Annotated in this window: 182 protein-coding genes, 1 tRNA gene and 15 pseudogenes; 80 read left to right on the top strand and 118 right to left on the bottom strand. The window is 70.5% G+C overall.

What is annotated here, in order from left to right:
- Positions 1-628: 628 nt before the first annotated feature.
- Genes NLX86_RS17400 through NLX86_RS17390 form a run of 3 tightly spaced genes read left to right on the top strand, consistent with a single transcriptional unit; the run spans position 629 to position 5,329 of the window.
- Positions 629-2,065, top strand: coding sequence for a hypothetical protein (locus tag NLX86_RS17400; RefSeq protein WP_254372621.1), 1,437 nt, complete (start codon positions 629-631; stop codon positions 2,063-2,065).
- Positions 2,062-4,965 carry a DEAD/DEAH box helicase gene (locus NLX86_RS17395; protein ID WP_254372620.1) on the top strand — a complete coding sequence of 968 codons (2,904 nt, stop codon included), beginning with the start codon at positions 2,062-2,064 and terminating at the stop codon, positions 4,963-4,965. The genes NLX86_RS17400 and NLX86_RS17395 overlap by 4 nt, the downstream gene beginning before the upstream one ends.
- 34 nt (positions 4,966-4,999) lie before the next feature.
- Positions 5,000-5,329, top strand: a complete 330-nt coding sequence (locus NLX86_RS17390; protein ID WP_254372619.1) for a hypothetical protein — start codon at positions 5,000-5,002, stop codon at positions 5,327-5,329.
- Positions 5,330-5,398: 69 nt separating this feature from the next.
- Here NLX86_RS17390 and NLX86_RS17385 read toward each other — a convergent pair whose 3' ends face one another.
- Positions 5,399-6,526, bottom strand: a complete 1,128-nt coding sequence (locus NLX86_RS17385) for a helix-turn-helix domain-containing protein (protein WP_254372618.1) — start codon at positions 6,524-6,526, stop codon at positions 5,399-5,401.
- Here NLX86_RS17385 and NLX86_RS17380 point away from each other — a divergent pair.
- From NLX86_RS17380 to NLX86_RS17365, 4 genes are all read left to right on the top strand, one after another.
- Positions 6,461-6,943 carry a recombinase family protein gene (locus NLX86_RS17380; protein WP_254372617.1) on the top strand — a complete coding sequence of 161 codons (483 nt, stop codon included), beginning with the start codon at positions 6,461-6,463 and terminating at the stop codon, positions 6,941-6,943. The two genes, NLX86_RS17385 and NLX86_RS17380, sit on opposite strands and share 66 nt — an antisense overlap.
- A gap of 72 nt (positions 6,944-7,015) precedes the next feature.
- Positions 7,016-7,600: a TetR/AcrR family transcriptional regulator gene (locus tag NLX86_RS17375; RefSeq protein WP_254372616.1), complete on the top strand. Its 585-nt coding sequence runs from the start codon at positions 7,016-7,018 to the stop codon at positions 7,598-7,600.
- A gap of 78 nt (positions 7,601-7,678) precedes the next feature.
- On the top strand, positions 7,679-9,025 hold the full coding sequence (locus NLX86_RS17370) for an MFS transporter (protein WP_254372615.1): 1,347 nt from the start codon (positions 7,679-7,681) through the stop codon (positions 9,023-9,025).
- Positions 9,026-9,050: 25 nt separating this feature from the next.
- Positions 9,051-9,809, top strand: a complete 759-nt coding sequence (locus NLX86_RS17365; RefSeq protein ID WP_254372614.1) for an SDR family NAD(P)-dependent oxidoreductase — start codon at positions 9,051-9,053, stop codon at positions 9,807-9,809.
- Between the two features lie 438 nt (positions 9,810-10,247).
- Here NLX86_RS17365 and NLX86_RS17360 read toward each other — a convergent pair whose 3' ends face one another.
- The 6 genes and pseudogenes from NLX86_RS17360 to NLX86_RS17335 all read right to left on the bottom strand — a co-directional run.
- Entirely contained in the window at positions 10,248-13,433 is a 3,186-nt protein-coding gene (locus NLX86_RS17360; protein ID WP_254372613.1) for a Tn3 family transposase, read from the bottom strand.
- A gap of 84 nt (positions 13,434-13,517) precedes the next feature.
- Positions 13,518-13,964: a DUF6262 family protein gene (locus NLX86_RS17355; protein WP_254372612.1), complete on the bottom strand. Its 447-nt coding sequence runs from the start codon at positions 13,962-13,964 to the stop codon at positions 13,518-13,520.
- On the bottom strand, positions 13,954-15,051 hold the full coding sequence (locus NLX86_RS17350; RefSeq protein ID WP_254372611.1) for a site-specific integrase: 1,098 nt from the start codon (positions 15,049-15,051) through the stop codon (positions 13,954-13,956). The genes NLX86_RS17355 and NLX86_RS17350 overlap by 11 nt, the downstream gene beginning before the upstream one ends.
- A 29-nt stretch (positions 15,052-15,080) precedes the next feature.
- The gene (gene istB / locus NLX86_RS17345; RefSeq protein ID WP_254372610.1) at positions 15,081-15,851 is read right to left on the bottom strand and encodes an IS21-like element helper ATPase IstB; all 771 of its coding nucleotides are present in this window, start codon (positions 15,849-15,851) and stop codon (positions 15,081-15,083) included.
- Positions 15,848-17,263 carry an IS21 family transposase gene (gene istA / locus NLX86_RS17340; RefSeq protein WP_254372609.1) on the bottom strand — a complete coding sequence of 472 codons (1,416 nt, stop codon included), beginning with the start codon at positions 17,261-17,263 and terminating at the stop codon, positions 15,848-15,850. The genes istB and istA overlap by 4 nt, the downstream gene beginning before the upstream one ends.
- Before the next feature lie 227 nt (positions 17,264-17,490).
- Positions 17,491-18,380: pseudogene (locus NLX86_RS17335) on the bottom strand (IS630 family transposase); the annotation flags it as partial.
- A 586-nt stretch (positions 18,381-18,966) separates the two neighbouring features.
- On the opposite strand from NLX86_RS17335, the gene NLX86_RS17330 reads away from it, so the two are divergent.
- Positions 18,967-19,707 (top strand): serine hydrolase, encoded by a 741-nt coding sequence (locus NLX86_RS17330; RefSeq protein ID WP_254372608.1) that lies wholly within the window; start codon positions 18,967-18,969, stop codon positions 19,705-19,707.
- A gap of 367 nt (positions 19,708-20,074) precedes the next feature.
- Here the strand turns inward: NLX86_RS17330 and NLX86_RS17325 are convergent, their stop codons facing one another.
- Positions 20,075-20,293, bottom strand: a complete 219-nt coding sequence (locus NLX86_RS17325; protein WP_254372607.1) for a hypothetical protein — start codon at positions 20,291-20,293, stop codon at positions 20,075-20,077.
- An 887-nt stretch (positions 20,294-21,180) separates the two neighbouring features.
- Here NLX86_RS17325 and NLX86_RS17320 point away from each other — a divergent pair.
- Positions 21,181-21,756: a GNAT family N-acetyltransferase gene (locus tag NLX86_RS17320; RefSeq protein WP_254372606.1), complete on the top strand. Its 576-nt coding sequence runs from the start codon at positions 21,181-21,183 to the stop codon at positions 21,754-21,756.
- 87 nt (positions 21,757-21,843) lie between these two features.
- Here the strand turns inward: NLX86_RS17320 and NLX86_RS17315 are convergent.
- Positions 21,844-22,041 (bottom strand): annotated as a pseudogene (locus tag NLX86_RS17315) (ATP-binding protein); the annotation flags it as partial.
- Positions 22,042-22,785: 744 nt separating this feature from the next.
- Positions 22,786-23,175 (bottom strand): SHOCT domain-containing protein, encoded by a 390-nt coding sequence (locus tag NLX86_RS17305; RefSeq protein ID WP_254372605.1) that lies wholly within the window; start codon positions 23,173-23,175, stop codon positions 22,786-22,788.
- Positions 23,176-23,334: 159 nt separating this feature from the next.
- Here NLX86_RS17305 and NLX86_RS17300 point away from each other — a divergent pair.
- Positions 23,335-23,543, top strand: a pseudogene (locus NLX86_RS17300) (alkyl/aryl-sulfatase); the annotation flags it as partial.
- Between the two features lie 412 nt (positions 23,544-23,955).
- Positions 23,956-24,342 (top strand): hypothetical protein, encoded by a 387-nt coding sequence (locus NLX86_RS17295; protein WP_254372604.1) that lies wholly within the window; start codon positions 23,956-23,958, stop codon positions 24,340-24,342.
- On the opposite strand, the gene hypE is transcribed toward NLX86_RS17295, so the two are convergent.
- The 20 genes from hypE to NLX86_RS17200 all read right to left on the bottom strand — a co-directional run bounded on the left by hypE (position 24,339) and on the right by NLX86_RS17200 (position 46,119).
- Positions 24,339-25,430, bottom strand: coding sequence for a hydrogenase expression/formation protein HypE (hypE, locus tag NLX86_RS17290; protein WP_302061424.1), 1,092 nt, complete (start codon positions 25,428-25,430; stop codon positions 24,339-24,341). The two genes, NLX86_RS17295 and hypE, sit on opposite strands and share 4 nt — an antisense overlap.
- Positions 25,423-26,547: a hydrogenase formation protein HypD gene (gene hypD, locus NLX86_RS17285; protein WP_254372603.1), complete on the bottom strand. Its 1,125-nt coding sequence runs from the start codon at positions 26,545-26,547 to the stop codon at positions 25,423-25,425. The genes hypE and hypD overlap by 8 nt, the downstream gene beginning before the upstream one ends.
- The gene (locus NLX86_RS17280; protein ID WP_254372602.1) at positions 26,544-26,864 is read right to left on the bottom strand and encodes a HypC/HybG/HupF family hydrogenase formation chaperone; all 321 of its coding nucleotides are present in this window, start codon (positions 26,862-26,864) and stop codon (positions 26,544-26,546) included. The genes hypD and NLX86_RS17280 overlap by 4 nt, the downstream gene beginning before the upstream one ends.
- A 56-nt stretch (positions 26,865-26,920) precedes the next feature.
- Positions 26,921-29,326, bottom strand: coding sequence for a carbamoyltransferase HypF (gene hypF, locus NLX86_RS17275; protein WP_254372601.1), 2,406 nt, complete (start codon positions 29,324-29,326; stop codon positions 26,921-26,923).
- Positions 29,323-30,087 (bottom strand): hydrogenase nickel incorporation protein HypB, encoded by a 765-nt coding sequence (gene hypB / locus NLX86_RS17270; RefSeq protein WP_254372600.1) that lies wholly within the window; start codon positions 30,085-30,087, stop codon positions 29,323-29,325. Before hypB ends, hypF begins: the two co-directional genes overlap by 4 nt.
- Before the next feature lie 16 nt (positions 30,088-30,103).
- Positions 30,104-30,487 (bottom strand): hydrogenase maturation nickel metallochaperone HypA, encoded by a 384-nt coding sequence (locus tag NLX86_RS17265; RefSeq protein ID WP_254372599.1) that lies wholly within the window; start codon positions 30,485-30,487, stop codon positions 30,104-30,106.
- Between the two features lie 135 nt (positions 30,488-30,622).
- The gene (locus NLX86_RS35075) at positions 30,623-30,730 is read right to left on the bottom strand and encodes a hypothetical protein (protein ID WP_374213900.1); all 108 of its coding nucleotides are present in this window, start codon (positions 30,728-30,730) and stop codon (positions 30,623-30,625) included.
- Between the two features lie 11 nt (positions 30,731-30,741).
- Positions 30,742-31,290, bottom strand: a complete 549-nt coding sequence (locus tag NLX86_RS17260; protein ID WP_254372598.1) for a hydrogenase maturation protease — start codon at positions 31,288-31,290, stop codon at positions 30,742-30,744.
- The gene (locus tag NLX86_RS17255; RefSeq protein WP_254372597.1) at positions 31,287-32,729 is read right to left on the bottom strand and encodes a hypothetical protein; all 1,443 of its coding nucleotides are present in this window, start codon (positions 32,727-32,729) and stop codon (positions 31,287-31,289) included. Before NLX86_RS17255 ends, NLX86_RS17260 begins: the two co-directional genes overlap by 4 nt.
- Positions 32,726-33,430, bottom strand: a complete 705-nt coding sequence (locus NLX86_RS17250; RefSeq protein ID WP_254372596.1) for a DUF6084 family protein — start codon at positions 33,428-33,430, stop codon at positions 32,726-32,728. The genes NLX86_RS17255 and NLX86_RS17250 overlap by 4 nt, the downstream gene beginning before the upstream one ends.
- Positions 33,427-34,080 (bottom strand): DUF5947 family protein, encoded by a 654-nt coding sequence (locus NLX86_RS17245; RefSeq protein ID WP_254372629.1) that lies wholly within the window; start codon positions 34,078-34,080, stop codon positions 33,427-33,429. Before NLX86_RS17245 ends, NLX86_RS17250 begins: the two co-directional genes overlap by 4 nt.
- Before the next feature lie 11 nt (positions 34,081-34,091).
- Positions 34,092-34,685, bottom strand: a complete 594-nt coding sequence (locus NLX86_RS17240; RefSeq protein WP_254372595.1) for a NifU family protein — start codon at positions 34,683-34,685, stop codon at positions 34,092-34,094.
- Entirely contained in the window at positions 34,682-36,466 is a 1,785-nt protein-coding gene (locus tag NLX86_RS17235; protein ID WP_254372594.1) for a nickel-dependent hydrogenase large subunit, read from the bottom strand. Before NLX86_RS17235 ends, NLX86_RS17240 begins: the two co-directional genes overlap by 4 nt.
- An 85-nt stretch (positions 36,467-36,551) precedes the next feature.
- The gene (locus NLX86_RS17230; protein ID WP_254372593.1) at positions 36,552-37,631 is read right to left on the bottom strand and encodes a hydrogenase expression protein HypE; all 1,080 of its coding nucleotides are present in this window, start codon (positions 37,629-37,631) and stop codon (positions 36,552-36,554) included.
- Between the two features lie 50 nt (positions 37,632-37,681).
- Positions 37,682-39,475, bottom strand: a complete 1,794-nt coding sequence (locus tag NLX86_RS17225; RefSeq protein ID WP_254372592.1) for a hydrogenase maturation protein — start codon at positions 39,473-39,475, stop codon at positions 37,682-37,684.
- 141 nt (positions 39,476-39,616) lie between these two features.
- On the bottom strand, positions 39,617-41,710 hold the full coding sequence (locus NLX86_RS17220; protein ID WP_254372591.1) for a SpoIIE family protein phosphatase: 2,094 nt from the start codon (positions 41,708-41,710) through the stop codon (positions 39,617-39,619).
- 95 nt (positions 41,711-41,805) lie between these two features.
- On the bottom strand, positions 41,806-42,606 hold the full coding sequence (locus tag NLX86_RS17215) for a class I SAM-dependent methyltransferase (RefSeq protein WP_254372590.1): 801 nt from the start codon (positions 42,604-42,606) through the stop codon (positions 41,806-41,808).
- A gap of 83 nt (positions 42,607-42,689) precedes the next feature.
- A complete protein-coding gene (locus tag NLX86_RS17210; RefSeq protein ID WP_254372589.1) occupies positions 42,690-45,137 on the bottom strand; it encodes a SpoIIE family protein phosphatase in 2,448 nt (815 codons plus the stop codon).
- A 2-nt stretch (positions 45,138-45,139) separates the two neighbouring features.
- Positions 45,140-45,427, bottom strand: coding sequence for a SpoIIE family protein phosphatase (locus NLX86_RS17205; RefSeq protein ID WP_254372588.1), 288 nt, complete (start codon positions 45,425-45,427; stop codon positions 45,140-45,142).
- The gene (locus tag NLX86_RS17200) at positions 45,379-46,119 is read right to left on the bottom strand and encodes a PAS domain-containing protein (RefSeq protein WP_254372587.1); all 741 of its coding nucleotides are present in this window, start codon (positions 46,117-46,119) and stop codon (positions 45,379-45,381) included. The genes NLX86_RS17205 and NLX86_RS17200 overlap by 49 nt, the downstream gene beginning before the upstream one ends.
- A gap of 152 nt (positions 46,120-46,271) precedes the next feature.
- Between NLX86_RS17200 and NLX86_RS17195 the strand changes: the two genes are divergently transcribed.
- On the top strand, positions 46,272-47,099 hold the full coding sequence (locus NLX86_RS17195; RefSeq protein ID WP_254372586.1) for an aminoglycoside N(3)-acetyltransferase: 828 nt from the start codon (positions 46,272-46,274) through the stop codon (positions 47,097-47,099).
- A gap of 85 nt (positions 47,100-47,184) precedes the next feature.
- Entirely contained in the window at positions 47,185-47,463 is a 279-nt protein-coding gene (locus NLX86_RS17190; RefSeq protein ID WP_254372585.1) for a hypothetical protein, read from the top strand.
- A gap of 36 nt (positions 47,464-47,499) precedes the next feature.
- On the opposite strand, the gene NLX86_RS17185 is transcribed toward NLX86_RS17190, so the two are convergent.
- A complete protein-coding gene (locus NLX86_RS17185; protein ID WP_254372584.1) occupies positions 47,500-47,886 on the bottom strand; it encodes a VOC family protein in 387 nt (128 codons plus the stop codon).
- Positions 47,887-47,988: 102 nt separating this feature from the next.
- On the opposite strand from NLX86_RS17185, the gene NLX86_RS17180 reads away from it, so the two are divergent.
- From NLX86_RS17180 to NLX86_RS17165, 4 genes are all read left to right on the top strand, one after another.
- Positions 47,989-48,486 (top strand): Lrp/AsnC family transcriptional regulator, encoded by a 498-nt coding sequence (locus NLX86_RS17180; RefSeq protein ID WP_254372583.1) that lies wholly within the window; start codon positions 47,989-47,991, stop codon positions 48,484-48,486.
- Between the two features lie 141 nt (positions 48,487-48,627).
- Positions 48,628-49,440, top strand: a complete 813-nt coding sequence (gene ddaH / locus NLX86_RS17175; RefSeq protein WP_254372582.1) for a dimethylargininase — start codon at positions 48,628-48,630, stop codon at positions 49,438-49,440.
- Positions 49,437-50,663, top strand: coding sequence for an ornithine--oxo-acid transaminase (gene rocD / locus NLX86_RS17170; RefSeq protein WP_254372581.1), 1,227 nt, complete (start codon positions 49,437-49,439; stop codon positions 50,661-50,663). Before ddaH ends, rocD begins: the two co-directional genes overlap by 4 nt.
- A gap of 292 nt (positions 50,664-50,955) precedes the next feature.
- Entirely contained in the window at positions 50,956-51,210 is a 255-nt protein-coding gene (locus NLX86_RS17165; protein WP_254372580.1) for a hypothetical protein, read from the top strand.
- Between the two features lie 107 nt (positions 51,211-51,317).
- Here the strand turns inward: NLX86_RS17165 and NLX86_RS17160 are convergent, their stop codons facing one another.
- From NLX86_RS17160 to NLX86_RS17150, 3 genes are all read right to left on the bottom strand, one after another.
- Positions 51,318-51,506, bottom strand: a complete 189-nt coding sequence (locus NLX86_RS17160) for a hypothetical protein (RefSeq protein WP_254372579.1) — start codon at positions 51,504-51,506, stop codon at positions 51,318-51,320.
- Positions 51,507-51,732: 226 nt separating this feature from the next.
- The gene (locus tag NLX86_RS17155) at positions 51,733-53,331 is read right to left on the bottom strand and encodes a glycerol-3-phosphate dehydrogenase/oxidase (protein WP_254372578.1); all 1,599 of its coding nucleotides are present in this window, start codon (positions 53,329-53,331) and stop codon (positions 51,733-51,735) included.
- Entirely contained in the window at positions 53,328-53,927 is a 600-nt protein-coding gene (locus NLX86_RS17150) for a TetR/AcrR family transcriptional regulator (protein WP_254372577.1), read from the bottom strand. The genes NLX86_RS17155 and NLX86_RS17150 overlap by 4 nt, the downstream gene beginning before the upstream one ends.
- Positions 53,928-53,997: 70 nt before the next feature.
- On the opposite strand from NLX86_RS17150, the gene NLX86_RS17145 reads away from it, so the two are divergent.
- Both NLX86_RS17145 and NLX86_RS17140 read left to right on the top strand, forming a co-directional pair.
- Positions 53,998-55,599, top strand: coding sequence for an FAD-binding oxidoreductase (locus tag NLX86_RS17145; RefSeq protein ID WP_254372576.1), 1,602 nt, complete (start codon positions 53,998-54,000; stop codon positions 55,597-55,599).
- Between the two features lie 34 nt (positions 55,600-55,633).
- A complete protein-coding gene (locus NLX86_RS17140; RefSeq protein WP_254372575.1) occupies positions 55,634-56,515 on the top strand; it encodes a YegS/Rv2252/BmrU family lipid kinase in 882 nt (293 codons plus the stop codon).
- Between the two features lie 60 nt (positions 56,516-56,575).
- Here NLX86_RS17140 and NLX86_RS17135 read toward each other — a convergent pair whose 3' ends face one another.
- Positions 56,576-57,802 (bottom strand): saccharopine dehydrogenase family protein, encoded by a 1,227-nt coding sequence (locus NLX86_RS17135; RefSeq protein WP_254372574.1) that lies wholly within the window; start codon positions 57,800-57,802, stop codon positions 56,576-56,578.
- 168 nt (positions 57,803-57,970) lie between these two features.
- On the opposite strand from NLX86_RS17135, the gene NLX86_RS17130 reads away from it, so the two are divergent.
- Complete coding sequence (locus NLX86_RS17130; RefSeq protein ID WP_254372573.1) at positions 57,971-58,708, top strand: TetR/AcrR family transcriptional regulator; 738 nt, start codon at positions 57,971-57,973, stop codon at positions 58,706-58,708.
- Positions 58,709-58,746: 38 nt separating this feature from the next.
- Here the strand turns inward: NLX86_RS17130 and NLX86_RS17125 are convergent.
- The 3 genes from NLX86_RS17125 to NLX86_RS17110 all read right to left on the bottom strand — a co-directional run bounded on the left by NLX86_RS17125 (position 58,747) and on the right by NLX86_RS17110 (position 60,555).
- Positions 58,747-58,819, bottom strand: a tRNA-Trp gene (locus NLX86_RS17125).
- Positions 58,820-59,800: 981 nt separating this feature from the next.
- Positions 59,801-60,247 carry an SRPBCC domain-containing protein gene (locus NLX86_RS17115; protein WP_254372572.1) on the bottom strand — a complete coding sequence of 149 codons (447 nt, stop codon included), beginning with the start codon at positions 60,245-60,247 and terminating at the stop codon, positions 59,801-59,803.
- Positions 60,244-60,555, bottom strand: coding sequence for a helix-turn-helix transcriptional regulator (locus NLX86_RS17110; protein WP_254372571.1), 312 nt, complete (start codon positions 60,553-60,555; stop codon positions 60,244-60,246). Before NLX86_RS17110 ends, NLX86_RS17115 begins: the two co-directional genes overlap by 4 nt.
- A gap of 112 nt (positions 60,556-60,667) precedes the next feature.
- On the opposite strand from NLX86_RS17110, the gene NLX86_RS17105 reads away from it, so the two are divergent.
- Entirely contained in the window at positions 60,668-61,090 is a 423-nt protein-coding gene (locus NLX86_RS17105) for an SRPBCC domain-containing protein (RefSeq protein ID WP_254372570.1), read from the top strand.
- Positions 61,091-61,131: 41 nt separating this feature from the next.
- Complete coding sequence (locus NLX86_RS17100) at positions 61,132-61,410, top strand: GlsB/YeaQ/YmgE family stress response membrane protein (RefSeq protein ID WP_254372569.1); 279 nt, start codon at positions 61,132-61,134, stop codon at positions 61,408-61,410.
- Positions 61,411-61,499: 89 nt separating this feature from the next.
- Here NLX86_RS17100 and NLX86_RS34445 read toward each other — a convergent pair.
- Positions 61,500-61,783, bottom strand: a pseudogene (locus NLX86_RS34445) (DapH/DapD/GlmU-related protein); the annotation flags it as partial.
- 161 nt (positions 61,784-61,944) lie between these two features.
- Here NLX86_RS34445 and NLX86_RS17090 point away from each other — a divergent pair.
- From NLX86_RS17090 to NLX86_RS17080, 3 genes and pseudogenes are all read left to right on the top strand, one after another.
- Entirely contained in the window at positions 61,945-62,403 is a 459-nt protein-coding gene (locus NLX86_RS17090) for a CBS domain-containing protein (protein WP_254372568.1), read from the top strand.
- Entirely contained in the window at positions 62,400-63,698 is a 1,299-nt protein-coding gene (locus NLX86_RS17085) for an ArsB/NhaD family transporter (protein WP_254372567.1), read from the top strand. The genes NLX86_RS17090 and NLX86_RS17085 overlap by 4 nt, the downstream gene beginning before the upstream one ends.
- Before the next feature lie 111 nt (positions 63,699-63,809).
- A pseudogene (locus tag NLX86_RS17080) lies at positions 63,810-65,405 on the top strand (transglycosylase domain-containing protein); the annotation flags it as partial.
- A gap of 261 nt (positions 65,406-65,666) precedes the next feature.
- Here NLX86_RS17080 and sigJ read toward each other — a convergent pair.
- Together sigJ and NLX86_RS17070 are read right to left on the bottom strand one after the other, a co-directional pair.
- The gene (gene sigJ, locus NLX86_RS17075) at positions 65,667-66,545 is read right to left on the bottom strand and encodes an RNA polymerase sigma factor SigJ (RefSeq protein WP_254372566.1); all 879 of its coding nucleotides are present in this window, start codon (positions 66,543-66,545) and stop codon (positions 65,667-65,669) included.
- Between the two features lie 129 nt (positions 66,546-66,674).
- Positions 66,675-67,130, bottom strand: coding sequence for a carboxymuconolactone decarboxylase family protein (locus tag NLX86_RS17070; RefSeq protein ID WP_254372565.1), 456 nt, complete (start codon positions 67,128-67,130; stop codon positions 66,675-66,677).
- Positions 67,131-67,388: 258 nt separating this feature from the next.
- Between NLX86_RS17070 and NLX86_RS17065 the strand changes: the two genes are divergently transcribed.
- Complete coding sequence (locus NLX86_RS17065; RefSeq protein ID WP_374213902.1) at positions 67,389-67,655, top strand: transglycosylase family protein; 267 nt, start codon at positions 67,389-67,391, stop codon at positions 67,653-67,655.
- A gap of 19 nt (positions 67,656-67,674) precedes the next feature.
- Here NLX86_RS17065 and NLX86_RS17060 read toward each other — a convergent pair whose 3' ends face one another.
- The 4 genes from NLX86_RS17060 to NLX86_RS17045 form a co-directional block, all read right to left on the bottom strand.
- A complete protein-coding gene (locus tag NLX86_RS17060) occupies positions 67,675-68,205 on the bottom strand; it encodes a hypothetical protein (protein WP_254372564.1) in 531 nt (176 codons plus the stop codon).
- A 218-nt stretch (positions 68,206-68,423) separates the two neighbouring features.
- Positions 68,424-68,987: a hemerythrin domain-containing protein gene (locus NLX86_RS17055; RefSeq protein WP_254372563.1), complete on the bottom strand. Its 564-nt coding sequence runs from the start codon at positions 68,985-68,987 to the stop codon at positions 68,424-68,426.
- A gap of 632 nt (positions 68,988-69,619) precedes the next feature.
- Positions 69,620-70,318 carry an alpha/beta hydrolase gene (locus tag NLX86_RS17050; protein WP_254372562.1) on the bottom strand — a complete coding sequence of 233 codons (699 nt, stop codon included), beginning with the start codon at positions 70,316-70,318 and terminating at the stop codon, positions 69,620-69,622.
- A gap of 39 nt (positions 70,319-70,357) precedes the next feature.
- Positions 70,358-71,803: a glycosyl hydrolase family 28-related protein gene (locus NLX86_RS17045; RefSeq protein WP_254372561.1), complete on the bottom strand. Its 1,446-nt coding sequence runs from the start codon at positions 71,801-71,803 to the stop codon at positions 70,358-70,360.
- A 24-nt stretch (positions 71,804-71,827) separates the two neighbouring features.
- Here NLX86_RS17045 and NLX86_RS17040 point away from each other — a divergent pair, with 24 nt between their 5' ends.
- Positions 71,828-72,550, top strand: coding sequence for a CDP-alcohol phosphatidyltransferase family protein (locus NLX86_RS17040; RefSeq protein WP_374213899.1), 723 nt, complete (start codon positions 71,828-71,830; stop codon positions 72,548-72,550).
- A 21-nt stretch (positions 72,551-72,571) separates the two neighbouring features.
- Here NLX86_RS17040 and NLX86_RS17035 read toward each other — a convergent pair.
- The 15 genes and pseudogenes from NLX86_RS17035 to NLX86_RS16965 all read right to left on the bottom strand — a co-directional run.
- A pseudogene (locus NLX86_RS17035) lies at positions 72,572-72,994 on the bottom strand (adenylyltransferase/cytidyltransferase family protein); the annotation flags it as partial.
- Entirely contained in the window at positions 72,991-74,535 is a 1,545-nt protein-coding gene (locus tag NLX86_RS17030; protein WP_254372560.1) for a fibronectin type III domain-containing protein, read from the bottom strand. The gene NLX86_RS17030 and the pseudogene NLX86_RS17035, both read right to left, overlap by 4 nt.
- Before the next feature lie 48 nt (positions 74,536-74,583).
- Complete coding sequence (locus NLX86_RS17025) at positions 74,584-76,170, bottom strand: oligosaccharide flippase family protein (protein ID WP_254372559.1); 1,587 nt, start codon at positions 76,168-76,170, stop codon at positions 74,584-74,586.
- Positions 76,167-77,828, bottom strand: coding sequence for a hypothetical protein (locus NLX86_RS17020; protein WP_254372558.1), 1,662 nt, complete (start codon positions 77,826-77,828; stop codon positions 76,167-76,169). Before NLX86_RS17020 ends, NLX86_RS17025 begins: the two co-directional genes overlap by 4 nt.
- Positions 77,825-79,288, bottom strand: coding sequence for a hypothetical protein (locus tag NLX86_RS17015; RefSeq protein ID WP_254372557.1), 1,464 nt, complete (start codon positions 79,286-79,288; stop codon positions 77,825-77,827). Before NLX86_RS17015 ends, NLX86_RS17020 begins: the two co-directional genes overlap by 4 nt.
- Positions 79,289-79,464: 176 nt before the next feature.
- A complete protein-coding gene (locus tag NLX86_RS17010; RefSeq protein WP_254372556.1) occupies positions 79,465-80,487 on the bottom strand; it encodes an NAD(P)-dependent oxidoreductase in 1,023 nt (340 codons plus the stop codon).
- Complete coding sequence (locus NLX86_RS17005) at positions 80,484-81,602, bottom strand: glycosyltransferase (protein ID WP_254372555.1); 1,119 nt, start codon at positions 81,600-81,602, stop codon at positions 80,484-80,486. The genes NLX86_RS17010 and NLX86_RS17005 overlap by 4 nt, the downstream gene beginning before the upstream one ends.
- Positions 81,599-82,117 (bottom strand): putative colanic acid biosynthesis acetyltransferase, encoded by a 519-nt coding sequence (locus NLX86_RS17000; RefSeq protein WP_254372554.1) that lies wholly within the window; start codon positions 82,115-82,117, stop codon positions 81,599-81,601. The genes NLX86_RS17005 and NLX86_RS17000 overlap by 4 nt, the downstream gene beginning before the upstream one ends.
- Positions 82,118-82,237: 120 nt before the next feature.
- Positions 82,238-83,713 carry a sugar transferase gene (locus NLX86_RS16995; protein ID WP_374213898.1) on the bottom strand — a complete coding sequence of 492 codons (1,476 nt, stop codon included), beginning with the start codon at positions 83,711-83,713 and terminating at the stop codon, positions 82,238-82,240.
- Between the two features lie 115 nt (positions 83,714-83,828).
- Positions 83,829-84,620, bottom strand: a complete 792-nt coding sequence (locus tag NLX86_RS16990) for a rhamnogalacturonan acetylesterase (protein ID WP_254372552.1) — start codon at positions 84,618-84,620, stop codon at positions 83,829-83,831.
- 108 nt (positions 84,621-84,728) lie between these two features.
- Positions 84,729-85,220 carry a S26 family signal peptidase gene (locus NLX86_RS16985; protein WP_254372551.1) on the bottom strand — a complete coding sequence of 164 codons (492 nt, stop codon included), beginning with the start codon at positions 85,218-85,220 and terminating at the stop codon, positions 84,729-84,731.
- Positions 85,220-87,097 (bottom strand): ABC transporter ATP-binding protein, encoded by a 1,878-nt coding sequence (locus NLX86_RS16980; RefSeq protein ID WP_254372550.1) that lies wholly within the window; start codon positions 87,095-87,097, stop codon positions 85,220-85,222. Before NLX86_RS16980 ends, NLX86_RS16985 begins: the two co-directional genes overlap by 1 nt.
- Complete coding sequence (locus NLX86_RS16975) at positions 87,094-87,669, bottom strand: hypothetical protein (protein ID WP_254372549.1); 576 nt, start codon at positions 87,667-87,669, stop codon at positions 87,094-87,096. Before NLX86_RS16975 ends, NLX86_RS16980 begins: the two co-directional genes overlap by 4 nt.
- Before the next feature lie 21 nt (positions 87,670-87,690).
- Entirely contained in the window at positions 87,691-88,230 is a 540-nt protein-coding gene (locus tag NLX86_RS16970) for a MauE/DoxX family redox-associated membrane protein (protein WP_254372548.1), read from the bottom strand.
- A 96-nt stretch (positions 88,231-88,326) separates the two neighbouring features.
- A complete protein-coding gene (locus tag NLX86_RS16965; protein ID WP_254372547.1) occupies positions 88,327-88,518 on the bottom strand; it encodes a hypothetical protein in 192 nt (63 codons plus the stop codon).
- 327 nt (positions 88,519-88,845) lie between these two features.
- Between NLX86_RS16965 and NLX86_RS16960 the strand changes: the two genes are divergently transcribed.
- Positions 88,846-89,790, top strand: a complete 945-nt coding sequence (locus NLX86_RS16960; protein WP_254372546.1) for an RICIN domain-containing protein — start codon at positions 88,846-88,848, stop codon at positions 89,788-89,790.
- Here NLX86_RS16960 and NLX86_RS16955 read toward each other — a convergent pair whose 3' ends face one another.
- Positions 89,791-89,949 carry a hypothetical protein gene (locus tag NLX86_RS16955; protein ID WP_254372545.1) on the bottom strand — a complete coding sequence of 53 codons (159 nt, stop codon included), beginning with the start codon at positions 89,947-89,949 and terminating at the stop codon, positions 89,791-89,793. It lies immediately after the preceding gene.
- 189 nt (positions 89,950-90,138) lie between these two features.
- The gene (locus tag NLX86_RS16950) at positions 90,139-90,618 is read right to left on the bottom strand and encodes a maleylpyruvate isomerase N-terminal domain-containing protein (RefSeq protein ID WP_374213901.1); all 480 of its coding nucleotides are present in this window, start codon (positions 90,616-90,618) and stop codon (positions 90,139-90,141) included.
- On the opposite strand from NLX86_RS16950, the pseudogene NLX86_RS35070 reads away from it, so the two are divergent.
- The 3 genes and pseudogenes from NLX86_RS35070 to NLX86_RS16940 form a co-directional block, all read left to right on the top strand.
- Positions 90,572-90,898: pseudogene (locus NLX86_RS35070) on the top strand (MFS transporter); the annotation flags it as partial. The gene NLX86_RS16950 and the pseudogene NLX86_RS35070 sit on opposite strands and share 47 nt — an antisense overlap.
- A gap of 70 nt (positions 90,899-90,968) precedes the next feature.
- On the top strand, positions 90,969-91,439 hold the full coding sequence (locus NLX86_RS16945; RefSeq protein ID WP_254372543.1) for an MFS transporter: 471 nt from the start codon (positions 90,969-90,971) through the stop codon (positions 91,437-91,439).
- A 139-nt stretch (positions 91,440-91,578) separates the two neighbouring features.
- Complete coding sequence (locus NLX86_RS16940; RefSeq protein WP_254372542.1) at positions 91,579-91,980, top strand: hypothetical protein; 402 nt, start codon at positions 91,579-91,581, stop codon at positions 91,978-91,980.
- Positions 91,981-92,082: 102 nt separating this feature from the next.
- On the opposite strand, the gene NLX86_RS16935 is transcribed toward NLX86_RS16940, so the two are convergent.
- Both NLX86_RS16935 and NLX86_RS16930 read right to left on the bottom strand, forming a co-directional pair.
- Positions 92,083-92,733, bottom strand: a complete 651-nt coding sequence (locus NLX86_RS16935) for a fasciclin domain-containing protein (RefSeq protein WP_254372541.1) — start codon at positions 92,731-92,733, stop codon at positions 92,083-92,085.
- Between the two features lie 61 nt (positions 92,734-92,794).
- Positions 92,795-94,381, bottom strand: coding sequence for a molybdopterin-dependent oxidoreductase (locus NLX86_RS16930; RefSeq protein WP_254372540.1), 1,587 nt, complete (start codon positions 94,379-94,381; stop codon positions 92,795-92,797).
- 235 nt (positions 94,382-94,616) lie between these two features.
- On the opposite strand from NLX86_RS16930, the gene sigK reads away from it, so the two are divergent.
- From sigK to NLX86_RS16915, 3 genes are all read left to right on the top strand, one after another.
- Complete coding sequence (gene sigK, locus NLX86_RS16925; RefSeq protein ID WP_254372625.1) at positions 94,617-95,141, top strand: ECF RNA polymerase sigma factor SigK; 525 nt, start codon at positions 94,617-94,619, stop codon at positions 95,139-95,141.
- Positions 95,138-95,878: an anti-sigma factor domain-containing protein gene (locus NLX86_RS16920; protein WP_254372539.1), complete on the top strand. Its 741-nt coding sequence runs from the start codon at positions 95,138-95,140 to the stop codon at positions 95,876-95,878. The genes sigK and NLX86_RS16920 overlap by 4 nt, the downstream gene beginning before the upstream one ends.
- A gap of 164 nt (positions 95,879-96,042) precedes the next feature.
- Positions 96,043-96,234 carry a DUF6381 family protein gene (locus NLX86_RS16915; protein ID WP_254372538.1) on the top strand — a complete coding sequence of 64 codons (192 nt, stop codon included), beginning with the start codon at positions 96,043-96,045 and terminating at the stop codon, positions 96,232-96,234.
- Positions 96,235-96,360: 126 nt separating this feature from the next.
- On the opposite strand, the gene NLX86_RS16910 is transcribed toward NLX86_RS16915, so the two are convergent.
- The 3 genes from NLX86_RS16910 to NLX86_RS16900 form a co-directional block, all read right to left on the bottom strand.
- On the bottom strand, positions 96,361-96,624 hold the full coding sequence (locus NLX86_RS16910) for a hypothetical protein (RefSeq protein WP_254372632.1): 264 nt from the start codon (positions 96,622-96,624) through the stop codon (positions 96,361-96,363).
- Between the two features lie 35 nt (positions 96,625-96,659).
- Complete coding sequence (locus NLX86_RS16905) at positions 96,660-97,124, bottom strand: SRPBCC family protein (protein ID WP_254372537.1); 465 nt, start codon at positions 97,122-97,124, stop codon at positions 96,660-96,662.
- Positions 97,125-97,367: 243 nt separating this feature from the next.
- Positions 97,368-98,465 carry a sugar ABC transporter substrate-binding protein gene (locus tag NLX86_RS16900; RefSeq protein ID WP_254372536.1) on the bottom strand — a complete coding sequence of 366 codons (1,098 nt, stop codon included), beginning with the start codon at positions 98,463-98,465 and terminating at the stop codon, positions 97,368-97,370.
- A 219-nt stretch (positions 98,466-98,684) separates the two neighbouring features.
- Here NLX86_RS16900 and NLX86_RS16895 point away from each other — a divergent pair, with 219 nt between their 5' ends.
- Both NLX86_RS16895 and NLX86_RS16890 read left to right on the top strand, forming a co-directional pair.
- Positions 98,685-99,578, top strand: a complete 894-nt coding sequence (locus NLX86_RS16895; RefSeq protein ID WP_254372535.1) for an arginase family protein — start codon at positions 98,685-98,687, stop codon at positions 99,576-99,578.
- Between the two features lie 24 nt (positions 99,579-99,602).
- Positions 99,603-99,845, top strand: a complete 243-nt coding sequence (locus NLX86_RS16890) for a DUF6213 family protein (protein ID WP_302061422.1) — start codon at positions 99,603-99,605, stop codon at positions 99,843-99,845.
- A 50-nt stretch (positions 99,846-99,895) separates the two neighbouring features.
- Here NLX86_RS16890 and NLX86_RS16885 read toward each other — a convergent pair whose 3' ends face one another.
- The 4 genes from NLX86_RS16885 to NLX86_RS16870 form a co-directional block, all read right to left on the bottom strand.
- Complete coding sequence (locus tag NLX86_RS16885; RefSeq protein ID WP_254372533.1) at positions 99,896-100,285, bottom strand: VOC family protein; 390 nt, start codon at positions 100,283-100,285, stop codon at positions 99,896-99,898.
- 121 nt (positions 100,286-100,406) lie between these two features.
- The gene (locus NLX86_RS16880) at positions 100,407-102,767 is read right to left on the bottom strand and encodes an FtsX-like permease family protein (protein WP_254372532.1); all 2,361 of its coding nucleotides are present in this window, start codon (positions 102,765-102,767) and stop codon (positions 100,407-100,409) included.
- Positions 102,768-102,769: 2 nt separating this feature from the next.
- A complete protein-coding gene (locus tag NLX86_RS16875; protein WP_254372531.1) occupies positions 102,770-103,561 on the bottom strand; it encodes an ABC transporter ATP-binding protein in 792 nt (263 codons plus the stop codon).
- A complete protein-coding gene (locus NLX86_RS16870) occupies positions 103,558-104,064 on the bottom strand; it encodes a PadR family transcriptional regulator (protein ID WP_254372530.1) in 507 nt (168 codons plus the stop codon). The genes NLX86_RS16875 and NLX86_RS16870 overlap by 4 nt, the downstream gene beginning before the upstream one ends.
- Positions 104,065-104,230: 166 nt before the next feature.
- Here NLX86_RS16870 and NLX86_RS16865 point away from each other — a divergent pair, with 166 nt between their 5' ends.
- From NLX86_RS16865 to NLX86_RS16845, 5 genes are all read left to right on the top strand, one after another.
- Positions 104,231-105,520 carry an ABC transporter substrate-binding protein gene (locus tag NLX86_RS16865; RefSeq protein WP_254372529.1) on the top strand — a complete coding sequence of 430 codons (1,290 nt, stop codon included), beginning with the start codon at positions 104,231-104,233 and terminating at the stop codon, positions 105,518-105,520.
- A 195-nt stretch (positions 105,521-105,715) separates the two neighbouring features.
- Positions 105,716-107,395: a glycoside hydrolase family 13 protein gene (locus NLX86_RS16860; RefSeq protein WP_254372528.1), complete on the top strand. Its 1,680-nt coding sequence runs from the start codon at positions 105,716-105,718 to the stop codon at positions 107,393-107,395.
- A 41-nt stretch (positions 107,396-107,436) separates the two neighbouring features.
- Positions 107,437-108,765 carry an ABC transporter substrate-binding protein gene (locus tag NLX86_RS16855; RefSeq protein WP_254372527.1) on the top strand — a complete coding sequence of 443 codons (1,329 nt, stop codon included), beginning with the start codon at positions 107,437-107,439 and terminating at the stop codon, positions 108,763-108,765.
- Between the two features lie 11 nt (positions 108,766-108,776).
- Complete coding sequence (locus tag NLX86_RS16850; protein ID WP_254372526.1) at positions 108,777-110,156, top strand: carbohydrate ABC transporter permease; 1,380 nt, start codon at positions 108,777-108,779, stop codon at positions 110,154-110,156.
- On the top strand, positions 110,153-111,022 hold the full coding sequence (locus NLX86_RS16845) for a carbohydrate ABC transporter permease (protein WP_254372525.1): 870 nt from the start codon (positions 110,153-110,155) through the stop codon (positions 111,020-111,022). The genes NLX86_RS16850 and NLX86_RS16845 overlap by 4 nt, the downstream gene beginning before the upstream one ends.
- Before the next feature lie 23 nt (positions 111,023-111,045).
- Here NLX86_RS16845 and NLX86_RS16840 read toward each other — a convergent pair whose 3' ends face one another.
- Complete coding sequence (locus tag NLX86_RS16840) at positions 111,046-112,326, bottom strand: PP2C family protein-serine/threonine phosphatase (protein WP_374213897.1); 1,281 nt, start codon at positions 112,324-112,326, stop codon at positions 111,046-111,048.
- Positions 112,327-112,398: 72 nt separating this feature from the next.
- Entirely contained in the window at positions 112,399-113,244 is an 846-nt protein-coding gene (locus NLX86_RS16835) for a pentapeptide repeat-containing protein (RefSeq protein WP_254372524.1), read from the bottom strand.
- A gap of 203 nt (positions 113,245-113,447) precedes the next feature.
- Here NLX86_RS16835 and tgmA point away from each other — a divergent pair, with 203 nt between their 5' ends.
- Positions 113,448-113,639 carry a putative ATP-grasp-modified RiPP gene (gene tgmA, locus NLX86_RS16830; RefSeq protein ID WP_254372523.1) on the top strand — a complete coding sequence of 64 codons (192 nt, stop codon included), beginning with the start codon at positions 113,448-113,450 and terminating at the stop codon, positions 113,637-113,639.
- 16 nt (positions 113,640-113,655) lie between these two features.
- Positions 113,656-114,585 carry an ATP-grasp ribosomal peptide maturase gene (gene tgmB, locus NLX86_RS16825; protein ID WP_254372522.1) on the top strand — a complete coding sequence of 310 codons (930 nt, stop codon included), beginning with the start codon at positions 113,656-113,658 and terminating at the stop codon, positions 114,583-114,585.
- Positions 114,586-114,604: 19 nt separating this feature from the next.
- On the opposite strand, the gene NLX86_RS16820 is transcribed toward tgmB, so the two are convergent.
- Both NLX86_RS16820 and NLX86_RS16815 read right to left on the bottom strand, forming a co-directional pair.
- Positions 114,605-114,967 carry a cupin domain-containing protein gene (locus NLX86_RS16820; RefSeq protein ID WP_254372521.1) on the bottom strand — a complete coding sequence of 121 codons (363 nt, stop codon included), beginning with the start codon at positions 114,965-114,967 and terminating at the stop codon, positions 114,605-114,607.
- Positions 114,968-115,066: 99 nt separating this feature from the next.
- Entirely contained in the window at positions 115,067-115,564 is a 498-nt protein-coding gene (locus tag NLX86_RS16815) for a MarR family winged helix-turn-helix transcriptional regulator (protein WP_254372520.1), read from the bottom strand.
- Between the two features lie 45 nt (positions 115,565-115,609).
- Here NLX86_RS16815 and NLX86_RS16810 point away from each other — a divergent pair, with 45 nt between their 5' ends.
- On the top strand, positions 115,610-116,032 hold the full coding sequence (locus NLX86_RS16810; RefSeq protein ID WP_254372519.1) for an NAD(P)-dependent oxidoreductase: 423 nt from the start codon (positions 115,610-115,612) through the stop codon (positions 116,030-116,032).
- Positions 116,033-117,080: 1,048 nt separating this feature from the next.
- Positions 117,081-117,734, top strand: coding sequence for a DUF4360 domain-containing protein (locus NLX86_RS16805; RefSeq protein WP_254372518.1), 654 nt, complete (start codon positions 117,081-117,083; stop codon positions 117,732-117,734).
- 46 nt (positions 117,735-117,780) lie between these two features.
- On the opposite strand, the gene NLX86_RS16800 is transcribed toward NLX86_RS16805, so the two are convergent.
- Positions 117,781-118,509 (bottom strand): class I SAM-dependent methyltransferase, encoded by a 729-nt coding sequence (locus NLX86_RS16800; protein ID WP_254372517.1) that lies wholly within the window; start codon positions 118,507-118,509, stop codon positions 117,781-117,783.
- Between the two features lie 139 nt (positions 118,510-118,648).
- On the opposite strand from NLX86_RS16800, the gene NLX86_RS16795 reads away from it, so the two are divergent.
- The gene (locus tag NLX86_RS16795) at positions 118,649-119,878 is read left to right on the top strand and encodes a phosphatidylserine/phosphatidylglycerophosphate/cardiolipin synthase family protein (protein ID WP_254372516.1); all 1,230 of its coding nucleotides are present in this window, start codon (positions 118,649-118,651) and stop codon (positions 119,876-119,878) included.
- A 24-nt stretch (positions 119,879-119,902) separates the two neighbouring features.
- On the opposite strand, the gene NLX86_RS16790 is transcribed toward NLX86_RS16795, so the two are convergent.
- Positions 119,903-120,493 carry a TetR/AcrR family transcriptional regulator gene (locus tag NLX86_RS16790; protein ID WP_254372515.1) on the bottom strand — a complete coding sequence of 197 codons (591 nt, stop codon included), beginning with the start codon at positions 120,491-120,493 and terminating at the stop codon, positions 119,903-119,905.
- Positions 120,494-120,686: 193 nt separating this feature from the next.
- On the opposite strand from NLX86_RS16790, the gene NLX86_RS16785 reads away from it, so the two are divergent.
- Positions 120,687-122,084, top strand: a complete 1,398-nt coding sequence (locus tag NLX86_RS16785) for an FAD-dependent oxidoreductase (protein ID WP_254372514.1) — start codon at positions 120,687-120,689, stop codon at positions 122,082-122,084.
- Positions 122,085-122,100: 16 nt separating this feature from the next.
- On the opposite strand, the pseudogene NLX86_RS16780 reads toward NLX86_RS16785, so the two are convergent.
- A pseudogene (locus NLX86_RS16780) lies at positions 122,101-122,400 on the bottom strand (tannase/feruloyl esterase family alpha/beta hydrolase); the annotation flags it as partial.
- A complete protein-coding gene (locus tag NLX86_RS35065) occupies positions 122,339-122,563 on the bottom strand; it encodes a sigma factor-like helix-turn-helix DNA-binding protein (RefSeq protein ID WP_374213896.1) in 225 nt (74 codons plus the stop codon). The gene NLX86_RS35065 and the pseudogene NLX86_RS16780, both read right to left, overlap by 62 nt.
- Before the next feature lie 168 nt (positions 122,564-122,731).
- Here NLX86_RS35065 and NLX86_RS16770 point away from each other — a divergent pair.
- Positions 122,732-122,869, top strand: a pseudogene (locus NLX86_RS16770) (peptidase); the annotation flags it as partial.
- Positions 122,870-122,890: 21 nt separating this feature from the next.
- Here the strand turns inward: NLX86_RS16770 and NLX86_RS16765 are convergent.
- Together NLX86_RS16765 and NLX86_RS16760 are read right to left on the bottom strand one after the other, a co-directional pair.
- On the bottom strand, positions 122,891-123,517 hold the full coding sequence (locus NLX86_RS16765; protein ID WP_254372513.1) for a transcriptional regulator: 627 nt from the start codon (positions 123,515-123,517) through the stop codon (positions 122,891-122,893).
- Positions 123,514-124,692, bottom strand: coding sequence for a pyridoxal-phosphate dependent enzyme (locus NLX86_RS16760; RefSeq protein WP_374213895.1), 1,179 nt, complete (start codon positions 124,690-124,692; stop codon positions 123,514-123,516). The genes NLX86_RS16765 and NLX86_RS16760 overlap by 4 nt, the downstream gene beginning before the upstream one ends.
- A gap of 94 nt (positions 124,693-124,786) precedes the next feature.
- Between NLX86_RS16760 and NLX86_RS16755 the strand changes: the two genes are divergently transcribed.
- From NLX86_RS16755 to NLX86_RS16740, 4 genes are all read left to right on the top strand, one after another.
- Positions 124,787-125,692: a LysR family transcriptional regulator gene (locus NLX86_RS16755; protein WP_254372511.1), complete on the top strand. Its 906-nt coding sequence runs from the start codon at positions 124,787-124,789 to the stop codon at positions 125,690-125,692.
- A gap of 105 nt (positions 125,693-125,797) precedes the next feature.
- Positions 125,798-126,361, top strand: coding sequence for a cysteine dioxygenase family protein (locus NLX86_RS16750; protein WP_254372510.1), 564 nt, complete (start codon positions 125,798-125,800; stop codon positions 126,359-126,361).
- The gene (locus tag NLX86_RS16745; RefSeq protein ID WP_254372509.1) at positions 126,361-127,410 is read left to right on the top strand and encodes a YeiH family protein; all 1,050 of its coding nucleotides are present in this window, start codon (positions 126,361-126,363) and stop codon (positions 127,408-127,410) included. Before NLX86_RS16750 ends, NLX86_RS16745 begins: the two co-directional genes overlap by 1 nt.
- 632 nt (positions 127,411-128,042) lie before the next feature.
- A complete protein-coding gene (locus NLX86_RS16740) occupies positions 128,043-128,933 on the top strand; it encodes a S1 family peptidase (protein ID WP_254372508.1) in 891 nt (296 codons plus the stop codon).
- A 73-nt stretch (positions 128,934-129,006) separates the two neighbouring features.
- Here NLX86_RS16740 and NLX86_RS16735 read toward each other — a convergent pair whose 3' ends face one another.
- From NLX86_RS16735 to NLX86_RS16715, 5 genes are all read right to left on the bottom strand, one after another.
- Complete coding sequence (locus NLX86_RS16735) at positions 129,007-129,252, bottom strand: DUF5133 domain-containing protein (protein WP_254372507.1); 246 nt, start codon at positions 129,250-129,252, stop codon at positions 129,007-129,009.
- 11 nt (positions 129,253-129,263) lie between these two features.
- A complete protein-coding gene (locus NLX86_RS16730; RefSeq protein ID WP_254372506.1) occupies positions 129,264-129,638 on the bottom strand; it encodes a YkvA family protein in 375 nt (124 codons plus the stop codon).
- Positions 129,639-129,761: 123 nt separating this feature from the next.
- Complete coding sequence (locus tag NLX86_RS16725) at positions 129,762-130,262, bottom strand: GNAT family N-acetyltransferase (protein WP_254372505.1); 501 nt, start codon at positions 130,260-130,262, stop codon at positions 129,762-129,764.
- 10 nt (positions 130,263-130,272) lie between these two features.
- Positions 130,273-131,079, bottom strand: coding sequence for a GNAT family N-acetyltransferase (locus NLX86_RS16720; protein WP_254372504.1), 807 nt, complete (start codon positions 131,077-131,079; stop codon positions 130,273-130,275).
- A 74-nt stretch (positions 131,080-131,153) separates the two neighbouring features.
- Positions 131,154-131,348, bottom strand: a complete 195-nt coding sequence (locus tag NLX86_RS16715) for a hypothetical protein (protein ID WP_254372503.1) — start codon at positions 131,346-131,348, stop codon at positions 131,154-131,156.
- Between the two features lie 176 nt (positions 131,349-131,524).
- On the opposite strand from NLX86_RS16715, the gene NLX86_RS16710 reads away from it, so the two are divergent.
- The 7 genes from NLX86_RS16710 to NLX86_RS16675 all read left to right on the top strand — a co-directional run bounded on the left by NLX86_RS16710 (position 131,525) and on the right by NLX86_RS16675 (position 138,911).
- A complete protein-coding gene (locus NLX86_RS16710) occupies positions 131,525-131,866 on the top strand; it encodes a hypothetical protein (RefSeq protein ID WP_254372502.1) in 342 nt (113 codons plus the stop codon).
- A gap of 379 nt (positions 131,867-132,245) precedes the next feature.
- Complete coding sequence (locus NLX86_RS16700; RefSeq protein WP_254372631.1) at positions 132,246-132,776, top strand: DUF6584 family protein; 531 nt, start codon at positions 132,246-132,248, stop codon at positions 132,774-132,776.
- A gap of 249 nt (positions 132,777-133,025) precedes the next feature.
- Positions 133,026-135,503, top strand: a complete 2,478-nt coding sequence (locus tag NLX86_RS16695; protein ID WP_254372501.1) for a SpoIIE family protein phosphatase — start codon at positions 133,026-133,028, stop codon at positions 135,501-135,503.
- A 315-nt stretch (positions 135,504-135,818) separates the two neighbouring features.
- A complete protein-coding gene (locus tag NLX86_RS16690) occupies positions 135,819-136,334 on the top strand; it encodes a helix-turn-helix domain-containing protein (protein WP_254372500.1) in 516 nt (171 codons plus the stop codon).
- A 182-nt stretch (positions 136,335-136,516) separates the two neighbouring features.
- Entirely contained in the window at positions 136,517-137,104 is a 588-nt protein-coding gene (locus tag NLX86_RS16685; protein WP_254372499.1) for a hypothetical protein, read from the top strand.
- An 8-nt stretch (positions 137,105-137,112) separates the two neighbouring features.
- Positions 137,113-138,297, top strand: a complete 1,185-nt coding sequence (locus NLX86_RS16680) for an MAB_1171c family putative transporter (protein WP_254372498.1) — start codon at positions 137,113-137,115, stop codon at positions 138,295-138,297.
- Entirely contained in the window at positions 138,294-138,911 is a 618-nt protein-coding gene (locus tag NLX86_RS16675; protein WP_254372497.1) for a phosphatase PAP2 family protein, read from the top strand. Before NLX86_RS16680 ends, NLX86_RS16675 begins: the two co-directional genes overlap by 4 nt.
- A 16-nt stretch (positions 138,912-138,927) precedes the next feature.
- On the opposite strand, the gene NLX86_RS16670 is transcribed toward NLX86_RS16675, so the two are convergent.
- Entirely contained in the window at positions 138,928-139,110 is a 183-nt protein-coding gene (locus NLX86_RS16670) for a hypothetical protein (protein WP_254372496.1), read from the bottom strand.
- A 92-nt stretch (positions 139,111-139,202) separates the two neighbouring features.
- Here NLX86_RS16670 and NLX86_RS16665 point away from each other — a divergent pair.
- The 4 genes and pseudogenes from NLX86_RS16665 to NLX86_RS16650 all read left to right on the top strand — a co-directional run bounded on the left by NLX86_RS16665 (position 139,203) and on the right by NLX86_RS16650 (position 146,563).
- Positions 139,203-141,893: pseudogene (locus tag NLX86_RS16665) on the top strand (SpoIIE family protein phosphatase).
- A 137-nt stretch (positions 141,894-142,030) separates the two neighbouring features.
- On the top strand, positions 142,031-143,629 hold the full coding sequence (locus NLX86_RS16660; protein ID WP_254372495.1) for a sigma-70 family RNA polymerase sigma factor: 1,599 nt from the start codon (positions 142,031-142,033) through the stop codon (positions 143,627-143,629).
- Between the two features lie 105 nt (positions 143,630-143,734).
- Positions 143,735-146,242 (top strand): SpoIIE family protein phosphatase, encoded by a 2,508-nt coding sequence (locus NLX86_RS16655; protein WP_374213894.1) that lies wholly within the window; start codon positions 143,735-143,737, stop codon positions 146,240-146,242.
- Positions 146,243-146,302: 60 nt separating this feature from the next.
- On the top strand, positions 146,303-146,563 hold the full coding sequence (locus NLX86_RS16650) for a DUF6296 family protein (RefSeq protein WP_254372493.1): 261 nt from the start codon (positions 146,303-146,305) through the stop codon (positions 146,561-146,563).
- 8 nt (positions 146,564-146,571) lie between these two features.
- On the opposite strand, the gene NLX86_RS16645 is transcribed toward NLX86_RS16650, so the two are convergent.
- A complete protein-coding gene (locus NLX86_RS16645) occupies positions 146,572-147,006 on the bottom strand; it encodes a hypothetical protein (RefSeq protein WP_254372492.1) in 435 nt (144 codons plus the stop codon).
- A 109-nt stretch (positions 147,007-147,115) separates the two neighbouring features.
- The gene (locus NLX86_RS16640; RefSeq protein ID WP_254372491.1) at positions 147,116-147,505 is read right to left on the bottom strand and encodes a DUF6463 family protein; all 390 of its coding nucleotides are present in this window, start codon (positions 147,503-147,505) and stop codon (positions 147,116-147,118) included.
- Positions 147,506-147,561: 56 nt separating this feature from the next.
- Here NLX86_RS16640 and NLX86_RS16635 point away from each other — a divergent pair, with 56 nt between their 5' ends.
- Positions 147,562-148,203: a TetR/AcrR family transcriptional regulator gene (locus tag NLX86_RS16635; RefSeq protein WP_254372490.1), complete on the top strand. Its 642-nt coding sequence runs from the start codon at positions 147,562-147,564 to the stop codon at positions 148,201-148,203.
- Between the two features lie 20 nt (positions 148,204-148,223).
- Positions 148,224-148,669 (top strand): annotated as a pseudogene (locus NLX86_RS16630) (SRPBCC family protein).
- A 3-nt stretch (positions 148,670-148,672) separates the two neighbouring features.
- Here NLX86_RS16630 and NLX86_RS16625 read toward each other — a convergent pair.
- A complete protein-coding gene (locus NLX86_RS16625; protein WP_254372489.1) occupies positions 148,673-149,371 on the bottom strand; it encodes a hypothetical protein in 699 nt (232 codons plus the stop codon).
- Between the two features lie 105 nt (positions 149,372-149,476).
- A complete protein-coding gene (locus tag NLX86_RS16620; protein ID WP_254372488.1) occupies positions 149,477-150,307 on the bottom strand; it encodes a hypothetical protein in 831 nt (276 codons plus the stop codon).
- A 367-nt stretch (positions 150,308-150,674) separates the two neighbouring features.
- Here NLX86_RS16620 and NLX86_RS16615 point away from each other — a divergent pair, with 367 nt between their 5' ends.
- Entirely contained in the window at positions 150,675-151,226 is a 552-nt protein-coding gene (locus NLX86_RS16615; protein ID WP_254372487.1) for a cytochrome P450, read from the top strand.
- On the opposite strand, the pseudogene NLX86_RS16610 reads toward NLX86_RS16615, so the two are convergent.
- The 4 genes and pseudogenes from NLX86_RS16610 to NLX86_RS16595 form a co-directional block, all read right to left on the bottom strand.
- A pseudogene (locus NLX86_RS16610) lies at positions 151,157-151,447 on the bottom strand (beta-1,3-glucanase family protein); the annotation flags it as partial. The gene NLX86_RS16615 and the pseudogene NLX86_RS16610 sit on opposite strands and share 70 nt — an antisense overlap.
- Positions 151,448-151,616: 169 nt before the next feature.
- On the bottom strand, positions 151,617-152,075 hold the full coding sequence (locus NLX86_RS16605; protein ID WP_254372486.1) for a (2Fe-2S)-binding protein: 459 nt from the start codon (positions 152,073-152,075) through the stop codon (positions 151,617-151,619).
- A 9-nt stretch (positions 152,076-152,084) separates the two neighbouring features.
- Complete coding sequence (locus tag NLX86_RS16600) at positions 152,085-154,292, bottom strand: xanthine dehydrogenase family protein molybdopterin-binding subunit (RefSeq protein ID WP_254372485.1); 2,208 nt, start codon at positions 154,290-154,292, stop codon at positions 152,085-152,087.
- Positions 154,293-154,362: 70 nt separating this feature from the next.
- Entirely contained in the window at positions 154,363-155,187 is an 825-nt protein-coding gene (locus NLX86_RS16595) for a metalloregulator ArsR/SmtB family transcription factor (protein ID WP_254372623.1), read from the bottom strand.
- A gap of 130 nt (positions 155,188-155,317) precedes the next feature.
- Between NLX86_RS16595 and NLX86_RS16590 the strand changes: the two genes are divergently transcribed.
- Complete coding sequence (locus tag NLX86_RS16590) at positions 155,318-155,569, top strand: SCO4226 family nickel-binding protein (protein WP_254372484.1); 252 nt, start codon at positions 155,318-155,320, stop codon at positions 155,567-155,569.
- A 51-nt stretch (positions 155,570-155,620) separates the two neighbouring features.
- Here NLX86_RS16590 and NLX86_RS16585 read toward each other — a convergent pair whose 3' ends face one another.
- The 4 genes from NLX86_RS16585 to NLX86_RS16570 all read right to left on the bottom strand — a co-directional run bounded on the left by NLX86_RS16585 (position 155,621) and on the right by NLX86_RS16570 (position 161,752).
- Positions 155,621-156,487, bottom strand: coding sequence for a DMT family transporter (locus NLX86_RS16585; protein ID WP_254372483.1), 867 nt, complete (start codon positions 156,485-156,487; stop codon positions 155,621-155,623).
- Positions 156,488-156,607: 120 nt separating this feature from the next.
- Complete coding sequence (gene meaB / locus NLX86_RS16580) at positions 156,608-157,597, bottom strand: methylmalonyl Co-A mutase-associated GTPase MeaB (RefSeq protein WP_254372482.1); 990 nt, start codon at positions 157,595-157,597, stop codon at positions 156,608-156,610.
- Between the two features lie 4 nt (positions 157,598-157,601).
- Positions 157,602-159,836 carry a methylmalonyl-CoA mutase gene (gene scpA / locus NLX86_RS16575; RefSeq protein ID WP_254372481.1) on the bottom strand — a complete coding sequence of 745 codons (2,235 nt, stop codon included), beginning with the start codon at positions 159,834-159,836 and terminating at the stop codon, positions 157,602-157,604.
- Complete coding sequence (locus NLX86_RS16570; protein ID WP_254372480.1) at positions 159,836-161,752, bottom strand: methylmalonyl-CoA mutase family protein; 1,917 nt, start codon at positions 161,750-161,752, stop codon at positions 159,836-159,838. The genes scpA and NLX86_RS16570 overlap by 1 nt, the downstream gene beginning before the upstream one ends.
- Before the next feature lie 236 nt (positions 161,753-161,988).
- On the opposite strand from NLX86_RS16570, the pseudogene NLX86_RS16565 reads away from it, so the two are divergent.
- Both NLX86_RS16565 and NLX86_RS16560 read left to right on the top strand, forming a co-directional pair.
- A pseudogene (locus NLX86_RS16565) lies at positions 161,989-162,321 on the top strand (SAM-dependent methyltransferase); the annotation flags it as partial.
- A gap of 198 nt (positions 162,322-162,519) precedes the next feature.
- Positions 162,520-163,962 carry a PP2C family protein-serine/threonine phosphatase gene (locus NLX86_RS16560; protein WP_254372479.1) on the top strand — a complete coding sequence of 481 codons (1,443 nt, stop codon included), beginning with the start codon at positions 162,520-162,522 and terminating at the stop codon, positions 163,960-163,962.
- A gap of 39 nt (positions 163,963-164,001) precedes the next feature.
- Here the strand turns inward: NLX86_RS16560 and NLX86_RS16555 are convergent, their stop codons facing one another.
- Positions 164,002-165,495 carry a hypothetical protein gene (locus NLX86_RS16555; protein WP_254372478.1) on the bottom strand — a complete coding sequence of 498 codons (1,494 nt, stop codon included), beginning with the start codon at positions 165,493-165,495 and terminating at the stop codon, positions 164,002-164,004.
- 233 nt (positions 165,496-165,728) lie between these two features.
- On the opposite strand from NLX86_RS16555, the gene NLX86_RS16550 reads away from it, so the two are divergent.
- The gene (locus NLX86_RS16550) at positions 165,729-166,877 is read left to right on the top strand and encodes an aminoglycoside phosphotransferase family protein (RefSeq protein WP_254372477.1); all 1,149 of its coding nucleotides are present in this window, start codon (positions 165,729-165,731) and stop codon (positions 166,875-166,877) included.
- Positions 166,878-167,093: 216 nt separating this feature from the next.
- Positions 167,094-167,527 (top strand): annotated as a pseudogene (locus tag NLX86_RS35060) (FAD-dependent oxidoreductase); the annotation flags it as partial.
- A 105-nt stretch (positions 167,528-167,632) separates the two neighbouring features.
- Here the strand turns inward: NLX86_RS35060 and NLX86_RS16540 are convergent.
- Together NLX86_RS16540 and NLX86_RS16535 are read right to left on the bottom strand one after the other, a co-directional pair.
- Positions 167,633-168,133, bottom strand: coding sequence for a hypothetical protein (locus tag NLX86_RS16540; RefSeq protein WP_254372476.1), 501 nt, complete (start codon positions 168,131-168,133; stop codon positions 167,633-167,635).
- 65 nt (positions 168,134-168,198) lie between these two features.
- Positions 168,199-168,600: an ACT domain-containing protein gene (locus NLX86_RS16535; protein ID WP_254372475.1), complete on the bottom strand. Its 402-nt coding sequence runs from the start codon at positions 168,598-168,600 to the stop codon at positions 168,199-168,201.
- Between the two features lie 60 nt (positions 168,601-168,660).
- Here NLX86_RS16535 and NLX86_RS16530 point away from each other — a divergent pair, with 60 nt between their 5' ends.
- Entirely contained in the window at positions 168,661-169,035 is a 375-nt protein-coding gene (locus NLX86_RS16530; RefSeq protein WP_254372474.1) for a PadR family transcriptional regulator, read from the top strand.
- Positions 169,032-169,622: a hypothetical protein gene (locus NLX86_RS16525; RefSeq protein ID WP_254372473.1), complete on the top strand. Its 591-nt coding sequence runs from the start codon at positions 169,032-169,034 to the stop codon at positions 169,620-169,622. Before NLX86_RS16530 ends, NLX86_RS16525 begins: the two co-directional genes overlap by 4 nt.
- Here NLX86_RS16525 and NLX86_RS16520 read toward each other — a convergent pair.
- The 5 genes from NLX86_RS16520 to NLX86_RS16500 form a co-directional block, all read right to left on the bottom strand.
- A complete protein-coding gene (locus NLX86_RS16520) occupies positions 169,615-169,842 on the bottom strand; it encodes a DUF397 domain-containing protein (protein ID WP_302061426.1) in 228 nt (75 codons plus the stop codon). The two genes, NLX86_RS16525 and NLX86_RS16520, sit on opposite strands and share 8 nt — an antisense overlap.
- A 119-nt stretch (positions 169,843-169,961) precedes the next feature.
- The gene (locus NLX86_RS16515; RefSeq protein WP_254372471.1) at positions 169,962-171,128 is read right to left on the bottom strand and encodes a thiolase domain-containing protein; all 1,167 of its coding nucleotides are present in this window, start codon (positions 171,126-171,128) and stop codon (positions 169,962-169,964) included.
- A complete protein-coding gene (locus NLX86_RS16510) occupies positions 171,125-172,180 on the bottom strand; it encodes a thiolase domain-containing protein (protein WP_254372470.1) in 1,056 nt (351 codons plus the stop codon). Before NLX86_RS16510 ends, NLX86_RS16515 begins: the two co-directional genes overlap by 4 nt.
- Positions 172,180-173,139, bottom strand: a complete 960-nt coding sequence (locus NLX86_RS16505; RefSeq protein ID WP_254372469.1) for a Zn-ribbon domain-containing OB-fold protein — start codon at positions 173,137-173,139, stop codon at positions 172,180-172,182. The genes NLX86_RS16510 and NLX86_RS16505 overlap by 1 nt, the downstream gene beginning before the upstream one ends.
- 255 nt (positions 173,140-173,394) lie before the next feature.
- Positions 173,395-174,195, bottom strand: a complete 801-nt coding sequence (locus NLX86_RS16500) for a crotonase/enoyl-CoA hydratase family protein (RefSeq protein ID WP_254372468.1) — start codon at positions 174,193-174,195, stop codon at positions 173,395-173,397.
- 167 nt (positions 174,196-174,362) lie between these two features.
- Here NLX86_RS16500 and NLX86_RS16495 point away from each other — a divergent pair, with 167 nt between their 5' ends.
- The 3 genes from NLX86_RS16495 to NLX86_RS16485 all read left to right on the top strand — a co-directional run bounded on the left by NLX86_RS16495 (position 174,363) and on the right by NLX86_RS16485 (position 178,287).
- The gene (locus NLX86_RS16495; RefSeq protein ID WP_254372622.1) at positions 174,363-175,991 is read left to right on the top strand and encodes an acyl-CoA synthetase; all 1,629 of its coding nucleotides are present in this window, start codon (positions 174,363-174,365) and stop codon (positions 175,989-175,991) included.
- Between the two features lie 122 nt (positions 175,992-176,113).
- Positions 176,114-177,175 carry a nitrous oxide reductase family maturation protein NosD gene (locus NLX86_RS16490; protein ID WP_254372467.1) on the top strand — a complete coding sequence of 354 codons (1,062 nt, stop codon included), beginning with the start codon at positions 176,114-176,116 and terminating at the stop codon, positions 177,173-177,175.
- Positions 177,176-177,210: 35 nt separating this feature from the next.
- On the top strand, positions 177,211-178,287 hold the full coding sequence (locus tag NLX86_RS16485; RefSeq protein ID WP_254372466.1) for a methyltransferase: 1,077 nt from the start codon (positions 177,211-177,213) through the stop codon (positions 178,285-178,287).
- 58 nt (positions 178,288-178,345) lie between these two features.
- Here NLX86_RS16485 and NLX86_RS16480 read toward each other — a convergent pair whose 3' ends face one another.
- From NLX86_RS16480 to NLX86_RS16450, 7 genes are all read right to left on the bottom strand, one after another.
- Positions 178,346-178,678: a TcmI family type II polyketide cyclase gene (locus tag NLX86_RS16480; protein WP_254372465.1), complete on the bottom strand. Its 333-nt coding sequence runs from the start codon at positions 178,676-178,678 to the stop codon at positions 178,346-178,348.
- 66 nt (positions 178,679-178,744) lie between these two features.
- Positions 178,745-179,227, bottom strand: a complete 483-nt coding sequence (locus NLX86_RS16475; RefSeq protein ID WP_254372464.1) for an SRPBCC family protein — start codon at positions 179,225-179,227, stop codon at positions 178,745-178,747.
- Position 179,228: 1 nt separating this feature from the next.
- Positions 179,229-179,486, bottom strand: coding sequence for an acyl carrier protein (locus NLX86_RS16470; RefSeq protein WP_254372463.1), 258 nt, complete (start codon positions 179,484-179,486; stop codon positions 179,229-179,231).
- Positions 179,487-179,502: 16 nt separating this feature from the next.
- Entirely contained in the window at positions 179,503-180,753 is a 1,251-nt protein-coding gene (locus tag NLX86_RS16465) for a beta-ketoacyl synthase N-terminal-like domain-containing protein (protein WP_254372462.1), read from the bottom strand.
- Positions 180,750-182,018, bottom strand: a complete 1,269-nt coding sequence (locus tag NLX86_RS16460) for a beta-ketoacyl-[acyl-carrier-protein] synthase family protein (RefSeq protein ID WP_254372461.1) — start codon at positions 182,016-182,018, stop codon at positions 180,750-180,752. Before NLX86_RS16460 ends, NLX86_RS16465 begins: the two co-directional genes overlap by 4 nt.
- Positions 182,015-182,449: a cupin domain-containing protein gene (locus tag NLX86_RS16455; protein ID WP_254372460.1), complete on the bottom strand. Its 435-nt coding sequence runs from the start codon at positions 182,447-182,449 to the stop codon at positions 182,015-182,017. The genes NLX86_RS16460 and NLX86_RS16455 overlap by 4 nt, the downstream gene beginning before the upstream one ends.
- Positions 182,450-182,516: 67 nt before the next feature.
- Entirely contained in the window at positions 182,517-183,635 is a 1,119-nt protein-coding gene (locus NLX86_RS16450; RefSeq protein WP_254372459.1) for a SchA/CurD-like domain-containing protein, read from the bottom strand.
- Between the two features lie 192 nt (positions 183,636-183,827).
- On the opposite strand from NLX86_RS16450, the gene NLX86_RS16445 reads away from it, so the two are divergent.
- Entirely contained in the window at positions 183,828-185,492 is a 1,665-nt protein-coding gene (locus tag NLX86_RS16445; RefSeq protein WP_254372458.1) for an FAD-dependent monooxygenase, read from the top strand.
- Between the two features lie 28 nt (positions 185,493-185,520).
- Here the strand turns inward: NLX86_RS16445 and NLX86_RS35055 are convergent, their stop codons facing one another.
- Positions 185,521-185,634 (bottom strand): alpha/beta fold hydrolase, encoded by a 114-nt coding sequence (locus NLX86_RS35055; protein WP_374213893.1) that lies wholly within the window; start codon positions 185,632-185,634, stop codon positions 185,521-185,523.
- A gap of 172 nt (positions 185,635-185,806) precedes the next feature.
- Between NLX86_RS35055 and paaK the strand changes: the two genes are divergently transcribed.
- Entirely contained in the window at positions 185,807-187,096 is a 1,290-nt protein-coding gene (gene paaK / locus NLX86_RS16440; protein ID WP_254372457.1) for a phenylacetate--CoA ligase PaaK, read from the top strand.
- Here paaK and NLX86_RS16435 read toward each other — a convergent pair.
- Complete coding sequence (locus NLX86_RS16435) at positions 187,065-188,579, bottom strand: fatty acyl-CoA synthetase (protein WP_254372456.1); 1,515 nt, start codon at positions 188,577-188,579, stop codon at positions 187,065-187,067. The genes paaK and NLX86_RS16435 overlap by 32 nt on opposite strands.
- Between NLX86_RS16435 and NLX86_RS16430 the strand changes: the two genes are divergently transcribed.
- The gene (locus NLX86_RS16430) at positions 188,578-189,318 is read left to right on the top strand and encodes an XRE family transcriptional regulator (protein WP_374213892.1); all 741 of its coding nucleotides are present in this window, start codon (positions 188,578-188,580) and stop codon (positions 189,316-189,318) included. The genes NLX86_RS16435 and NLX86_RS16430 overlap by 2 nt on opposite strands.
- A 69-nt stretch (positions 189,319-189,387) precedes the next feature.
- Here the strand turns inward: NLX86_RS16430 and NLX86_RS16425 are convergent, their stop codons facing one another.
- Both NLX86_RS16425 and NLX86_RS16420 read right to left on the bottom strand, forming a co-directional pair.
- Complete coding sequence (locus NLX86_RS16425; protein ID WP_254372455.1) at positions 189,388-190,497, bottom strand: recombinase family protein; 1,110 nt, start codon at positions 190,495-190,497, stop codon at positions 189,388-189,390.
- A 3-nt stretch (positions 190,498-190,500) separates the two neighbouring features.
- Positions 190,501-190,947, bottom strand: coding sequence for a recombinase family protein (locus NLX86_RS16420; protein WP_254372454.1), 447 nt, complete (start codon positions 190,945-190,947; stop codon positions 190,501-190,503).
- Between the two features lie 31 nt (positions 190,948-190,978).
- On the opposite strand from NLX86_RS16420, the pseudogene NLX86_RS16415 reads away from it, so the two are divergent.
- A pseudogene (locus NLX86_RS16415) lies at positions 190,979-191,674 on the top strand (penicillin acylase family protein); the annotation flags it as partial.

Below are 191,674 nucleotides of genomic sequence, written 5' to 3'. Positions count from 1 at the left end.
CCCCGCGCAGCGGGTACCACATCGCTGCGCGATGTGCAGAGAGACGGTTCGCTGCGCTCACCGTGCCCGTGCGGAGCACGGGTCAACTCCCTCCGCTGCGCTCCAGGAGTTGAGGGGGGGCAGCGCGCCCGGCGGGCCGCGCGGTGCGCGGCCGGGCGGCTGACGGGGTGTCGGGGTGTCGGGTGCGGCTAGTGTGGCCTCCTGAACGGGAGTTGGGGAGCGCTGGGCGTTCCCGGGCGGGTCCGCTGCGCTTCCCCGCCTGACGGTCCTTCCGGCTGCGCCTCCAGAACCGTTGGGGCCCGCTGGCGCGGGCCGGGCTGGCTACGAGGGATGGGGGGCTCGTTCGTGTTGGGTTCTAGTGTAGCGCGTGCATCAGGTTGATACAGCATGTACCGTTGGCGGAAACACGGGAAACCCCCCAACCATCCAGGCGGGGCCCTGTGTTTGAGCGAGGGTCAGTTTCCTTTCCTGAAAGGCAGAATGACGAGTGGATCTCTTCCCTATCTGGAAGCGTTACGTGCGCGCTGTGGAACAGGAATTCGTGCGTGCAGGTTTCCCGGAGGCTTCGTATTCGGTGACCCGGGATGACGAGCACCGCGGGTCCTGCGTTGCCGCATGGAGCTGGGGCGTGGGCGCGCCGCTCGTGAACGCGCATGAGTGGCCCTCGGGGCTCACCCTGACGTGGTCCTCGCTGACCGGACGCTGGACGTACAGCGTGCTGGATGAGCACGGGCTGGAGAACACCCTGGCTCTGCCCGTTCCGGCCCTGGCCGCACCTTCCGCTGTCAGCGCGGTGCTGCCTGCACTGATGGACGGCAGGCACGGGCAGCTCCCCGCTTCCCAGGAGCGGTGGGAGCACGCGGGGCTGCTGGAGTCGTGGGCCGAGTCGGCGGCTCTGTACGGCGATGACAGGTACGACGCTGCCTACCAGGCGGCGGAAGAGGAGGCGGAGAGCTTCCTGCGGTGGCAGGAGCAGCTGGACGGCGAGGGGGCCGTGGCAACGGAGCCGGGCGATGGGGAGCCTGCTGGGCTGACCCGGTACCGAATCGTGGCGCAGCGGACCGATGATGCGCACCCGGGGGCGGCCAAGCTGACGAACTTCACCTACGCGCGGTCGGTGGAGGAGGCTGTGGCGACGGTGCGCCGGGCGAACGAGCAGCCGGGCGGTCTGTACGGGGACCGGGGTCTGTACCGGGTGGTGGAGGTGACGGAGGAGGCGCCGGCCAGCGAGGCACGGCAGCAGGAGGACGCCCGCCGGCGGTTCGTCACCACGGTCATGAATTCCGCGCACGCCGAGATCCGCCGTGAGGCCACCGGCGTGCCCCACTCGGAGATGTACGGGGTCCTGTGCGACTTCTTCACCCGCGCCATCGTCTTCCCCGGCCAGTTCGGCTTCCCGTTCGGCACCGCCGACGGTGACGACCAGCTGCACACCAGCGACCCCTCCCGCGCGCTGTCCCGCCTGCTCCTGGACCACCTCACGCATCACGGCCTGGACCTGGTGGAAGCCCCCACCCCGGCCTACGACCGGGCCGCCCTGCCTGACGAGCGCCTGGGCTTCGGCCAGTCCGTTGAGGACTACACCGCCGACGCCTGGCTCGCCGAGGGCCAGCGCCTTGCGGCCCGTGACGAGGACGAGGGAAGCGAAGCGCCGACGGAGCTTGTCGAGCGGGTCCTGGCCGTGTGCGAGCAGTACTACGCGGCCGTGACCGGCACCAGCTCGTCGCAGTGGGACAAGGAGCTCTCCCGGGAGTTGGTGGGGGTTGCGCTGCGGACGGTGCGCCGGGCGGAGCGAGAGGAGTACCCGCAGGTGCTGGAGGAGTACCTGCGGGAGAACCGGGCGCGGCTGGAGCGGCTGTGGCGCCGCTGCGGGCCCGACGGCCTCTACCCGCGCGGTGTCTATCAACTGGTGGAGCTGCCCGAGTCCTTCGTGCTGTGCGAGCGGATCGACAACGCCCCGTCTTGGCTCGCAGGGGTCTGGGAGGAAGAAGGCCAGGAGGAGACCCCGCTGGAACGCCTCCAGAAGGCATGGCTCTACGACACGGGAGAAGAGGACGGGCGATGAGCAGGATTCCGCTCAAGAAACATCAGGTCGACCAGAAGTCGAGTTTCCGTAAGTGGGTGGGATTTCCTGCAAGGTCATCTGTGCCCGCTCAGGAGCTCCGGGGCACGATTGTGTCCGCGACCGGGTCCGGTAAGACGATCATGGCTGCCGCGAGCGCGCTGGAGTGCTTCCCCGAAGGCCGGATCCTCGTCACGGTCCCGACCCTGGACCTGCTCGTGCAGACCGCCCAGGCGTGGCGCCTGGTGGGCCACCGGGCCCCTATGGTCGCGGTGTGCTCGCTGGACAACGACCCGGTACTCAACGAGCTGGGGGTGCGCACCACCACCAACCCGATCCAGCTCGCCCTGTGGGCCGGGCACGGACCGGTCGTCGTGTTCGCCACGTACGCCTCCCTGGTGGACCGCGAGGACATCGATGCACCGATGGGCCAGCGCAAGGTTCGCGGGCCGCTGGAGACCGCTCTGGCGGGCGGAGAGCGCCTGTACGGACAGCAGATGGACGGCTTCGACGTCGCGATCGTGGACGAAGCTCACGGAACCGCAGGTGATCTGGGGCGGCCGTGGGCGGCGATCCACGACAACGCCCGCATCCCGGCCGACTTCCGGCTCTACCTGACCGCGACCCCGCGCATCCTGGCCTCGCCCCGGCCGCAGAAGGGCGCGGACGGCCAGGAGTTGGAGATCGCCAGCATGGCCAATGACCCGGACGGGACGTACGGCGAGTGGCTGGCCGAACTCGGGCTCTCGGAGGCGATCGAGCGCGAGATCCTCGCCGGGTTCGAGATCGACGTGCTGGAGATCCGCGACCCCTCGCCCGTCCTCGGTCTGTCGGAGGAGGCGCTGCGGGGCCGGCGCCTCGCTCTCCTGCACACCGCGCTCCTGGAGCACGCGGCGAGGTGGAACCTGCGCACCGTCATGACCTTCCACCAGAAGGTCGAGGAGGCCGCCGCGTTCGCGGAGAAGCTGCCGCAGACGGCGGCGGAGCTGTACGTCACCGAGGCGTCCGAGGAGGCCCTGGCGACGGCAGACCGGCTGCCGAAGTCGTCGATCGACGCGGAGCTGTACGAGCTGGAGGCCGGCCGCCACGTCCCGCCGGACCGGGTGTGGTCGGCCTGGCTGTGCGGCGACCACCTCGTGTCCGAGCGGCGGGAGGTACTGCGGCAGTTCGCCAACGGGATCGACGCGAACAACCGGCGGGTGCACCGCGCCTTCCTGGCGAGCGTCCGCGTGCTCGGGGAGGGCGTGGACATCACCGGCGAGCGCGGGGTGGAGGCGATCTGCTTCGCCGACACCCGCGGCTCGCAGGTGGAGATCGTGCAGAACATCGGCCGGGCGCTGCGGCTGAACCGAGACGGCAGCACCAAGGTGGCCAGGATCATCGTGCCGGTCTTCCTGGAGCCGGGCGAGGACCCGACCGACATGGTCGCCAGCGCGAGCTTCAAGCCGCTCGTGGCCGTACTCCAGGGCCTGCGCAGTCACGATGAGCGCCTGGTCGAGCAGCTCGCCTCCCGCGCCCTCTCGCGGGGCAAGCACGAGCGCAAGGTGCACGTGAAGCGCGATGAGGACGGCCGGATCGTCGGGGCCGGCGGCGAGGGCGACGGCGAGGACCAGGAGCAGGACGGCACCGACGGCGCTGCCGAGTCAGCGCTGCTGCACTTTTCCAGCCCGAGGGACGCGGCGACGATCGCGGCGTTCCTGCGTACCCGGGTCTACCGGCCGGAGTCGCTGGTGTGGCTGGAGGGCTACCAGGCCCTGCTGCGCTGGCGGGCCGAGAACGAGATCACCGGCCTGTACGCCGTCCCGTACGACGTGGAGACCGAGGTCGGCGTGACGAAGGATTTCCCGCTCGGCAGGTGGGTGCACCAGCAGAGGAAGGCACTGCGGGCCGGGGAACTGGAGGAGCGGCGCAAGACCCTGCTGGACGCGCCGGAGGCCGGGATGGTGTGGGAGCCGGGCGAGGAAGCGTGGGAGAACAAACTCGCCGCGCTGCGGTCGTACCGGCGCGCCACCGGGCACCTCGCGCCCCGGCAGGACGCGGTATGGGGCGAGGGCGAGGCGATGGTGCCGGTCGGGCAGCATCTGGCGAACCTGCGGCGCAAGGGCGGCCTCGGGAAGGACACCGAGCGGGTCGTGGAACGCGCGAAGCAGCTGGCCGCGGTCGACCCGGACTGGAACTGCCCGTGGCCGCTGGACTGGCAGCGGCACTACAAGGTGCTCGCCGACCTCGTCGACGCCGACGGCATCCTCCCGGCCATCGAGGCCGGGGTGCTGTTCGAGGGTGACGACCTGGGCAAGTGGCTGGAGCGGCAGAAGCAGCCGGGCACCTGGGCGCAGCTGTCCACCGAGCAGCAGGAGCGACTGTCCAGGCTGGGCGTGCAGCCGGTTGAGGCGCCGTCTGCCGTCCCGGCAGCCAAGGGCGCGAAGGGCCCGAGCAAGGCGCAGCAGGCGTTCCAGCGGGGCGTGCAGGCCCTCGCGCAGTGGGTGGAGCGGGAAGGCGCGGGCCGGCCGGTGCCCCGCAGCCACAGCGAGGAGATCACGGCCGACGGCGAGCCGGAGCCCGTGCTCGTGAAGCTGGGCGTGTGGGTCTCCAACACCAAATCCAGGCGCGACAAGCTCACCCAGGAGCAGCTTGCCGCACTCGCGGAGCTGGGCGTTGCTTGGGCGGGCGCGGTGCTGGCGCCCAAGCCGTCCGACGGCCCGGCCCCGGAGGACGACGGCCTCATCCAGCCCGCCCCGCCGGACGCTCAGGTGCAGGAACACCACCAGGACGACACCACGGCCCCGCACACCCCCGGCAAGGACGAGGACACATCGTCAACAGCTCACCGACACGCCCCCGCGCTGGAAGGGCACCTGGCCCATCCGCTTCCCCTCCCCCAGCAGACCAGCCCTGTCCGATGAAGAGCGCAAGGCCCAAATCGCGCGCATCGCGCGGGTGAAGCGCGTCAGCGAGCTGGTGGGCAACCACACCAAGGACGAACTGCTGACCATGGCCTACGAGGGCGGCCTTGCGCGCGAGAACTTCCCCGAGAAGTGGCGCAAGGACAAGATCGCGGACGCCATCGTGGACATCGAACTCCGGGCTGCCGCCCAGCCCGCCCCGGCCCGGCCAGCCGCAGACCCCGCGCAGCCCGTTCCGGCGAAGCGCCTGCCGCAGCGGGACCACCATGACGAGTGCGACAAGATGCTGTACGAGGGCGGCACCTGCACCTGCGACCTCATCGAGCAGTACGGGCCGCCCTCCGAACGGGAGGACTCCTACTGAGACGGCCTCGCCCCGCCGGACCCCGGGCCTTTCGAGGCCCGGGGTCTCGTGCTGTCGGTCGGCAGGTGACTACCGCAGTGAATGCCGGAAGCCCTTGAGCCGGTCGATCAGAATCTCCCCTTCGGAGGTCAGAACGTCAGGCTGGTGCGCTCCCATGCCGGCCAGCAGGTCGGAGACGAGGGCGCAGGCCACGACGACGGCCTCTCGCTTGTCGGTGACAATGGCGGCGAGGTCGCCGGTGGTGTGCGCAGGAGTTGCCGGGAGCGGCATCGCGGGACCGTGCTGGAAGGCGTGCTCCGACACGATCAGGTGCACGGGCTCCTCACTGCCGTCGAAGCGGTGGAGTGCGGCGGACAGCATCAGGTCGCCGGCCGATCCGGTCTCCGCCGCCCAAGCTGCGGCAGCCTGCACCAGCGCCACGAGGTCGAGTTCGAGTCCGCACTGGTACAGCCGCTTGGGGCCGTCGGAGTCGAACTGGTCGCTCTGGAGATTGATGGACAGTGCGGCGTAGAAGCTGCCGTCCTGGTGGAGTCGGCCGGTCGGTTCGCCCTCGAAGCGGACCTGGCGGCGGGCGACCAGCACGGGGCGGGCCGGCTGCACGTTGGTGGTCACTCCCTCGCCGGCGAGCTTGACGAGGCGGTCGAACGCCGCGTTCCGATCCACCTGCGTGGTCAGGGAGTAGGTGCCGCGGACGGCCGGAACTGCGGCCAGGCTGACCCAGCCCGGGAAGTAGGTCACCTCGGGACTGCCGCCGTGCGCCGTGCTGGTCAGGTAGCCCGACAGGTAGCCGAAGCCCGCGTCGGCGACCTGGTGCAGGCGGCCGACGTCAACGGAGGCGGCCTGGAAGCGGGCACGGTAGCGCTGGGCGATCTCGGATTCGGCGAGGGTGCGGGTCGTGGTGCCGTGCCGGACGTGGACGCGGAAGTCGCAGTCGTTGCCCGGAGCCGCGACCGCGTGCGGGGCCTGGGTGCTCGGGAGCACGGTGAGCAACCAGTAGATCTTGCCCTCGTGGACAGCGGACTTCACCGGTCGTACGCCCACGTTGGGAACGACCGGCTGGATCCAGTTCGCGAGCACCGAGCGGATCCACTCCTCACCGCGGCCCGGGACCGGCTCGAAGGGGTCCAGGGCGTGTGCGTGGTCCTGAAGGCCGTCGTCGACGCCGATGACGGCCATGCCGCCGGCGGTGTCGGCCATGGCGGACACGTCCTTGGCGCCGGCGACACTCTCGTCGTCCCGAAACTGGACCGGCTCGCCCGCTCGGTGCCCGACGCCCGCGACATCGGCGACTCCCTCACCGCGCGCGGCGTCAAACTGTCGCTCGGCGGCACGCTCTACGACCCGGCCGACCCGATGGGCAAGCTGTTCTTCAACATCCTGGCCACCTTCGCCGAGTTCGAGGTGGACCTGCTGCGAATGCGGACACGCGAAGGCATGGCCGTCGCCCGCTCCAAAGGCAAGCTGAAGGGCAAGCAGCCCAAGCTGACCCCCCGCCAGCAGGCCCATCTCATTAAGGAACACCGCAGCGGCGAGCACACCATCGCCGATCTCGCCGAACTCTTCTCCGTCTCCCGGGCGACGGTGTACCGGGTCCTGGAGCGCGGGGGAAGTTAGGAGCCCTCACGAACCTGGCCGCAGCGCCCAGTTATTTGACCGAACGTTCTAGATACGTCTATGGTCTTCGACGTGGCCAGGACCAAGGAATTCGATCCGGACGCCGCGCTGCAGTCGGCCCTTGAGCTGTTCTGGCGGCGCGGCTACGAAGCGACGTCAGTGACGGACCTCGTCGAGCACCTCGGCATCGCCCGCGCCAGCATCTACGCGACCTTCGGTAGCAAGAATGAGCTGTACCTGAAGGCCATGGACCGGTACGCCGAGATGCGCGACCCGCTTCTCCTGGCCGAGCTGTCCCAGCCGGGCCCCGCGCTGCCTGTGGTGCGGGCGGTGGTGCGCCGCTTCGCTGCGGAAGCCGCCTCCCCGGAAGGGCGGCTGAACGGCTGCTTCGTCACCAATACCGCGGCCGAGCTGGCCCCACACGACCCTGCGGCGGCCCGCCGGGTCGAGATCAGCTGGGAGCGCGTCGAGACCCCACTGCACTCCGCGCTCGTACGGGCCCAGGCCCAGGGCGAGCTTCCCGAGGACCGCGATCCGCGCGCGCTGGCCCGGATGCTGCTCGTCCTGCTGCAGGGCGTACGGATCGTCGGCAAGGTGTCGAACGATCCCGCCCGGGTGCGGGACGCGGCCGAGCAGGCGCTGGCCCTGCTGGACTGAATCACACTCACCGGAGCCACCGGGCCCCCTTCCGCGCGCCCGAATAATGAACCGATCGGTCAAATATCAGGGGGAGACATGACCGCCACAGGCGCCGCCCGCGTCGCCACCATGCGGCACCGATGCGCCTTCGTCCTCCTCGGCAGCGTCCAGACCACGCTGATCTTCACGCTCGCCGCGATCACCGTACCGCTGCCCCGCATCGGGCGCGAATTCGACCTGGAGCGCGCCGACTTGATCCTGCTTAGCGCCGCCTACGGACTGACCTTCGCCGGGCTGGTGCTCTTCGGCGGACGCCTCGCCGACCGCTACGGCGGGCGGCGCGCCCTCACCGCGGGCCTTGTCCTCTTCGCCGCCGCCTCGGCTGCCGCCCCGCTCGCCCCCGGCATCGGGGCACTGCTCGCGGCGCGCTTCGCACAGGGCGCGGGCGCGGCCCTCGTCGCGCCAGCCGCCATGGCCGTGCTGCGCGCCGTCTTCCCCTCCCCACCCGCGTACGGCAGGGCGATGGCCACCTGGGGCGGGCTCTCGGTACTCGGTGCGACTGCGGGCAATCTGCTCTCCGGCGTCATCTCAGTCCTGCTTTCCTGGCGTTGGACCTTCGCCGTACCACTCGTGGTGGCGATCGCAGCCCTCGCCCTCACGCCCCGGCTGCTGCCGGACACCGCACCAAACCGGGGCAGGACTCTCGACCTGCCAGGTGCTCTGCTCGCCACCGTCGGGATCACCCTCGCCAGTTACGGGCTCGTCGTCACCGACGCCCGACCCTGGTCATCGGTCGGCGTGCTCGTGCCGCTGCTCGGCGGGACCGCGCTGCTGGCCGCGTTCTGGTACGCCGAGCGCCGGGCCCGCGACCCGCTGCTGCCACCCCGCTTCCTGCTTGACCGGCGACGGGCCCTCGCCCTCACGGCCATCGCATTGAGTGCCTGCGGGACCGCGATGACCTTCGTGGTTCTCTCACTCCACCTCCAGCAGGCGCGCGACTGGTCACAGTTGCAGACCTCGGCCGCCTTTGTGCCGTTCGCCGTCGCGCTGATCGCCTCGGGCCGGGCGGCAGGACCGCTCATCGGCCGGTACGGGGCCGGAGCCGTCACGGCCGCCGGGCTGGGCACGGGTGCGGCCGGGCTCGCCCTCCTCGCGTTCACCGGGCTCGATGCGCACACCTGGTACGCGTATGGACTGCTGCCGGGCCTTGTGCTGCTGCCGGCCGGCACCGCGGCCTCCTTCGCCGGAGCCGCCGTGCTCGCCACGGAAGGTGTACCGCAGCAGGAGACCGGGCTCGCGGGCGGCGTGCTGAACACCGCGATGGAATTCGGCCCGACCGTCCTCTTCGCCGTCCTGCTCACGCTCGGCAGCGACGCCTCGTCCCTGGCCGCGACGGGGGCCGCCCTCGCCGTCGTGGCCCTCCTGAACCACCGCACCCAGTAATCCATCACTCAAGGGAGTCACCGAAATGAACCGCTTCACCGGCAAGACCGTCCTCGTCACCGGCGCAGGCTCCGGCCTTGGCCGCGCAATCGCGCTCGCCTTCGCCGCCGAGGGCGCATCCGTGGTCGCCGCGGGACGCACCGCGGCCTCCCTGGCCGAGACGGTCGGCCTCATCGAGGCGGCCGGCGGCACGGCCGCCGCTGTGACCGGCGATGTCACTGACTCCAGCCAGCTCCAGAACCTCGTACGCGAGAGCGTCACCCGCTTCGGCGGACTGGACATCGCGGTCAACAACGCCGGGATACTCCGCGGCACCGTACCCGTCGGCGAGGTGAGCGAGGAGGACTGGGACGCGGTGCTGCGAACCAATGTCACCGGCGTCTGGCTGGCCATGAAGCACGAGATCGCGCACATGAAGGAGAACGGCGGCGGCGTCATCGTCAATATCTCCTCCAACCTGGGCGCACACCTGCGGATCCCGAACGCCGCCGCGTACATCACCTCGAAGGCAGCGGTCTCCGCGCTGACCCGCGCCGCCGCTCTCGACCACATCCACCAGGGCATCCGCATCAACGCCGTCAGCCCGGGCGCCTCCGCCGCTCCCATGTCGCTGCGGCCCGGCGAGACCGAGGCCGACCGTGCCGAGCGGGTAAAGACGGAGAACCCGCTCGGCCGGGTCGCGGAGGCCGAAGAAGTGGCGGCCGCGGTGCTCTACCTCGCTTCGCCTGCGGCCGGCGCGGTGGTCGGCACCGACCTGGTCGTCGACAGTGGATCCTCGGCCTGACGGGCACGCCACCGGCGAGCACACCATCGCCCACCTTGCCGAGACCTTCTCTGTCAGCGGGCCACGGTGTACCGGGTCCTGGAGCGCGCTGCGGGATCAGGGCGAACGCGCCGATGGCCACCAGCTTCGGGGTGTCGTTCAGCCCTCGCGCCGCCCCACCGCCCCGGCCGAGACCTAGTGCGCGCCTGTCAGCAGCCAAGCACTCGCACGCGGCGCGGGCCCTCCTGCGTACAGGCTCTCCGCCGCCGGTACCTCCAGGACCGTACGGGCGGGAAACCCAGTGGAGGCGAGTGGGTATTCCGTCCGTCCCGGAAGGAGCCAGGCGCAACCCGCGGAGGCCGCGCTCGGAGACACCCTCACCGGTCGCGGGAGTGGTCGCGGCAGGGGTTTTCCTGCTGGTCGGATGGACCTGCCGGTGTACCCAAGGCCGATCGCCCGCTATTCCCCCGGGCATGATGCAGGACGGGACGCAATGACGGCGACCCAGCTGACCCTGGCCGTCGCGGGTGCGATGCTGGCCGGCGCTGTGGCCGGGGGCATCGGGGTGTCCCGCTCGCTCGGCGAGGGCGTGCTCGACCTCAACCACGCCGACGGCCTGCGGGCCAGCGCCACCACCTCGGTGCTCGTTGGCGCCGCTGTACGGCGAGGGCCGTCGGGGCAGCCCAGAATCAGGCCGCCCCCGTCCTGCATCAGCTCTGGGCCGGGGCTGCCTCGCCTTGCGGACTGCGCGGTCCGGGCACCGTGGCCGCTGTGGCGGCGAGGTCCAGGTCGAGGCGGCTGGTCATATCCAGTTCGAATCTTCCATACGGATTTACATGGATCCAAAACAGCGGGGACAGTGCCCGCCGGTCCGCTTCCCTTGCTGGCCCACGTCGGATCCGCCAGAACCCGCTGTACCAGCATGGTGTTCACATGCACGAGACTGCTCTGCAAAAGGTGCAGGGCGAGCATCGAGACCTCTTGGCTCTCCTTGTCCGCCCCGGTCAGGTCACCGTCCTTGCCGTAGAACAGATCCTGGTTCGCCGAGTTCCAGTTCTCCACCACCTGCAGGCCCTCGCCGATCTCCTTGCGCATGTCCTCATCCGCGAGGTAGTCGCAGATGAACGCCGTACGCACCACGCGCCCCAGCTCCTCGATCGCCAGATAGGTCGGGTGCTTCGGGCCGCCCTTGGTGAAACGCCGCAGCACCTGCTCGGCCTCCGCGGTGCCCAGCCTGAGCGCGGTCGTGTACTTCACGATCTGGTCGTACTGCTGGGCGATCAGGTCCCAGTCGATCGTCCTGGTCGACAGCACCGGGGCCAGGCGGGGCCAGTTCTTGTCCTCGCCCGCGGCCGGCCGGTACAACCGGGCCCGCCCGATGTTCTTGAGCCTGGGCATCAGCTTGAAGTCCAGCATGTGCGCGAAGGCGAACCCGACGATGGACGCGCCGTGGGTATCGGTGTACTGGCGGTCGACCTCCATGTCGGTGCAGTGCCGCAGCACGCCCTCGATCATCGCGGCGACCTCGGAGGCCGAACAGGACTTCAGCTGGCTGTAAACGCACACCGATTTTCGTTCTACGTGCCAATAGATCATGACTCCGGGGCCCCGGTAGCGTTGGTGCCACTCCGTCATGAAGTTCGAGGACCAGGCGCCGAACTTGCGGCTGTCGGAGGCGCAGGCGGTCCCGGTGCCCCACCACATCTCGTCGCGGACCGCAAAGGTGGCGTTGACCAGCTTGACCAGCGCGGCGCGCAGGTTGGCCCGGATCACGAACAGGTGCCGCACCCGGCGCAGGGTCGCCTCGCTCTCGCCGTGCTTGCCGGTCACCGCGACGCGCTTGATGCCCATGTTGGTGCCCAGTCCGAAAAGGACCAAAAGCAGCCGTCGCCGCAGCACGTCCCGGGACAGCATCTCGCGGGTGGCCACCGTGGTGAACTCGGCGGTGAAGTCGGTGTCGAACTCGGCGTACTTCAAGATGTCCAGCAGGTCGATGGTTCCCCAGCGCCGTTCGATCTCAGCCTTGATCGCCGCCAGGTTCTCCGGCTCCTCCTGCTTGGGCCGCGGCGAGACCTTGATCCACCCCTCGCCGTTCCTCTTCACGATCGCCAACCCGCCGGTGGTGTCCTCCGCCAGGGCCTTCTCGAACCGGTACAGGGCCTCGCGGTGCTTCTTCTGCAGGGCGGCGATGAACTTCGCCGGGTCCTGGGGCTTTTGGATCGCGTCGTAGTGCACGTCCCGGTTGTCCTCGAAGTCCTGCGGCAGGTCGTCCTCCGGGTTGCGCCACCGGTTCGCGCCCACGACCCATATCTCCCGGCGCCGCAACGCCTCCCGCAGGCTGACCAGCACGCACAGCTCGTACGGGATGCGCTCGACGCAGCCCTTGTCGTCCACCACCGCAGCCCGCCACTGATCGGGCACCACACCCTCCAGCGGCACGGTCTCAGCCGGGTCGAAGAACGCACCCTCCTTGAGCGGTTGCTCCAGGTAGCGCTGAAGCAGGTCGATGGCGTCCATCACCGGCCGGTACGCGGTGTTGTTGCATTTGAGCTCCAGCGCGTTCAACAAGGGCGAGAGCATCCGCCGCCAGTGCGCCGAGTACGCGGAGCGTAGTACGGTCCGCACCCTCGCCTTGTAGCGAGCCTCGTTCGCGGCGGCCTCTGCGGCGAGGGCCTTGAGCGTCTTCTCTCCACCGACCACCGGGTAGATCACGCTGCGGACCGTGCCCGAGGGCTGGGACAAGGACGCCTCGGCGACCCGCAGCATCATCGCCTCCTTGCCCCGTACCTTCTTCAGCTCGTTCGTGAGCTCCTTGTCGACCTTCTTCTCCGCCCTGGTGTTGATCTTCAGCACCAGCTGGATGAAAAGCTCCACCAGCGAGTCGGTGATCTCCGTGTGCCGCACGTGGCACAGCGCGGCCAACAAGGTCAGGCGCGGCGCCGGCTTCATCCGCTCCAGGTTCGCCGGGTACTCCTTCGAGGCCCGCGCCCGCCAGGCGTCCACCTGCTTCTCCGACACGTCCGCGAACAAGTCCGCGGGCAACTCCAGCCTCCGCACCCGCTGGAGCTTGTCCACCTCCGCGAACAGGCTCTCCAGCCCCGGCGCCCCCGGGTCCGCCTTCAGCTCGCTGAAAAACGACCGCCCGCCACCCGCAGTCGCCTGATCCCCGGCCTGAGCTTCGCCGCCCTCCCCCTGGTCACTGCCCGCGACCAAGTCCTCCAGCCGCGAACGCGTCGCGTGAGAGAGCCGGTCCACGGTCCGGCGGCAGAACCGCGCATCGAAATCCCTGAGCGCCTTGCCCACCAGGCGCCGGACCTTGGCCGGAGCCGGCGGCTCTACGAGGTCGTTGCGACACCGGGCCACCACCGCCTCCGCCAGCCGGTCGCGGGACATCTCCACCCCGCACAGCTCCGCAGTCAGCCACCCGGGCAGCCGCTCCTGATCCTCCTCCGTACCCGCCCGGAAGCCGAAGGCCGTGCGGATCTCCTTGCGGTGACGCTTGATCCGGTCGCCCTGCCAGTCGTACGCCGCCCATTCCTGCTCCGGCACCTTCACCTGCTGGGCCACGTAGGACACCGCGTCGGCCGGAACCTCCTTGGCGGACTCCGGGAACCGGGCCTCCACCTCGAAGAACTTCAGCAGCATCGCAAAGCTTATCTTCAGTGGCCGTTCCCAATAGGTCTTTGACCTGGGCTGATGTGTGGTGGCCGGTGTCGACGACGGGCTGCGTCAGCAGGGGCCGATGGTCCTCGTGAACCGGCGTCCCGCGCCGCCCGGTTCATCCGTAGAGGTGACAGCGGCAGCCCGCTGCCGGCCGAGTGCGCGGGCGAGCTGGTCCCTGAGCTCCCGCACTTCTGCTTCCAGCTCGCGGTTGCGGGCCGTGGCGGCCTCCAGCCGTCTGATCAGGGACGCGTCGGATGCCCGCTGCTGGTCGGGGATCCGGGCTGCCGCCGACGCGGGTGGGTGGCGTTCGCGCAGGCGGCTGATCTCGGCCTTTAGGTCGGTCTGGGTGTAGAGCCAGGATCGTGAGACGCCGGCCTCGTGGGCGACGGCGTCGAAGGTGACGGGCTGTCCGGCCTCGTCCAGGCGCCGCAGGGCGGCGATCGCGCGGTCCCTGGTAGCCGCGGCCCGGCGGTGGGCCGCGGCGATGATGTGCGGGGAGTTGTCAGCCCGCATCGGCGGCCTCCTGAGGTCCGTCGGAGTCGGCTTCGAGTTCGCCGATCATCCGGTCAAGGTTGGCCTTGACCTGCTCGTTCATCTCGGTGACCCGCTGGTGACCGCAGCCCTTGGCGTTGTCGATGAGCGTCAGCGTCCGGCCCCGCTGGGCCTTGAGCTCTGGCAGGAACTCCGGGCCGGTCAGGAAGACCGGGCAGGTCAAGCACGCGTTGGCATGCGGGCAGGTCTTTTGGACGGGCAGCCCGCAGTAGCCGTTGGGGAGGGTCTGGGTGGCAAGGCCGTTTCGGGTCTTGGCCCACTCGGCCTGGGCCAGCGGCCCTCCGGGATCGAGGGCGACCCGCTCGCCCCGGATGTTGACCTTGGTGGCGGCCTCCCAGCGTCGCCGGACGGTCTGGTCGGTGATCCGCGCGTAGTGGGCCGTCATCTGGTGAGAGTCGTGGTCGAGAAGGACGCGGACGACTTCCTGCGGAACGTCACGGTTGATCAGCCGGGTCGCAAAGGTGTGCCGCCACTGGTGCGGGGTCAGGTGGACGGGCAAGCCGTTCTCGTCCCGGACGTCGCACTCGGCGAGCCAGCGTTTGAGCATCTGCCGGTAGGTGTCCGGGGAGAAGTGGTGCCGTCCGCTGGCGTTGCCCTTCAGCCGCGGGAAGAGGTGCGGGTTGCCGTCCGGCCAGCGCTCCAGGACGCGCTGCTGTTGGGACCGGATCTCGGCCTCGGTCTCCTCGTCGATGGGGACGGCGGCCTCCCGGCTCATCTTGTTGTTGAAGTAGCGCAGGTAGGGGGCGCGTTGGCCGTCGTGGAGCAGGCAGTCGAAGCGGATGGTGCAGGCGTCGGAGACCCGCAGGCCGCAGCGGACGAGGACGAGGGTGATCAGCCGGGCGGCGGGGTCGGTCCACCGGTCGAGGTTCGCCGGCTGCTCGACCTGGGTCATGACGTGCTCGGCGAGGTGGCGGGCGAGGCGGGAGCGGCGCCGAGGGCAGTCGCCGGTGAAGAACGCGGCGCTGGTCGGCAGGGTGGCGTCCCAGCCGTGCTGGCGAATGCCTTGGAAGAACAGGTGCAGGCTGTCGGCGTACGGATCGAAGTGCATAGCCGCGTACGTTTGAACGTGCAGAGGTGTCAGGCGACTTGGGTCTCTCGCTCGATGGCCTTGAGGCGGTTCTTGAGTCGATAGCTGGGGCCGTTGATGGCGACGACTTCGCAGTGGTGCAGGAGGCGGTCGAGGATCGCGGTGGCGAGGACTTCGTCGCCGAAGACCTGGCCCCACTCGCTGAAGGCCTTGTTCGAGGTCAGGATGATGGAGCCCTTTACGTAGCGCTTGGAGATGACCTGGAACACCAGGTTCGCTTCGGCGCGTTCGAGGGGCTGGTAGCCGACTTCGTCGACCACGAGGACGCTCGGCCGTAGATAGGTGCCGAGCTTGCTGGTCAGGCGCCCGGCGGCCTCGGCGGCTTTGAGGTTGCGGACCATGTCGTCGAGGCTGGTGAAGTAGATCGAGTAGCCGGCCCGGCAGGCCGCGACCGCCAGCGCGATGGCGATGTGAGTCTTGCCAACCCCGGGCGGTCCGAGCAGGGCGGCGTTCGCCCTGGCCTCGACGAAGGACAGGGTGGCGAGGTCTTTGACCTTGCGCGGGTCCAGGTCGGGCTGGAAGGAGAAGTCGTACTCATCGAGTGTCTTGTGGTGCGGCAGGCGCGAGAGTCGCAGGCCCTGGCGGAAGCGGCGGTCGTCACGGACGGCGAGTTCCTCGGACAGCACCAGGTCGAGGAAGTCGAGATAGCCCAGTTTCGCCTCGTCGGCCCGCCGGGTGTACTCGTTGATGGTTTCCGCCAGGTGGGGCAGGCCGAGCTTGCCGGCCGTGGTGCGGATGCGGGTGCTGACCAGCTCGCTCAAGACAATTCCTTCGTGCTCGGGTGGGTCGTGAAGGGGCGGGTGCCGGTCAGTTCGTCATAGACCGACAGCGGTCGGCGGCCGACCTCAATGCGGGTGGCGGCGGCCCGGTTCAGCAGGGCCGTGAGCGGGCCGGCCTCCTCGCCGCGGGGCTGCGGGAGGGGCCGGACCGGGACGTCGCCGGTGGTGGTCCGGCGTCCCTGGCCGGTGGGCAGGCCGTCCCAGTGCTGTTCCTCGACGACCCGGACACCGCGGCCGACCGCCCGCGGGTGCATGGCCAGCAGCGTCTCGCCATGGGAGTCGGGGACGGTGGCGTGCAGTATGACCTGCGACTTCGTGGCCCGGATCTCCACCAGCTGGCGGGGCCTGACCCGGCGGGCCGGCACTGAGTAGAGGTTGCCGCCAAAGGCGACCAGACAGTCCTTGCCGACCGGCCGCAGATGACGCTCGGCCACCAGATAAGGGGTGGGCGGCAGCGGCTTGAGAGCCACGTGGTCCCGGGCGCCACGATGCCCGATGACCTCGCGGTGCGTCTTGTGGATCTGAGCCCGCCGCTGCGGCACCCAGGCCATGAAGGCGGCGTCCATCTCCTCGACGGAGGAGAAGGCCCGCCCGGACAGGACGTGGTCACGGACGATCAGGACCTGGCGCTCGACGCGGCCCTTGCCCTGCGGGCGGTAGGCGGCCAGCACATCGATGTCGAAGTCGTAGTGGCCGGCGAAGCCGACCGCCTCCGGATGCAGCGGAACCGCCTCGCCAGGAGCGACATGGCGGCGGACAACGGTCTTGGTGCGGTCGTAGACGATCGTCATCGGCACCCCGCCGAAGTGGGCAAACGCCCGGCGGTGGCAGTCGAAGAACGTCTGCAGGTCCAGACTGGTGGTGAAACAGCAGAACGGATCACGGGAGTACGACAGCACCATGTGGAACGAGTAGACCTTCGCAATACCCAGGTGGGCGAGGACCTTGCCTTCATCACCCCAGTCCACCTGAGCCTGGGCGCCCGGGATCACCTCGAACCGGCGGTGCATCCCCGCCAGCTCCCTCGGCGTGATGCCCAGTTCCTCCGCGATTCTCGGGCGGGCCTCTTGGACGTAGAGCTTGACCCGCTGATAGTTCCCGGTGAACCCGTACTCCTTGGCCAACCGCTCATGGATCACCGCGGCCTTCATCAGGACCTCGGCCCGCAGCATCGCATCGATCAGCGGAGCGACCTCGTCGACCACCCGCTTGCGCAGCTGACCATTCGCCATCCGGCGCGGCGGCGCGGACGACCCGTCAGCAGACAGGTACTTGCTGACCGTCCGCCAGTTCAGCCCGGTCTCCTTGGCGACCTCCGACAGACTCATCGCCCCGGACTCCACCAGACCGCGGAAGCGCCGCAGTTCCAGCCAGCGCTGCGGATCCAAGACCATGACCCAACCCCCCTTCTCTGCAACCTTGGACAACAGGCAGCAGCGTGCCGGGGACCGGTACTCACCACATCAAGAACTCTGCACGTTCATCCGTACGCGGCTATGCACGTTCACGTGTACGCCGACACGCTGAGGCGGGAACGAGCCCTGCGCACTGGCTCGGGTCCTACACCTTCGACATCGTCGAACCTCCTTGGTGAATCCCACTCTTCTCAAGCGACCTCGTGTCGCACGACCTGATTGATCCACGACGAGTACGTCGGCGTGAAGTGCAGCTCGAAGCGGGGATGGGCGAGCAGCCACTTGTGCACCACGGGTGCCTTGTGCGCGGAGAGGTTGTCACAGATCACGTGGACCGCCAGGCCGGGCTCGGTCTGGCGGTCGATCTCGTCGAGGAAGTCGCGGAAGTCGACCGCCCGGTGCTGGGCGGATAACTTGCCGATCACTTTGCCGGTCGCGGTGTTCAGCGCGGCGAACAGGTCCACGGTGCCGTGCCGGACGTAGTCGAAGCTGCGCCGCTCGGGCACTCCGGGCACCATCGGCAGCACCGGGGCGGTCCGGCTCAGGGCCTGGATCTGCGGCTTCTCGTCCACCGCAAACACCACGGCGTTCGCCGGCGGAGCCAGATACAAGCCGACCACGTCCCGGATCTTCTCGATCAGCAGTGGGTCCGGGGAGATCTTGAAGGTCTCGGTCCGCCATGGCTCGAGACCGAAGGCACGCCAGATCCGCAGCACACTCGTGGGCGAGATCCCGACCTTCTTGGACAGCTCTCGCTTCGACCAGTGCGTGGCGCCCTGCGGTGTCTCCTCCAGGGTGCGCACCACCACCTCCTCCACCTGGGCATCGGTGATGGTGCGGGGCACCCCGGGCCGGGGCTCGTCGCTCAGTCCGTTCAGCCGGTCACGCAGGAATCTCGTGCGCCACCGGCCACTGTCTTCCGGTCGGTCTCCAGCCGCGCCGCAACTGCGGTGTTGCTCCCGCCTGCCGCACATGCCAGGACGATCCGGGCTCGCTTCGCCAAGCCCTGCGCGCTCGCGCGCCGCTTGGCCCAGTTCTGCAACGTCAGCCGCTCGGTCTCGTTTAACACCAGCGGCTCCAGCCTGCTATCGCCCATGCTCCCCAGCACACCGCGCAGCGACCAGCCCCGTCAGGGAAAGCCCAAGATCTGAAACAGAACACGACTCACGAGGCGAGCCGAGACCTCAAGACCGGGACACTAGCGGCGGGGGGACAGGCGCAGAGTGGCCGGGAGAGCGGGGCCTTCGTGTCGTCCCGAGGGTCATCAGTTCCTGTGCGCGGTGAGCGCGTTGCGCCTTTGGCGGGAGATCGCGCCGGGATGCGGCGCGCCTCCCGCCGGAAAAGACTATGACCATACTGTCCGTTTTGGTTGCTGCCCACTTGTGCGAGGGAGGTTCTGGATGGATCCGATTGGTGCTGCCCGTTCGCCCCAGGGGATGGGGCAGGAGGCTGTCTCGGGCAGACACGACGAGGCCTGCTTGAGTCGGGGGCGGATGCAATGGGCGCTGGCATGCTCAGCTGCGGGCATGCTGCTCACGGGCTGCTTCGCTGTCGGTCAGCACAGCGGAATCGGTGACCGGGGTGGACGCCCGCCGGCGCAGGACCAGGCGCCGGCGCCGTCGGGGAACAGGCAGCCGGCCAAAGCGCCGCCGGGCAGCCCCAGCACGGGGGCGCCGGCCCCGATGGATGTGAACAGTGTGCTCGCCCGTTCCCTCGAACCGATCCGCACGCGGAGCGGCACGCGGGTGTCGGTCGCTGTTCTGGAGCCCAGGAACGGTCGGCGGGCAGTGTACGGCTCCCATGTGCACGTCACCGCGAGCCTGGTGAAGGTGGATATTCTGGCGGCCCTGCTGCTGCATGCCCAGCGCGAGAGACGGGCGCTCACCCGGTGGGAGGCATCGACCGCCGCTTCGATGATCCAGAGCAGCGACAACGCCTCCGCCAGTGTCCTGTGGCGGCGCATCGGCGGCGGCCGAGGACTCACGGACGCCAACAGAGCCCTGGGGTTGACCTCCACCCAAGCGGGGCCCGGCCCCAACTGGGGCCTCACCCGGACCACCGCGGCAGACCAGCTGGCCCTGCTGTCCGCCGTGTTCGAGGACCATTCACCGCTGAATGGAGCCTCACGCGACCTGATCCAAAGCCTCATGGGCCAGATCGACGCCGAGCAGAACTGGGGGGTGTCCGCGGCAGGCAGCCGTTGGCAACTCAAAAACGGCTGGCTGCAGCGCCCCCACTCTCAACGCTGGGCGATCAACAGCATGGGGCGGGTCAAAGCGCACGGGAGTACGTTCTACCTCGTGATCCTCTCTCATGGCAGCCGGAGTATGTCCCACGGCATCTCCGCCGTGGAGCAGGCGGCGCAGTCGGCCGTGCATGCCCTTTGCAGCACTCCCCCTCCTGTGTCCCCAATCATCCGCTGACCCCTGCGCCACCGGACCAAAGTCGCATCTCCTGTTGCGGAGAAGGAGGGCCCAGCAGGCGGGCTCCAGCGGTCGTGGGCTGGTGGCGCAGCGCGCGGTCGCGCTGGAGGTGCTGGTCGAGCGGCGCGGGAAGCTGCTCGGCGATCCGCTGCAGGTCACTGTCGACGGCATGGTGGTGAGGGGACCTGGAAGAACCTCCAGCGGTATCGAGCGGCATGTCGAATCAAAGGGATACGGCAGGCCATCGTCCGGCGTTTGGCGGGGACGAATGCGACCGGTCGTGAACGGCCGGAGGGCTCGGGCGCCTGCTTCAGCCGAGTGATCAGCCGGTCCACGAGCTGCCAGGCGGCAAGTGAGGGCACGTCGTTCAGGCCGAATCCGGCTCGTCCTCGTAGGTGGGGACTTGCCCCTCCCTGCCGGGCGGCTCCTCGGACCTGGCGCCGCTCGCGGCCTGGTCAGCGGGCTTCCGGTCCCGCTCCCGGGCCTGCCGCTTCTCTTCCTCCAACCGCTTGCGGACCTCTTCCGGCTTGTCTCCGAGCTGGTTCACCACCGTCGCACTCGTCGACATGGCCTGGTCTCGCGCCAAGGGTCACACAGCTCCACCACGGCCGCACGCCGAAACAGCCGAACGGGCGCGGGAACCCCGGCCACCCTTTCGAATAATCTGTGATTCCTCCCCCTCGCGAACCAGAGCGCGGCCCGTCCGGCCACACCGGTCCGGCTGACTCCCCCGCGGACCATGGTGTGTTTGCCGACCACGTCGCGTTGCACGGTGTAGCCGCGCACAACGCGATCACGATCTCCAGGCCGTGTCGGCCCGCCCGGCCAGGGCCGGCCGCCCGCGCCACCGGTAGCGTCGCAACGCTGTCCCACACACAGCTCTCCACCGCCGGTTCTCGAGCGTGGCGTCGACCAGACACGGTCCCGGCGCATGCTTCGCCGCGTTGGTCACGAGCTCGCTGACCGCCAGCTTCACCACCTCGACCGCCGCCTCGTGCGCCGGCAATCATGGCCGGATCGCCGTCGAAGACCGCACTGGCATACCAACTCACCGAACACCCGCTCGGCACCGCTGTGCGCCAAAGGCATGTACCGGATCCCCGTTCGGTTGATCAGTCGCAGACCGATCCGTGGTGGGCAAGGGCGGCAAGCCGGCCATCACAACGCTTTACTCCGGCGGCCAGCTCCGGGCCTCGTACGGTCGGCAGGGCTCAGGCGTGCTCGGGTCTCCGTTCAGCCTGGGCGGCCTCCTCCTCGGGCCTGCGTTCCAGGTGACGGAAGAGGTGTCACTGTACGAGTTCATCTGCAGAGCGAAGTACAGGGTCGAGGGCTCTGTCGCTGATCACGTGACGGGTCGCGTCCCGCCGCGTGGTGCAGGCCGTGAGGATCTACGTCGGGTCTGGCATTGGAGGAGCACCGCACGGCTCGATAAACCGATCGACACCCTGATCTTGATCGCGTCAGCTGGGCGGCATGCCCGAACTGCGTACCGACCGTCTCCTGCTCCGCCGGTGGCGGGACTCCGACCTCGAGCCGTGGGCGGCGATGAACGCCGATCCCGAAGTCCGAGAACACCTCGGAGGGCTGCTGACGCGGGAGCAAAGCGATGCCGCGGTGGCATTCATGCAGGCCGAGTTCGACAACCGAGGTTTTGGGTGGTGGGCGCTGGAAGCACGGGAGACCGGTGAGTTCATCGGCCGCGTCGGCTTGGACGAGGTGGACGAGGACATGCCGTTCGCGGGGGTGGATATCGGGTGGCGGTTGATGCGTTCTGCGTGGGGGCACGGTTACGCCACCGAGGCCGCCCTGGCCTGCCTGGCCTTCGGCTTCGAGGCCCTCGGGCTGCCAGAGGTCGTTGCATCGACGACCGTCAACAACGTTCGTTCCCAGGCAGTGATGCGCAGGATCGGCATGACCCGAGACGCGGCCGACGACTTCGAGGATCCGAGCGTGCCCGAAGGGCCGCTTCGCCAGTGTGTGCTGTACCGCACCCCCGCAGAGATGCTCACGGCCTACACCACCAAGCGGGACGCCATCGCCCCTTCGTGAAGACGGCCAGCGGAGAGGGCCGCCCGGAAGGGCGGCACTTCGGGAAGACGTGAGGGTTGGTCGGGTGGCGGCGGTGGCCATGTCGTGCAGTGCGGTGATGTGGTTCTTGAGGCGGTAGCTGTTGCCGTTGATCGGGACGATGTGGCAGTGGTGCAGGAGCCGGTCGAGGATGGCGCCGGCCAGGACGTCGTCGCCGAAGAACTGGCCCCATTCGGTGAAGGTCTTGTTCGAGGTCAGGATGATCGAGCCCTTCTCGTAGCGCTTCGAGACGAGTTGGAAGACGAGGCCCGGAGGGCCTGGAGCGTCCGCGATCGACTACCTGCAGCAGGCAGCCGCGTCCGGTTATCCGGCCAAGACGTTCGCCGCGGCATGCGGGGAGCGGGTCGGCGGCCTGCTGGTGCACGTCGGCACGATCGAAGGAGCGCGGGACATGGATGTGCTGCGGGCGCTGCTGAGGGTCGACAAGCCCTCAACGATGCGTTGTTGGACTGGGCCTACTGGCCGGTCGAGGCGACCAGCGGGCAGATCCTGTATCGACGCCGCCGTCAACGACTACCTCCTGCGTGGCAAGGCACATCGAGACGGTAAACGCTGCGGCCAATGACGCCAACTCCTGCTCTTGGGCCGCGCCGGGGAGGTGCCCCGTGCGCCGGCCCGGGCTGCGCGCCACCCGATGCGCTCCCGGTGTCCCCGTATGCGCCGATATGCAGGGTGACTGAAGCGGTGTGTGCGCTCACCGCCGTCGTACTGGCCGTGGTGGGGTGCACCAGCCGAACGGCCGCGCCTTAAGTCGGCGCCGTCTTCGAAGTGGAGCGACTGCCGCTGCCGGGGCACAAGCCGTCCCGCGGGAAACAAGACTTCTGCTCGACGTCGCCGACGCCGACAGTCGCGGCGTGATTGCCCGTCGGATCACCTGGCTGAGCGACGAAGCGGCGAACCGCTTTCCGCTGCTGCAGCCGGAGCCACCCCGGCAACTGCCGTGACATCGGCGCTTCCTGGCCGCGCAGAAAAGGCTGCCGGGGAGGGGCGTCAGGCCAGCAGCTTCGCCTTGGCCTGCTGGAACTCCTCCTCGGTGATGACTCCCTTGCCCTTCAGGTCGGCGAGCTTGGCCAGCTCGTCCGCTCCCCCCGTCTCGCCGCCGGCGGCCGCCTTGCGTACGTAGTTCCGGAAGGCCTTCTCGTGCTCCTTGGCCCGCGCCAGATCACGTTTGCCCATGTCGCCGCCGTGCACGATCACGTACACGAGCACGCCGAGGAACGGAAGGATGATCAGCACGATCAGCCACAGAGCCTTGAGCCAGCCACTCATCTTGTCGTTCCGGAAGATGTCTCCCACGATCTTGAACAGCAGGAACAGCCACATCACCCACAGGAAGAACCAGAGCATCGTCCAGAATGTGTTGAGTAGTGGGTAGTCCATCGTCCCGCTCCTGTCACTCACGCCGCACCGCTGGCCCCGCATCACCAGACGCCAGCCACCCTGCAAGCCGGCACGCCGTACAAAACTATGAATAACAACATCAGCTGGATATTTCAGTTCGAGTGGGATGGCGGGTGCTGCGGTTCCAAAGCGCCCGTCATCGGCAGCGGCTGGGCAACACGGGACGTCGCTGACGCCGACCGCGGACGCGTGGTCTGGGACAGCGACGGAAGCCGAGCCTGCGGCGCCGGAGCAGGCCGGCCTCGCGCCAGGGCCTGTGCGAGGTCACGGAAGGTATCTACCAGGTCCGTGGCTTCTGCCCGTCCAGCGTGACCCTGGTCGAGGGCGATACAGGGGTCGTCGTCATTTACGCTGATCCCTCCGGCCGTGGCCATCACCGCCACCGGCCCTCCTGGACGTCGAGTGGGCCGTCCGGCTGGGCGAGCGCCAGACGCTCGATCGTCGCAGCACGCGAGCCAGGACAGCCGCACCGAGACGGCGCCGATCTTGTGCGCGGCCACGTGGAGGCCGGCCGGCGGCTCACCGTCGGCCATCCAGAGCACCACCCGTCCGCGGTAGTCATCGGGGCCCTGGCCGCCGGCAGCCCGGCGCTGCGGACAGCGGCGAGTTCTCGCCCGGCCGTCCGAACCGATGACGCCGACCTCGCCCCGCGGCCCATTGCTGTCGATATGCCCGTTCTCCTGCCAAGTGGGAAGATCGAGTACACGACTGGGTGCGTATGGCGTGCGCCCTCATAGACGTGGACAGGCAGGTCGGCTCATGCCCAAGAAATCGAAGCCATCCGAGCCCTCGCACGGCGAGGGCCCCAGCCGTCACCAGGGGACCGAGCAGCACGGCTGGGCACCCGATGTCGACGAAACCCGCCGGCAGGACAACCCGAGCGCCCGTCGCTCCTTCCACCCCGATGAGCATGCCCCCGGCAGGAGCAGCGGGAGGAAGGTGTCCAAGGAGGAGAGCAAGTCCGTCCCCGGTGACACGGTCGAGAGCGACAGCCGGCGCGGTGAGGAGTACGGGGACAAGGACGAGAAGGGGATGCGCGACACCGGGCGCAAGGGCCGCTCGCAGCGTCCCAGTGGTACGAAGGACGCCTCCGCGTTCAGCGGGGTGGACCCCCAGGAGCCGCCCTCCGAGCGCCGGCCGGGTTAGCAGATCCGCGGCAGCTGTTCCCCGATCGGCAGGTCGACCACTCGTGTGCCGCCGAGTCCGGTGCGGGCCACCACCATGCCGGGGTGCGCTTCCACGGCCTCGCCGATCACCCGGGAGCCCGCGCCCCGAGGGTGGGCGCGCATCGCGTCCAGGACCGCTTCGGCGTGCTCACGCGGGACAAACGCGACCAGCTTGCCCTCGTTGGCGACGTACATGGGGTCCAGGCCCAGGATGGCGCAGGCATTGGCCACGGGCGGCGGGACCGGGACGCTGCGCTCCTGGATGACGACCCCGGTGCCCGAGGCCGCCGCGATCTCGTTGAGGGCGGCTGCCAGGCCCCCACGGGTGGGATCGCGCAGCACGTGCAGGTCCGGGGTCACGGCGAGCATGGCGTCCACAAGGCCGCCGAGCGCCGCGCAGTCGCTCTCGATCTCCACGCCGAATTCCAGGCCCTCGCGGACGCTCATGATCGCGACGCCGTGCACGCCGATGGCACCGCTGACGATCACGACATCGCCGGGGACGACGCGCTGCGGGCGCAGATCGACACCCGCGGGGATCAGGCCGATCCCCGCGGTGTTGATGAAGATCCCGTCTCCGTGGCCGGCTTCGACCACCTTGGTGTCGCCCGTCGCGACTTCGACCCCTGCGGAGCGCGCGGCCGAACCGAGTGCCTCGGCCACGCGTGCGACGACCGAAATCTCGACGCCTTCCTCCAGGATGAATCCGCAGGAGAGGTAGGCGGCTCGGGCGCCACTCATCGCGAGGTCGTTGACGGTGCCGTTGACTGCGAGGTCGCCGATGCTGCCGCCGGGGAAGAACAGCGGCCGCACCACGAAGGAGTCGGTGGAGAAGGCCAGCCGGACCCCGCCCAGGGAGAGTGCCGCCGAATCGCCCAGCTGAGCGAGGACCTCTCCGCCGAAGGCGGGCGCGAAGACGTGCTGGACCAGCTCGGCGGACAGTGCGCCGCCGCCGCCGTGGCCCATCACCACCCGGCGCTGGTCACGTAGGGGCGCCGGGCATGTCCACGCCGTGAGGTCCGGCCGCCGCCGCGTGTCCGACTGCGGCGCTTCAGTGGTCTCAGACAACGGGGCTCGCCTCCAAAGATGCGGTCGTGATGTCCAGCCGCCGGTAGAGGTAGTAGGCGGCGCAGGCGCCCTCGCTGGAGACCATGGTGGCGCCGAGAGGGGTGCGGGGTGTGCAGAGCGTGCCGAACGCCTCACACTCGTGAGGCTTCAGCAGGCCTTGAAGGACCTCGCCGCTGCGGCACTCGGCCGGCTCCCGGGTCTGGATGCCCGTAACCGAGAACCGGTACTCGGCGTCGTAGTCGCGGTACCGGGAGGACAGCCGCCAGCCGCTGTCGGGGATCACACCGATGCCGCGCCAGGCGCGGTCGGTGACCTCGAAGACATCCGCAAGCATGGCCCGGGCGGCCGCGTTTCCTTCGGGGCGGACGGCGCGCGGATAGGCGTTGTCGACGGTGTGCTCACCACGTTCCAGCTGCAGGACTGTCCGGCGTACGCCCTCGAGGATGTCCAGGGGCTCGAATCCGGTCACGACGATCGGGACGCGGAACCGCTCGGCCAGTTCCGGGTACTCCCCGGTGCCCATCACGCTGCACACATGCCCGGCTGCGAGGAAGGCCTGCACCCGGCAGCTCGGCGACTGCATGATCGCCTCGATCGCCGGTGGCACCCGCACATGGGAGACCAGCAGGCTGAAGTTCGGGATGCCGAGCTTGCGGGCCTGATACACCGTCATCGCGTTGGGGGGCGCGGTCGTCTCGAATCCGATGCCGAAGAACACCACCTCGCGGTCCGGGTTCTGCTGAGCGATCCTCAGGGCGTCGAGCGGCGAGTAGACGACCCGTACATCGCCCCCTTCGCTGCGGACCTGAAACAGGTCGCGGCCGGTGCCCGGTACGCGGAGCATGTCGCCGAAGGAGCAGAAGATCACCTCTGGCCGGGAGGCGATCTCCAGCGCCTTGTCGATGACTTCCAGCGGGGTGACACACACCGGACAGCCCGGCCCGTGGATCAGTTCCACCTGGTCCGGGAGGAGCTGGTCGATGCCGTGCCGGATGATGGTGTGCGTCTGTCCCCCGCAGACCTCCATGAGCGCCCACGGTCGGGTCACGGTGGAGTGGATGTCGTCGAGCAGGCGACGCGCCAGGGCCGGGTCCTGGAACTCGTCGATGTACTTCACTTCTGTGCCTCCTGGGGTGCATCGCTGCCGGCGGGCGTCGGAAAGCCGCCGGCTTCCGCCGCCAGTGCCCAGGGGTCGCCGAACTCCTCCTGGAGCGTCCCGAGCGTGGCGAACAGCTCGAGTGTCTGCTTGGCCGACTCCTCGTCCAGGCGCTGCAGGGCGAACCCGACGTGGACGATGGCGTATTCGCCGACCTGGAGGTCGGGCAGGTACTCCAGGCATACCTCCTTGACGACGCCGCCGAAATCGACCGTCGCCATACGGGTGCCGTCTCGTTCCTCGATGTCCAGCACTCTGCCGGGTACCGCCAGGCACATGGGCTTCTCCTCGCTGTGGGTGATGATTCGTTGCCCGGGCCTTGCCGGGCGCGTCGTCAGTCGGTGGCTGTACGCCGGGCCGGGGTGCGCGCTGCCACCACCAGCTGGCCGAGCGCCAGTCCCCCGTCGTTGGGCGGGACCTGGTGGTGGCGCAGGACGGTGAAGCCGCCCTCGCGCAGTGCCCCGGCGCAAGCCGAGGAGAGCAGGGCGTTGGCGAACACCCCGCCGGTCAGGGCGACGGTGTCCAGTCCGTGCAGCTCTCGCGCCATGACACAGGTCCGGTGTACGAGGCCGGTGACCGCCCGGTGGAAGCGCGCCGCGATACGGGCCGGCTCCGTACCCGCCCGCACGTCGGCCACGACTGCTGCCAGGACGGGTGCGGGGTCGGCCGTTGCCCCAACCCGGCCGTCAGGTGCGGCAGGCCGCACGGCGAATGCGTATCCGGTGCCGTCCTCGGCTGCCGCGGTCAGTGCGGCGGCCTCCAGTTCGATGGCGGCCTGGGCTTCGTATCCGGCCCGGTGGCAAACGCCCGCGAGAGAGGAGACGGCGTCGAAGAGCCGGCCCATGCTCGAGGTGGGCACGCAGTTCAGGTTTCGCTCCAACTGGCGTTTCAGCACGCGGCGTTCGTCGGGAGGGCAGGTGGCCACGCAGGGCAGGTCCGCCGACCAGGCGATGCCGGCCGCGCGCAGATGTGCGAGTGCCATGCGGTACGGCCGGTGCACCGTGGTGTCGCCGCCCGGCAGCGGTACATATGTGAGGTGGCCGAACCGGGTGAACCCGTCGTAGTCCGCCAGAAGGATCTCCCCGCCCCACACCGCCCCGTCGTCCCCGTAACCGGTGCCGTCGAATGCGACGCCGATCACCGGTCGACTGCCGTCCAGTCCGTGCTCGGCCATGGCCGCGGCGATGTGCGCATGATGATGCTGGACACGTACGACCGGCCGGCCGGCCGCGTGCCGATCGGCCCACTGTCCGGAGCGGTAGCCGGGATGCCGGTCGGCGGCCAGCAGCTCGGGCTGCACCCCGGTGACCGTCTCCAGCTGCCTTTCCGCGCGCTCGAACGCCTGCTGCGTGGCGAGGCCGTCCATGTCTCCGATGTGGGCGGACAGCCAGGCCCTGCGGTCTTCCGCGAGGCAGAACGCGTTCTTCAGGTCGCCCCCGACGGCGAGGGCCGCCCGTACCGGTACCGGCAGTGCAAGCGGCAGAGGGGCGTAGCCGCGAGCGCGGCGCACCGTGAGGAGCTCTCCGTCGCACACGCGCACCACCGAGTCGTCGCACGGCACGTGGATGCGGCGGTCGTGGGTGAGCCAGGCGTCTGCCAGGTGCGCCAACCGGTCCAGTGCCTCGGCGTCGTCGGTGACGATCGGCTCCCCCGCCACGTTCCCGCTGGTCATGACGAGCAGACGTGGCCCGTCGGCATCGCCGGGCAGGCCGAGCAGCAGGTGGTGCACAGGGGTGTACGGAAGCATCACGCCGAGGTCCGGACTCCCCGGGGCGACCGCCTCCGAGGGCCGAGGCGCCCCCGGCCGCGGCGGGACGCCGGTACGGCGGCGCAGCAGGACGATGGGCCGGATGCCGCCTGTGAGCAGGCCCTGCTCCTCGGGGCCTACCTGCACGAGGTGCTCGATGTCGGCAACGCTCCTGGCCATCACGGCGAACGGCTTGTCGCCCCGTGCCTTGCGGCGCCGCAGCAGCGCGACTGCCCGGGAGTTGGAGGCGTCGCAGGCGAGGTGGTAGCCGCCGAGACCCTTCAGGGCGAGGACCGCGCCACGGGACAGGAGCGCGCGGGCTTCGGCGACCGGGTCCGCTCCGGATACGGGTCGGGGCGGCAGGCCGGGGGCCGATTGCGCCACGAGCAGCCGCAGACGCGGGCCGCAGTCGGGGCAGGCCACCGGCTGCGCATGAAAGCGGCGGTCGGCCGGATCCGCGTACTCGCGGGCGCAGTTGGGGCACATCGGGAAACCGGCCATGGTCGTATGGGCCCGGTCGTACGGCAGGCCGGTAACGATGGTGAAGCGCGGGCCGCAGTGCGTGCAGGTGATGAAGGGGTGGCGGTGTCGCCGGTCGGCCGGATCGGCCAGTTCGGTGAGGCAGTCGGCGCAGGTGGCCATGTCCGGGGAGACCAGGGTGCGCGCGGGTCCGTCCGTCCGGGAGGCGACGATGGTGAATCCGGCGCCGCCCGTTGCGGGGACCTTCTGGTGGTCGACGGATTCCACCCGGGCGAGCGGTGGGGCCTCCGCGGAGATCCGGTCGCAGAACAGGGCTACGGCGGAGGGTGTTCCTTCGACCTCCGTGACGACTCCCTCTCCGGTGTTGGTCACATGTCCGGACAGGTCCAGTCCGGTGGCGAGGGTGTACAGGAACGGCCGGAACCCGACGCCCTGCACCACGCCCCGCACGGTGACCCGCCGGCGCTGCGCCGCCGCCTCGACGACGCCGGTCCCCGGCTGCGGACCGCTCACGAGGGGGATTGCGCCAGGGCGCCCGGGTCGGCGGTGTGGGTGTGCGTACCGTCGTCGTGTCGATGGACATGCTGCTGCCGGGCCATGACAGGTGCGTGGACGGCCGCGCCGTCCGCTGCCGCCAGCGCCCGGTCGAGCAGCGCTCCGGTCGCGTCGCCCAGACGCGCGGAGGTCAGGAGCACTTCCACCCCGGGGTTGACCTGTTCGACATGCGCGCGGAACGCCGCCTCGTCGAACTCGACGGCTTCCGCGATGTCGGTCTTGGTGACCACCACCAGGTGGGCCAGGCCGAAGGCTGTGGGGTACTTCAGTGGTTTGTCCTCCCCCTCCGTCACGGAGGCGAGCACGACTCTCAGGGACTCGCCGAGGTCGTAGGAGGCGGGACAGACGAGGTTGCCGACGTTTTCCACGAACAGCAGTCGGGTGCCTTCGGGCAGCCATCCGTCCAGGTGCCGGCTCAGCATCCCGGCCTCCAGGTGGCACAGTCCGTCGGTCAGCACCTGCTTGACCGGCACTCCGGAGCGGGCCAGGCGTACGGCGTCGTTCTCGGTGGCGAGGTCGGCGGTCAGAGCCGCCACGGGCACGGACCGCTCACGCGCGAGCAGCAGTTCGCGTTCCAGCAGGGCGGTCTTCCCGCTGCCGGGGCTGGAGAGCAGGTTGACGACCGTGGTGCCGCGGGCTGCGAGTTCGGCGCGCAGGGTGTGCGCGGTCGCGTCGTTCTTGGCGAGTACGGCCTGTTGCAGGTCGACCACACGGCACATGGTTCAGCGCTCCTCTTCAGATCGGTTCGCGGATGGCTTCGTGCGCCTGGCCGTCCTCCCAGTGCACGGCGGCGATCTGCAGTTCACGTCCCGAGAGCAGCTCGGCGGTCGCCTCGCCGCACACCGGGCAGCACAGTTGGGGTGGCATGCCGACCGCCCATTCGTCCGCGCACGGTGCGCAGCGGGCGCGGCCCTGAACGGATTCCGCGACGAGTTCGGCGCCTTCCAGAACGGTCCCGGCGCAGGCCAGTTCGAAGCAGAAGGAGAGAGCTTCGGGGACCACGCCGGCCAGTTCGCCGACCTGGAGCCGTACGGACTTCACCGCGGTGACGCCGCCGGCCTGCGCCGCCGCCTGTTCCACCTGGCCGACGACGGCCAGCGCGATGGACATCTCGTGCATCGGTCTCCGTCCCTCGGCCCGCTCGGCTCCATTAGAGGCGGGGGCTTGGGGGCGGGCGGACCGGCACGCCGACGCCGCACGGCCGCGTACGCCGTTCGGTGCAGCCTGGTGGTCCGCCGGGCCGGGCAGGTCGCGTCACATCTTGCGCAGGCGCAGGTAGCGCTTGATGTCAGGCAGGACCTGCTTGACGAGCGCGGCCAGGGCGGTGGCGGCGGCCGCGCCGCCGATGATGGTCTTCTTCATGCTCTTTCTCCTCACTTGGCGGCCTCGCCGGCCGCGGCCCGCGACGCGGGCGGTCCCTGTGCCTCGTCCCGCAGCAGGCCCGTGATCTGCCGTACGGCTTCCGGTACCGCGGCGGCCACCGGCGGACTGAGTCCGATGCCCTCCTCCACGCAGGCCGGTTCGCACCCCACCACCAGCGTGCGCCGCGGCGGATGCCCACCGGTGCCGGCGCAGAGGGTGTCCAGCAGTGCCAGCACCGCGTCGGGGGACATCCGGTGGCCGTCGAGCAGCGCGTTCTGCGGCTCGATACCGCCAGGACGGCCGGGTTCGATCAGATACAGCGTGCCGGGGTCGCCGCCGCGTGCGGTGGCGTCGACCAGGACGAGCGTGTCGTAGCCGTCGAGAAGCTGGTACGCCAGGTGTACGCCCCGTACGCCGATGTCCACGACCTCGACGTGCTCGGGCAGCCGTTGCTCGGCCAGCCGGCGAACCGTTTCGACGCCGAAGCCGTCGTCGCCGAGGAAGATGTTGCCGACGCCTGCGACCAGAACACGGGGGCTGTCCTTGTGGGGTAGGTTCATACGTCCTCCAGGGGGGCGACCTCGTCGGGCTGGAAGTACAGGAACCGCCCCTGCTCACGGCGGATGTCGGCGCCCGGATCGCCCTCCACCGTCACCGCGAGGTGTACTCCCCCGTCCACGTCGTGCAGCACCGCCTCCACCTTCGCGCTGCGGCCTTGCAGGAACAGGTCCTGGGCGTCGGTGCGCCGCAGCCCCGGCCGCAGCAGCACGCGGCTTCCGGCGCCCAATGACCGGCCGTCCACCAAGACCCGGTCGCGTGCCGGGTCGAAGCCGGAATCGTTCGCCGGGTCCCACCACGGGGTGTCCGGCGGCTGCACGCCGTACGTGTCGGGCAGGGCCGGGCCGGCTGGGATGAGTACGGGTGCGGGTGCGGGGTCGGGGCCGGTCACCTCGCGCAGGGCCCGTACCGCGCCGTGCAGGCGCTCCAGGACCTCGGGAGGCATCGAGTCGGCCAGATCGATCACTGCGGCCGCCCGCTCGTCGGTACCCCGGGCCTCGCGCTTCTCCTCGTCGGTGAGGGCCGCGGTGCGCAGCGCGAGGATCTCGTCGATCTCCGTCGCGTCGTAGAGCGCCCCGGGGCTCTCCGGGGCGATGGCCGGGTGATCCTCCAGGATGATCGGGGAGGACAGCACGAGGTCCGCGCGGCCGGGTTCGCCGGCGAGTACCGGCCAGGTGTGCAGGTTGCGGCACGACTTGATCGCGCCCTTGGCCCACTCGGGCGGGTCGGTCATGGACAGGAACGACCCGGCGCTGAGGCCCATCAGCAGGTGTGCGGCCACCAGCGAGCGCGGCAGTGCGGCGTCGCGGTCGGCCGTCCCGTCCGGTGGCGTCCATGTGCTGGTGTTCTCCACGACGGCGGTCAGCCGCATCACCCGGCAGGGTCCGGTGAGTTCACGCGCGGTCAGCCGCACGGCGCCGCTGACTTCCTCGCACCGGCGGAGCAGGCGGCCGACGGGCCGGCCGGCCGCGTCGAGGACGGGCTCGGTCTCCTCCCGGGCGGGACGGCTGAAGGGGACCGTGACACCGTCCCCCATCAGCTCGGCAACCGTGGTGACGACCTCGACGCGTTCTTCGGCGCCCTCGTCCCAGGGGACCAGGACCCGGTCCTCGAGGCGGAGTTCGGGCACGGTCTCGAAGCCGCTGTCCTTGCAGGCCCGTTGTACGGTCCGCCGCTGGGCGTGGAGGAACCGCAACTCGACCGCCAGAGTCGCGCCTGCCTTCGGTTCCATCAGGCATTCGGTGTGCTGGAAGTCGTGCTCTTCGCACTCGGCGCCCCAGGCGGGCGGTACGAGCACCCCGAACTGCCAGCGCAGCCGGTTCTTGGCCGCCGATGCCCGGTACGGGTACAGCACATAGCCCTCGAAGAGGACGGCGTCGGCCACCTGGCGGGCGACGGCGAAACGGGATTCCGTCTCCGGGGTGAAGGCGGCTGTCGTCACGGCCCTGTCCTCTCCGTGACGCGCGGCGGTGGTGCGCCGAACAGGGCGCGGGCCGACGGCGGCTGAGGGTCCGGCGGGCCGGCCGCGTCCAGGAGTGCGCGCAGGGTCGCCTCCCACGACGGCAGCGCCCGCCGCGAACGGAAGGCGAGCAGGGCGTCCATCGTGTCGCGGGGCAGCCGGATCCAGCCGCAGCCGGGGAAGTGCTGCTCGATCATCTCCTGCCATACCTCCACCGGCATCCGGAAGGCCGCCTCCCGGTCCCATGGCACCGGCTCGACGCGGAAACCGCCCGCTCCGGTGAATGCCGTGCCGGAGAAGAGCATCAGCAGCGGCACCTCGCCGCCCGAGAGCGCGCTGAAGTACCGGCCGGCGGCGACGTCCGTGTCGTAAGTGCAGGGCACGACGAGATCGGTCTCGGTCTCTGCCGTGAAGCCGGGGACCATGAGGGAGACCTGTGCGAACTGCACCGGCTGGAGCGTGCTGCCCCAACGTGAGCGCTCACCGAACAGGTCCGCCAGCCGGTCGGCCTCCGCGGGCTCGTAGCCGCGCCGGGCCGGTTCGATACGGATCTGGCAGCGCAGCGCGAGGGCGTGCACCCGGGTGTTCTCGGACGCGGTGATGCGCAGCCGGAAGACCAGGGTCGGGCCGGCGGCGTACTGGTCGGCGCGTACGCCGGTGCACGTGAAGGCGAACTCCGTCACAGCCTGTCCTCCCTCCGGGCCGGCCGGGCCCGTTGCCGTACGTGGTCGAAGAACGCGTCCAGATCGGCGCGGGCCTCGGCTCCACCGTCGAAGCCCTGCCACAGCAGGCGCATCCGGCCCACCAGTTCGTAACAGATGTCGATCGGGACGAGATAGCACTCGGACCGGCCGTCCGAGCGGCGCAACAGCAGTGCCTCCACGTCGGGTTGGAGCAGTCCGGCCAGTCGGCTGCCGCCGAGTACGCTCTGCCAGGCCGACGGCTCGAGTTCGCTCTCGGTCGCACCGGCCGGGCTCGGGTAGAACGCCACCAGCCGGTCGAGCGCCGCGTTGCGGAAGAAGAAGGCGACGCCGACCGGGATCTGCAGGAGTTCCCACGCGCCGGTGTCGAGGCGGTGGTCCGGGTCGGCCAGATAGCGGTCCGGAACCGCCCGGAAGCGGCCGCCCGCGGCACCCTCCTGTTCGAACAGGAGGGCACACGAGGTACAGGCGCAGGCAAGCGCGCGCTTCTCGGTGTCCACCAGGTGCCGGTGGCTGTCGTCGGGCACCGGAACTCCACACAGCTCGCACCGTTCCGGCCGGGGCGGACGCTCGGTCAGAAACCGGCGCAGGCCGCGGAATTGCGTTGCCGGCCCGTGAGGCGGCGGCGAGATCCGGGGCGCGCTCACGGCGCCTTCGCCGGGGCCGGTTCGGGGGCTGCGCCTGTCCGGGGGCCTGTCTGCGGACCTGTCCGGGGGCCTGCCCCGATCTGGAGCAGCGCCGGTTCCCGGGGGGCCGCAGTGGGCTCCAGTTCTACGGTCTTCACCTCGGGCGCGAAGCAGGCGAGAGCGTCCTCGACGGCCTGCTGGGACGCCGCGCCCGTGCTGGGGCAGCCGCAGCCCGCACCGCTTGCGGACCGCAGGCGCAAAGTTGCGGTGGTGTCGTCGAAGCCCGCCACCTCCAGCGCAAGGTCGCGGACGGATTCCAGGGCGCGCGCGATCCGGGTGTCGGTGTCCTCGGGGTGCAGGTCGTGCAGGACCAGCAGGCCGGCGACCAGTTCGTCCCCGAGCAGTCCGGCCAGGCGGCCGTCCGTCGGGCTCTTGGATGCGGGGCCGTCGAGCAGACTGACGATCCGGGCCAGCCCGGCGCCGTAGAAGTCCATCAGGACCCGCACCAGTTCCTCGGCCGCCGCGCACACCGCCTGGTCCCCGGTGGCGGCCAGGCGGTCGAGTACCTCCTCGACACGCCGCCCGGCCTGCTCCGCGTTCACCGCGCTCATCCGGCCAGACCGCTCAGGCCGGTGGGCACGTGCATCTTCTGTACGGTCTTGCCCTCGCCCACGTACATGTGGACGCCGCACGGCAGGCAGGGGTCGAAGCTGCGCACGGTCCGCATGATGTCGATGCCCTTGAAGTTCTCCGGTGTGTTCTCCTCGAAGATCGGCGTGTTCTGCACGGCGTCCTCGTACGGGCCCGGTGTTCCGTAGGAGTCCCGGGTGCTGGCGTTCCAGGGGGTGGGCGGGTACGGGTGGTAGTTGGCGATCTTGCCGTCCCGGATCACCATGTGGTGCGAGAGGACACCGCGTACGGCCTCGGTGAACCCGACTCCGATGCTCTCGTCCGGCACCTCGAACTTCTCCCAGGTCTGGGTGCGTCCGGCGCGTACCTCCTCCAGCCCCTTCTCCGCGAAGTGCAGCGCGACGGCGGCGGTGTAGGCCTGGAAGTAGGTGCGGGCGCGGTTGCGTTCGAGCGCGTTGCTCCACCGCGGGATCTTCCATTCGAAGCGGGTCTCGGGCTTGGTCATGGTGCGCGGCAGGTTGATGACCACGCTGTTGCCCGTGGCCTTCACATAGCCGGTGTCGACGAGCCCGGAGAGGGCGGTGGACCACAGGCGGGCGATGGGGCCGCCGCCGGTGTCCAGGGCGAGGTAGTCCTTGCCGTCGAACCAGCGGGGGGACATCACCCAGCTGTAGTTGCCGTTGAAGTCCCGCTTCTGGGGGGCGGGGATGGTGTGCTGGTTCCACGGGTGGCGCGGGTCGACCGGGTTGCCGAGCGGGTCTTGGGTGACGAACTGCTCCTGGCCCTGCCAGTCTTCGTAGTACGAACTGCCCAGCAGGATCCGGATGCCGAGGTTGATCTCGGTGAGGTCGTTGGTGACCAGTTTGCCGTCGACGATGATGCCGGGCGTGACGAACATCCGCCGTCCCCAGTCGGTCATGTTGGCGTACGTGAAGTCGCAGTACTCGGGGTCGTTCAGCGCCCCCCAGCAGCCCAGCAGGACACGCCGGCGGCCGACCTCCTCGTACCCGGGAAGGGCTTCGTAGAAGAAGTCGAACAGGTCGTCGTGCAGGGGAACCACGCGCTTCATGAACTCCACGTAGCGCATCAGGCGGGTGAGGTAGTCGGTGAAGAGCTGCACCGAGGCGATCGTGCCGACACCGCCCGGGTAGAGGGTGGAGGGGTGCACATGGCGGCCCTCCATCAGGCAGAACATCTCCCGGGTGTAGCGGCTCACCTGGAGGGCTTCTCGGTAGAACTCGCCCTCGATGGGGTTGAGCGACCGCATGATGTCGGCGATCGTGCGGTATCCGTGGTCCCCGGCGTGCGGCGCTTCGGTGCGCTCGGCCAGTTCCAGGACGCCCGGGTTGGTCTCGCGGACCATCTTCTCGCAGTAGTCGACCCCCACCAGGTTCTCCTGGAAGATGTTGTGGTCGAACATGTACTCGGCGGACTCGCCGAGGTTGATGATCCACTCGGCGAGGTGCGGGGGCTTCACCCCGTAGGCCATGTTCTGCGTGTACACCGAGCACGTGGCGTGGTTGTCGCCGCAGATCCCGCAGATACGGCTGGTGATGAAGTGGGCGTCCCGGGGGTCCTTGCCGCGCATGAAGACGCTGTAGCCACGGAAGACCGACGAGGTGCTGTAGCACTCCGCGACCCGCTTCTGCTTGAAGTCGATCTTTGTGTGGATACCGAGGCTGCCCACGATCCGGGTGATCGGGTCCCAGGCCATTTCCACCAGGCCGCTGCCGTCGCCGGCCGCCTTCGTCGTCGATGCCATCGTGTCTGCCGTGCCCTTCTTCAAGCGGGAGGTCGGATCGCGCGCGGGGAAGTCTGTGGGAGTTTGGTTCCTGTGCGTTACGGATTCACCACGGCGGCCGGTACCCGGTGGTCAGCTGGTCCCCGGTGCGACGCCACTTCGGCTCCTTGTCCACGGTCTTCGCCGTCATGGAGCGCAGCTTGCGGACCACCGCCCCGTACGCTCCGCTGGCGGCGCTGGACACCTTTCCGCCGGGCGGTTCGTCCATGAAGGGCATGAACTTGTCCGGGAATCCCGGCATGGTGCAGGCGATGCAGATGCCGCCGACGTTCGGACAGCCGCCGATGCCGTTCATCCAGCCCCGCTTGGGCACATTGCACTTGACGACGGGGCCCCAACAGCCGAGCTTGACCAGGCACTTGGGCGAGTCGTAGCTGAGGGCGAACTGACCCTGCTCGTAGTAGCCGGCGCGGTCGCACCCCTCGTGCACGGTGGCGCCGAACAGCCAGGTCGGACGCAGTTTGTCGTCCAGGGGGATCATCGGGGCCGCGCCGGCCGCCTGGTAGAGCAGGTAGGTCAGGGTCTCCGAGAAGTTGTCGGGCTGGATCGGGCAGCCGGGAACGCACACGATGGGGATGCCGGCCTTGGACTTCCAGTCCCAGCCCAGGTAGTCGGGCACGCCCATCGCGCCGGTCGGGTTGCCCGCCATGGCGTGGATGCCGCCGTACGTGGCACAGGTCCCGATCGCGACGACAGCCAGCGCCTTGGGTGCCAGCCGGTCGATCCACTCACTGGTGGTGATCGGCTGGCCGGTCTCGGGATTGTCGCCGAAGCCGCACCAGTACCCCTCTTGCTTGATCGCCTCGTTGGGGACGGACCCCTCGATGACCAGGACGAACGGGTCGATCTCGCCACGCTCCCCCTTGAAGAACCACTCGATGAACGTGTCCGAACCCCCCACCGGACCGCATTCGAAGTCGATCAGGGGCCAGTGGACGGCGATCTTGGGCAGGCCGGGCAGTACGCCGAGCACGATCTCCTCGATGCTGGGCTGCATCGCGGCCGTCAGGGCGACCGAGTCGCCGTCGCAACTCAGTCCTGCGTTGATCCAGAGAATATGGATCGGGGGCGCGTCGTCGGCGGGCGCGCCGGGTGCGTCGGCTGTGATCGGCGTTGCTGCGTTCACGGGCGGTGCCTCCTTGGGGAGGTATGTATGGAAAGCCTGTATTTCGACCTTCAGTCTTCTTGGTAGCAGGCCTCCGGCTCCGGGGTGACCTCATGCGGGGCCGATCCAGTGACGGGGGGCCGAGCCGGGCGGGATGCCCGCCGTCCGGTCGTGGGCGTGTCGAGGTGCGGTGGCGTACGGAGCGGTGGCTCCTTGCGGACGAACGCGCGGCGCAGCGCGTGGTACGGGGCGTCCGGGTCGGAGAACGTCCGCAGCATGCGAGCCAGCTCCTCCTCGCGGAAGGCGGCGAGCGGTTTGACAGCCTCCTGGCGGTCCCGTTCGGTCTTCTTCTCGGCGATCCGGGACTGCACCGCGGGCAGAGAGGCCAGGTGTGCGGCCAGCTGGGCGACCTCTGCGGTGAAATCCTGCGGGGTGCACTCGATCAGCCGGTCTACAAGTCCCAGCTGCCGCGCGGCTGTCGCACTGACCGGAAGTGCCTGCTGCATCAGCCGGTCGGCGACGGCGCTACCCACCCTGCGGGGCAGCGTGTACGTCCAGAACTCCGAGCCGTACAGCCCCATCAGGCGGTAGTGCGGATTCAGCACGGCGCCGGACCTGCACCACACCTCGTCCGCCGCCAGGGCCAGCATCACCCCGCCCGCGGCAGCGTTTCCGCCGACAGCGCAGACCACAAGTCGGTCGGTGGTCGTCAGGACGGCTTCGACCAGGTCGTCCATGGCGTTGATGTTGGCCCAGGATTCCGCACCGGGGTTGTCGGCTGCCTCGATCAGATTGAGATGGATGCCGTTGGAGAAGAAATCTCGGCGGCCGCCCAGCACCAGCACCGAGGTGGGGCGTGCGCAAGCCAACCGGTAGGCGTCCAGCAGGCGCCGGCAGTGCGCGGCGCTCATCGCGCCGCCGGGGAAGGAGAACGAGAGGAAGCCGACCTGTCGGTCCTCCCGGTAGCGGATGTCGCTCCAGGTGCGGCGATGGGTGTCCAGGTGCAACGGGGCCGGGCGTTCTCGCAAGGCGGGCAGCCTGCCGGCCAGCGCCAGTGCGGCGGGCAGTTTGAACGTGGCGGGCTGCCCCGGTTTACGCCGGGGCCGCAGCTCGGGAATCCACACGGCGCCGTCCGTCGTCGCCCGGCAGATCGCGCCGACCCTGGTGGCCAGGAGCTCGCCCGGCCGACCGGAGAGCCTGTCCTCGGGGTGGCCCCCGTGGAGGTACCACTCATCGCCGAGCAGTTCGTCCAGCACACCGGGCTGCGAGTCCGCAGCACGCAGCTTGCGGACAACTGACTCGGTGCTGTCCGACTCCCACTCGATCCTTCGGACGCTTTGATCGAGGTACGGCCGGATACGGCCGGCCTCTCCCCCGGCTTCGCACCGCTGCGGCCGGGGGATGTACGTCCCGGCGGCGAAGCGCTCGACCGCCAGCAGCACCGCCGTCAGTGCGGCGTCGGACACCTCGTTCCGGTACAGGTCGCTCTTGGCCACCCGGGGCACCGGGCAGTCCGCCGAGGCCCACACGTCGCCCGCATCCATCTCTCCGTTGGCCTCAAGGACGGTCACACCCCAACGCTCGGCGTCGTCGTGAATGGCCCAGTCGAGGGACGAGGGCCCGCGGTCGCCCACGGGGCCGGGATGGACGACGAGACACGTATGCGCGGACCACACATCTCGGGGGATCGCCGTCTTCAGCATCGGCGCCACGATGAGATGGGGCTGGTGCCGGCGTACGGCGTCCCGCACGGACGCGTCGTCCAGTGCCAGCGCCACTGTCACGGTGTGGCCGCGGTCCGCCAGTTCGGCGTGGATGCGCTGGGTGAGGCTGTTGAACACGCTGGCGACGAGCAGGATGTGCATGCCAACCTTCCGGCGGTCAACGTCTCAGGCCGGGACTCCCCCGGCCGCCTGTGATCGTTGAGCACATGAACTGTCCGCGGTCGACGCCAAGCCGCAGGGTCACCCGAAAGCGAACCCCGCGTGCGGCCACCTGGGGGTCGGTCAAGCTCGCCGTCGCCCCGCATCGGGGCTGCCGATGCGTGCGATGAGCAGGGCGATGTCGTCGTCGGCGGAGGTGGGGGTGAGGTGGCTGAGCAGGGTGTCGCACAGGCCGTCCAGCTCTGTGGTGCCGGTGAGCAGGCGGGTGAGTTCGGTCAGGCGTTCGTCGATGTCGCGGCCGCGGGCTTCGATGAGGCCGTCGGTGTACAGCACGAGAATGCTGCCCGGGGCCAGGTCCACCTCGGTGGTGGTGTAGTCGTAGCCGCCCACGCCCACCGGGACTCCGGCAGGCAGCCGCAGCAGGTGCGCGGTGCCGTCGGGGTCGACGACGGCGGGCGGGGGGTGGCCGGCGCGGGTGATCTGACAGCGGCCGGTGCGTGGGTCGCAGACGGCGTACAGGAAGGTGGCCAGCAGCGGCTCGGCGAGGTCGGCCAGGGTGGCCTCCAGATGGCGCAGGAGCTCGTCGGCACGAAGGTCGAGGCGGGCGAGTGCCCGCACGCTGCTGGACAGCCGCCCCATGACCGCCGCGGCGGCGATGCCGTGGCCCATCACGTCGCCGATCAGCAGAGCCGCCTTGCCGTCACGGAGCGGGATGACGTCGTACCAGTCGCCGCCGACCTCGTTGGTGTCGCTGGCCGGCAGGTAGCGGTGGTCGATCTCGATACCGGCCGGCGGCGTCACGTGCTGCGGCAGCATGCTGCGCTGCAGGATCAGGGCGGTGTCGTGCTCCCGGTTGTACAGGCGGGCGTTGTCGATGCAGACTGCCGCCCGGGCGGCCAGATCGTCGGCCAGCGCGACGTCGGCGGAGTCGAACGGCCCGCCCGGCCCGGTGCGGTAGAAGGTGGCCACGCCCAGCACCACGCCGCGGGCGACCAGGGGCGCCATCATGAAGGAATGCACGCCCATCCGCAGCAGCCGTTCCGGCTTGTCGGAGTAGCGGGCCGCTGGGGCGATCGCGCGGGCGTCCACGCGGGCGAGCAGGAAAGGCTGCCGCTGCGCGAGAGCCTGGGTGTAGGGGGCGGTGGCCGGGAAGGCCAGCGTCCGGCCCAGCGGGGTGAGGACATCTGCGACCGGCGAGCCGCTGAGAGGAGCCTTGCCCAGTCGGCGCAGGGCGGCGCCGCCCATGAGCCCGCCGCCGGACTCGCCGCCGGTGGCGACCGTCTCCAGTACATCGACGGTGACCGCGTCCGCCAGGCGGGGCACGGCCACTTCGGCAAGTTCCTGCGCGGTCCGCTCCAGCTCCAGAGTCGTGCCGATCCGGACGCTGGCCTCGTTCAGCAGGGCGAGCTTGCGGCGGCCGGCGTCCAGTTCCACTTCGGCCTGCTGCTGGGCGGTGATGTCGATGATCGAGGCAGTGATCCCGATCGGCCGGCCGTGGGCGTCCTCCAGGCGTACGTAGGAACACGACCACACCTGGTCGCGCTCGGGGTCGGCCGGCGTGCGCCCGACGCGGCGGAAGTCCACCACCGGTTCACCGTCGGCCAGTACCCGGCGCATCACCTCCTCCATCTCCTCGGCATTCACCTCCGGCAGCACCTGCGCCAGGCGCCGCCCCACATGAGCCGTCTCGGGGAGGCCGTTCATCGCCTGCAAGGCGGGGTTGACCTGCAAGAACCGAAGCTGCGTGTCGAGCACCGCGATCCCGACCGGTGAGCGGGCGAACAGCCCGTCCCACACGACCGAGGCCCCCCGGACCCGGCGGGCGCCGAAGGCGTCGGCGGCGAAGACCAGCACCCCAGGGCTGCGATCACCGCCCGGGACCGGACATGCCCAGATCTCCAGCTCCAGCGGGTGCCCGTCCCGGTGCCACGCCGTGACCACACCCATCACACCGTGTCCCGCGGCAGCCGCCTCCCACAACGACCGGCCCAGGCTCCGGTCCACGCCCGGATGCAGCAGCTCCACCACATGCCGGCCCACAACCTCGGGCGCCCGGTAGCCCAGCAGCTCCTGCGCCACCGGATCCCACCGCACGATCCGGCCGTCGGCGCCGGTGGCCACCAGCGCCACCGGCAGCACACCCAGCCATCCGCCGGCATCTGTGGCCGCACCAGTGCCGCGGTCCAACTCCTCCATCGGGGGCAGGTCACTGCTCATCACCGGGACCTCACGTCCGCAGGGGACCCTCCCAGTATCGGCCGCCGCCCCCGGCACGGCACGGCGGTCCAGCGGCCTGCCTCAGTCCCGGCGCCTCAGTTGGCCTGGTCGGCCGTACGGGTGGTGATCCTGAGCTTCGACTGCCCGTGCGGGCGTCGCTCCCAGTCCTCCATGAGCCGGGCGGCGAGGCCATGGCGCTCGGCCAGGGCCATGAGGGTCTCGGTGCGGTAGTAGAAGTCCTCATGGAGCACGTGGTGCTCGGTGCCCTCGGTGCGGTCGAAGGTGAAGTCGAAGAAGCCACCGGGTGCGAGCACCCTGCCCACATGGGCGAGGCATTCGTCGATGACGTGCAGCGGCGAGTGGGAGAACACGCTGTGCGCGTGTACGACGGTGAAGTGTCCGCTGGGCAGGAAGTCCAGGGTGAGGTCGCCGGCGATGGTGAGGTACGGCAGCTTGTCCTGCAGGTTGTGGCGAACCAGTGTTGTCTTCGCCTCGACGAGGATGTCCGGAGAGATGTCGATCCCGTAGTAGTGGCCCTGGTCGAGATGGTCGATGAAGTGCCATCCCGCTCGCAGATTGCCGCAGCCGATCTCGAGCATCCGGTCGTGGGGCTTCAGGCCGTGTTCGATCAGGTAGTCGAACTGCATCTGCCCGAGCGCCATCCACCGCTCGTGCGACGCGCTGCCGACGGCCGCGTTCGCACTCCGGGCGGTGTCCGAGGCCATCACCGCCCGGTAGTACGAGATGTGGTCGCGGTGTTTGACCCGTAGCCAGGCGTCGCGCGTGGCGCGCCGAAGATACGGCAGGATCCGTTGGGGGTGCCGGACCGCATAGGTGATCTTGTGGGCGAGGCTCGTCCGGTTTCTCAGCAGACTTCTTGCAGGCGCCTTCGGCATCTCTTTCGTGCCTTCCCAGTGACGAACCCCTGTCGGAAAGTATCCGGTGTGCGCCCGATCGTCGCCCGGGCTGCGGCCCGGTGCTACGTCGTCGGCGTGGAGGACAGCGGTTGCTCGGTCCAGATCGTCTTGCCGTCTCGCGTGTACCGGGTGCCCCACCGCTCGGTGAGCTGGGCCACCAGGAAGAGTCCGCGACCGCCTTCGTCGGTGGTGCGGGCCCGGCGGAGGTGGGGTGAGGTGCTGCTGGTGTCGGACACCTCGCAGATGAGCCGGCGGTCGCGGATGAGCCGTAGGGCGATCGGGCCGCCGCCGTACCGGTAGGCGTTGGTGACCAGTTCGCTGACGATCAGCTCGGTGGTGAAGGCCATCTCCTCCAGCCCCCATTCGGTGAGCTGGGATGCGGTCAGCCTCCGGGCCTGAGCGGCGGCGGTGGCCTCCACCGGCAACTCCCACATGGCCACTTTCTCCGCCTCCAGTACGCGGGTACGGGCGATCAGCAGTGCCACGTCGTCGGCGACGTCATCGGTGGACCGGTCGTGCAGCAGCGCGCCCTCCACGGCCCTGCATGTCTCCTCCAGCGAGCGGGCGGGTACGGTCAGTGCCCCACACAGATCCGCCAGGCTCTCGTCCACGTCTCGTTTGCGGGCCTGGATGAGGCCTTCGGTGTAGAGGGCCAGGAGGCTGCCTTCGGCAAGCTTCAGCTCGGCGGCCTCGAACGGCAGCCCGCCCAGGCCCAGCGGCGCGCCCGCGGGCAGGTCGAGGAGGCGCACCTTGCCGTCCGGGGTCACCACCGCGGGCGGCGGGTGACCCGCGCGGGCCAGGGCGCAGTGTCGCGAGACCGGGTCGTAGACCGCGTACAGGCAGGTTGCGCCGACGACTTGAGGGGAGCGTTCGTCGGTCGGCTCCTGCTCGGCGGCCAACCGGTCCACGAGGTCATCGAGATGGGAGAGGACCTCGTCCGGCGTGAGGTCGAGGTGGGCCAGGGTGTGTACGGCCGTGCGCAGCCGGCCCATGGTGGCCGCCGCGTGGATGCCATGGCCGACCACGTCGCCGACGACGAGGGCGACGCGGAGTCCGGAGAGCGGGATGACGTCGAACCAGTCACCGCCGACGCCGGTCGTGGCGTCGGCAGGCAGGTAGCGGTGTGCGACTTCGACGGCCGGGTGCGCGGGCACCTCGTGCGGGAGCAGGCTGTGCTGCAGGGTGAGCGCCGCCTCGTGCTGCTGGGTGTAGCGGCGTGCGTTGTCGATACAGACGGCGGCGCGGGAGGCGAACTCCTCGGCGAGGGTGAGGTCGTCCTCCTCGAACGGCTCGAGCCGTCGCGCCCGCCACAGGCTGAGCAGGCCGAGTACGAGACCCCGCGCGACCAGCGGCACCACCATCAGCGAGTGGATGCCCAGACCAAGCGCGCGCTCAGCCCGCTCCGGGTCCATGGCGAGCCACGCGGTGGGGCCCTCCAGCTGCGCTTCGAGGATCGGACGCCGCTCGGCCAGGCACCGTGCCTGCGCGGTCTCCGGCGGGATGTGAATCGTGTGGCCCACCGGAAACATGATGTCTTCCGCGTCCGGCAGGATGCTGCGGACCGCTCCCCGGCGCACGGGGCCGAGCATCTCCTGGGTGGGCTCTTCGCCGCGGGTCACCGGCTCCAGCAGGTCCACGGAGACGCAGTCGGCGAGGTCGGGGACCGCCACCTCGGCCAGCTCCTGCGCTGTCCTCGCCACGTCCAGCGTGGTGCCGATGCGGGCGCTGGCCTCGTTGAGCAGCGCGAGCCGGCGGCGGGCCCGGTAGCGGTCGGTCACGTCCTCGACCGTCTGCGTCACCCCGAGGATCCGGCCGGAGGGGTCCTGCATCCGGAACGCCGACACCGATACGACCAGCTCACGGCCGGGGTCCCGCCGCAGACCGCAGTGCTGCTCGGTGGAGATCGAGGACTGGCCCGTCTCCAATACCTCCCGCAACTGCCGCACCACGGTGTCGTTGTCCCGCTGGATCAGGAAGTCGCCGGTACGGAGTCCGCGGTGCTGCTCGACCGGTAGCTGACTGAACCTCGCGATCGCCCGGTTCACGCGCAGGATGCTCAGGTCCGGGGCGAAGACGGACAGACCGATCGGGGAGCGGCGGAACAACGCGTCCAGGACCGACCGGTCCGTCTCCCACTGGACCACATCCTCGGCGGGAGCAGCGACGAGAAACCACTCGCGGTGGGAGTCGCCCCTCGTGATCACCCTGGCCCGGCACCCCAGTTCCACCCGGTTGCCGTTGCGGTGCCGGACGGGCACGACCCCGAACCATCCCTGGTCGCGTACGCATGCCGCCACTTCGTCCATGACGACGCCGTGGTCGCGGGGGTCGACCAGGAAACCGACCGCCGGCCGCCCGAGCGTCTCCCCGGGCGGGTAGCCGAGCAGCCCCTCGGCCCGCTCGCTCCAGCCGACGACCGTCCCGCGGTCGTCCAGCACCGCCGAGGCCGCGCGCCGTACCGCGAACGGGTCCTCCGGGCCCTCGCTGAACGTCGTCACCGGTGTGTCCATCGCTACCACCCTCGCACCTTCCGAACGGGACCGCGCATGTGGCGCAACTCGGTGTGGCTCACCGCCGAGCCCCGGGGAAGCGGAGTTCTGGCGATGAGCACGGCCACGTCGTCCTGGGCCGCGGACGGCAGCAGTCGGTCGAGGATGCGGTCACAGATCTCCTTCAGGGGGCGGTCGAGGTGCCGCAGCGACTGGGCCAGCTGCTGCATGCCCTGGTCGAGGTCTCTGTCGCGGTTCTCGATCAGTCCCAGCCGGCGGCCATCGCTGTCGAGCAGCGGAGCGTAGAGCACGACCAGGTCCGGTCGTGACCGGGATCGGCCGGGGTGCGACCGGTGCGGCGGACGTCGACCACCGCCTCGCCGCTGTCGAGAACCCGCCGCATCACGGTCTCCAGCGCCGCGGCGTTGACCTCTGGCGCGACCTCGGCGAGCCGCTTGCCGAGGTGCTCGGCCGCGGAGACGCCGTTCATCCGCGCCAGCGCCTCGTTGACCCGCAGAAAGCGCAGATCGGGGCCGAGCATGGCCAGGCCGATCGGGGACTGGGTCAACAGACCGTCCAGGGCCGCCAGCGAATCCCGCATGCCCAGGACCGCGGAGGTCTCCACGGCGATGGCCAGGATGCCTGTGCCTCCCTGCGGGTCCGGGGCCGGGCAGATCCACATCTCCATCGGCACGAGGTGCCCGTCGCGGTGCCGCACCGGCACGGTTCCGACCACGGCTTCACCGGCCTTGACCTGCTGCATCAGCTGATCGGCGAGCTCCCAGTTGGACTCCGGGACCAGTACGGGGGTCCCGTACCGGCCCAGCAGCTGCTCCCGCGCGTAGCCGAGGAGGTCCTGCGCGGCGAGCGACCACTCCATGATGCGCCCTTGCGCATCGGCCCTCCACAGCGCCATGGGAAGCAGGTCACGGAGCACGCCCGCGTACCCGACCGCCGACAGGGGCTGATCCGGCACATCGCTCGCCGACTCGTGTGTGTCCACCGCGATGACCTCACCCCGGGGCGGGTGGGAAAGCGGCGGGCGGCGGCGGTCGCGGAGCGTGCCAGGGCATGATGGCTCCGTATCCACCGCGGGTGACCAGCGACCAGCAGCCGCACGCAGCCGTCAGGCAAGGGCGGCGGGAATGAGCCGGTTTGAGTGCAATCAGGGCAATCCACAGCGAAGAGCAACTGGCCTCGCAGCTCTCCGCGTTGGGCGTCGAAGGCGGCGCCGTTGTCATGGTGCACGCGTCGCTGCGCCGGGTGGGGGCGGTGGAGGGTGGCCCCCGGACGGTGATCCGCGCGCTGCGGCACGTACTGGGGCCGGACGGAACCCTGGTGGTTCCGGCGTTCACTTCGGAGAACTCCGACACCTCCACGAGCTTTCTGGAGCGCGTACGCGGTCTCAGCGACGAGGCTCGCGCGGCCGTACTCGCGGACATGCCCGCCTTCGACAGAGCGGCCACACCGGCGCTGTCGATGGGGTCGCTGGCGGAGACACTGCGCCTCACGCCGGGGGCGCTGCGCAGTGACCATCCTCAGACGTCGTTCGCGGCGCTCGGACCGCACGCCGAGAAGGTCGTCGCCGGCCACCGGCCCGACTGCCACCTGGGCGAGGGCTCCCCGCTGGCCCACCTCTACGGCGTGCGTGCCCAAGTGCTGCTCCTGGGCGTCGGTTTCGAAAGGTGCAGCGCCTTTCACCTGGCGGAATACCGGGTTCCAAGGCCGCCGCGCCGACACTATCGGTGCGTGGTGTCCTGCCACGATGAACGCCGGTGGTGGCAGTACGAGGATGTCGACCTGGACGACAGCGACTTCGCCGCCCTGGGGGCCGACTTCGAGCACAGCGACGAGACGGGCGCCGTCCGGGCCGGCCCGGTGGGCTCGGCCCACTGCCGGCTCGTGCGGTTCCGGGACGCCGTCGACTTCGCACAGCGGTGGATCCCGAGCCACCGTGGCACGGCCGCCGACCGTGACGGCTGAACCGGGCCGCCGGTCTCCTCGCGGCCCTCACCAGGTGGGCGCCCTCGCCTCGGCACGTTCCGCCGGAGCGGCCTACCGTCGAGACATGGACGAGATCATCGTGGTGTACCGGCTCGATCAGCCGGTGAAGGAGCTTGCGCACGCCGACGAGGCACCGGGCGAGGGGCCGGCCGTACTCGAAGTGCACGCGGCGCCCGCCGCCCCGGGGGCGCACTCGGTCCCTGGCCCGCGGACCCTGTGCGGCAAGGACACCGTCAACATGCGGCCTGCCCCCTGGAAGCCTTCCGGACCCGGTTTCCCCTGGTACGACCCGCAGTACGCGCACAAGGTCTGCGAGGCCTGCGATACCGCGATGGAGAGCTGACCGGGCCGGAGCCGCGCATCCCTCACACGACGAGCCCTACGGGCGGTAGCGCAGCGGATGGTGCTCCGGCACTTCCACCACGGCGATGCGTGTACCGTCCGGATCCGCGATCCACATCTCGACCAGTCCCCACGGCTCCTCCTTCGGCGGGCGGAGGATCTCCACGCCGCGCTGCTTGAGCTCCTCGTACGCGGCTGCCGCGTCCGCCACCTGGAGCCACACCTGGACGCAGGGCGACGGCGCCGCGTCGCAGCGGCCTGAAAGCTCGAGGAAGCCGCCGCCCAGGAAGTACACGGTGCCGCGCTCGGGACCTGTGCCGAACTCGCGGTAGACGGCCAGACCGAGCGCCTCGCCATAGAACGCGCGGGACCGCCCGGGGTCGGTGGGGCGGAGCAGAATCCTGCTGCCCAGTACATGGACCATGTCACGGCACCCTAGCGCCCACGGCGCCTTTCGGCTGGTGCGTACGATCGCGGTGCGTACCGTCCGAGCGGTCGTCCCAGCCGCACAAGAGGATCAGCCACCATGACGAGCAAGTCCGCATCATTCGACGAGTTGGACCGGAAGATCGTCGCAGCTCTGGTCGCGAACGCGCGCACGAGCTTCACGGAGATCGGCGCGGCGATCGGCCTGTCGGCCACGGCGGTCAAGCGGCGGGTCGACCGGATGCGGGAGACCGACATCATCACCGGATTCACCACCACGGTGCGGCCGGCCGCCCTCGGCTGGCGGACGGAGGCCTATGTGGAGGTGTACTGCGACGGTGCGGCCCCGCCCCGGCGCATCGCCGAGGTCGTGCGCAACCACCCCGAGATCATGGCGGCGATGACGGTGACCGGCGGCGCCGACGCGCTCCTGCACGTCCGGGCGACCGACGTGGAGCACTTCGAGAACGTGCTCGAGCGGATCCGGGCCGAGCCCTTCGTCCGCAAGACCATCAGCTACATGGTCCTGTCGCACCTGCTGACGAACAGTCCGGAAGCCGGCGCCGGACTGGCCGCCCCGCCCGGTGCCGCCGAGTAGAGCAGCGAACTGCCGTCGACCGGTTTATTTACGCAGCATCGCTGCGCGCACACGCAGTTTTTGCTTCTTGTCGCCCGTCCGCGCCGCTTCCTACTGTTATTGGCGTCCCCGGTCACCACAGGAAGCGGGAGGAATCTCTCGGTGCCAACCAGCCGTATACCGCGTCCCAGACGCTATCTGGTCTGCGAGCCCCGGTACTTCGACGTGCGGTACGCCATCAATCCCTGGATGCGCGAGAACACGGATGTCGACCTCGGCCTCGCCCGGTCCCAGTGGGACGCGCTGATCCGGACCTACCGCGACCACGGCCACTCGGTGGAGACCGTGGAGCCGCAGGCGGGACTCCCGGACATGGTGTTCGCGGCGAATTCGGCGCTCGTCGTGGAGGGCCGGGTCTTCGGCTCCCGCTTCCACGCACCGGAGCGCCGGCCGGAGGAGGCGGCGTACGAGGTCTGGTTCAAGGCAGCCGGATTCGACGTCCACCGGCCGGAATCGGTGTGCGAGGGCGAGGGCGACCTCGTTCCGGTCGGTCCCTACATCCTGGCGGGCACGGGCTTCCGTACCACCAGGGCGGCGCACCGGGAGGTGCAGGAGTTCTTCGGTGTGCCGACGATCGGCCTGCAGCTGGTGGATCCGTACTTCTACCACCTGGACACCGCGCTGTTCGACCTCGGTGACGCGAACATCGCCTACTACCCGGACGCCTTCTCCCCGGGCTCCCGCGAGGTGCTGGAGCGCCTCTTTCCGCAGGCGGTGACCGCGACGCGGGACGACGCCATGGCGTTCGGTCTCAACTCGGTCTCCGACGGCCGCCACATCTTCGTCGCCCCGCAGGCGGACGGCCTCATCGGCCGGCTCGCCGCGCGCGGGTATGTTCCCGTCCCCGTCGACCTGTCCGAATTCCACAAGGCAGGCGGTGGCATCAAGTGCTGCACTCAGGAGATCCGCGCATGACGACCACACCCGTACGTTCGCCGCGTTCGTCCACCGAGCTGATCCGCGCGGAGGAGTCGGTGCTCGCGCACAACTACCACCCGCTGCCCGTGGTCGTCGCCCGCGCCGAGGGTGTGTGGGTCGAGGACGTGGAGGGGCGTCGCTATCTGGACATGCTGGCCGGTTACTCGGCCCTCAACTTCGGCCACCGGCATCCGGCGCTCATCGCCGCCGCGCACCGCCAGCTCGACGAAGTCACGCTGACCTCGCGCGCCTTCCACAACGACCGGCTCGCCGGCTTCGCGGAGGGCCTTGCCGAGCTGACCGGCCTCGACGTGACACTGCCGATGAACACGGGCGCGGAGGCCGTCGAGAGCGGCATCAAGGTCGCCCGCAAGTGGGCGTACGAAGTGAAGGGAGTCGCCCCGGACCGGGCGACGATCGTCGTGGCCGCCGGCAATTTCCACGGCCGTACGACGACGATCGTGGGATTCTCCAGCGACGCCGGCGCCCGCAACGGCTTCGGCCCGTTCGCCCCCGGCTTCCGCGTCGTCCCGTACAACGATCTCGCCGCGCTGGAGGCTGCGGTGGACGAGACGACGGCGGCCGTCCTGATCGAGCCCATCCAGGGCGAGGCGGGCGTCGTCATCCCCGACGACGGCTATCTGACGGGCGTACGGGAGGTGACCCGGCGCGCGGGGTGCCTGCTGATCGCCGACGAGATCCAGTCCGGTCTCGGCCGCACCGGGACCACGCTGGCCGTGGAGCACGAGTCCGTACTCCCGGACGTCCTGCTGCTCGGCAAGGCGCTGGGCGGCGGCATCGTCCCGGTCTCCGCGGTGGTCGCCCGCCGCGACGTCCTGGCGGTGCTGCGCCCCGGCGACCACGGCTCGACGTTCGGCGGGAACCCGTTGTCCGCGGCCGTGGGTTCGGCCGTCGTCGAGCTGCTGGCGACGGGCGAGTTCCAGCGCCGGGCCGCCGAACTGGGCGAGGTACTGCGGGGTGGCCTGGCCGCGCTGACCGGGAAGGGCGTCGTGGGCTTCCGGGCCCGCGGACTGTGGGCGGGCGTCGATGTGGACCCGGCGATCGGAACGGGCCGCGAGATCAGTGAACGCCTCCTGCACGAGGGCGTCCTGGTCAAGGACACCCACGGTTCCACGATCAGGCTCGCCCCGCCCCTGACCATCACGCGCGAGGAACTGGAATCTGCCCTCGCGTCTCTGGAGAAGGTCCTCACGGCGTAGCGGAGCGCCGGAGCGGCGAACCGTCGGTTCACCGCTCCGGCCCGGGTCCACGCGCTCAGAATTACCCGTCCGCACCGGGCTGTCGCGGCGCACAGCACAGACGAGACGCCTGCCTACTGCGCGGACGGCGCCAGCATCCACGCGGCCAGGCCGTCGAGGACCAGGCCGAGACCCAGTTCGAAAGCACGGTCGTCGAGCGCTGCGAGGCCGGTGCCGACAGCGGCCGCACCCGCGAGGGAGTCGGCGGGGGAAGGGAAATCGGGGCGATAAACGTCCGCGGACCTTCCTCAATGTGCCGGCGGCGCTCTGGACCGCCTTCGAGGTCGTCAACGTCTGTTGGCCGCGTGCCGTCCTCGCCCCGCCGGGCGCCCCCTGGTACCAGGTCTGGGCCGGACTCCTGGGCACAGGCGCGGTGATCACCGCCGGCCTGGTCTACCTGGTGGCGAGGAAGCCGCAGAACAAGCTGCGCGCCGCCGTCGCGAGCGAGAAGCCGTGCGGTGAAGCAGCAGCCGAGCGGTCCGGCGCGCTCGCCGGCGAGCCTGTGTGACCGCCGGCAGACCACCCCGCCCCCTGGGACTGGGGCGGGCTGCTGCCCGCCGTCCAGGCAGTCGGCGGACCGGCGCGCAACCCCGCCTGCGGTGGCGGCGTTCCGGTTCAGCGGCGCGGGCGGATGCCGCGAGCCGGGGAAGGGATACGGACCGATTCCGCTTCCTCGTCGTCGTCCGGCGGAGGCAACGCGATCGTCCAGGCCGGTTCGAGGAACAGCCCCTGGTAGCCGATGTCCGGGGTGGTGGCGCCGGCCGGGCGCTCTCCGGAGACGTGACGGGACGGAGCAGTAGGCATGCAGAGCCTTCCGAGTAACGGGGTGCGAGGCGCGCGGGAGATCTCGCCGTGCGCAGTTGGCGTGTGTATCCCCGCTCGCCGAGTGCCGAATCAGTTCATGCGGCGTCAGTTCATCCGGCGGAGACAGGTAAATACTACGGCCGTTCGAGACCGCGGGGTGATCTTCGCGCTCCCGGGATTCTGCGTGTCGGACCACGCGCGTCTCTTCCCACCCCGCACGTCGGCCTCAACTGTGTACCGGCGCCCTGCCCATGGCGTCCCGCGCCGCCTCCAGAGCCGCCAGGCGGTCGGCCGGAACCAGGCCGATCCGGGTGCGCCGGTCGAGGAGGTCGGACTCGTCCAGCGCGCCTTCGTGGTGTACGGCCCAGACGAGTTCGGCTCCCGTGACCGGATGGCCGGGGACGACGGGGGCGCGAAGGGCGGGGTCGGCGGCGCCCAGGGCGTGCACGGCCGGTGCCTCGGTTCCGTACCGATGGACCAGACGGCGCGGTGCGTCGAGGCTCGCCAGGGCGCGGGGCGGAGCGGCGCCGACGAGCGGGATCGAGGCCGTCCGGCACTGCCCGGCGGTCAGGCCGCGTGCGGCCACGGTGGCGTCCACCGCGTCCTCGGCCATCCGCCGGTAGGTGGTGAGCTTTCCGCCGACGACGGTGACGACGCCGTCCGGCGAGGTCAGTACGGCGTGCTTGCGGGAGATGTCCGCGGTGTGGCCCGTTGTCCCGGAGCCGTCCGCCGGCGGGGCGGTGTCCAGGAGGGGGCGCAGGCCGGCGAAGGCGCCGATCACATCCGTACGGTGGACGGGGAGGTCGAGGGCGGAGCCGAGGACGTCGAGCAGGAAGCCGATGTCCGTCTCGGGCACGGTCGGTACATCCGGGACGTCTCCCTCGACGGGCTCGTCGGTCAGTCCGACGTAGACCCGGCCGTCGCCCTGCGGGAGGACGAGTACAAAGCGGTTGGTCGCGCCAGGGATCGGGATGTGCATGCCGGTCGAGAGGGTGCCGAGGTCTTCGGACCTCAGCACCAGGTGGGTGCCGCGCGACGGCCGCATCCGTATGCCCTCGACGAGGCCGCCGGCCCAGATTCCCGCCGCGTTGATCACGGCGCGGGCCCGGATCCGCAGTTCCTGGCCGGTCAGTTCGTCGCGTATCCGGGCACCCGAGCCGCTGAGCTCCAGCGCGCGGGCGCGGGTCAGGATGTGTGCGCCGTGGGCCGCGGCGGTCCGTGCGACGGCGGTCACCAGGCGGGCGTCGTCGCTCAGTTGGCCGTCCCAGGAGAGCAGTCCGCCGCGCAGCCCGGACGTGCGCAGGCCCGGTGCCAGATGCCGGGTCTCCACCGCGGACAGCGTGCGAGGGGCCGGCAGCGTGGCGCGGGAGGTGCGGGCCGATACGCGGAGCAGGTCGCCCGCCCTGAGTCCGGCCTGCACGAGGGCGGCCTGCCGGCGCCCGACCAGTGGGGTGAGCGGCAGCACGAAGGGCTGTGCGCGCACCAGGTGCGGCGCGGTGCGTTCCATGAGTACGCCCCGCTCGACGGCGCTCTCGTAAGCGACATCGAGATGGCCGGACGCGAGATAGCGCAAGCCCCCGTGGATCAGCTTCGAGCTCCACCGGGACGTGCCGAACGCGAGGTCGTGCGCGTCGATCGCGGCGACGGACAGCCCGCGGGAGGCCGCGTCGAGCGCGGCGCCGGCGCCGGTCGCACCGAGGCCGACCACCAGCACGTCGACCGCCCCGCCGTCGGCGAGTTCGGCCAGCTCGCGGGAGCGGCGCGCGGCGTTCAGGGAGGCGGCGGCGGGAGCGCTGCTCGGGAGGCTGGGGCTCAGGGCGCTCATGGCGTAAGGGTCCTCTCCAGGATGGTCCGCAGCTCCTGCTGGAAGGCGGCAGCGGTGAGGTCGGGGTCGTCCTCGTCGGTCATCGTGCGCAGCGAGAGAGTGAAGGCCTGCACGATGAGCAGCAGGGAACGGCCCTGCCGTACGGGGTGCTCCACGCGGACGGAACCGTCCGCGTGGCCCTCCTTCAGGGCGGTGGTGATCAGTTCCAGCAGCGCGTCCTGGCTGGCGCCCCGGCGGTCGATCAGATAGGGCAGCAGCAGCTCGGGGTCGACGTCGATGATCTTGTGGAACAGCGGGTGCGCGCGAAACGCCTGCGCCCCGGCCACCAGGCCGTCGACCAGGCGCAGTCTGGTGGGGGCCGCCGGGTCGTGATCGGGCAGCGCGCCCTGCGCGACGGCGACCCACTCGCGGGTCATCAGATCGCCGACGAGGGTCCGTACGTCCGGCCACCGGCGGTACAGCGTCATACGGGAGACCCCGGCGCGCCGGGCCACGTCGGTCAGGGTGGTCCGGCGGACTCCGACGGCCAGCACACAGTCGCGGGCCGCGTCGAGTACGGTATCGCCGTCCGAATGGTTGTGACGAATGGGCGTCATCTGTCACAGTGTAATGCCAGTGGCGCCGCAGGACACGTCACCCCGCACAACCGGTGAGGAAACAACCCAAGTGGACATGTTGTGGAGCGGCTGGGGCGACCCGGCCAAGGCGGCCCCGCTGCCCGATACCGTGATCGGCCTGCTGCGCGATCTCCTCGGCGTCAAGCCCCGGAGCATCGAGCCGGTCGCGCTCGGCGAGATCTCCGTCCCCGAGCCCGCGCTCGGCAGCGGGGCCCACCAGGCGCTCGCCGAGTGCCTCGCCGACACGGCGTACGTACGCACCGACGCGGAGGCCCGCGTCCGGCACACCCGCGGCAAGTCCACCCCGGACCTGCTGCGCATCCGCGCCGGCGAGGTCGACGACATCCCGGCCGCCGTGGTGCTGCCGGGCAGCCACGAGGACGTACTCGCCGTTCTGCGCGTCTGTGCCGAACACGGCCTGTCCGTCGTGCCCTTCGGCGGCGGAACCTCCGTCGTCGGGGGTCTGGCCCCGGACCGCCCCGGCTCTTTCGTCGCGCTGGACCTGCGCCGCCTGGACGCTCTGCTGTCCCTCGACGAGGTCTCCCGTACCGCCACCCTGCAGCCGGGACTGCGCGCCCCCGAGGCCGAAGCCCTGCTCGCCGAGCGGGGGTTCACCCTGGGGCACTTCCCGCAGTCGTACGAATGGGCCACCATCGGCGGCTTCGCGGCCGCCCGCTCCAGCGGCCAGGCCTCGGCCGGCTACGGCCGGTTCGACGAGATGGTGCTGGGTCTGACCGTCGCCACGCCCGAGGGCACCCTCGACGTGGGCCGCGCCCCCCGCTCCGCCGCGGGCCCCGATCTGCGTCAGCTGGTACTGGGATCCGAGGGCGCGTTCGGCGTCATCACCTCGGTGACCGTACGGATCCGCCCGCTCCCGGAGTCCAAGGTCTACGAGGGGTGGCGCTTCCCCACCTTCGAAGCCGGGGCGGCCGCGCTGCGACGCCTCGCCCAGGACGGCCCGCGTCCGACCGTACTGCGGCTGTCGGACGAGACGGAGACCCTGATCGGGCTGGCGCAGCCCGACGCCATCGGCGGCGCGGACAGCACCACCCCGCAGCCCGCCGGCTGCGTGGCGATCGCCGGGTTCGAGGGCACTGCCGAGGACACGGCGAGCCGGCAGGCGCAGGCCCGGGCCGTACTGCGCGCCTGCGGAGGCGAGTTGCTCGGCGAGGAGCCGGGGGAGCGCTGGGCACACGGCCGCTACTCCGCGCCGTACTTGCGCGACTCGCTGCTCGACGCCGGCGCGTTCGCCGAAACGCTGGAAACCGCGGCCTTCTGGTCGCGTATCCCCGCGCTCTACGACTCCGTACGCCAGGCACTCACCACCACCCTGACCGAGGCGGGCACCCCGCCCCTGGTCATGTGCCACATTTCCCACGTCTACGACACCGGCGCGTCCCTGTACTTCACCGTCGTCTCGGCGCAGGGCGAGGACCCGGTCGCCCACTGGGCCCCGGCCAAGCAGGCCGCGGGCGACGCGATCATCGCCGGGGGCGGCACCATCAGCCACCACCACGGCGTGGGCACGGACCACCGCGACTGGTACACGCAGGAGATCGGCCCCCTGGGCGTCGAAATCCTCCAGGCCGTCAAGGCCCGGCTCGACCCCGCCGGGATACTCAACCCCGGCATCCTGCTCCCCACCCGCTGACCGGCCACCCCCCTGCCTTTCGGAGGCACATTTCATGCGACAGTTCACCGCCGTCGTCAACCCCACCGCAGGGGGGTCCACCGGGACGGCGGCCCTCCTCCCGCTGGCCCGCCTGCTCCGGGAAGCGGGCGCACACCTCGACACGGAGTACAGCCGCAGCCTGGAACACGCGCGGGAAGTGGCGCGCAGGGCCGGCGAGCAGGGGCGCGTCGTACTCGCCGTCGGCGGGGACGGGATCGCCGGCTGCGTCGGCGGCGCGCTCAGCGGCACGGACACGCTCTTCGGCCTCGTCCCCGCGGGCCGCGGCAACGACTTCGCCCGGGCGCTGGGCCTGCCGACCACGCCCCCCGCTCTGGCCGAGCTGCTCCTGCACGGCACCCCGAAGCGGATCGACACCATCGAGGTCGAATCGGCCGTGCACCACAGAACCGCCGTGCTGGGCAGCGTGTACGCGGGCGTCGACGCGGTGGCCAACCGCCACGCCAACACCTCCCGCTGGCTGCGCGGTGCTGCCTCGTACTACGCGGGCGGCTTGCGGGCGGTGGCCACCTGGCGGGCCGTCGACTACCGGATCACCGTGGACGGGGTACTGCACGAACGGCGCGGCTACACGGTGGTGACGGCCAACTCCGGTTACTACGGCTTCGGCCGGCTCGTCGCCCCCGGCGCGCGACTGGACGACGGGCTGCTGGACGTCGTGGTGATCCGCGATGCGCCGCGGCGGCTGTTCTTCGCCGTGATGAACGAACTGAAGACCGGCGCGCACATCAACCGCCCCGAGGTGGAGATCCTGCACGGCAAGGAGATCCGCATCGAGGCGAACCGTGAAATCCCCTACGGCGCGGACGGCGAGGTGGACGCGGTCCTCCCGATGACAGCAAGGGTGCAACCCGGCGCGCTGAACGTGCTGTGCTGAACGTGCTGCGCTGACCCTGATGTGCTGACCGGTGCCGGACGGCTCGCCCTTACTGCTCGCTCACTGTTCGCGCAGGCCCCAGGGTGAGCCGTACTCGGTCAGCAGGTCGAGGAAGGGCCGTGCGGGCAGCGCCTCGGGGCCGAGGATGCCGCTGCCGGACCAGGTGCCCGCCGCGATCAGCTCGAGAGCCACGACCGGGTTGATGGCGGTCTGCCACACGACCGCCTGGCAGCCGTACTCGGCCATGGACCACTGGTTGTCGACCACGTGGTAGAGGTACACCTCGCGCGGACTGCCGTCCTTGGTGCCCTTGACCCAGGTTCCCGCACAGGTCTTCCCGTGCATGCGCTCTCCCAGGGTTGCCGGGTCGGGCAGACAGGCCGCCACCACATCGCGCGGCGAGACGCGGACCGTGCCGGACCCGTCGGCCGCGGGGACCGGGACCGGTTCGGTGCGGTCGAGTCCCAGCAGGTGCAGCGTCTGCAGCGTACGGATGAAGTCCTCGCCCAGCCCGTACTTGAAGGTGACGCGGCGCGCGTCGACCCAGCGGGGCACCAGGAGGACTTCCTCGTGCTCGACGTTGACGCACTCCACGGGCCCGATGCCCTCGGGGAAGTCGAAGACCTCGGGCTCGCTGAAGGGAGCGGTGGTGAACCAGCCGCGGTCGGCCTCGTAGACGACGGGCGGGTTGAGGCATTCCTCGATGGTGGTCCAGATGCTGAACGAGGGCGCGAAGTCGTAGCCGTCGACCGTGAGGTTCGCCCCGTCCCGGATGCCGATCTCCTCGATCTCGTCGAAGAGCTCGTCGGCGGCGTACCGGGCGAAGACATCGGACAGTCCCGGCTCCACACCGATGCCGACCAGGGCGAGGGCGCCGGCCTTCTCCCAGTCGGCGGCGCGCTCGAACTGGGCGTCGCCGAGCTTGACGCCGCAGAGGTCGTACGGGCGCTCGGGGTGGGGCCGCGACAAGGACATCGCCATGTCCAGGTAGTGCGCGCCGGCGGCCAGAGCCGCCTGGAAGAGCGGCATGACGAATCGGGGGTCGGTGGCGTTGAGGAGCACGTCGCAGCGCTGCTGGTTCAGCAGGGCGCTGACGGCGGGCTCGTCGCCGGCGTCGATCCGTACCGCGCTGAAGCGGCTGCCCGCCTCGCCCAGGGCTTCGACGGCCGCTTCGGCGCGGGACAGGTCGTAGTCGGCGACGACCATGTGGTCGAAGAACGGGCGGCGGGCCGCGATCCGGGTGATGGCGGTGCCGACACCGCCGGCTCCCACGAGCAGAACACGCATGGCAGAAACTCCGTTTCTCGGGCAGTGCGTCCAGGGCGCTGCTCAGGCTGCTGCGCCCACGAGTTGCGATCCAACGTCCGGGCCCCTGTTCACGTCAATGGTGTTGGCATAAGCTCTGGCCCACGCCGCCGGAGGCGGGCCGGACGTCACGTCGCGAAGGAGAACGCCATGTCCAAGCCGGTGGTAACGCAGGACGAGCGACGACGGCGTCGCCCGACGAAGACCGGCGCGGTCCTGTCGGAGCAGCTGATCGTGGAGACGGCGCTGCGCATGCTGCGGGAACACGGGAGCGCGGGGCTGACGGTCCGCCGCCTGGGTACGGCCCTGGGGGCCGACCCGAGCACGCTGTACCGGTACTTCAGCGGCATCGACGACCTGACGCTGGCCATCGGGGACGTGCTCATCGGGCGGGCGCTGGCAGGCTGGCAGGGCACCGGTGAATGGCGCGCCGACCTGCGCGAACTGGGGCTGCGCATCCATGCCGCGTACCTCGGACACCCCCAGGCGGCGGTGCTCACCGCCAACCGGGTGACCGGGAGAGCCCACGAGGTGGCGGCCGACGAGAGGATCCTGGGGCTGCTGCGCAGGGCCGGCTTCGCGGACGCCGACGCGGTCCGGATCTACCACGCGTTCATCGACCAGGCTCTGGCATTCGCCGCGCTGGACGCCGCCTCTCTCGCGCTGCCGGAAGCTGCTCGCGCGGCGGACGAGGAGGTCTGGCGAGCCACGTACGCCCGGCTGCCCGCGGCGACGCACCCGCACATCGCGGCTACCGCGCCGCTGCTGGTCGCCCGGATGAACGACAGTGCCTATCCGACGGCGCTGGACATGCTCCTGGACAGCGCACAGGCACAGCTTGCCGCACGGCGCGCGGGGACGGCCGAAGGACGCCCTGAAACGCGCTGAGACGGGGCCCGCTCTCACCACGCTCGGTCGGTGCACAGGAGGGGAGGCAGGAGTCGAACCTGCGGCATCCGGTTTTGGAGACCGGCGCTCTGGCCTCTGAGCTACACCCCTTCGGTGCGTGTCAGCCTGACAGGTCCGGCCCCGGCGTTCCAGCGGATATTGCGGATGCGCGAGCGACGTCGTCAGTTTCCGCCGAACGCCCCGGCGCTGTAGACATAGAGCGCGATCACACCGGCCAGGCAGGCGAGGACCACCCAGGAGGCGAAGCTCGTGTGTCTCCCTCTGCGCCTGGACTTGCCATAGCGTCTGGACCGACCCGGCCTACCGGACCGACTGGGCCGACCTGACCGACTGGGCCCACTGGGCTGGTCCCGTCTCGGCGCACGTGGCGCCGAGACGGCAGCGGTCTCGGCGAGCAGCCGGCGGCAGGTCGCGGCGAGTTCGCCCGTTCCTGCGGAGAGGGGGGCGATCGCCTCCGAGCGCGCCGGGGCGGTGGTGCCGCCGTCGAGTATGCGGCCTGCGCGGACGAGGATCTCGTCCCGGCCCCCCGCAGGGGCCAGGCTGATCCAGCGCTGAACGTGCTGACCTCGGATGACGACACACCCTGACCGGTCCCGGTACACGACGTGCTCCCGCCACAGCACCTGGGCCAACTCGCTTGCGGTCTCCCTCAGTTGCGCACTCACGCGCCCCTCCCCCTCCGCTGTACGGCACTCCCGAGCACCGCACTCTAGCGTCAGGTACACACCAAGCCGGTCTCGGGGTTCATGGCAGGTGACGGCGCCTCTGCCGCCGGCGGCAGAAGGCCTGGCCCTTCGATGTCCGGGTAGGGGTTCACAACACCCGTACGACAACTGGAGGAACGAATGGCCGGCAGCGAACGGAACGGCGTCGCCAGATCGGGCGAGGGCCGGGAGGATACGGAGGACGAGCGAGCTGACCGGCGGCGGCCACTCATGACGGATTCGTGCCGTGGCTGGTGTCCGCAGTGGTCGCCTGGTACCTGCTCTGCTGGTTCGCCCTGCCCCTGTGGGCCCGCTACCGGCTGACCGCACAGGACTGACTCCACCGCCTCATGGTCACCCCGTGGGGCTACTGCATCCAGTCGTCGTCGCCGGGGTCCCCGCCCTCCGCACGTACGGCGAGGCGCCCGACGTAGTGCTTCCAGCCCTCCTCGTGCGCGGCGCACGCCTCGGGTGAGGGCAGGCCGCTGTGGACGAGTCGGAGCAGGGTGCCGTCCGCGGTGGGTTCGAGGGTGATCTCCACGGTGGTGGAACCGGGTGGCACGGGCATGCCGCCCTGCTCCCAACCCCACGTAAAGACAAGGCGCTTGGGCGGGTCGACTTCGAGGAAGCGGCCGGCGGCGACGTTCTCGCGGTTGATCCGGGTGCGGTAGCTGCCGCCTGGTTCGAAGGAGAACGCGCCGTCGGCGCCCATCCAGGACAGCCACTTCTCGCGGTCGGTGAAGAAGCCGAAGACGGTTTCCGGGCGGGCGGCGATGTGCCGCTCGAGCGTGACGGTGTCCGTGGGTGTGGTCATGGTCTGCTCTCGTTCCGTTCGGCCTCTTCGGCGAGCCGGGCCAAGGTGTCGAGCTTGGTGCCCCACATCGCCTTGAGGTAGTCGGCGAGCGGGCCGAGGGCCTCCTGGTCCGCCCGGTAGTACCGCTTCGTCCCGTCCTTGCGGAGGGTAACCAGGCCGGCGTCGCGCAGCACCTTCAGATGCTGGGACACGGCGCCGAAGGTGACCTCGAAGCGGGCCGCGATGTCGCCTGCGGGCAGCTCCTCGTCCCAGATCAGCCGCAGAATCTCACGCCGTCTGGGCTCGGCGACGACCTGTACCGCGTCCATGGTCGGAATTTTAGTCCACGCTTCAGTTTGCCGCCCGGGCGGTCTTATTTTAGTGTGGACTCAAATAGCTGGGCGTCACCCGATGGCGGCCGCCACCCTTCAGGAGCACTTAATGACAGAGATCAACTTCCAGACCGACATCGCCACCGATCGCGCCCGCGTGCTGGAGGCGCTCAACACCCACGACGGCCTCACCGGCTGGTGGACCAACGACGTGAACCGCGAGGGCGAGGTCCTGTTCTTCAACTTCCCCGAGGTCCCCGAGCCCTTCCAGCTCCGTCGCGAGCGGGCCGACCAGGACCGCGTCGTCTGGGTGAACGTCGGCGCCTTCCCTCCGCACTGGGCCGGCACCACCATCACCTGGCAGCTGACCGAGGCCCCCGGCAGCGCCGGCACGCGCGTGGCCTTCTCCCACTCCGGCTTCGGGGGCGGCGAGAGCGAGCTGCCGATGATCACCGAAACGTGGGGTCAGTTGATGACCCGGCTCAAGGGCTTCGCCGAGACCGGCGAGCCGGACCCCTTCTTCACCGTCTGACCCGCACAGGAGACTGAACCCATGGCGGCGGGAGGAGCCACATGGGCATCATCGCTTGGATACTCGTCGGCCTTCTGGCGGGAATCATCGCCAAGACCCTGATGCCGGGCAGGGACCCCGGCGGAATCATCATCACCATGCTCATCGGAATTGCGGGCGGGCTCCTCGGCGGCCGCCTCGGCAAGGTCATCTTCGGTGTCGATTCCATCGACGGCTTCTTCGACCTCTCCACTTGGGTCGCGGCCATCGTGGGCTCGCTCATCCTGCTGATCCTTTACCGGCTCGTCACTGGCAATAGGTCCTCTCACCGCCACGCCTGATCGGCAGCGAGCACAGATTCGAGCCTTACGACCAGAGGCCGACCCGCCGTACGGCCCCGCCCTTCGAGGGTGGGGCCGTACAGCTCCGCTCAGAGCTCGCGGATGACGCGGGCCGGGTTGCCGGCCGCGACGACATTCGCCGGCAGGGCCCTGGTGACAACCGCTCCTGCGCCGACGACGGTGTTCTCGCCGATGGTTACTCCGGGGCAGGCGACGACTCCGCCGCCGAGCCAGACATTGTCACCGATGGTGATGGGCTTCGCCGCCTCCCGCTTGGCGCGTCGTGCTCAGGGTCGACCGGGTGGGTGGAGGTGAGGAGCTGGACGCAGGGGGCGATCTGTACGTCCGCGCCGATGTCGATCCTCACGACATCGGGCAGGGCGCTCCCGCATCGGGACGTACTTCGGCCGCCGGAGAGGCCCCCCGCGGCCCGGTGCGGCCCGAGGACATCGCCTCGGTGGTATACGGGCTGGGGTGCCGCAGTCCGGGTGACGCTGAGGCGGAAGACGTACCGGAACAGAAGGGGAGCCGACCGTGCGCGCACGTGATCTGGCAGTGGAGTACGAGACGGTCAGCGTCGACAGCGACGCCCTGGACGCGGCCCGGTTGCTGGCCGAACACCGGCTCCCCGGACTGCTGGTGCTGGACGCGAATGGCGAACCGAAGGCGATCCTGCCCGCGTCACAGTTGGTCAAGGTGCTGGTCCCCACGTACGTCCTGGAGGACCCCACCCTCGCGGCGGTCGTCGACGAGAAGCACGCCGACCGGCTGTGCCGCGCGCTGGTCGGCCTCACCGTCGGCGACTGCCTGTCCAGCAAGGCGGGACCGCCGCCGATCGCCGCGCCGGACGACACCGCCCTGGAAATCGCCGCGCTCATGGCCCGGGTGCGCAGCCCGTTGGTGGCCGTGGCCGAACGCGGCAGGACGGGCACGCACCTGCTCGGCGTGATCACGGCTGCGCACCTGCTGCACCGGCTCCTCGGAGAGTCATGAGCGACTGGCACAGCTGGGCGGCGATCGCCGTCTTCGTCGGCACGTATGCCCTGATCATCAGCGAACGGATCCACCGGGTCGCCGCCGCCCTCGGCGGCGCCGGCCTGATGCTGGCGATCGGGGCGACCGACGACGTCTCCGCCTTCTACCTCCAGGACCGGGGCATCGACTGGAACGTCATCTTCCTGCTGCTCGGCATGATGTTGATCGTCGGGGTGCTGAAGCAGACCGGCATGTTCGAGTACCTGGCGATCTGGGCGGTCAAGCGCGCCCGGGCCAGACCGTTCCGGGTCATGACGATGCTGATCCTGATCACGGCCGTGGCCTCGGCGCTGCTCGACAATGTCACCACGGTGCTGCTGATCGCCCCGGTCACGCTGCTGGTCTGCGAACGCCTGGCGCTGCCTGTCGCGCCCTTCCTCATCGCCGAGGTCCTCGCCTCGAACGTCGGCGGCACCGCCACCCTCGTCGGCGACCCGCCCAACATCATTATCGCCAGCCGGGCCGGACTGACCTTCAACGACTTCCTCATCCATCTCGCCCCGCTCTCGGCGGTGTTGACCGCTGTGCTGGTCGTCCTGTGCCGCTTCCTGTTCCGCAAGTCCTTCGCGTACGACGAGGACCGCGCCGCCGAGGTCATGGATCTGGAGGAGCGCGAGGCCATCCGCGACCCGCGCCTGCTCGTGCAGGGACTGGCCGTGCTCGTGCTGGTCGTCGCCGGCTTCGTGCTCCATCCCGTACTCCATTACGAGCCGAGTGTGGTCGCGCTCCTGGGGGCCGGCCTGCTCATCGCCATCTCGGCCGTGGAGACCAACGACGTCCTCGCCGAGGTCGAATGGCGCACGCTCGCCTTCTTCGCCGGCCTCTTCGTGGTGATCGGCGGTCTGATCGACACCGGAGTGATCAGCGCGGTCGCGGACAGCCTGGCCGGCGCCATCGGCGACCGCGAACTGGGCGGCTCGATGCTGATGCTGGGCGCGTCCGCCGCGCTGTCCGGTGTGGTCGACAACATCCCGTACGTCGCCACGATGGCGCCCATCACCGGCGATCTGGTGCAGTCTCTCGGCGGTGAGGCCGACCACGTCATGTGGTGGACGCTGGCTCTGGGCGCCGACCTGGGCGGCAATGCGACCGCCATCGGGGCCAGCGCCAACGTCGTCGTCCTCGGCATCGCGGAACGCAACCGCACGCCCATCAGCTTCTGGCAGTTCACGAAGTACGGCCTCGTCGTCACCGCGGTCACCGTAGCGCTGTCCGCGGTCTACGTCTGGCTCCGCTACTTCGCCCTGGCCTGAGCCGCCTTCGGTTGTCGTCCTCGGTCGAGTCGGTCGGTCGAATGGCTGAGCTGTTCGTCCCAGTCGGTTCCGCGGCCCTCCGGGGTGAGATCGAACGAATTGAACGTGCGGATGGCGCCACGCGTACCGGGTGGAGTCCATACGGGGCGGTGCAGCCGCAAGGCGAAGGAGATGAGCGCGATCGGCCTGACCAGAGAGACGAGAGCGGTTGCCGACGAAGCCCACGGCGAGCTGCTGCCCGGGCAGCCGCGGCTGCGGACCGGGAAGCGAGCCGGCGGCAGAGGGCGCTTGTTCACCTGGCGGAAGGCGCTCGCCTGCGCCATCTTCCTGTGCGCCCTGGTGGCCGGAGCCTTCTCGTACCTCTACGTCGCCATCGACATCCCCGACGCCAACCAGCAGGCGAAAGCGGAAAGCAACCTCTATCTCTTCAGCGACGGCACCCGGCTGGCCCGTACCGGGGAGATCAACCGGGAGAGCGTCCCGCTCGGGAGGGTGCCCGTGGACGTGCGGTACGCAATTGTCGCCGCGGAGAACAAGGACTTCTACAGCGACCCCGGCATCTCCCTGACCGGCACCGCCCGCGGCATCGTCAACACGCTGCTGGGCAAAGGCAAGCAGGGCGGTTCGACGATCACCCAGCAGTACGTCAAGAACTACTACCTCAGCCAGGAGCAGACGGTCAGCCGGAAGGTGAAGGAACTGGTCATCTCGCTCAAGGTCGACCGGCAGAACTCCAAGGACGACATCCTCGCCGGATACCTGAACAGCAGTTACTACGGGCGGCGCGCGTACGGAATCCAGGCCGCGGCCCGCGCGTACCACGACAAGGACGTCGAGGACCTCACCGTCGAGGAGGGCGCCTACCTCGCCGCGCTCCTGCAGGCGCCCAGCCAGTACGACTGGGCGATCGCGGGCCCCGAGGGCAAGCGACTGGTCCAGCAGCGCTGGAACTATGTGCTGGACAACATGGTCGGCGAGGGCCGGCTGGACAGCGGCGCACGGCAGCGCCTGCGCTTTCGCGTGCCGGTGGCTCCCAAGCCCGCCGCGGGACTCGGCCGCCAGGCCGGGTACTTGCTGGACGCCGCGAGGCGGGAGCTGACGGCCTCCGGCATCAGCGAGCAGGAACTGGCAAGCGGCGGCTGGAGAATCGCGCTGCACATCGATCCGCAGAAGCAGCGGGCGCTGGAGCGGGCGATCGCCACGGGGCTCGGCGGCGCAGGCGCGGGTCCACCAGCCGGTACGGCCGAGCTGGATGCGAACCGGCAGGCCGGTGCTGTATCGGTGGACCCGGGGACCGGCCGCATTCTGGCCCTGTACGGCGGCCGCGACTACTCCCAGCACTACATCAGCAACGCGACCCGCACCGACTACCAGGCAGGGCCGACCTTCGAGCCGGTTGCCCTTGCCGCCGCGCTGGAGAACGACGGGGAGAACGGCCTGACAGAGGTCAGGCAGACCGCCGGGGACCTCGGGATCGACCCCACGGCGAGTGGTTTCACGGCGCCGCAGGCCACCACGCTCGGACTGATCGGGGTCAGCCCGCTGGAGATGGCCGGCGTCTACGCCACCTTCGGCAACCAGGGGAGGAAGGTCACCCCGTCGATCGTGAAGTCCGTGCAGCGCGACGGCACGCGCACCCAGATGCCGGGAGCGGTCGGCGGCCAGGCGATCACCGCGCGGACCGCCGACATCGTCACCGTGTCACTCAGCGGCGGCGCCTTCGACGACGGGCAGAGCGTCGCGTCCGCCTCGGGCAGCTCCGACGACAGGAAGGCGCAGTGGTTCATCGGATCCACGCCGGACCTGGTCACGTCGATCGGCCTCTTCGGCGAGGACGCCAAGACCCAGCAGCAGGTCTCCCTGGGGGAGTCCTCACAGGGCTCCCCCGCCGACATGTGGGCCATGTACACCGGAGGGGCCACCGAGGCGGACGTGGGTGCCGGCCCGCTCAGGCTTGAGCCGGGGGAGTCACTGGGTGGTCAGGTGCAGGCGGCGCAGGCGCTCGGGGTCGGCCAGAATATTGATCTCGGTGATCTTCCCGCCGCTGATGGCGAAGTCCATGACCGAGAACGGCTGCCCCTCCGGAGCGGTGATGAGCCCCGGGGCTCCGTTGACCAGCACCGGCTGGGCGAAGTGGGAGAAGCGGCGGAAGCTGAGTGCCTGCTGGACCACGGCCGGCGCGCCGCGCACCACCTTGGATGCGCCCGGGGCCCCTGAACCGGTGTCGGCTCGGAGTACGACGTCCGGGTCCAGCAGTTCGAGCAGTGCTTCGAAGTCACCGCCGCGCGAGGCGGCGAGGAAGGCGTCGACGACTTCCCGATGGCGCACAAGGTCGGCGTCGGGGGCCGGGGCTGCTCCTTGCACCCGGCGGCGGGCGCGGCTGGCGAGCTGCCGGGCCGCGGCCGGGGTGCGGTCCACGATGGGGGCGATCTCGTCGAAGGGCACGGCGAACAAGTCGTGCAGTACGAACGCGAGCCGCTCCGCGGGAGGCAGCGTTTCCAGTACCACCAGTAGCGCGAGCCCGACCGAGTCGGCCAGCAGGACCTCGTGTTCGGGGTCGATCCCGTCCGCGGGGCTGACGATCGGGTCGGGTACGTACACGTCCAGCGGATCCTCGCGCCGTGACTTACGGGTACGCAGCATGTCCAGGCACACCCGCCCGACGACCGTCGTCAGCCATCCGCCCAGGTTGTCCACGCCGGCCGTGTCGGAGCGGCTGAGGCGGAGCCAGGTTTCCTGGACGGCGTCGTCGGCCTCGCTCAGTGAGCCGAGCATCCGGTAGGCCACCGCCCGCAGGTGGGTGCGATTGGCCTCGAATCGCTCCGCCAGGAATTCGTGTGCGTCCATCGGTCACATTCTCCGGGAATCGGGATCGAGTAGCAGCTGAATGAGTAAGCGGGGAACGGAACGGAACGGGGGGGGCGGCGCGGTCGCAGCGCGACGACGCGTGGTGACCGCCCCCCGGCGCCGCCTCGGCTACCAGCCCGCGCCCGCCACCTGCCTGGTGGTGGCGTTGAGGCGGTTGAAGAGGTTGGTCACACCGATCATGAGGATCAGGGCCGCGAGCTGCTGCTCGTCGTAGTGCTTGGCGGCCTCGTCCCAGATTTCGTCCGGTACCGGGTCCGTCCGGTCGCTCAGCCGGGTGGCGGACTCGGTGAGCGCCAGCGCCGCGCGTTCGGCGTCGGTGAAATACGGCGCCTCCCGCCAGGCCGCCACCGCGAAGAGCCGCTCGGCACTCTCGCCGGCCTTCCGGGCACTGCGCACACCGGCATCCACGCAGTAACTGCACCCGTTGACCTGGCTCGCCCGCAGATGGACCAGCTCAAGCGTCGCCTCCGGCACGCCGCCCTTCCTCGCGGCCTTGAGCACGCCGAGGATGGCCGGCATCGCCTCGGGAAGGACCGTCGCGGGGTTGTTCATCCGTGCCTGCATCGTTGCTCTCCTCCAGATTTTCCGTCCGTTACTGCACTGACGGAACGCGAGGAGAGAATGTGACCGATGCACGGCGTGCGCCCTGCGAGACGACTGGCTGCGGTACGTCATGTCCACCCGCCCGGCCGACCGGCCCAGGGCCGAGGCCGGGGGTCGGCGCCGCTTCCGCCCCTCACGTCTGCGGGCCGATTCCGCACCCGCGCACGGGGGGCATCACGCAAGGATGCGCTCAAGGAACCGTGCACTACGGCTTCGAGCATCGTCGGTCGGTGCGTCGCCCGGCACCCCCTCCGCAGATCCGCGCGTCACTGGGACGCCATCGCCCAGTGCGAGTCCAGCGGAAACTGGCGCGCCAACACGGGCAACGGCCATTACGGAGGGCTGCAGTTCTCGCAGTCGAGCTGGGTGGCCGCGGGAGGCCGGAAGTACGCGCCGCGCGCGGACCTGGCCACGAGAACCGAGCGGATCAACGTGGCCAAGAGGCTCGCCGCGCTTCAGGGCATGAACGCCTGGGCCTGCACGTGACCGTGCGCCTGATCGTCCGTCAGGAACCGCTCAGCGCAGGTCCCAGGCTCAGGCGGGCGAGGAGCTGGGTGTGGTGCAGCCCCGCTATGGGGGCGAGCAGGTCCGGGTGACGCAGGAGGGCGGCGGCCCGCCGGTCACGCTCGTCGGGCGAGGTCAAGCGCCGGAAAACGGCCGGTGAGCCGTCCATCTGCCCGGATTCGGCGAGAGCGGCCACCGCGGTCGCGGCCAGTCCCGGGGTACTGAGGAGGCACGCCGCCCAGCTCGCGACGACCTCGTCCACCCAGGTACGCCACGCGTACTCCCCCGCGTCGTCGGCCCCGGCCCCGTCCGCGCCGATGATCCAGTCGAGCCGGGCAGCGCCTCCGGGCCCCGTCACCATCACCAGCGCGGCATCCATCGGAGTCGGATAACGCAACCCTGCCGCGACGGTGACTGCCTGCCGCGCCTGCACCTGGGAGAGGGCGGAGTCCATCGCGCCGCCGCCCGCGGGATACGCGCGCGTCAGCCATTGAGCGGTCGCCGCTATGAGCGGGGTGAGTTCTGCGGGCACTGCCGGGCCGTCCCGAGTCCGTGGGGGTGAGTGCGCCGAAACGCTACCTCCCTCCCTTTGGGTACGGGAATGGGACAGGTCACGCGGAGGCAGTGTCCTGAGCCACATCCCTCCTGTCGCCGCGGCCCGGTGTTCCGGCCGGGGTCAGTCCGTGGACAGGGCTTCGTGCAGGTCGCCGACCTGACCCCCTTGAGCCGGTCGTCGGTGTCGCTACTGCGTCAGTGCTTCTTGCCGCGACCGGTCAGCATGTCGCGGGCCCGGTCCACCATCCCGAGGCCCGGCGCGAGCAGCTTGTTGGCCGGGGGTGTGTCCGGGGCGGAGGGGTGCGGTCGGGTCGGGGCGGACTCCTTCCCCGCGCGCACCTTCTCACCCAGCTGCTGCAGAGACTCGGCGGAACACGCGTCCGCCAGCAGGGGGAACAGCTGGTTCTCCTCGTCCGCCACATGCGCGGTGACCGCCGACTTCAGCCGGCTGATCAGAGCGTCGAAGCTGGCGTCGTCGGGCCGGCAGTCCTCGAGCTCCTTGAGCATGCGTTCGACTTCGCCGTGGTCGTCGATCTCCTTGTCGGCGATGTCGTCGCCGTCGTCCACGAAACGGCGCACGGCCGGGTAGAGGTGTTCCTCCTCGGCGACCGAGTGCCGGACCAGCTCCATCGTCAGCTCGTCCGCCAGCTCCCGGCGCATCGGATCGCCGGGAGGCCGGCTCTCGATCTTCGTGAACAGGGCGTCCACCTCGCGATGGTCCGCCGTCAGCTCTGCGATCACATTTCCGCCGTGTCCCATGTCTGCGGGTCCTCTCTCGGTCTGCTGCCCTGACCGTCTCAAAGCCTTGCCTGACGGCCCTCGCGACACGCGTGTGCCCGGACGCAGCTCGCCCACACGACCCAGCATCCGTTCGAAGCGGACACTCACCTGCTCACTTGCCTCTGGGCCCTGAGCCAGTTCGTTGACGGTGGTCACCACCCGCTCGGCAAGGGCTCCAGCACCCCGCCGTCGGGCCGGTACAGCAGCACCTGGCGTCTCGCCGAGGGCGTACGCCTGCTCCGGTTCGCCGCTGCGGAAGGTGGAGAAGCGGATACCGGTCGTGTCGGGGTCGGGTGTGGGCCGCAGCACCCGGTGGACCTCGGCCGCGATGGCCCGCAGCTCGTCCGCGGTCTCCCACGTTGATGAACACGTAGCAGGACATGGCGGCATCGATACAGGAGTCGGCGACGGCCCAGGCCATCGCGTACGGAGCCGGCCGAGCGATCGACCCGTCCGGCACGGACCCGGTCGAGGCGGTACGCGAGGCCACCGGCCGGCAGGGCGGTGACGTCGTGACCGGAGGCCGAGCATCGCGCTGCGGCGACCGGCCGAAGGATCGGCGGTCGGCCGCCTGGTTGTCGTCCCGTCACTTCAGCGCGCGCATGGGCACGCTACGAACCAGCGAGGTCCCGCACCGCCGTGTCGATCAGGTCGGCGACCGGTCCGGGCCGGGAGGCCAGTGAGGCGTGACCGGCATCGAGTTCGACGGTCTTGCGCGGGCTCATTCTCTTGGCCATGCGCCGCTCGTTCTCGGGGTTGATCATGCGGTCGTTCGTCGACACCTGGTACCAGGTGGGCTTGGTCCGCCAAGCCGGGGCGGTCACGTTGTCCCCGAACGTGGAGGCGAGCGGGGCCTTCTGAGTGACAGCCATGACCAGCGCCTCGTCCTCGGTCAGATCCTGGGCGAAGCTCTCGTGGAACTTGTCCTGTTTGATCCACAAGTAGCCGTCGGAGTCGGGGGCGAGATTCTCGATGGCCGCAGGGGCCATCTCCTGGCTGATCTGTCCCGGGCTCTCGCCGGCGTCGGGCGCGAAGGCGGCGATGTAGACCAGCCCGACGACGTTCGGCAGGTCGCCTGCCTCCGTGATGACCGCGCCGCCGTAGGAGTGGCCCACCAGCAGCACCGGGCCGTCGACCTGCCGGACCATCTGCTGGGTGCGGGCGGCGTCGTCCGCCAGCGAGGTCAGCGGATTCTCCACCGCGAAGAGCTTGGTGTAGCCACGGTTCCTCAGCTCGACAACGACCTTCGCCCAATGGGCGGCCCCACCCCAGAATCCGTGCACCAGAACAATCGTGGGCCTGTCAGCCATCCCGACCGTCCTCCTTCAATGGTCTGTGATGTTTGCTTGCTATTCGGCCGGCGCCGCGACACCGGGTGTTGCCGAGCCCGGCGTCGGCGTCGGCGTCGGCGTCGGCGGGGTACTCGTCGTGGGCGTGGGGGCCTGCGACGCGACCGCGCCGTTCAGCTCATCGATGCAGTCGACGAACGTGACCACGAGCTCAGGATCAGCCGCGTCGGTCAGGACCACGAAGTCGCCGGCCGTGTGGCTGCTGAGCAGACACATGTCGTAGCGCGCGATCTTCGGGATCTTCTCGATCGGTCCCGACGGCCGGTACTCGTGGCGGCCGACCAGCTGGCAGGAGTCGTAGCGGATCAGCGGGCCGCGCGCACCGATCGCGTACCGATGCGCGCGGACCTCCGGGGAAAAGTCCTTGTACGCCAAGGCGGTGTCGTCGCAGTCGCTGAAGCTGACGGTTCCGCCGGTCCACGCAGAGTCGATGACCAGCACGTCCGGGTCACGTACTTCGAAGCGGATGTCCGCCGCATGGAAGCGCTGAACAGAACCGTGGTGCTGCCCCTGCGGGAATCGGAAGAAGGTACTGCTTCTGGCGTACTCCGGACTGTCCTCCGGGCGTCTGCCGGTGATGAGATACGAGCCACCTCGGCAGGTGATCGACCCTCCGTAGGGGAACTCCAGAAAGTTGCCCCACTCGTATTCGACCTTCATGTCGTTGAACCAGTAGTTGAGAAACTGGTCCTGCCGTTGGGGGTCCGGCGTGCGTTGCGACAGGCCGGAGTACAGAAACGCCTTGCGGTATGCACCGCCGACTCGGCAGGCGTCCCAGCGCATCTCGGAGTTGGTATCAGTACCGTCCAGAGCGAGCCCGTACTCCCACTCACCCATCCACTCGCATTCCGAGAAGCGGTAGTCCTGTGCCTGCCCGGTCGAGTACGAGTAGAAGAAGGATGCCCCCGGTGTGGCCGATCGGAATTGGATCTGTTCGAACATCACATTGGCCCAGACGTCCTCGTTACGGCACAGGTAGGAGCCTGGGCCCGTTACCGGCTGAAAGACGATCTCGGTCATGCGCTTCCCGGCGCCACGGAAACGCAGGCCGTTCGCCGGGCGCGGCGGAGCTGTGCCGTTGAGCAGCGCATGGGGGCGCTTGACGAGGAACGTACCGGCGGGGATTTCGATGACGGTGCGGCCGATTCCCTCTCTGACCCGTGAGGCCGCGTACTGGTAGGCCAGTTCGAACGCCTGGGTGTCATCGGCTGCCCCGTCGCCCAGGGCCCCGAAGTCCGTGACGAGGTTCACCACGGATGGCGACGAGCCGGGCAGGTGGCGACCGGGGGCGACCTCGTGCCCGCCTTCCTGGCCCGCAGGATCCGGGAACGGCGCCGCGAACGCCGGTGCACCGCTGGGGAGCATCGCCGTGCCGGCCAGAACCACTCCCCCGCGCAGGAGACTTCTACGGCTGGCCCCAGGCGCCTCACCATCCGTATCTGCCATAATTCGTTCCTTTCCTGCAATCTCGTGAAGAACAGGGACAAAGTGAGCGAATTCTCTGTGGTGCTCAGACTGCTCTCGACGGCGCAGAAGTCCGCGAAGGGGGTGTCGGTCTACACGCTGTTCGTCAACCGACCGGCTGGTCGTCTGCTTGCGGCCCTGGCTTACCGGATCGGGGCGACTCCCAACCAGGTGACTGCGGTCGGCGCCCTGTTCACTTTCCCGGCGCTGCTGGCCGTGGCGTTGGTGCGGCCCGGTACCGCCATGGCGTGCTGCGTTTCCTTGGCCCTGGCCATGGGGTTCGCGCTGGACTCGGCAGACGGGCAGCTGGCGCGAAGCCGGCGGTCCGGAAGCATCTCGGGAGAATGGCTGGACCACGTTCTCGACTGCGCCCGGACCGCGAGCCTCCACCTGGTGGTGCTGATCTCGTTCTACCGCTTCTTCGACCTGCCCGATCCGCTCTTTCTGCTTGCGCCGATGGCTTTCCAGCTGGCGGCCGTCGTCGTGTTCTTCGCCGGGATTCTGACGGAACAGCTGAAGCGGAAGACGGATGAGGCAGCGGCACCGGCGACCCGTCCCTCGGCGCTACGCTCCCTGCTCCTGCTGCCCGTCGACTACGGAGTGCTCTGCGTGGTCTTTCTATTCCTGGGCAGCCAGGATCTCTTCCTCGGGTTGTACTGTGCCCTGCTCGTCTCTCATGTCCTTTTTATGGCCGCCTTCCTCGTGAAGTGGTTCCGGGAGCTGTCCTGAGCCGGCCTCCGCGGTCGCAGTCGAGTTGAGATGACTGAGTACGCTGCGCAGCAGGGTGCTTGATGTGTACAACGTGTAGGGGAAGTAGACGACATCCACCCCCAGCTCTCCGAATCTTCTCTCGAGTACGTTCCAGGTTTCCGTGCCCCGCCAGTCATCTCCCTTGAAGATGACGTCGAACCCGACGCTCTTCCATACCTCGACCTTGTCGAACTCTGATACGGCGACGGCTTCATCGACGAAACGGACGCTGTTGACGATCTCCATCCGCTCGGAGAGCGGAATGACGGGTGCCCGACCCTTCATCTGGAGCACCGCGTCGTCCGCGTGGACGCCGGCGATGAGGTGGTCGCAGTGAGCGCGCGCCTGGCGAAGGATGTTGAGATGTCCCACGTGGAACAAGTCGAACACGCCGGGCGCGAAGCCGACCCGCTTTCTTCTCATGGCGTTCCCGCCGTCCTTGTCTGCGCCGCGGTCGCGGTGACCGATGCCGAGTGGGGTGAGGTGTTGCCTCCGTCGGTCACCCTGATCGAGTACCGGTGGCGAGCACCCTGAGCCACCGAGTCCGTGAAGCTCATCAGCGGGCGGGCCCAGGAGGTGGATCGCTGGGTGAGCGACTTCACCAGGACGCCATCGCGGTAGATCCTGTACGTGAGATCGGCGTCGTCCCGGTCCCACGAGGCACGCCAGCCGAGAGTGATCCTGGTGGCGCTGGTGTTCGCGACAGCGAGCTGGGGGACCATGGGCGCTCCGGTGTCGGGTGCGGCGGGGAAGCGCGTCAGTGCTTGCTGTGGTGCATCGTTGACGGTGGTGAAGTCACCGCCGACCCAGAGGATGTCCTTGGCCATGACCATGGACCGAGGGCCGAACCACTTGGGCCCCACTGGTCCGCCCTCGTTGGTGTCAGGGAACCAGTGCAGGATGGTCTTGTCCGCGATCGAGTTGGCCAGGAAGTGCTGCCGGTTGTTGTGCTCGGGGAAACCACCCGGGGTGGCGGCACAGTTGTGGGCGTGCGATCCGCTGTAGAGGACACCCTTGTAGGGGAGGACGGCCTGGGTGGCACCGAAGCAGTTGTCCTTCCACAGCATCTCGCCAGTGTCGAGGTGGGCGGCGATTCGGCCGTCGAAGGCACCGGGCCCGGTGCCTTCGGCTCCCATGAAGAAGTGCGTGCCGTCGTGCGCGAGGGCTTTGACAACCGACGCATTCTTGAACCAGCCCGGGTACCTCTGGACGGTCGATCCGGTGGAAGGGTTGAGGGCGGCAACAGCCTTTGACCACAGGCCGTTCACCGTCGTGAAGTCGCCGCCGACGATGACCTTTCCGTGCTTCTCGGCGACGGTGATGGCCCGGACCGGCTTGTCGAGGGTGGCCTTGAACGGCAGCAGAGCTCCGCTGGTGCTGACTGCGGCGATACGGTTCCTGGACTGGCCTCCGACGACAGTGAAGTCGCCACCGAGGTAGACGGTCTTGGCGGTGACATCGATGGCCCGCACGGACCCCGACACAGCGGGCTTGAAGTCCCCCCGCAGCGTGCAGCCGGCCGTGTTCAGCGCGACGGCGTTCGCCACATGGGCGGAGTTGGCCTTGTTGAACGAACCGCCTGCGTACAGCACCGAGCCGTCGAGGGACGCTTTCAGCGCACGCACCGAGCCTGCCCCGCCGGTGAAGGACGGAGCGCAGGGCAGCAGGGCACCCGTAACGGCGTTGAAGGCGGCGAAGTTCGCGCGGGGGGTTTCCTTCTGACCGAGCGGTGCACCCGGCGGACGGACCGAGGTGAAGCTTCCGCCGACGTAGACGACGCCACGGGCGTGGGCGACCGACCAGACGGTTCCGTTCGTCTGCCAGGTGGGCAGCGGATCCGCGGTCAGCGTGGTGGGCCCCTCCGCCGCTGCGGAGCCGGGTGCGGTGACGATGGCGGTGGTGGTGAGACAAGCCGTGGCGCAAGCCGCACCGGCGATTTTCGTGGTGACTCTTCTCAGGCGCATGGAAACCCCGAATCTGGCAGCGATGTGGGCGATGGGCGGGAGGACGGACTACGGCGTTCCGGGCTCCGCGGGGAGCCTGGAGTGACGCGGTTGCGAAGTACGCCTGCGGAGCAGGCAGACGAGGTCGTTCACACCCAGCGTCTTCTTATATCGCCACAAAGTTATACTAAGTACGCATACCGTTAGGGCGATTCCGGCGGCGAGTCCTCGTGCCGTGTCGCCGGCCAGCAACCGGACGGGAAGCGCCAGTGCCGTGACAAGGCAGAGCCCGACTCCGGCTGCCGCAAGGTATCCGCCGTCGATGGTCGTAAAGCCGAGACGGTGGCGTACGAGCCAGGCCGAGGCCAGGTTCTCGACAATAATCGCCACGCCCCACGACACCGCAGCTCCCACAACTCCCCAACGGGGCACCGCGAAAAGGCCGGTGGCCAGCTGCACCGCGAAGGCGGCGCCGGTGACGGCCAGGTGCCAGGAACTCTTCCCCGCCATGAGGAGCACGGTCTGCGCGTTACCCACCGAGATGTTGACCACCGATGCCGCGCACAGGACGAGCAGGGCACCCGCCCCCTCGCCGAACCCCGCCCCGAAGACCGACAGCACGGTGGCCGGGAAACAGGCGAGCATCACGAACAGCGGCCACGAGAACAGCACAATCCAGCGCGTGGAGATCCGGTGCAGGCCGCGCGCCTGGTCTGTTTCACCCAGGGCGAGCAAGCGGCTGATCTCCGGAGCGACGGCGAGCCGGATGGCGAGCTGGAGCAGGGTTCCCGCGGTGATGACCCGGCCGATGGCCGTGTAGAGGCCCGCTTCCTCCGTCGTCGCCAGTGCCGACAGCAGGATGACACCGACCCAGATCGCGCCGATGTCCAAGACGGACGACATGGCGCGGGGGGCGGCGAAGGACCAGAACTCCCGCCAGGGGAGGGCGCCTCCGGGCTGCCGCGGAGTGCCTGTGTGCGCTGCGCGGCACCGCCGCAGGGCGAGCCAGGCGCCCACGGCGCCGGCCAGTGAGGGGACGAGCCACGCGGCAGCGAGGGTCAGCACGCCAGGCGCGAGCACCGCGACCGGTACGGCGAGAAGTACGCGCAGAAGCGGCTTGCCGATCTGCTCGACACCGACGAACGGCAGTACCGTGCCATAGCCGCGCGTCGCGCCGAGCAGCAGCATGGAGACCGTGGCCACGGGGAGGAACAGTGCGAAGAGCCTGATGAGCGTCTGTGCGTCCGCCGGGGCCATCTGCGGAAGCAGGGACGCGGACAGCGGGGACGCGGAGAAGAGCAGCGCGGCGGCCGTGGTGCCGGCCAGGGCTCCCGGCACCACGGCGGTGCGCACCAGCGCCTCCACCTCGCGTCCTCCGCCCATCGCGAGGTCGCGTGAGACGAAGCGCACCAGGCCCGTATCCGCGCCGAGCTTGCAGGCGTTGCTCAGGATCGTGAAGACGGCCACGCCGGTGAACACCGCACCTGCCTCGTGGAGCCCGACCGACCGGGTGGTCAGAACGACCAGGACGAAGCCGAACACCGCGTTCGCGCCCGATCCCAGGAAGGCCCACCAGCCGCCTCGTGCGGTGGCGGCCACCCCGGTCGGGATGGCCGCCTCTTCCGCATCGGGTACGGCCGTTCCCGGTGCGGTCATCCCTTGGAGGCCGTCAGCGTTTCGTCCTGCGCATCGGACGAGCCCGCGTCCGGCTGGGGGATCGTCTCGGCGCGCGGCCCTTCACCGGAGCGATCCGCGACTGGGCGCACCTGCGGGCCGGCGTCGGGGAGGACCGGGGTGACCCGTGCGCGGTACTTCTTCCTGCGGTGCCGGGCGCCGTCCAGGGCGTCACTGAGCCGGCCACCCCGGGCACCGGTGTCGAGCACCGAGCCCACGACGCGCCCCCCGGCGCAGGCGATCAGTTCGCGCACCCGCCTGAGGTCGTCTCGCCTGGTGAGGTTCAGACCGCCCACCACGAGGACCCCGTCCACCCGCTGGGCCAGAGCCAGGCCGTCGGCCTGATCGAGCAGAGCCCGGGTGAGGACCACGACGGAGGTCGCGGGGTCGGTGGCGGGCAGGAGGCAGGTTGCCCCGAGTGCGGCGGGTGAACCCGCGGCGTCGGTCCCGCCGTTGCCGGAGAGGAGAGTGAAACGGCCTGCCTTGCCCGCGTCGACGACGACAGCGGCGAGGTCGCTGTCGCTGACGTCGCTGACGTCGCAGTCCGGAAGGAGCGGCAGCCGGCTCGCCGGCGCGGGCGTGGTGGCAGTGGCGTCCACGAGCACCACGTCGTGACCGATCTCCGCGATCGCGGCGCAGATGTTCACGGCGACGGCCTCGGCGTTCCGGTGCTCTCGCGGTGCCAGGACCAGCAGGCTGCTGCGGCCGGCGGACCGCTGGTCGTGGGTGAGCCGGAAGGCGAGCGTACGGTAGGCCTCGGTCAGGCGGCTGCGGGAGCGGCCGACCGCCAGCAGCTCATCGTCCTCGACCGCGCCGGGCAGGATGCCCAGCACCGGCGCACCCAGGCTGCTCTGCATGTCGGAGACGGAGCGCACCCGCGGTTCGAGGACACAGCGCAGCCAGGCGACGATGATGCCCAGGATGAGTCCGCCCAGCAGGGCGAGCCCGATGACTACCGCCTTCCGCGGTCCGGTGGGCTGAGCAGGCGGCCCACCCTCGAACACGATGTCACCCCCGGTGGTGTCGCGGATCTTCAGATCCGCGAGGCGCTTCTGCAGCGTGGTGATCTGGGTCTGCACACCTGTGCGCGCTGCCCCGCTCGTCGACTTGCTCTGTTTGCCCAACGTGTCGAGTTGCTCGTCCAGGGCCGTCGTCATCCGCTCCACCCTGGCCTCGGTCCGGTCCTCGCGGTCGGCAAGGTAGGCCCTGACAAATGCGTGGGTGACGCGGGCGGCTCGATCGGGGGTGCCGGCGGTGTACTCGAAGCGCAGGACCTGCGTGTCCGGCGGGTTACTCACCCTCAGGTCCCGCCGAAGGGCAGCGGCGCCGACCGGTCCGCTCAGCACCTTCGCGGCGCGGGTGGCGACCGTCGTGCTGAGCGCGACCTGCCGCTCGGTGGCCATGCTCACCTGCTGGTCGATGGACACGTTGAAGCTGAACGGGTCCGCTGCCGAGCGCACGACCACCTCACCGGTGGAGGTGTAGCGGTCGGAACGGAACAGCGCCAGGAGCACTCCGCAGAGCAGCCCCAGCGCGATCCCCAGCGCGATGGTCTTGCGGTACCTCAGCAGTCGGCGCAGCTGGTCGCGCAATTGGTCCGGCTCGCTGTATCGGTCGTCAAAGCTGGTGGGGCCGGTCACGGATGCCCTCCTGTTCCGGAGATTGTTGCGTGGCCGGCGGTGCCGGCCGGCACCGCCGCTGACGAGAACCGGGGTGTCCGGGCGGCGCGGGTAGTGATGAAAAACGGAATGGTCATGAGCAGGAACAGTGGTCCGGCGATGCCCATGAGGCTGCCCCGCAGCAGGACCATCTGGTAAATGGCGAAGGCCGGAACCAGCAGGACGGCCAGGGTGCCGTAGCCGCCCGGAAGCCGGCTGCGGATGTCGTCCATCCGGCGGCCGACCGCACCGAGGAGGAGGAATACGGCGATCACTGACGGAAAACCGGCCCAGAGGTAGCTTTCGATCCATAGCGGTGCGGAGAGGTTGTGGAAGCGGTAGCCCGCGAACTGGGCGAGCTGGACGCCGCTGTCCTGCGGTTTGTCGGGCCAGGCCGAGCGCGGGACCACAAAGAGGACAGGTCCCAGGAATCTCGACGGCGAGAAACCGGAGTCTTCCGCGTAGTCGATACCGGTCTGCATCTGCTGGAAGCCGTCGTAGTCCATGTTCGAGGTGAACTGCTCCGCGACGGAGACCACGTTGACCGCTCGGCGTTCGTCGTAGCGGAAGTAGTCGCTGTACGGAAAGACCAGCAGCACTGTGGCCACGAGCGCGGCCGCCGTGATGCGGAACGCCCGCGGACGGCACATGCGACTCGATGCGAACAGCAGCGTCAGCAGAACGGTCCCGGCCCAGAAGCGGGGCTTGCTGATCGGATTGTTGACGACAACGTTGAGAGCGAGCAGAAGCGGCAGCAGCATCCAGCGAACGCCACGCAGCAACCGGTCTCCGTCCCTCAGCAGCGGCAGGTGCACCAGGGCCAACAGCGCCCAGAAGGCAGGCACGGCGAGCGACCAGGCCACCAGTGCCCGGGACACGCTGTCGGCCGAGCCGCCGCCACCTGCCTCCCGCACCGCCTGCCGGCTGGTGAACAAGGCGGTCAGCCCGCCCTGCTGGGGAATCAGCGCGATTGCAAGAACGAACACCAGGCCGCACAGAAGGATCACGGGCAGTGGAGCGATCCTGCGGGAGAGCACCGCCTCGAGTACGACGGACCGGTCCTTGGCGTGCCGGGCCGCGAGGGTGGCTCCCGCGGTATAGGCCAGGAGCCCTACTTCGATCAGAACGGCGGCGGTGAAAGCGGCGCTCTCCCCCGCCCGGTATCCGAGGGGGTACTGATCAGTGGCGAGCATGGCGAGCGGGGCCAGCCCGAGCCATACATAAGCGAAGAGCCAGAAACCGAACGCGACCAGCCGTACTGTCGTAGCCGTGAGCACTCGGGCAAGCGCGCCACCGGCATGCGCCACGACGACACACTGCACGGCGAGCGCCGCACCGAGGCGCACGTCGAGCTCCTTCAGGATCAATCCGGGGAGCAGCCCGATCAGTACGACCGCCCAACTGCTCACCGCAGCCCCGCTGCGGACTTGACCGGCCTGCACCTGCGCCCCCTCGTCTTATCCGGACTTGACAGCATTAATCGGCGTCAAACGCCATCTGTACCTCATGCCGGCGCCACCGCATGAACTGACATACCGCACAAGACGGGCAATTCGCTTCTATGTGACCCATGCGCCGCAACGCGGCGAAAGGAGCGGCTGGTGCACCGGCGCTGCGGTCAGAGCCGGCCGTCCGTGATGGCCTGGCGTACCCACGGGATGACCTTGTCGAGAATCTCGTCCAGTGGGGTGGTCGCCTCGAACCCGAGAACATCCCTGGCCTTGGCCACATCGGGGCTCCGGCGTTGCACGTCGTGTTCGAAGGGCGTGTCGGTGGTGCAGCGGAACGGCACGTCCTCGCCCTTGATCTTGAGCCAGATCCGCTCGGCGAGGGCCAGGATGGTGGTCGATTCGGCGTTCGCCAGGTTGAAGTCCTCGTTGAGGGCGGCGGGTTGGAAGACCGCCTCGCAGATCCCGCGAGCCAGATCCCGGCCGTACGTGAAGTGCCGCACCTGAGTGCCACTGCCGAGGATGTGCACAGGGTCCTGTCCCTTGAGCACCTTCTGCACCAGGTCGGGGACCACGTGAGACATGCTGACCTTGATGTCGCCGGAGCGCTCCTCGCCCTGGCCCGCCGTGCGTTCTTCGCCCACATCCACGCAGTTGAAGGGCCGCACGATGGTGTAGGGAAGGTTGTACTGGTCCCAGGCTGCCCGGGCGAAGTACTCGACCGCCAGCTTCTGGAAGCCGTACGAGGACGACGGTGGTGGCACGTGCCGCTCGTCACCCTCCTTGGACGGCCAGGAGGCGGTGTTCTCGTACACCATCGGGGAACTCAGGTAAGTCACCTTCTGCAGCGGCCCGTTGCCGTGGACCCGGATCGCGGCGTCGCACGCCGCGGCGGTGATCCGCTCGTTGGTGGCGAGGAGATCGTAGGCGAAGGTGTGGAAGTAGGAGATGCCGCCGGTCATCGCGGCGCCGGCCACGAAGTGATCGCAGTCGACCAGCAGATCCGTGAGCAGATCCGCGTCGCGTGCGTCTCCATGGACCAGCTGGTACTGCGGATGATCCAGGATGCGGCGCCCGGCCGGCCCGTACTTGGAGAAGTTGTCGACGCCGACCACGCTGTGGCCGCGGGTGAGCAGTTCCCTGACCAGATAGCTGCCGATCAGGCCGGACGAGCCGGTGACAAGAACCTTCACGAGATCTCTTTCTGGTAGATCTCTTCGAGTCGGTCTCCCACCGCGCGGATGGAGAAGACTTCCTCGACGGCACGGCGACCCGCTTCGGCGAGTGAACGCCGCAGGTCCTCGTCACCGAGCAGATCGCACACCGCGTCGGCCATCGCCTCAGGGCTGCCGTCGGTGACGATTGCCGCTCCGCGGCGGGCCAGCTCCCCCGCGATGGCGCAGCTGTCGGTGCAGACCACCGGCGTGCCGGCGGCGAGCGCTTCGAGGACTGTCATGGGGAACGGCTCGTTGACGCTGGGCAGTACGTACACGGATGCCTTCGCGTAGGCACGTACGGCCGCGGCGGGCTCCAGTGCGCCGCCGTAGGAGACGACCTTCTCCAGTCCGCGGGCGGCGATCAGTTCGCGGAGCACCGGCAGCAGTCCCTCGTCGGACCCGTGCAGCTTGAAGCGTGCGTCAGCCACCTCTTTGTGGACCAGCGCGGCCATCTCGACGAACGCCTCGGGGCGCTTGCGTGGGTGCAGGCGTGCGAGGAAGAGCACCTCCCGGCCTCGGGGTTCCCACTCCTCGCGGCCGGTCGGCGGGCGTACGCCGTTCGGCAGCGGCAGCAGCGGCGGGCCGTCCGGCCCGACGGCCTCGACCAGTGCCCGTCCCTCGACCTCGGTCAGGACCAGGCATCCGCGTGCCCTGCGCAGCAACGGCATGTACGCCCGGTCGAAGAGCCGGGCGGCGGTCGTGTGCCTGGGCTCCACCATGCCGTGGGTCTGCACGATGAACCTCTTGCGCCGCAGGACGGCGAGCACGAGCGCCGTGAGCGAGACCAGATCGCGGCCCGCGTGGATGTGCACCACATCGGCATCCTTCGTGGCCCGCCAGATGTCGCGTACCAGCAACGGATGCATGAGCCCGAGAAAGCCCTGGCCGGGAATGAGTGAGCGGGCCGGTCTGGACCGCAGGGGCACCGAGCCGATCCGCGCCGGCGCCCGGGATCTGCCACGCCACAGGGACAGCAGCGTAACCGTGTGGCCACGCGCGGCGAACTCTTGGAGCTGGCCGAGAGCCACGCTCGTCGGGCCGCCGAAGGCCCCGTCGTCGCTGACGAGTGTGACGACGTGTACGACTCTCATGTGACTCCCGTCATGATGACCGCTCCGGGTCTGACATCCGCATGGGCGACCGATGCGGCTCCCACGACCGAGCCACGTCCCACGGTGACGCCGCGCAACACCACGGCCTTCGCCGCGACCCATGCGCCGGGCTCCAGCGTGATGGGGCCGTTGTCGAACTCGAAGGTGGGGGAAAGGCGCCGGTGGCTTCCGGTGCACAGCAGTGCGCCCTGGGAGACACACGAGTCGCTGCCGATCGTGATGGTCTCCAGATTGAGGAGCCAGGCGTCCTCACCGATCCATACGTCGTCGCCCACCACCAGCTTCCACGGCCAGTGCACCCGCACCCGATGGCGGATGAGGACCCGCTGCCCGATCCGCGCGCCGAAGGCGCGCAGCACGGCGGGCCGCCAGCGGGCGGGGAACCACCACTTGACGAAGACGAGGCTGAGCACGACGAACCAGGCAGCCTGTACGAGCAGCGGACGGCCCTTGTCGTAGCCGGCTCCGGTGAAGCCACGCAGCGAACGCTCCACGTCGAGATCCCTTCCTGAGGACGAATGAATATCCGCCTCCGCAAGCCTTTATGCATATCATCACAAAATGCACTGAATGCGATGCCGGGCGGCGGGATGGCGGCGGTGGGCGCCTGGAGTTCAGTACGCCCCACGTCCGTTCAGCACCGCGCGGACGGTACGGGCCATGACGTCCATGTCCCAGGCCAACGACCAGTTGTCCACGTAGCGCAGGTCGAGGGAGACGGTCTCGTGCCAGGTGAGGTCGGAGCGTCCGCTGACCTGCCACAGTCCGGTGAGGCCGGGCTTGACGCTCAGCCTGCGCATCTCCACGTCGTCATAGTGGGCCACTTCCTCCGGAAGGGGCGGACGTGGACCGACGAGTGACATATGGCCGAGCAGGACATTGAGCAACTGGGGCAGCTCGTCCAGCGAGTAGCGGCGCAGGAAACGGCCCATCGGTGTGATGCGCGGATCATTGCGCATCTTGAACATGTGGCCGTCGTTCTCGTTGGCCGTCTCCAGGTTGCTCCTCAGCCGCTCCGCGTCCACCACCATCGTGCGGAACTTCCACATGGGGAAGTGTGTGTTGTGCTTGCCGACCCGGGTCTGACGGTAGAAGACGGGGCCGGGCGAACCCACCCGGACGGCGAGCGCGAGCAGCGTCAGCACCGGAGCCGCGAGGACGACCAGGAGGAACGCGCCCATCCGGTCGATGACGGACTTCACGGCCGCCGGCACGCCGTGGCGGGCAGGAGGCGCGACGTGCAGCATGGTGAGCCCCGCCGCCGAGGTGAGCCGGATCCTGTGCCGTGCCACGTCGAAGATGCCGGGGAGAACCGCGAGCGGACATCCGTGGTCGTGAAGAGCCCAGGAGAGCTGTCGCAGTCGGTCCCCCGACATGTGCCCGCCCGGACTCACGAAGACCAGGTCGATGCCGAGTGCGTCCGCCGCCTCGAGTACGGCCGAGGCGTCTTCGGCGAGGACGGCTGGACGCTCCGCCCCGAGCCGGACGTACACCGGTACGCCGGACCGTACGTCGCCCGCACCCACCGCGCAGGCCCCCACCACGACGTACTCGTGGTCGGTGCGCTGGGCCAGCTGGCCGACGACCTCGTCCACCGCGGCGGCCTCACCGATGACCAGCACATGGCGGAGCGCCTGGGCGTGCCGGCGCGTGGCCATCAGGTCCCGGTGGATCAGTTTGCGGCAGACGACGGTGACCACGAGGGAGGGAACGAGTGCGGCGCAGGCCGCGGCCGGTGCACTGTCGAGACCGCTCACGGTCCGCAGGACCGCCAGCGTGCCGAGCATCACCAGCCAGTCCCGGAACACCGGGCCGGCGTGGCCTTCACCCAGATTCCAGGACGCGTAGCGCTTGCCGACCACACCCGTGAGCAGCCAGATGGCGGTCGCGATCGCCGCATGCTGGAAGGGGTGGGGCTGACCGGCCGCGGAGAGCGCCGTCGCCAGTGGCAGCGCTGCTCCGGCGGAGTCGAAGAAGAGCACAGCGGGCAGATACCAGCCGGCCTTCGTGTCTCGGTGCCAGGTTGATGCTTTCCTGTGCGGCGTGACAGAGGACGCCTGTCGTTCTGCCGCGACTCTGAACCGCCGCATGGCTCTCCCTGCTACCCCGACGGAGACGAACGGGCGCGACTGCAACAACCCACCTGCCGGCAGCAACACGCCTCACTGGAATTTTTATATCAATATCTGACGATTCATGACGTCCCTACGGGGTCGCGACATACCGGCCGATCGGCAGGTCGCTGCGCCGTACGTCTTCGGCGACCATCCGGGCGAGCCGGGCCGCGCCGTACTCCTGGAAGTGCACGTTGTCCGCCTTGCCCGACGGATAGGCCGGATACGTGCGCGGAGCGACGTGCAGGAAGACGTCCTTACTGGCCTGCACTCCGATGCGGTTGTAGAACGCGATGCTCCTTGCGTTCAGGTCGATGACGGGCGCTTTGCGTTCGGCGCCCAGTTGCCGCATCGCCTTCGCGTAGTCGGAGAACTCATTGACGAACCGCCCCTTCCGATCGAATTTGCGCGTTCCCATCGGGGTTATCAGTACGGGCGTGGCGCCGTGTGCGCGGGCTCCGTCCACGTACTTCGCCAGGTACCGCTTGTAGGTCGTACAGGGCTCGGTGTGCCGGTTGCAGTACAACGGCTTCGACGCGCACAGCGAGTCCGTCAGCGGCTTGTCGTTGTGGCCGAACTGAACGAACAGATAGTCGCCGCGGTTGATCGTGGCGAGGATTCGGTCGAGATGGCTCTCGAGCACGAAGGACCTCGAACTGCGTCCCCCGAGCGCTCTGTTCTCGAACTCCACCTCGCCGGTGAAGAACTGGCCGATCATCTGGCCCCAGCCCGCCATGGGACGGACCGATTCGGAATAACTGGCGACGGTCGAGTCTCCGGCGAGATAGACCGTAGTCCGGCGCGCGGCCGAGTCGTCCGCTCCCTCTACCGCTGAAGCGGGTCCGCCGGGGGCGAGGCACAGCAAGGCGGACAGCAACGCCACGAACGCCACACGTATACACGACATCATTCAACCCTTTGTCGCCGGGATGACCGTCTCTGACTGGAGCCTTGCCCCTGCGCACGTCGCACGCCAACTCTGGTTGCTCCATCAGCCGTACGGACGAGCTCCGGGCCCCGTGCCTGCGCCGTTCGCGGGCGGGAGCCGGCGGAGCACGGTGCCCAGCACTCGATCCGCCGGAAAGTAGCCCACCCGGCGCGAGTCGAAGCTGACGTCCTGGTTGTCGCCCAGCAGGACCAGGCTGCCGTGCGGCACGTGATCCCCGGGGACGGCGGCCAGGGCGGGAACCCGGTCACGGGGCACCGGGTCTCCCGGCGCCGCCGCCACCCGCTTGATCAGCCACTGGCGGCCGGCCACCTCCGCTGCGCTCCCCCGTCGCCGCAGTGGCGGCAGCCGCCAGCCCGCACCTGCCGCGGGACGCTCCACCACGACCACCTGTCCCGGTACGGGTGCCACGTCGCGGCGTACGAGCACCCGGTCGGCGTCGTGGTACGACGGCTCCATGCTCGCCCCGCGCACCGTCACGGCGACGAGCCTGCGCGCCAGCGCGGCGTACAGGAGTCCGACCGTCCGGTCGGCCATCACCGTCCTCCCGTGAGGGCCGGGTCCTGCTGCTCCCCGTCGGGGCGGTAGCCGGACGCCTGCAGGGTGAACAGCCGGGCGTAGGTGCCGTCGGCGGCCATCAGCGCGGCGTGGTCGCCCTGTTCCACGACGCGCCCCTCGGCGAGTACGACGATGGTGTCCGCCTCGCGTACCGCCCCGAGCCGGTGGGAGATGAGCAGACTGGTCCGGCCCTCGCGATGCCGCCGCAGTGAGGTGTGCGTCTCGTGCTCGGCCACCGCGTCGAGCCCGGCGGAGGGTTCGTCCAGAATCATGAGGTCGCGCCGTTCCCGCAGGAAGGCCCGCGCCAGCGCGAGGCGCTGCCACTGCCCGCCCGAGAGCTCCACCCCGGTCTCCGGGTTCTCCTTCTCGGTCTCCATGAAGAACATCCGCGACAGCAGTGTGTCGTACCCGTACGGGAGGGCGGTGAGCGCGTCGTGTATGCCCGCGCGCTCGGCGGCGTTCTCGATCCGCTGCCGGTCGCCCAGCGCGTCGAGGTCCCCGAGGGCGATGTTGTCGGCGGCCGTCATGTCGTACCGCATGTAGTCCTGGAAGACCGCGCCGATCCGGCGCCGCAGCTCGCCGGGGTCGAGGTCACGGATGTCCGTGCCGTCCCACAGGATGGAACCCCCGGTGGGGTCGTAGAACCGGCACAGCAGTTTCACGAGCGTGGACTTGCCCGCTCCGTTGAGTCCGACGAGGGCGATCGCCGCGCCGCGGGGGATGAACAGACTGACTCCGCGGAGCACGCAGGGATGCGCATCGGAGTAGCGGAACCACACGTCCCGTAGCTCGATGCCGTGGCGAAGTGCGCTCAGCGGCCGGGGCCGCAGGGCCACGGGCAGGTCGGGGCCGGCCGTCGTCACGACCAGGAAGTGATCGAACAGCAGCAGTGCCTGGTACGACCTGGCCACCTCCGCCGCGAGAGTCGACAGCGCCCCCTGCACCCCGGTCACCGCGGCGACGAACATCGCGATGCCCCCGATCGTCAGTGTCCCTCCGCGCGCCGCGCCCACCGCCCACAGCAGTCCGCCACCCGCGACGAGGGCGGCGAGCAGCCCCAGCAGCGACTGGGTGAGGGCCTCCCGGCGGTCGACGGCCCGCTTCGCCGCATTGGCGGCACGCCGTTCCGTCAGCATGCGGCCGCGCAGAAACGGCCCCGCGCCGAAGAGCCGTATCTCCTTCGCGGCTTCCAGGCCGGCGAGCAGATCGCCGTAGAAGAACTCCCGGCGCTCCATGGGCCCTACGTCCCACAGCACCCGGGCTCGGCGCCGCGACAGCGCGATCTCCGCGGCCAGCACAGGCAGACCGGACGCCAGCACCAGGGCCGCCGGCAGCGGGCCGAGAAGGAGAAGTGAGCCGAGAAACCCCACAATCGTCACGGTGGCCCGGACGCCTCCCAGCACCCCGTCGACGGCCTGGTTGGGAGCCGTCCCGCCGGCTCCCTGGGCCAGCCGCAGCCGGTCCAGGAAGGCCGGGTCCTCGAATCGGGCCAGCCCGGTGAACCGTTCGACGGCGCTGAACAGCCGGTCCTGGGCGAGCAGTCCGGCCCTGCGCTCCAGCTCGGCCCGGAGGTAGTGGCTCAGGTGCGGCATCACGCCGGCCGCGACGCCCACGGCTGCGAGGCCGGCGGCGAGCACGAGCAAGGACTCCCACGGGGCCGCGGTAACCAGCTCGTCCAGGAGCAGGGAGGTGAGCCAGGCCGCTGCCACGGGCAGCGCGCCGCCGATGAGCGTCAGTGCCAGGTAGGACAGCAACGACCATGGCGCGGCAGTGGCGGTGAGGGAGAGCGCGGCGACGGCGTGCCGCAGGGTGAGGGCCGTGGCGTCCGCCGCTCCGGTGGGCTCGCTCCTGCTCATGCCGGCGAGTGCGGACCGTCGGCGGGAGCGGCGGCAGCGCCGGCCATGGGCCGCTTCTCCAGCTCCACCTGGTTGTCCGTGACCACCAGGGCGCCTTCGCCGTCCGGTGCGACCTTGAGCAGGGTCGGGAACATCTCGGCTTTGAAGGCCAGCCCCATCGCTCCTTCGGGATCCTCCACGACGACCCGCGCGACGGGCGCCAGGCTGGAGATGAAGCCGGCTGCCTGGTCCCGGTCGCCCACCACGACGGCCACCGGCCGGTCCTCCGCGGCGCCCGTGTTCCTCGCGTACGACACGAACGCGGGAAGCTTGTCCTTGCACGGCCCGCAGCTGGGCGAGAAGAAGGCGACGAGCGTGTCGCGTACGAACATCGCCTGGCTGAGCGGCTCACCGTCGACCGTCGTCGTCGCGAAGTCCGCGATCCTCCCGCCCACCGGGACGGCGGGCGTGGGGGGCGGGGCGGTCAACAGCTCGGTGTGCTCACGCAGTCGCTTGATCACGCCCAGCGTGAGAATCAGGTCCAGGGTGCAGAGCAACCCCACGAACACCACGAGCGCTGTCAGGAAGGGCATGCGGTCTCCTGTTGGTTGTCATCAGCGGAGTGCGCGGACGGGCCGGAAGAGCTCGGCGATGTAGTCCAGCGTGGCCACCAGGGCCCCCAGGGCCAGCCCGGCGAGGACGGCCGTCGCCACGCCGCCGGGGTGCACGGGTCCGGGACGGAAGGCGGCGAGGACGCCGACCACGGCCGCCGCCGCGAGGACGGCGTTGCGTACGACGTGCCGGATGCCCAGCGGGACGGTGGCGGTCCCGAAGCATCGGCACGGGGCAGCGGTCCCGCGCTGCAGCGCCCGTACGATGCCGGCCGCGAAGACGCTCAACAGCCCTGCGGCAGCCACCAGTCCGGCCGGGACGGCTGGGGCGGGCAGCGGAGCGAACAGCAGGACGGGTACCGCGAACTCGGCCAGCAGTACACCCACCGCCACCGGCCGGGCCCGCTCCGGCCGCGTGATGCGCAGCGCATGGACCGACGTGACGAAGGCCCCGAAAGATCCTCGTCCTGCTACTTTGCTGACCGACGACGCCAGGAATATCGCGCCCAGCAGACAGCGGATCCCGATGGCCAGGTACGGCATCACACCTCCTCGGTGTGTGTGCGGTGGTGCGGCGCCGGACACGCCGTGAACCGGCTGCCCGGCGCCGCGTCCGTCATGGGCCGGTGCGCGCGGAAGCTACTGGCACTGCACCGGGTTGGAGCAGCCGTGCCCGTCGCAGCAGTACGCCTTGCAGGGGCGGTTGTTGGGGCACTGCCAGCACGCGGGGAAGCTCTTCCAGCCACACGCGGCCGATCCCGCCGACGCGTCGATCCTGGGGACGAACCGCTCGAGCAGACCGGCTCCCATCGCTTCCAGCTTCTTGAGCATCTCGACACTCCTGTCGTCTTCGCGAGAGCACCCGGTCGGGTGCCGGGACCAACCTGCGGGATCGGTGGGAGACGTGTCAGCCTTCCTGGGTGTCCCGGACGGTCCCGGACAGTCCTGGACAAGTCCTGAGCGGTCCCGAACGGTCCGGGCCGGGGCGCCGGACAGCCGCCGACGCGGATTCGCCCAGGTCGCAGGGGGACAGCGGGGCTGCCGGCGGGAGGCTGTCCGCGGTGCGCACGACGAGGTTCGGACAAGCCGTCGGCCCCCCGGGGGTATGGCGGAATCCGCTATAGCCGTGGGGGCGCCACGCTCAAGAGCATCTGGTGCATGGAGACGGAGACCACCGGGAACCTGGATCCGGAGCAGGCGCGGGACGGGGCCGAGTTCGTGGCGCTGATGCGGGAACTGAAGCGCGCCGCCGGACTGACCTACCGCCGGCTCGAACAGCGGGCCGCCGACCGGGGTGAGGTACTGCCCCGCAGTACCGTCGCTTCCGTGCTGGGCGGCACGACGCTGCCGCGTCCGGAGTTGCTGGCCGCCTTCGTGAACGCCTGCGGAGACGGCGAACGGGTCTCGGTGTGGCTGGCGGCGCGGGAGGCACTTGCCGGGCAGCAGGCTGACGAGGTGGCGCAGACGGGGCCGGCCCGTCGTCCGGCGTTCCTCAGAGGGCCCGGCAGGGTTCCCGCTCTGCTTGTCGTGGTGGCGGCCGTCGCGATCCTGGCCGCCGCCACGGCCTGGGTGTCCCCCTCGACCGACGCACCGGCGGAGCAGGAACGGGCCGTTACCGGCGGGCGGTCGACGCCGTCCGGTGCCTGGGTTCCGCCGCCGAGCGGCTGGGTACGCATCCGTCCCGTCACGGAACCCCGGCTGTGCCTGACCGACGGACGGGTCAAGGACCGGCGGTACACCCCGCTCGTCGCCGTGCAGCGGCCGTGCGGCAGCGTGGCACCGCAGAACACCATGCTGGAGCCGGTGGGCGGGGACATGTACCGCATCCAATGGCACCACCCCGACTACGGCAAGGGCTGCCTGAAGGCCCTGACGGGCGAGCCGGGCGCGGGGCTGCTGGAACCGATGGACGCCTGTGAGGACGGCAGCCGTTTCCACATCGAACCGCACGCAGGCAACGGAAGCGGCCGGTACGTGCTCCGCGTCGACGGACAGGGCTGCGTGGGCATCAAGGGGTCGGACACGTCCGAGGGCACCGAGGCAGTGATGGAGCGGTGCGTGGGAAAGGGCGGCCAGGTCTTCCTGATCGGCCCTGCCGCCTGATCATCGCCTCTCGTCGCGAGGCGGCGGTGGCCGCAGGCCACTCCAGTCCAGCACGTTTTCGGCTTGCCGCTGCGTCTGATGGGCGGCGTCGCGGGCCTCCTTGACGACGTCGCCGTGCTCCTGGACCAGCTGGTCGTATATGGGCGGGTTCGCTGCCACGCTGTCTCTCCTGGTGTCGGGCTCGGGTCGGCGGCCCGTCTACCCGTACCGGCGAAGACCATGCATTTCTTCACGGGGTACGCCCTCCTCTACGACGCGGACCGCCACTTCCGCGTTGTGAGGAACCGAAACTCGCGCCGTGCACCTCCCTCCCTCTACCCGGTCCGGACGGAGCGGTGGGCTCGCCTTTCAGCCGGCCGGGGAGCAGGCCCGTGGATCGCGGCCGAGGAAGGCGACAAGGCGGTCGCCGGGGCAGGCCGACGAGGGCAGGGCGATCGCGGGCGCGAAGGCGATGCGCCGCTCTGCTTCGGTGACCAGCAGCCGGCCGACGGGCAGCAGACCGGCGGCGAGCGGGGGCGGGATCGGCCGGGGGTGCCCGCAGGCCTGTGCGACATCCCATCCGTGGACGGTGATCTCCAGGGCGCCGGTGCGGGCCATGAGGTCGGCGCTCAGCGGGCAGTCGGCGACGGCGATGAGGCGGTCGCCGGGGCCCTGTTCGCCACAGGCGCTGAGCAGCCGGCCGGCCCGGCGGCGGAAGGTCAGGGCAGGGTCGGCGCCGCCGCAGGAGCCGGTGGCGGCCGCGAGGGCACGGGTCCTCGCCCTGGCCTCCGTGGCTTCCCTGATGGCGGCGCTGGACACCCCGGTGGTATCGACCGCGCTGCACACCATCCGGCTGGACCTGGGCTCCTCGATCGAGGACCTGGAGTGGACGGTCAACGCGTACAACTTGAGTTTCGCCGTGCTGCTGATGACGGCGGCGGCGCTCGGCGACCGGTTCGGCCGACGTCGCATGTTCGCCGCCGGGCTGGGGCTCTTCGTCACCGCGTCGGCGGCATGCGCGCTGGCGGGCAGTGTGGAGGCGCTCATCGTGGCCCGCGCCGTGCAGGGTGTCGGTGCCGCGCTGGTCATGACGCTGGCCCTGGCGCTGGTGAGCTCGGCCTTCCCGCCGGAGCGCAGAGGCGTGGCGATCGGGGTGCTGGAAGGCGTCGCCGGGCTGGGGGTGGCCTGCCGTCCAGAGCGTGCTCGGCTACGGGCCGCTCGACGCGGGGCTCCGGCTGCTGCCCTGGACGGTCACCCTGTTCTTCTGCGCGCCTGTCGCCGGCGCGCTGGCCGACCGGTTCGGCGAGCGGCCGTTCCTGGCCGGAGGGCTCTTCCTGCAGGCGGTCGGCATGGGCTGGATCGCGCTGATCGCGCGGCCCGATCTGCCCTACGGCTCCATGATCGCGCCGCTGGTTGTCGCCGGCTGCGGCGTCTCCATGGCGATCCCGGCGGTCCAGACCTCGGTCGTCGGATCCGTGGCGCGCGAGGAGATCGGCAAGGCGGCCGGTATCAACAGCATGATGCGTGAGCTCGGGGGCGTCTTCGGGATCGCGGTCGGCGTGGCCGTGTTCGCCGGAGCAGGCAGTCTTGCCTCCGCCGAGCGGTTCAGTAACCACCCCTCACCACAAGGTACTTTTCATGCTTTTCCGCTTTGCTCCAATCCGGGGTAAGGGCCTGCTCCGAACCACCCGTGTGAAGCCGTACGCGCATCGGCGCCGGATCCGAGAAGGCCGGGTGAAGGGATCTCGGCCTGAATGCGGGGTACCACCGGTGCGCGTACGCCCGATCGGAATCGAGGAGGTGTGACTGATGACCGTTCCCATCCGAGTTCGCCGCCTGGTGGCAGGCGCCGCCGCGACGGGTCTGCTGGCCGGGGGTGCCGCTCTGGGCGCCGCCGGTACGGCTACCGCCGCTCCGGCGCCCACGTCCGCGACCGCGTACGTCACCGGCGACCACGACGGCCGGTGCCACTGGGACAAGGGGCACTGGGAGAAGAAGTGGGTCAAGGGCCACTGGGAGAGGAACTGGGTCAAGACTCACCACGACGACCACAAGTCGTGGCACCACGGCTACTACGACCGCCACGGCAAGTGGCACCACGGCTACTGGGACCATGACGGCAAGTGGAAGGGCCACTGGAAGTACGTCTACGTTCCCGGCCACTGGGACCATCACTGGGTGAAGGGCCACTGGGACTGCCACCACAGGTGAGCGCAGCAGCCGCCTCGCGAACCAGAGGTGGGGTCCCGGGACATCAGTCCCGGGACCCCACCTCTGCGGTGCTACTTCAGTACCTCCGACACCTCGGACGTGCTACTTCGGCATGAGGACGGTGTCGACGATGTAGACGGTGGCGTTGGCGGTGGGGACGTTGCCGCAGACCACGTTCGACGTGTCGTTGACCTTGTACGCCTCGCCCGAGCCGGAGGCGGTCAGCATGCCCTTCTGGAGCGTCTCGTAGGAGCCGCTCTCGAGCTGCTTCGGGGTGAGCTTCTCGCCCACCACGTGGTAGGTGAGGATCTTGGTGAGCATGTCCTTGTCGGCGAGGACCTTGTCGAGGTCAGCCTTGGGGATCTTGGCGAAGGCGTCATTGGTCGGCGCGAACACCGTGATGTTCTGGGCATTGTTGAGGGTGTCGACCAGCCCGGCCTGCTTGACCGCGGTGACCAGGGTGGACAGTGCCGGGTTGTTCGACGCGGCAGTCGCGACGGGGTCCTTGGCCATGCCGTCGAAGCTGCCGGCCCCGTCCTGGGGTACCGACGCACACGCCGGACCGAACGGCTTGTCCGTGGCAGCGGCGTCGTCCGTGCCGGGGGTGGTCTCCGCCGGGGCGGACTCCGTGCTGCCGGCCGCGCTGTCGGAGCCGGAGTCGGAGCTGTCGTCCGAGCAGGCGGTCAGAGCCAGCGGCAGCACAGCGGCGGCTGCCATGGCGACGGCGGCCCGGCGGATGCGAAGGGCGTTCATGACGGTTCTCCTTGAATTGGTCGTGCTGAACTGGGATTGGGCATCGTGGTGGAGCGGCGTGTCAGTCGACGGTGACCACCACCGAGTGCCATCCGCTCGCTCCGTCGGGGATGGGGCGAGCGCGCTTGTCGGTCTGCGGCCGGCCGGTCCGGTCGGTCGCACGGACGGTGAGGGTGTGTCCGCCGGGCGTTGCCTCCCAGGGGAAGGACCACTGGCGCCAGGTGTCGGTGGTGGCTTCCGCCGCCAGGTCGGCCTGCTTCCAGGGCCCGTCGTCGACGCGGACTTCGACCCGGTCGATGCCACGGCGCTGGGCCCAAGCCACGCCGGCGACCATGACGGTCCCCGGCTTGGGCCGGGCGAACGGCTTGGGCGTGTCGATACGGGACTGGGTCTTGACCGGTGCCTCGCGCGCCCAGTCGCGCTTCACCCAGTACGGGTCGAAGTCGTCGAACGTGGTGAGCTCGATGTCCTCGATCCACTTGCAGGCCGAGACGTATCCGTACAGCCCGGGTACGAGCATCCGCACCGGGAAGCCGTGGTCGAGCGGCAGCGGCTCACCGTTCATGCCGACCGCGAGCATCGCGTCGCGGCCGTCCATGACGGCTTCGACGGGGGTGCCGAGTGTCATGCCGTCCACCGAGCGGGCCACCAACTGGTCGGCGGGACCGCCCTTCGACGGCGGCTTCACACCGGCGTCGCGCAGCACGTCGGCCAGCCGTACACCGATCCACCGGGCGTTGCCCACGTACGGTCCGCCGACCTCGTTGGATACACAGGTCAAGGTGATGTCCCGCTCGATCAGCTCCCGCTCCAGCAGGTTCTGGAACGTGAGCGTCCGCGGACGGGTGACGCCCTTTCCGTGAATCCGCAGCCGCCAGCGCATCGCGTCGACCTTCGGGACGACAAGCGCCGTGTCCACGCGGTAGAAGGTCCTGTTCGGTGTCACGAACGGGCTGATCCCGGGGATACGCAGGGCCGCACCGCGCGGCACCGCAGCGGCGGGAGAAGCCGGGCCCGGCAGTGTCACCGCTGCCCGCGAAGCGAGCGCGTCCTGCCCTCGGGAGGTACTCAGGCCGCGCCCCAGGGCGCCGGCGCCGGTCGAGGCGAGCGCAGCGGCACCGGCCGCGACCAGGAACCCCCGGCGGTCCCAGCCGGCCTCGGCACCCGGCTCGGAGGCCGGACTTGGCTGTGCGGTGAGCCGGCCGATGAGTACGTACAGGAGGACCGCCCCGGCCAGGGCGCCGACGAGGGAGGGCAGTGCGTCGACGAGGCCGGTCGCGTCCGGCCGGCTCATGGCCGCACCCGCACCGACCACACCGAATGCCGGCACACCGGCCGCACCGAGGCGTCGGTGGCGCAGCGCCAACAGCCCGAGCGCCATGGCCGGCAGGCCCAGCACGATGACGATGCCGAGTTGGAGCACGAACTTGTCGTTGGTCCCGAAGTTGCGGATCGCCCAGTCCTTGACCCCTGCGGGTGTGCGGTCGATGGCCGCACCGCCCACGGCAGTCACCGGGCCGGCCTCGGGCCGGACCGCCGCCGCGACGAGTTCGGCGACGGCCAGCGCGGCATAGCCGGAGAGCAGGCCACTGAGCGCGGCCGGTGCGCCGCGGAAGAAGGTGGTTCCGGTGATCCTCACAGTCACCATTCGGAGCCACCTGCTCGGCGGATTGGGCCATCACCCGATCAAGTGAAGATCGTTGCCCGCCCGCGCTTTGGTGTGGACCAATCCACAGGTGCGTCAGCTCCGAATCAGTGATGACATGGAAGCGAGATCGCCCGAGTGTGCCGACACAACAGGTGAGCGAGGAACTTGCGTGTCATCCGCCGGCAGCGGACGCAACGCCCGACGCCAGTCGAGTGAGCTGGACCTGGACGAGCTGATGGCCCGGGTCGCTTCAGGTGACCGGGACGCCTTCGGCCCCGTGTACGACGCGGTCAGCGGACCTGTGATGGGACTCGTGTCCCGGATCCTGCGGGATCCGGCGCAGGCCGAGGAAGTGACGCAAGACGTGCTCGTCGAGGTATGGCGCACCTCCGGACGGTTCCGCCGCGAGCGGGGCAAGGCCATGACATGGGTCATGGTGCTCGCCCACCGGCGGGCGGTGGATCGCGTGCGGTCCACGCAGGCGCTGCGGGACCGCGAGCAGAGAGCGGCCCTGCTGGAGCAGACGACACCCTTCGACGAGGTGACCGAACAGGTCGAGGCGCGCCTGGAGCGGCAGGAGGTACGGCGCTGCTTGCGCACCCTCACCGAAATCCAGCGCGAATCGGTTGCCCTGGCCTACTACCAGGGCCTGACCTACCGGGAGGTGGCCCGTTCGCTGTCTCTGCCTCTGGGGACGGTGAAGACGCGGCTGCGCGACGGCCTGATCCGGCTCCGTGACTGTCTGGGAGGAGAGCCATGAGCGGCGCCGACCTGCACACCGCCACTGGCGCCTACGCGCTGCACGCGCTCCCGGAGAACGAACGCAGGGAGTTCGAGAAGCACCTGGCCACCTGCGATGCGTGCGCACAGGAGGTGGCCGAGCTGTCGGCCGCGGCCGCGCGGCTCGGCCGGGCCATGGCGGTAACTCCGCCTGCGGAATTCAAGGACCGGGTGCTGGAACGGGTTGCCGCTACCCGGCAGGAGCACCCGCTCCTCACGCGCGAGCGGCCTCGGCGGGCGCGCCGGTGGATGCCCCGCGTCGTGCTGGCCGCGTGCGTGGCGGCCGCTGCGGCGTTCGGCGGCGTCGCTGTATGGCAGCACCAGGAAGCCGACAGCGCCAGGACGGCGGTGCAGCAGGCCGAACAGCGGGAGGCGGCCGTGGCGGACGTACTGGCCGCGCCGGATACGAAGGTCCTGACCCAGAAACTCGCGGATGGGGCCACGGTGTCCGTAGCCCTGTCGCGCAGCCAGGACGCTGCGGCCTTCATCGCCTCGGGCATGCCACAGCTCCCGGCCGGCAAGGTGTACGAACTGTGGTTCAGCGACGACGGCACCTTCCGCCCGGCCGGCCTGTTGAGCGGCGCCGCGGGCCAGCAGCTGCGTCTGCTCGACGGTCCCGTCGGTGAGGCGACGGGCGTGGGCGTCACGGTCGAGCCCGAAGGCGGCTCACCACAACCCACATCCCCTCCCCTCGGCTGGATCAGCCTCCCCGCCTGAAGCGGTGGGAGGTTGGTTGAGACGGTGGACGTGGCCCTCGGAGTTGCCTCTGCTGCCCATGCGCAGACTGTGACCGGTAGCGGACCGTGACGCTTCGAGATGCGGAGCCGTGGGGGCGCTGGTTCGCTGATGAAGCCGCTCCTCCCCCACAGCAAGGAGTGATCATGAGCGTCGCAGATGAATCCCGAGGCCGAGCGCGGCAGATGCGCGAGAAGGCCCAGCAGATGAACGAAGCCGCCGAGCGCACGACCGACCCCGAGGAGCGCCAACGGCTCCAGGAGAGGGCCAGGAGACTCCAGGAGCAGAGCGAGCAGCAGAGCAGCATGGGCGGCGGGGACATCTATCCCCCGGAGTGACACCACCGCACCGCCCGGCGGCCGTTTGCCTCCCATGCTCCTCCAGGGGTGAGAGGCCGACGGCCGCCACGGCGTCGGGCACCACGGGGGCGTGGTCCATCCGTTCAGATGGCATAGACCACGTGGTCAGCATGTGGGCGCCGTACCAGCTGCCGAACAGCGTGGCGACGCATGCGGCAATCGCCGCCGTGCGGTTGTCGGTTCGCGCCAGCGCGCGGGCAGCCGGAATGAGCGATCGCTGCGCAGGGCTCCCCCGGGCTCGTCCTGCGCCTCCAGCACCTCCAGCACCTCCAGCACCTCCAGCACCTCCACGCTCCATCCGGTATCGGCCAGGACGTTCGCGGCGACGAGACCGTTGGGCTCCGCTCCGATCACCACTGCGTCGGGCATGGCCTGCCTCCCCTCCGGGCCCGTCGGGCGCACGCTCATGTCGCGGGCGTGTCCGCGCGGTGGCGGCTCGGCGCCTTCTCGACCACTTCCGCGAGGCGGCCCAGCATGCTGCGGTGCCGTGCTTGGAGCAGGGCGTCCACGGCGGCGTTGTGCAGCAGGCCGCCGGGGCCCTGCAGCGGGTGCTCGTCGACGATGACCAACGTGTCCGGACCCCACGGCCGGATGTCGATGGCGATCCGCGCGGTGCCGAGCGGGCCGCTGCAAATCTCCAGTTCGAGCCACTCGGGTGGTTCGTGACGCCGTACGACGGTGTGCCCGCTGACCGTCCACGGCCCGAGCCGGACGTCGTATTCGATCTTCGCTCCCACCTCGGGCCAGTTGCCGTCGACCGGTCGGGAATCCGACGTACCGACGACCCAGTCGGCATAGCGGGAGCCGTCCTCGAGCACCGACCACACCACGGCCGGAGGCCTCTTGATCAGCTGGTGTCGTACGGCCATCTGCGCCTCCACGAGCCCTCGGCGAAGCAATTGCCCCGGCCCTCCCCGTGCCGGCCCTCCCCGTCTTCCCAGCCTAGGCCAGAGCACGCCGGTCGGCCCCCGGGTCGCGGTCCAGGTGGAGAACCCTGGGCGACGGGCCTCGATGCGGTGGCGGCGAGCGGCGGGCCGCGTCCGTGACGGGGCGGGGCCGGCCCCGCGGAGCAGCACGCCGGCGCACCGGCGGGTTGCCGCTCCGCGGCGGGCTCACTCCAGGCCGAGCGCCTCGCAGGCCGACCGGTACTTCGGCGTGCAGATCTCGGCGACCGTGTATACGCCGTCCTTGACGACCGTGTCGTCGATGTTGTCCTTGGTCAGCGACACGACCGGGACGAGCACCGACGGGATGCCCGCCTTCGTCGGGCTGTCCACCTCGGACTTGGCGATCGAGTCGAGCTTCTCGCCGTTCGCGAGCGCCACGGCCATCTCCGCGGCGGCCGCGGCCTCCGGCGCGTACGGCTTGTACACGCTCATGAACTGCTCACCCGCGACGATCCGCTGCACGGCGGCGAGTTCGGCGTCCTGGCCGGTGACCGGCGGGAGTTTCGAGACGCCGACCGCCTTCAGCGCGTCGATGACGCCGCCCGCCATGCCGTCGTTGGCGGAGTAGACGCCGATGATCCGGTCCGTGCCGATGGCCGTGGCTGCCGCCTCCATGTTGTTGTAGGCGTTCTCCGGCTTCCATTCCCTGGTGTCGTACTCCTTGCCGATATCGACCTTGCCGTCGAGGACGGAGTGCGCGCCCTTCTTGAACAGTTGGGCGTTGGGGTCGGTGATCGCGCCGTTCATCATCACGATCCTGCCGTCCTTGGCCGTGCCGCCCAGAGCCTCGAGCAGGGCCTTGCCCTGGACGCGGCCGACCTCCTCGTTGTCGAACGAGGCGTACCCGTCGATCGGGCCCTCGGCCAGACGGTCGAACGCGACCACCGGAATGCCCTCGTCCTCGGCTTTCTCCACCGAACTCGAGATGGTCCAGGTGTCCACAGCGCCCAGGATGATCGCATCCACCTGAGCTGCGATCAGCAGGTTGACCTGGCGCTTCTGCTCCGTCGCGTCCTGCTCGGCATTGAGGTACGTGACGGTGGCGCCCGGCGCCAGCTCCTTGATCCGCTCCTCGATGAGCGGCCGGTCGAACTTCTCGTAGCGCGCGGTCTCCTTTTCCGGCAGCAGCAGACCGATGTTCAGCGGGCCCTTCTTGGGCTCGTCGCCCTTGTCGTCCGGCTCGCCACTGCCGCATGCGGCGAGCGAGACAGCCGTTGCGGCGGCTGCGGCAGCCATGGCGGCACGGCGCACTGGTGAGTTCACTTTCCAAGCCTCCCTGACAAGGCCGCATTCCTGCGGCCGAGGTGCAGGAAGTCAACGGTGCCCTCAGGTGTGAGTCAAGAAGTCGCACGCTAACGACCCGGCAACGGGACTATGCCTCTTCTAAGTGAAGGCAGGCCGGGCGTGTGGTACATGTCGTCCAAGCGTGCCGGGCCGGCCGGTGCCGGCCGGGCGCAGCCCCACTGGACGCAGGAGGCAGGGGTGCGACAGCTCGCGGTCATTGAGGCGCCGTCCATTCTGGGGCTGCGGCCCTCCGGCGTCGAGGACCTGCCGTCGGCGCTGCTGGCAGCCGGTCTGCTCGACGGTGTCGAGGCGGTGAGCGCGGGCCGCGTCGACGCACCGCCGTACGATCCTCGGCGCGACCACGACACCGGCGTGCTCAACCCGCTTGGCATCGCGCGGTACTCGGGCGACCTGGCCGACGCCGTCGGCGAAGTCCTCAGCCGCGGCCAGTTCCCTGTCGTCCTCGGGGGCGACTGCAGCATCCTGCTCGGCAATCTGCTCGCGCTCAAGCGGCGCGGGCGCTACGGTCTGCTCTTCCTCGACGGCCACACGGACTTCTACCAGCCCTCGGCCGAGCCGGCGGGCGAGGCGGCCTCGATGGAACTGGCCCTGGCGACGGGCCGTGGCCCGCGGGTGCTCGCCGACCTCGAGGGCGGGGGTCCGCTGGTACGGGACGAGGATGTCGTCGCCTTCGGCTTCCGGGACGCCGAAGAGTCCGCGGCGGCCGGTATGCAGCCGCTGCCGCCGCAGCTGCACACCGTCGGCCTCGGCGCCGTACGCGAAGCGGGCGCCGCCGCGGCAGCGCGCACGGCGGTCGGCCGAATCGGCGCCGGGGGCAGCTCCGGGTTCTGGGTCCATCTCGATGTCGACGTCCTGGACGACGCGATCATGCCGGCGGTCGACTACCGGCTCCCCGGCGGGTTGGACTGGGACGAGCTGGACCGTGTGCTCGAGGTGGCGCTCGCCGACTCCGGAGCCGTCGGCCTCGACGTCACGATCTTCAACCCTCGGCTCGACCCGGGCGGGCGGATCGCGGCCCGCCTCGCCGCGTGTCTGCGCCGGGGACTGTCAGTATTGACCAGCCACCGCTGAACCCGACCCTGGAGAGGGCCAGTGATGAAGGAAGTGACGCTCCCTCTGGTTCCGGACGACCGGGGCGTGTTGCACGCCGCGGCTTCGGATGTCAGCGGTGTACTGCGGAGCCTGGGCGCGGGCTGGCTGCGCGCGGTGCGTACAGGTGGGTCGAACCTCGACGAGGAGACCGTGGCCGCGCTGACCATTGAGCTGGCGAAGCTCGCCGACCGGATCGATGTCGAGTGCATCGGCCACACGAGCGGCGAAGGCAAGAGCGGCCGGTGAGCCGACTGCTCACCGGCCGCCCTCCACTTGAGACCTGAGCCGCGTGCGGGTCAGTGATCGCCGCTTCCGTAGGGGCGGGTGATGACCTCCATGCCGTGGCCGGCCGGATCCATGAAGTACACGCCGCGCCCGCCGTCGTTGTGGTTGATCTCGCCGGGCCGCTTGCCGTGCGGGTCGGCGAAGTACGTGATCCCGGCGGCCCGGATGCGCTCGAAGATTCCGTCGAAATCCTCCTCGGTGACCAGGAACGCGTAGTGCTGCGAGGTGATCGACTCCGCCGGGATGGCGGCGAAGTCCAGAGTGACGCCGTTGCTCAGAGCGACGGGGATGAACGGACCCCATGCCGGCCCGGTCTCGAGGCCGAGGATGTGCGCCAGAAATTCGGCGGATTCCCGGTTGTCCCGGGCGTGGATGATTGTGTGATTCAACTGCACTGACACGGTGGAGTGCCTCCGTCCGGCAATCTCACGGGCACCTCCAGGCCTCACCCTGCCAGTGGCCGACACGCGATGCCGTACCGGTGATCCTACTGGGACGTGCATCGACCCCGCCCACGGTCGGTCAGAGCGTCTCGCTCAGGGAGTCCGCCAGGCGGCGGCGGGCGGCCCGGGCGGCCGGCAGCGCGGCGGCCGCGACCGCGCCCAGGAGGGCGCCCGCAACGACCGAGGCCAGCAGCGGCGCGGGCGGGAGGTGGGCGATGCCGGCTCCCATGCCGCTGGAGCGGCCCTGCGTGTCCACCAGCCAGCTGCCCGAGAGTACGCCGAGTCCCGTGCCGAGGACGGCGGCCGCGAGGGCCGGGAAGCCGGCGGCCGCCACGATGGCCGCGCTGATCTGCCGGGGTGTCAGTCCGATGGCCTTGAGCGCGAGCAGATCGCGGCCGCGGTCGCGGACGCCGGTGCCGATCAGCGTCAGGAGTTCGGTGAGCCCGATCAGGGCGAGTACGGCGATCAGGGCCGCGATCACCCCTCGCGCGGGTTCCAGCTCGTCGGCCGGGTTGTGGGTCTCCCGGATCTCGAGGGCGCCCCCGGCCGCGTCGGCCAGCTCGGCGCTCACCGACCGGGGATCGGAACCCGGCCGCAGGACGAGGTGGCGGACGTCCGGCCGCAGCTCGGGGTCCCGTTCCCGGAGCGTGTCGACCGTCGTGGAGATCACCCGGCCGCCGGCTTCCGGTTCGATGCTGCGTCCGACGATGTGCAGGATCTGCGGCCGCCCTTCGACGGTCATCCGTACCCAGTCGCCGACCCGTACGTCCAGCAGATCGAGCAGCCCCTGGCCTGCGACCGCTTCGTCGGGGCCGTCGGCGGGGCGGCCCTCGACGACGGTGAACGGATAGGGGTCGCGCGCTGTGCCCAGCCCGCGCAGGGTGATGGTGCCGGTCTGTCCCGGCACGAGGGCCGCGACCTCCACCCCGGGGTGGACCGCCTCGACGTCCGGGGGCGCGCTCAGTACGCGGGCGAGTTCCTGGCCGGTGAGGCTGCCGGGCCGCTCGGCCCGTACGGTCAACGCTGCGGGCAGTCCCATCCGCGCCGGGCTGCTGCGGAACTGGTCCAGGGTGGACCAGGCGACCAGCGCGACCGTGATCATGAGCAGCGGAAGCGCGAGCCGGGCGACGGTGGTCAGGGTGCGCGGGCGGCGGGGGAACGCCGCCCGCCAGCCGAGCACGAGGGCCGGCGGCACCCGCATCCCGAGTGCCCGGCGCCCGAGGCCGGTCATGGGCGCGACCGAGGGGAGCGCCGCCCGGGCGGCCGGCACGGGCGGGACCCGGCCGGCCCGCCAGGCCGCGAGTCCGGTGGCGGCCGCGATCACGAGTACCGCGCCGCTCGGGACGCCGAGCATCAGCGCCGTGTATCCGGGCAGGTCCTGCCACACGGCGGCGGCCTCCCCGATCCTGCCCGGTATCCGGGCGCCCAGCAGTGCGATCGCCGCCGTGCCCAGGGTGACCCCGAGCAGCGCGAAGGCGAGGTGCTGGAGGAGGAAGGCGCGTATCACCTGGCCGGGCGTGAAACCGATCGCCTTGAGGATCGCGATGTCCCTCAGCTGTCCCCGGATCCTGGCGCCGATGGCACCGGAGGCGGCGAGCGCGGCGGCGAGCAGCGCGCCCAGCCCGAACACGGCGAACAGCTGCCCGAGCAGCCGGTCGTCGCCCCCGGCCTCGGCGCGGGCCTGCTGCCATGTGGTGACGTGGGCGACTCGGTCGGCGCCGAGCAGGGTGACGGCGCGCTGGACGGTGAAGTCGGTGTCGCCCGGATCGTCCAGTCGCAGTCCTACGCTGTGCCCGGTCCCTGCCCCGGACCCGGTCCCTGCCCCGGACCCGGTCCCGGTGCTCCCCGGTGCAATGCGGTCGAGTGTGGCCGGCAGCACCCAGCCGATGCCCGGCTGACCGCCGGGCCGGTAGCGGGGTTCGGCGGCCTCGGCGACCCCGGTCACCCGGACGGGGTGTGCGGTGCCGTCCGGTCCCGTGACGGTGAGGGTGTCGCCCGGCTCCGCCCACAGCACCCGCGCGACCGAGCTCTCCAGTACGACGGTGTCGCTGCCGTCGGCCGGCGGGGCGAGCCAGCTGCCCGCGGTGACGAGTGGCCGGCCGGTCTCGGGTGGCTGGGTGTCCGCCGCGCGCAGGGCCACGCCCGCCCGTGCGCCGCGCGACTCCAGCGTGGTCCTGGCGGTGCGGTACGGGCCGGAGACACCGACGACACCGTCCAGCCCCGACAGGGCACCGGCGTCCGCGGCGACCCGGGTGTGGAGCCAGACATGGGCCCCCTGGGACTGGGTGAAGATCCGCTGCCAGGGGTTGGCGGCGTAGCTGAACAGGGCCCCGGCGAGCAGCAGCGAGGCGATGATGCCGGCGCTGGCCAGCACGACGAAGAAGGCTTGGCCGCGGTGTGCCCGGAGATCGGCGTGCGCCCAGCGCAGGGTGGCCCGCACGGTCACTCCTTCAGTTCGAGTACGCCGGAGACTCCTCGGCCCGGGCTCCGGTGCCCGCCGCCGAGCGCCGCGTCGTCGGCTGTGCGTCCGTCGAAGAAGCTGATGACCCGGTCGGCCGCGCTGGCCATCCGGGCGTCGTGGGTGACCAGCAGGATCGTCTGGCCGCGCTGGTGGAACCGGGAGAGGAGCCGCAGCACCTCCCGGGTTCCCTTGCTGTCCAGGCTGCCGGCCGGTTCGTCGGCGAGCAGCAGCGCGGGGTGGTTCACCAGGGCTCTGGCCAGCGCGACGCGCTGCTGTTCGCCGCCGGAGAGTTCGCCGGGCATGGACCGTTCCCTGCCTTCGAGGCCGAGCTCGGCGAGCAGGTCACCTCGGCTGTCCCGGGCGGCCTTGGGCGAGGCGCCCGCGAGCAGTGCGGGCAGTTCGACGTTGTCGGCGACGGTGAGGTCGGAGACGAGATTGAAGAACTGGAACACGATGCCGATGCTCCGGCGGCGCAGCACCGCCCAGCGTGCCTCGGAAAAGGTGTCCACCCGTTGGCCGTCGAGCCAGAGGCGGCCGCTGTCGGGCCGCTGGAGTCCGCCGATGAGGTGCAGCAGCGTGGACTTGCCGGCTCCGGAGGGGCCGGTGACGGCGACGAACTCACCGGGCTGGACGGTGAGATCCACGGCACGTACGGCTTCGACTGGTGTGCCCTCGCCGTGGTGGCTCTTGGTCAGTCCCTCGGCGCGCACGATCGGCGCCGGGTCCCCGGGGCCGGGTACGCCGGTCGCGGCAGGAGCGGTGTCGTCGCTCATTCCAGCTCCTCCTGACAGCGTTCCAGCCAGTCGAGGTCGGCTTGCAGATGCAGCATGGCGCCCTCGATCAGCAGCTGGGAGACCCGGTTGTTCCGGTCCTCGGCGGCGGCCAGCTTCGACAGGTCGCGCATGGTGTTCAGGTACTGCCGCCGCTGCTTGTTGATCAGGGCGATGGGGTCGGCCAGGCCCGACTCCGGTGCGAGGGCGAGCTTCATGAAGAACTCGTCCCGTACCCGCGGCTCGTCGGTGGTCTCGTCGAACCAGCCGAGCACGGCCTCGTGCCCGGCGTCGGTCAGCCGGTACGTACGCTTGTTGGGCCTGCCCGACTGCTCGACGTCCTCGCCGGCGATCAGACCGGCCTTTTCCAGCCGCCCGAGGGTGACATAGATCTGGCCGACGTTCGGCTGAGGGTACGCGGCGCCCAGGAGCTTCTCAAGGTCCTGCTTGAGCTCGTAACCATGCGCCGGGCCACGGGTGAGGAGTGCCAGGAGCGGCAGCCGCACGCGCTCCCCTCCCTCCCGATCCGTAGTTTCTTGTTGGCCGGAATGCGAGAGTGGTCCGCGCCACCCGCTTTCTCCGCCTGGGTGTCTAGTATCGCCCATGCCTAACGGGTATACATAGGCCACGATGGACGGCGGCGCAGCCGGATCGGTGCACTGGGAGGAACCTATGCGGTGGATGCATGCCGCGGGTAGGGGTCTCCTCGTGGTCGCGGTCCTCCTGGCGGGTTACGCGGGATTCGGCGCCCACCCCCGAGGTGCGGCGGACGGGGACGCGGGCTCCATGAAGGGCCGCGGGCCCATGACGCTCGTGACGGCGGGCGATCTCACCGAGTACCTGGGTCCGTTGCTGGACGACTGGAACCGCGGCCGTCCGAAAGAGCGGGTGACCCTCGTCGAACTGCCCGACTCGGCCGACGAGACCCGGGCCCAGATGATCAGTGAACTGCGCTCGGGCAGCGACCGCTTCGACGTCCTGAACATCGATGTGGCCTGGACCTCCGAGTTCGCCGCGGCCGGCTGGGTCCGTCCGCTGAAGCCGGACCGGTTCCCGCTGGACACCTTCCTGCCGCCGGTCGTGGACACCGCCACCTTCGACGGCCGCCTGTATGCCGTCCCTTATGTCACGAATGCCGGGTTGCTCTACTACCGGTCGGACATCCTGGAGCGCGCGGGCGAACAACCGCCGCGCACCTGGGCGGAGCTGGCCCGGCAGGCCCGGACCCTCGCGCCCGAGTACGGCATGGACGGTTACGCGGGCCAGTTCCTGCCGTACGAGGGGCTCACGGTGAACGCCACCGAGGCGGTGCACTCGGCAGGCGGCTCCTTCCTGCGGGACGACGGCGCCAAGGTCTCGGTCGACTCGGCCGCGGCCCGCTCGGGACTGGAGTTCCTGGCCGGCGGGGTACGGGACGGCTGGATCTCTCCGGAGGCCCGCGGCTACAAGGAGGAGGAGTCCCGGCAGGCGTTCCAGGACGGCCGGCTGCTCTTCCTGCGGAACTGGCCCTACGTGTATTCGGTGGCGGGCGCCAAGGGGTCGAAGGTGGCCGGCAAGTTCGGGGCGGCGCCACTTCCCGGTCCCTCCGGACCGGGCACCAGTGTCCTGGGCGGCTCCAATCTCGCCGTCAGCAGCCGTTCCCGGCATCCGGAGTCGGCCGCCGATCTGATCTCCTACCTCACCAGCGAGCGGGTCCAGCGCCAGGTGCTCACCGAGGGCTCCCTGCCGCCGGTGCGCGCCGCGCTGTACGAGGACCCCGCGCTGGTCCGGGACTTCCCGTATCTGCCGACGCTGCGACAGAGCGTGCTGGCGGCCGAGCCGCGCCCCAAGAGCCCGCAGTACGACCAGGTGAGCCTCGCCGTGCAGGCCGTCGTGCAGGACGTCATGGCCCTGCGTCAGACGCCGGAGCAGGCGGTGGCGCGGCTGTCCCGCGAGCTGGGATCGATCTCCCGCAAGGGCTGAATCCGCTCTGCCCTCGTTCACCTTACTTTCGTGTTAGGTAACACGTCCTCTGTCATACCATCAAATAACGGGCATACCTGGGCTGTTTCTTGCAGCATCGTTGACACCTACTGGTCACCGCTACTTAACATGCATGCATAACAGCGCACCCGCTCTGGGGCGCTCTCGCATCCAGCAGGAACAGGTCAACGCGAGATGCTGACAGCTCTTCCGGCCGGCATCGGCCATCCGTCACGCACCACTGCCACCACCGCCTGGTGGCGCGATGCGGTGATCTACCAGGTGTACGTACGCAGCTTCCTCGACAGCACGGGGGACGGCATCGGCGATCTGGCCGGCGTACGGGCGGGCCTGCCGTACCTGAGGAAGCTCGGTGTCGACGGGATCTGGCTCAGCCCGTTCTATCCGTCGCCCCAGCACGACCACGGCTACGACGTGGCCGACTACTGCGACGTCGACCCCGTCTACGGTGACCTGGCCGAGTTCGACCTGCTGATGGCCGACGCCCGGCGACTCGGACTCAGACTGCTGCTGGACATCGTCCCCAACCACTGCTCCAGCGAGCACCCCTGGTTCCGCGAAGCGGTCGCCGCCGACGCGGTGAGCGCCGCCCGCGCCCGCTTCCACTTCGCCGACGGCCGCGGGCCGGACGGCTCGGAACCGCCCAACAACTGGCGGGCGATGTTCGGCGGCCCCGCCTGGAGCCGCATCACGGAGCCCGACGGCATCCCCGGGCAGTGGTATCTGCACCTGTTCACCCCGCAGCAGCCGGACCTGAACTGGCGCAACCCCGAGGTCGGCGACTCCTTCGAGCAGGTGCTGCGCTTCTGGCTGGACCGGGGCGTGGACGGCTTCCGCATCGATGTCGCCGCCGGCCTCTTCAAGCACCCGGAGCTGCCCGACTCGGCCGACCCCGGCGCCGACGAGCGGGCCCGGGACTCGGTGAACCCGCTGGCCTGGAACCAGCCCGAGGTCCACCAGGTGTGGCGGCGCTGGCGGTCGGTGTGCGAGGAGTACACCGCCCTGGACGGCAACGAGCGGCTGCTGGTCGGCGAGGTCTCCGTACCGACCGCGCGTGAACACGCCGAGTACGTACGCTCCGACGAGCTGCACCAGGCGTTCTTCTTCGACCTGCTCAGCGCCCCCTGGGACGCCGGCGCGTTCCGCGCGACCATCACCGAGGCGATACGCGACATCGCCGGGACCGGCTCCACCGTCACCTGGGTGCTCAACAACCACGACCAGGTCCGCACGGTCACCCGGTACGCGGGCGAGCCCGGCGTGGAGGGCAGCGGCCTCGGCGCCGCACGGGCCCGCGCCGCCGCCCTGCTGATGCTGGCGCTGCCCGGAGCCGCGTACGTCTACCAGGGCGAAGAGCTCGGCCTTCCGGAGGTCCTGGATCTCCCGGACGACGTCCTCACCGACCCGATCTTCCACCGCACCGGCAGCCGCAAGCGCATCCGGGACGGCTGCCGCGTGCCCCTGCCCTGGTCCGGTCACGCCTCCCCGTTCGGCTTCAGCCAGGGCGCGGCCGGTGCCCGGCCCTGGCTGCCGCAGCCCGAGTGGTTCGCCGAGCACGCCACCGACCGGGCGCTGGCCGACACCCGGTCCTTCTGGCACCTGTACCGCGAGGGACTTCAGCTGCGCCGCAGCCTGCCGCAGCTGGGCGAGGGCAGCCTGCGCTGGCTGGAGGCACCCCCGCAGGTGCTGGCCGTGGCCCGCGGCGACGGGCTGATCTGCGCCGTCAACTTCGGTACCGAGCCGGTGCCCGCCCCCGTCCCCGGCACCCCGCTGCTCTCCAGCGGCCCCTGCCCGGACGGTGTGCTGCCCGGAGCGACCGCCGCGTGGTGGACGGGCGACTGCACCACCCCGTGAACCACCCGCTTCAACCTCACCCTTTCGGAAGGAATGTCACCATGCGACGACTCACCACCACACCCCGGACGACGGCGGCCGCATCGGCCGTACTCGCCCTCGCCCTCGGCGCGACTGCCTGCGGCGGCTCACCCGGCCCGGCGAGCGGCAAGGAACTCAGCGGCCAGAGCGTGACCGTGGCCGGAGTCTGGACCGGCAGCGAGCAGAAGAACTTCAAGAAGGTGCTGGACGCCTTCGCCGAGAAGACCGGCGCCAAGACCGACTTCGTGCCCACCGGCGACAATGTCTCCACCTTCGTCGGCAGCAAGATCGAGGGCGGCAACGCGCCCGACGTGGTGATGGTGCCTCAGGTCGGCGTACTGCAGCAGTTCGCCAAGGAGGGCTGGCTCGCCCCGCTGTCGAAGCAGACCGCCACGACGGCCGGCGGCAACCTGGCCGAGGTGTGGAAGAGCTACGGAACCGTCGACAAGACGTACTACGGGCTGTACTTCAAGGCCGCCCACAAGTCCACCGTCTGGTACAGCCCGAGCGCGTTCGAGCAGGCCGGAGTGGCCGAGCCCAAGAACTACGCGGAGATGCTCAAGACCGGCCGGACGCTCGCCGACTCCGGGCTCCCGGCCTTCTCCGTCGCGGGGGAGGACGGCTGGACCCTGACCGACTGGTTCGAGAACATCTACCTCTCCCAGGCCGGGCCCGAGAAGTACGACAAGCTGGCGGCCCACACCCTGCCGTGGACCGATGCGAGTGTGGTGGAGGCGCTCACGACGCTGGGTGAACTGTTCAAGGACAAGCAGCTGGTGGCCGGCGGCTCCGACGGCGCGCTCGGCACCGACTTCCCGGCCTCGGTCGAGCAGGTCTTCGGCCCCGCGCCGAAGGCCGGCATGGTCTACGAGGGCGACTTCGTCGGCGGAATAGCCAAGGACGAGTTCGGCAAGAGCCTTGGCAAGGACGCCAAGTTCTTCCCGTTCCCCGGCGTCGGCAACGGCAAGGCCCCCGTGGTGAGCGGCGGAGACGCGGCCGTCGTACTCAAGGACGGCAAGAACCAGAAGGCCGCGATGCGACTGCTGGAGTTCCTGGCCACGCCCGAGGCCGCCTCCGTCTGGGCCGGCGCGGGAGGCTTCCTCTCCCCCAACAAGGAGGTGGACCCTGCCTCCTACTCCGACGACACCACCCGCGCCACGGCCGAATCGCTGGTCAAGGCAGGTGACTCCGTCCGCTTCGACATGTCCGACCAGGCCCCGGCCGCGTTCGGCGGCACCAAGGGCGCGGGCGAGTGGAAGCTCCTCCAGGACTTCCTGCGCGACCCCTCCGACCCGAAGGGCACGGCGGCGAAGCTGGAAGCCGCGGCCGCCAAGGCGTACCGGAACTGAGGGCCCGCGCCATGGCTGTCACCACCACATCCGCCCCGTCCCCCGCCCCCGCCGCCGGCGCGCCACGGGACGTGAGTCCGCGGCGGCGGGCCCAGCGCAGGAAGCGGAACATCGCGGTGGTGTTCGTCCTGCCCGCCCTGCTGCTGCTGGGCGCGCTGGTCGTCTACCCCGTGCTGTTCTCCCTCGGACGCAGCCTCTTCGACGCGAGCGGCGACCGCTTCGTCGGCGGCGGGAACTACGCCGAGATATTCCGCGATCCGGCGACGCTCAAGGCGATCCGGAACAGCACCATCTGGGTGGTCGTCGCCCCGGTCCTGCTGACCGGGCTGGGCCTGGTTCTCGCCGTACTCACCGAGAAGGTGCGCTGGGCGACCGCGTTCAAGCTCGTGCTGTTCCTGCCCATGGCCGTGTCGTTCCTCGCGGCCGGCATCATCTTCCGGCTCGCCTACGAGCAGGACCCGAACCGGGGCGTACTCAACGCAGTCGTCGTCGGCGTGCACGACGCCTTCAACGACCGGTCCGCCTACCCCACCGCCCGCGCCCGGGAGAACCAGGGCCTGGCCGGGGACGCGGGCGGGGCGTACCGCACCACCGACGCGGTCCGGCCCGGGCAGTCGGTCAGCCTCGGCTTCGTGGGGGTGGCGCCGGACCAGATGCCTGCCGACGCCCGCCCCGCCCGGTCCGAGGCCGCCGCCGCACCCGCCGCGGGCGCCGCGGACGCGGTCAGCGGGGTGGTCTACCTCGACTTCACTCCCGGCGGAGGCGGTACGGCGGGCCAGGTCGACCCGGCCGAGAAGGGCTTGCCGCGGATGACGGTCGAGGTGGTACGGGACGGCCGGGTGGCAGCCACGGCCGCCACCGCCGCGGACGGCTCGTTCACCTTCCGCGGGCTGGAAGCCGGTTCGTACACGGTGCGGCTGCCGGCCGAGAACTTCGCCGCCCCCTACGAGGGCGTCTCCTGGCTCGGACCCGCTCTGGTGACCCCGGCCGTCATCGGCGCCTATCTCTGGGTCTGGACCGGCTTCTCGATGGTGCTGATCGGCGCGGGGCTGGCCGCCCTCCCCCGGGACGCCCTGGAGGCGGCCCGGATGGACGGCGCCACCGAGTTCCAGATCTTCCGGAAGATCACGGTGCCGCTGCTCGCTCCGGTACTCACGGTGGTCTTCGTGACCCTGGTGATCAATGTGATGAAGGTCTTCGACCTCGTCTACATCATCGCGCCGGGGCCGGTCCAGGAAGAGGCCGGTGTGCTGGCGACCCGGATGTGGCTGGTGTCCTTCGGCGGCGGCAACAACCAGGGACTCGGCAGCGCCCTGAGCGTGCTGCTGCTCCTGCTGGTCGTCCCCGCCATGATCTTCAACGTACGGCGCTTCCGAGGGAGCGAAAAATGAGCAGTCACAGCACGCTGGGGCGTGCGCAGGGCCTGCTGGCCCGAGGGCTCGGCAACGGACTGGTGCAGGCCGTCCTGATCGTGGTCGCCCTCGTCTGGATCACCCCGTTGGCCGGGCTGTTCCTCTCCTCGGCGCGCGCCGAACGGGACAACGCGGCGGCCGGCTGGTGGACGGCTCTCGCCGACCCCGGGCAGCTGTCCCTGGACAACTACACCGTTCTGCTCCAGGACTCGGGCATCACCCGGGCCTTCTGGAACACCGTACTGATCTCGGTGCCGACCACCCTCCTGGTCGTCGCCATCGCGGCGCTGGCCGGATACGCCTTCGCCTGGCTGGAGTTCCCGGGCCGCAACGCGGTCTTCCTGGTGGTGGTGGGGCTCCTCGTGGTGCCCGTGCAGATCGGGCTGCTGCCGGTGGCCAAACTGTTCGGCTCCGTCGGGCTGTTCGGCACCATCCCGGGCGTGGTCCTCTTCCATGTCGCGTACGGACTGCCCTTCGCGATCTTCCTGCTGCGCAACTACTTCGCCGAGATCCCGCGCGAAATGCTGGAGGCGGCCCGGATGGACGGCGGCGGGGAGTGGCGGATCTTCTCCCGGCTGATACTGCCGCTCGGCCGGCCGGCACTCGCCAGCCTCGCCATCTTCCAGTTCCTCTGGGTCTGGAACGACATGCTGGTCGCGCTGCTCTTCGCGGACAGTGACGCCCAGCCGCTCACCGTCGCCCTCCAGTCGGAGATGCGGCAGTTCGGCAGCAATATCGGCGTGCTCGCGCCGGGCGCGTTCCTCTCCCTGGTGGTCCCGGTGGTCGTCTTCTTCGCCTTCCAGCGCCACTTCGTCCAGGGGGTGATGGCCGGCTCGGTCAAGTGACGGCGGCGACCTGTACGCGCGGCTCACCCCGCGGCCTGGGCCGGTGGCGGGGCCGGGCGGTGGCGGAAGCGGGCCGCGAGGACGGCGACGTCGTCCTCGGCGTGATGCGCGTCGAGGCGGGCCAGAACCTCGTCCAGGATCTCGTCCACACTCGCTCCGGCGGTCATCCGCAGCCCGGCCAGCCGGGACAGCGACACGTCGATGTCCTCTCCACGCCGCTCCACCAGGCCGTCGGTGAACATCAGCAGCGTCTCGGGGGCCTCGAGCTCGCGGGTGACGAGTTCGTAGCCGCCCAGCCCGGTGCCCAGGGGCGGCCCCACGGGCACGTGCAGCACATCGGCGGTGCCCTCGCTCGTGAACACCACGGGAGGCAGATGTCCCGCGCTTGCGAAGGTGGCGATGCCGCGTGCGGGATCGACGCGGGCGAGCAGGCAGGTCGCGGGGCGCCGGGCACCGTCCTCGGACACAGCGGCGTCGAGCTGGCGCAGTACGCGGTGGGGCGGCAGGTCGGTCGAGGCGACATAGCGGAGCATGGAGCGGTACGCGTTCATGTCGACCGCGGCGGCGATACCGTGCCCCATCACGTCGCCCATGACGAGCAGGGTGCGCCCGTAGTGCAGCCGTACGGTCTCGAACCAGTCCCCTCCGACGAGGGCGGTGGAGCCCGAGGGCAGATAGCGGGTGGCGAGTTCGAGATTGGGATGCGGCCGACCCGGTTCGGCCAGCAGCGCCCGCTGCAGGTTCAGGGCGGTGGCCTGGGTCTCGGCGTGCCGACGGGCGTGACCGAGGTGGACCGCCGCCAGGCGTGCCGCGTAGTGAATGGTCGCCGTCTCGTGATCGGTGAAAGCGTCGCCGGCCCGGACGGCGAGCAGGACCCCGTAGATCCGGCCGTGGGCGAGGAGCGGCACCGAGACAGCCGCGAGAGCCACCCCGCCGGACACGGCCGCGGTGGAGGTGATCGGGTGCCCCGCGTCCAGCGCCCGCACCGATACCGAAGGGCCGGACTCCGGGTCCGGTGCGCCGTACTGCGTGGCCTGCGGCTCCAGCAGGTCGGGCCGGCCCGCCGTCGCGGAGCGTCTGAGCGGCGTCTCCGGTGGCACGGGGAGCTTCGCCGCGCCATCCTCGCCGAGAAGGTCCACCGCTGCTGCGTCGCACAGCCACGGGCAGAGAAACCGCGCGAGCTCCACACAGGTGGTGCGCTCGTCGAGGGTGGTCCCGATCCGCTCGATGGCCTGTTCCGTCGTACGGAGCCGCGCCAGCATCCGCGTGTGCTCGTCTTCCCGGTTCGACAGGGCAGCCTCCACGACGATCCGCGCGCCGCTTCTGGGATCAGCGCTGATTCAGCCATTTCAGCAGGAGAACGGCCTTTTGACCCACTATGGCTCAAGCCGCCAGTGGCCGGGGCGGCTGAGCGCCGGGGGCAGCTCGGTGGTGGCGTCCCCCCTGGCCGCGTTGAGCTGGGCCTGGGTGAGGAAGATGCTCCCGGTGAGGTCGGCGCCGCTCAGCTCGGCGTCCCGGAAGTCCGCCCCGATCAGGTCGGCCTCTCGCAGGTCGGCAGCCCTGAGGTCGGCGGCGATGAGACAGGCGCCGCGGAGGTTGGCGCCCCGGAGATCGGCTCCGTTGAGCTTGGCCCCGATGAGATCGGCTCCCCGGTGGTTCTTCTTCCGGCCCGGGACGCGGGCCCGCACCAGTTCACTTGTACGCAGCAGCAGCGCGTTGACATCGTGGCGGAGCGCCGCCACGTCCACCTCCGCAAGCGTTTCGGCACTGCTGCGGGTGAGCCCGTCGATCTCGTCCAGGGCCCGGCGAAGATCGCTGCGCAGGGGCCGGGCGGGCGGCAGTGCCAGTGCTTCGGTCAGGTACCAGAGCAGTTCGTGGAGCCCGCGCATGACCGGAAAGACGTCGGACATCTGCCGCGCGGTGTCCGGAGCCTGTCGCCAGTCCTGTCCGCCGAAGGTGACCTGGGAGACCTTCTGCCCGGCGCCGAAGCAGTCGAATACGGTGCAGCCACGAAAGCCCCGCTCGCGCAGGCGTGTGTGGATGCCGCAGCGGAAGTCGGCCCGCAGGTTCGTACACGGCTGCCCGGCGTCCTTGTCGGCCGCGAAGTCGGCCGAGGCCGCGAAGGGCAGCGCGACACAGCACAGCCCGAAGCAGCTCGAGCAGTCGGCCTGGAGACCGAGACGGCTCGCCTCGGTGGAAGGTGCTTCGTGCTTCTGGGACAACGTGCGTGCTCTCCTGCCGCGAGGTGTGCGCCGCTGCGTGCCGCGCTCCGGACGAGCCCCCATTGTCTCCGCCCGGCGGGCGGTGTGACCACCTTCACCCCGCCGGGCCCCTGTTGTGACGGTACGTACTGAGACCATTACATCATCGGTACGTACTGTTACCTGTGTGGCCAAAGCACACCACGGGGCACTGGAGGAAAAGCATGCGACCGTTCGCGCTGAACTACGCACTTCCGGCAGAGGATTCGCCGGTCATCACCCCCTACACCTATGACTCCACCCTGCAGTTGAACGTCCTGCCCGACGGGCGGCCCGCCATCAGCGACCGGGCCGTGCTCCTGGCACACGGCGCCACCGCCTCCACGGCCGGCTCCAAGACACACTTCGACGACTGACCGCCCCGCCGCACCGATGACTGTGCTGATCCTGACCTGCAAGCAGGATGTGACCGCGGACATGGTCGTGGCCGAGCTGCACGAGCGCGGGGTCCCGCTGGTACGCCTGGATCCCGCCGATCTTCCCGGTGAGGCCGCCCTGTCGGCCGAGTACGTCCGCGGCGACTTCTACGGCCATCTGACGGTCGGCGGGCGGCTGTTGAGCATGAGCGCCCTGCGCTCGATCTGGGTCCGCAGACCGGGCGAGCCCGCGGCGCATGCTCCCGACCCGTCCGCATGGCTCACCGCCGAAGCCGGGCAGGCCCTCTACGGAACCCTGTACTCGACCGGCGCGCGGTGGATGAACCATCCCTGCGCGGCCGCACAGGCCCGGTGCAAGCCCTGGCAGCTGCACGCCGCCCATCGCTGCGGATTCGCCGTACCGCCCACGCTGATCACAACGTTCCCGCGGATCGCCCGTCAGTTCGCCATCCAGTACCGGGACATCGTGGTGAAGTCCGCGACCGGCCCGCCCCGCGGCGACGAGCCGACCACCCTGCCCACCACGCGCATCGGGCCGGACACCGACTTCGCGGCCGTCACCGCGGGCCCGACGCTCCTTCAGCAGTACATACCCAAGCGGGCCGACATCCGCCTGACCAGCGTGGGCGGCCGGCTCTTCGCCGCCCGGAAGGCGTCCACGCCCGGCCAGGTCGACGGCCGCTACGACACGACCGGGCACGCCTGGGAGCCCACCGCGATACCCGACCGCATCACCCGCGCCGTCCGCGACTACACCAGCCTCGCGGGCCTCGCCTACAGCGCCTTCGACTTCGCCGAGGACACCGAGGGCACCTGGTGGTTCCTCGAAAGCAATCAGGGCGGCCAGTTCGGCTTCATCGAGCTCCACACCGAGCAGCCCATCGCCGAGAGCGTGGCGTCCTGGCTCGCCGGCACCGCTCCCTAGATCCCTAGACCCGAAGATCTCAGGCGTTCTGCGGCTTCGCGTAGTCCGTTATCTCGCCGGCCATGTCGTAGACCAGGGCCGGCTCGTCCCCCACCACCCAGGCGTCGTGTCCCGGCGAGCACACGAACAGGTCGCCCGGGCCCGCCTCGCCCTCCGTACCGTCGTCCATCAGTACGTGCAGGCGCCCCTCGGCGACATAGCCGATGTGCGAGAACTGGCAGCTGTCCGTCCCGGCCAGCGGCCGCACCGACTCGGACCAGCGCCACCCCGGCTCGAACTTGGCCACACCGAAGTTCATGCCCGGCAGACTGACGACATCGAGATGTCCGTTGGGGAAATCACGGCTCTCGTCAGCTTCTCTGACGTTCTTCATCTCAAGCATGACGTTCCGCTCCCTCCGCGGATGGAAGAACCCGTCGTCTCCATCATCTCGCCGGACCGGCCGACGCGCCGCAGGAGCGGAGCGGGGCTGCCGAAGCGGTCAGTCCGTGGTGTCGCCGAGTGATACGAGCAGACTCCGCAGGGCGTCGGCGAGGGCGTCTCGCTCGCTCGTGCCGAGTGCGCCCAGCAGCCGGTTCTCGTTGGCGACATGGTCGGGCAGGGCGCGGTCGATGAGTGTGCGGCCGTCGGCGGTGAGCGAGACGTGTACGACGCGGCCGTCCGCTGCGCTGGGGGTACGTGACACCAGGCCGCGGTCTTCGAGGCGGTCCAGGCGCTGGGTGATCGCGCCCGAGGTGACCATGGCCGTCCGCATCAGCTCGGCGGGGGTCAGGCGGTACGGGGGGCCGCTGCGGCGCAGGGTGGCGAGCACATCGAAGGATGCCGGGTCGAGGCCGTGGGCGGCGAAGGTGCGGCGCAGTTCGGTGTCGATCAGGCGCGAGAGCCGCTTCAGACGCCCGATCACCGCCATGGGTGACGCATCAAGATCGGGGCGCTCGGCGGCCCACTGCTCCAGCACACGGTCGACGTGGTCGGTCATGGGCCCAGCCTAGCTGATCTCTTAGTGGTGAGATATATTGTCTTAGTGCTAAGAAATCGAATCGGCATCATCCTGGTGACCGCGCCGGCGCCCATGGTTTGGGGGACCACCTACCTCGTCACCTCCGAATTCCGTGGCGCGGGCAGCCTGACCGTACCCGGCAACGGCGGACGTACCGTGATCGACGACCCGGGTTTTCCCGCTGCTCGGCGCGGCATCGCGCTGGCGTGCAATGAGCAACTCGACGCCTGCCGCGTCACCGAAACGGGCGTCGACTGGGCTTATCCGAGCCCGGCCGCCCTGCTGGAGCCGGGAGAGCGCACCGGCAACTACCGGGTGGGGACTGACGAGTTGCTGGTCGACGCCGAGGGCGGCTCGGCGATCTCCATGGAGGACCTCGCGGTCGCGCTGTTGGACGAGGCCGAGCGGCCCAGGCACCACCGGCCTCGGTTCACGGCAGCGTACTGACATCGGGTCGCCGCGTCGCGGTTACGGCGTCGCCGCCGCGTCCCGGAGCGCGTCGAGCAGCCCGCGCAGCGCGGGCTCGGCCGGCGAGGACTCGCGTACCCAGTCACGGCAGGCGCCGCAGAACCTCGCCCGGAATTGCCATGCCTCCGCTGAAGTCGCCCGGCATGGCGGGTCCACCCTGATGCCGCGGTTGCGGGCCGGCCGGTTGGCGACCGCGCGGTCGATCCGGGCCGGTACCGCTCGGATCGCGTCGAAGATGCCGGCACCGGAAGCGGAGGCGAACGGCCCGGGCAGCTGCGGCCGGGCGGCCGGAACACGTTCCTGCGCCGCTACCGGTGCGCCCGCGCGCGACGGCGTGTCCGTCCTCGATCAGGCGCGCGGGTAGGCCTCGGTGACCGCGCCTCGGGATACGCGCAGGTCGCCGGCGAGGGTCCGGGAGGCGGCCGTCCGCGATGGCGCGGCCGCAGCTGCCGGGCTGGCCAGTCGGACCGCCCACCCCCGGAGCATGGTCGGACGGTGCGCCTGGCCACGGGACGAGGCGGCGTTCCCCCACCCGGCAGCGCCAGATGCGGCTGCCGGCCCGCCGGCGGCGGAAACGCGCTGATCGTGCGTCAGCTGCTCCCGCTGCCGGCAGCGGCCGGATTTGACGATGCGGTGGTCCGTCCATGGACGGCGTACGCCGACCGGACACCGCCGGCCTCGCCGTGATCGAGTCCGTCCGCGCCGACGCGTCGGCCACCGGATTCGCCACCGCGCCCTACTGGGACCGGGGATTCACCGATATGCGGCGGGCCGCGGACGGCGGCGGGACGTTCTGCTCCACGTTCTCCAGGCGCATGCGGTGCGCATGTCCTCCTGAGAATTCCGGGCTCTTTCGAGACCCGTTCCGGCCGTTCACGGATTCGGCCGGATCACGCCGCGTGGAGGCGTCCGCGCCGCTATTCCCGGCTGGGCCCTCTTCACAACGTGGTTGCGTAGTGCTGAGATATGCGCGCCATCTCGGCAAGTCCCCCGCATTTCCTCCACTTCCGTCCAATGGAGAACATCCATGCGCAGAACTCTGACTGTCGGCGGCGCGATCGCGGCGTTATTCATCTCGGCAACGTCCGCGCAGAGCTCACCCTCGACCATCGTGGCGCCGCCCGACAAGATCGTGATCGAACTCGCGACCGTCAACGGATCGGGGTGTCCCGAGGGGACCGCCGCCGTCGCCGTCGCGCCCGACAACACCGCGTTCACCGTGACGTACAGCGAGTACCTCGCCCAGGTGGGCGTCGGCGCCTCGCCGACCGACTTCCGGAAGAACTGCCAGCTCAATCTCCGCGTCCACGTTCCGCAGGGCTTCACGTACGCCATCGCAAGGGCGGACTACCGCGGATACGCGTACCTGGAGAAAGGCGCAACGGCCCAGGAGAGGGCGAACTACTACTTCCAGGGGATGCCGCAGACGGTCCACAAAACGCACCCGTTCAAGGGCCCGTACAACGACAACTGGCAGGCCTCCGACGAGACCGAGGTCGCCGCGCTCGTGTGGGCGCCGTGTGGCGAGAAGCGCAACTTCAACATCAACACCGAACTGCGCGTCAGCGCCGGCACATCCGATCCGAAGAAGACGACGAGCTTCATGACAATGGACTCGACGGACGCCGGTATCAGCACCATCTACCACCTTGCGTGGAAGGAATGCCCCGACCCGGCATAACGCATGAACGGGCCGTAATTCGGTGCACGTGAGTGCGGGGTGGGGCTCACGTGCGCCGAGCCACCACGAGGCGGCAGCGAGGGCTGCCGTCCGGACGCCGGCCGAGCTCGGTCAGGGGCAGCAGCTCCACCTCGAACCCGGCTCGCTCCAGCTCGGGCAGTACGTCCGGGAGCCGGAACGTGCGGTAGTACATGACGAAGCGCGGACGCCACAGCGCATTGCGTACGCGCATCGCCGCATCGAAGCCCAACATCGCCCAGTAGACCGGCGAGCCGGCCCGAGGCGGGGCTCCGACAGGGAAGACGAACAGGCCGCCCGGTCGGAGCGACGCGTGGACCTGGGCGAACAGTACGGGCCGCTCCTTCGGCAGGAAGTGGCCGAACGCCCCCAGGCTCAGGGCCAGATCGAAGACCGGTGCGAAGGGGAGGGCACGGGCATCGGCCCGTACCCAGTCCACCACCGGCGCATCGGCGCTCTCCGGCAGAGCGGACCGGCCGGCGGCGAGCATGCCCGCGCTGAAGTCGACTCCGGTGACGCGCTCCCGGCACACCTGCCGCAGCACTCCTACGCCGGCGCCGGTACCGCAGCAGACATCCAGTCCGGTGTCGAACGGCCCGAGCGCCCGGAGAGCACGCGCGACAGCGTCCAGTACATGGTCCGGGGTCCGGAACGGCGTCTGGTCGAACTTCGGCGCGAGCAGGTCGTAGCCGCGCTCGATGGAGGAGAGCGCCTGGACCGCGAGCTCGCGGAGGGTGGGGCCGAGCGGGGTGAACATCGCAGACAGCGTAGCCGCCCCGGCTCGCATGCACGTGCGGTTGCGCGGGCTAGGATCCCGTTCACGACTGCTGGTGCCGGTCGCCGGAGCGGGCACCGGGAGCCCCAGCCGGTCCACCACCCCGAGCCCAGGTGACGCCATGACGAGCACGCACAATCCGCCCGCGCGGAGCCCGCAGACGCCCGGTGAGCAGCACGGGGCGTCGGCGTCCTTCGAGGACCGTGCGGCGCGCATACGCCGTCGTCTGGAGCGGTTGATCGGGATTGCCGCGACCGAGGGCAACGCCCTGGTTCCGTTGCGTAACGGGGACGAGATCTTCGCCGCGATGCTGGCCGCCATCCGCTCGGCGGAGCACACGGTGGACATGATGACGTTCGTGTACTGGCGTGGAGACGTTGCCCGCCAGTTCGCCGAGGCGCTGGCCGATCGCGCCCTCAAGGGGGTGCGGGTGCGGCTGCTGCTGGACGGATTCGGCAGCCGGCTGATCGAGAAGGAGCAGCTGCGGGCCATGGAGCGGGCCGGGGTGCAGGTGGCGTGGTTCCGCAAGCCGCTGTATCTGTCCCCGTTCAAGCAGAACCATCGCTGCCACCGCAAGGTGCTGGTGGTGGACGAGAGCGTGGCGTTCACCGGCGGGGTGGGGATCGCCGAGGAGTGGTGCGGCAATGCCCGTAACGAGCACGAGTGGCGGGACACGCATGTACAGGTGAGCGGCCCGGCCGTCGACGGGATCGCCGCCGCGTTCGCGCAGAACTGGGCCGAGTGCCACGAGGAACTCTTCGACGACCGTGACCGTTTCATCGGGCACCGTCCGCAGGGCGGTGCGATCGTGCAGGTGGTGCGCGGCTCGGCGAGTTTCGGCTGGCAGGACATGCAGACCCTGATCCGGGTGCTGCTGGAGTCGGCCGAGGAGCGGGTGCGCCTCGCCACGGCCTACTTCGCGCCTGACGCGTACTTCATCGAGTTGCTCTGCGCGACCGCGCGGCGCGGGGTCACGGTGGAGATCCTGCTGCCGGGGCCGCACACGGACAAGCGGGTCTGCCAGTTGGCGGGCCAGCACTTCTACGAGGATCTCACCGCCTGCGGCGTGAAGATCTTCCAGTACCAGCCGACGATGATGCACGCCAAGGTCATCACGGTGGACCGGACCGCGGCGCTGATCGGCTCGACCAACTTCAACCGCCGCTCCCTCGACCACGACGAGGAGGTCATGCTCGCGGTCCTGGACGAGGAGTTCACCGCAGTCCTCGACCGCCACTTCGAGGACGATGTGGCGGTGAGCGAGCAGATCACGGCGGGCCGCTGGAAGCGGCGCTCGGTCGTGCAGCGGGCCCGGGAGGTCGCCGTGTTCCCGATCCGCCGGTTCCTCTGACCGGCCGGGTCGAGCGGCCGGTGCTCATGGCGCCTTGGGGGTGTACGTCGGCAGGAGTCGTTCCACCATGGTGGCGATCAGGTCGTCGAGCGGGTACGGGGCCAGGAGATCGGGTGCGGTGAGGTCGTCCACGATCAGGCCGAGCATGGCGAGATAGAGCAGCACGACGCCGGTGCGGTCGCCGGGCAGGCCCGCGTCGAGGTGGAAGCGGATGTTGCCGTCGAGCTGGTCACTGAAGAACCGTGTCAGTTCGGCGTGCAGTTCGGGGCGGCGGGTGGCCTCCAGGCGCAGCTCCAGCATGGCCAGGTGCGTACTGCGTTCCCGGCGCATGCGGTCGACGAGCTGGTGCAGCAGGGTCGCTGTCATCTCCGCGGACGGCGGCGCCTGCATGGTGTCGGCGAGCTCGGTCTCGTCCGGGGTCAGCCGTTCGCGGGTACGGTGCATGACCTGCGCCAGCAGTTCGGCGCGGTTGGCGAAGTAGTTGGACGTCGTGCCGGTGGGCACACCCGCCTCGCCGTCGACCGCGCGCAGGGTCAGGCCCCTGGAGCCCTCTCGGGCGAGGACTTCGATGGCCGCGTCGAGCAGCGCGGTACGCCGGGCCGGGTTCTGTCGCACGAAGGGGCTCCCCACCAGCAGTGAATCACTGCGGGCAGAGTACATCACCTGCAAGCACGACTGGGTCCAGGGGAGCGCCCGCCCATAGGTCCCGCTTATGGGTTCATAGGCGACAGAGAACTACCACAATCACATGGCTCTTGCCAGGGTGGCGTACGAGACAAGTTGTGACCCGCTCGAAGGGAACCTTTCCATGCCCCGACCCCTGCGGGTCGCGATCGTCGGAGCCGGCCCCGCCGGAATCTACGCCGCCGATGCGCTGCTGAAGTCCGAAGCCGCCGCCGATCCCGGCGTGTCCATCGACCTGTTCGAGCGGATGCCCGCCCCGTTCGGCCTGATCCGCTACGGCGTCGCGCCCGACCACCCGCGTATCAAGGGCATCGTCACGGCTCTCCACCAGGTCCTCGACAAGCCGCAGATACGCCTGTTCGGAAACGTCGACTACCCGAACGACGTCAGCCTCGACGATCTCCACGAGTTCTACGACGCCGTCGTCTTCTCGACCGGCGCCGACGCAGACCGGGCTCTGGACATCCCCGGCATCGACCTCGAAGGCTCCTTCGGAGCCGCCGACTTCGTGTCGTGGTACGACGGCCACCCCGATGTGCCCCGCACCTGGCCGCTGCACGCGCGGAAGGTGGCCGTGCTGGGGGTCGGGAACGTGGCCCTGGACGTGGCCCGCATTCTCGCGAAGACCGCCGACGAACTGCTCTCGACCGAGATTCCCCCGAACGTGTACGAGGGTCTGGCCGCCAACCAGGCCGTCGAAGTCCACGTATTCGGCCGACGCGGCCCCGCGCAGGCCAAGTTCAGCCCGATGGAGCTGCGCGAGCTCGACCACTCCCCCACCATCGAAGTCATCGTCGACCCCGAGGACATCGACTACGACGAGGGCAGCACCGCCACGCGGCGCGCCAACAAGCAGGCGCACATGGTCGCCTCGACTCTGGAGAACTGGGCCATCCGGGATCCGGGCGACCGGCCCCACAAGCTCTTCCTGCACTTCTTCGAGTCCCCGACCGAGATCCTCGGCGAGGACGGCCGGGTCACCGGGCTGCGTACCGAGCGCACGCGGCTCGACGGCACCGGCAACGTCGCCGGCACGGGCGAGATGCGCACCTGGGACGTCCAGTCCGTCTACCGTGCCGTCGGCTACCTGTCCTGCGAGCTGGCCAAGCTGCCCTTCGACTTCCTCACCGGAACCGTCCCGCACGAGGCCGGACGCGTGATCGAAGGCGGCGAGCACCTGCGGTCCACGTACGTGACGGGCTGGATCAAGCGCGGTCCGGTCGGGCTCATCGGCCACACGAAGGGCGACGCGAACGAGACCGTCGCCTGCCTGCTCGACGATCACCGCAACGACCGCCTCCGAACCCCCGCCGCCCCGGGTGAGGACGCGATTGTCGCTCACCTGGACGGCAAGGGCGTCCGTTACACGACGTGGGACGGATGGCACCGCCTGGACGAGTCGGAGCGCGCGCTCGGAGCGGCCGAGGGACGCGAGCGGGTGAAGATCGTCGACCGGGAGGCGATGCTCGAAGCCGGCACGCCTCCATCGGACCCCGCGGACCCGTCCGCCGGCCGCTCGTGACCGGCTGATTACCCGCCTACGAGATGAGCGGGCAGCTCGTCAGCAGCGACGCGGTGTCCGCCGAGCCGGGACGCGGAAGGGTCCGGCTGGACGGCGGCTTCTCACCCCGGCGGAGCCAGTCCTCCAGCGCCGCGAAGGCGGAGCGGTGGCACGGCACCAGGGGCCGCAGCCGGTCCGGGAAGGTGTCGAAGAGCGAGTCGACGTGCGTGCCCGCCTCGACGCGGTAGTAGCGGAACAGTCCGCCCCGGCCCGCGTCACGCACCATGCGGGCGTAGACGTCGGACTGCTCGCTGATGGGCAGCTGTACGTCGAGGGACGCCGGAGGTCTTGATGCGTTGCTTCGCGCGGCTGATCCGCTGCGCCATCGTGGAGTCGGGAACCATGAACGCGCGCGCGATCTCGGCCGTGGTGAGACCTCCGACCGATCGCAGGGTCAGGGCGACGGCCGCACCGGGCGACAGCGCGGGGTGAGCACACATGAACAGCACGGTCAGCGTGTCGTCCCGGTCCGCCGCCTCCTGGGTGTCCGCCGGCGGCGCCGCCTGCCGGTCCGACGGTTCCCGCCGGGCCGCGAGATCCTCGCGGTTGCGGCGCGCCTGCTCGCTGCGCACCTGGTCGGCCATACGGCGAATCGCGACCTGGATCAGTTCAACGAGTCCACCGGGACGGGCCTGCATGCCTCGGTGAACAGCTTCGGCTACACCTTCCTGCCGAACCGGATGTTCGGTCCGTACTTCGGCAACGAGGCGAAGGCTCTCTACGACCAGGCGCAGGCCTCTTCCTGATCTCATCGACGTCTTCGGGCTTCAGCGCAGGTAGTTGTAGACCGTCGCGCGGGAGACGCCGAGGATCTCGGCGAGGGCCTGGACGGAGTGCTTCACCTGGAGGAACCCCTGGGCCTTCAGGGAACGCACGAGGTCCCGCTTCGCGGCGGAGTCGAGCCCGCGCGGCGTCTGGGCACGGGCCGCCGCGAACTCCTCGGCCACCGTGCGCAGTTCCTCGACGGACCGGGCACGCAGCGTCTCGGCGAACGGCTGCGCCTGATCGTCGGTCCTGATCAGGTTGGCGAGGCTTTTCGAAACGCCGGCGAAGAGCGACACGTCCAGGTTGAGGCAGAGGGCAGCCACATAGGTCCCCGCGCTGTTCTTGATGCCGATGGACGTGCTCTTCGCCGGGCGGCCGTCCGGAAAGCGGTTGGGGTAGTTCTGGATGACCCCGGGGTAGCCGGGGTCCTGGATACGGGCGAGGCCGAGTTCGGTGGCCGCCTCGCCCACCGAGCGGCCGGAGAGGTTGTTCTCGATCGCCCGGATCGCCTGCGCGGGATCGCGGAGGTCGTGCAGTACGACCTCGCACAGGCCGGGGAACATCCGGCCGACAGCGACGGCGATCTTCTCGGCCTCCCGCAGCAGCAGCTCGTCCTCGGCGTCGCTCACTCGGCACCGCCGTCCGTCATGTCCCGGCCGTCGGGAGTGAACAGGCGGCCCATGGTGGTGGGGGCCTTCATACCGGAACCGGTCAGCAGGACCACGGTGGTCTGCCCCCGCCCGATCGCGCCCCTGGCCCGGAAGACCTCGATGGCCGCGGCCGCGGTCGCGCTGGTCGGCTCGGCGTACAGCCCCATTCCGGCCAGCCGGCGGACCGCGGATTCGATGTCGGCCTCCGGGATCGCCGCCATGTCTCCCCCGGACCGCCGGATTGCCCGCAGCACCTCGGGGAGCCGGACGGGCTCGGGAATGGCCGCGCCCTCGGCGATGGTCGGGGCGTGGTCGACCGGTACGAGCGTGTCCGATCCGGCGTGGAAGCTCGCGTGGAGGGGCGCGCAGTTGGCCGGCTGTGCCACGAGCAGCCGCGGCCGTCGTTCGATCGCACCCGCGGCGAGCAGCTCCGAGAAGCCGAGGTCGCAGCCCAGTACGGTGCTGCCCGCGCCGGCCACGGTCACGATGGTGTCGGGAGCGGTGAAGCCGAGGTCCTCCCAGAGTTCGTACGCGAGCGTCTTCGTGCCCTGCAGGAAGAACGGATGCCAGTTGTGGCCGGCATAGTACGTGTGGGCCGACTGACGCAGCGCTTCTGCCGCGGTGGCCTCCCGGTCGCCCGGTACGAGCTGGACGTCGGCGCCGTACGCCCGGCTCTGCAGGATCTTCGCGGGCGAGGTCGACTCGGGCGCGAGGATTCTGGCCCGGATTCCGGCCGCCGCGCAGTAGGCCGAGACGGATGCGCCGCCGTTGCCGGAGCTGTCCTCGATCACCTCGGTGACACCCTGTTGCGCGAGCAGGGAGATCATCACGCTGGTGCCGCGGTCCTTGAAGCTGCCGGTCGGGCTGAACCACTCCAGCTTGAACGCGACCGGCTCGCCGGCCCAGGACTTCTCGACCAGCGGCGTGCAGCCCTCGCCCAGCGAGACCGGGTGCGCGATGTCCGTCGGCAGTGCCGCCCGGTAGCGCCACAGCGAACGGGTACGGGAGTCCACGTCGTCGCGGGTGAGGCCGGGCAGTGGGCTCACGGTCAGGGGCGCACCGTCGTCGCCGCGCCAGCGCGGTTCGCCGAGCGGGTAGGTCCGGCCGGACCGTTCGTCGACGTAACAGGGTTCGTGTTCCACCGCCGCTTCCATGGTGGCCAGACTGTCTAAAGTTGGATTTTCTGTCAACCGTAGGGGCATGCGAGGCCCCGTTGCGCTCTCCACAGCTCCGCTTATGCTCCGAGGCGTGTTCGATTCCCGGCACATCCGGACGTTCCACGAGGTCGTCGAGACCGGGTCCTACTCGGCCGCCGCCCGCTCCCTCGGCTATACGCAGCCGGCCATCACCCAGCAGATGAAGGCGCTCGAACGGGCCGTGGGAACCCCGCTGTTCATCCGCGTCGGCCGCCGGATGCGCCTGACCGAGGCCGGCGAGACGCTGGTGCGCCACGCGGACGTCATCCTGGGCAGCCTCTCCGCGGCCGAGCAGCAGCTCACCGCCCTCACCCGGCTGCGTACCGGCCGCGTGCGCGTGTGCGCCTTCCCGAGCGCCAACGCCACCCTGATACCCGAGGCGCTGGCCAGGCTGGCAGCCGGCTACCCCGGCGTCCGGGTCGAGCTGCTGGAGGACGAGCCGCCCGAGTCGCTGCGGCGGCTGGTGCGCGGCGAGTGCGATCTCACGCTCGCCTTCACGTATCCCGGTCTGCACGAGGAGGTTCCGGACGAGGTGGTGGAGATCCTGCTGATGGAGGACCAGTTGACGGTACTCCTGCCGGCCGGGCATCCGCTTGCGCGGCGCCGCTCGGTCAAACTCGCCGACCTGGCCGGCGAGCGCTGGATCGCCGGGTGCCTGCGCTGTCGCGCGAACCTCCTGCACGAGTGCGCGGAGCTGGGCTTCGCGCCGGACGTCGCGTTCGCCACCGACGACAACCTGGTGGTCCAGAGCCTGGTCGCCGAGGGGCTCGGCGTCGCCATGGTGCCGGCTCTGGTCCTCTCCTTCCTGTGCCACAGGAAGGTCACCGGGCGCCCACTGGACCCGGCCTCGCGCCGCCGCGTCTGCGCGTACGTACTCCGGGAGCATCTGCGGATCCCGGCCACCGCCCTCGTGCTCGACGAGCTGCGGACGGTGGCGGCCAACAAGGTGGGCTGCTGAACGTGTCGCCGTGGCGTCCCGTCCGCGCATCCATAAGCCGGAGTTGGTGTCCGGCCAAGAGACTGTCGTTGGACGCGGCCGACCGGGGCCCCTGACGCTGCCGGTATGACCTCTCCGACCGTTCCCGGAGCCACGACCGTCCGCACCGCGCGGCTCGACGCCTTCGTCGCCGAGGTACGGGCCGTCGTCGACCGGGGCCTGCCACCCGCGCCGACGGCCGCCTTGGTCGGCGAACGGCTGGCGCCCCATCTCGGTACGCCCGACCTCCTCCTCCCGCAGCAGTGCCTGGGCGATCCGGTGCGGTACCGCCAGCACATCCTGCACGCCGAGCAGGACGGCAGCTTCTCCGTCGTCGCCCTCGTCTGGCTGCCCGGCCAGCGGACCCCGGTGCACGACCATGTGGCGTGGTGCGTCACGGGAGTTCACCGGGGCCAGGAGAGCGAGCGCCGCTACCGGCTGGTGCCCGACGGCACCACCGGCCGGCTGGTCGCCACCGGGGACGTGGTCAACGCGGAGGGCGACGTGTGCGGTTTCGCGCCGCCCGGAGACATCCACCGGGTGCGCAACTCCTGCCGGACCACGGCGATCTCCCTCCATGTCTACGGCGCCGACATCGCCCGGCTGGGCAGCAGTGTGCGCCGCGTCTACGCGCTGCCGGCCGACTGCTGATGACGCTCCACGCGGCGCGACGCCTGGCGCGGCGCCGGGCGGTCACGCCCAGCGCCGCGCCAGGCCTCGCGCTCGCCGCCCTCGGTGTCGCCGCGGCCTGGTCGGTCCACCGGCTCGCTCCCGCCGTACCGATGCTCACCGCGTCCGTGGTGCTCGGCATCGCCGCCGCGCATCTGCCAGGCATACGAGAAGGGGTGCGGGGCGTCGGCCGTTCCGGGCTGTCGCTCGCGGGCAGGCGGCTGATGCGCCTCGGTATCGTCCTGCTCGGTCTGCGGCTGGGCCTGGACGACATACGCGGGCTCGGCTGGGCGACGGTGGCCATGGTGTGCGCCGTGGTGGCCGCGACCTTCGTCGGCACCTGGTGGCTGGGCCGCCGGATCGGACTGCGCGGCGACCAGCCGCTGCTGATCGCCGCCGGCTACGCGATCTGCGGGGCATCCGCCATCGGCGCCGTCAGCGAGGTCTCAGACAGCGACGAGGAGGACGTGGCCGCCTCGGTCGCCCTGGTGACCCTGTGCGGCACGCTCGCCATCGCCGTACTCCCCCTGGTACAGCACCCGTTGGGGCTCTCCGACGCGCAGTTCGGCCGCTGGGCGGGGGCCGGCGTGCACGATGTGGGCCAGGTGGTGGCGACGGCTCAGACCGCCGGACCCGGCGCGCTCGGCGAGGCCGTGCTCGTCAAACTGATGCGGGTGGCGCTGCTGGCGCCGCTCGTCGCGGCGGTGGCACTGGCCGTACGAAGACGCCGGCGGTACGCCGGCGACACCGCCGGGCGCGGTGCGAAGCGCCCCGCACCGGTGCCGCTGTTCGTGCTCGGCTTTCTGGTGATGGCCGCCGTACGCAGCACCGGCCGGCTGCCCGACCTCGCCCTCGACACGGCGCACGTCGCCCAGGAACTGCTGCTCGCCGCAGCCCTGTTCGGCCTCGGCAGCATGGTCCATCTGCCCTCCCTGGCCCGTACCGGGGGCCGGATCGCGGTGCTGGGGCTGAGCGCGTGGGTGGTGATCGCGGGAGCGTCGTATGCGGGCGTACTGCTGACGACGGCCTGAGGGGAAGCGACGCGCGCTGTCGAATTCCGGACAGGGATGTCCGACGGGCGAACGGTGGCGATTGACGCATAACGCGGTTCCGCCGGTCGCGACCGGATCGGTGGATCCCCGCCCTCGCCGGTCATCGGCGGGCGCGAGCCGCGCTCCGCGCGGGCCGGCGCGGGGCGCCATATGTGCGGGAGCCACCGCATGTGTACGGGACTCCGGGGTCCGGGGGACGCCCTGGAGCCGGTGACGCAGCGCGGGGGTGGTGTGAACCCTCAGCAGCGGAAACAGCAAATGGCGTTCCAGTTAGGGGAGTCGGTCGCCTCCCTCAACACTCCCGGCACCTCTGCCACTTGAGGCAACCGACCGTGCTTCAGCAAACGGGCGTCACCCCTCGCCGCGCTCTCGATTCGCGCGAGGTGTCCGGGTGCCGCCCGCCGACCCCCGCCACGCATGGGTACGCCCCACGAGTGACGCGTGTAGCGTCCGGAAGTCGATCTAGCCGTGAACCGTAGCGGAGTTGAGTATTCCTATCGGCGCGGCTTGTCAGGGCCATGACGGCAGTGCCATCCGTCGCAACCCGGCAGCCGCACCGCATTCGGGCCCGCCCACCCAGCGGGCCCCGGATCCCCCCATCGGAGGATGTAGTGAACATCAAGCGCTTCTCCCCGCTGATCGCCGTCGCGACCAGTCTGCTGGCCGTCTCCGCACTCGCCGCCCCGACCGCCACGGCCAAGCCCGCCGACACCGCCCGGGCCACCACCGCACAGCTCGCCCAGGCGAGCGACGCCGTACTCGCGGCAGATGTGCCCGGCACCGCCTGGTACGCGGACAAGGCGTCGGGCAAGCTGGTCGTCACGGCGGACAGCACCGTCTCGGCAGCCGAGCTGGCCGAGATCAGGAAGGCAGCGGGCGACCGGCCCGGCGCCCTCGAAATCAAGCGCACGCCCGGCACGTTCAGCAAGCTGATCGCGGGCGGCTCGGCCATCTACACGGGCGGCAGCCGCTGCTCGCTCGGCTTCAACGTCCGCAGCGGCAGCACGTACTACGCCCTCACCGCCGGCCACTGCACCAACATCGGCAGCACCTGGTACACCAACTCCTCCCAGACCACGCTGCTGGGGTCCACCGCCGGTTCCAGCTTCCCGACGAACGACTACGGCATCATCCAGCACTCCAGCGCGTCCGCCGCAGACGGCCGGGTCTGGCTCTTCAACGGCAGCTACCAAGACATCACGAGCTCCGGCAACGCCACAGTCGGCCAGGCGGTCAAGCGCAGCGGCAGCACCACCGGCGTACACAGCGGCACCGTCACCGCTCTCAACGCGACCGTCAACTACGGTGGCGGGGACATCGTCTACGGGATGATCCAGACGAACGTCTGCGCCGAGCCCGGAGACAGCGGCGGCCCCCTGTTCGCCGGCAGCAAGGCGCTCGGACTCACCTCCGGCGGCAGCGGCAACTGCTCCTCCGGCGGCACCACGTTCTTCCAGCCCGTCACCGAGGCGCTGAGCGCCTACGGGGTGAGCGTCTTCTGAGACTGATGTGCTGAACAGGCCGGCGGGTCCGCAGCTGCGGACCCGCCGGTTTCGCGCTGACCCGCCCGGCCGCTCAGACGACCCGCTCCGGTGCGCCGCCGACCAGCGAGTCGTCGGCCGTACGGGCGCCGGGGAGCCGGTGGCGGGCGGCGCCCAGAGCGGCGCCGACATCGCTCGTACCGGTGGCCACGCAGAGCAGGTGGGCGACGTCCTCGAACTCGCGTCGCCTCGCCGGGCTTCCGGTGTCCGTGTGCAGCGCGGCGAGCGACTGGTAGCGCGCGACGAGGTTCTTCAGGATGACGGGGTGGGCCGACAGCACGGTGGGAGTCCTCACTTCGGCGGGCGGGGCCGGTCGCTCCCCACCCGGCTGCCCCGTGCACGCAGTTCCATGCCCGGCGAAGCCGCCGGGGACGGTGCCGGGGACAGCGGCGCGCCCTCGCGGTCCGCCGTCGCGTGCAGCGACCTGAGGGCGATCAGCAGTACGCCGATGTCGTCGAGCAGTACGGGATCGGGCAGCAGGTCGACCGGGAGCACCACATAGGCCAGCGCGCCCCAGAACGCCCAGCGGCTCCCGGCGGGAACTCCCGCCCTGCGCAGCTCACGGCGTACCCGCACCATCCGTACAACCAGGGCGATGACCAGCCCAAGGGTGAGGACGGCCAGGACCACCACGATCGCGACGACGACCTGGAGTTCGGTACTCATGGGCGCTCCCCGCTCGGCCGGCTCACCCGACGTCCTCTGACCGGGTACCCGGTCACGGTCCGGGATATCGCGGCCCGTGCCCTCAACACCCGTACGCGTGACGGTTCAGGGCCGACGGCCCGTTCAGGGCCGGTGGCCGTCGACCGGGATGACGAGCTCCGGCCGGTCCCACATCACCGCGGGCGGATTCGCGGCTTCGGTGCCGACCCGTACGGCGCCCACGCTGCGGTAGAAGCCCTCCGCCGGGGGATGCGAGACGACCCGGACACCCGTGAGTCCGGCGCGGCGCGCCTCGCCCGTCATGTGCTCGACGAGGCGGCGGCCGATGCCGAGCCCCTGGGCGGCGTCGGCGACGAACATCAGGTCGAGCTCGGGCGGGGAGAGGACGAGTGCGTAGAAGCCGAGCAGCCGGTCATCGGCGCCAATCGCCACGAAGACCTCGTGGGTCTCGATGTAGTCGGGGCCGACCCGGTATCCGGCGACCATCGGCGCGTACGGGCCTTCGTACGCGCGGGAGGTCCGTACGAGCCGGGTGAGCCGCTTCGCGTCCCGTGCGGTCGCCCGCCTGATGACCGGCGCCTCGCCGCGCGGCCCGCCGCCCCCGCTCGTAATCGACGAAGTCATACAGAGAGTATTACTGATCCGTGGCGCGCTGATCCGTGGCAGGCCGGTACACGTACGGGGTGGTAGTGCTCAGCGGTACGAATCCGAGCCGCTGCAGGATCGGGCGGCTCTGACTGGAGGCGTCGACCTGGAGGTAGCGGTAGCCGCGGTCGGCGGCGATACGGGCCCGGTGGGCGACCAGGGCCCGGTAGATGCCTCGGCCTCGCCAGGCGGCGACGGTGCCGCCGCCCCACAGGCCGGCGAAGTCGGTGCCGGGGTGGAGTTCCATGCGCGCCGCGCACACCGGCAGGCCGTCCGCCATCGCGACGGTCATGCTGACCGTCTCCGGGCTGCGGGCCAGCTGCGCGTGCAGCCTGTTCCGCAGGCCGGCGCTGCTCGTACCGAAGGCTTGCTCGTGCACGTCCGCCACGAGATCCACGTCGCCCGGTTCGGTCACCGGATGGAGGCGGACGCCCTCGGGCAGTTCGACACCGGTCGGCAGGCCGCTGATCTCGGCGACCATCAGCGTCTCCTCGTCCTCGGGCGTGAACCCGGCCGCCCGCAGCCGGGCGGCCAGGTCGTCGGGCCGGTCGTGGGCGTAGAGCTTCCACTCGAACGCGCGGCCACGTGAGGTGAAGTACCGCACCTGCGCCGCGATCGCCTCGTCCGCCGTGGCCCGGTCCAGGTCCGACCAGACGACGCCATTCCAGTCGTCGCCGGCGGCGCCGACCTGCCGGACGAGGTCGTCGGCCCGCTCGACCCGCGCCCCGGGGGCGTCGGCCGGAGCACCCCGCCGCATCTGCCGGACGAACAGGGCGAGTACCTCGTCGTGATCCATCCGCACATTGGAGCATCGGAGGGACTTAAGGCACCAACCGGTTTTCCCGGCTACCTGCTACGGCCTTTTGCGGCTCACTGCGCCGCTTCGAGGAGCTTCCCGGTCTGGACGAGGGTCTCCGCGATGTCGATCCGGTCCTCCTGCATCACCCCGACCTTGGTGTGTCCGGAGTCGGCCTGCGGCTCGCCGTGCGCGTGGGCGGGGAGGCTCAGCAGCGACACCGTGGCCAGGGTGCTTGCGGCGAGTGCGGTACGGAAGGTGGTGGCCATCGGGCGGCTCCGGTCCGGGACGGGCGGCGATCCGCCCCCGGTGGGCGGTCGCTCGCCCGGGTCAACGACGCGGCACCGGCGTCCGCACCGCCTCGCGTCCCGTCGGTGGGCATTCGGGTGAACGGGGGCGGCGCGGCCGTGCGGCACCAATTCGAACAGAGGTACGATCCGATGTCATGGAAGACGAACGGCCGGCGCTCGCGGACGGGGAGATACCGGCCGCGCCACCCACTCCCCCGATCAAGATCGTGCTCTATGACGACCAGGAGCTGTTCGGCAGGCTGCACCGGCGCTGGCAGGCGAATACCGGCGCCTGGATGTACCGGGTCTCGGTGACGCTGTGGGCGGCCGTGCAATTGGGCAGCAGGCAGGTGTCCGAACCGAGCGATGTCGAGTTCGACGTGCCCTCCACGCATGTCAGGCCGGTCGACGGGGTGGACTACCGCGACGTACCGATGCGCCGCCACCGGGAAGCGGTCATACGGGCACGCACCGGCCGCCGGCAGCGCGGAAACTGAGCGGGCCGCACGTTCGGCGGTCAACTCGTGTGTGTGGCGGGGGCCGTTGTCAGACCCGGCAGGGAAGCTGGAGGTCCAGACTCTTCCCGACAGGAGCCGAAATGATCGCCACCACTCATGAAATCGCCGCGGCTCAGGCATATCTGCGGCTCCTGCGGACCGCCCGCGCGGTTCTCGCCGGTCCGGCGGCGAGCCCGGCATCCGTACAGATACTCACCGTTCCGATGGCCGAGGCGGACCAGGCGCTCACCGAAGCCGAGTTGGCCGGCAACGAGCAGGCGTTCTTCGCTCTCGTCACCGGGCTCTGTACTGACCCGGCGCCCGGCTCCCCGAACCAATCAGGAGCGCGCGGTCGCCCCTTCCCGGCACCACGAAGGCCATGCCGAGAGAGTCGACCCTGCGTACCGCTGCCACCGAAGCCGCTGCCGGAGACCTGGCGAGCGCGCTGCGTGCCCGCCGGCGGCTCCTGGGCCTCGCGGGTTCCTTCCCGCAGGACCTGGAGGTACGGGAGCTGCTCGCCGCCGTCTACCGGCTGCTCGGCGAGGCGGACCAGGCCGGGCGATGGAACTACCTCTGCGATCACCGCGAGCCGGCCGAGACCGCCGCCTTCGAGCGCACCTTCGCCGATGCCGAGGGCCGGATGAGAGCACTGCGCTGGGTCGGCCCCGAGTCGGACGCGGCCACGCCGGTCGCCACGGGGCGGCTGCGTGAGCTGCGGAAGCTGGCCGAGCGGGAGACCGGCCGGCGGCTCGCGTACGAGCGCCCGCGCCGCCGTACGAAGGAGGAGGCCGAGTCCGAGGGGAGCGCCTGGGTGGGGTTCCTCTTCTTCTCCCGCTGCGCGCTCGTGGCCTTGCTCCTGGGCGTCGGGCTGGTGGCCGTCGTCCGGTACGTCATCGGCCTGCTCGCGTGACGGTGAGAAAGAGAAGCCCCGGCTGGACGGGGGGACCAGCCGGGGCAGTCGGCGGTGCGGACGCAGGAACTTTCCACCGCGACTTCCGCACTTAGGTGAATCATAAACCGTTCGCACCTGCGGATGTCCAGCCGCCCCCTCACTTTGTGCCGAGCCGAACCGAGCCGAACCGAGCCGCGCCGCGTCGTCGGCACGGTTGTGCGGCCCAGACGTGAGGCTGATCATGAGAGGACGAAGAAGGCAGGTGCCATGCGCCCGGTACACGCAGCCGAGGACGCCGACTTCCGCGGCCCCCTCGATGTCACGCGAGCAGCCACGGCTGTCCTCGATGCCGACGGCACGGTCATCGGCTGGAGCCCGACGGCGCAGCACCTGCTGGGCTATCCGCCGCGCGAGGTGCTCGGACACCCCGTCACCGCCTTCATGGACCCCGAGCCGGGGGATCCGCTCACCCTGGATGTGACCGGCGAGACGCCGTTCCGCCGCGGCGAGCTGCGCGTGCGGCACCGGGACGGACGCCTCCTGCGCGTGAGCGCGGCGATGTTCCCGCTCTTCCACGCCGGCGACGGGGCCGCCCGGCTGCTGACCGTGGCCGATGAAGCGGAAACGGAGCGGTGGGAGGCGAAGCAGTCGATGCTGCGCGGACTCGCCACCGAGTCGCCCGTCGGTCTGGCCATTTACGACATGGACCTGCGTGTGGTGTGGACGAACGCCGCTCTGTACGAGGAGATGGGCAATACCGACTACATCGGATTGGGCCCCGACGACATGGTGACGCACGGCGAAGTCCTCTCGCAGGGCCGTCCGGGAACCCTCTTGGCGGTGATGCGTCAGGTGCTCACCACCGGTGAGCCCGTCCGCAACCTCCACTACCGCGGCCGCCCGCCTTTCGACGTCGACCACGACCACGTCTGGTCGTGTTCCTACTACCGGCTGCAGGACACCAGGGGGACGCTGCTCGGCGTGTGCGAAGAGACGTTCGACATCACCGACAACTATCGCGCCCAGCAGCGACTGGATCTTCTGGTACGGGCGGGCGAGCGCGTGGGCACGACGCTGCGCATGGACCGCACCGCGCGGGAACTCGCCGAGGTGACCGTTCCGGGGTTCGCCGACGCGGTCACGGTGGACCTCTGGCAGGCGGTGCTGGAAGGTGCGGAGCCCACGCCGCCGGGGACCGCACCGACGAGCCGCGTGATCCGGGTGTGGGGAGGGCCGGGGGGCGAAGCGACGGCTCCGGGCGGCGGCACGCCCGAACAGCGGGCGCCGGTCGACTACGCGCCGGACTCCCCCCAGGCGCGCTGCCTGGCGTCGGGCCGGCCGGTGCTGGAGCGCGCGGCGAACGACGACCGTGCGGACGGTACGGGGGAGAAGACGCCGCTGCGCTCCCAGCTCGCCGTACCCCTGCGGTCCGAAGGCGCCACGCTGGGACTGGTGACCTTCACGCGGGACCGGAACCCCACCCCGTTCGACTCCGGAGAGCTGGAACTGGCCGACGAGCTGGCCGCGCGGGCGGCCGTCTGCATCGACAACGCGCGGCGCTTCACCCGGGAGCACACCGCGGCCCTCACGCTGCAGCGAAGTCTGCTTCCGCAGACGCTGCCGCAGCAGAACGCGGTGGAGCCGGCGTTCCGCTATCTGCCCGCCGACAACAAGGCCGGCGTCGGCGGGGACTGGTTCGACGTGATCGCCCTTTCGGGCGCGCGGGTGGGACTCGTGGTGGGGGACGTGGTCGGTCACGGCCTGAGCGCTGCCGCGACCATGGGGCGGCTGCGAACGAGCGTGCGGGTGCTCGCCCAGCTGGACCTGGCTCCCGAGGAGCTGCTGTCCCGGCTCGACGACCTGGTCGGGCAGACCGCCCACGAACAGGCGGCCGTCGGCCCGGACGGCGGCGAGATGCCGGACGACGACAAAGCGCTGGGGGCCACCTGCCTGTACGCCGTGTACGACCCGGTGACCGGGCAGTGCCGGATGGCGCGGGCCGGCCACCCCCCGCCCCTGGTCGTCGAGCCCGTGGGCGGCTCCGTCTCCTCCCCGGATCTCCCGGCCGGCCCGCCCCTGGGCACAGGGGGCCTGCCTTTCGAGAGCGCGGATCTGGACCTGCCGGAGGGCAGCCTCATCGCCCTGTTCACCGACGGCCTCGTGCAGACCCACGACCGGGACATCACCCACGAGCTGGACCGCCTCGGCGCGGTCCTCAGCCGGCATACACGCCCGCTGGACGACCTGTGCGACGAGGCGGTGGCGACGCTGCTGCCGGAAGCGGTGGACGACGACGCCGCGCTGCTGCTCGTACGCACCCGAAAGCTCGGCGGGCACCAGGTCGCCGTCTGGGAGCTGCCCTCCGACCCCGAGGTGGTCGGCCGTGCCCGGGCCGCGGCCGCCGGACAGGTCACGGAGTGGGGACTCGACGACCTCGTGTTCACCACCGAACTGGTGGTGAGCGAGCTGGTCACCAACGCGATCCGGTACGCCTCGGGGCAGATCCAGGTACGGCTCATCCGCGACAGGACCCTCATCTGCGAAGTCTCGGACGCCGGGCACACGTCCCCTCATCTGCGTCACGCCGGCATTGACGACGAGGGCGGCCGGGGCCTTTTCCTCGTCTCGCAGATGACCCAGCAGTGGGGCACCCGCTACACACCCACCGGAAAGACGATCTGGGCCGAACAGACCCTGCCCTCCGCGGGACCGGCCCCGGCCTCCGACGACGCCCGTACGAACTGACCCCCGCCTGGTGCGGGTTGTGCCGGCGCCCGGAGCACCTGAGTGCTCCGGGCGCCGCCCCCTGGACGGCCCGCGCGCTGATCGCACGCGGCCTCCCCCGTCCGGCCCGCCCCCGTGGCGGCGCGGCGTACGCACCCCCGTGACGTACGCCCCGCCGCCCATCAACTTTGTTTTACGGGCCACAGGCAATATGCCGAGCGGGTTCCACTTCTGTCAAGCAGACTTTACGTTGCGGGGGTGGGTATCCTCGCCCGTAAACTTCGAGTGAACACGGCCGCCGTCGGCGACCGCAGTGCCGGCCGCAAGGGGGATCGAGTGAACAGGGCGACTCCGGCAGGCCCGCGCACCATCGCGCAGAAGCTCGACCATCTGATCGGCACGATCCACCCCCAGGACCGGGGCCCGCTCAGCTACATGGAGATCGCCGAGGGGATCAAGAAGAAGGCGGGGCCGGACGGCCCGACCGTGTCGCACGCCACCATCCAGAAGATCCGCAAGGGCGAGATCGTCGATCCGAAGGTGAGCACGCTCACTGTGATCGCCGGCTTCTTCGGCGTGCCCGTGACGTACTTCTTCGACGACGCCGTCGCCAGCCGGGTCGACGCCAAGCTCGCGAAGATCAAGGAGCGAGTCGAACTGACCCGGGCCCAGCGGGAGTTGGCGGAAGTCCTGGAGAACGGTGACGTCCGGGACGTCGCGGTACGGATGAACGGCCTGTCCGTCGGCAGCCTCCGCGCCATCCGCGGCGTGATCGACCAGGCACGCAAACTCGAAGGTCTTCCCGAGTCTCCGGGCGGCACGCCGGCCGCCGGACAGGACGGCGGCTCCTAGCGATCTCGATGCCGTTCGGGCCTTATGGGCAGGTTTGCCAATTGACCGAAATGCAGCGGCAGTCGGCACACCCCGCCTTGAGGAACAGCTGTGCCGTCACCTAAGATCCGAGCCGGAGAACTCATTCGCGACAGGCTTCGAAGGGGACGGAGCGGGACTGCGCATCGGCCAGCGAGGAATGCATGTACAAGACGCGCCGCCGCGCCCGCTGTGAGGCAGTCGCCGCCACTCTCGACATTCCGCGCCCTTTCGATCTCGACGTCCTTTGCGCCCGTATTGCCGCCCAGCGCGGCCGCCCGCTGCGCCTGGTCGCCCTCGAAGGCGCTCCGGACGGCAGCATGCCGTGCGGGGTCTGGGTGGCCACCCAGAGCGCGGACCTGATCTTCTTCGAGCCCGCGACCAGCGCACTGCACAAGCTGCAGATCGTGCTGCACGAACTCGCGCACCTGCTCCTCGGGCACGGGGCGCCGGATGCCGAGCGGCCCGCGTACGCCGGCAGGCTCCTCGGGGAGCACGCCTCGGCCCAAACCGCCTCGGCCCACACCGACGACGAGGACGAGGACGACGAACTCGACCTGGAGCAGGTGCTTCACATCCTCGGCCGCACCAGTTACAGCGACAGTGAGGAAAAGGACGCCGAACTCCTGGCGACCATTCTCAGCGACCGGGTACTCACCGATGAGGCTCCAACCGCTTCCGGCCAGGCCGCCGGTGTCCTGGACCGGCTGAACGACGCCCTTGGCCATCCCATCCGCAACTCCCGTCCGTGAGCGTGCCCGTGGAAAACGCTGTCCTGATCCTTCTGTGGCTGGTCGCCCTGTGGCGCGGCCCCTCAGCGCTGCGCTCCTCCAAGCAGCGCACGCTGTGGGCCGCCTTCGCCGCGCTGACCCTGTCCATGACGCTGCGGCGGCCGGAGGTGATGCAGGCCATCGACAGCGGCACGGGGGTGAACAACCTCTCCACCCTGTTGAAGCACTTCCTGGGCATCACCGCCGCGGCCGCCGTACTGGAATTCGTGTACGCGATCACGCGCCCCGAAGGGCGCAACGGTGCCCGGCTGCGCCTGTGCGCCGCGGCCACCACCATGCTCGCGCTGACTGTCCTGTTCGCCTTCATGCCACGGAAGACCGAGGCCGAGGAGTTCTTCGAGAGCAGTGCCGGCTCTGGGACCGCCACGGTCTACCTGATGGTCTGGTTCACCTATCTGGGCACCGCGATGGCCTCGGCCACCTGGCTGTTCTGGGGCTCCAGCAGGCATGCAGGCGCCGGCTGGCTGCGCACCGGCCTGCGCCTGCTCGGCGCCGGCACGGCGGCGGGCGTCGCCTATTCGCTGACCCGGGCGGTGTATCTGGTCCTCCGGCTGGCCGGTGTCGTTGACGCCGGGAGCGACGCCGGGGTCAGCACGGCCACCGACACGATGAAGCACCTCGCCATCGGCCTGATCCTGATCGGCAGCTCCGTCCCCGCGGTCGGGGTCGCCTGGCGGGCCGGCCGGCACCTGCTCTACCTCAGGCGGCTGGCTCCCCTGTGGGCGGATCTCACGGCGGCGGTCCCCGAAGTGGTCCTGGGCGAGGAACTGCGCCGCCGGGAGTTCCAGATGCGCCTGCACCGCCGGGTCGTGGAGATCCGCGACGCGATCCTCGCGCTCCAGCCGTACGCGTCCGCGGAAGAGCGCGACCACGCGGAGGCCGCCGCGCCGCACCCGGCTCTCGCCGACGCCTGCTGGGTCGAGACGGCCCGCCGCGCCAAGCTCGCCGGCCGTGCGCCCCTGACCGGCGTGGAGCGGCGGGACTCCGTGTCGGGCGACGAACTCGACCTCGACGCCGAGGCACGGTGGCTCTGGCAGATCGAGACCGCCCGCCGCGGCGACGTCGTGCGGCAGTTCGCCTCCGGTGACGGGCACGCAATCCCCCAGCCCATAGCCCCCCAAGGACCGTCCGACCGGGAGACAGCGCCACAGTGACCACGACCACCGACACCACAGCGACCGACGAGACCCGCCCGGCGCAGTCGCGCGCCGCCCGGCTCGTCACGGACGGGCTCGAACCGAAGAACTGGATCATCGCGCTGACCCTGCTCGTCGGCTGGCAGGTGGACGGGCTCGCGGGAATCGGCTGGGGGCTGTTCGGCGCCACCTTCGCGGCCGTCATCCCCGTACTGTTCATCAAGTTCGGCATCCGCCGCGGCACCTGGGCCGACCGTCACCTCGGCGTCAAACAGCAGCGCCTGGTGGTCATGGTCTTCATCATCGCCTCCGTCCTCACCGGAACGCTGCTGATGACGCTCCTGGGGGCGCCGCTGGCGATGGTCGCGCTCATCGCGGCGATGGTGACCACGCTGGTGGTCCTCATGGTGATCACCACGGCCTGGAAGGTATCGGTGCACGCCGCGGTCTCGTCGGGGAGCGTCATCATCCTCGCGCTCACCTACGGTCCCTGGCTGCTGGCGCTCTACCCGGTCGTGGCTCTGGTCGGCTGGTCGAGGATCGCGCTGAAGGACCACACCCCGGCCCAAGTTGTCGCGGGTACCGCACTCGGGGCGCTGGTGGCCGGGCTGACCTTCGCCCTGCTGCGCTGAGGGACTCCGGCCCGGTCTACGGCAGATACCTCTCGACGGCCGCGGCGCCCTCCTTCTCCAGCGCCAGGCGGGCCTTCTCCAGCAGCTCCGGGGTGGGTTCGCGACCGGAGAGCATGACCAGATCCACCGGGTCCACCGGGTGCTCCGCCCCGGTGTGCAGCACGCTGTCCGGCGTCGTTCCTCCGTCAGGCTCGGGCATGGGAGCCTCCTCGCGTCTCGGTTCCTCCACGGTACGACGCCCAGGGTGCCACGGCACGGCGCGAAGTGAGGCGGTGCTAGAAATAAGAGGTGATGGAGCTTTTCAGGCGTTTTGAGCTTCACCCTGCCCGCTGGGGTCTGCGGCGCAGCGTCGCCGCCCAGGTGTTCGGCCTCCAGGTGGTACTGGTGGTGCTGCTCGTCGCCGCCGCGGCCGTCGCGCTGGTACTCCAGTCCAGGTCGGACAGCGTGCGGGACGCCCGGAACCGCTCCCTCGCCGCCGCCGAATCGTTCGCGCACGCCCCGGGCCTCGTACCGGCCCTGCGGTCTCCCGATCCCACCGCCGAGCTGCAGCCACTCGCCGAGGGCGCCAGGGTGGGTTCGAACGTCGACTTCATCGCGGTGATGACCACGGAGGGGCTCAGGTACACGGATTCCCAGCCGGAGTTGATCGGCGAACGGGCGGAGGGCGACCTCAGTCGGGCGGTGGCGGGCCAATCGTTCACGGAGGTCTACAAAGGCGATCCCAACGACGCCGTGCGGGCGATCGTGCCGGTGACGGACGCCGACGGTTCCGTCGTCGGTCTGGTCGGAGCCGGCATCGAGATCGGGAATGTCGCGGACATCGTGGACCGCCAGCTGCCGCTCCTCTTCGGCGTCACCGCCGCCGCGCTGGTTCTGGCCACCGTCGGAGCGGCCCTGGTCAGCGGACGCCTGCGGCGCCAGACCCATGGCCTCGGGCCGGCCGAGATGACTCGTATGTACGAACACAACGAGGCGGTTCTGCATGCCGTCCGGGAGGGCGTGCTGATCGTCGGGGGCGACGGCGTCCTGCTGATGGCCAACGACGAGGCGCGAAGGCTGCTCGACCTGCCGCCCCAATCCGAGCAGCGTCACGTGCGGGATCTCGGGCTCGCGCCCGAGACCGCCGCGCTGCTGGCGCGGGGCACCGCCGTGACCGACGCGGTGCATCTGGCCGGGGACCGGCTGCTGGCGGTCAATGTGCGGCCCACCCAGCCGCACGGCGGGCTGGAAGGCAGTGTGGTGACGCTGCGGGACTCCACCGAACTGCGCGCCCTGGCCGGACGCGCCGAGGTGGCACGGGAGCGGCTGAAACTGCTGTACGACGCCGGTCTCCAGGTCGGGACGACACTCGACGTGGTGCGGACCGCGGAGGAACTCGCCGAGGTGGCCGTGCCCCGGTTCGCCGGCTTCGTCACGGTGGAGCTGCTGGAGCCCGTACTGCACGGTGAGGAGCCGGCCGGAACGGCGACCCGTATGCGGCGCACCGCCGTGCGCGGGATCCGGGAGATTTCGGCCCTGGACCCGGCGGGCACGCGGATCGATGTCGTACCCGGTACGCCGATGGCGGCGGGACTCGACTCGGGCCACGCGGTGCTGGAGGCCGACCTGACCACCGCGCAGGGCTGGCGGGCGCAGGACCCGCCCGGGGCGCAGAGCGCGCTGGAGGACGGATTCCGTTCGCTGCTCACCGTGCCGCTGAGGGCGCGGGGCATCGTCCTGGGGATGGTCAACTTCTGGCGGGCCGAGGAGTCCGTCCCCTTCGAGACGGAGGACCTGTCCTTCGCCGAGGAACTGGCCACGCGGGCGGCGCTCAGTATCGACAACGCGCGCCGCTTCACGCGCGAGCACACCACGGCCGTCACCCTCCAGCGGAGCCTGCTCCCCCACGCCCTGCCGCAGAACGGCGCCCTGGAGGTCGACCACCGCTATGTGCCCGCGCAGGCCGGAGTGGGCGGCGACTGGTTCGACGTCATTCCACTGCCGGGTGCGCGCGTCGCGCTGGTCATCGGTGATGTCGTCGGTCACGGCCTGCATGCCGCCGTCACCATGGGCCGGCTGCGTACGGCCGTACACAACTTCTCCTCGCTCGACCTGCCCCCGGACGAACTGCTCGGGCATCTCAACGATCTCGTCACGGCGATGGACGAGGGCGAGGCGCCGGAGGACGACAGCTGGCAGGTCACCGGCGCCACCTGCCTGTACGCGGTCTACGAATCCGCCTCGGGGCACTGCACCCTGGCCCGGGCGGGCCATCCCGGCCCGGCGCTCGCCCGCCCCGACCGCTCGGTGGAATTCCCGCACGTGCCCGCGGGACCGCCGCTGGGCGCCGGGGAACATGCCCTTCGAGGCGACCGAACTGCGGCTGCCCGCGGGGAGCAGCCTGGTCCTGTACACCGACGGGCTCGTCGAGGAACGCGGCCGGGACATCGACGAGGGGATGGATCGCCTGCGCCGCCCCTGGAGGAGCCGGCCCGCGGGCGGCGGACCCCGCAGGAGATGTGCCAGGCCGTGTTCGACGCCCTGGCCCCCTCGCGCGGCCAGGACGACATCGCGCTGCTCGTCGCCCGCACCCGGGTGCTGGACTCCGCCCAGGTCGCCCACTGGAGCGTGGATTCCGACCCGGCGGCCGTCGCCGCCGTACGCTCCGAGGTCACCCGTCGGCTCGGCGCATGGGGCCTGGAAGAGCTCGCCTTCACCACCGAACTCATCCTGAGCGAGCTGATCACCAACGCCATCCGGTACGGCGCCGCGCCGATCCGGGTCCGGCTGCTGCACAGTGACGTGCTCGTCTGCGAGGTGTCCGACGCCAGCAGTACGTCGCCGCATCTGCGCCGGGCGGCACTGCTGGACGAAGGCGGGCGGGGGCTGTTCCTCGTCGCCCAGTTCGCCGAACGCTGGGGCACCCGGTACACCGCCGAAGGCAAGATCATCTGGGCCGAGCAACTTCTGGGGGAAGCGGCCCCGGCCGGCTCGACCCGTTAGGGTCTGTGTTCGACCAGGGCGCCCGTCGGCCAAACCCCCAGGCGCGAACCGCGTTTTCTGTTATCGGACGAGGGCCGGACGATCTCCCAGGTGTTGGAGGCAGTCGGCTCGGGCCGAGGAAACAGGGTGGGCAGGACATGAACAGTGACCGCGGGGCCGCGCTGGTGGTGGCGGCGCAGACCGGAGACCAGCGGGCGCAGGACGAACTCGTCGCCGCGTATCTGCCGCTGGTGTACAACATCGCCGGCCGGGCGCTGAACGGTCATGCCGATGTCGACGACGTGGTGCAGGAGACCATGCTCCGCGCGCTCGACGGACTGTCCGCGCTGCGGGCACCGGAGAGTTTCCGGTCCTGGCTGGTGGCCATCACCATGAACCAGATACGCCGCCACTGGCACGCGCGGCAGTCTGCGCCGCCCTCCGGCGGACTCCATGACGCCCACGACGTCGCCGATCCGGGCGCCGACTTCGTGGACCTGACGATCGTGCAGCTGGGCCTGTCCGGGCAGCGCCGGGAAGCCGCCGAGGCCACCCGCTGGCTCGACCCCGACGACCACGCGCTGCTGTCGCTCTGGTGGCTGGAGGCCGCGGGCGAGCTCACGCGCGCGGAGGTGGCCGCCGCCCTGGAGCTGTCCCCGCAGCACACCGCGGTGCGGGTGCAGCGGATGAAGGCGCAGCTGGAATCGGCCCGGGTAGTCGTGCGCGCCCTGTCCACGGTGCCGCTGTGCGCGGAGCTGAGGCCGGTGCTGACGCCCTGGGACGGCACACCGTCCGCGCTCTGGCGCAAGCGAATCGCCCGGCATGCCCGGGAGTGCGCGGTCTGTTCCGGGCACTGGAGCGGCCTGGTGCCGGCCGAGGGGCTGCTCGTCGGACTCGCTCTGGTACCCGTGGCCGCTTCCCTGCTGCACGGCGTGGGCGGCGAGGCCGGCGCCGTCGGCCTCGCTGCCGAGCCGGTGGCGGCGATCGGCGGACCCGGGCGGGGACAGGGGCGCGGCACCGAATCCAGGACCGACCGGCGTCATCGCCTGCGCCGTCGGCGCCGGATGATCGGGGCGGTCGCGGGGATCGCAGTGGTCGCCGGCGCAGCAGGCGCCTTCCGGCTTGCCGCGGGCGCCCCGCAGGAGGACCGGTCGGGGCCGGCATCCGCCTCGGCGCTCACCTCGGCGGCTCCCCGGACGCTCACACCGTCGCCTACGGCCACCGCCTCCCCCAGCAGCTCGCCGAGCCCCACGGCCACACCGAGCAAGAAGCCGGTGAAGTCCACCGCACCGGAGAAGTCCTCCCCGCGCCCCACTCCGGCCAGGACCACGGTCCGTCAACAGCCGGCGCCCCCGGCGGGCGGCGGCAGCTCGCAGTCGGGCCCGGTCCAGCAGGTCATCTCCCTGCTCAACAACGAGCGGGCCAAGCAGGGCTGCGGACCGGTGAGCTCCAACGCGCAGCTGCAGAGCGCCGCTCAGAGCCACTCCAAGGACATGGCGGCCCGCGACTTCTTCGACCACACCAACCCGGACGGGGCCGGCCCCGGCGAACGCATCACCGCCGCCGGATACCGGTGGAGTACGTACGGCGAGAACATCGCCCGTGGCCAGCAGAGCCCGGCACAGGTGATGAACTCCTGGATGAACAGCCCGGGACACCGGGCCAACATCCTCAACTGCGCCTTCAAGGAAGTCGGGATCGGTATCCACGACAGCTCCGGCGGGCCCTGGTGGACCCAGAAGTTCGGCGCCCGCTGATCCGGCCCCCGGGCAGGACGGCGAACGGGACGGCGATCCGGACGCCGGCAACCCGCGCAGCGCCCTGAGGTGCGCGGCACGGCCGCCCTGGAGCATCCTTGCTGTGTGACCCGGTACGGCGCTGCCGGGCACACCCCGCCGAGTGCGAGCGGGGCGGTGCCCGGGACAGCGAACAGCAGCGGCCGAGTTCCTGACGAACTCGGCCTGGTGCTCGCACAAGCCGCCGTACAGGTGATTCAAGCCACCGGCGGCTACGCCGGCGGCGTCTATCTGCGCTCCGGCACCCCCGGCCTGCTCCGGCTCGCCGTACTCGTGGGACTGCCGGGCCAGCTGCTCCGCCCCTGGTGGCGCATGCATGTGAACCGGCCGTTCCCGGTGGCCGAGGCCTACCGCTCGGGGCAGCCCATCAACCTCGCCGACGCCGAGGAGGCGATGCGGCGGTTCCCCCAGCTCATGGCCGGTCTGCCTTTCCCGTTCGGCTCGCTGTACGCCCCGATGACCAGCGGCCGCGACAAGTTCGGGGTGCTGGTGGTGCTGCGCCCCGCCACACCTGGAATTCCGGTCGGTCACGCCGACCGGCGCCGGATGATCGACGCCGCGGAACGGCTCGGCACCGCCCTCGCGGAGCTCGCCGCGGACGGCACGACGGTCGAATGGAACGGCGAGCCGCTGCTGGTCCAGATGCCCGCGACGACCACCCAGCAGGTGCGGATCTGCCACTTCGACTGGGATGTCGACAGCGGCACGCTGACCGGGGACGAGGATCTGTGCGCGATCCTCGGCATCGATCCGGCGGGCTTCCCGGGCACCATCGAGGCACTGTCGGTGCGGGTGGCGCCGGAGGACGTGTACGGGCTGTGGACCGTCGCCCGGCAGGCAGCCGAATCCACCCGGCCGGTGGTGCGCAGGATGCGCCTGCTGGGAGCCGACGGGCAGGCACGCCTGGTCGAACTCTCGTGCCGCCGCGCGCCGCACGGTAGCGGTCCGGGGCGCCGGCTGAGCGGCCATCTGGTGGACCTGGGCACCGGACCGATCGTCGCCGAGGCGCCCGACCGGCTGCCGGAGGGCATCTTCTCCCTCGACCGGGTCGGGCGGATCACGTACGCCAACCACAGTGCGGCCTCCCTGCTCGGACGTACCAGGCCCGAGCTGATGGGGCGCGTCCTGTGGGAGGTCCTGCCCTGGTTCGCCCACCCTGCCTACGAGGATCACTACCGGGCGGCGCTGCTCTCCCACGACTCCGTCCACTTCCTGGCCCGCCGCGCTGCGCAGGAGTGGCTGTCGGTGTCGCTCTACCCGGGCCACGACGGCATCACCGTCACGGTCACGGCGGCGGAAAAACCCGCGTACGCGCCCGGGTCGGTCGCCACACCCGGGCGCGGGCTGGGCTCCCCGGCCTACCGGGCGGCAGCGCTGTACCGGCCGGTCGCCCTGGCCATCGCCCTGACGGAGGCCGTCACCGCACGTCAGGTGTCCGCGGTGGTGACGGAGGAGCTGCTGCCCGCGTTCGGCGGCCGGCAGCTCGCCATCTACGTACTGAGCGAACGGCACCTCTACCTGGCCTGGGAGACGGGCTTCCCGAAGGGCTTCCTCGACCGCTTCGACGGCGTCGCCCTCGACGCACGGCTGCCCGGCGTCGAGACGCTCACCACCGGACGCCCCATCTTCTTCGAGTCCATGGAACGCCTGGCCGACGCCTATCCGGGCATCCCGCTGGACGCCAGTGTCGGCGCCAGGGCGTTCCTGCCGCTGATCGCCTCCGGGCGCCCGGTCGGCTCCTGCATCCTCGGCTTCGACCAGCCGCGCGGCTTCAGCCCCGAGGAGCGCACGGTCCTCACCGCGCTCGCCGGCCTCATCGCACAGGCTCTGGAGCGAGCCCGGCGCTACGACACGGAAGCGGCGCTGGCCCGCGGTCTGCAGGACGCCCTGCTGCCGCACCGGCTGCCCGTACTCGGCAACGTGGACACGGTGGGGCGCTACCTCGCCGGCACCCAGGGCATGGACGTCGGAGGCGACTGGTACGACGTCATCGACACCGGCCGGGGGCTCGCCCTGGTCATCGGAGACGTGCAGGGTCACGGCGTGGCCGCCGCCGCCACGATGGGACAGCTCCGCAGCGCCGTACGCGCCTTCGCCCTCGCCGGGCTCGACCCGCAGCAGGTCATGGGCGGCACCAACCGGCTGCTCATCGGCCTCGACCCTGGCCAGTTCGCCAGCTGCTGCTACATCGTCCTCGACCCGGAGACGGGCGCCACGCAGGCCGTACGGGCCGGGCACCCCCAGCCCCTGCTGCGCCATCCCGACGGCAGGACCGAGGTGCTGGACCTGGCCGGCGGGGTCGTACTCGGCGTGGACGCCGGGGCGTCGTACCCGGTCACCGGCCTGCGGCTCGAGCCGGGCGCGGTGCTGGCCCTCTACACCGACGGGCTGGTGGAGGAGGCGGGCGCCGACATCGACGTAGGCATCGACCGGCTGCGCAGCACGCTCGCGAGCATCGGCTCGGCCACCCTCACCGACACCGCCGACCGGCTGATCCGTGAGGCCCGGCAGGCGACCGACCGGCCCGACGACATCGCACTGCTGCTCGCGGCCCGGTGGACGGAGGCCCCATAACACCATTTCGGGTGAAGAGTCTTACGATCGGACGGGGCCCAACGGGACGAGGGAGCAGCCATGGGGCAGGCCAATATCTACGAACTGGTGTTCAGCGGCACCGACCTCCCGGACGCGGCGGGCGAGGATCTGGTGGTCGTGCACAGAAGCGACCGGACGGGGCCGGGCGGCCACCCCGTCTACGTCGACGACACAGGGATCGTGCAGGCGGAGATCAGCGACCGCGCGGAGGTGCGGATGATCGCCAGCGGAGCCCATCAGGAGCACCCGTCAGCGGTGCAGGCCCGCCCGGTGGCCGAGCCGGCGGGGCCCGACACGTAAGACCCTTTCTAGGGCTCTTCGTCGTTCATTCCGCTGGCCTCGGCGATTCCACGCAGCGCGCTGTCCTCCGCGCGGCGGCTGCGCGCCCACTCGCGCAGCTCCTGGAGCTTGGCCGGATCGTCCGCGGTCTCGGCGTCCACCATGGCGCGGACCGGATGCCCCGCGTCGTCGACGTCGACCTGGACGAACTGCTGGTCCATCCTTCCGGTCAGCGCGATGGTGATGACCGTGGCCACCTCGTCTCTGAGCGCCGGTGTCACCTTGGCGTCGTCCTCACCCAGGTCGATGTCGATCGTCCCGGTCTCGTGCGCGGAGATGGCGGCCAGGGTGGGCCGGATCATCCTCATCAGCAGTCCGAACTCCTCTTCGGACATACGCGCACGAAGCGTGTCCACGTACAGGAGTACCGGATGGGCGCCCTCGGGCTGCGGCTCGTTGTCCATCACCGCAGCCTGCCCCGGTGAAGGGTGTTAACCCCAGGTCCACGGGCACCCTTCACCCGGACCGCCCATCATCTGCCGCACCCGACCGGCGTGTCAGGCGTCGGCCCGCTCACCGGGACGGCGTGAGAGGACGCTGCCGCGCCTCGCGGATCAGCAGCGCCGCGGGGACCAGGCCGAGCACCAGCGGTGTCGGTTCCAGGATGGCCGCGCCCACCACACACCACAGGGCCAGGCCCCAGCCGATGGACTGCGGTACCACCACGCCCCGGCGGGCGAGCTGGGTGATGAGCAGCCCGAGCAGGAGCAGCGGGACCGCGAAGCTCGCGACCACGATCCAGAACGCGCCGTTGGCGCCGCTGGGATGGATGAACTCCTCACGCGGGAGCCCCCACAGGGCTCCGGTGAACCACTCGTCGACGTACTCCCCGTCCTGTACGCCGAGTGCTACCAGGTGCCCGGCACCCATGACGATCAGGATCCAGCCCGCCCAGCGACCCATGACTCCCCCTTACGAGACCGACGGTTTCGAAACTGGCGGTACCGTATCATGCGGGCATGGGACGACCGAGAGACAGCCGGGTGGACGAGGCGATCCTCACGGCGACCCGGGCACTGCTGGCGCAGGCCGGGTACGCCGGGCTGACGATGGACGCCGTGGCCGAGCGCGCCGGCATCGGCAAGGCCGCCATCTACCGGCGCTACGCGACCAAACAGGAAATGGTGTTCGCGGCGGCGGTGCACGCCCCCGACCTGCCGGACCCGCCCGACACGGGGAGTCTGGAGGGCGACCTGGCGGCACTCGTGCAGGAGATCGTCGAACACCTCAGCGCGCCCGCGGCCACGAATGCGGTGCTGGGGCTGGTCGCCGACATCGGCACGTCGGCCGAGCTGGCCGCCCGCTTCCACGAGACCTTCGTCGTCCGCGAACAGGAGGGCATCACCCGGCTCCTGGAACGGGCGGTCGCCCGCGGCGAGCTGAAGGCGGTCCCGGACGTGAACCTCGTCCATGCCCTGGTGAGCGGCCCGGTCTTCACCACGCTGTACCTCCAGCACAGAGCTCCGCACGGCCTGTCCGCACACCTGGGCCGGGTGGTCGCCGCCGGACTCGCCGCCGGACTGGACGCCGAGCCGCCGGCCTCGCACCGGCACACACCCCGCGACGAGGCTGCCGGGGGTTTCGGGGCGGGTCTGGAATGATGCCCGCACGCCGCACCCTGATGGCCGGTCAGTTCGAGGCAACGGTCGAGATCAACCGCCCGATCGGCGAGTTCTTCGCCTTCCTCGCCGACGGCGAGAACGATCCCAGGTTCAGCCCCAGGGTGCTGCAGATCGCGAAGACGACGGACGGACCGACCGCGGTGGGCACGGTCTACGGAGCACGGTCAAGAACGCCGGGACGAAGACCCGGCGGGAGTCCCGGATCAGCGAGTTCGAGCCGCCCCACAGAATCCGCTGGACCGAGATCTCCAAGAACCTCTTGACGGCCAGTGAGGGCGGCTACGACCTGCAATCCACCGCCGAGGGCACGACCCGGCCGAGGATCTTCAACGTCCTCGAGGGCCGCGGTGCCGGCAAGCTCATCGCAGGCCTGGCCCTCGGCGCGGCACGCAAGGACGCCGACGCCTTCGGCCGGCGGATCAAGGCAGCCGTCGAAGCGTCCTGAGCGTCACGAGGTGCTCCCCCGGGTGGTGTCGCGGCGACTCGGCCCGGCCCACCATGCACCGCGCCGACCGGTTCCGGCCCTCTCCTCGGCCCCGGACGTGGACCCTGCCCTGGACCCGGCCCTCCCCCCGTGCCGGCCGTGCTCGCCGCCCGTGCGGTCCGCGGCCAGCTCCTCGAAGAGGGCGCGGGCCCGTACCAGGATCTCGCGCAGCTCCTCCGTCCCCGCCCCTCCCTCGGAGGCCCGGCGGGCGGCCGTGTGGATCTGGCGGAAGCCGTCGACGTGGTGCGGATGGTGTACGGAGAGCGCGGTCACCCGCGCGTCGTGCTCGTCGTCCGGGAAGCCGCGGTCGCGCGCGAGCCCGCCGAGCAACCGGTCCGCGTCGGCCACCGCCTGCGCGGGCGAGTCCACAAGCTTCTCCTGGATGCCCGCCCACGCTGCGACGTACTGGGTGTGCGCTTCGACCGTCAACGGCCGTACTTCGAGGACCTCGTGGTGGCGCAGCCGCTCGCCGAGATCCTTTTCGGCGGCCTTCGTGTCGCCGTCGTGCTGGGCCACGGCCCGCTCGTACTCCGGTCCGAAGCGGCGGCGCAGGTCACGGCCTCCGCCTCGGCCGCGGCGGCCGGGCGCGAGCGGACGGGCGACGACCGGAGCGAGGATGAGCGCCGCGACGACGACCAGGATGATGACGACGCCGGTGGACATGGCATGCCTTCCGGTGAACGGCCCCGCACGCGGCGGGATGTCGCCTGCCGAGTAGCCGCGGCGGGCGCCGTCAAACCACAGACGTGCCGGGGAGGGCACATCGCGTCAGGCCGCGTCGCGGGGGCGGGACTCGTAGAGCCGGGCGTAGTAGCGGCCCTCGGTCTCCAGTCCGGCCGGGTCCTCACCGGCGAGCAGGACCGCTCTGATGGCGCTGCGCTGCTCCAGCCCGCTGGTGAACCGGCGTTGCGGATAGGTGCGGGACGGGTCCGTCTCGGTGATCAGCCCGAAGGAGTCCAGGCACGCGACGACCGGCTGGTACCGGACCGTCCGCAGAACGAACGCGCTCACCCGGACGGGCAGCCGCGCACAGCGCAGCAGCGCCTCGAAGGTGCGCCGGGTGATGTACCCGACACCGCCGGTGACCGTGATCACCCCGACGCCCGCGACAGCGTGCCGCAGGCCGGGGCTCGGTGGCAGCTCCTCCAGGTTCTCGGCGTACGCCTCGTCGAGCAGGCCGACGGCCAGCGCGTAGCCGACCGCGCGGTCGGCGGTGTCGAGCCCGACGACCGGTGTCGCGTCCGCGCGCCGGTGCGAGGCGTAGAACTCCTTGTCCCGCTCGATGAGTTCGGCCGTACCGAGGCCCTGCGCCCGTGGGGCCGTGTAGTGCGCGTACAGGTCGGCCAGGGTCAGGTCGTGGTTGAGCAGGGCCGCGTTGATGCCGTACGAGCAGCAGAGGTCGAGGACGGTCACGGGACCGTCGGTGCCGGCCGCGGCCGCCTGCTCCGCCCGGGTGCGGCGGAAGACGGGCTGGGCGTGTTGCGGTATCTCGTACTCCAGCGGGGCGAGGCGGCCGAAGTACGCGCGGGGGTCCGGCTCGTTGTAGATGTGGTCGAACCGCGTCTTGCCCGGGCTGGTGCCGTTCCGGCTTGCGTTCATGGTTCGTTCCTCCGCGAGCCCGCCGCAGCCATATCACGGGCTCGTAGGGTAATGATACGTGTCCGCCCGGTCCGTGGTCGGCGTCACCGCGGGGCGGGCGCGTTGCGGCGCGGGCCGTGGGAGGAGGTGGGCCGTGGGAGGAGGCGGGCCGGAATGAGCCCTGCCTGTCGAGCATCCCGGGCGCAGGGCTCCGGGCACGGGACCAGGACGCCGACGCCCGCTGGCATCAGTCGCTGTTCCGCGATTTGCTGTGTCCCGTCCGCACCAGCGCTGCTCGCCGCCCGCCGCACCGTTGACCGCCGCACCGTTGACCGCCGCACCGCCGCCCGCCGCACCGCCGCACCGTTGACCGCCGAGGAACCGCCGAATGACCACTGGAACGCCGCCCGTCACCGTGCCGGTCCCCGGGCCGCGCCGACTGCTCCTCCTCGGCAACCTGCCCGCCTTCGCCCGCGATCCGCTCGGCTTCTTCACCCGGCTGCGCGGCTGCGGCGACGTGGTCGAGTGGCGGCTCGGGCCGCAGCGCGCCCTCTTCCTCTCCCGGCCCGAGCACATCGGGGAACTGCTCACCGGTATCGAGACCGTCTTCCGTCATCCCGAACTCGGCTGGGCCTTCAAGCTCGTACTGGGCGACGGCGTCGTCGCCTCGGAAGGACCGGCCTGGCGCCGTAAGCGCGCCCTGGTCCAGCCCGCCGTGCGCCCGCGCCAGGTCCGCTCGTACGCACTGACGATGACGGACTGTGCCACCGAACTGGCAGAGACGTGGCAGCCCGGTCAACGACTCGACGTACGACGGGAGATGCTGGCGCTCACTCAGCGCATCGCCGTACGCACCCTCTTCGGCGGCGCGCGCAGCGGGATGGCGCAGTCGACCGGGAGGGGCGTATGGGGGCTTTGCGCGGGTGATTCCGGCCGGTAGACGCTGCCGTTGGCCCGCAGCAGTACCCAGCGGCCGGACCCCTGCTCGTGGCCGGTCACGTACGCGTTGACCTGGCCCGGCAACGACTTGTTCTCCAGGGCCAGTTCACAGGTGGGGGGTGCGGCAGCGGCGTACGGGCCGAGAGCGCTGCCCCAGGCGGGGTAGGTGAGTGCGGTCGCGGCGCCGGCCGTGCCGGCCAGGGATGTTCTGCGCGATATCACGAGGGTCTCCCGGTGGTGTGGGGGGACGCAGGAGACAGCAGGTGATCGGGGGACGCCTCCTGCGGTGTGCACCACAGTTCCCAGCTCCGCAGGGGGCGTCAAGAAATGTAGCTGAGAGCGCCTCTCAGAATCTCGAATCCTTCACAACTCGTTGCGACGGGGCAACCGTTCAGCTCATCTTCCTCGCCGCGCTGCGGATCGCCTCACGGATACGGAAGTACGTACCGCACCGGCACACGTTCGCGATCGCGTCGATGTCCGCGTCCGTCGGGTTCTTCGTCCGCTTCAGGAGCGCCACCGCGGCCATGATCTGACCGGGCTGGCAGAAACCGCACTGGGCGACATCCTGCTCCAGCCACGCTTCCTGCACCGGGTGCAGACGCTCGCCGTCGGCGAGCCCCTCGATGGTGGTGACCTGACGGCCGGCCGCCTCGGAGACCGGCACGACACACGGCCGTACCTCCTCGCCGTCCAGGTGGCTGGTACATGCCTTGCAGACGTCGACGCCGCAGCCGTACTTGGGCCCGCGGATCCCCAGCAGGTCGCGCAGGGCCCACAGCAGGGGCAGGTCGTCGGGCGCGTCCACGGTGACGGACTTCCCGTTGACGGTGAAGGTGTGTGACGGCACGGAAAGCTCCTAGCGCGGGAACGGGGTGAAGTCGACGTCGAAATTGACCGGGAACCGGCGGGGCCGGGTGCCGGTCGCCCGGGCGTAGGCGTTCGCGATCGCGCCGACCGCCGCCGGGACACCGAGCTCTCCCGCGCCGCCCGGCTCGCCGGTGGCCGGCAGGACGAAGATCCGTACCTCGGGCGGCGAGTCCTTCTGCCGTGCGTAGCGGAACTGCGAGTAACTGCCCTCCAGGGGCAGCCCCTTGTCGATGTGCAGCCCGGCCCGCAGGGTGGTGGAGATGGCGTCCGTCAGCCCGCCGAGCAGCTGCGCCTCCAGCCCGCGCGGATTGACCGGCCGGCCGACGTCGACGGCGATCACCGCCTTGGTGACCCGGGGATTTCCCGGGTCCCGCGCGTCGAGCTCGACGAGGCAGGCCGTACGGGACTTGTACTCCTCATGAAAGCCGACACCCTGTGCGCAGCCGGCCGGCATGTCCCGGCCCCAGCCGCCCTCCGCGGCCACCTTGTCCAGCACCGCACGCTGTGCGGCGGTCTTGAGGAAGGCGCGCCGGAACGCCACCGGGTCCTTGCCCAGCTTGGCGGCGAGCTCGTCGACGACGATCTCCTCCGCCCCGCGGGTGTTCGCCGAGTACACCGAACGCCATGACGCGGTGGGCATCTTCAGCGGTACCTCGGTGAGTACCTGGGTGGTCAGGCCGAAGTGGTACGGCGACTTCACCGTCGTCAGGAAGAGGGTCTGCGCGAATCCGGCGTTGCCGATGCCCGGCGGAAGGCTCGCCGCGGTCGCGGTGAGGATCTCGCCGAGGCCGTGCCGGAAGTCGGTCTCCACGGCGGCCACCCGGTGCTCGAAGGAGAGCACCTGCCCCAGCGCGAAGGTGGCGCGGATCTTGTGGTGGGTGGCGGGGCGCATCCGCCCGTGCCGCGTGTCGTCGATCCGGGACCACATCAGACGCACCGGCCGGCCGCCGGCCTTGGACACCTGCGCGGCTTCGAGCGCCGCGTCGAAGAACAGCCGCCGGCCGAACGATCCGCCGGCCTGCACCACATGGACGGTGACCTTGTCCACGGGCAGGCCGACGGCCGCCGCGATGGTCTGCTGGGCGACGATGGGCGATTTCAGCCCGGACCAGATCGTCGCCCGGTCGGCCCGTACGTCCGCGACGGCGGAGTTGGTCTCCAGCGGTGCGTGGCTGACGAACGCGAAGTCGAACTCGGCGTCGAGGTGGGCGGTGAGCAGCGGCGGCACCACCAGGGGCGCGGTCGCCGCCCGGAGCCGGGCGCGGATGCCGTCGTCGGAGAGGGTGTCGACGGTGCCCGCACCCCAGGCGACGTCGAGGGCGTTCTTGCCGTCGAGGGCCTGACCGAAGGTCTCGGCGACGACGGCCACCCCGGTCGGGATGACGACGACGTCGAGGACGCCGGGCATGGCCCGGACGGCGGCTTCGTTGCGCACCGCCTTCACGGTGCCGCCGAGGGTCGGCGGGCGGCGCACCATGCACGGCTTGGCGCCCGGCACATCGAGGTCGAGGGTGTACTCCTGGCGGCCGGTGACCATCGCCCGTGCGTCGATACGGGAGGTCGGGGTGCCCACGAGGGTGTGCGCGGACTCCGGCTTGGGTGTGGCGGCCGGTACGCCGAGGGCCGGCGCCGCGGCCGCGGTGGCGAGGGACCCGTACGCGGCGGTGCGCCCGTCCGGTGCGACGACGGCGCCACCACGGGTCGTCAGCCCGCCGGCCGGTACGCCCCACCGGTCGGCGGCGGCGGCGACCATACGCGCCCGGGCGGCCGCCGCGGTGTGGCGGACCGGATCGTACAGCGAGCGGATCGAGTTGGAGCTGCCGGTCAGCTGGTTGAACAGCAACTCCGGCCGGGCGTCGTCGAGTTCCACCCGCACCTGGGACAGTGGTACGTCCAGTTCCTCGGCCACCAGCATCGCGACGGCCGTGGTCAGCCCCTGGCCGACCTCCTCGCGGGGCAGTCGGAACCGCACGAGCCCGTCCTCGCCGATGCCCAGGACCAGCATGCCGGCGGTCGGCGCTCCGGCCAGGATCAGGACGTCGCCGAGGTCGACCAGATCGGCCGGGGCGGGCGGCGTCGGTACGACGGCTTGGGCCGTGGGCGGGTCGACGCCGTCGAGTCCGAAGCGCGTGGCCACGGCCAGCGTCGGTGCCGCGACCAGATAGGTGAGGAACCGGCGTCTGCCGTGATCCGCCATGAGTGCTCCGTCCGCCCGCCCCGGCGCCGGAGGCTCTCCGGCGGCTACCGGCAGGTAGCGTACCGACTGTTCACCGGTCGGCGGGAGTGGTCTGCTCAGAGAGCAGCCTGCCGCCCTCCAGGTGGGTCTTGAGCGCCGAAAGGATCATGACCCAGCCGCCGCTGACGCCTTCCAGCATCCTGCTGTCCGGGCTGTCGAAGCCGTCGTGGGTGATGGTCAGCTTCGTGCCCATCTCGGGGTATTCGGCGGGCTCGATGTCGAAGGTCACCTTCGACCGCTCCTGCTGGGCTGCCTCGAACGCCTCGTCCGATTCGAAGTCGAACATGTTGCGGTGCATGGGCTGGAGCGTGTGCCAGGTGTACGAGAGCCGCTTGCCCGGCTCGGCCTCGAGCACCCGCTGGCCGAGCTCCTCGAACTCGCCGGCCGGGTCCCACTTCCACTTCACCGTCGAGCCCACCTGCCAGTCCGACTCGGGCCCGGTTCCGCCCATGTAGACCTTGATGAACTCAGGGTCGGTCAGCGCCTGGTACAGCTTCTCGGCGGTGGTCTGGATGTACGTCACGTAGACGAACTCCGGCTTGGTCATGGCTGGTCCTTCCAGGGTCTGCTTCAGGTGGGACAGCGCGGCCAACCGGCCGCGCTCGTACTGCCCGATCCAGCGGTCGGCGATCTCCTGGATGGGCACGGGGTTGAGGTAGTGCAGCTTCTCCCGGCCCCGCCGCACGGAGGTGACCAGCAGGGCGGACTCCAGCACAGCCAGGTGCTTGCTCACCGCCTGCCTGCTCATGTCGAGGCCCTCGCCGAGCTCCCGCAGGGTCTGTCCGCCGCGCGCATTGAGCCGGTCCAGCAGCTGCCTGCGGCTCGGGTCGGCGAGCGCCTTGAACACCGCGTCCATCGTCACCCCTCACCTCCACGATAGGCAACCCAATGGTTGCATGTCCAGTCGTCGCCCAGTGGTCGCATCGGCGCGGGGGCGCGCACGATGGAAGGGAAATGGGCCGACGACAATCCGGAGGTGGCGGGCGATGACGAAATTCATGGATGTCCACCACGGCATGAAGGGCATCACCGCCGAACAGCTCTCGGCGGCGCACCGCGCGGACCTGGCCATCGAGAGCGAGGAGGGCGTGCACTTCGAGCAGGCGTGGGCGGACCCCGAGGCGGGGACCGTGTACTGCCTGTCCGAGGCGCCCTCGAAGGAAGCGGTCATGCGGATCCACGAGCGGGCCGGCCACCCGGTCACCGAGGTGCACCCCGTGCCGCTCTACGTCTCGTAGGCCAGACACGCCGATGGGCCGAGGCGCAACCCACGTCGCGGCCCACCAGGTTCAGGAGGCGATCAGGGACCGGGTGAACGGCATCCGCGCGAGTGAGACGGCGCCGACGGCGATCAGTGCGAGGCCGAGCAGCTCCGGCAGCAGCCACCACCCGGCGCGGATGTGTTCCTCATACAGGGTCACGCCCAGAGCGAGGCTCACCAGCGCGTCCCCCAGGGTGAGCGCGGGCTGCGAGGCGACGAGGGGGCCTCCCTGCATCGCGTGCTCCAGCAGAAGCAGGGCGCACAAGCCCGTCGCCGCGAACGCGTAGGTCTGCCACGTGGAGAGAAAGGCACCCAGCCCCTCGTCGTCCAGGATGTGCATGGCCGATTTCATCAGCGCCGCCGTGAGCGAGTACCCGATGGCCGTGGCCGCGCCGAGACACGCGGCGCGGGCCCCGCCCACAGGCCGCCGCAGGCCCGCCACCGTGAGAGCCGCCATGGCCGCGCCACAGAGGGCCAGGGCGGGGATCCACCGGTCGAGTGGTACGTGCGTACGCTCACCGGACGGCGAAGCCGCCGCGAGGGCGATCCCCAGGCCGGCCACCACACAGGCCACGGCCACCCAGCCGGCACGGGGCAGGCCATGGTGCATCAGCAGCGCGGCAACCAGCAGCGCCAGCGGAAGCTCCAGCACGAACAGGGGCTGTACGAGCGACAGCGGGCCGGTGGCGAGGGCCACCGCCTGACAGACTCCGGCGGCGATGACGGCGCCCATCCCCGCCAGCCAGACGGGACGCCTCAGCAGGTCGAGCAGCAGGCCCGGCCGGAAGCCCTCGGACTGCGGCACGGTGAGCGCGGCCATGCGCTGCAGCACGGTGGCGACAGCGTTGCTGAGTGCCGCGCACAGCGCGAAGAGAACTGGCAGAAATACGCCCATACGCCGCGTGAGACCTCCAGTCGGGGCCACTGGCAGAACAGCCCTTCCGCCATAGTGACCCGGCACCCGCCGCCCTGCTCCCCGAGCCGCACCCGGAGGCGCGCCGCGACGACGGCCGGGTCACCTCGGCAGTTCGAGCGCTCCGACGATACGGTCGGCGGCCAGCGTGGCGGTCAGTTCCCCGTCGCGGACCTGCTGTTCGAGGGCCGGGGCGAGCCGCTGGACTCCGGGATGGGCGCGCAGATGGTCCAGCAGATGGTCGCGGACCATCGTCCAGGTCCAGTCGACCTGCTGGTCGCTGCGCTTGCGCGCCAGCCGGCCGCTCGCGTCCAGGACGGTCCGGTGCTGCTCCAGCCGCTCCCACACGGTGTCCAGTCCGCTCCCCTCCCGCGCGCTGCAACTGAGCACCGGCGGCGTCCACGCGGCGTCCACCGGATGCATCAGGCGCAGCGCACCGGCGAGTTCACGCGCGGCGGACTTCGCGTCGCGCTCGTGCGGTCCGTCGGCCTTGTTGACGGCGATCACGTCGGCAAGCTCCAGTACACCCTTCTTGATGCCCTGGAGCTGGTCCCCGGTCCGCGCGAGGCTGAGCAGCAGGAAGGAGTCCACCATGTTGGCGACCGCGGTCTCCGACTGGCCGACGCCCACGGTCTCGACGAGCACCACGTCGAAACCGGCGGCCTCCACGACGATCATGCTCTCGCGGGTCGCCCGCGCCACGCCGCCCAGCGTGCCCGAGGTCGGCGAGGGCCGTACGTACGCGGCCGGGTCCACGGCGAGGCGCTCCATCCGGGTCTTGTCGCCCAGGATGGAGCCGCCGGTCCGGCTGGAGGACGGGTCCACGGCGAGTACGGCGACCCGGTGGCCGCGGCCCGTGAGCAGCGTGCCCAGTGCGTCGATGAAGGTGGACTTGCCCACGCCCGGCACGCCGCTGATGCCGACCCGCCGCGCCGCCCCCGTGTGCGGCAGCAGCGCGGTCAGCAGCCGCTGCGCCAGCTCCCGGTGGTCGGCGCGGGTGGACTCGACGAGCGTGATGGCACGGGCGATGTACGCCCGTGAACCGTCCAGCACGCCCTTGACATAGGTGTCGATGTCGATCGTGGGTGGCATCGGCTCACCGCTCGTGGCCGAGAGCGGCGGCCAGTGTGCTCACCAGGTCATGGGCGGCATCGGGGATCACCGTGCCGGGCGGGAAGACCGCGGCGGCCCCGGCCTGAAGGAGCGTCTCGACGTCCTGGGGCGGGATCACACCGCCCACGACGATCATGATGTCCTCCCGGCCCTCGGCGGCGAGCTCCTCCCGCAGCGCCGGTACGAGGGTGAGGTGACCGGCCGCCAGCGAGGAGACACCGACGATGTGCACGTCCGCCTCGACGGCCTGCCGGGCCACCTCCGCCGGGGTCTGGAACAGCGGGCCGACGTCCACGTCGAAGCCGAGGTCGGCGAAGGCGGTGGCGATCACCTTCTGGCCGCGGTCGTGGCCGTCCTGGCCCATCTTGGCGACCAGGATGCGGGGCCGACGCCCCTCGGCCGTCTCGAACTCCTCGACCAGGCCGCGGGTGCGCTCCACAGCGGGGGAGCTGCCGGCTTCGTTGCGGTACACACCGGAGATCGTACGGATCTGCCCGGCGTGCCGTCCGTACACCTTCTCCAGGGCATCGGAGATCTCGCCGACCGTCGCCATCGCGCGGGCCGCGTCGACCGCGAGGGCGAGCAGGTTGCCCTCCAGCCCCCCGTCCCGGCCGGCGCCCCGCTCCGCGGACGCGGTGAGGGCGCGCAGTGCCGCCTGGCAGGCCGCCTCGTCCCGCTCCTCCCGCAGCCGGCGCAGCTTCTCGATCTGCTGGGTACGTACCGAGGAGTTGTCGACCTTCAGCACGTCGATCTGCTCGTCGCTGTCCACCCGGTACTTGTTGACGCCGATGACGGGCTGCCGTCCGGAGTCGATACGGGCCTGGGTCCGGGCCGCGGCCTCCTCCACCCGCAGTTTGGGGATACCGGCGTCGATGGCCTTCGCCATGCCGCCGGCCGCCTCGACCTCCTCGATGTGCTGCCAGGCACGGCGGGCGAGGTCGTGGGTGAGCCGCTCGACGTACGCGCTGCCGCCCCACGGGTCGATCACCCGGCAGGTGCCGGACTCCTGCTGGAGCAGCAGCTGCGTGTTACGGGCGATCCGGGCGGAGAAGTCGGTGGGCAGCGCCAGCGCCTCGTCGAGGGCGTTGGTGTGCAGCGACTGGGTGTGTCCCTGGGTGGCGGCCATCGCTTCCACACACGTACGGGTCACATTGTTGAAGACGTCCTGGGCGGTCAACGACCAGCCAGAGGTCTGGCAATGGGTGCGCAGCGACAGCGACTTGGGGTTCTTGGGGTCGAAGCGCTTGACCAGCTTGGCCCACAACAGGCGGGCCGCGCGCAGCTTGGCGACCTCCATGAAGAAGTTCATGCCGATCGCCCAGAAGAACGACAGGCGCGGAGCGAACGCGTCCACCTCCAGTCCGGCGTCCAGCCCGGCGCGCAGGTACTCCACGCCGTCGGCGAGGGTGTAGGCCAGCTCCAGGTCGGCCGTGGCTCCGGCCTCCTGGATGTGGTAGCCGGAGATGGAGATGGAGTTGTAGCGGGGCATCTTCTGCGAGGTGTACTCGAAGATGTCCGAAATGATCCGCATGGAGGGCTGAGGCGGATAGATGTAGGTGTTGCGGACCATGAACTCTTTGAGGATGTCGTTCTGGATGGTCCCGGCCAGCCTCTCGGGCGGTACGCCCTGCTCCTCGGCGGCCACGATGTACAGCGCGAGAACGGGCAGCACCGCGCCGTTCATCGTCATCGACACGCTCATCCGGTCCAGCGGGATCCCGTCGAACAGCTGCCGCATGTCGTAGATCGAGTCGATGGCGACGCCCGCCATGCCGACGTCACCGGTGACACGGGGATGGTCGCTGTCGTAGCCGCGGTGCGTGGGCAGGTCGAAGGCGACCGACAGGCCCTTCTGTCCGGCGGCGAGGTTGCGGCGGTAGAAGGCGTTGGACTCCTCGGCGGTGGAGAAGCCGGCGTACTGCCGGATCGTCCACGGCTGGTTGACGTACATCGTCGGGTACGGACCGCGCAGATACGGCGCGATGCCCGGGTACGTCGACAGGAAGTCGAGGCCCTCCAGGTCCTGTCCGGTGTACAGCGGCTTGACCCCGATGCCTTCCGGGGTCTGCCACACCAGCTCGTCGTCGCCCTTGCCGGTGCTCTCCTTCAGGGCCGTACGCCACTGGTCCGCGCCTGCGGCCGGGGTGACGTCGTCCGGGTCCAGCTCGACGCCGGAGAAGTCGGGGATCGCTCCCGGCTGTTCCGTACCGGCCTGCATCACGCCACTCCCAAGTCGTCGAGTACGGAGGAGAGAACGGCGACCGCGTCGCCGCCCGCGAAGACGAACGCGTCGACTCCGGCCCGCAGATACGCCTCGCGGTGTTCGCCCGGCCGCCCGGCGAGGAACACCCGCTGCGCTCCGGCGGATTTGAGAGCGGCGGCGACGGCCTCCGCCTGCTCGGCGTACAGCTTGTCGCCGGAGCACAGGCACGCCACCGCGGCGCCGCTGCGGGTGAACGCCTCGGCGGCCGACGACGGGTCGACCGAGACGGGATCGTGCACCGGCTCGATACCGCCGGCCTGGAAGAGATTGGCGGCGAACGTCGCACGCGCCGTGTGCGCCGAAGCCGGTCCCAGCGCCGCGAGGAACACCCGCGGGCGGGCACCGGTGGCGGCCAGATGTGCGTCGGATCGGGCCCGCAGGGTCTCGAACGCCTCGTCGCGGCGGACTCTCGGCAGGCCCCCGGCCTCCTCGGCCGGTGCCGGGTCCCGCTCCACGGGTGCTTCCGCCAGGTTCGGGAACTCGCTCACGCCGGTGATGGGCTCGCGCCGACTGGCCAGTTCGCGGGAGCGGGTCTCCCAGGTGCCGGCCAGCCGTCCGGCCACCAGGCCGCTGCGCAGCGCGGCCGCCTGGCCGCCCGCGTGCTCGATCTCCTGGAACCAGGACCACGCCGCGCGGGCGAGTTCGTCGGTGAGCCGCTCGACGTACCAGGAGCCGCCGGCCGGATCCACGACCCGGGCGAGGTGCGACTCCTCCACCAGGATGGTGGAGGTGTTACGGGCGATCCTGCGGGCGAACGCGTCCGGCAGGCCGAGCGCGTGGTCGAAGGGGAGCACGGTGACCGCGTCGGCTCCGCCGACTCCGGCGCCCAGCGCGGCGACCGTGGTGCGCAGCATGTTCACCCACGGGTCACGTCGGGACATCATCACCGAGGACGTCACCGCGTGCTGGCGCTGCGCACCGGCTTCGGGTGCGCCGCAGGCCTGCGCCACCCGCGCCCACAGCCGCCGGGCCGCACGGAACTTGGCGATGGTCAGGAACTGGTCCGCGGTGGCCGCGTACCGGAACTCCAGCTGGCCGCAGGCCGCGTCCGCGGGCAGTCCGGCCGCGGTGAGTGCGCGCAGGTAGGCGACGGCGGTGGCGAGCGAGCAGCCCAGCTCCTCGGCGGCGGACCCGCCGGCCTCGTGGTACGGCAGCGCGTCCACGGTGAGGGCGCGTACGCCGGGGAAGTCGCGAACGCACACTCCGGCCAGTTCGGCGGCCGCGGCCGATTGCCCGGCGAGGCCCGACTCCCGTCCGGTGCGCGCCACCTGGCCGAGCGGGTCGGCGCCGAGGTTGCCACGCGCGGCGCCCGGCGGCACCTGACGCTCGCCGTAGATCCGGAGCAACTCGCGCCCGGCGGCGTCGAACTCGGCTCCCGCGTCCAGCACGACGGGCGCCAGGTCGAGGTAGACGCCGTCCAGGGCGGCGCTCAGACCGGACACCGGCACACCTGCGGCGCCCACGGACAGCCACAGTGAGGTGACCCCGTTCTCGAGGTCGGCGAGGACGGCGTCGTTGGTCCGGGCGGGGTCGCGCCTGGCGTGACGCTGCCGTACGTCCCATCCCGAGACGACGCCGCCTTCCGGCCTGCCCCCTCGGGTGAACGGCGCGAAGCCGGGGAAGCCCAGTTCGTCCGTGTTGTCGTCCGTGTCGTCGTCAGTGTCGTCCGCGGCGCTTCGCGCGGTGTAGAGCGGGCGGGTGGAGAGCCCGTCCTGGAGCGCAGTGGACAAAGCGTCCTCGACCGCCGTACCCGAGACATCTTGGGCGCCCGACTTGCGCAGTACGCCTTCGACAAGGCTCTGCCACTGCTCGTGGGTCGCATCCGGGAATTCGGCGGCCAGAGAGAGCCCGTCGTCAGGCATGACCGTCATGCCCGCATGCTAGGCCAGCGCCCCGACGGCTCAGCAGAGAGAACGACTGTGACCTTGCACTCTTCGGTCCGGTCTTGATCCAACATGCGTTCCTGAGTCAGAGTCGGGTGTCCCCGAACGCCTCGACGGCATTGGCCACGGTGTCCAGGAAGCGCGCGTGCGCGGTGTGGCTGCACGGGAGCTCCGGATTCCACCGGACGATCCGCGCCCCCTCCTTGAGCGCGTGCCACTGGGCCAAGGGCTTCTGGGAGCGCACACCCTCACCCGCCGAACTGGCTGCCATGTGGCCGGGCGCCTCGGCGAACGACCATCTCGACCTCGCCGGCCTGGTCGACGCGGCGGTCGGGGCCGGATTCCGTCCGGAGTGGATCGAGACGGCGGACAACGACGAATGGGAGGAGTTCGAATCCGGGTACCAGGCGGACGCGGAGGAATGGCTCGCCGCCCATGCCGGCCACCCCTCGGCCGAGGCGACCCGGGAACGGCTCGACCGGCACCGCGCCTCCTGGTTGCGCGGTTGTCGCGGTATTCTCGGGCTCGCCTGTCTCCCGCTGATCCCGGTCGGCTGAGCAACGCGGCACAGCGGTCGGACGCCGGTCGTACGGCGGCCATGGACCATGGTCACCGGAAGGCCTTTGGCATATGCCGGAGGCACCACCGTAACGGGTGTTGCCAAATCCCTTACGGCCCATCGCTGCCTGTGCAACAGTCGTAACTGGTCCTTCCCTTGAGACTTGGCCGCGCCGCGCCCTGTATCGGAGTACGACATGCCGTCCCATCTGTTCGCGGACCGTCACGCCGCACAGCCGCCCGAGCGCGGGTCCGTCGACGCTCTCATCACGCAGACCCGCAGACTGCGCGGAGATGTGGACGCGGTACGGCGCGACGCCGTGGTCGACGAGGACGATGCGCAGGGACGCTGGCAGCGCGCGCTGTGCGACCTGGCGGTCCATCACCTCGACGACCTGGGCGAGCACTTGGGACAGCTCAAGGAGGGGCTGCCGCCCCCGCCCCCCGCAGAGGAGGCGGGCGCGGTCCTCCCCGGCGCGCTGCCGTCCGACGCCGGGCAGGGTTCCCTGCTCAGCCGGGTGGGCAGCGCGGAGTGGAACCTGCTGACGGACGAGGTGAGTTGGTCCGAGGAGCTGTTCCAGATCTTCGGGCGCTCACCGGAGAGCGGTCCGCTGTCCCTGGACGAACTGCCTTCGATGCTGTTCGCGGAGGACCAGGGTCTACTGACCGCCATGGTGACGGACTGTCTGGTCGACGGTCGGCCGATCGACGGTGAGTTCCGCATCGTACGCACTGACGGCTGCGTGCGTACGCTGCACATGATGGGCGAGCCGGTGCTCGACGAGGACGGCGGTACGGCGTCCATGTGGGCGGTGCTGCGCGACGTCAGCGAACTGCGCCGCAGTCAGCGGGCGGTGCGCGAATCGCGTGATTCCCTGCAGCGCCAGCGGCACATCGCGCAGACCGAGCACCGGCTCGCGGTTGAGCTGCAGGAGGCCGTCCTGCCCCCTTGGCGCGGCTCTCTGCGACTCCCGCACGGCCGCTCCGGCGCACTGGACCTGGCCGCCCACTACCTGCCGTCCGCCACCAGCGCGTTGATCGGCGGCGGCTGGTACGACGCGCTCGAACTGCCCGACGGTCAGTCGATGCTCACCGTCGGGGACCTGACCGGGCACGGGGTGACGGCGACCTCCGGGATGGCGATGCTGCTCGGGGCGCTGCGCGGTATGGCGGTGGCCGGCATTCAGCCCGGCCCGCTGATGGGCTGGCTCAACCAGCTGCTCGAAACGTCCGTACAGCCGGCGCTGGGCAGCGCCGTGTGCTGCCGCTACAACCCCGTGACCCGGGCCTTTACCTGGTCCCAGGCCGGGCACCCCGCCCCGCTGCTGTTCCGCGGCGGGACGGGGCGGGCGCTGACATCGCCTGAGGGCGTACTGCTCGGGGCGACCTCCGGTGCCACGTACGGACAGGCCGAGGAACAGCTCCGGCCCGGTGATGTACTGATACTGCACACGGACGGACTGGCGGCCAGGAGTGTGCAGTTCAGTGAGACGGGCGGCCCCGACCGGCTCCTCGCTCTCGCCCCCCGCTTCGCCATGGCGCGCAGCGCGCAGGACTGTGTGCGGACGGTCGTGGAGGAGTTCGGTACGACCGAGCGTGAGGACGACGCCTGTGTGCTGATCGCCCGGATCGGTTCGTAGTCGTCGGTTCGGGTCAGATCTCGTAGTCGTCGGTCCGGGTCAGATCTGCGAGGTCCTGCTTCTCTTGGCGGGGCTCCTCGGCAGAGCCAGCTGAATTTCCTCGCGCAGATCCTGGATCTTCGCGTATCCCGCGTACTGACCCGTGAGCCGGTACATCTCGCGCAGCCGGTCCCACGTGCGGTGCGAGGAGGTCTCCCCCATCGACACCAGGGCCAGCCTGGCGTACCGGTCGGCCTGCTCCGGGTCGTCGGCGATGAAGCAGGCCGAGGCGAGTGAGATGTAGTCGAAGATCTTCGAACGCTGCCGGCCGTTCTCCCTGAGCCTGAGCGCCTCCTTGGCGTGCCGCTGCGCGGTGGCCGCGGCGGAGGGGTCGTGCTCCGCGAGCGTACGGAAGGCCAGCGCCTGCATACCGTGCAGGTCGGCCTCGTCGAACATCTGCATCCAGCTGGGCGGCGGTACGTCGCCCTTGTCGGACACGAAGAGTTCTTCGGCCTCGCCGAGGGTCCGCCGCATCGCCTGACCGCGTCCCATCGACGCATGAGCCCAGGCCTCGATGGTGTGCAGCATGGCGCGGGTGCGCGGCAGGGTCTGCTCGCCCGAGCCGGACTTTGCGAGCTTCATCAGGTCCAGGGCATCGTCCGGCTTGCCGAGATGGACCATCTGCCGGGCTGCCCGGGACAGGGCTTCGCCCGCGCGGGGCCGGTCGCCGCCTTCGCGGGCCGCGTGGGCGGCGATCACGAAGTACTTCTGCGCGGTGGGTTCGAGGCCTACGTCGTGGGACATCCAGCCCGCGAGCACCGCCAGGTTGGCGGCGACACCCCAGAGGCGGCGCTGGAGGTGGTCGGGGTGGCGGTAGGCGAGCATGCCGCCCACCTCGTTGAGCTGTCCCACCACGGCCTTGCGCTGTAGCCCGCCGCCACGCGACGCGTCCCAGGCGCGGAAGACCTCGACCGAACGCTCCAGTGCCTCGATCTCCTGGGACCCGATGGGGGCGGCCTCATAGCGGTCGAATCCGGCGGGGTCGGCGTGCAGGGGATCGTCGAAACGCGGTGCGTCGGTGGTGAGGGTCGGATCGGTGTGGAGCCAGTCGTGCATGGCGCTGCTGAGTGCGGTGCCTGCGGCGAGCGCGGCGCCCGCGCCCACCAGGCCGCGTCGGTTGAGCATGAGGTCCATTCCCGTGAATTCGGTGAGGACCGCTGCCGTCCGCTCGGGCGCCCACGGCAGGCCGTCGGGGTTGTCCGGCTTCCCGACGTCGCGCCGTCTACCTGTACGCCCGTGCCGGCCGAACCCGAGGTCCTCGATGGTCACGACACGGCCGAGTCGCTCGGTGAACAGAGCTGCCAGCACCTTGGGCACGGGATCGCGGGGCGATTCGCCCATGTCGATCCAGCGCCGCACGCGCGAGGTGTCGGTCGCCAGCTGGGGGTGGCCCATGGCCGCCGCCTGCCGGTTGACCAGTCTCGCGAGTTCGCCTTTGGACCAGCCGACGAGGCCGAACAGGTCGGACAGGCGGGTGTTGGGTTCTCCGGTCACTTCAAGCCCCCAGGTTCTCGGCTGAGTTCGACAGTAACCCCCTGTCAGATGCGCTGGGACTATTCGCCAGGGTTCGCCAGGGTGCGCCAGATGGTGTGCCACCCGCGGGCGGGTGTCAGGTAGGAACGCGCCACCCCGTCCGGCGGCCGGACCGCATTCCCCAGGGTGAAGTACGGCCGCCGGCCGGGGCAGCGCACGTAACTCGTCGGCACACGAAGGGATCTGTATCGCCCATGTACACAGCATCGTCCTCCGTGTCCGCCCCGCCCCGGCCGCACCGTTCCTTCCCGGCGGGCAGCGGTCCTTATCTCGACCCCACCCGTCCGGCAGCCACGCCACTCAGCGCCGGCCGGCCGCGGCGAACCCCGGGGCTCGGCACCCAACCGATCAGCGGGAGACTCGACTTGTCCGGCCCCCAGGGCGGGCAGTTGCGCACGGCGATCGCCTCGGTGCACCGCATCTGTCCGGAGTTCAATCCGGTCCAGGTGCTGCGTCGCAGCGGGCGGTCCGTACTGCTCGTCGGCACCACAGGCCGCTCGACCGCGGTCGCCAAGTGCTTACTGGACCACTCCCCCGCGTGGGCCGAGCGGTACCGGCACGAAATAGCGGCATACCGCGCCTTCGTCCGGCACCGTCCGCCCGTGCGGGCGCCTCGGCTCATCGCCGCGGATCCCGAGAACTGCACGCTGGTGATCGAGCGGATGCCGGGCCGGGTCGCGGCCCTTCAGCGACACCCGGCCGAGGCCCCGCCCCGCGCCGATGTGCGGGCAGCCCTCGGCGCGATCTGCCGGATCAACCTGTGGCGCCCGCCGGCCGAGATGTTCGGCAGGCCGCTCGACTACGCGTCACGGATCTCCCGCTACCACGAGCTGGGTCTGCTCACCGACCGGGACCTGGGTGATCTGCAGAAGCTGCTGCACGGTCTCGCCCATGCGGGCGGGAAGCAGGCGACGGGCCAGTTCTGTCACGGTGACGCGCTCCTGTCCAACATCCTCCTCTCCCCCGCGGGTCCGGTGATGGTGGACTGGGAGCACGCGGGCTGGTACCTGCCGGGGTACGACCTGGCGACCCTGTGGGCCGTCCTGGGCGACGCCCCGGTGGCACGGCGCCAGATCAGCCAGCTCGCCCAGGCCGCCGGGCCCGCGGCCAGGGACGCTTTCCTGGTCAACCTGATGCTCGTACTGACCAAGGAGATCCGTACGTACGAGACGGCCGTACAGCGCTCGATGCGTGACACGGCCCCGGCGGCACCGGCGTCCGCGGCAGCGGGCCCCATCGGTGTACCGCCGTCCGGCGAGGAGCAGCGGCTGCTGCTGCGGCGACTGCACGACGACTGCGCGCTGGCCCGCCGGGCCGTGCGTGCGGCGGTCGGCACGCGCTGACGGGGACGGGTAGGTCGGTCGCGATGCGCCCCAGGGGCGTGTCGCGACCGACGTATGTCCATGGACTGTATTGACGGGCAGGCAGCGATTGTCTTGACATCGCCGGCCCACAGCGCCATCCTGACGCAGCATCAGAATCGGGGGTGGTGGCCCATGTCCGCAAGCGCGGTTTCTGGCAGCGGTCCGGTGAGAAGCCGTCCCTCTCGCCGACAGGTGATGGCCGGCAGCGGAGCAGGGCTGCTGCTCTCCTCCGGGCTGCCGGGCGTCTCGGCCGTGTCCGCCCGGGCGGCCGGCCTGCCGATGCTGGGCGAGTACGACGTCGTCGTGGTGGGCTCCGGGGCCGCGGGGATGACCGCCGCGCTGACGGGCGCCGCACGCGGACTGCGGTGCGTGGTCGTTGAGAAGGCGCCCACGTTCGGTGGTTCGGCGGCCCGGTCCGGCGCCGGCATCTGGTTCCGTGCAACCCGGTGATCCTCGCTGCCGGGGTCCCCGACACCCCGCAGAAGGCCGCCACCTATCTCGCCGCGGTCGTCGGGGACGGGATACCCGCGGCGCGGCAGGCGGGTGCGGTGACGATCCGGCCGGAGTACGACGAGCACCGCCGGCCGGTCCAGGCGGTGTCGCCGCTGCCGTACAAGCTGCTCGCCGGGCAGTGGTACGTGGTGGGCGACCGGGTGGCTCCCGAGTGCTACTTCGCGCCGGTGTTCGATACATCGGGGCACCAGGTGGTGCGTGGCAAGGACACGTACTACGTCCTAGCCCTGCTGGAAGAGTTCAGCGGGCAGCGGCTTCAGCAGCGCGTACAGGTCGTCGGTGATCGGCCGGTCCCAGCTCGCGATGGTGACGAGCACGTTGTCGCTGCGGTCGAACTGGACACACGAGATGCGGCTCTCGGACAGCTTGACGCGTCGCACGATCAGCAGGTTGTCGCCCTGCATCACCGGCATGTCCTCGGTGCCGACGACCTCGATGTCCTCCTCGTTCTCGAGGGCCACGAGCAGCTGCGCCACCTCGAACGGAACCTGCTTGTCGGCGAGCTCGCGCGCCGGGGAGCCCTCGGGCAGGTTTCCGATGATCATCGCGGGGCCGCGGCCGCCGAACAGGTCGTAACGGAGGAAGACACCCTGACAGCTTCCGTCGGGAGCCGGCAGCAGGCCGGCTCCGAGATTGCCAGGCCAGTCCCCCGGGTCCATGGCCAGGACGTCGAAGTCCGGGCCCGCGGGTGTGGCGGCGCTGCGGCGGCGGAGGAAGGACATGCCGCCATGGTACGTGCCCGTGGCCACCCCACGGAGCCGGGGCAGGCCATCCGTATGGCCCGTGATCAGCCCTTGGAGCGCGCCGCCAGCGCTTCGAGCAGGCGCACGGCCTGCGCTGCGCGCTCGGCCGGTACGAAGAGGTGGTCGTGGTGGAAGCCGGCGACGACGTTGCAGCTCAGGCCCGCGTCGGCGAGTTCGCGGGCGACGACAGCGGTGAGGCCGACGGCTTCGAGCGCGGAGTGCACGCGCAGCGTGATCCAGCCGGCCACATAGTCGTACTCCAGGCCCGCCGCGTCGGCCTGCTCCTGCCGCACGACGAGGGTCAGCCCCTCTGCCTCGGCAACACTGACGACGGGCGTGACGCCGCGCGGCGTCACGCCCGTCGTGGTGGTGAAGACGTACCGGCCGGGATTCAGCTCCGGCCGCATACCGCTCAGCAGTCTCCCCAAATCGCTCTCGCCGCTCATTCCCCCACCCTAAGGGCATTGTCTTGCGGTGCATGACAATGTTTGACTACCATGCACCGCATGACAATGGAGCTGGCGACCGCCGCTGACCAACGGCGCAGCCAGCTGCTGCGCGGGGTGCTCGACCTGTGCCTGCTCGCCAAGATCGCCGAACGGCCGTGCTACGGCTACGAGTTCACGGAGGCTCTCGCCGCCGACGGACTGGAGCTGGTCAGCGAGGGCAGCATCTATCCGCTGCTGGCCCGGATGGAGCGCGCGGGTCTTGTCGACACGTTCCGGGCCCCGTCGGCAAGCGGCGGGCCACCACGCAAGTACTACCGGCTGACCGACGCGGGACGGGCCGAACTGTCAGGCGGCCGTGCCGCCTGGCGGCACTTCACCGAGGCCGTCGGCCGGACTCTGGACAACAACCCGACGGGGGGAACCAACACATGACGACGCATGAGCAGGTCCTGGCGGTCTGCAAGAGCAATTGGGAGTACAGGGGCATCGACGACGCCTCCGTACGGGAGATGCTCGACGAGCTCGCCGCTCACCTCGAGGACGCCGCGTCCGACGGACGCGGCGCCGAGGCGGTGGTCGGCGACGATCTGAAGGCCTTCGCCGCCGCCTGGGCCCGAGCACACACACCGCTGCGAGCCAGGCTGCCGCGTATCGCCGCCATGGTCACCTTCATCATCGGCGGCATGCTGCTCTTCGGGCACCTCTTCGACCGGACCGCGGAACTTCCCGTCTCGGCGAGCCGGATCGCCTTCTTCACCGTACTGGCGATGGTCACCGTCACCTGGGACATGCGGCGGGGAAGCTCCGCGGTCGGCAGGGGGTGGCTGATCTCGAATGTCGCCGCCACCGCAGCCGCGGTGCTGATCGTGTGGCTGACCGGTGACGAGACCGTCTTCCGCATGCCCTTGTGGAGCAGCCTGCTGCTTCTGGTCCCGGGCCTGCCGTACGCCGTCGCCGACGCCCGCGCGAAACGGAAGCACGGCAAGGCCCCGGACGCCACCGGACCGGGCGTCAGGTGAGGTCGAACTCCCCGTCGCGCGCGCCGATGACGAACGCCCGCCACTCGGCCGGGGAGAAGATCAGCGAGGGGTTCTCGGGCTTGGCGGCGTGGCGCATCGCGATGAAGCCTTCGACGAAGGCGATCTGGACGTCACCCGCTCCCTGACTGCTCGACTGCCAGTCCGCTGTGCTGAGATCGAGCTCCGGCTTGTCCCAACCTGCCAGGGGCTGCTGCGTCATGCTCTCGGTCACGTGCGTGCTCCTCCCGGTTCCGTCGTCCGGGGCCCAGACTAGCCATCACCGCCGGTGGCGGACAGGCCGCGGAGCGTGTGCCGCGGCCCGTCCCGGCGCCGGCCGGGTCAGGAGGCCGGCGGTTCGGCGCCGACGAGCCACATGGAGAAGAACTGCGCCCCGCCGCCGTAGGCGTGGCCGAGCGCCCTGCGGGCGCCGTCCACCTGGTGTTCGCCCGCCCGGCCGCGCACCTGGAGCGCCGCCTCGGCGAAGCGGATCATGCCGGAGGCGCCGATGGGGTTGGTGGAGAGCACCCCGCCCGAGGGGTTGACGGGCAGATCGCCGTCGAGTTCGGTGACCCCCGATTCGGTGAGCTTCCAGCCCTCCCCCTCGGCGGCGAAACCGAGGTTCTCCAGCCACATCGGCTCGTACCAGGAGAACGGCACGTACATCTCGACGGCGTCGATCTCCCGGCGCGGATCGGTGATCCCGGCCTGCCGGTAGACGTCGGCGGCGCAGTCCTTGCCCGCCTGCGGCGAGACGAAGTCCTTGCCGGCGAAGAGGGTCGGCTCGCTTCGCATCGCGCCACCGTGCACCCAGGCAGGCGGGTGCGGGGAACGGGCGGCGCCGGCCCGGTCGGTGAGGACCATGGCGCAGGCGCCGTCCGAGGACGGGCAGGTCTCCGAGTAGCGGATCGGGTCCCAGAGCATCGGTGACGCCTGGACCTTCTCCAGGGTGATGTCCTTCTCGTGCAGGTGGGCGTACGGGTTCTTCAGCGCGTTGCGCCGGTCCTTGTACGCGACGAGGGAGCCGACGGTGTCAGGGGCCCCGGTGCGCCGCATGTATGCCCGTACGTGCGGGGCGAAGAAGCCGCCGGCGCCGGCCAGCAGCGGCTGCTGGAAGGGGACGGGCAGGGACAGGCCCCACATCGCGTTGGACTCGGACTGCTTCTCGAACGCGAGGGTCAGTACGGTCCGGTGGACGCGCGCGGCGACCAGGTTCGCGGCCACCAGCGCGGTGGAGCCGCCGACCGAGCCTGCGGTGTGGACCCGGAGCATCGGCTTGCCGACCGCGCCGAGGGCGTCGGCGAGGTAGAGCTCCGGCATCATCACGCCCTCGAAGAAGTCGGGCGCCTTGCCGATGACGACCGCGTCGATGTCCGCCCAGTTCAGGCCCGCGTCGTCGAGGGCCCGCCCGGCCGCCTCCCGGACCAGCCCGGCGAGGGAGACGTCCCGGCGGGCGGCGACGTGCTTGGTCTGGCCGATGCCGACGACGGCCACTGGCTCCTTGCTCATGGCTGCTCCCCCTCCAGGACGGCGACCAGGTTCTGCTGAAGGCACGGGCCCGAGGTGACGTGTGCCAGCGCCCGGTCGGACTCGCCCCGGTGGATGCGGGCCGCCGCCTCGCCGAGGCGGATGAGCCCTGCCGCCATCACCGGGTTGGCGGCGAGTGCGCCGCCCGACGGGTTGACGCTGACGTCGCTGCCGAGCCGCAGCGCCTTGCGCAGCACCACCTCCTGGGAGGTGAAGGGCGCGTGCAGTTCGGCGGTGTCGACGGGCCGGTCGAAGGCGCCGGCCCGCTCGGCGGCCAGCCGGGTGGACGGCGAGTCGGTGAGGTCGCGGACGCCGAGGCTGTGCGCCTCGATCCGGTGGTCGATGCCCCGGATCCAGGCGGGGCGCGGGCACAGCCGGCGTGCCGTGTCGCCCGCGGCCAGGATCACGGCGGCCGCGCCGTCGCCGATGGGTGCGCAGTCCCCGGTGCGCAGCGGCTGGACGAGGTAGTCGCCTGCGGGCACCGGACCGCGCAGCTGGGCGTGCGGGTTGGCCTCGGCGGAGGTACGGCTGCGGGTCGCGACCGCGGCGAGCTCCCGCTCGTCCGTGTTACCCGCGTCGATGACCGCGCGGGCCTGAAGCGCGGCGAGCGCGACCGAGTCGGGCCACAGTGGCGCCAGGTAGTACGGGTCGAGCTGGCGGGTCAGTACGTCGCGCAGCTCGCCCGGGGAGGACTTGCCGTAGGAGTAGACCAGGGCGGTGTCGGCCTCGCCGGTCTGGATCTTGACCCACGCCTCGTAGAGCGCCCAGGCGCCGTCCATCTCGACGTGTGATTCGCAGATCGGCGGCCAGGCGCCCACGCCGTCGAGGGTCATGGTGAAGGAGAAGGCCCGGCCGGCGAGGTAGTCGCTGGAGCCGGAGCAGGTGAAGCCGATGTCGCTCGCCCTGAGGCCGGTCTGCGCGAGGACGTCGTGCAGCACCGGCATGACCATCTCGACCTCGGAGAGGTCGTCGGTGCGCCGGCGGTGGCCGCTCTGCCCGAAGGCGACGATCGCCACGTCCCTGGCGTAATCCATCAGAGCAGCTCCTTGTACGCGTCGTAGTCGGCGTCCGGTTCGCCGGTCGGCCGGTAGTGGTCGGGGAAGCGGCCGTTTGAAGTCCACACCGGTTCGACGCGCAGCCCCATCCGCACCTGGTCGTACGGGATGCCGCCGATGCGTCCGTGCAGGGCGAGGCCGGCGCCGTCGAGGGCGATGTGCGCGTAGACGTACGGCACTTCGATGTCCAGACCCTTCGCCTTGATGTTGACGATGCAGTACGTGGTGACCGTGCCGCGCGGGCCGACCTCGACGTGCTCCCCGGTGGCCACCCCGCAGGTGGGGCAGGCGCCGCGGGGCGGGACATACACCTTGCGGCAGGAGGGGCAGCGCTCGCCGACGGTCCTGCGGTCGGCGAGGGCGCCCAGGTACGCGGTCTGGGCGCGGCCGGGCGAGTACGTGTAGTCGAGCCGGGCCGGGGTGACGATGCCGGTGACCGGGTCCGCGAACTCTCCGCTGTGCGGGACCGGGCGGGCGGCCTGCGGACCCTCGTACGGCTCGAAGCAGGCGATGTCGGTGATGGCACCGGAGCGTTCCCCGGCCCAGCGGATCCGGACGCGCATGCCGGTGCGTACGGCGTCCGGGCCCGGCGCGTCGAGAACGTGCAGCAGGGCGGTGTCCGCGCCGTCGAGCCTGACGAGCACCCAGGCGAAGGGGGTCGGCAGGGGTTGCCGGGGGCGGGGGGCCGGATTCCACGCCCAGGTGGTGACGGTGCCGGTGGGGGCCACCTCGACGAGTTCGCGCAGCTCCGCGGCGGTGACCGGGTCGTACTCGACCGGTGGGACGAGCACCCGGTCGTCGCTCGTCCGCACGCCGAGGACGGTGCGTTCGCGCAGACCGGTGAGGAAGGCGCTCTGGACGGGGCCGAGGGAGCGGGTGAACGGGAACTCGACGACCAGCGGGGCGCGGAGCACCTCCGGTGAGGGGGCGGCTGTCATGGGCGGGACTCCTTCTTCTGGGGAGGTGGGATGGGGGCCGGAGGCGAGGTGCCGCTGCGCGGGGCGTTCCCCCTCCCCGCCCCTTCCCGAACTGGGGCTCCGCCCCAGACCCCGCGCCTCAATCGCCGGCGGGGCTTGAGTTTCCCGCCTGGGCGGGAAGCTCGAGCCCGTCCGGCGATTGAGGACACGGCCGAAGGCCGTACGGGGGTCTGGGGGCGAGCCCCCAGTTACGGGAAGGGGCGGGTAGGGGGAAACTCACGCGCGGCGGTATACCGGCGCCCGCTTCTCCGCGAACGCCCGCGCCCCCTCCCCCGCATCCGCCGTGGCGAAGATCGGCCAGCCCCTCTCGAGTTCCGCCGCCAGCCCCTCCGGCTCCGTCATCCCGGCGGTCTCGTACACCGACGCCTTGACCGCCTCGACAGCCAGCGGCCCGCACGCGTTGATCTGTTCGGCGATGGCCAGCGCCTTCTCCAGTGCCGTACCGTCCGGCACCACCCGGCCGACGAGTCCGATCCGAACGGCCTCCTCCGCGCTGTACGGGCGGCCGGTGAGCAGCATTTCGAGTGCGTGGGTACGCGGGATCTGGCGCTGGAGGCGTACGGTCGAGCCGCCGATCGGGAAGAGGCCCCGCTTCACCTCGAAAAGGCCGAAGGTGGCGCTCCGGCCGGCCACCCGGATGTCGGTGCCCTGCAGGATCTCCGTACCACCGGCGACGCAATAGCCCTCTACGGCGGCGAGGACGGGTTTGCGGGGGCGGTGGTGGCGCAGCATCGCCTTCCAGTGCAGATCGGGGTCGGCCTTCAGCCGGTCCCGGTAGTGCTCCCCCTCCGTCCCCTTGCCCGCCAGGGCCTTGAGGTCCATGCCGGCGCAGAAGTCGCCGCCCGCGCCGGTGAGCACGACGGAACGGATCGTGTCGTCCTCGTCGGCCTCCTGCCAGCCGTCGTACAGCCCGACGAGGAGGGGCAGCGAGAGCGCGTTCTTCGCCTCGGGCCTGTTCAAGGTGAGTACCAGCGTGGCGCCTTCGCGCTGCACGGTGAGGTGTTCCGTACCAGCCATTGCTGTTCTCCCGTCTGGGGACCTAGAACAGGTTGCAGGAGGCGGGGGTCCAGTTCAAGAGTTTTCTGACAGACAGTCAGATTCTTTGACGGCCCCTCTTCCCAGTTGGGGTGCTCGGCGCTCTAATGACCGCCGAGCCAGTTGATGTGACGGGGTCAGGAGGAATGGTGGAGTACAACCTTGCCGACCTGTTCGAGTCGGTCGTCGACGTGGTCCCGGACCGCGAGGCGCTCGTGTACATCGACCATCCCGGCACCGGAGCGGAGCGCCGGCTCACCTACGCCCAGCTCGACGCGGCGGCCAACCGCATCGCCCACCACCTTCTGGACAGCGGGATCGAGCCGGGCGAGCACCTCGGCCTGCACCTCTACAACGGCATCGAGTACCTGCAGACGGTGCTGGCGTGCCTCAAGGCCCGGATCGTCCCGGTGAACGTCAACTACCGCTATGTCGAGGAGGAGCTGGTCCACCTCTACCGGGACGCGGACCTGGCGGCGCTGGCCTTCGACGCCGAGTTCACCGAGCGGGTCGCGGCCGCCCTGCCGCAGACGGAGAAGCTGCGGCATCTGGTGCGGGTGGGGACCCCGCCGGAGGGCGCGCCCGCGTTGCGTACCACCGGCTTCGCCGACGCCGAGGCGTCCGGCTCACCCGAACGGGAGTTCGGGCCACGCTCCGCCGACGACCTGTTCATCATCTACACCGGCGGCACCACCGGTATGCCCAAGGGCGTGATGTGGCGGCAGGAGGACCTGTTCTTCTCCGGCCTCGGCGGCGGCGCGCCGACCGGCGACCCGGTGAAGACGCCGGAGGAGCTGGCGGAGCGCGTGGCGGCGGGCGGGGACGGCATCACCTTCTTTCCCGCTCCCCCGCTGATGCACGGCACCTCCACGCTGACGGCGTTCATCGGCTTCAACTTCGGTCAGCGGATCGTCATCCACCGCAAGTTCGTGCCGGAGGAGGTGCTCCTCACCATCGAGAAGGAGAAGGTCACCAGCGTGTCGCTGGTGGGCGACGCGATGCTGCGGCCGCTCATCGACGCCCTGAAGGGGCCGCTCAGCCGAACGGACTGCTCCGCCCTGTTCAGCGTCTCCAGCTCCGGGGCAATCATGTCGGAGACGGTGCGCGCCCAGTTCCAGGAGCTGGTGCCGCACGTGATGCTGCTGAACAACTTCGGCTCCTCCGAATCCGGCTTCAACGGCACGGCGACGGACGACTCCGGCCCCGAGAAGGGCTTCCGGCTGCGGGTCAACGCCCGTACGGCCGTCGTCGACCCCGCCACGTACAAGCCGGTCACGGTCGGTGAACCGGGCCGCATCGCCCAGCGCGGACACGTCCCGCTCGGCTACTACAACGACCCGGAGAAGACGGCCGAGACCTTCTTCCGGAAGGGCGACGAGCGGTGGGTGCTGCTCGGCGACATGGCGACCGTCGACGAGGAGGGCATCGTCACCGTCCTCGGGCGCGGCTCCCAGTGCATCAACACCGGCGGCGAGAAGGTCTATCCCGAAGAGGTCGAGCAGGCCCTGAAATCGCATCCCGACGTGTACGACGTCCTCGTCGCGGGGGTGCCGGACCCCAAGTGGGGCAGCCGTGTCGCGGCGGTGGTGCAGCTGCGCCAGGGGGCGGCGCAGCCGTCGCTGGAGGACATCCAGTCGCACTGCCGGACCCGCCTCGCCGGGTACAAGATCCCGCGTCGGCTGGTGCTCGCCCCGGAGATCCGGCGCTCACCGAGCGGCAAGGCCGACTACCGCTGGGCCCGCACGGTGGCCGCGGCGGCCGAGGGCGCACCGGCGTAGCCGGGCCCGGCGCAGCGGGCCGGCGGCCCGCTGCGGCCGCGATGTCAGCCGTTTGCGCACGGGATGTATCCATCCGCTTACCCCGTGTGGCGAGCGGCGATGATCGCCCATAGCTTCGGCTCATGACGAAACGACAGATCAAGAGCCTCGCATGCATCGCAGTCGTCGCGGCCACCGGACTGGGCGCAGCCGCCCCGTCCGCCGCCGACAACCGGCACGTGGTGCGTCCGGGCGAATCGATCCAGAAAGCGGTGAACGCCGCACAGCCGGGAGACACGATTGTGATCTCGCCGGGCATCTACCGTGAGAGCGTCCTGATCACGAAGTCCGACCTGACCCTGCGGGGTTCGGGGGCGAGTACCGTGATCAAGCCCGGGGCGGCGAAGCGTGCCCCGAACGCCTGCACGACGGCCGGCAACGGAATCTGCGTCCTGGGCAAGGCGGGCCGGACCGTCAACGGCGTAAGCATCCGCGCGCTGACCCTCTCGGGCTTCAAGAAGAGCGGTATCTGGGCCTCCCGCACCGACCGGCTGACCGTCCGGCAGGTCATCGCCGAGAAGAACGGCGTGTGGGGCATCGCCCAGGAGAGGTCCACCCGTGGGGTGTTCCGGGGCAACATCGCCCGGGACAACGCCGAGTCGGGCATCTTCGTCGCCAACACGATCGACCGCGAGGGTGGCGCCATCGACACCAAGGGGGCGGTGATCCGCAACAACGTTCTGGAGGGCAACCGGATCGGAGCCACGGTCAGGCGGGTCAGAAACCTGTCCGTACACGGCAACAGGGTGACCGGGAACTGCGGCGGCCTGTTCGTCGTGGGCGACGAGACGAAGCCGTGGGCCGGGGCGATGACCATCCGCAACAACGTGATCTCCAAGAACAACAAGTTCTGCCCCAGCACCGTCAGACTCCCGGTCATCCAGGGATCCGGCATCGTCCTCACCGGCGCCGAGGCCACCGTCGTACGCGCCAACGTCATCAGGGACAACGTGGGCTCCTCACCTCTCTCCGGCGGCATCGTGCTGTTCAAGAGCTTCGTGGGCGCCCTCAACACGAACAACGTCATCAGAGACAACGTGGTGCTCGGCAACAAGACGGCCGACCTGGCCAACCGGGACACCGGCAAGGGCAACACGTTCTACGGCAACACGTGCCGGGCCTCCGAGCCCGCGGGGATGTGCTGACCGGTGTTCCTCTTCACCAGGAGAATCGAGGCGGTATGACGATCGTCAGTCCGACCCCCACGACCACCACCCCCACCACCCCGGCCCCCGTTGCCGCGCCCGCCCCGCAGTCCTCCATGCGGCTGAGGGAACTCGTCTTCGGGGCGGCGTGCGCCGCGGCCGTACGGGCGGCAGCCCGGCTGGGCGTGGCCGACGCGCTGGGCGAGGCGCCCACGGGTGCGGAGGACCTCGCGGCGGCGGTGAACTGCGAGGCGCGGTCCCTGCGGCGGCTGCTCCACGCCCTGTCCTGCTACGGGATCTTCGCGGAGACCGAGGACGGGAAGTTCGTGCACACCGACATGTCACGGATGCTGCGGGAGGACGCCCCGAACAGCCTGCGGTACATCGCCCTGTGGTGTACGGAGCCGTGGACCTGGGACGTCTGGCCGCGGCTCGACGAGGCGGTGCGTTCCGGCACGAGCGTCTTCCGCGAGGTGTACGGCAAGGGCTTCTTCGACCACCTGCACCAGGACGCGCACGAATCGGCGCATGTCTTCAACAGGGCCATGACTACGTCCAGCATGCAGTCGGCGCTGGACGTCGCGGAACTCCTCGACCTCACCGGCGTTACGTCGGTCGCGGACATCGGCGGCGGCCAGGGGCACGTACTCGCGAGCCTGCTGGAGAGGCATCCCGCGGTCCGCGGAACGCTGCTCGATCTGCCCGACGTCGTGGCCAAGGCCGATCCCCGGCTGCGCGACGGCGGCCCGCTCGCGGAGCGGGTGCACATCGTCCCCGGGGACTGCCGGCGGAGCATCCCGGTCAAGGCCGATCTCTACATCATCAAGAACATCCTGGAGTGGGACGACGACAGCACCCGCAGAACGCTGTGCAACGTGGTCGCCGCGGCCCGCCCGGGAGCCAGGGTCGTGATCATCGAGAACCTCGTCGACGACACGGCCTCGATGAAGTTCACCACCGCCATGGACCTGCTTCTGCTGCTGAACGTGGGCGGCGCGAAGCATTCCAAGGAGAGTCTGGTGGACCGGATCACCACTGCCGGTCTGATCCTCGGCGAAATCCGGCCGGTCAACGCGTATCTGCACGCGTTCGAATGCGCCGTCCCCAGCTGAACCGCGAACAACGCCCCGAGCCCGGCGCATTGCCGGGCTCGGGGCGAACTCGTGCTCGTCACGCGGTACGGTCGCGCTCCCAGCGGTAGAACTGGCGGGCCATGGCGTCCTTCGGGGTCTTCCATGTCTCGGGGTCGTACGGGCTGACGAAGGCGGACAGCTTGTCGCTGATGTCCCGGAAGGCGGGGTGTTCCGTCACCTTCGCGATCTCGGGGCCGGGCGGCCGCTCCGATTCGATGAGGTGCAGGTACACGTCGCCGAACTGGAACAGGCTGCGCCGGCTGACTCCGACGAGGTGGGGCAGTTCGCCGCTGTCGGAGGCCGCGAACAGTTCGGCGATGTCCGGAGCCGATTCCGGCGCCATACGGGCGACGATCAGAGCGTGGTGCATCGGGGAGGTCCCTTCGTGTGCCGCCGGGGGGCGGCGGCACGTAGGCGGGGCGTAGGCGGCGGGGTGTCAGTTCGGCGTGACGGGGGCGGGGGTGTGGCGTTCACGGTCGTGCTGCTCGATCCGGTCCCGGATGAGTTCCATCTGGATGCGGGAGTTGCGGTTGATGTTGTCGGTCATCCAGGCGTCGTCGACCGGGGCTTCGGGCTTCATCGCGAAGTCCTGCGTCCACTGCATCCGGATGCCGTCCGGGACCTCCGCGTACTCCCAGCGGATGTCCATGCGCTGGAACGGGCCGGTCTCGACCCGGCGGGCGCGGACCGTGAGCCCCGCGCGGTCGGTCACCCGTTCCGAGACCCAGCTCCAGACCTTGCCGTTCTCGTCGGGATGCATGGTCAGCCGGAAGGTCGTCTTGTCGCCCTCCCGGGCGAGGATCTCGACCGACGCGTACTCGCTGAACAGCCGCGGCCAGTTCTCGATGTCGTTGGTCACGTCCCAGACGAGGTCCAGGGGGGCCGCGATGGTGATGGCGTTCTCGGTGTGTCCGGGCACGTCAGGCTCCAGTCATGAGGGTGTTGTTGACGAGGTCGAGGAACTCACGCGGGGTCTTGCACCGGTCCGCGTCGGGGGGCAGCGGCCGGCCGTGCCGGTTCTCCAGCTCGCCCACGATGCCGAGGAGGCCCAGCGAGTCGAGTCCGAACTCGTCGAACTTGGAGTCGGGCCGGTTCTCCATCTCGTTCGGATCGACGGTCAGGCCGGCGCCCTTCTTCATCAGCGCGGCCAGTTCTTCCATGGTCAGTTGAGCGGTCATGAGGGGGTTCTCCTTCTCACGAGGGGGTGTCGGTGGCGCGCCGCAGCACGAGGGCCGCGTTCGACCCCATGAGTCCACGGCTCAGCACGAGCGCCGTCCGCAGGTCGGCGGGGCGGGCACGGCCGGTGGCCACGTTGAGGTCGTGGCACACGTCGAAGACGTTGGGCGTCGGCGGTATGAGGCCGTGCTCCATGGCGAGCACCGCGGCGGCCGTGTCCAGGACGGGCGCTCCGCAGTAGGCCCTGCCGATGCCCGTCTTGGGGGCCGTGACCGGTACCCGCTGCCCGTGCGCGCCCAGCGCGTCGGCGATCGCCATGGCCTCGGCCCGGTCGGCCTCGGGTACGCCGAGCGCGTCCGCGAAGACGACGTCGATCTCCTCCGGCGCGCAGCGGGCTTCCCGCAGCGCGCCGCGGATCGCCTCGGCCAGCCCCTCCCGGGACTCCTCCCAGCGGGACGCCCCGGTGAAGGTCGCGGCGTGCCCGGCCAGCTCGGCACGGACGCGGGCTCCCCGGCGGCGGGCCGCCTTCTCCTCTTCGACGACCAGCATGGCGCCGCCCTCGGCGGGGACGAAGCCGCAGGCGTCGGCGGTGAAGGGCCGGTAGGCGCGCGCCGGGTCGTCGCAGGTGCTCAGGTCCTCGTACCCGAGCTGGCAGACCACCGAGTACGGGGCCAGGGGGGCTTCGGCCGCACCGACCACGACGGCGTCGGTGCCCCGGCCGATCGCGCCGGCGGCGTGCGCGAGCGCGTCCAGGCCGCCGGCCTCGTCGCTGGCGACGACGCCACAGGGTCCCTTGAAGCCGCCGCGGATCGATATCTGGCCGGTACTGGCGGCGTAGAACCACGCGATGGACTGGTACGGGCCGACGTAGCGGGAGCCCTGGCCCCACAGCCGCTGGAGTTCACGCTGTCCGAATTCGCCGCCGCCAGACCCGGCGGCGGTCACCACCCCGACGGCGAACGGTGATCCGTCGTAGTCGGCGCGGCCGAGCCTGGCGTCGTCCAGGGCGAGGTCGGCCGCGGCCATCGCGAAGTGCGTGAACCGGTCGGTCTGGACGACATAGCGCTCTTCGATGAGCGCGACCGGGTCGAAGCCCCGGATCTCGCCGGCCACGCGCAGCGGCAGATGCTCGCATCCCTCGCGGGTGACCCGGTCGAGAACGCTGATGCCTTCCTGCGTCGTCTTCCAGAAGACCTCGGTGCTCGCCCCGTTGGGGGCGACGACACCGATGCCTGTGACGACCGAACGCCGATCCTGCCGGAAGCTCATCGTGTCCTCCCACTTGGTCGGGTCATGACCACCGCGGACTGGAAGCCGCCGAACCCGCTGCCGACCGAGAGCACGCTGCGCAGCTTCAGAGGGCGCGCGGTGCGTGGCACGTAGTCGAGGTCGCACTCCGGGTCCGGCGTCTCGTAGTTCGCCGTCGGCGGCACCACCTGGTTGGCCAGGGCCAGCACGCACGCCACGATCTCGATCGCCCCGATGGCGCCCAGCGAGTGGCCCACCATCGACTTGATCGAGCTCATGGGTACGTCGTAGGCGTGCGCGCCCAGCGACCGCTTGACCGCGGCCGTCTCGTGCCGGTCGTTCTGCTGGGTGCCCGAGCCGTGTGCGTTGACGTAGTCGATCTCCGAACTGTCGAGCCGGGCGTGGGCGAGAGCGGTGTTGATGGCCTCGGCCATCTCCAGACCCTCGGGGGTCAGGCCGGTCATGTGGTAGGCGTTGCCGAAGGTGGCATAGCCCTGGATCTCGCAGTACACGGTCGCCCCACGGGCCCGGGCGTGCTCCAGCTCCTCCAGGACGAGCACGGCTCCGCCCTCGCCCATGACGAAGCCGTCCCGGTTGGCGTCGAACGGCCGGGAGGCGTGCTCCGGGTCGTCGTTGTTCGCGGATGTCGCCTTGATGGCGTCGAAGCACGCCACCGTGATCGGGGAAATGGGCGAGTCGGACGCACCGGCTATGCATACGTCGACCCGGCCCTCCTCGATGGTGTGGAAGGCGTACCCGATCGCGTCGAGGCCGGAGGTGCAGCCCGTCGAGACGGTCTGCACGGGCCCGTGGGCACCGACCTGTTCGGCGACCGCGGAGGCGAGGGAGCTCGGTGAGAACGCCCGGTGCAGATGACGCCCCGCCGGCCGGTGGTCCACGTCCCAGCGCGAACCGGCGCTGCTGACGGCCACGTAGTCGTGTTCGAGGCGGGTCGTGCCGCCGACCGCGGTGCCCAGGGACACCCCGATGCGCCAGGGGTCCTCCTTCTCCGGGTCGAGACCGGCGTCGCGTACGGCCTCCCTGGCGGCCACCATCGCGAACTGGATGTACCGGTCGGAGCGGGCGACCTGCTCGCTGTCGAGGCCGTGGGCGGCGGGATCGAAGTCGCACTCGGCGGCGATACGCGAGCGGAAGCCCTCCGGGTTGAAGAGCGTGATGCCCCGCGTCGCCGTACGGCCGTTCGAGAGAAGGTCCCAGAACGCCGGTGCGCCCACGCCACCGGGGGCGACGACGCCGACCCCGGTGACCGCCACCCGCCGGGTCACGAAACCACCTCCGTACGTTCTGGCGGCCAGCCCTGCTCGGCGCTGTCCGTGTGCTCGGTGTCGACGTGCCCCAGCTCCGGGCGCGGGGCGAGCGGGCCGAGGTGGAAGACCATGCGCGCCTCGACGTCACCCACGTTGCGGAAGCGGTGGCGCACGTGAGGAGGGATCAGGAGGCCCTGATCGGGCCGGATCGGGTGCGGTTCACCGTCCAGGTCCACCTCGAGGAGTCCGCTCACGACGTACACGAACTCCTCGGAGTACGGGTGGTAGTGCTCGCCGATGCGGTCACCGGGCTGCACGATGGCCAGGCCCATGAAGCCACTCGTGGCGCCCACCGCGGTCGGCGTGAGCATGGCGCGCAGGTCGCCGCCGCGCCTGCGGTTGGGCTGGGTCTCGCTGAGGTCCACGATGCGTGGGCGGTGCATGGTCATGGGTACTTCCTCCAGGTGCGTTGTGCCGGCGACGTTGAGCGGGGGGCCCTGGGGCCCGGTGCCCGGGTCAGGAGTCCCGGGCCCGACGGTCGGTGATCAGGTTCATGTCGGAGCGTGCGAGCAGCCGCGAGATCTCCGCGTCGGTCCTCGGCACGTCCCCGCGGCCGTGGAGCAGACGCGCCAGCACGGCTGACTTGCGGGGGCCTTCGACGCCGAGCGCCAGCGCGGGCCTGGCGTCCATCGGGCCGCTGATGTCGATGAGCCGGACCACGATGTCGTCACGCTGGAAGATCGTGCTGCCGTCGATGGGGCTCGTGGTGTCATCGGCCGCCGCCTCGTCCTGGCAGGCCAGGTGCCGGGCCAGTGCCATACCGCAGCCCTGCTTGGCCTGGTAGAACAGCGCGTGCCGGGTGACGTCCGACGGATCGTGCTCGCGCGCCGCCACATGGTGGACCGCCGGGAGCGCGGCCCGGGTGAAGAACACCCGGGCGGAGTCGGGATCCCTGAGGTCACGGTCCTGTTCCAGGTAGGGGTTGATGGCCTCCTCGACGGCCCTGACCTCGGGCTGCTGGGCCACGTGCCGCAGGGCCGCGAGCAGGTCGCCCTGCACCTCGACCGCCCGTACGACGCGGTTGCCGTGCATGAAGAGCGAGGTGCGGCGCAGCCGGGTGATCTCGTCGACCTTCGCCTCCGGCGGGGTGTACCCGGCCAGGATCTTGGCGACGGTCGCCTCGCTGCCCGGCTTGACCGTAAAGGTGAGGGCGTGGCGGACCACACCGTCCCCGAGGCGGGGGGAGGTCTGCAGGCGGCCCTTGGCCGGCTCGGGAGCGCTCGTGAAGCTCTGCCCGGTCTCCCGAAGGATGCTGAAGCGCAGGGATCGCGTATCACGTACGCAGCTGTGCAGCGGCTGGACCGTCGTGACGTGCTCCTCGCTGTTCACCCAGGCGAGGAAGGGCGGTGCGCTCTCCCATTCGCTGGTGATGAGCCACTGCGACGGGTTCTCGATCGACTGGCACAGCTGGTCGCTGATGTGTCCGGGGACGGACGCGACCTGGTTGCGCAAGTGCTCGTACGCCTCGAGGAACTGCTTCTGCGCACCCTCGTGAAGGTCCAGCAGCAGAACCACCCGAAGCCTGGAGCCGTCGAAGGCGGACTGCGATATCCGTTCCGACAAGGTTGTCGTCATCTTCCTCACTCCTTCAATGGCGGATGCGGACGGTCCGCCCCCCAAGTCGCGGGCGGCTCTCCCGAGTCGATCGTGGGCCGCTGGTACGGGTGGCGCGAGATGTGTGAACCAAGCGGGTGAATGGGCGTCCGAACCCGTCCCACAAGGGCATGGACACTGCATCCCGTAGGGCGGCTCGAGCTGGAGCGACTGATGAACGACAACATCGACGACCGCGTGCCGGTCCTCATCGTGGGCGGCTCCCTGGTGGGCCTGTCCGCCTCACTGTTCCTGGGCCGGCTCGGCGTCCGGCATCTGCTCGTCGAGAAGCACGAAGACACCTCCATTCACCCGCGCGGACGCGGGAACAACGTGCGGACGATGGAGCTGTACCGGACTGCCGGCGCCGAGCAGGCGATCCGGGAGGCCGCCTCGGTCCTCGCGGACAACCACGGCATCCTCCAGGCCCCGTCGCTCACCGGCGACGAGCAGGAGTGGCTGTTCAAGGACATCGATCCCGGTGGCGCGCTCGCGCGTTTCAGCCCGGCGGGGTGGTGCCTGTGCAGTCAGAACGATCTGGAACCGGTACTGCTGTCCCAGGCCCGCGCGCAGGGAGGTGACCTGCGGTTCTCCACCGAGCTGATCTCGTTCGACCAGGACGGCTCGGGAGTGAGCGGGGTGCTGAGGAACCGGGAGACCGGCGAGCAGCGCACGGTACGCGCGGACTACCTCATCGCGGCCGACGGGCCTCGCAGCCCCGTCCGGCAGCAGCTGGGGATCGGCCAGACCGGACCCGGCGACCTGTTCCACAATGTGAGCATCACCTTCCGCTCCAAGCGGCTGGCCGAAGTGCTGGGAAACCGGCGGTTCATCGTGTGCTACCTCACCAACCCCGAAGCGGACGGCGCCCTGTTGCCGGTCGACAACCTGGCGAAGTGGGTGTTCCACGCGCCCTGGCAGCCCGACCGGGGTGAGGTCCTGGAGGACTTCACCGACGAACGGTGCGCGAAGCACATCCGCCATGCGGTCGGCGCACCGGAACTCGACGTCGAGATCACCGGCAAGGCTCCGTGGCACGCCGCCGAGCGGGTCGCTGAGCGGTACTCGTCCGGCCGGGTCTTCCTCGCCGGCGACTCCGCCCACGAGATGTCCCCCACCGGGGCGTTCGGCTCCAACACCGGCATCCAGGACGCGCACAACCTCGCCTGGAAGCTCGCCGCCGTGCTCGGCGGCTGGGCAGGGCCCGGACTGCTCGATTCGTACGACGCGGAGCGCCGGCCGGTCGCCCAGGCGACCAGCGCACGCGCCTCGGCGCGATCGAGCGAGCACAGCCACCCCGGATACGCCGCGGCTCCCGGCGTGGGCGGCGGACGGCAGGGCGGGATGCTCTCGGTGGCCATGGGCTACCGCTACCCGCGGGGCGCGGTCCTCGGCGTCGACCCCGAACTGCCCGTCGTGCCGGAGCGGATGGAGCTGACCGGCGCGCCGGGCACCCGGGCCCCGCACATGTGGCTGCTCGACCGGGGCGAGCGGAAGTCCACCCTGGACCTGTACGAGCGTTCCTTCGTGCTGCTGTGCGGCTCCGCGGGCGGGGCGTGGCACTCGGCCGCGCGGCGCGTCGCGGACCGGCTGTCCGTACGGCTCGACGCCTACCGGGTCGGCGCCGGACCGGACGCCGACCTCACGCCCGAGGACGCGAACGGGAAGGGGAACGGGGCCGGGGCCGGGGCCGACTGGGCGGAGGTCCACGGCACGAGCGCGGAAGGTGCCGTACTCGTACGACCGGACGGCTTCGTGGCCTGGCGGTCGGCGGGTTCCGTGCCCGATCCGGAGACGGCCCTCCACGAGGCGCTGGCCTCGCTGCTCGACCGGGGCTGACCCGGGGGCTCCGGTCGTTCGGGCCGCGTCAGAGGCAACCGAACCGCTTCAGTTCCCTGAGGAAGTCCTCGGGCTTTGTCGGGTGCACCAGATGGCCGGCGTCGAGGGTGACGAGCCTGCATCCGGGGATGAGGCCCGCCATCCGGGCCAGACCATCCTGCGAGACAGTGCCCCCTCGGTGCGGTAGGCGAGTTCGGTTACTGAGGCATGCGCGCCATCCTCGCCACCTGCCGACAGTCACCGCAACGCGGTTTACTGATCCGCAGCACGACGACCGAATGATCGGTCGTCCGGTTCGGGCGGGAGGATTCGTCATGGCGGCACGGTCGGACGCGGCGGAAGGTTTCACTCACGAGGAGCTCGCGGCACTGCAGCTCGAGCGGCTGCGTGCCACCCTTCGGCACGCTTACGCGCATGTGCCCTTCTACCGGGAGTCCTTCGACAAGGCGGGAGTCCGGCCCGAGGACTGCCGGTCGCTCGCCGACCTCGCGCGTTTCCCGTTCACCACGAAGGCAGATCTGCGGGACAACTACCCCTTCGGGATGTTCGCCGTGCCGGAGTCGGATGTGCGGCGCATCCACGCCTCCAGCGGCACCACCGGACAGCCCACAGTCGTCGGTTACACCGAACGGGACCTGGACATGTGGGCCGACGTGGTGGCCCGGTCGATCCGCGCCGCCGGCGGCCGGCCCGGCCAGAAGGTGCATGTGGCGTACGGATACGGGCTGTTCACCGGCGGCCTGGGCGTCCACTACGGCGCCGAACGGCTCGGCTGTACAGTCGTCCCCGCGTCCGGCGGGATGACCGCGCGCCAGGTGCGGCTGATCCAGGACTTCAGGCCCGAGATCATCATGGTGACGCCCTCCTACATGCTCACCCTGCTGGACGAGTTCGAGCGGCAGGGCATCGATCCCCGTACCACCTCTCTGCGGACCGGCATCTTCGGCGCCGAGCCGTGGACGGAGGAGATGCGGCGCGAGATCGAGGAGCGCTTCGCCATCGACGCCGTGGACATATACGGGCTGTCCGAGGTGATCGGCCCGGGTGTCGCGCAGGAGTGCGTCGAGACCAAGGACGGCCTGCACATCTGGGAGGACCATTTTTATCCGGAGGTGGTGGATCCCGTCACGGACGAGGTGCTGGCCGGCGGCGAGCACGGGGAGCTGGTGTTCACCTCGCTCACCAAGGAGGCCATGCCGGTGATCCGCTACCGCACGCGGGATCTGACCCGGCTGCTGCCGGGCACGGCGCGGCCCCCGTTCCGACGGATGGAGAAGGTCACCGGCCGCTGCGACGACATGATCATCCTGCGCGGGGTGAACCTCTTCCCGGCCCAGATCGAGGAGATCCTGCTGCGTACGCCGGGAGTCGCGCCGCACTTCCAGTTGCGGCTGACCCGCGAGGGCCGGATGGACGCGCTGACGGTACGGGCGGAGTCGCGGCGGGATGCCTGCGCGGCGGACCGTACCGCGGCCGCCGAGGCGGTCGTGCGGGCGGTGAAGGACGGCATCGGGGTGTCGGTCGGGGTCGAGATCGTCGACCCCGAGACGCTGGAGCGGTCCGTGGGCAAGATCAGGCGGATGGTGGACGAGCGGCCGAAGTGAAGCGGTCCCTCAGCTCCCGCTTGAGGATCTTCCCGCTGGCGTTGCGTGGCAGCTCGTCCACGAGCAGCACCTGTTTGGGTGCCTTGAAGTGGGCGAGCCGTTCGCGCGCGTGCGCGGTCAGCTCCTCGGCGGTCACGTCGCCGCGCGGCACCACGACGGCGGTGACCGCCTCGATCCAGCGGTCGTCGGGCAGTGCGATCACGGCAACCTCCGCGACCCGCGGATGCTCGTACAGCACGTCCTCGACCTGGCGGGAGGCGACCAGCACTCCCCCGGAGTTGATGACGTCCTTCACCCGGTCGACCACCGTGAAGTACCCCTCGGCGTCGCGTACGGCGAGGTCGCCGGAGCGGAACCACCCCTTGCGGAAGGCCTCTTCGGTCTCGGCGGGCTTGCGCCAGTAGCCCACGCACAGCTGCGGTGAGCGGTAGACGACCTCGCCGGGTGTGCCGTCGGGTACCTCCCTGCCGTCCTCGTCGACGACCTTGGCCTCGACGTACCGGACCGTGCGGCCGCAGGATTCCATCCGCCCCTCGTGTTCCTCTGGGCGCAGGACAGTGGCCAGCGGGCCGATCTCGCTCTGGCCGAAGCAGTTGTAAAAGCCGAGCCCGGGCAGCCGCCGGCGCAGCCGCTCCAGCACGGGCACGGGCATGATCGACGCGCCGTAGTAGGCCTTGCGCAGCGCGCGGAGGTCGCGGGTGGCGAAGTCGGGGTGACTGGCGAGCCCGATCCAGACGGTCGGCGGAGCGAACAGGCTGTCCGCACGGCCTGCCTCGACGAGGTCGAAGATCTGTACGGCGTCCGGCGCGTCCAGGATGGTGTTCTCCGCGCCGACCGCGAGGTACGGCAGCAGGAAGACGTGCATCTGGGCGGAGTGGTAGAGCGGCAGCGAGTGGACGGGCCGGTCGTTCTCGTCGAGGTCGAGGGCCTGGATGGCGCTGGCGTACTCGTGGACCAGCGCCCGGTGCGTCATCATCGCGCCCTTGGGGAGCGCGGTGGTGCCCGAGGTGTAGAGCAGCTGGACCACGTCCCGCTGGTCCCGGTCGGGTTCGAACTCCTCGGGCTCGCTCAGGGCGGCAAGCAGCGAGTCGTCCGTGTCGCGCAGCGCGCGTACGGCAAAGCCGTCCGGGATCCGGCCGGCCAGGTCAGGATCGGCGAGGACCAGCGCGGCGGCGGAATCCTCCAGGATGTATGCGAGGTCGTCGCCGGCGAGGTTCTGATTGACCGGCACATGCACCAGCCCGGCGCGCGCACAGGCGAGGAAGGCGATCAGGTACGCGTCCGAGTTGTGGCCGTACGAGGCGACCCGGTCGCCCTGCTCAAGTCCGTGGCCGGTCAGGGTGGCTGCCGCGGTCGAGACCGCCTCGTCCAACTCCTGGTAGGTCCAGGTCCGGTCCTTGTACCGCAGCGCCGTGCGCTCGGGCACCCGCCCGGCACTGATCCGCACGATCCCGTCGACGGTGCTATTGCGTACTTCCCTCATGACGCGATCCTGTGCGCCGGGCAGGGGCAGGTCAAGGTCCCTCGCGCACACTCCGCGCACAGGAGATACCGAACGGGATAACGACGCCTCCAAGCGCCTCATGCAGCGCTGGGAGTCCGGCGAGACGGCCGCACCCCGGCCGGTCTACGCCCGCGCCCTGGAGGTCGTGACCGGCCTGCCGATCGGCCCCCTGGGCCTCGCGGCCTCGGTACAGGCGCGCGTGTCCGACGACGGCCACGGCGGTCACGATCTCGTGGACAGGCCAACCGGCGTCCCCGTGGCCAACGGCGCCCCTGCGGCCCAGACGGCGCCGCGCGGGAACTACTCCGGGGTGTGGCTGTCCCGGTACGAGTTCGTCTCGTTCGGCCGGGACAACCAGGTGTTCGTGGGGCTGCACTACGTGGTGCTGCTCCAGCACGGCAACCGGCTCACTGGCCGCAGCCTGCCGAACGCGTCGCTCAACCCGGACTCGCCGCTCACCCTGGATCTCCAGCTCGACGGCGCCACGGTCACCGGCACGTGGACCGAGCAGACCGCGACCGAGGGCTACTACCGAGGGGCGAGGTACTTCGGCGCGCTCCAGATGCTCGTGGAGCCGACCGGCCGACGCATGGCCGGGAAGTGGGTCGGCTTCGGCAAGGACTTCGACGTCAACACCGGTCCGTGGGAGCTGCGGCTCATGGACGCCGATACCGGCAAGGCGACGCTGGCCAAGTACGACCGGCCGCCGGAGGCGTGATCGCCAGCCAGCTGCTACGACGAACCCCCGCCAGGATCGACCCTGGCGGGGGTTCTGTCGCGCGGCGGGTCAGCGCCGCACCCAGTCGATGTCGACGGACTCGGGGTCGAAGTACGACTGTCCCGGCCGCCATCCGGCCGGGCGTCCGGTGCGCGCGGGCAGCAGGGTCACCGACACGAGCGCGGCGACGATCCGGCGCCGGATCGCCAGGCCGTACCGCGCCCGCCACCAGGCGAGCGCCTCGTCCGTGTCCTCGGCGTGCCGCCGGACCAGTTCGGGAAGGTCGACCTCATCGAGCGGGCCGGGCGCGGCAGCGGCGGCTGCCGCCGTGGCCGCGTCGGTGATCTCCTGCTCGACGGCCGCGAGCTTCTGCTTGATCCGCCGCGCGGCCTCCCGGTACTCCACCGGGTCGGCGTCGTCGTCACCGGCGAACGCCTCGGCCAGGCCCTCCAGACGGGCCGTGAGCGCCTTGTGGCGGCCTTCCAGGGCGTCCAGGTCCGCCCCTGCCGTCGCCGGGGCCGGAGGCGCGAAGAGCACGTGTGCGTCTTCGCGGCACAGCCGAGCGATGATCACGCGCTCCACGAAGTCGTCGACCGGCGCCGCCTGTCGGATCAGGTGCGCGCGCTCGGTGCACCGGTACTGCTGCGGCGCCCCGGCGTGCGCCCCGCCGGGACGGATGACCGCGCCGCAGTGGCACCGATACAGGCCGCTGCCCAAGTAGCGCACGGACTTGCCGTCATGACCGGCACTCAGGTGCGAGCTGCGGGCCGGGTCGGTCAGCACGTTGCGCACGGCCAGCCACACGTCATGGTCGAGGATCGCGTCCCACTGCGCCGGGCCGACGACCTCGCCCCGGTGCTCGACGAGCCCGGCGATCCGGGCCGACAGCAGCGTCTTGCGCAGCGACGGCACGGCACAGGGGGTGCCGCGCGGCGTGAGGGCGTCCTCGGCGTTCCATGCGCGGCAGATGCCCGCCGGCGTGAGGCCCTTGTCCGGGTCGGCGTCGTGGGCGAGCACGGCGTCTGCGGCCATGCGGATCAATTCCGCCTCGGTCCCGTCGACCTGGGGAACCTCGGGGTCCTGCCCCTTGGCCTTGGGCTTCACGGCCTGGTAGCCGAACGCGCGCGGCCCGCCGTGGTTGACCCCGGCGGTGCGGTTGGCCTGGTGCTTGTCCCGCATCCGCTACACGGCGTGCTCAACCTCGTGTGTGCTCACGCTCGCCAAGATACGGGCGACCATCCGGCCGCTCGCGGAGGAAAGATCGAGTTCGCCCTGGACGACCGGCCGGATCACGGCGTGCGTGCGGTCCACGATGTCGATGAGCGGCTCAAGGTCGCGGGCCTGGCGGTACAGGCGGTCGGTGTGCCACACCAGTACCGCATCGGCCGCGCCAGCCGCGAGCATGTCCAGCGCGGCCGCGTACCCCGGGCGGCGGGCCCGCTGGCCGCGCTTGCCGATCGCGGTCCGGTCGTCGTCGGTCTCAACGCCGATGACAACCCAGCCCAGTTCGGCGGCGAGCTTGCGGCAGGCGGCTTCCTGCCGGGCGACCCCTTCGGCCTTGCCGTCCGGGTCGTGCGAGATGCGCGTGTAGATCACTGTGCGGAGCAGAGCGTTCACGGTGCGTGCCATGGGGTTAAAGTACGCCCGGATCATGAACTTGGAAAACTCCAACAACAGTGCCTGGCTGGCCAACGCGGATCAGCCGCTCACCGGCTACCCGCGGGTGTTCGGCACCGTCGGGACCCCGCGCTCACTGCGGACCCGTGGCGCGGTGGAGGACGTCGCGGCGATGGCCCGCAAGGGCGGGCTGACGGTGGCCGACCTTCAGGGGCAGCAGTTCGCGAACCGGGCGCCGGCCGGGGATCTGGCGGCGGCCGACGTGGCCGCGGCCTGTGCCGCGCTGCCGGGCGGCTCCGCGGTGGGCAGCGACGGCGGGGCGGTCGATGTGTCGGAGGCGTGCGCGGTGCTGAAGAACTGGGACCGGACGGTGGACACCGGCAGCCGTGGGGCTCTGCTCTTCGACCGCTTCTGGCGCCGGCTCGTCGGAGGCGTCCCGGCGGCGGAGCTGTGGAAGGTCCCGTTCTCCCCAGGCCGACCCGGTGTGGACGCCGAACACGCTGAACACCGCCTCGCCCGCAGTGGCCCGTGCACTGGCCGACGCCGTGGGCGAGCTGCGGAAGGCGGGCATCGCCCTGGATTCCCCGCTGGGTGAGCACCAGTTCGTCGTACGGGGCGGCAAGCGCATCCCCATCCACGGCGGCACCGAGGCGCTCGGCATCTGGAACAAGATCGAGGTGCGCCACGAGGCGCCACTGTTACCGGGCAGGGGTGCAAGACCCCTGCCGCCGGGCTGTCG

Source organism: Streptomyces sp. A3M-1-3 (assembly GCF_024213665.1).
Classification (GTDB): domain Bacteria; phylum Actinomycetota; class Actinomycetes; order Streptomycetales; family Streptomycetaceae; genus Streptomyces.
This window is presented reverse-complemented; position numbering and strand designations above follow the sequence as displayed.

Excerpts from the sequence above, each read along its gene's own strand:
- NLX86_RS17395 (WP_254372620.1), top strand. The coding sequence starts at position 2,062 with ATGAGCAGGATTCCGCTCAAGAAACATCAGGTCGACCAGAAGTCGAGT.
- NLX86_RS17385 (WP_254372618.1), bottom strand. The coding sequence starts at position 6,526 with ATGGCCGACACCGCCGGCGGCATGGCCGTCATCGGCGTCGACGACGGC.
- NLX86_RS17370 (WP_254372615.1), top strand. The coding sequence starts at position 7,679 with ATGACCGCCACAGGCGCCGCCCGCGTCGCCACCATGCGGCACCGATGC.
- NLX86_RS17365 (WP_254372614.1), top strand. The coding sequence starts at position 9,051 with ATGAACCGCTTCACCGGCAAGACCGTCCTCGTCACCGGCGCAGGCTCC.
- NLX86_RS17360 (WP_254372613.1), bottom strand. The coding sequence starts at position 13,433 with ATGCTGCTGAAGTTCTTCGAGGTGGAGGCCCGGTTCCCGGAGTCCGCC.
- NLX86_RS17355 (WP_254372612.1), bottom strand. The coding sequence starts at position 13,964 with ATGCGGGCTGACAACTCCCCGCACATCATCGCCGCGGCCCACCGCCGG.
- NLX86_RS17350 (WP_254372611.1), bottom strand. The coding sequence starts at position 15,051 with ATGCACTTCGATCCGTACGCCGACAGCCTGCACCTGTTCTTCCAAGGC.
- istA (WP_254372609.1), bottom strand. The coding sequence starts at position 17,263 with ATGGTCTTGGATCCGCAGCGCTGGCTGGAACTGCGGCGCTTCCGCGGT.
- NLX86_RS17330 (WP_254372608.1), top strand. The coding sequence starts at position 18,967 with ATGGATGTGAACAGTGTGCTCGCCCGTTCCCTCGAACCGATCCGCACG.
- NLX86_RS17320 (WP_254372606.1), top strand. The coding sequence starts at position 21,181 with ATGCCCGAACTGCGTACCGACCGTCTCCTGCTCCGCCGGTGGCGGGAC.
- NLX86_RS17305 (WP_254372605.1), bottom strand. The coding sequence starts at position 23,175 with ATGGACTACCCACTACTCAACACATTCTGGACGATGCTCTGGTTCTTC.
- NLX86_RS17295 (WP_254372604.1), top strand. The coding sequence starts at position 23,956 with ATGCCCAAGAAATCGAAGCCATCCGAGCCCTCGCACGGCGAGGGCCCC.
- NLX86_RS17280 (WP_254372602.1), bottom strand. The coding sequence starts at position 26,864 with ATGTGCCTGGCGGTACCCGGCAGAGTGCTGGACATCGAGGAACGAGAC.
- hypB (WP_254372600.1), bottom strand. The coding sequence starts at position 30,087 with ATGTGCCGTGTGGTCGACCTGCAACAGGCCGTACTCGCCAAGAACGAC.
- NLX86_RS17265 (WP_254372599.1), bottom strand. The coding sequence starts at position 30,487 with ATGCACGAGATGTCCATCGCGCTGGCCGTCGTCGGCCAGGTGGAACAG.
- NLX86_RS35075 (WP_374213900.1), bottom strand. The coding sequence starts at position 30,730 with ATGAAGAAGACCATCATCGGCGGCGCGGCCGCCGCCACCGCCCTGGCC.
- NLX86_RS17260 (WP_254372598.1), bottom strand. The coding sequence starts at position 31,290 with ATGAACCTACCCCACAAGGACAGCCCCCGTGTTCTGGTCGCAGGCGTC.
- NLX86_RS17240 (WP_254372595.1), bottom strand. The coding sequence starts at position 34,685 with ATGAGCGCGGTGAACGCGGAGCAGGCCGGGCGGCGTGTCGAGGAGGTA.
- NLX86_RS17235 (WP_254372594.1), bottom strand. The coding sequence starts at position 36,466 with ATGGCATCGACGACGAAGGCGGCCGGCGACGGCAGCGGCCTGGTGGAA.
- NLX86_RS17225 (WP_254372592.1), bottom strand. The coding sequence starts at position 39,475 with ATGCACATCCTGCTCGTCGCCAGCGTGTTCAACAGCCTCACCCAGCGC.
- NLX86_RS17220 (WP_254372591.1), bottom strand. The coding sequence starts at position 41,710 with ATGAGCAGTGACCTGCCCCCGATGGAGGAGTTGGACCGCGGCACTGGT.
- NLX86_RS17215 (WP_254372590.1), bottom strand. The coding sequence starts at position 42,606 with ATGCCGAAGGCGCCTGCAAGAAGTCTGCTGAGAAACCGGACGAGCCTC.
- NLX86_RS17210 (WP_254372589.1), bottom strand. The coding sequence starts at position 45,137 with ATGGACACACCGGTGACGACGTTCAGCGAGGGCCCGGAGGACCCGTTC.
- NLX86_RS17190 (WP_254372585.1), top strand. The coding sequence starts at position 47,185 with ATGGACGAGATCATCGTGGTGTACCGGCTCGATCAGCCGGTGAAGGAG.
- NLX86_RS17185 (WP_254372584.1), bottom strand. The coding sequence starts at position 47,886 with ATGGTCCATGTACTGGGCAGCAGGATTCTGCTCCGCCCCACCGACCCC.
- NLX86_RS17180 (WP_254372583.1), top strand. The coding sequence starts at position 47,989 with ATGACGAGCAAGTCCGCATCATTCGACGAGTTGGACCGGAAGATCGTC.
- rocD (WP_254372581.1), top strand. The coding sequence starts at position 49,437 with ATGACGACCACACCCGTACGTTCGCCGCGTTCGTCCACCGAGCTGATC.
- NLX86_RS17160 (WP_254372579.1), bottom strand. The coding sequence starts at position 51,506 with ATGCCTACTGCTCCGTCCCGTCACGTCTCCGGAGAGCGCCCGGCCGGC.
- NLX86_RS17155 (WP_254372578.1), bottom strand. The coding sequence starts at position 53,331 with ATGAGCGCCCTGAGCCCCAGCCTCCCGAGCAGCGCTCCCGCCGCCGCC.
- NLX86_RS17150 (WP_254372577.1), bottom strand. The coding sequence starts at position 53,927 with ATGACGCCCATTCGTCACAACCATTCGGACGGCGATACCGTACTCGAC.
- NLX86_RS17140 (WP_254372575.1), top strand. The coding sequence starts at position 55,634 with ATGCGACAGTTCACCGCCGTCGTCAACCCCACCGCAGGGGGGTCCACC.
- NLX86_RS17135 (WP_254372574.1), bottom strand. The coding sequence starts at position 57,802 with ATGCGTGTTCTGCTCGTGGGAGCCGGCGGTGTCGGCACCGCCATCACC.
- NLX86_RS17130 (WP_254372573.1), top strand. The coding sequence starts at position 57,971 with ATGTCCAAGCCGGTGGTAACGCAGGACGAGCGACGACGGCGTCGCCCG.
- NLX86_RS17115 (WP_254372572.1), bottom strand. The coding sequence starts at position 60,247 with ATGACCACACCCACGGACACCGTCACGCTCGAGCGGCACATCGCCGCC.
- NLX86_RS17110 (WP_254372571.1), bottom strand. The coding sequence starts at position 60,555 with ATGGACGCGGTACAGGTCGTCGCCGAGCCCAGACGGCGTGAGATTCTG.
- NLX86_RS17105 (WP_254372570.1), top strand. The coding sequence starts at position 60,668 with ATGACAGAGATCAACTTCCAGACCGACATCGCCACCGATCGCGCCCGC.
- NLX86_RS17100 (WP_254372569.1), top strand. The coding sequence starts at position 61,132 with ATGGGCATCATCGCTTGGATACTCGTCGGCCTTCTGGCGGGAATCATC.
- NLX86_RS17085 (WP_254372567.1), top strand. The coding sequence starts at position 62,400 with ATGAGCGACTGGCACAGCTGGGCGGCGATCGCCGTCTTCGTCGGCACG.
- sigJ (WP_254372566.1), bottom strand. The coding sequence starts at position 66,545 with ATGGACGCACACGAATTCCTGGCGGAGCGATTCGAGGCCAATCGCACC.
- NLX86_RS17070 (WP_254372565.1), bottom strand. The coding sequence starts at position 67,130 with ATGCAGGCACGGATGAACAACCCCGCGACGGTCCTTCCCGAGGCGATG.
- NLX86_RS17055 (WP_254372563.1), bottom strand. The coding sequence starts at position 68,987 with ATGGGACACGGCGGAAATGTGATCGCAGAGCTGACGGCGGACCATCGC.
- NLX86_RS17050 (WP_254372562.1), bottom strand. The coding sequence starts at position 70,318 with ATGGCTGACAGGCCCACGATTGTTCTGGTGCACGGATTCTGGGGTGGG.
- NLX86_RS17045 (WP_254372561.1), bottom strand. The coding sequence starts at position 71,803 with ATGGCAGATACGGATGGTGAGGCGCCTGGGGCCAGCCGTAGAAGTCTC.
- NLX86_RS17030 (WP_254372560.1), bottom strand. The coding sequence starts at position 74,535 with ATGCGCCTGAGAAGAGTCACCACGAAAATCGCCGGTGCGGCTTGCGCC.
- NLX86_RS17025 (WP_254372559.1), bottom strand. The coding sequence starts at position 76,170 with ATGACCGCACCGGGAACGGCCGTACCCGATGCGGAAGAGGCGGCCATC.
- NLX86_RS17005 (WP_254372555.1), bottom strand. The coding sequence starts at position 81,602 with ATGAGAGTCGTACACGTCGTCACACTCGTCAGCGACGACGGGGCCTTC.
- NLX86_RS16995 (WP_374213898.1), bottom strand. The coding sequence starts at position 83,713 with ATGCGGCGGTTCAGAGTCGCGGCAGAACGACAGGCGTCCTCTGTCACG.
- NLX86_RS16985 (WP_254372551.1), bottom strand. The coding sequence starts at position 85,220 with ATGGCCGACCGGACGGTCGGACTCCTGTACGCCGCGCTGGCGCGCAGG.
- NLX86_RS16980 (WP_254372550.1), bottom strand. The coding sequence starts at position 87,097 with ATGAGCAGGAGCGAGCCCACCGGAGCGGCGGACGCCACGGCCCTCACC.
- NLX86_RS16975 (WP_254372549.1), bottom strand. The coding sequence starts at position 87,669 with ATGCCCTTCCTGACAGCGCTCGTGGTGTTCGTGGGGTTGCTCTGCACC.
- NLX86_RS16970 (WP_254372548.1), bottom strand. The coding sequence starts at position 88,230 with ATGCCGTACCTGGCCATCGGGATCCGCTGTCTGCTGGGCGCGATATTC.
- NLX86_RS16965 (WP_254372547.1), bottom strand. The coding sequence starts at position 88,518 with ATGCTCAAGAAGCTGGAAGCGATGGGAGCCGGTCTGCTCGAGCGGTTC.
- NLX86_RS16960 (WP_254372546.1), top strand. The coding sequence starts at position 88,846 with ATGGAGACGGAGACCACCGGGAACCTGGATCCGGAGCAGGCGCGGGAC.
- NLX86_RS16950 (WP_374213901.1), bottom strand. The coding sequence starts at position 90,618 with ATGGTGTGCAGCGCGGTCGATACCACCGGGGTGTCCAGCGCCGCCATC.
- NLX86_RS16940 (WP_254372542.1), top strand. The coding sequence starts at position 91,579 with ATGACCGTTCCCATCCGAGTTCGCCGCCTGGTGGCAGGCGCCGCCGCG.
- NLX86_RS16935 (WP_254372541.1), bottom strand. The coding sequence starts at position 92,733 with ATGAACGCCCTTCGCATCCGCCGGGCCGCCGTCGCCATGGCAGCCGCC.
- NLX86_RS16930 (WP_254372540.1), bottom strand. The coding sequence starts at position 94,381 with ATGGTGACTGTGAGGATCACCGGAACCACCTTCTTCCGCGGCGCACCG.
- sigK (WP_254372625.1), top strand. The coding sequence starts at position 94,617 with ATGGCCCGGGTCGCTTCAGGTGACCGGGACGCCTTCGGCCCCGTGTAC.
- NLX86_RS16920 (WP_254372539.1), top strand. The coding sequence starts at position 95,138 with ATGAGCGGCGCCGACCTGCACACCGCCACTGGCGCCTACGCGCTGCAC.
- NLX86_RS16915 (WP_254372538.1), top strand. The coding sequence starts at position 96,043 with ATGAGCGTCGCAGATGAATCCCGAGGCCGAGCGCGGCAGATGCGCGAG.
- NLX86_RS16910 (WP_254372632.1), bottom strand. The coding sequence starts at position 96,624 with ATGCCCGACGCAGTGGTGATCGGAGCGGAGCCCAACGGTCTCGTCGCC.
- NLX86_RS16905 (WP_254372537.1), bottom strand. The coding sequence starts at position 97,124 with ATGGCCGTACGACACCAGCTGATCAAGAGGCCTCCGGCCGTGGTGTGG.
- NLX86_RS16890 (WP_302061422.1), top strand. The coding sequence starts at position 99,603 with ATGAAGGAAGTGACGCTCCCTCTGGTTCCGGACGACCGGGGCGTGTTG.
- NLX86_RS16875 (WP_254372531.1), bottom strand. The coding sequence starts at position 103,561 with ATGAGCGACGACACCGCTCCTGCCGCGACCGGCGTACCCGGCCCCGGG.
- NLX86_RS16865 (WP_254372529.1), top strand. The coding sequence starts at position 104,231 with ATGCGGTGGATGCATGCCGCGGGTAGGGGTCTCCTCGTGGTCGCGGTC.
- NLX86_RS16860 (WP_254372528.1), top strand. The coding sequence starts at position 105,716 with ATGCTGACAGCTCTTCCGGCCGGCATCGGCCATCCGTCACGCACCACT.
- NLX86_RS16855 (WP_254372527.1), top strand. The coding sequence starts at position 107,437 with ATGCGACGACTCACCACCACACCCCGGACGACGGCGGCCGCATCGGCC.
- NLX86_RS16850 (WP_254372526.1), top strand. The coding sequence starts at position 108,777 with ATGGCTGTCACCACCACATCCGCCCCGTCCCCCGCCCCCGCCGCCGGC.
- NLX86_RS16845 (WP_254372525.1), top strand. The coding sequence starts at position 110,153 with ATGAGCAGTCACAGCACGCTGGGGCGTGCGCAGGGCCTGCTGGCCCGA.
- tgmA (WP_254372523.1), top strand. The coding sequence starts at position 113,448 with ATGCGACCGTTCGCGCTGAACTACGCACTTCCGGCAGAGGATTCGCCG.
- tgmB (WP_254372522.1), top strand. The coding sequence starts at position 113,656 with ATGACTGTGCTGATCCTGACCTGCAAGCAGGATGTGACCGCGGACATG.
- NLX86_RS16820 (WP_254372521.1), bottom strand. The coding sequence starts at position 114,967 with ATGCTTGAGATGAAGAACGTCAGAGAAGCTGACGAGAGCCGTGATTTC.
- NLX86_RS16815 (WP_254372520.1), bottom strand. The coding sequence starts at position 115,564 with ATGACCGACCACGTCGACCGTGTGCTGGAGCAGTGGGCCGCCGAGCGC.
- NLX86_RS16805 (WP_254372518.1), top strand. The coding sequence starts at position 117,081 with ATGCGCAGAACTCTGACTGTCGGCGGCGCGATCGCGGCGTTATTCATC.
- NLX86_RS16800 (WP_254372517.1), bottom strand. The coding sequence starts at position 118,509 with ATGTTCACCCCGCTCGGCCCCACCCTCCGCGAGCTCGCGGTCCAGGCG.
- NLX86_RS16795 (WP_254372516.1), top strand. The coding sequence starts at position 118,649 with ATGACGAGCACGCACAATCCGCCCGCGCGGAGCCCGCAGACGCCCGGT.
- NLX86_RS16785 (WP_254372514.1), top strand. The coding sequence starts at position 120,687 with ATGCCCCGACCCCTGCGGGTCGCGATCGTCGGAGCCGGCCCCGCCGGA.
- NLX86_RS35065 (WP_374213896.1), bottom strand. The coding sequence starts at position 122,563 with ATGTGTGCTCACCCCGCGCTGTCGCCCGGTGCGGCCGTCGCCCTGACC.
- NLX86_RS16760 (WP_374213895.1), bottom strand. The coding sequence starts at position 124,692 with ATGGAAGCGGCGGTGGAACACGAACCCTGTTACGTCGACGAACGGTCC.
- NLX86_RS16750 (WP_254372510.1), top strand. The coding sequence starts at position 125,798 with ATGACCTCTCCGACCGTTCCCGGAGCCACGACCGTCCGCACCGCGCGG.
- NLX86_RS16745 (WP_254372509.1), top strand. The coding sequence starts at position 126,361 with ATGACGCTCCACGCGGCGCGACGCCTGGCGCGGCGCCGGGCGGTCACG.
- NLX86_RS16730 (WP_254372506.1), bottom strand. The coding sequence starts at position 129,638 with ATGAGTACCGAACTCCAGGTCGTCGTCGCGATCGTGGTGGTCCTGGCC.
- NLX86_RS16725 (WP_254372505.1), bottom strand. The coding sequence starts at position 130,262 with ATGACTTCGTCGATTACGAGCGGGGGCGGCGGGCCGCGCGGCGAGGCG.
- NLX86_RS16720 (WP_254372504.1), bottom strand. The coding sequence starts at position 131,079 with ATGGATCACGACGAGGTACTCGCCCTGTTCGTCCGGCAGATGCGGCGG.
- NLX86_RS16715 (WP_254372503.1), bottom strand. The coding sequence starts at position 131,348 with ATGGCCACCACCTTCCGTACCGCACTCGCCGCAAGCACCCTGGCCACG.
- NLX86_RS16710 (WP_254372502.1), top strand. The coding sequence starts at position 131,525 with ATGGAAGACGAACGGCCGGCGCTCGCGGACGGGGAGATACCGGCCGCG.
- NLX86_RS16700 (WP_254372631.1), top strand. The coding sequence starts at position 132,246 with ATGCCGAGAGAGTCGACCCTGCGTACCGCTGCCACCGAAGCCGCTGCC.
- NLX86_RS16695 (WP_254372501.1), top strand. The coding sequence starts at position 133,026 with ATGCGCCCGGTACACGCAGCCGAGGACGCCGACTTCCGCGGCCCCCTC.
- NLX86_RS16685 (WP_254372499.1), top strand. The coding sequence starts at position 136,517 with ATGTACAAGACGCGCCGCCGCGCCCGCTGTGAGGCAGTCGCCGCCACT.
- NLX86_RS16670 (WP_254372496.1), bottom strand. The coding sequence starts at position 139,110 with ATGCCCGAGCCTGACGGAGGAACGACGCCGGACAGCGTGCTGCACACC.
- NLX86_RS16660 (WP_254372495.1), top strand. The coding sequence starts at position 142,031 with ATGAACAGTGACCGCGGGGCCGCGCTGGTGGTGGCGGCGCAGACCGGA.
- NLX86_RS16650 (WP_254372493.1), top strand. The coding sequence starts at position 146,303 with ATGGGGCAGGCCAATATCTACGAACTGGTGTTCAGCGGCACCGACCTC.
- NLX86_RS16645 (WP_254372492.1), bottom strand. The coding sequence starts at position 147,006 with ATGGACAACGAGCCGCAGCCCGAGGGCGCCCATCCGGTACTCCTGTAC.
- NLX86_RS16640 (WP_254372491.1), bottom strand. The coding sequence starts at position 147,505 with ATGGGTCGCTGGGCGGGCTGGATCCTGATCGTCATGGGTGCCGGGCAC.
- NLX86_RS16635 (WP_254372490.1), top strand. The coding sequence starts at position 147,562 with ATGGGACGACCGAGAGACAGCCGGGTGGACGAGGCGATCCTCACGGCG.
- NLX86_RS16625 (WP_254372489.1), bottom strand. The coding sequence starts at position 149,371 with ATGTCCACCGGCGTCGTCATCATCCTGGTCGTCGTCGCGGCGCTCATC.
- NLX86_RS16620 (WP_254372488.1), bottom strand. The coding sequence starts at position 150,307 with ATGAACGCAAGCCGGAACGGCACCAGCCCGGGCAAGACGCGGTTCGAC.
- NLX86_RS16615 (WP_254372487.1), top strand. The coding sequence starts at position 150,675 with ATGACCACTGGAACGCCGCCCGTCACCGTGCCGGTCCCCGGGCCGCGC.
- NLX86_RS16600 (WP_254372485.1), bottom strand. The coding sequence starts at position 154,292 with ATGGCGGATCACGGCAGACGCCGGTTCCTCACCTATCTGGTCGCGGCA.
- NLX86_RS16595 (WP_254372623.1), bottom strand. The coding sequence starts at position 155,187 with ATGGACGCGGTGTTCAAGGCGCTCGCCGACCCGAGCCGCAGGCAGCTG.
- NLX86_RS16590 (WP_254372484.1), top strand. The coding sequence starts at position 155,318 with ATGACGAAATTCATGGATGTCCACCACGGCATGAAGGGCATCACCGCC.
- NLX86_RS16585 (WP_254372483.1), bottom strand. The coding sequence starts at position 156,487 with ATGGGCGTATTTCTGCCAGTTCTCTTCGCGCTGTGCGCGGCACTCAGC.
- meaB (WP_254372482.1), bottom strand. The coding sequence starts at position 157,597 with ATGCCACCCACGATCGACATCGACACCTATGTCAAGGGCGTGCTGGAC.
- scpA (WP_254372481.1), bottom strand. The coding sequence starts at position 159,836 with ATGCAGGCCGGTACGGAACAGCCGGGAGCGATCCCCGACTTCTCCGGC.
- NLX86_RS16570 (WP_254372480.1), bottom strand. The coding sequence starts at position 161,752 with ATGACGGTCATGCCTGACGACGGGCTCTCTCTGGCCGCCGAATTCCCG.
- NLX86_RS16560 (WP_254372479.1), top strand. The coding sequence starts at position 162,520 with ATGCCGTCCCATCTGTTCGCGGACCGTCACGCCGCACAGCCGCCCGAG.
- NLX86_RS16550 (WP_254372477.1), top strand. The coding sequence starts at position 165,729 with ATGTACACAGCATCGTCCTCCGTGTCCGCCCCGCCCCGGCCGCACCGT.
- NLX86_RS16540 (WP_254372476.1), bottom strand. The coding sequence starts at position 168,133 with ATGTCCTTCCTCCGCCGCCGCAGCGCCGCCACACCCGCGGGCCCGGAC.
- NLX86_RS16535 (WP_254372475.1), bottom strand. The coding sequence starts at position 168,600 with ATGAGCGGCGAGAGCGATTTGGGGAGACTGCTGAGCGGTATGCGGCCG.
- NLX86_RS16530 (WP_254372474.1), top strand. The coding sequence starts at position 168,661 with ATGACAATGGAGCTGGCGACCGCCGCTGACCAACGGCGCAGCCAGCTG.
- NLX86_RS16525 (WP_254372473.1), top strand. The coding sequence starts at position 169,032 with ATGACGACGCATGAGCAGGTCCTGGCGGTCTGCAAGAGCAATTGGGAG.
- NLX86_RS16520 (WP_302061426.1), bottom strand. The coding sequence starts at position 169,842 with ATGACGCAGCAGCCCCTGGCAGGTTGGGACAAGCCGGAGCTCGATCTC.
- NLX86_RS16515 (WP_254372471.1), bottom strand. The coding sequence starts at position 171,128 with ATGAGCAAGGAGCCAGTGGCCGTCGTCGGCATCGGCCAGACCAAGCAC.
- NLX86_RS16510 (WP_254372470.1), bottom strand. The coding sequence starts at position 172,180 with ATGGATTACGCCAGGGACGTGGCGATCGTCGCCTTCGGGCAGAGCGGC.
- NLX86_RS16505 (WP_254372469.1), bottom strand. The coding sequence starts at position 173,139 with ATGACAGCCGCCCCCTCACCGGAGGTGCTCCGCGCCCCGCTGGTCGTC.
- NLX86_RS16500 (WP_254372468.1), bottom strand. The coding sequence starts at position 174,195 with ATGGCTGGTACGGAACACCTCACCGTGCAGCGCGAAGGCGCCACGCTG.
- NLX86_RS16490 (WP_254372467.1), top strand. The coding sequence starts at position 176,114 with ATGACGAAACGACAGATCAAGAGCCTCGCATGCATCGCAGTCGTCGCG.
- NLX86_RS16485 (WP_254372466.1), top strand. The coding sequence starts at position 177,211 with ATGACGATCGTCAGTCCGACCCCCACGACCACCACCCCCACCACCCCG.
- NLX86_RS16480 (WP_254372465.1), bottom strand. The coding sequence starts at position 178,678 with ATGCACCACGCTCTGATCGTCGCCCGTATGGCGCCGGAATCGGCTCCG.
- NLX86_RS16470 (WP_254372463.1), bottom strand. The coding sequence starts at position 179,486 with ATGACCGCTCAACTGACCATGGAAGAACTGGCCGCGCTGATGAAGAAG.
- NLX86_RS16465 (WP_254372462.1), bottom strand. The coding sequence starts at position 180,753 with ATGAGCTTCCGGCAGGATCGGCGTTCGGTCGTCACAGGCATCGGTGTC.
- NLX86_RS16455 (WP_254372460.1), bottom strand. The coding sequence starts at position 182,449 with ATGACCATGCACCGCCCACGCATCGTGGACCTCAGCGAGACCCAGCCC.
- NLX86_RS16450 (WP_254372459.1), bottom strand. The coding sequence starts at position 183,635 with ATGACGACAACCTTGTCGGAACGGATATCGCAGTCCGCCTTCGACGGC.
- NLX86_RS16445 (WP_254372458.1), top strand. The coding sequence starts at position 183,828 with ATGAACGACAACATCGACGACCGCGTGCCGGTCCTCATCGTGGGCGGC.
- NLX86_RS35055 (WP_374213893.1), bottom strand. The coding sequence starts at position 185,634 with ATGGCGGGCCTCATCCCCGGATGCAGGCTCGTCACCCTCGACGCCGGC.
- paaK (WP_254372457.1), top strand. The coding sequence starts at position 185,807 with ATGGCGGCACGGTCGGACGCGGCGGAAGGTTTCACTCACGAGGAGCTC.
- NLX86_RS16430 (WP_374213892.1), top strand. The coding sequence starts at position 188,578 with ATGACGCGATCCTGTGCGCCGGGCAGGGGCAGGTCAAGGTCCCTCGCG.
- NLX86_RS16435 (WP_254372456.1), bottom strand. The coding sequence starts at position 188,579 with ATGAGGGAAGTACGCAATAGCACCGTCGACGGGATCGTGCGGATCAGT.
- NLX86_RS16425 (WP_254372455.1), bottom strand. The coding sequence starts at position 190,497 with ATGCGGGACAAGCACCAGGCCAACCGCACCGCCGGGGTCAACCACGGC.
- NLX86_RS16420 (WP_254372454.1), bottom strand. The coding sequence starts at position 190,947 with ATGGCACGCACCGTGAACGCTCTGCTCCGCACAGTGATCTACACGCGC.